General features: G+C 33.9%; 213 protein-coding genes, 1 tRNA gene and 1 pseudogene (2 of these 215 running past the window's edge). 101 read left to right on the top strand and 114 right to left on the bottom strand.

Annotated features, from left to right (window positions below):
• The 11 genes from ACFSR1_RS14400 to ACFSR1_RS14350 all read left to right on the top strand — a co-directional run.
• Positions 1-479, top strand: partial view of a ligase-associated DNA damage response exonuclease gene (locus ACFSR1_RS14400; protein WP_378293646.1) — the final stretch only. 553 nt of this gene lie to the left of the window's left edge; 479 of the gene's 1,032 nt are visible here — the last part of the coding sequence; its start codon lies beyond the left edge, outside the window; its stop codon occupies positions 477-479.
• The gene (locus ACFSR1_RS14395; protein WP_378293644.1) at positions 476-2,107 is read left to right on the top strand and encodes an ATP-dependent DNA ligase; all 1,632 of its coding nucleotides are present in this window, start codon (positions 476-478) and stop codon (positions 2,105-2,107) included. The genes ACFSR1_RS14400 and ACFSR1_RS14395 overlap by 4 nt, the downstream gene beginning before the upstream one ends.
• Positions 2,104-4,572, top strand: a complete 2,469-nt coding sequence (locus ACFSR1_RS14390; RefSeq protein WP_378293642.1) for a ligase-associated DNA damage response DEXH box helicase — start codon at positions 2,104-2,106, stop codon at positions 4,570-4,572. Before ACFSR1_RS14395 ends, ACFSR1_RS14390 begins: the two co-directional genes overlap by 4 nt.
• Positions 4,573-4,605: 33 nt before the next feature.
• Positions 4,606-4,839, top strand: a complete 234-nt coding sequence (locus ACFSR1_RS14385) for a hypothetical protein (RefSeq protein ID WP_378293640.1) — start codon at positions 4,606-4,608, stop codon at positions 4,837-4,839.
• A complete protein-coding gene (locus tag ACFSR1_RS14380) occupies positions 4,824-5,075 on the top strand; it encodes a type II toxin-antitoxin system RelE/ParE family toxin (RefSeq protein ID WP_378293638.1) in 252 nt (83 codons plus the stop codon). Before ACFSR1_RS14385 ends, ACFSR1_RS14380 begins: the two co-directional genes overlap by 16 nt.
• Positions 5,076-5,119: 44 nt before the next feature.
• Complete coding sequence (gene pdeM / locus ACFSR1_RS14375) at positions 5,120-5,758, top strand: ligase-associated DNA damage response endonuclease PdeM (RefSeq protein ID WP_378293636.1); 639 nt, start codon at positions 5,120-5,122, stop codon at positions 5,756-5,758.
• A 9-nt stretch (positions 5,759-5,767) separates the two neighbouring features.
• Complete coding sequence (locus ACFSR1_RS14370; protein ID WP_378293634.1) at positions 5,768-6,913, top strand: aminotransferase class V-fold PLP-dependent enzyme; 1,146 nt, start codon at positions 5,768-5,770, stop codon at positions 6,911-6,913.
• Between the two features lie 71 nt (positions 6,914-6,984).
• Complete coding sequence (locus tag ACFSR1_RS14365) at positions 6,985-7,761, top strand: tryptophan-rich sensory protein (protein ID WP_378293633.1); 777 nt, start codon at positions 6,985-6,987, stop codon at positions 7,759-7,761.
• Between the two features lie 89 nt (positions 7,762-7,850).
• A complete protein-coding gene (mfd, locus tag ACFSR1_RS14360) occupies positions 7,851-11,213 on the top strand; it encodes a transcription-repair coupling factor (RefSeq protein WP_378293632.1) in 3,363 nt (1,120 codons plus the stop codon).
• A 199-nt stretch (positions 11,214-11,412) separates the two neighbouring features.
• On the top strand, positions 11,413-12,255 hold the full coding sequence (locus ACFSR1_RS14355; RefSeq protein WP_378293631.1) for a helix-turn-helix domain-containing protein: 843 nt from the start codon (positions 11,413-11,415) through the stop codon (positions 12,253-12,255).
• 88 nt (positions 12,256-12,343) lie between these two features.
• Positions 12,344-13,537, top strand: coding sequence for a serine hydrolase domain-containing protein (locus tag ACFSR1_RS14350; RefSeq protein ID WP_378293630.1), 1,194 nt, complete (start codon positions 12,344-12,346; stop codon positions 13,535-13,537).
• Positions 13,538-13,907: 370 nt separating this feature from the next.
• Here the strand turns inward: ACFSR1_RS14350 and ACFSR1_RS14345 are convergent, their stop codons facing one another.
• The 5 genes from ACFSR1_RS14345 to ACFSR1_RS14325 all read right to left on the bottom strand — a co-directional run bounded on the left by ACFSR1_RS14345 (position 13,908) and on the right by ACFSR1_RS14325 (position 18,342).
• A complete protein-coding gene (locus ACFSR1_RS14345) occupies positions 13,908-14,828 on the bottom strand; it encodes a hypothetical protein (protein WP_378293629.1) in 921 nt (306 codons plus the stop codon).
• A gap of 81 nt (positions 14,829-14,909) precedes the next feature.
• A complete protein-coding gene (locus tag ACFSR1_RS14340) occupies positions 14,910-16,028 on the bottom strand; it encodes a helix-turn-helix domain-containing protein (RefSeq protein WP_378293628.1) in 1,119 nt (372 codons plus the stop codon).
• 128 nt (positions 16,029-16,156) lie between these two features.
• Complete coding sequence (locus ACFSR1_RS14335; protein ID WP_378293627.1) at positions 16,157-17,053, bottom strand: aldo/keto reductase; 897 nt, start codon at positions 17,051-17,053, stop codon at positions 16,157-16,159.
• A gap of 30 nt (positions 17,054-17,083) precedes the next feature.
• The gene (locus tag ACFSR1_RS14330) at positions 17,084-17,443 is read right to left on the bottom strand and encodes a YraN family protein (protein ID WP_378293626.1); all 360 of its coding nucleotides are present in this window, start codon (positions 17,441-17,443) and stop codon (positions 17,084-17,086) included.
• A 2-nt stretch (positions 17,444-17,445) separates the two neighbouring features.
• Positions 17,446-18,342: a S66 peptidase family protein gene (locus tag ACFSR1_RS14325; protein ID WP_378293625.1), complete on the bottom strand. Its 897-nt coding sequence runs from the start codon at positions 18,340-18,342 to the stop codon at positions 17,446-17,448.
• A 103-nt stretch (positions 18,343-18,445) separates the two neighbouring features.
• Here ACFSR1_RS14325 and ACFSR1_RS14320 point away from each other — a divergent pair, with 103 nt between their 5' ends.
• The 10 genes from ACFSR1_RS14320 (at position 18,446) to ACFSR1_RS14275 (ending at position 32,466) form a co-directional block, all read left to right on the top strand.
• Entirely contained in the window at positions 18,446-19,990 is a 1,545-nt protein-coding gene (locus tag ACFSR1_RS14320; protein ID WP_378293624.1) for a DUF1800 domain-containing protein, read from the top strand.
• A gap of 7 nt (positions 19,991-19,997) precedes the next feature.
• A complete protein-coding gene (locus tag ACFSR1_RS14315; RefSeq protein WP_378293623.1) occupies positions 19,998-21,632 on the top strand; it encodes a DUF1501 domain-containing protein in 1,635 nt (544 codons plus the stop codon).
• 384 nt (positions 21,633-22,016) lie between these two features.
• The gene (locus ACFSR1_RS14310; protein WP_378293622.1) at positions 22,017-23,477 is read left to right on the top strand and encodes a DUF1800 domain-containing protein; all 1,461 of its coding nucleotides are present in this window, start codon (positions 22,017-22,019) and stop codon (positions 23,475-23,477) included.
• Between the two features lie 7 nt (positions 23,478-23,484).
• Positions 23,485-25,098 carry a DUF1501 domain-containing protein gene (locus ACFSR1_RS14305; protein ID WP_378293620.1) on the top strand — a complete coding sequence of 538 codons (1,614 nt, stop codon included), beginning with the start codon at positions 23,485-23,487 and terminating at the stop codon, positions 25,096-25,098.
• A 208-nt stretch (positions 25,099-25,306) separates the two neighbouring features.
• Positions 25,307-27,373, top strand: a complete 2,067-nt coding sequence (metG, locus tag ACFSR1_RS14300) for a methionine--tRNA ligase (RefSeq protein ID WP_378293618.1) — start codon at positions 25,307-25,309, stop codon at positions 27,371-27,373.
• A 26-nt stretch (positions 27,374-27,399) separates the two neighbouring features.
• Complete coding sequence (locus ACFSR1_RS14295) at positions 27,400-28,812, top strand: hypothetical protein (RefSeq protein ID WP_378293617.1); 1,413 nt, start codon at positions 27,400-27,402, stop codon at positions 28,810-28,812.
• A gap of 125 nt (positions 28,813-28,937) precedes the next feature.
• On the top strand, positions 28,938-30,434 hold the full coding sequence (locus tag ACFSR1_RS14290) for a hypothetical protein (protein ID WP_378293615.1): 1,497 nt from the start codon (positions 28,938-28,940) through the stop codon (positions 30,432-30,434).
• 6 nt (positions 30,435-30,440) lie between these two features.
• Positions 30,441-31,343 carry a histone deacetylase family protein gene (locus tag ACFSR1_RS14285; protein WP_378293613.1) on the top strand — a complete coding sequence of 301 codons (903 nt, stop codon included), beginning with the start codon at positions 30,441-30,443 and terminating at the stop codon, positions 31,341-31,343.
• 57 nt (positions 31,344-31,400) lie between these two features.
• Complete coding sequence (locus ACFSR1_RS14280) at positions 31,401-31,751, top strand: hypothetical protein (protein WP_378293611.1); 351 nt, start codon at positions 31,401-31,403, stop codon at positions 31,749-31,751.
• Between the two features lies 1 nt (position 31,752).
• Positions 31,753-32,466, top strand: coding sequence for a hypothetical protein (locus ACFSR1_RS14275; RefSeq protein ID WP_378293609.1), 714 nt, complete (start codon positions 31,753-31,755; stop codon positions 32,464-32,466).
• Positions 32,467-32,468: 2 nt separating this feature from the next.
• Here ACFSR1_RS14275 and ACFSR1_RS14270 read toward each other — a convergent pair whose 3' ends face one another.
• The gene (locus ACFSR1_RS14270; protein WP_378293607.1) at positions 32,469-32,939 is read right to left on the bottom strand and encodes a CBS domain-containing protein; all 471 of its coding nucleotides are present in this window, start codon (positions 32,937-32,939) and stop codon (positions 32,469-32,471) included.
• Between the two features lie 313 nt (positions 32,940-33,252).
• On the opposite strand from ACFSR1_RS14270, the gene ACFSR1_RS14265 reads away from it, so the two are divergent.
• Together ACFSR1_RS14265 and ACFSR1_RS14260 are read left to right on the top strand one after the other, a co-directional pair.
• A complete protein-coding gene (locus ACFSR1_RS14265) occupies positions 33,253-35,655 on the top strand; it encodes a M28 family peptidase (RefSeq protein WP_378293605.1) in 2,403 nt (800 codons plus the stop codon).
• The gene (locus ACFSR1_RS14260) at positions 35,639-36,463 is read left to right on the top strand and encodes an NAD(P)H-binding protein (RefSeq protein ID WP_378293603.1); all 825 of its coding nucleotides are present in this window, start codon (positions 35,639-35,641) and stop codon (positions 36,461-36,463) included. The genes ACFSR1_RS14265 and ACFSR1_RS14260 overlap by 17 nt, the downstream gene beginning before the upstream one ends.
• On the opposite strand, the gene ACFSR1_RS14255 is transcribed toward ACFSR1_RS14260, so the two are convergent.
• The 5 genes from ACFSR1_RS14255 to ACFSR1_RS14235 all read right to left on the bottom strand — a co-directional run bounded on the left by ACFSR1_RS14255 (position 36,449) and on the right by ACFSR1_RS14235 (position 41,539).
• The gene (locus ACFSR1_RS14255; RefSeq protein ID WP_378293601.1) at positions 36,449-37,018 is read right to left on the bottom strand and encodes a hypothetical protein; all 570 of its coding nucleotides are present in this window, start codon (positions 37,016-37,018) and stop codon (positions 36,449-36,451) included. The two genes, ACFSR1_RS14260 and ACFSR1_RS14255, sit on opposite strands and share 15 nt — an antisense overlap.
• Before the next feature lie 69 nt (positions 37,019-37,087).
• A complete protein-coding gene (locus ACFSR1_RS14250; RefSeq protein ID WP_378293599.1) occupies positions 37,088-37,798 on the bottom strand; it encodes a hypothetical protein in 711 nt (236 codons plus the stop codon).
• Between the two features lie 233 nt (positions 37,799-38,031).
• The gene (locus ACFSR1_RS14245; RefSeq protein WP_378293597.1) at positions 38,032-38,778 is read right to left on the bottom strand and encodes a succinate dehydrogenase/fumarate reductase iron-sulfur subunit; all 747 of its coding nucleotides are present in this window, start codon (positions 38,776-38,778) and stop codon (positions 38,032-38,034) included.
• A gap of 84 nt (positions 38,779-38,862) precedes the next feature.
• On the bottom strand, positions 38,863-40,866 hold the full coding sequence (locus ACFSR1_RS14240; protein WP_378293595.1) for a fumarate reductase/succinate dehydrogenase flavoprotein subunit: 2,004 nt from the start codon (positions 40,864-40,866) through the stop codon (positions 38,863-38,865).
• Positions 40,867-40,879: 13 nt separating this feature from the next.
• On the bottom strand, positions 40,880-41,539 hold the full coding sequence (locus tag ACFSR1_RS14235; protein WP_378293593.1) for a succinate dehydrogenase cytochrome b subunit: 660 nt from the start codon (positions 41,537-41,539) through the stop codon (positions 40,880-40,882).
• A gap of 401 nt (positions 41,540-41,940) precedes the next feature.
• Between ACFSR1_RS14235 and ACFSR1_RS14230 the strand changes: the two genes are divergently transcribed.
• From ACFSR1_RS14230 to ACFSR1_RS14215, 4 genes are all read left to right on the top strand, one after another.
• Complete coding sequence (locus tag ACFSR1_RS14230) at positions 41,941-43,632, top strand: helix-turn-helix domain-containing protein (protein ID WP_378293591.1); 1,692 nt, start codon at positions 41,941-41,943, stop codon at positions 43,630-43,632.
• Positions 43,633-43,816: 184 nt separating this feature from the next.
• Entirely contained in the window at positions 43,817-43,975 is a 159-nt protein-coding gene (locus ACFSR1_RS14225; RefSeq protein WP_378293589.1) for a TIGR04149 family rSAM-modified RiPP, read from the top strand.
• A gap of 209 nt (positions 43,976-44,184) precedes the next feature.
• On the top strand, positions 44,185-44,382 hold the full coding sequence (locus ACFSR1_RS14220) for a hypothetical protein (protein WP_378293587.1): 198 nt from the start codon (positions 44,185-44,187) through the stop codon (positions 44,380-44,382).
• A 69-nt stretch (positions 44,383-44,451) separates the two neighbouring features.
• Positions 44,452-45,597, top strand: a complete 1,146-nt coding sequence (locus tag ACFSR1_RS14215; protein ID WP_378293585.1) for a methionine aminotransferase — start codon at positions 44,452-44,454, stop codon at positions 45,595-45,597.
• Between the two features lie 18 nt (positions 45,598-45,615).
• Here the strand turns inward: ACFSR1_RS14215 and dinB are convergent, their stop codons facing one another.
• Positions 45,616-46,713: a DNA polymerase IV gene (dinB, locus tag ACFSR1_RS14210; RefSeq protein WP_378293583.1), complete on the bottom strand. Its 1,098-nt coding sequence runs from the start codon at positions 46,711-46,713 to the stop codon at positions 45,616-45,618.
• 199 nt (positions 46,714-46,912) lie between these two features.
• Between dinB and ACFSR1_RS14205 the strand changes: the two genes are divergently transcribed.
• The 6 genes from ACFSR1_RS14205 (at position 46,913) to ACFSR1_RS14180 (ending at position 51,551) form a co-directional block, all read left to right on the top strand.
• The gene (locus ACFSR1_RS14205; protein ID WP_378293581.1) at positions 46,913-47,425 is read left to right on the top strand and encodes a hypothetical protein; all 513 of its coding nucleotides are present in this window, start codon (positions 46,913-46,915) and stop codon (positions 47,423-47,425) included.
• Positions 47,426-47,492: 67 nt separating this feature from the next.
• On the top strand, positions 47,493-48,161 hold the full coding sequence (locus ACFSR1_RS14200) for a nucleoside-diphosphate sugar epimerase (protein ID WP_378293579.1): 669 nt from the start codon (positions 47,493-47,495) through the stop codon (positions 48,159-48,161).
• A gap of 107 nt (positions 48,162-48,268) precedes the next feature.
• Positions 48,269-48,967, top strand: a complete 699-nt coding sequence (locus ACFSR1_RS14195) for a hypothetical protein (protein ID WP_378293578.1) — start codon at positions 48,269-48,271, stop codon at positions 48,965-48,967.
• 75 nt (positions 48,968-49,042) lie between these two features.
• Positions 49,043-50,146: an AraC family transcriptional regulator gene (locus tag ACFSR1_RS14190; RefSeq protein ID WP_378293576.1), complete on the top strand. Its 1,104-nt coding sequence runs from the start codon at positions 49,043-49,045 to the stop codon at positions 50,144-50,146.
• Positions 50,147-50,168: 22 nt separating this feature from the next.
• The gene (locus ACFSR1_RS14185) at positions 50,169-51,002 is read left to right on the top strand and encodes a DUF2911 domain-containing protein (RefSeq protein ID WP_378293574.1); all 834 of its coding nucleotides are present in this window, start codon (positions 50,169-50,171) and stop codon (positions 51,000-51,002) included.
• Between the two features lie 81 nt (positions 51,003-51,083).
• Positions 51,084-51,551 carry a CYTH domain-containing protein gene (locus ACFSR1_RS14180; protein WP_378293572.1) on the top strand — a complete coding sequence of 156 codons (468 nt, stop codon included), beginning with the start codon at positions 51,084-51,086 and terminating at the stop codon, positions 51,549-51,551.
• A gap of 10 nt (positions 51,552-51,561) precedes the next feature.
• Here ACFSR1_RS14180 and pbpC read toward each other — a convergent pair whose 3' ends face one another.
• Entirely contained in the window at positions 51,562-53,847 is a 2,286-nt protein-coding gene (pbpC, locus tag ACFSR1_RS14175; RefSeq protein WP_378294512.1) for a penicillin-binding protein 1C, read from the bottom strand.
• A gap of 450 nt (positions 53,848-54,297) precedes the next feature.
• Here pbpC and ACFSR1_RS14170 point away from each other — a divergent pair, with 450 nt between their 5' ends.
• The 3 genes from ACFSR1_RS14170 (at position 54,298) to ACFSR1_RS14160 (ending at position 58,965) form a co-directional block, all read left to right on the top strand.
• The gene (locus ACFSR1_RS14170) at positions 54,298-56,517 is read left to right on the top strand and encodes a tetratricopeptide repeat-containing hybrid sensor histidine kinase/response regulator (protein ID WP_378293570.1); all 2,220 of its coding nucleotides are present in this window, start codon (positions 54,298-54,300) and stop codon (positions 56,515-56,517) included.
• A gap of 263 nt (positions 56,518-56,780) precedes the next feature.
• On the top strand, positions 56,781-57,203 hold the full coding sequence (locus ACFSR1_RS14165; protein WP_378293569.1) for a hypothetical protein: 423 nt from the start codon (positions 56,781-56,783) through the stop codon (positions 57,201-57,203).
• A gap of 13 nt (positions 57,204-57,216) precedes the next feature.
• Complete coding sequence (locus ACFSR1_RS14160; RefSeq protein ID WP_378293568.1) at positions 57,217-58,965, top strand: alpha/beta hydrolase-fold protein; 1,749 nt, start codon at positions 57,217-57,219, stop codon at positions 58,963-58,965.
• A gap of 358 nt (positions 58,966-59,323) precedes the next feature.
• Here the strand turns inward: ACFSR1_RS14160 and ACFSR1_RS14155 are convergent, their stop codons facing one another.
• From ACFSR1_RS14155 to ACFSR1_RS14140, 4 genes are all read right to left on the bottom strand, one after another.
• The gene (locus ACFSR1_RS14155) at positions 59,324-59,716 is read right to left on the bottom strand and encodes a GNAT family N-acetyltransferase (protein ID WP_378293567.1); all 393 of its coding nucleotides are present in this window, start codon (positions 59,714-59,716) and stop codon (positions 59,324-59,326) included.
• Positions 59,717-59,837: 121 nt separating this feature from the next.
• Positions 59,838-65,366 carry an alpha-2-macroglobulin family protein gene (locus ACFSR1_RS14150; RefSeq protein WP_449224257.1) on the bottom strand — a complete coding sequence of 1,843 codons (5,529 nt, stop codon included), beginning with the start codon at positions 65,364-65,366 and terminating at the stop codon, positions 59,838-59,840.
• 186 nt (positions 65,367-65,552) lie between these two features.
• Positions 65,553-65,921: a hypothetical protein gene (locus ACFSR1_RS14145; RefSeq protein WP_378293565.1), complete on the bottom strand. Its 369-nt coding sequence runs from the start codon at positions 65,919-65,921 to the stop codon at positions 65,553-65,555.
• A 180-nt stretch (positions 65,922-66,101) separates the two neighbouring features.
• Complete coding sequence (locus ACFSR1_RS14140; RefSeq protein WP_378293564.1) at positions 66,102-67,082, bottom strand: TIR domain-containing protein; 981 nt, start codon at positions 67,080-67,082, stop codon at positions 66,102-66,104.
• Between the two features lie 246 nt (positions 67,083-67,328).
• Between ACFSR1_RS14140 and ACFSR1_RS14135 the strand changes: the two genes are divergently transcribed.
• From ACFSR1_RS14135 to ACFSR1_RS14125, 3 genes are all read left to right on the top strand, one after another.
• Positions 67,329-68,399 (top strand): PA0069 family radical SAM protein, encoded by a 1,071-nt coding sequence (locus ACFSR1_RS14135; RefSeq protein WP_378293563.1) that lies wholly within the window; start codon positions 67,329-67,331, stop codon positions 68,397-68,399.
• A 140-nt stretch (positions 68,400-68,539) separates the two neighbouring features.
• Entirely contained in the window at positions 68,540-70,213 is a 1,674-nt protein-coding gene (locus ACFSR1_RS14130; protein ID WP_378293561.1) for a tetratricopeptide repeat protein, read from the top strand.
• Positions 70,214-70,449: 236 nt separating this feature from the next.
• A complete protein-coding gene (locus ACFSR1_RS14125; RefSeq protein ID WP_378293559.1) occupies positions 70,450-70,830 on the top strand; it encodes a hypothetical protein in 381 nt (126 codons plus the stop codon).
• Between the two features lie 154 nt (positions 70,831-70,984).
• On the opposite strand, the gene ACFSR1_RS14120 is transcribed toward ACFSR1_RS14125, so the two are convergent.
• The 4 genes from ACFSR1_RS14120 to ACFSR1_RS14105 form a co-directional block, all read right to left on the bottom strand.
• Complete coding sequence (locus tag ACFSR1_RS14120; RefSeq protein WP_378293557.1) at positions 70,985-71,644, bottom strand: HD domain-containing protein; 660 nt, start codon at positions 71,642-71,644, stop codon at positions 70,985-70,987.
• Between the two features lie 7 nt (positions 71,645-71,651).
• A complete protein-coding gene (locus tag ACFSR1_RS14115; RefSeq protein ID WP_378293555.1) occupies positions 71,652-72,653 on the bottom strand; it encodes an acyl-ACP desaturase in 1,002 nt (333 codons plus the stop codon).
• 11 nt (positions 72,654-72,664) lie between these two features.
• A complete protein-coding gene (locus tag ACFSR1_RS14110) occupies positions 72,665-73,423 on the bottom strand; it encodes a lysophospholipid acyltransferase family protein (protein WP_378293553.1) in 759 nt (252 codons plus the stop codon).
• 189 nt (positions 73,424-73,612) lie between these two features.
• Positions 73,613-74,023 carry a BrxA/BrxB family bacilliredoxin gene (locus ACFSR1_RS14105; RefSeq protein ID WP_378293551.1) on the bottom strand — a complete coding sequence of 137 codons (411 nt, stop codon included), beginning with the start codon at positions 74,021-74,023 and terminating at the stop codon, positions 73,613-73,615.
• Between the two features lie 207 nt (positions 74,024-74,230).
• On the opposite strand from ACFSR1_RS14105, the gene ACFSR1_RS14100 reads away from it, so the two are divergent.
• On the top strand, positions 74,231-74,965 hold the full coding sequence (locus tag ACFSR1_RS14100; RefSeq protein ID WP_378293549.1) for a TerB family tellurite resistance protein: 735 nt from the start codon (positions 74,231-74,233) through the stop codon (positions 74,963-74,965).
• Between the two features lie 73 nt (positions 74,966-75,038).
• Positions 75,039-76,082, top strand: coding sequence for a transglutaminase domain-containing protein (locus ACFSR1_RS14095; RefSeq protein ID WP_378293547.1), 1,044 nt, complete (start codon positions 75,039-75,041; stop codon positions 76,080-76,082).
• A 5-nt stretch (positions 76,083-76,087) separates the two neighbouring features.
• On the opposite strand, the gene ACFSR1_RS14090 is transcribed toward ACFSR1_RS14095, so the two are convergent.
• The 3 genes from ACFSR1_RS14090 to crtD are packed head-to-tail and all read right to left on the bottom strand — an operon-like array spanning position 76,088 to position 79,348.
• Complete coding sequence (locus ACFSR1_RS14090) at positions 76,088-77,233, bottom strand: lycopene cyclase family protein (protein WP_378293545.1); 1,146 nt, start codon at positions 77,231-77,233, stop codon at positions 76,088-76,090.
• The gene (locus tag ACFSR1_RS14085) at positions 77,234-77,860 is read right to left on the bottom strand and encodes a carotenoid biosynthesis protein (RefSeq protein ID WP_378293543.1); all 627 of its coding nucleotides are present in this window, start codon (positions 77,858-77,860) and stop codon (positions 77,234-77,236) included.
• Between the two features lie 6 nt (positions 77,861-77,866).
• The gene (gene crtD, locus ACFSR1_RS14080) at positions 77,867-79,348 is read right to left on the bottom strand and encodes a 1-hydroxycarotenoid 3,4-desaturase CrtD (protein ID WP_378293541.1); all 1,482 of its coding nucleotides are present in this window, start codon (positions 79,346-79,348) and stop codon (positions 77,867-77,869) included.
• Positions 79,349-79,466: 118 nt separating this feature from the next.
• On the opposite strand from crtD, the gene ACFSR1_RS14075 reads away from it, so the two are divergent.
• From ACFSR1_RS14075 to ACFSR1_RS14065, 3 genes are read left to right on the top strand one after another with little or no spacing between them, the layout of a single operon-like run.
• Positions 79,467-79,985 (top strand): GNAT family N-acetyltransferase, encoded by a 519-nt coding sequence (locus ACFSR1_RS14075; RefSeq protein WP_378293539.1) that lies wholly within the window; start codon positions 79,467-79,469, stop codon positions 79,983-79,985.
• Positions 79,986-80,003: 18 nt separating this feature from the next.
• Positions 80,004-80,420, top strand: a complete 417-nt coding sequence (locus ACFSR1_RS14070) for a hypothetical protein (protein WP_378293537.1) — start codon at positions 80,004-80,006, stop codon at positions 80,418-80,420.
• Positions 80,421-80,466: 46 nt separating this feature from the next.
• On the top strand, positions 80,467-81,390 hold the full coding sequence (locus ACFSR1_RS14065; RefSeq protein WP_378293535.1) for a DMT family transporter: 924 nt from the start codon (positions 80,467-80,469) through the stop codon (positions 81,388-81,390).
• Between the two features lie 422 nt (positions 81,391-81,812).
• Here ACFSR1_RS14065 and feoB read toward each other — a convergent pair whose 3' ends face one another.
• The gene (gene feoB / locus ACFSR1_RS14060) at positions 81,813-83,909 is read right to left on the bottom strand and encodes a ferrous iron transport protein B (protein ID WP_378293533.1); all 2,097 of its coding nucleotides are present in this window, start codon (positions 83,907-83,909) and stop codon (positions 81,813-81,815) included.
• Between the two features lie 14 nt (positions 83,910-83,923).
• Complete coding sequence (locus ACFSR1_RS14055; protein WP_378180781.1) at positions 83,924-84,151, bottom strand: FeoA family protein; 228 nt, start codon at positions 84,149-84,151, stop codon at positions 83,924-83,926.
• A 329-nt stretch (positions 84,152-84,480) separates the two neighbouring features.
• Here ACFSR1_RS14055 and ACFSR1_RS14050 point away from each other — a divergent pair, with 329 nt between their 5' ends.
• Positions 84,481-85,968 (top strand): hypothetical protein, encoded by a 1,488-nt coding sequence (locus ACFSR1_RS14050; protein WP_378293531.1) that lies wholly within the window; start codon positions 84,481-84,483, stop codon positions 85,966-85,968.
• Positions 85,969-86,024: 56 nt separating this feature from the next.
• Here ACFSR1_RS14050 and ACFSR1_RS14045 read toward each other — a convergent pair whose 3' ends face one another.
• On the bottom strand, positions 86,025-86,705 hold the full coding sequence (locus ACFSR1_RS14045; RefSeq protein WP_378293529.1) for an SCO family protein: 681 nt from the start codon (positions 86,703-86,705) through the stop codon (positions 86,025-86,027).
• Positions 86,706-86,861: 156 nt separating this feature from the next.
• On the opposite strand from ACFSR1_RS14045, the gene rseP reads away from it, so the two are divergent.
• Entirely contained in the window at positions 86,862-88,178 is a 1,317-nt protein-coding gene (gene rseP / locus ACFSR1_RS14040; protein WP_378293527.1) for an RIP metalloprotease RseP, read from the top strand.
• A gap of 93 nt (positions 88,179-88,271) precedes the next feature.
• Positions 88,272-88,345 (top strand) — tRNA-Asn (locus tag ACFSR1_RS14035).
• 140 nt (positions 88,346-88,485) lie between these two features.
• Here ACFSR1_RS14035 and ACFSR1_RS14030 read toward each other — a convergent pair.
• Both ACFSR1_RS14030 and ACFSR1_RS14025 read right to left on the bottom strand, forming a co-directional pair.
• On the bottom strand, positions 88,486-89,637 hold the full coding sequence (locus ACFSR1_RS14030; protein ID WP_378293525.1) for a helix-turn-helix domain-containing protein: 1,152 nt from the start codon (positions 89,635-89,637) through the stop codon (positions 88,486-88,488).
• Between the two features lie 79 nt (positions 89,638-89,716).
• Entirely contained in the window at positions 89,717-91,162 is a 1,446-nt protein-coding gene (locus ACFSR1_RS14025; protein ID WP_378293524.1) for a serine hydrolase, read from the bottom strand.
• A gap of 450 nt (positions 91,163-91,612) precedes the next feature.
• On the opposite strand from ACFSR1_RS14025, the gene ACFSR1_RS14020 reads away from it, so the two are divergent.
• Positions 91,613-92,572, top strand: coding sequence for an ROK family protein (locus tag ACFSR1_RS14020; protein ID WP_378293522.1), 960 nt, complete (start codon positions 91,613-91,615; stop codon positions 92,570-92,572).
• 123 nt (positions 92,573-92,695) lie between these two features.
• Here ACFSR1_RS14020 and ACFSR1_RS14015 read toward each other — a convergent pair whose 3' ends face one another.
• From ACFSR1_RS14015 to ACFSR1_RS13945, 15 genes are all read right to left on the bottom strand, one after another.
• Positions 92,696-93,439, bottom strand: coding sequence for a hypothetical protein (locus ACFSR1_RS14015; protein WP_378293521.1), 744 nt, complete (start codon positions 93,437-93,439; stop codon positions 92,696-92,698).
• Between the two features lie 277 nt (positions 93,440-93,716).
• Complete coding sequence (locus tag ACFSR1_RS14010) at positions 93,717-93,887, bottom strand: class I lanthipeptide (protein ID WP_378293520.1); 171 nt, start codon at positions 93,885-93,887, stop codon at positions 93,717-93,719.
• 141 nt (positions 93,888-94,028) lie between these two features.
• Positions 94,029-95,639 (bottom strand): tetratricopeptide repeat protein, encoded by a 1,611-nt coding sequence (locus tag ACFSR1_RS14005; protein ID WP_378293519.1) that lies wholly within the window; start codon positions 95,637-95,639, stop codon positions 94,029-94,031.
• Positions 95,640-95,726: 87 nt separating this feature from the next.
• The gene (locus tag ACFSR1_RS14000; RefSeq protein ID WP_378293517.1) at positions 95,727-96,608 is read right to left on the bottom strand and encodes a thiopeptide-type bacteriocin biosynthesis protein; all 882 of its coding nucleotides are present in this window, start codon (positions 96,606-96,608) and stop codon (positions 95,727-95,729) included.
• A complete protein-coding gene (locus ACFSR1_RS13995) occupies positions 96,608-98,842 on the bottom strand; it encodes a lantibiotic dehydratase family protein (protein ID WP_378293515.1) in 2,235 nt (744 codons plus the stop codon). The genes ACFSR1_RS14000 and ACFSR1_RS13995 overlap by 1 nt, the downstream gene beginning before the upstream one ends.
• A 23-nt stretch (positions 98,843-98,865) precedes the next feature.
• Complete coding sequence (locus ACFSR1_RS13990; protein ID WP_378293514.1) at positions 98,866-100,080, bottom strand: lanthionine synthetase C family protein; 1,215 nt, start codon at positions 100,078-100,080, stop codon at positions 98,866-98,868.
• A 249-nt stretch (positions 100,081-100,329) separates the two neighbouring features.
• A complete protein-coding gene (locus tag ACFSR1_RS13985) occupies positions 100,330-100,491 on the bottom strand; it encodes a hypothetical protein (RefSeq protein ID WP_378293512.1) in 162 nt (53 codons plus the stop codon).
• Between the two features lie 206 nt (positions 100,492-100,697).
• A complete protein-coding gene (locus ACFSR1_RS13980) occupies positions 100,698-100,847 on the bottom strand; it encodes a hypothetical protein (RefSeq protein ID WP_378293510.1) in 150 nt (49 codons plus the stop codon).
• Positions 100,848-100,990: 143 nt separating this feature from the next.
• The gene (locus ACFSR1_RS13975; RefSeq protein WP_378293508.1) at positions 100,991-102,736 is read right to left on the bottom strand and encodes a tetratricopeptide repeat protein; all 1,746 of its coding nucleotides are present in this window, start codon (positions 102,734-102,736) and stop codon (positions 100,991-100,993) included.
• A 91-nt stretch (positions 102,737-102,827) separates the two neighbouring features.
• Complete coding sequence (locus ACFSR1_RS13970) at positions 102,828-103,211, bottom strand: thiol-disulfide oxidoreductase DCC family protein (RefSeq protein WP_378293506.1); 384 nt, start codon at positions 103,209-103,211, stop codon at positions 102,828-102,830.
• A 27-nt stretch (positions 103,212-103,238) separates the two neighbouring features.
• Positions 103,239-103,907 (bottom strand): ABC transporter ATP-binding protein, encoded by a 669-nt coding sequence (locus tag ACFSR1_RS13965; protein ID WP_378293504.1) that lies wholly within the window; start codon positions 103,905-103,907, stop codon positions 103,239-103,241.
• Positions 103,904-105,118, bottom strand: coding sequence for an ABC transporter permease (locus ACFSR1_RS13960; protein WP_378293502.1), 1,215 nt, complete (start codon positions 105,116-105,118; stop codon positions 103,904-103,906). The genes ACFSR1_RS13965 and ACFSR1_RS13960 overlap by 4 nt, the downstream gene beginning before the upstream one ends.
• 92 nt (positions 105,119-105,210) lie before the next feature.
• Positions 105,211-105,573, bottom strand: a complete 363-nt coding sequence (locus ACFSR1_RS13955) for a TfoX/Sxy family protein (protein ID WP_378293500.1) — start codon at positions 105,571-105,573, stop codon at positions 105,211-105,213.
• 4 nt (positions 105,574-105,577) lie between these two features.
• A complete protein-coding gene (locus tag ACFSR1_RS13950; RefSeq protein ID WP_378293498.1) occupies positions 105,578-106,243 on the bottom strand; it encodes a DUF2461 domain-containing protein in 666 nt (221 codons plus the stop codon).
• A 134-nt stretch (positions 106,244-106,377) separates the two neighbouring features.
• On the bottom strand, positions 106,378-106,740 hold the full coding sequence (locus ACFSR1_RS13945) for a VOC family protein (RefSeq protein ID WP_378293496.1): 363 nt from the start codon (positions 106,738-106,740) through the stop codon (positions 106,378-106,380).
• Positions 106,741-106,833: 93 nt separating this feature from the next.
• On the opposite strand from ACFSR1_RS13945, the gene ACFSR1_RS13940 reads away from it, so the two are divergent.
• Positions 106,834-108,225, top strand: coding sequence for a hypothetical protein (locus ACFSR1_RS13940; RefSeq protein WP_378293494.1), 1,392 nt, complete (start codon positions 106,834-106,836; stop codon positions 108,223-108,225).
• A 188-nt stretch (positions 108,226-108,413) separates the two neighbouring features.
• Here ACFSR1_RS13940 and ACFSR1_RS13935 read toward each other — a convergent pair whose 3' ends face one another.
• From ACFSR1_RS13935 to ACFSR1_RS13925, 3 genes are read right to left on the bottom strand one after another with little or no spacing between them, the layout of a single operon-like run.
• Complete coding sequence (locus ACFSR1_RS13935; RefSeq protein WP_378293492.1) at positions 108,414-109,307, bottom strand: hypothetical protein; 894 nt, start codon at positions 109,305-109,307, stop codon at positions 108,414-108,416.
• Positions 109,308-109,324: 17 nt separating this feature from the next.
• Positions 109,325-109,795: an SRPBCC family protein gene (locus tag ACFSR1_RS13930; protein ID WP_378293490.1), complete on the bottom strand. Its 471-nt coding sequence runs from the start codon at positions 109,793-109,795 to the stop codon at positions 109,325-109,327.
• Between the two features lie 50 nt (positions 109,796-109,845).
• On the bottom strand, positions 109,846-110,427 hold the full coding sequence (locus tag ACFSR1_RS13925; RefSeq protein WP_378293488.1) for a TetR/AcrR family transcriptional regulator: 582 nt from the start codon (positions 110,425-110,427) through the stop codon (positions 109,846-109,848).
• A gap of 396 nt (positions 110,428-110,823) precedes the next feature.
• Here ACFSR1_RS13925 and ACFSR1_RS13920 point away from each other — a divergent pair, with 396 nt between their 5' ends.
• Together ACFSR1_RS13920 and ACFSR1_RS13915 are read left to right on the top strand one after the other, a co-directional pair.
• Positions 110,824-111,408, top strand: a complete 585-nt coding sequence (locus ACFSR1_RS13920) for a hypothetical protein (protein WP_378293486.1) — start codon at positions 110,824-110,826, stop codon at positions 111,406-111,408.
• Positions 111,409-111,415: 7 nt separating this feature from the next.
• Entirely contained in the window at positions 111,416-111,934 is a 519-nt protein-coding gene (locus ACFSR1_RS13915) for a nuclear transport factor 2 family protein (protein WP_378293484.1), read from the top strand.
• Here the strand turns inward: ACFSR1_RS13915 and ACFSR1_RS13910 are convergent.
• From ACFSR1_RS13910 to ACFSR1_RS13885, 6 genes are all read right to left on the bottom strand, one after another.
• A complete protein-coding gene (locus ACFSR1_RS13910; RefSeq protein ID WP_378294511.1) occupies positions 111,931-112,566 on the bottom strand; it encodes an HAD family hydrolase in 636 nt (211 codons plus the stop codon). The genes ACFSR1_RS13915 and ACFSR1_RS13910 overlap by 4 nt on opposite strands.
• Positions 112,567-112,599: 33 nt before the next feature.
• Positions 112,600-115,008: a TonB-dependent receptor plug domain-containing protein gene (locus ACFSR1_RS13905; protein ID WP_378293482.1), complete on the bottom strand. Its 2,409-nt coding sequence runs from the start codon at positions 115,006-115,008 to the stop codon at positions 112,600-112,602.
• A gap of 3 nt (positions 115,009-115,011) precedes the next feature.
• On the bottom strand, positions 115,012-115,731 hold the full coding sequence (gene recO / locus ACFSR1_RS13900; protein WP_378293480.1) for a DNA repair protein RecO: 720 nt from the start codon (positions 115,729-115,731) through the stop codon (positions 115,012-115,014).
• Complete coding sequence (porZ, locus tag ACFSR1_RS13895) at positions 115,731-118,004, bottom strand: type IX secretion system anionic LPS delivery protein PorZ (RefSeq protein ID WP_378293478.1); 2,274 nt, start codon at positions 118,002-118,004, stop codon at positions 115,731-115,733. The genes recO and porZ overlap by 1 nt, the downstream gene beginning before the upstream one ends.
• 124 nt (positions 118,005-118,128) lie before the next feature.
• On the bottom strand, positions 118,129-119,472 hold the full coding sequence (gene gdhA / locus ACFSR1_RS13890) for an NADP-specific glutamate dehydrogenase (protein ID WP_378293476.1): 1,344 nt from the start codon (positions 119,470-119,472) through the stop codon (positions 118,129-118,131).
• A 100-nt stretch (positions 119,473-119,572) separates the two neighbouring features.
• Positions 119,573-120,712: a cystathionine gamma-synthase gene (locus ACFSR1_RS13885; protein ID WP_378293474.1), complete on the bottom strand. Its 1,140-nt coding sequence runs from the start codon at positions 120,710-120,712 to the stop codon at positions 119,573-119,575.
• Positions 120,713-120,874: 162 nt separating this feature from the next.
• Between ACFSR1_RS13885 and ACFSR1_RS13880 the strand changes: the two genes are divergently transcribed.
• Positions 120,875-121,657 carry a DUF3298 and DUF4163 domain-containing protein gene (locus ACFSR1_RS13880; protein WP_378293472.1) on the top strand — a complete coding sequence of 261 codons (783 nt, stop codon included), beginning with the start codon at positions 120,875-120,877 and terminating at the stop codon, positions 121,655-121,657.
• Here ACFSR1_RS13880 and ACFSR1_RS13875 read toward each other — a convergent pair.
• Positions 121,649-122,104: a DinB family protein gene (locus ACFSR1_RS13875; RefSeq protein ID WP_378293470.1), complete on the bottom strand. Its 456-nt coding sequence runs from the start codon at positions 122,102-122,104 to the stop codon at positions 121,649-121,651. The two genes, ACFSR1_RS13880 and ACFSR1_RS13875, sit on opposite strands and share 9 nt — an antisense overlap.
• Positions 122,105-122,204: 100 nt before the next feature.
• Here ACFSR1_RS13875 and ACFSR1_RS13870 point away from each other — a divergent pair, with 100 nt between their 5' ends.
• Together ACFSR1_RS13870 and ACFSR1_RS13865 are read left to right on the top strand one after the other, a co-directional pair.
• Positions 122,205-122,558 carry an arsenate reductase family protein gene (locus ACFSR1_RS13870; protein ID WP_378293468.1) on the top strand — a complete coding sequence of 118 codons (354 nt, stop codon included), beginning with the start codon at positions 122,205-122,207 and terminating at the stop codon, positions 122,556-122,558.
• On the top strand, positions 122,551-123,444 hold the full coding sequence (locus tag ACFSR1_RS13865) for a DMT family transporter (RefSeq protein WP_378293466.1): 894 nt from the start codon (positions 122,551-122,553) through the stop codon (positions 123,442-123,444). The genes ACFSR1_RS13870 and ACFSR1_RS13865 overlap by 8 nt, the downstream gene beginning before the upstream one ends.
• On the opposite strand, the gene ACFSR1_RS13860 is transcribed toward ACFSR1_RS13865, so the two are convergent.
• On the bottom strand, positions 123,436-123,912 hold the full coding sequence (locus ACFSR1_RS13860; RefSeq protein WP_378293464.1) for an acyl-CoA thioesterase: 477 nt from the start codon (positions 123,910-123,912) through the stop codon (positions 123,436-123,438). The two genes, ACFSR1_RS13865 and ACFSR1_RS13860, sit on opposite strands and share 9 nt — an antisense overlap.
• Before the next feature lie 172 nt (positions 123,913-124,084).
• On the opposite strand from ACFSR1_RS13860, the gene ACFSR1_RS13855 reads away from it, so the two are divergent.
• The 7 genes from ACFSR1_RS13855 (at position 124,085) to ACFSR1_RS13825 (ending at position 135,482) form a co-directional block, all read left to right on the top strand.
• Entirely contained in the window at positions 124,085-125,086 is a 1,002-nt protein-coding gene (locus ACFSR1_RS13855; RefSeq protein WP_378293463.1) for a bestrophin family protein, read from the top strand.
• On the top strand, positions 125,086-126,045 hold the full coding sequence (locus ACFSR1_RS13850; protein WP_378293462.1) for a YheT family hydrolase: 960 nt from the start codon (positions 125,086-125,088) through the stop codon (positions 126,043-126,045). Before ACFSR1_RS13855 ends, ACFSR1_RS13850 begins: the two co-directional genes overlap by 1 nt.
• Positions 126,046-126,258: 213 nt before the next feature.
• Complete coding sequence (locus ACFSR1_RS13845) at positions 126,259-130,176, top strand: fibronectin type III domain-containing protein (RefSeq protein WP_378293461.1); 3,918 nt, start codon at positions 126,259-126,261, stop codon at positions 130,174-130,176.
• Between the two features lie 338 nt (positions 130,177-130,514).
• Entirely contained in the window at positions 130,515-131,081 is a 567-nt protein-coding gene (gene pth / locus ACFSR1_RS13840; RefSeq protein ID WP_378293460.1) for an aminoacyl-tRNA hydrolase, read from the top strand.
• Positions 131,082-131,289: 208 nt separating this feature from the next.
• Positions 131,290-132,222 carry a bifunctional riboflavin kinase/FAD synthetase gene (locus ACFSR1_RS13835; RefSeq protein WP_378293458.1) on the top strand — a complete coding sequence of 311 codons (933 nt, stop codon included), beginning with the start codon at positions 131,290-131,292 and terminating at the stop codon, positions 132,220-132,222.
• Positions 132,219-133,535: an HTTM domain-containing protein gene (locus ACFSR1_RS13830; protein ID WP_378293456.1), complete on the top strand. Its 1,317-nt coding sequence runs from the start codon at positions 132,219-132,221 to the stop codon at positions 133,533-133,535. The genes ACFSR1_RS13835 and ACFSR1_RS13830 overlap by 4 nt, the downstream gene beginning before the upstream one ends.
• A 39-nt stretch (positions 133,536-133,574) precedes the next feature.
• Positions 133,575-135,482 (top strand): tetratricopeptide repeat-containing sensor histidine kinase, encoded by a 1,908-nt coding sequence (locus ACFSR1_RS13825; RefSeq protein WP_378293454.1) that lies wholly within the window; start codon positions 133,575-133,577, stop codon positions 135,480-135,482.
• A gap of 33 nt (positions 135,483-135,515) precedes the next feature.
• Here ACFSR1_RS13825 and ACFSR1_RS13820 read toward each other — a convergent pair whose 3' ends face one another.
• Together ACFSR1_RS13820 and ACFSR1_RS13815 are read right to left on the bottom strand one after the other, a co-directional pair.
• Positions 135,516-136,097: a M23 family metallopeptidase gene (locus tag ACFSR1_RS13820; protein WP_378293452.1), complete on the bottom strand. Its 582-nt coding sequence runs from the start codon at positions 136,095-136,097 to the stop codon at positions 135,516-135,518.
• Positions 136,098-136,229: 132 nt separating this feature from the next.
• Positions 136,230-136,457, bottom strand: a complete 228-nt coding sequence (locus ACFSR1_RS13815) for a hypothetical protein (RefSeq protein WP_378293450.1) — start codon at positions 136,455-136,457, stop codon at positions 136,230-136,232.
• A gap of 703 nt (positions 136,458-137,160) precedes the next feature.
• Between ACFSR1_RS13815 and ACFSR1_RS13810 the strand changes: the two genes are divergently transcribed.
• From ACFSR1_RS13810 to mgtE, 7 genes are all read left to right on the top strand, one after another.
• A complete protein-coding gene (locus ACFSR1_RS13810) occupies positions 137,161-137,952 on the top strand; it encodes a helix-turn-helix domain-containing protein (RefSeq protein WP_378293449.1) in 792 nt (263 codons plus the stop codon).
• Positions 137,953-138,257: 305 nt separating this feature from the next.
• Positions 138,258-139,529 (top strand): serine--tRNA ligase, encoded by a 1,272-nt coding sequence (serS, locus tag ACFSR1_RS13805; protein WP_378293447.1) that lies wholly within the window; start codon positions 138,258-138,260, stop codon positions 139,527-139,529.
• Positions 139,530-139,895: 366 nt separating this feature from the next.
• Positions 139,896-141,683 (top strand): tetratricopeptide repeat protein, encoded by a 1,788-nt coding sequence (locus ACFSR1_RS13800; protein WP_378293445.1) that lies wholly within the window; start codon positions 139,896-139,898, stop codon positions 141,681-141,683.
• 194 nt (positions 141,684-141,877) lie between these two features.
• Complete coding sequence (locus tag ACFSR1_RS13795) at positions 141,878-142,189, top strand: DUF4286 family protein (RefSeq protein ID WP_378293443.1); 312 nt, start codon at positions 141,878-141,880, stop codon at positions 142,187-142,189.
• Positions 142,190-142,220: 31 nt separating this feature from the next.
• Positions 142,221-142,649: a hypothetical protein gene (locus ACFSR1_RS13790; RefSeq protein WP_378293441.1), complete on the top strand. Its 429-nt coding sequence runs from the start codon at positions 142,221-142,223 to the stop codon at positions 142,647-142,649.
• 1 nt (position 142,650) lies between these two features.
• Positions 142,651-143,517, top strand: a complete 867-nt coding sequence (rsmA, locus tag ACFSR1_RS13785) for a 16S rRNA (adenine(1518)-N(6)/adenine(1519)-N(6))-dimethyltransferase RsmA (RefSeq protein ID WP_378293439.1) — start codon at positions 142,651-142,653, stop codon at positions 143,515-143,517.
• Between the two features lie 86 nt (positions 143,518-143,603).
• Positions 143,604-144,959: a magnesium transporter gene (gene mgtE / locus ACFSR1_RS13780; protein ID WP_378293437.1), complete on the top strand. Its 1,356-nt coding sequence runs from the start codon at positions 143,604-143,606 to the stop codon at positions 144,957-144,959.
• A gap of 94 nt (positions 144,960-145,053) precedes the next feature.
• Here the strand turns inward: mgtE and ACFSR1_RS13775 are convergent, their stop codons facing one another.
• Positions 145,054-145,233 carry a hypothetical protein gene (locus ACFSR1_RS13775; protein WP_378293435.1) on the bottom strand — a complete coding sequence of 60 codons (180 nt, stop codon included), beginning with the start codon at positions 145,231-145,233 and terminating at the stop codon, positions 145,054-145,056.
• 115 nt (positions 145,234-145,348) lie between these two features.
• On the opposite strand from ACFSR1_RS13775, the gene ACFSR1_RS13770 reads away from it, so the two are divergent.
• From ACFSR1_RS13770 to ACFSR1_RS13760, 3 genes are all read left to right on the top strand, one after another.
• A complete protein-coding gene (locus ACFSR1_RS13770; protein WP_378293433.1) occupies positions 145,349-145,750 on the top strand; it encodes an acyl-CoA thioesterase in 402 nt (133 codons plus the stop codon).
• A gap of 62 nt (positions 145,751-145,812) precedes the next feature.
• The gene (locus ACFSR1_RS13765; protein ID WP_378293431.1) at positions 145,813-146,178 is read left to right on the top strand and encodes a cupin domain-containing protein; all 366 of its coding nucleotides are present in this window, start codon (positions 145,813-145,815) and stop codon (positions 146,176-146,178) included.
• A 56-nt stretch (positions 146,179-146,234) separates the two neighbouring features.
• Positions 146,235-147,323 carry a Gfo/Idh/MocA family protein gene (locus ACFSR1_RS13760; protein ID WP_378293429.1) on the top strand — a complete coding sequence of 363 codons (1,089 nt, stop codon included), beginning with the start codon at positions 146,235-146,237 and terminating at the stop codon, positions 147,321-147,323.
• 47 nt (positions 147,324-147,370) lie between these two features.
• Here the strand turns inward: ACFSR1_RS13760 and ACFSR1_RS13755 are convergent, their stop codons facing one another.
• Positions 147,371-147,805: a hypothetical protein gene (locus ACFSR1_RS13755; RefSeq protein WP_378293427.1), complete on the bottom strand. Its 435-nt coding sequence runs from the start codon at positions 147,803-147,805 to the stop codon at positions 147,371-147,373.
• A 294-nt stretch (positions 147,806-148,099) separates the two neighbouring features.
• On the opposite strand from ACFSR1_RS13755, the gene ACFSR1_RS13750 reads away from it, so the two are divergent.
• From ACFSR1_RS13750 to ACFSR1_RS13710, 9 genes and pseudogenes are all read left to right on the top strand, one after another.
• Positions 148,100-148,882 (top strand): hypothetical protein, encoded by a 783-nt coding sequence (locus ACFSR1_RS13750; protein ID WP_378293425.1) that lies wholly within the window; start codon positions 148,100-148,102, stop codon positions 148,880-148,882.
• Positions 148,879-149,088: a hypothetical protein gene (locus ACFSR1_RS13745; protein ID WP_378293424.1), complete on the top strand. Its 210-nt coding sequence runs from the start codon at positions 148,879-148,881 to the stop codon at positions 149,086-149,088. The genes ACFSR1_RS13750 and ACFSR1_RS13745 overlap by 4 nt, the downstream gene beginning before the upstream one ends.
• A 141-nt stretch (positions 149,089-149,229) precedes the next feature.
• A pseudogene (locus tag ACFSR1_RS13740) lies at positions 149,230-149,496 on the top strand (glycoside hydrolase family 19 protein); the annotation flags it as partial.
• A gap of 77 nt (positions 149,497-149,573) precedes the next feature.
• Positions 149,574-150,536 (top strand): 2-hydroxyacid dehydrogenase, encoded by a 963-nt coding sequence (locus ACFSR1_RS13735; RefSeq protein WP_378293422.1) that lies wholly within the window; start codon positions 149,574-149,576, stop codon positions 150,534-150,536.
• Entirely contained in the window at positions 150,530-151,147 is a 618-nt protein-coding gene (locus ACFSR1_RS13730; RefSeq protein WP_378293420.1) for an HD domain-containing protein, read from the top strand. The genes ACFSR1_RS13735 and ACFSR1_RS13730 overlap by 7 nt, the downstream gene beginning before the upstream one ends.
• Positions 151,148-151,425: 278 nt before the next feature.
• Positions 151,426-151,842 carry a response regulator transcription factor gene (locus ACFSR1_RS13725; protein WP_378293418.1) on the top strand — a complete coding sequence of 139 codons (417 nt, stop codon included), beginning with the start codon at positions 151,426-151,428 and terminating at the stop codon, positions 151,840-151,842.
• 78 nt (positions 151,843-151,920) lie between these two features.
• Complete coding sequence (locus ACFSR1_RS13720; RefSeq protein WP_378293417.1) at positions 151,921-152,442, top strand: DUF4199 domain-containing protein; 522 nt, start codon at positions 151,921-151,923, stop codon at positions 152,440-152,442.
• An 11-nt stretch (positions 152,443-152,453) separates the two neighbouring features.
• Complete coding sequence (locus ACFSR1_RS13715) at positions 152,454-152,912, top strand: DUF1801 domain-containing protein (protein WP_378293415.1); 459 nt, start codon at positions 152,454-152,456, stop codon at positions 152,910-152,912.
• Between the two features lie 14 nt (positions 152,913-152,926).
• Positions 152,927-153,310, top strand: a complete 384-nt coding sequence (locus ACFSR1_RS13710) for a VOC family protein (protein ID WP_378293413.1) — start codon at positions 152,927-152,929, stop codon at positions 153,308-153,310.
• A gap of 663 nt (positions 153,311-153,973) precedes the next feature.
• Here ACFSR1_RS13710 and ACFSR1_RS13705 read toward each other — a convergent pair.
• The 7 genes from ACFSR1_RS13705 to trhO all read right to left on the bottom strand — a co-directional run bounded on the left by ACFSR1_RS13705 (position 153,974) and on the right by trhO (position 163,159).
• The gene (locus ACFSR1_RS13705) at positions 153,974-154,630 is read right to left on the bottom strand and encodes a 3-oxoacid CoA-transferase subunit B (RefSeq protein WP_378293411.1); all 657 of its coding nucleotides are present in this window, start codon (positions 154,628-154,630) and stop codon (positions 153,974-153,976) included.
• Positions 154,631-154,739: 109 nt separating this feature from the next.
• Positions 154,740-155,438, bottom strand: coding sequence for a CoA transferase subunit A (locus tag ACFSR1_RS13700; RefSeq protein ID WP_378293409.1), 699 nt, complete (start codon positions 155,436-155,438; stop codon positions 154,740-154,742).
• Between the two features lie 100 nt (positions 155,439-155,538).
• Complete coding sequence (locus tag ACFSR1_RS13695) at positions 155,539-157,863, bottom strand: transglycosylase domain-containing protein (protein WP_378293407.1); 2,325 nt, start codon at positions 157,861-157,863, stop codon at positions 155,539-155,541.
• A 21-nt stretch (positions 157,864-157,884) separates the two neighbouring features.
• The gene (locus ACFSR1_RS13690; RefSeq protein WP_378293405.1) at positions 157,885-160,215 is read right to left on the bottom strand and encodes a penicillin-binding protein 1A; all 2,331 of its coding nucleotides are present in this window, start codon (positions 160,213-160,215) and stop codon (positions 157,885-157,887) included.
• Between the two features lie 4 nt (positions 160,216-160,219).
• The gene (locus ACFSR1_RS13685) at positions 160,220-160,711 is read right to left on the bottom strand and encodes a gliding motility lipoprotein GldH (RefSeq protein ID WP_378293404.1); all 492 of its coding nucleotides are present in this window, start codon (positions 160,709-160,711) and stop codon (positions 160,220-160,222) included.
• Positions 160,698-161,981, bottom strand: coding sequence for a PSP1 domain-containing protein (locus ACFSR1_RS13680; protein ID WP_378293402.1), 1,284 nt, complete (start codon positions 161,979-161,981; stop codon positions 160,698-160,700). Before ACFSR1_RS13680 ends, ACFSR1_RS13685 begins: the two co-directional genes overlap by 14 nt.
• 146 nt (positions 161,982-162,127) lie before the next feature.
• Positions 162,128-163,159 (bottom strand): oxygen-dependent tRNA uridine(34) hydroxylase TrhO, encoded by a 1,032-nt coding sequence (gene trhO / locus ACFSR1_RS13675; protein WP_378293400.1) that lies wholly within the window; start codon positions 163,157-163,159, stop codon positions 162,128-162,130.
• A gap of 500 nt (positions 163,160-163,659) precedes the next feature.
• On the opposite strand from trhO, the gene recA reads away from it, so the two are divergent.
• The 4 genes from recA to ACFSR1_RS13655 all read left to right on the top strand — a co-directional run bounded on the left by recA (position 163,660) and on the right by ACFSR1_RS13655 (position 167,585).
• Entirely contained in the window at positions 163,660-164,673 is a 1,014-nt protein-coding gene (recA, locus tag ACFSR1_RS13670; protein ID WP_378293398.1) for a recombinase RecA, read from the top strand.
• 203 nt (positions 164,674-164,876) lie between these two features.
• A complete protein-coding gene (locus ACFSR1_RS13665) occupies positions 164,877-165,299 on the top strand; it encodes a hypothetical protein (protein ID WP_378293396.1) in 423 nt (140 codons plus the stop codon).
• A gap of 40 nt (positions 165,300-165,339) precedes the next feature.
• Complete coding sequence (locus tag ACFSR1_RS13660; RefSeq protein ID WP_378293394.1) at positions 165,340-165,885, top strand: RNA polymerase sigma factor; 546 nt, start codon at positions 165,340-165,342, stop codon at positions 165,883-165,885.
• Positions 165,886-165,887: 2 nt separating this feature from the next.
• Positions 165,888-167,585, top strand: a complete 1,698-nt coding sequence (locus ACFSR1_RS13655) for a hypothetical protein (RefSeq protein WP_378293392.1) — start codon at positions 165,888-165,890, stop codon at positions 167,583-167,585.
• 140 nt (positions 167,586-167,725) lie between these two features.
• Here ACFSR1_RS13655 and ACFSR1_RS13650 read toward each other — a convergent pair whose 3' ends face one another.
• On the bottom strand, positions 167,726-168,466 hold the full coding sequence (locus tag ACFSR1_RS13650; protein ID WP_378293390.1) for a lysophospholipid acyltransferase family protein: 741 nt from the start codon (positions 168,464-168,466) through the stop codon (positions 167,726-167,728).
• 74 nt (positions 168,467-168,540) lie between these two features.
• Between ACFSR1_RS13650 and trpS the strand changes: the two genes are divergently transcribed.
• Positions 168,541-169,509 carry a tryptophan--tRNA ligase gene (gene trpS, locus ACFSR1_RS13645; protein ID WP_378293388.1) on the top strand — a complete coding sequence of 323 codons (969 nt, stop codon included), beginning with the start codon at positions 168,541-168,543 and terminating at the stop codon, positions 169,507-169,509.
• 113 nt (positions 169,510-169,622) lie between these two features.
• Here trpS and ACFSR1_RS13640 read toward each other — a convergent pair whose 3' ends face one another.
• Positions 169,623-170,318: a hypothetical protein gene (locus ACFSR1_RS13640; protein ID WP_378293386.1), complete on the bottom strand. Its 696-nt coding sequence runs from the start codon at positions 170,316-170,318 to the stop codon at positions 169,623-169,625.
• Between the two features lie 425 nt (positions 170,319-170,743).
• Here ACFSR1_RS13640 and ACFSR1_RS13635 point away from each other — a divergent pair, with 425 nt between their 5' ends.
• From ACFSR1_RS13635 to ACFSR1_RS13625, 3 genes are all read left to right on the top strand, one after another.
• On the top strand, positions 170,744-171,526 hold the full coding sequence (locus ACFSR1_RS13635; RefSeq protein WP_378293385.1) for a hypothetical protein: 783 nt from the start codon (positions 170,744-170,746) through the stop codon (positions 171,524-171,526).
• Between the two features lie 247 nt (positions 171,527-171,773).
• Positions 171,774-172,136, top strand: a complete 363-nt coding sequence (locus ACFSR1_RS13630; RefSeq protein WP_378293382.1) for a BlaI/MecI/CopY family transcriptional regulator — start codon at positions 171,774-171,776, stop codon at positions 172,134-172,136.
• A 2-nt stretch (positions 172,137-172,138) separates the two neighbouring features.
• Entirely contained in the window at positions 172,139-173,587 is a 1,449-nt protein-coding gene (locus ACFSR1_RS13625) for a M56 family metallopeptidase (protein WP_378293380.1), read from the top strand.
• A gap of 83 nt (positions 173,588-173,670) precedes the next feature.
• On the opposite strand, the gene ACFSR1_RS13620 is transcribed toward ACFSR1_RS13625, so the two are convergent.
• From ACFSR1_RS13620 to ACFSR1_RS13590, 7 genes are all read right to left on the bottom strand, one after another.
• A complete protein-coding gene (locus ACFSR1_RS13620; protein WP_378293378.1) occupies positions 173,671-174,294 on the bottom strand; it encodes a hypothetical protein in 624 nt (207 codons plus the stop codon).
• A 242-nt stretch (positions 174,295-174,536) separates the two neighbouring features.
• The gene (locus ACFSR1_RS13615; protein ID WP_378293376.1) at positions 174,537-174,932 is read right to left on the bottom strand and encodes a hypothetical protein; all 396 of its coding nucleotides are present in this window, start codon (positions 174,930-174,932) and stop codon (positions 174,537-174,539) included.
• Complete coding sequence (pheS, locus tag ACFSR1_RS13610) at positions 174,933-175,952, bottom strand: phenylalanine--tRNA ligase subunit alpha (protein WP_378293374.1); 1,020 nt, start codon at positions 175,950-175,952, stop codon at positions 174,933-174,935.
• 98 nt (positions 175,953-176,050) lie between these two features.
• Positions 176,051-177,526 (bottom strand): kelch repeat-containing protein, encoded by a 1,476-nt coding sequence (locus ACFSR1_RS13605; RefSeq protein WP_378293372.1) that lies wholly within the window; start codon positions 177,524-177,526, stop codon positions 176,051-176,053.
• 68 nt (positions 177,527-177,594) lie between these two features.
• Complete coding sequence (locus ACFSR1_RS13600; RefSeq protein ID WP_378293370.1) at positions 177,595-178,293, bottom strand: ceramidase domain-containing protein; 699 nt, start codon at positions 178,291-178,293, stop codon at positions 177,595-177,597.
• Positions 178,294-178,841: 548 nt separating this feature from the next.
• Entirely contained in the window at positions 178,842-179,267 is a 426-nt protein-coding gene (locus tag ACFSR1_RS13595) for a lipocalin-like domain-containing protein (protein WP_378293368.1), read from the bottom strand.
• A 63-nt stretch (positions 179,268-179,330) separates the two neighbouring features.
• Positions 179,331-179,687, bottom strand: a complete 357-nt coding sequence (locus tag ACFSR1_RS13590) for a hypothetical protein (protein ID WP_378293366.1) — start codon at positions 179,685-179,687, stop codon at positions 179,331-179,333.
• A gap of 210 nt (positions 179,688-179,897) precedes the next feature.
• On the opposite strand from ACFSR1_RS13590, the gene ACFSR1_RS13585 reads away from it, so the two are divergent.
• Positions 179,898-180,410: a CvpA family protein gene (locus tag ACFSR1_RS13585; protein ID WP_378293364.1), complete on the top strand. Its 513-nt coding sequence runs from the start codon at positions 179,898-179,900 to the stop codon at positions 180,408-180,410.
• 26 nt (positions 180,411-180,436) lie between these two features.
• Here ACFSR1_RS13585 and ACFSR1_RS13580 read toward each other — a convergent pair whose 3' ends face one another.
• The 4 genes from ACFSR1_RS13580 to ACFSR1_RS13565 all read right to left on the bottom strand — a co-directional run bounded on the left by ACFSR1_RS13580 (position 180,437) and on the right by ACFSR1_RS13565 (position 185,114).
• Positions 180,437-182,308, bottom strand: coding sequence for a SulP family inorganic anion transporter (locus ACFSR1_RS13580; RefSeq protein WP_378293362.1), 1,872 nt, complete (start codon positions 182,306-182,308; stop codon positions 180,437-180,439).
• 102 nt (positions 182,309-182,410) lie between these two features.
• Entirely contained in the window at positions 182,411-183,043 is a 633-nt protein-coding gene (locus ACFSR1_RS13575) for a carbonic anhydrase family protein (RefSeq protein WP_378293360.1), read from the bottom strand.
• A 19-nt stretch (positions 183,044-183,062) separates the two neighbouring features.
• Positions 183,063-184,658 (bottom strand): SulP family inorganic anion transporter, encoded by a 1,596-nt coding sequence (locus tag ACFSR1_RS13570; protein WP_378294510.1) that lies wholly within the window; start codon positions 184,656-184,658, stop codon positions 183,063-183,065.
• Between the two features lie 123 nt (positions 184,659-184,781).
• Positions 184,782-185,114, bottom strand: a complete 333-nt coding sequence (locus tag ACFSR1_RS13565) for a hypothetical protein (protein WP_378293358.1) — start codon at positions 185,112-185,114, stop codon at positions 184,782-184,784.
• 184 nt (positions 185,115-185,298) lie between these two features.
• Between ACFSR1_RS13565 and ACFSR1_RS13560 the strand changes: the two genes are divergently transcribed.
• A complete protein-coding gene (locus tag ACFSR1_RS13560) occupies positions 185,299-186,504 on the top strand; it encodes a DUF418 domain-containing protein (protein ID WP_378293356.1) in 1,206 nt (401 codons plus the stop codon).
• A 3-nt stretch (positions 186,505-186,507) separates the two neighbouring features.
• Here ACFSR1_RS13560 and ACFSR1_RS13555 read toward each other — a convergent pair whose 3' ends face one another.
• The 9 genes from ACFSR1_RS13555 to ACFSR1_RS13515 all read right to left on the bottom strand — a co-directional run bounded on the left by ACFSR1_RS13555 (position 186,508) and on the right by ACFSR1_RS13515 (position 196,184).
• Positions 186,508-187,257: a tetratricopeptide repeat protein gene (locus ACFSR1_RS13555; RefSeq protein WP_378293355.1), complete on the bottom strand. Its 750-nt coding sequence runs from the start codon at positions 187,255-187,257 to the stop codon at positions 186,508-186,510.
• 13 nt (positions 187,258-187,270) lie between these two features.
• The gene (locus ACFSR1_RS13550) at positions 187,271-189,037 is read right to left on the bottom strand and encodes a BatD family protein (RefSeq protein ID WP_378293353.1); all 1,767 of its coding nucleotides are present in this window, start codon (positions 189,035-189,037) and stop codon (positions 187,271-187,273) included.
• A gap of 4 nt (positions 189,038-189,041) precedes the next feature.
• The gene (locus tag ACFSR1_RS13545) at positions 189,042-189,920 is read right to left on the bottom strand and encodes a tetratricopeptide repeat protein (RefSeq protein ID WP_378293351.1); all 879 of its coding nucleotides are present in this window, start codon (positions 189,918-189,920) and stop codon (positions 189,042-189,044) included.
• 23 nt (positions 189,921-189,943) lie between these two features.
• On the bottom strand, positions 189,944-190,978 hold the full coding sequence (locus tag ACFSR1_RS13540; RefSeq protein ID WP_378293349.1) for a VWA domain-containing protein: 1,035 nt from the start codon (positions 190,976-190,978) through the stop codon (positions 189,944-189,946).
• A gap of 20 nt (positions 190,979-190,998) precedes the next feature.
• Positions 190,999-191,505, bottom strand: a complete 507-nt coding sequence (locus ACFSR1_RS13535; protein WP_378293347.1) for a flavodoxin family protein — start codon at positions 191,503-191,505, stop codon at positions 190,999-191,001.
• A 59-nt stretch (positions 191,506-191,564) separates the two neighbouring features.
• Positions 191,565-192,569 carry a vWA domain-containing protein gene (locus tag ACFSR1_RS13530; RefSeq protein WP_378293345.1) on the bottom strand — a complete coding sequence of 335 codons (1,005 nt, stop codon included), beginning with the start codon at positions 192,567-192,569 and terminating at the stop codon, positions 191,565-191,567.
• A 2-nt stretch (positions 192,570-192,571) separates the two neighbouring features.
• Positions 192,572-194,218 carry a DUF4381 domain-containing protein gene (locus ACFSR1_RS13525; protein WP_378293343.1) on the bottom strand — a complete coding sequence of 549 codons (1,647 nt, stop codon included), beginning with the start codon at positions 194,216-194,218 and terminating at the stop codon, positions 192,572-192,574.
• 13 nt (positions 194,219-194,231) lie between these two features.
• Complete coding sequence (locus ACFSR1_RS13520) at positions 194,232-195,098, bottom strand: DUF58 domain-containing protein (protein ID WP_378293341.1); 867 nt, start codon at positions 195,096-195,098, stop codon at positions 194,232-194,234.
• 84 nt (positions 195,099-195,182) lie between these two features.
• On the bottom strand, positions 195,183-196,184 hold the full coding sequence (locus ACFSR1_RS13515; RefSeq protein WP_378180518.1) for an AAA family ATPase: 1,002 nt from the start codon (positions 196,182-196,184) through the stop codon (positions 195,183-195,185).
• Between the two features lie 275 nt (positions 196,185-196,459).
• On the opposite strand from ACFSR1_RS13515, the gene ACFSR1_RS13510 reads away from it, so the two are divergent.
• The 5 genes from ACFSR1_RS13510 (at position 196,460) to ACFSR1_RS13490 (ending at position 200,386) form a co-directional block, all read left to right on the top strand.
• Positions 196,460-197,212 carry an SDR family NAD(P)-dependent oxidoreductase gene (locus ACFSR1_RS13510; protein WP_378293339.1) on the top strand — a complete coding sequence of 251 codons (753 nt, stop codon included), beginning with the start codon at positions 196,460-196,462 and terminating at the stop codon, positions 197,210-197,212.
• A 44-nt stretch (positions 197,213-197,256) separates the two neighbouring features.
• The gene (locus ACFSR1_RS13505; protein WP_378293337.1) at positions 197,257-197,577 is read left to right on the top strand and encodes a four helix bundle protein; all 321 of its coding nucleotides are present in this window, start codon (positions 197,257-197,259) and stop codon (positions 197,575-197,577) included.
• 100 nt (positions 197,578-197,677) lie between these two features.
• Entirely contained in the window at positions 197,678-198,817 is a 1,140-nt protein-coding gene (locus tag ACFSR1_RS13500; protein ID WP_378293335.1) for an ATP-binding protein, read from the top strand.
• A gap of 36 nt (positions 198,818-198,853) precedes the next feature.
• Positions 198,854-199,591 carry a metallophosphoesterase gene (locus tag ACFSR1_RS13495; RefSeq protein WP_378293333.1) on the top strand — a complete coding sequence of 246 codons (738 nt, stop codon included), beginning with the start codon at positions 198,854-198,856 and terminating at the stop codon, positions 199,589-199,591.
• Between the two features lie 105 nt (positions 199,592-199,696).
• On the top strand, positions 199,697-200,386 hold the full coding sequence (locus tag ACFSR1_RS13490; protein WP_378293331.1) for a TapB family protein: 690 nt from the start codon (positions 199,697-199,699) through the stop codon (positions 200,384-200,386).
• A gap of 74 nt (positions 200,387-200,460) precedes the next feature.
• Here ACFSR1_RS13490 and ACFSR1_RS13485 read toward each other — a convergent pair whose 3' ends face one another.
• The 19 genes from ACFSR1_RS13485 to ACFSR1_RS13395 all read right to left on the bottom strand — a co-directional run bounded on the left by ACFSR1_RS13485 (position 200,461) and on the right by ACFSR1_RS13395 (position 216,612).
• On the bottom strand, positions 200,461-201,174 hold the full coding sequence (locus tag ACFSR1_RS13485; protein ID WP_378293329.1) for a 3'-5' exonuclease: 714 nt from the start codon (positions 201,172-201,174) through the stop codon (positions 200,461-200,463).
• Entirely contained in the window at positions 201,164-202,318 is a 1,155-nt protein-coding gene (locus ACFSR1_RS13480; protein WP_378293327.1) for a serine hydrolase domain-containing protein, read from the bottom strand. Before ACFSR1_RS13480 ends, ACFSR1_RS13485 begins: the two co-directional genes overlap by 11 nt.
• A gap of 60 nt (positions 202,319-202,378) precedes the next feature.
• Entirely contained in the window at positions 202,379-202,855 is a 477-nt protein-coding gene (locus ACFSR1_RS13475) for a methylated-DNA--[protein]-cysteine S-methyltransferase (RefSeq protein ID WP_378294509.1), read from the bottom strand.
• The gene (locus tag ACFSR1_RS13470; protein ID WP_378293325.1) at positions 202,855-203,973 is read right to left on the bottom strand and encodes a CNNM domain-containing protein; all 1,119 of its coding nucleotides are present in this window, start codon (positions 203,971-203,973) and stop codon (positions 202,855-202,857) included. Before ACFSR1_RS13470 ends, ACFSR1_RS13475 begins: the two co-directional genes overlap by 1 nt.
• 37 nt (positions 203,974-204,010) lie before the next feature.
• Entirely contained in the window at positions 204,011-204,568 is a 558-nt protein-coding gene (locus tag ACFSR1_RS13465) for a hypothetical protein (RefSeq protein WP_378293323.1), read from the bottom strand.
• 13 nt (positions 204,569-204,581) lie between these two features.
• Complete coding sequence (locus ACFSR1_RS13460) at positions 204,582-205,097, bottom strand: DinB family protein (RefSeq protein WP_378293321.1); 516 nt, start codon at positions 205,095-205,097, stop codon at positions 204,582-204,584.
• Complete coding sequence (locus tag ACFSR1_RS13455) at positions 205,097-205,495, bottom strand: c-type cytochrome (protein ID WP_378293319.1); 399 nt, start codon at positions 205,493-205,495, stop codon at positions 205,097-205,099. Before ACFSR1_RS13455 ends, ACFSR1_RS13460 begins: the two co-directional genes overlap by 1 nt.
• Positions 205,496-205,505: 10 nt before the next feature.
• Complete coding sequence (locus ACFSR1_RS13450; RefSeq protein ID WP_378293317.1) at positions 205,506-205,886, bottom strand: tellurite resistance TerB family protein; 381 nt, start codon at positions 205,884-205,886, stop codon at positions 205,506-205,508.
• A gap of 216 nt (positions 205,887-206,102) precedes the next feature.
• Positions 206,103-207,074, bottom strand: coding sequence for a porphobilinogen synthase (gene hemB, locus ACFSR1_RS13445; protein ID WP_378293315.1), 972 nt, complete (start codon positions 207,072-207,074; stop codon positions 206,103-206,105).
• 444 nt (positions 207,075-207,518) lie between these two features.
• Positions 207,519-207,881, bottom strand: coding sequence for a hypothetical protein (locus ACFSR1_RS13440; protein ID WP_378293313.1), 363 nt, complete (start codon positions 207,879-207,881; stop codon positions 207,519-207,521).
• Positions 207,882-208,132: 251 nt separating this feature from the next.
• On the bottom strand, positions 208,133-209,281 hold the full coding sequence (locus ACFSR1_RS13435) for a hypothetical protein (RefSeq protein WP_378293311.1): 1,149 nt from the start codon (positions 209,279-209,281) through the stop codon (positions 208,133-208,135).
• 60 nt (positions 209,282-209,341) lie between these two features.
• A complete protein-coding gene (locus ACFSR1_RS13430) occupies positions 209,342-209,848 on the bottom strand; it encodes a hypothetical protein (protein ID WP_378293309.1) in 507 nt (168 codons plus the stop codon).
• A gap of 89 nt (positions 209,849-209,937) precedes the next feature.
• Complete coding sequence (locus ACFSR1_RS13425) at positions 209,938-210,330, bottom strand: hypothetical protein (protein WP_378293307.1); 393 nt, start codon at positions 210,328-210,330, stop codon at positions 209,938-209,940.
• Positions 210,331-210,338: 8 nt separating this feature from the next.
• A complete protein-coding gene (locus ACFSR1_RS13420; RefSeq protein WP_378293305.1) occupies positions 210,339-210,644 on the bottom strand; it encodes a hypothetical protein in 306 nt (101 codons plus the stop codon).
• 5 nt (positions 210,645-210,649) lie between these two features.
• Positions 210,650-211,294 carry a hypothetical protein gene (locus ACFSR1_RS13415; RefSeq protein ID WP_378293303.1) on the bottom strand — a complete coding sequence of 215 codons (645 nt, stop codon included), beginning with the start codon at positions 211,292-211,294 and terminating at the stop codon, positions 210,650-210,652.
• A gap of 18 nt (positions 211,295-211,312) precedes the next feature.
• Entirely contained in the window at positions 211,313-213,301 is a 1,989-nt protein-coding gene (locus ACFSR1_RS13410) for a hypothetical protein (protein ID WP_378293301.1), read from the bottom strand.
• Between the two features lie 515 nt (positions 213,302-213,816).
• Entirely contained in the window at positions 213,817-214,383 is a 567-nt protein-coding gene (locus ACFSR1_RS13405; protein ID WP_378293299.1) for an RNA polymerase sigma factor, read from the bottom strand.
• A 310-nt stretch (positions 214,384-214,693) separates the two neighbouring features.
• Positions 214,694-215,485, bottom strand: coding sequence for a CPBP family intramembrane glutamic endopeptidase (locus tag ACFSR1_RS13400; RefSeq protein ID WP_378293297.1), 792 nt, complete (start codon positions 215,483-215,485; stop codon positions 214,694-214,696).
• 641 nt (positions 215,486-216,126) lie between these two features.
• The gene (locus tag ACFSR1_RS13395; protein WP_378293295.1) at positions 216,127-216,612 is read right to left on the bottom strand and encodes a hypothetical protein; all 486 of its coding nucleotides are present in this window, start codon (positions 216,610-216,612) and stop codon (positions 216,127-216,129) included.
• Positions 216,613-216,833: 221 nt separating this feature from the next.
• Here ACFSR1_RS13395 and ACFSR1_RS13390 point away from each other — a divergent pair, with 221 nt between their 5' ends.
• The 6 genes from ACFSR1_RS13390 to ACFSR1_RS13365 all read left to right on the top strand — a co-directional run bounded on the left by ACFSR1_RS13390 (position 216,834) and on the right by ACFSR1_RS13365 (position 225,372).
• Entirely contained in the window at positions 216,834-218,588 is a 1,755-nt protein-coding gene (locus ACFSR1_RS13390; protein WP_378293293.1) for a helix-turn-helix domain-containing protein, read from the top strand.
• A gap of 157 nt (positions 218,589-218,745) precedes the next feature.
• Entirely contained in the window at positions 218,746-220,401 is a 1,656-nt protein-coding gene (locus ACFSR1_RS13385) for a S8 family serine peptidase (protein WP_378293291.1), read from the top strand.
• Positions 220,402-220,458: 57 nt separating this feature from the next.
• Positions 220,459-220,737 (top strand): hypothetical protein, encoded by a 279-nt coding sequence (locus ACFSR1_RS13380; RefSeq protein WP_378293289.1) that lies wholly within the window; start codon positions 220,459-220,461, stop codon positions 220,735-220,737.
• Positions 220,738-221,558: 821 nt separating this feature from the next.
• Positions 221,559-223,067 (top strand): carboxypeptidase-like regulatory domain-containing protein, encoded by a 1,509-nt coding sequence (locus ACFSR1_RS13375; protein ID WP_378293287.1) that lies wholly within the window; start codon positions 221,559-221,561, stop codon positions 223,065-223,067.
• Positions 223,068-223,332: 265 nt separating this feature from the next.
• Entirely contained in the window at positions 223,333-224,835 is a 1,503-nt protein-coding gene (locus tag ACFSR1_RS13370) for a carboxypeptidase-like regulatory domain-containing protein (RefSeq protein ID WP_378293285.1), read from the top strand.
• A 21-nt stretch (positions 224,836-224,856) separates the two neighbouring features.
• Entirely contained in the window at positions 224,857-225,372 is a 516-nt protein-coding gene (locus ACFSR1_RS13365) for a GNAT family N-acetyltransferase (protein ID WP_378293283.1), read from the top strand.
• Between the two features lie 19 nt (positions 225,373-225,391).
• Here ACFSR1_RS13365 and ACFSR1_RS13360 read toward each other — a convergent pair whose 3' ends face one another.
• The 7 genes from ACFSR1_RS13360 to ACFSR1_RS13330 all read right to left on the bottom strand — a co-directional run.
• On the bottom strand, positions 225,392-225,790 hold the full coding sequence (locus tag ACFSR1_RS13360) for a hypothetical protein (protein ID WP_378293282.1): 399 nt from the start codon (positions 225,788-225,790) through the stop codon (positions 225,392-225,394).
• 285 nt (positions 225,791-226,075) lie between these two features.
• Positions 226,076-226,690, bottom strand: a complete 615-nt coding sequence (locus ACFSR1_RS13355; protein WP_378293280.1) for a hypothetical protein — start codon at positions 226,688-226,690, stop codon at positions 226,076-226,078.
• 162 nt (positions 226,691-226,852) lie between these two features.
• Entirely contained in the window at positions 226,853-227,755 is a 903-nt protein-coding gene (hemF, locus tag ACFSR1_RS13350; RefSeq protein ID WP_378293278.1) for an oxygen-dependent coproporphyrinogen oxidase, read from the bottom strand.
• Positions 227,756-227,757: 2 nt separating this feature from the next.
• Complete coding sequence (locus ACFSR1_RS13345) at positions 227,758-228,558, bottom strand: EI24 domain-containing protein (protein WP_378293276.1); 801 nt, start codon at positions 228,556-228,558, stop codon at positions 227,758-227,760.
• Between the two features lie 72 nt (positions 228,559-228,630).
• The gene (locus tag ACFSR1_RS13340; protein ID WP_378293274.1) at positions 228,631-229,128 is read right to left on the bottom strand and encodes a DUF6973 domain-containing protein; all 498 of its coding nucleotides are present in this window, start codon (positions 229,126-229,128) and stop codon (positions 228,631-228,633) included.
• A gap of 2 nt (positions 229,129-229,130) precedes the next feature.
• Positions 229,131-230,156: a uroporphyrinogen decarboxylase gene (hemE, locus tag ACFSR1_RS13335; RefSeq protein WP_378293272.1), complete on the bottom strand. Its 1,026-nt coding sequence runs from the start codon at positions 230,154-230,156 to the stop codon at positions 229,131-229,133.
• A protein-coding gene (locus tag ACFSR1_RS13330; protein ID WP_378293270.1) for a DUF559 domain-containing protein crosses the window boundary here: on the bottom strand, positions 230,153-230,686 show its end. 579 nt of this gene lie beyond the right edge of the window; 534 of the gene's 1,113 nt are visible here — the last part of the coding sequence; its start codon lies off the right edge, out of view — the gene reads right to left on this strand; its stop codon occupies positions 230,153-230,155. The genes hemE and ACFSR1_RS13330 overlap by 4 nt, the downstream gene beginning before the upstream one ends.

Below are 230,686 nucleotides of genomic sequence, written 5' to 3'. Positions count from 1 at the left end.
ATTTAAATCCTGAAATTGGTAAAATTTATACGCACGGTGCTATAGAGAACATGACCAATGTGATTAGACCTATGATAGATTTTCCAGAAACTACCTTAATCACAAAAGAAACTAAAAAAGAAGAACTTATCGGAAATATGGTTATAGCCCCACCAAGTGCTCATGGATCTACCTGGATTCGAAAAATGGTTCCTTATGTTACTGCATCAGCAAGTGGCTGGATGACTTTTAGAGGAGCGAGAAGAAGAAGAGCAATCGATAAAGGGTTTGTACTTTCAGATCATTGCGATTGGGATGGATTACTAACTGCGATCAAAGAAACCGGAGCTACAAAAATCATAAGTACGCACGGATATACAGAAATATTCTCTAAATATCTTCGGGAACTTGGATACGATGCTCGTACAGAAAAAACTCAGTACGAGGGTGAACTTGCTGAGATAGAAACCCAAAAAGAAGAAAGTGAGGTGAGTACTTGAAACTTTTTGCTGATTTAATCAAAACGCTGGATAGCACCAATAAAACCAATGTAAAAGTCGAGGCGCTAACTTCCTATTTTAAACAAGCACCAGAAAAAGAAAAAGTTTGGACGATAGCTATTCTCTCCCACCGCAGACCGCCAAGACCGGTGAACACCACACTGCTAAGAACCTGGGCTTCAGAATTAGCAAATATCCCGCTTTGGCTATTTGAAGAATCGTATCATATTGTTGGAGATCTTGCAGAAACTATCGCTTTAGTGATTCCTGCTTCAAAACAAAGTTCTGAAAAGACACTCACTCAATTTTTAGAAGAAATGATTTTCCTTAAAAAGAAGTCTGATGAAGAAAAACGAATGTATCTTCTAGAAAATTGGGAAGTACTCAACTACTATGAAAGATTCGTCTTCACAAAGTTAATTACTGGAGGATTTCGGATTGGAGTTAGTCAAAAATTAATGACCCGCGCCTTATCCAAAGCGACACAAATTGATGAAGATATCCTAGCTTATAAATTAATGGGCAATTGGGATCCAAATACGATTACGTTTCAAGATTTGATTTTAGAAGAGAAAGAGTCTGATTTTCTTTCAAAACCATATCCCTTTTATCTTGCATATGCCATCGAAAACAAGGCTTCAGACTTAGGCAACGTAAAAGATTGGTATGCAGAACACAAATGGGATGGAATCAGAGCACAGGTCATTATAAGAAATAATGAGATTTTTGTTTGGAGCAGAGGAGAAGAACTGGTGACGGATAAGTATCCAGAATTTCAAAAATTTTTAGACTTTATCCCTAATGGAACTGTCTTAGACGGAGAAATCCTGCCATATCCAAATGGACAAATCGGAACCTTTAATGATTTACAAACTAGAATAGGGAGAAAAACTGTTTCTAAAGCTTTACTCCAAAAAACCCCTGTAATCTTAAAAGCTTATGACATCTTGGAATGGCAAGGAAAAGATATCAGGAATCTTCCCTTTGCTGAACGAAGAGAAATTCTGGAAAGTTTATATAAATCTCTGTCAACTAGAGCGGAGTCTAGAGATATTGAAAAAGTACCTTTGCACCTTTCAGAAAAAATGGTCTTCAATTCCTGGGAAGAAGTAGCAGAAGAAAGGGAAAGATCCAGAGAACTCCATTCTGAAGGTTTAATGTTGAAAAGAAAAGATTCGCCTTATTTAGTCGGACGTAAAAAAGGAGATTGGTGGAAATGGAAAGTTGATCCATTAACCATTGATGCAGTCTTAACTTATGCTATGCGAGGACATGGTCGTAGATCTAACCTTTTTACAGACTATACCTTTGGTCTATGGAACGAAGATCAAACAGAATTGGTAACCTTTGCAAAAGCATATTCTGGTCTTACCGATTCCGAATTTAGAGAAGTCGATAAGTTTATAAAAGCACATACATTAGAACGTTTCGGACCTGTACGAAGTGTAACTCCAGAATTAGTTTTCGAAATTGCTTTTGAGGGGATAGCTTTATCTAAAAGACATAAAAGCGGGATCGCTACAAGATTTCCTAGAATTCTACGATGGAGACGAGATAAAAAAATAAAAGAAGCGAATACTCTGGAGGATTTGAAAGCACTAATTCCGAACACAGTGAAGGAATCATGACCCAAAAAGAACTTTTTAATATTGCCGAATCTTGGTTCCAACAACAGCACTGGAAATCCTTTCCTTTCCAAAAACAAAGTTGGAAAGCATTTCTACAGGGTAAACATGGATTACTGAATGCTCCAACCGGAAGCGGAAAAACCTACTCACTTTGGGTTCCTATTGTTTTGAACTACATCAAAAATAATCCTGATTACCAAACCAAACATAAAAAAGGCCTTAAAGCCATTTGGATCACCCCACTTCGCGCATTATCACAAGAAATTAAGCAAGCAACAGAACGGTTTGCAGATGATCTAAATACGCAACTTACCGTCGGAATCCGAACAGGGGACACTTCCCAAAAAGAACGAGCAGCTCAAAGACGTTCTATGCCAGACCTTCTGATTACGACACCTGAAAGTTTACAGCTACTATTAGCTTCAAAAGGTTATGACAAAACTTTTAAAGATTGCTCTGCCATTATTATTGACGAGTGGCACGAACTGCTGGGAACGAAACGTGGTGTACAAATAGAACTAGCCTTATCAAGACTAAAAACTGTTTCAAAAGACCTTCGGATTTGGGGGATTTCGGCAACCATCGGCAACCTCGAACAAGCACGAGAAGTATTATTAGGACATCAATCAGAAGCCTTACAAAATTCTGTGCTGATCAAAGCAAATATTAAAAAGAAAATCAAAGTAAAAAGCATCATTCCTGATGAAATGGAAACCTTTCCTTGGCGAGGACATCTGGGTATTCATTTATTGGATGAAGTTATACCAATAATAAAAAACAGTAAAACAACATTACTTTTTACGAATACGAGAAGTCAATGCGAAATCTGGTTTCAGAAAATACTACAAAAATATCCAGAATTTGCAGGCGAAATGGCCATGCATCATGGTAGTATCAATAAAGAAACACGGCTTTGGGTAGAGCAAGCTATTCGCAATGAATCACTAAAAGCAGTGGTATGCACTTCTAGCCTGGATCTTGGTGTAGATTTTGCTCCTGTAGAAACCATTATTCAGATCGGAGGGCCCAAAGGAGTAGCACGTTTTCTGCAACGAGCAGGTCGTAGTGGCCATCAACCCGGAAAAACCAGTGTTATCTATTTTTTGCCAACACACGCCATCGAATTGATTGAAGCTTCAGCGTTACAACAAGCCGTAAAACATAATACCGTAGAAGATCGTATTCCATATCTTGATAGTTTTGATGTTTTGGTTCAGTATCTCACTACACTAGCGGTTTCTGATGGATTTTATCCAAAAGATATTTATCCTGAAATTAAAAGCACATTCTGTTACCAAGCAATTTCTGAAGATGATTGGAGATGGATACTAAATTTTATTACTATTGGCAGTCAAAGTCTACAAAGTTATGATGAATATAAGAAAGTGGAAATCCTTGAAGATGGATTATTCAAAGTGGATAACAGAGGTATTGCGATGCGGCATCGTCTTCAGATTGGAACTATTGTTAGTGATGCTGTTTTGACCGTCAAATATCTCAAAGGAGGATATATTGGTAGTATCGAAGAGTGGTTTATTTCAAAATTAAAACCAGGAGATGTTTTTACTTTCGCAGGAAGAAATCTGGAACTCGTGCGGATAAAAGAAATGCAGGTTTTAGTGAGGAAATCTTCTAAAAAAACTTCAAAAGTTCCGAGTTGGATGGGTGGTAGGTTGACGCTCACATCACAAATGTCCGAATTACTGCGTAACGAAATGTATAAAGCCTCTTCTGACAAAATGGAAGACAAGTCTCCCGAATTAAAAGCGCTTTCGCATATATTTCAAAGGCAACTGCAAGAAAGTATTATTCCCGCGGCTAACGAATTTCTGATTGAAACCTTTAAAACACGTGAAGGGTTTCATGCTATTTTCTATCCTTTTGAGGGTAGATTTGTTCACGAAGCTCTTGGTAGTTTATTGGCATATAGAATAAGTCTTTTATCCCCAATTTCTTTTTCTATAGCATTTAATGACTATGGTTTTGAACTGCTATCCGATCAAGAAATTGATATGCAACAGGTAATAGATAACGATCTATTTACCAAAGATCATATGCATAGTGATCTTCAAAAAAGTCTGAATGCCACAGAAATGGCGAGACGCAAGTTTAGAGATATAGCCGTGATATCCGGAATGGTTTTTACAGGTTATCCTGATAAAATGCTAAAAAGTAAACATCTGCAATCAAGCTCACAGTTATTATTTAATGTTTTTCGAGATTTTGAACCAGAAAATCTACTTTATCAACAAGCCTTTATTGAAACGTTTGAACATCAATTAGAAGAAGGGCGATTACAAAAAGCATTAGAAAGAATAGAAAATCAAACAATCGTTTGGAAACCTTGTAAAAAAGCTACTCCTTTTTCATTTCCAATTATTACAGATCGATTAAGAGAGAAATTATCGAGCGAAAAACTAGAAGATCGTATTAAAAAGATGGTAGCTTTACTTACAAAAAAATAGAATCACTTTAGTATCTTTACAAAAAGGCAATAGATGAATATCTCTGAACTTCAAAACGATATTATTAAAAAAGTTCTTTCCATTGGAGACAAAGATTTTCTTGAGTCTTTTAAAGAAATGCTTTCTATTAAATCGGAAACTAACTTGTATGAATTGTCTGATTTTGAAAAAAAAATGGTTTCAGAAAGTCAATCAGATTATGAAAACGGTAATATCATAAATCATGAGTCAGTTTTTAATAAGAATAAAAAATGGCTAGAAGAATAATCTGGACTTCAAAAGCTGACCTCGTTTTTACTGAAATTTTGGAATTTTATTATAACAGGAATAAATCCAAAACATACAGTCGCAAACTTAATCAAGAAATTAATTCCATTATAAAATTACTCCCTAAATATCCTTTGTTGGGAATAAAAACTGATGTAAAAGATATTAGAGTAATAATTAAGGGTGATTATAAAATATTCTATCAAATTGAGTCATCAGAGATTATCATTCATTAGGTCTGGGATACAAGACAAAATCCTAAAAAATTTCCTTTATAAAATTGTCTAAAACCACTCAAATACAAAATCAATCCTTTATTCTTCACCCAACGGGTGTTATATTTTGGGAAGAAAAAAGCATGTTGTTAATTGCTGATGTTCATTTTGGTAAAGTTTCTCATTTTAGAAAACACGGTAGTGCAGTTCCAAATGAAGCCATCTATGAAAATTTTAAACAATTAGATACCATTATTCAGGTTTTTAATCCTGTAAAAATATGTTTCTTGGGAGATCTATTTCACAGTTATATCAATAATGAATGGCTGCTTTTTTCGGATTGGATTTCCAAAACAAATGCTGAGTTTATTCTTATCGTAGGCAATCATGATATTATTTCTCCGGATAAGTATGAAGATCTCGGAATTAAGGTAGGCTCTGAATTAATTTTAGACAACTTCTTACTTAGTCATCATCCTGAAGAACGAGAACATCTTTTTAATTTTTGCGGTCATATTCATCCGGGAGTACTCTTAAAAGGATTAGGAAAACAACGTCTGCGTCTGCCATGTTTTTATCAAACCGAAAATCAAATGATTCTTCCTGCTTTTGGAGAATTTACCGGTAATCATACCTTAGAACCCACAGAAAAAGTTAAAATATATGCCATCACAAAAAAGGAAGTTATTTTAGTGCATCAATAATTGAGCAGCATGCAAAACAAAAAACATTTATTTGATCTATCCGAAGGAATTACCTATTTAAATGGAGCCTATATGTCTCCCCAATTAAAATCAGTTACCAAAATAGGTTTACAATCCGTGCAAAGAAAAGCACGCCCTAATGAAGTTTTACCGGAGGATTTCTTTAATCAAAAAGAAATTCTAAAACAGCGTTTTGCAACACTCATTGATGCTCCAGATTATAAGAATGTAGCTATTATTCCTTCTGTATCATACGGAATTGCTAATGCTGCCAATAACGTTCCTATTAAAAAAGGTGATGAAATCATTTTGGTGGATGAGCAGTTCCCTAGTAATGTATATATCTGGCAAGAAGTTGCAAAGAAAAACAACGCAATCATCAAGATTGTATATCCTCCTAAAAGTTTTGAAAACCGGGGAAAAGTATGGAATGAAAATATTCTAAAAGCAATTTCAATAAACACTGCAGTCATTGCTTTACCACATGTTCATTGGGCGGATGGAACTTTATTTGATCTGAAGGCTATTCGAGAAAAAACCAAAGCGGTAGATGCGATGCTAGTCATTGATGGAACTCAGAGTGTTGGTGCATTGCCATTTTCTGTTCAAAACCTTGAACCTGACGCTTTGGTTTGTGGAGGATATAAATGGTTATTAGGTCCCTACTCTATTGGAATGGCATATTATAGTGATGCTTTTAATAATGGCACACCAATCGAACATAATTGGATGAATAGACATAATAGCGAAGACTTTTCTGGACTCACAAACTATGAAGATCGATATAAAGAAAAAGCAGCTCGATATTCTGTAGGAGAATCGAGTAATTTTGTGCTAACTCCTATGATGAATAAGGCCATAGAACAATTAATTGAATGGCAGCCAGAAAACATTCAGGAGTATGGTAAAAGTATTTCCAAAAATGCTATACAAAAGCTTAAAACATTGGGTTGTTTTATCGAAGATGATAACTACAGAGCACATCATCTTTTTGGGATTTATCTTCCTAAAAATATCAATTTAGAAGACTTAAAAGCTACCCTAAAAAAAGAACAAATCTTTGTCTCCTATCGAGGGAATGCCATAAGAATATCTTGTAATGTGTATAATACTGAAGAAGATTTTGAAAAATTAGTCAATTGTTTTTCGAAATAGTTAACGATTGTAGTATTTGAATCAATCAGAACTTGACTCTACTATTAACTTGTTGTTTTAATTAGAAACGTATGAAAAAAACATTATCTATCCTCAACCTTATATCTGTAATCTTCTTGATAGGAATTAATTACATTGCTGAAGCTGTTCGGTTTAATGATACTACGGTAGGTGAACTAAGCCGAAAATATGACAATTTATTTACTCCATCCGGTTATGCTTTTGCCATATGGATTCTAATATTTTTAGGTCTGATTTTGTATGGCATTTATCAAATCAGAAATACATTTTTTAAACCTGAAAAGGCAGATCACATATCTCAAACGGGATACTGGTTTTTAATCGCTAATTTATTAACCAGTTCTTGGGTTATTGTATTTACCTATGAGTATATTGGTCTATCTACAATTATTATGCTTGGTATTCTCTTCTGTTTAAGTAAAGTTGTTATTAATACCAAAATGGAATTGTGGGATGCACCGACAGACATTATTGCATTTACTTGGTGGCCCATTTGCCTGTATATTGGGTGGATTTCGGTAGCAACTATCGCAAATGTCACCATCTATCTAACAAAAATAAATTGGCAAGGATTTGGTCTGGATGATGTTACTTGGACTGTAATTATGGTGGTAGTAGCTGTACTGCTTAATTTATTTATGATTGTAAAGAGAAACATGAGAGAATTTGCGATGGTTGGAGCTTGGGCATTGTTTGCTATTTATGTAAGACATAATGGAGATTACGATTCTATTGCTTATACTGCATTATCAGGAGCTATTATATTAGTACTCGCTGCCGGTATTCACGGGTTTTTGAATAGAGCCTCTAACCCAGTAAAAAATTGATCGAACTATTTAGTTAAGTTCTTAATCACAAAAAATAGGTTTGTCATAACTAAAAGATTGATAGTATATTTGTCTAAAATTATTGCTACGTGAGTAAAACCTTAATCACGCAAACTTTTGCACAGTCTCCGCAATTGCAGAAACTGGGGAATGCCATTGCCCAATCCCAAAGTAAAACACATCTGCAAGGTCTTATCGGATCATCATTATCTTTTGCTATCGAACACACTTTTAAACAAGCAGACAAACCGTTCCTATGTGTTTTTAATGATAAAGAAGAAGCAGCTTATTATCTTAATGACCTTGAACAATTATTAGGTGATAAAAATGTATTGTTTTATCCCGGCAGCTATCGTAGGCCTTATCAGATTGAAGAAACCGACAATGCTAATGTGTTATTGCGTGCCGAAGTATTAAACAGAATCAACTCTCGTAAAAAGCCAGCACTAATTATTACGTATCCGGATGCTTTATTCGAAAAAGTAGTGACCAGAAAAGAACTGGAAAAAAATACGTTAAAGATTGCTATAAATGATACCCTATCTCTGGATTTTGTAAATGAAGTTCTGTTCGAATATCAGTTTCAAAGAGTAGATTTTGTAACCGAGCCTGGTGAGTTTTCGGTTCGTGGTGGTATTGTAGATGTATTTTCATTTAGTAATGATGAACCGTATCGTATAGAGTTTTTTGGGGACGAAGTAGACAGTATCAGGACTTTTGATGTAGAAACTCAATTATCAACTGATCAGATAAAAAAAATTACAATCATTCCTAATGTTGAAAACAAAGCAATGCAGGAAACTCGAGAAAGTTTCTTAAAGTACATTGCTTCTAAAACTGTGGTTTTTGCAAAAGATATTGATCTGCTATCTACAAGAATTGATAAAAACTTTGAAAAAGCTAAGGAAGCTTTCAAAACACTTTCTAAAGATATCAAGCATGGAACTCCAGAAGAACTTTTTGCTTCTTCAGAATTAATCAAAAAGCAATTATTGGATTTCACTCTGGTGGAAATTGGTAACCGACCACTCACCAAAGCTGATTATTCGATTAAATTTGATACAAAACCTCAACCATCCTTCAATAAACAATTTGATTTATTAATTCAAAACCTTAACGAAAATTATGAAGAAGGATACAAAAATTACATCTTCTGTGTAAGTGAACAACAGGCCAAACGTTTTCATGATATTTTTGATGACGCAGATTTAGATGTAAAGCAATATGAGACCATTGTATTCTCAGCATTCCAGGGATTTATTGACCGTGATCGTAAAATAGCCTGTTATACCGACCATCAAATTTTTGAAAGGTATCATAAATTTAGTTTGAAAAGTGGCTATGCCAAAAAACAAGCAATCACCCTAAAAGAATTGACCAATCTCGAAGTCGGAGATTATGTAACTCACATCGATCACGGTATTGGTAAATTTGGAGGGCTTCAAAAAATCGATGTAGAAGGTAAAAAGCAAGAAGCCATTAAATTGATTTACGGAGAAAGAGATGTTCTATACTTAAGTATTCACTCTCTTCATAAGATTTCGAAATTTAATGGTAAAGATGGTAAACCACCTCAGATTTATAAATTAGGTTCAAAAGCCTGGAAAACCTTAAAGCAGAAAACCAAAGCAAGAGTAAAACACATTGCTTTCAATTTGATTCAGTTGTATGCAAAGCGAAAATTACAAAAGGGATTTCAATACAATCCGGACAGTTATTTACAACATGAATTAGAAGCTTCTTTTATATATGAAGACACTCCAGATCAAAGTACCGCAACAGAAGCTGTTAAGGCTGACATGGAAAGCGAAAGACCGATGGATCGCTTGATTTGTGGTGATGTTGGATTTGGTAAAACCGAAGTTGCTATCAGAGCGGCATTTAAAGCAGTTGATAATGGAAAACAAGTTGCCATACTTGTTCCTACAACGATTCTTGCTTTTCAACATGCAAAAACATTTAGAGAACGTCTTAAGGATTTTCCGGTAGTGGTTGATTATGTAAATCGTTTTAGAACAGCCAAACAAAAAAGAGAAACCTTAGAAGATCTTGCCGCCGGTAAAGTTGATATTATTATAGGAACGCACCAATTGGTGAATAAAAATGTAAAATTTAAAGATCTTGGACTCCTGATTATTGATGAAGAACAAAAATTTGGTGTATCGGTAAAAGATAAGTTGAAGACGATCAAAGAAAATGTAGATACACTTACTTTAACTGCTACACCCATTCCAAGAACACTACAATTTAGTTTAATGGCAGCTCGGGATTTATCTACTATTACCACTCCTCCACCGAATCGATACCCAATTGAAACCCATGTGATTCGATTTACTGAAGAGACTATTAGAGATGCCGTAAGCTATGAGATACAACGAGGTGGACAAGTATATTTTATCCATAACCGTATAGAGAATATCAAAGAAGTTGCCGGAATGGTACAACGTCTGGTTCCTGATGCCAAAGTTGCGGTAGGTCATGGACAAATGGAGGGTAAAAAACTAGAAAGCCTTATGCTTTCTTTTATGAATGGAGAATTTGATGTATTGATTTCTACCACTATTGTAGAAAGCGGATTGGATGTCCCGAATGCTAATACCATTTTTATTAATAACGCCAATAACTTTGGACTATCCGATCTACACCAAATGCGTGGTCGTGTAGGTAGAAGTAACAAAAAAGCCTTTTGTTATTTCATTACACCTCCATATTCTGCTATGACCGAAGATGCCAGAAAACGTATAACCGCATTAGAAATGCATTCTGACTTAGGTAGCGGATTTAATATTGCCATGAAAGATCTGGAAATTAGAGGTGCAGGAGATTTATTAGGAGGAGAACAAAGTGGTTTTATCAATGAAATTGGTTTTGATACTTATCAAAAAATACTCAATGAAGCTATTGAAGAACTAAAAGAAAATGAGTTTGCAGATTTATATGAGGATGATCAAAAAGAAAAAGTATATCTCAAAGACACCCAAATCGATACCGATTTTGAATTGCTTTTCCCTGATAGTTACATTAACAATATTACAGAACGTTTAAATCTTTATACAGAGCTTAATGCTATTAAAGATGAAGAGGGGTTACAAGCATATGAAAAACGATTAATCGATCGTTTTGGAGAATTACCTGATCAAGCTGTTGATCTAATGAATTCTGTTCGAATCAAATGGATTGCCACATCTATCGGAATAGAAAAGGTCATTATGAAACAAAACAAATTGATTGGATATTTTATCAGTGATCAACAATCTAATTTTTATCAAAGCCCTGCTTTTACCAAAGTATTACAATTTGTACAGAAAAATCCTGGTAAATGTAAAATGAAAGAAAAAAACACCAGAAATGGATTGAGATTATTACTAACTTTCGAAAACATAGATACTATTCAAAAAGCATTAAAAGCACTACAACCTTTAGCACCTGCTAAAGAAATTATTGAAAATTGATAGTATTTACCCGAAATTTATAACTTATTCAAAAATACTAAAGCCCATTAAAACTATTGATATTACTGGTTTGTCGGGTAAATGTCGGGGTAAATACGATCCGAAAAATTTGAAAAATTAACATTGACACCTAATATTGCTGAAGAAAATGAAACAAAGTTCTAGTCATCAAGAAACAATCACTAAAAACTTAAAGATCATGGAGCAGCCAGCATTAGGAATAAAAATTTCAGAATTAAGAAAATCCAAAGGACTTACTCAGGAAGAATTGGTAGAGCAGTGTAATATCAGTGTAAGAACCATACAGAGAATTGAAGCGGGAGAAGTCATGCCAAGAAGCTATACGATAAAGACAATTCTATCGGCTTTGGATTATGATCTTGAAAAAATACAAACTGAAGATTCTAAAGTGACCAAAGAGTTTAAAAAACTTTTCCTGCTAGAAATAGACGATGAAAAGGAAGCAAGTTTTTTAACAAAACAACTTAACATTGCCTGGATTAGTGGCATTGTTTACTTCATCTTAGGTTTTGGAGAATTTGCGCTAGATTATTATAGGCATCAGGAAGGTGAAATGATCATTAATGAAATAGCGTATATTCTATTGAAAATCGTTTTATTGATTTCCATAGTTCTTTTTACTCGAGGTTTTGTGCTTACGGGAAAAATCTTCAAGAACTACCTCCTAAGAATAACTGCCTTTATGTTCATTTTTATCGCAGTTGTATTCTATGGATTCGATATCATTTCCTTATATATTGTTGAGATTAATTACCCAATTGTTATTGGGGCTGAAGCAATGACTTATGGCATTATCGGAATCTTATTCGGAATATCAATTTATAGGCTTCAGGGTTCATTAGGTACAATTGCAAAAGTCACTGCGATTTTTGAAATTATTACCTATGCGTTCATGACCACCATACTATTGTCTTTTGTTGGTTTGGTATTTCTTACACCAACCATTTTGTTAGAAATCATTCTACTTTTTAAAGTATGTGAGATGATTAAGGCTAAAGAAAAAACGCTGGCCGTCGAATAATCCAACTGGTATTTATTCATATTAAAATATCATTGAATTCGTCTTCAATGAAAGGAAACCCCTTGTCAAATTTCAAACCAACAGTATCATGAAAAAATGTATCATCATTACTTCTATAATCTTACCAATATTAATCATAGGTTTCTTTCTTTTTGAACCTATTATGACCTATAAATCAGGGTGGCATTCTTTTCCAAACATCCAAAATTTAGAACCAATCACACATCATAATGATGAGGCATCAAAAAAAGCCGATAGCATTTTAACCGAAATGTTTACTCATCTTAAAGCTCCAGGATTATCGGTCGCTGCTGGAAAAAAAGGAAAAGTAATTTGGTCTAATGCTATTGGATACCAAGATGTTAAAAAAGGTAAAGGAATAAGTCTAGACACAAAATTCAGGATAGGAAGTACATCCAAAGCAGTAACCTCATTAGGACTCGGTGTACTTCTACAAAATGGTAAATTAAATCCGAATTCTAAAGTCAAAGAATTTGTTCCATACGCAACCGAAACACTATCTGAAATCACACTAAAACAATTAGCATCACATACTTCAGGAATACGAAACTATGGAACTTGTTTATGCTTTCCTATCTGGGAACACCTAAATAATGATGAATATACAACCGTGCAAAAAAGTGTTGGAATCTTTAGTGATTCTCCATTATTATTCCCTTCCGGAACTAACTTTAGCTACAGTTCGTATAATTATACTTTGTTAAGTGCAATGCTAGAAGGTGCTTCAGGAAAAGACTTTCTCAATTTTATGAAAGATGAAATTTTTACTCCTTTAGGTCTTGATAATATACATGGGGAAACATCTTCGTTGTTGACAGAAAATATTTCTACGTTTTATGAAGTTGATGAAAACATGTACAAAGAGGTATTTAAGGTCAATAATAGCAATAAATGGGCCGGGGGCGGATTTGTTGCTACACCAACAGATCTTGTAAAACTTGGAAACGCATTTCTAAACTATCAAATTTTGGATAAAAAAATTACAGAATCACTTATACAACCAGTTAGCTTGGATAACGGAGAGGTGAATGATCAAAACTATGCCATGGGATGGCGTAACAGCTTTACGGAGAAAATTTTTGACCAAAACCACAAAGTACAGATCATTCATCACGCCGGAACTGCTGCAGGATCTACTTCTGTCTTTATTCTATTTCCAGAATATAATATATCCATATCCATACTGATGAATCGAAGTGGTTCTGTATCTGATTTATTTACTTATTCGTATGACCTAGCCAAAACATTTATTACTAAATAATAAGACCTATTATCTAATAACAAATTCACTCATAAAAAAGATCGAAAATCATAGGATTCCGATCTTTTTAATATTTGAATTAGCCTTATGTATTATAAGTCGAGAACTAAAATGGTCCCCCAACCGGTCTGCAAAAACATCCGGCGCAAATTAATGGATAATTGCATTCACTATCAGAATGGCAAAAATCATTCAATTCACCACCTCCACCATTTATAGTTTGTTGTTGCTTCTTGTTTAATTGTTGAACTCCATGCTGGATTAAAATTGATTTTAACATAATAATTTGGTTTTAAGATTAATTTGTATTGTGCGAGTAAGTTACAAAATAAAAAAGAGGAAAATTCCCCTTTTTATTAATAACTTTAAATTAATGTTCAATGTTGCTTTCTATAATCCTTAGATTACGGGTTCCTGCATCTGACACATATAAAACTTTGCCGTTTGGACTAGCTAAAATACCATTTGGGAAATTAAAAGTAGCTTCAGAAATATCTCCATCATTATTACCTAATATACTACCTGCAAATACCTCGACTTCGTTTTCTTTGTTAGGATTAATTTTATAAATCTTGTGCTCTCCAAGTTGAGTTGCAAACAAAAAACCTTTAGCATATGTCAAAAACCCTAAGAAATTAGCATTTGGCGCTACAGCAGGAAGTTCTGCAACAAAAGACAGACTTCCATCTTTATATTTATAAATTTTTCTATCGTTAAAATTTCCTATATAGGTATTCCCTCTTCTATCAAAAGCAATTCCAGCAGGCCCATTTATCGGTGTACCTTCATGTAATTTAGTTATCGTATTATCTTCTGATAATACATTAATCGTATTCGTGTTGTACTCTACAAATAACATATTACTAGTCCCTGGAATTCGTTTTATACCAGCAGGAGAAACTGCAGGAATGCTATCTAATTGTATACCTTCTTGCGAATACTTATAAATGGTATTTCCAAAATGATCGCAAACATATACTCCTCCATCTTTATTTATTCCTATTCCATTCGGAGATACTAAGCCATTTGCAAAAACTGTTACTTCTTTGGATGGACTCATTTTATAAACTGTGTTTCCATAAAAATCAGACCCATACAAATTTCCTTTTCGATCTAAAGCTAACCCGTCGGAAAATAAACCTTCGGTTACGGTCTCTACGTTCGTTGTAATATTAGGCACCTCTCCGGGTCTGCAAGAAACAAGGAATAAAGATAAAATAAGAGCCGGCACTAGAAGTAAAGAGTACGTTCCTTTCTTAATGATAAAAAAATAATTAACTGTTCGTTTCATTTGATTTAATTTTAAAGTTATACTCAAAATTGAATCAAAAACATCGAATAATCGACCGAATGTACACGGCGAAACGTTTTTTTAGGTAGTATTTAATTTTTTAATATAATTACTTGGTGTATCATTTTTAATCATTTTGAAAGCTTTGTTAAAAGTAGATTTAGAATTAAACCCTGAATCTAAAGAAAGTGCTAAAATAGTATGCTGAAAGTGTTCTCCTTTTTGAATCTTAGAAATAAATTCCTGAACCCTATACGTATTTACATAATCATAAAAACTACACTTATGAATATTATTAAGCAACCAGGACACATTATTCGTAGAGGTATTAAGCTCTTCAGAAAGATCTTTTAAGGTGAGTTCATTGTTAAGATATATTTTTTTCTGAACCATAAGGTCTTCTAGCCCTTTCTTCAATATCTCTAATTCTTTTCCATCCAATCGCTCTTTCTGAACTTTCTGTTTCTTTACAACCGGAATTCTAAAAATTTCCGGTTGTCTCAGACTAAAAAAACCAACAATATAAATGAATATCGGTACTGAAATCCAAATTAGATGATAACTGATAAAACGTAATTCTCTTAATCTTAAAAAATAGTTAGCATATCCTATAATCCATAGAATTAAGAATACCGAAACTCCTAATAACAAAAACCATAAGAAAGTTTGTACATTCTGTGCATATGATAGATTATTTTTCTCTTCTATCTTATAAACTCTAATTAATTGATATGATAAAAAAACATATAAGATATTAGATAGTAAACCACTAGTCTCCACAATAAAATAGATGACATTAAAATCACCATTATTGATCATTGTTTTTATGTCATCAGAGGAATAAAACAAGGTCCAACTAAAAAAACATAGGTGAAGAGCAGCTGGAATAAAATGATACTTTGAGATTTTATAATTAGGAGATTCATAAAAAGTCAATCTTCGTATATACGTATACAACATTGGACCAAATACAAAAATAAGTGTGTCTACAAAACCTGCAATTCTAAAAAATAAAACATCCTGAAATCTTGGATAAAATATTCTGCCAACAAGCATCAGGGAAGCTATCATCAACATAAAAGATAAAATTCTATTAGCTGGTCTGTTATTATTGTGCAACAGAGAAAGCGTTATAGCAAGAAAAACACCTTGACTAATTCCTAAAAATAATACGAGATCTGCTATTCCAAAAGAATTCATATATGTTGTTAAAAGTTATGCTCAAATCTAATTCTATTGAAAAAAACGAGCGACCGATTGGGTACATTCGTACTTTTTAACCAATAAGAAGGTAAAATGGAAAACAATATGTTTTTAGTAAACAACATTTATCGGTGGTTCTCATAAAAAGCAGGTTTATTGCTTTTTTTAAGCAATCCATACTCCTCATCACCTAATACTTTTAATTTAGAGGTTGCGATAGTCTCTAGCAAATGTTGTTCTGTCCTGATTCCAATTACCGTAGAAGTAATTGATGGATGTTTCAATACATATTGAATTGCTGTTTGACCAATTGATTTATCTTCTCTAGACACATTTTTTAATACCTCAATAGTTTTTTTCACTTCTGAAGTCGTATAATTTAAATAGTCAGTTACTGGTTTTCCTGATAACAATCCTTTGGCAACAGATCCTCTCGCGAGAACTCCAATAGTATGCTCTTGTAATAAATTTAAGCAAAACTCTTCCGGTCTACGATCCAAAAGACTATACTGCATCATAACGCTTACTATATTAGAACGTTTTACATATTCTCTAATCACATTAGGTCTTATAGAAGAAATACCATAATACCTAATCTTCCCTTCTTCTTTCAATTGTTCAAACGCCTCAATAGTTTCATCAATGGCATCATCAATTGTTCCACCGTGTAATTGATATAAATCAATATAATCTGTTTGTAGTCTTCTCAGGCTTTCTTCAACTGATTGTATGATATATTTCTTACTGGGGTTCCAATCCCAACCATTACCATCTTCCCTAAGTTGATTTCCCACCTTTGTCCCCACAATTACTTTATCCCTAAAGCCTTTTAGTGCATTGCCCAGCATTACCTCGTTTTGACCTTGTTGATATAAATCAGCAGTATCAAAATAATTAATTCCATTATCGATAGCCAGGTGAATTAATTGCTTCACATTATCAACTTCTTCTTTTAGCGACATACATCCAAAAGAAACCTCACTAATTTTTAATTCTGAATTACCAAGTTTACAATAGTTCATTTCTTTTATCTTATGATGATTAAAATAGTATCAAAAATGATAAAAAGCATCCTCGAGATGTTCAATTCTGGTTCCTAGTTTATTTTTTATAATAGCCACGATATCAAAACGGACTTCGACATCCAGATCGTGCTCCACTACATAGTGATCAATTGCTTTTACCAATAATTGAATCTGTTTAGGTTTCACAAAATCCTGAGGATCTCCAAATTCAGGAGTACTTCTGGTTTTTACTTCCACAACTATAATGATATCGCCTTTTTGGGCAATGATATCAATTTCAGCTTTTAGATATCTGTAATTTTTTTCTAAAACAATATATCCATGTTTCTCCAAAAACTCGACGGCTAATTTTTCTCCTTCTTTACCAAGCTTATGATGCTCTGCCATTTTTACGAATATTTTAAGGTTGTTACATCGTCGGAAACATTTAACAAAACTTCTGCTCCTAAAACCAATGCTCTGTTGTCTTCTATATGCCCCATAGGGAAATCAAATGCTACAGGAAAATCATACCCCTTTACCACATCCAAAATAATTTCTTCAGCATTTTTTCCAAACAAAACATTATTGTCATGCATTTTAGTCATTCCACCTACAATCAATCCTGATAATTCATCAAAATATCCGTTGCGTTTTAAATTCTGAAGCATTCTGTCTATATGATATAAATATTCATCCAAATCCTCGATGCATAGTATTTTACCTCTACAATCAACGGAGGACTTAGAGCCACAAAGGGCATATAAAATAGACAAATTACCTCCTATAAGTTTCCCTTTACAATTTCCTAGTTTATTCTTTTGGTTATAATTAATAGTGTAATTTTCTTTTGCACCAAATAAGGTGTTATAGAGAGATTGTCTTGACGCCTCGGTCCCTTTATGGATATCAATAGGCATCGCTGCATGCACTGTTGCAATACCTAAATTATGAATATGAGAATGTAATACTGTAATATCAGAATATCCAATAATCCACTTAGGATGCTTAATAAAATCAGAAAAATCCAGTTGATCTATGATGCGTACAGTACCATAACCTCCACGAGCACACCAAATTGCCTTAATTTCTGTATCATCTAGCATTTTCTGAAAATCTAATCTCCTTTCTTCATCTGTTCCCGCAAATTGATTGTTCTCCAATCCAATTGTGGTACCAACAACAGGATGCAAACCCCAATTTTTCAAAATGTTAGTTGCTTCATCAATTTCTTTCTGAGTAATTTTTCTTGCTGTAGCAACTATTGCTATTTTATCTCCTTTTTGTAAAGAATCAGGCTTCAACATTTCTTAAAATTTCAATTTAAGATACTAATTAACAAATGTTTTCGTTCTAAACTATTATATTACAGTGAAAATCGTCCCTTAACACTAATAAACCTATTTGCCTATGATCTCTGATACTTCTTGTAACTTAGCATCTTTGGATCCTTACGTGCCTACTACAGAGAACCCCTGGAACGTAAGTAAAATAAATCATTTATACCGGCGAGTCGCCTTTGGAGCCACTAAAACCCAGGTAATTGATGCTTTGAACCAAAACAACCCATCAGCTTTAGTAGACTCATTAATAGATGAAGCTATTGCATTAGCTCCTAACCCTGCGCCAGAATGGGGTTTCTGGAACCGTGATCAATTTGAAGCCGCCGAAATGGCGAATGAAGATAATGATACCAGATTTTACCGTAATGAAGGTAAAAGACAAATGATTTATGACTTCTTGCAAAATGGATTGCGGGATCGATTAACATTATTTTGGAGTAATCATTTTGTCACCGAAGATCAAGTATATAGAAGTCCCGCATACCAATATCAGTACTACAATCTCCTGCAACTTCATGCACTAGGAGATTTTAGACAATTTGTATATGACATTGGAATTTGCTCCGCCATGTTAGTGTATCTTAACGGTGATGAAAACACCAATGATAGACCTAACGAAAATTATGCACGTGAGCTTTATGAGTTATTTACACTCGGTGTGGATAACGGATACAACGAAAATGATATTCTTGAAACCGCTAAAGCCATAACAGGTTGGGTAGAAACCAATGATATTCCCTGGGGACCTATCACTTTTAATCCAGGACGTTTTAGCAATGACACCAAAGATATTTTTGGGCAATCAGCTAATTTTGGATACTATGGTTTGGGCAGTCCTGATGATGTAATTGCTCATTTATTTGTACAGCGAGAAACTCTTATCGCTAATTTTATCTGTGGTAAATTATACACCTATTTTGTAAGTCCTACATGTAATGAAGCCATTGTGGCTCAAATGGCACAGACGTTTATTACTAATAACTGGCAGATTGCTCCGGTATTGCGACAACTTTTTAAAAGTGAGCACTTCTTTGATCTTCAAGCAATAGGAGCTATTATTAAAAGTCCTATTGATTTATTTGTTAACTTTTTTAAGCAATTGAATTTTGAATCGCCTCCTACGCTTGATTCTTTGAACTTTTTATTGGGTACAACTTCAACTATGGGACAAGAAGTTTTAAATCCTGTTGATGTAGAAGGTTGGCAAGGAGATGAAGACTGGATCAGCCCTGATTACTTAATAGGAAGATGGGTAGAACTTCAAAACCTTCTGGATGCTTTTTACTCACAAAATCAAACACAATTTGGTACTTTTTTAAATGGTCTCCCAATAGGAACATTGGCAGATGGTTTTGTGAATAATAGTTTACAAGGAGAACAGGTAACTATCGTTGTAAAAGCGATTCTAGATTATTTCCTTCCGCGAGGGTTAGAGGATCAAACCTTATTTGATGAAGCCTTGGCTATTTTCAAAGAGTTCTATCCTGACAATTATTATGACCCGGATGCAGTAGCTCCTAATCTTTGGACATTAGATTTATCAGGAGTTCCTGATCAATTCTATGCATTGCTTAGCCATATTGATGAATTGCCCGAATTCCAACTTAAATAAAAAGCTTATGTGTAATACACACCACCATAAAAATATAAAAGAAACGAAAAACGCTACAAAAGAAGGTGTTTGTAATACCGATGATCACAAAAAATGGAACCGTAGATCTTTTTTACAAGCCTTAGGGCTGGTAGGAGGAGGATCCATGATGCTAGCGAACACCAATCTTACAGTTTCCAGGCCCTCTCCTCTATCATTAGCGTTAAGCCAGGCTGAGTCTGATAAAATACTAATCATTTGCAGATTAGGAGGAGGAAATGATGGCTATAATACAATCATACCTGTAAATCAATATGAAAGTTATGCAAGAGCCAGACCTTTAATCAAAATTCCTCCTAGTGAATTCATTAATCTGGAAGAAAATGAATATGCGATGCCAAAACCTATGAATAAATTAGAAAATTTATGGGGTGATGGGATGATGAAAGTGGCTCACGGCGTGGGTTATGAAGATCAAACTTTATCGCATTTTAGAGGAACTGATATCTGGGCCAATACCAATTTAGTAGAAGAAGAACAATCCGGATTTATGGGAAGGTATTTTCAGCAGTTATATCCTAGTTATATCACTAGTCCACCACCAAGCCCACCATCTATTCAGATTGGAAGTATTGGGAACTTGATTTTTAAAGGTCCTGACAATGATTTCTCTTTTGCCATTTCTGATCCTGGAAGATTAGAGGATTATATTGAAAACCAAGGATATAGTTTAGATCCTTCACCAGATTGCACATATGGGGATCGTCTTAATTTTATTAGAGAAAGTACCAATGTGACCTACACCTATGCTGAAGCAATTTATGACGCTTTTGAAAGATCTACAGATTTTGCAGGGTATTTAGAAAATGATAATTTTGCCAGGCAAATGCGCATTGTAGCCCGTTTAATCAAAGGAAACCTGGGCACCAAAGTATATATGGTTACCCTTGGTGGTTTTGATACTCATAATAATCAAATACAAAGACATCAGCAATTACTGAATTCTTTTTCTGAAGGTATCAGTAATTTTTATGCAGATTTACAAGCTTCCGGATGGGATGATAAAGTATTAACCATGACGATTTCAGAATTTGGGAGAAGACTAGTGGAAAATGGTTCTCTAGGAACTGACCACGGTACAGTTGCACCGATGATGTTTTTTGGAACAGGATTGAACGGTAATGGTTTTATAGGAGATCATCCTGAACTTCCACCAAACCCAACGGTTGGATTTAATGCAGAGCAAACCAACGACTTCAGACAAATCTATTCTACCATTATGAAAGAATGGTTATGTATTCCGGAAAATATCGTGAGCGAAGCACTACTTGGTGCAGAATTCGAATCATTGGATTTAGGCTTTACTTGTGGCGGGGTGAGTCCCAATATACCTGGAGATGGAGAAACACTATCACATATTGTGACTTATGATGGAGGACAAACCTTTATTAATATCAATAACCCTGAAACAACTCACGTAGATATTACTTTGTTTAATATTATTGGACAGAAAGTAGCAACATTAAGAAATGAAATGCTTCTGGAAGGTCAGCATATAATTGATGTCAAAGAATCTGCAGGGACCAGATTAAGTACTGGTCAATATGTGTACAGAATTGAAACCGGGACCGGTGAATTCAGTAAGTCTCTGTTGATTTCCTAACAACATAATAATATTTTAAATATAGAAAGCTCTGATTTTTTACAATCAGAGCTTTTTTCGTTTCAAAACAAATGCTACCACAGAACAACAAGCTGTTTTTAAGAAGATTATAACTTATTTTAACGTGTTTTAACAATCTTTTAAAGCGTTAAAAAACAAATACTCACTGATCCACACCGAATACTAAAAACATTATCACCTCTGATTACTAAATCCCTATGTTTATATACGTTATGTCGAATAGTTGAATGGCTTCAGAGGAAAAGACAACAAAACCAAAAAAATTCCTAATAAGAGCTAAACGTTTCTTAACAAGAAACTAACTATCAAATAATTACGTTCAAAAATCTAACTAACATAAATTCTTAACTAACACAAACTTCTATGATGACAACAAGTACTTCTTGTAATGTTGCTTCATTAAATGTCTATTCCCCAACGAATACAAATCCCTGGAATAGACAAAAGGTTAATCATTTGTATAGAAGACTTGGTTTTGGTGCAACTCCTGAGATGGTGGATATTGCTCTTAACCAAAACCCTTCTACTTTAATTGATAACTTAATTGATGAAGCCCTGAATCTAAACCCAACTCCCTCGCCAGAATGGGGTTATTGGATAAAAGATGACTTTGACGCTACACCAGAAAATCCTTCTGCATACAGAAGAGAATGGAAAAATCAAATGGTAGCAGATATGTTTCAAAACAACCTAAGGGATCGTTTGACTTTATTTTGGAGTAATCATTTTGTAACAGAAGACAATGTATACAGCAGCCCTGCTTACATGTTTCAATATTATAATTTATTACAACTCCACGCATTAGGTAATTTTAAAGACTTTACGAGCGATATCGGACTTTCTTCAGCGATGTTAATTTACCTTAATGGGAACGAAAACACCAAAAATAGACCCAACGAAAATTACGGAAGAGAACTTTATGAGCTTTTCACACTGGGTGTAGATAACGGATACACCCAAAATGATATCGTTGAAACAGCCAGAGCGCTAACCGGCTGGAATGAAAGACAGGTGCGTTGGGGTCCTATCACCTTTGATGAAAACAAATTTGACAATGAAGAAAAAATCATTTTTGGTCAAACTGGTAACTGGGATTATTATGACGTAATTAGAATTCTTTTTGAACAAAGACCGCAACAGATAGCCAAGTTTATATGTGGTAAATTCTATCGATACTTTGTTAGTCCGGTTGTTAATGAAGATATTGTAAATCAACTTGCGCAGACCTTTCTCGATAATAACTTTGAAATTGCACCGGTACTAAGGCAATTATTCAAAAGTGAGCATTTCTTTGACCAAAGAAGTCTTGGAGTCTGCATTAAAAGTCCAGTCGACATACAGATCAATTTCTTTAAAGATCTAAATTTCGAATTACCGGCAGATTTTGCATTTAACAACAAAATACGCGCTGGATGCCAAGAACTAGGACAAGATCTACTGAAACCAGTGGATGTTGCTGGCTGGCAGGGAGATAAGGATTGGATAGACTCCAGTACCTTAACCACTAGATGGGACAGGATAGGCTGGTATCTTTGGAGATCATGGAGACATAATGAAGAACAGTTTAAAACACTTGCGATTAATATTATGGGAGGTAATTCTAGCGATGTGGAACTTGTGTCCAGATCGATTTTAGATAATTTTCTTTCTAAAGAGTTACTAAGTGCCACAGAATATAGCCAAGGATTAGAAATTTTTAAAGATCAGGTTCCCGAAAATTATTTTGAAGACGGTACCTGGAGTCTTAATTGGGATACAACTCCCAGACAAGTCTACAGGCTTTTACGATTTCTCATAACAATTCCTGAATTCCAACTTAAATAGAAAAACCATGTGCGATACTCATTATAAAAACTTGACTCCAAAACCTGGTAGTTGTAATAATCAGGAACATAAAAAATGGAACAGACGTTCTTTTCTACAAGCTTTAGGTATTGTTGGTGGTGGTACCGTTGCGTTTGCCAACACCGCACTATCTGTATCAAAACCTTCACCCCTATCAGCAGCTCTTAACGAATCAGAGACAGATAGAGTACTTATAATTGTAAGGCTGAAAGGCGGAAACGATGGATTAAACACTGTGATCCCAATTAACCAATATGACACCTATGCGAATGCGCGTCCTAATATAAGGATACCGCAAAATCAGTTATTTAAGCTTAACGACGATTATGGCATGCCTAACTACGCTAATAAATTTGAACGATTGTGGGGCGACGGTCAGATGAAAATAGTACACGGCGTTGGGTATGAACAAAGTGCCTTATCTCATTTTACAGGTTCTGATATTTGGGCAACATCCGATGTAACTGATCAAGAAGATACAGGATGGATGGGAAGATATTTTGAAAACCTATATCCAGATTATTTACTAGACCCTCCAGAACGTCCAGCAGCGATCCAAATAGGAAGTAGTGGCAATCTGATATTTAATGGTGACCAAAACAATTTTGCTTTTTCTGTAGCTGATCCCAGAAAGCTTTATGAAATTGCTCAAAATGGATCTCTTTATGACCTTACCAATCTTCCTGATTGTACTCACGGAGAAAAAGTAGGATATCTAAAAGGTGTTGCCAATACCACTTTTACCTATGCTGGTGTTATCAATGATGCGTATGAAAGTACTTCTGACTTTGGAAATTATCCGGACAATAAGCTATCACAACAATTAAGCGTTGTATCAAGGCTTATAAAAGGGAATTTAGGAACCAAAGTATATTTTGTAACCTTAGGTGGTTTCGATACTCATAATGATCAATTAAACAGACAGGAAGAATTGATAACTCAGCTATCAGAAACGATGTCTCATTTTTATGATGATCTAAAAGATGCCGGATGGGACGATAAGGTTGTTTCTATGACAATTTCAGAATTTGGAAGAAGAGTCAAAGAAAATGGATCTCGCGGAACAGATCACGGTACTGCGGCACCAATGATGCTTTTTGGAACTGGATTGGATGGTAATGGTTTTATTGGAGAACATCCAGATCTTTCGAATTTAAACAGAAATGGAAACCTTTACAATACAAATGATTTTAGACAAGTATATGCCTCAATAATGAAAGAATGGTTGTGTATTGACGCCAATATCGTGGATCAGGTTCTTTTGGATGAACAATATAATTCACTCGATTTAGGTTTCGACTGTAATAGTCTCAGTACAGGTGAAGAAATACCGGATCCTAAAAACTTCAACCATGTAGTTACCTATTCTGAAAATCAATCTTTCATTCACCTCACAAATGCTCAGGCTGGTCATATAAGTGTAGATTTATTCAGTATGACAGGACAAAAAGTAGCGAATTTAAAAAATGAAATGCTTTTGGAAGGAGAATACGTTATTAACGTGAAAGAAGCTGCTAAGACAACACTATCCGAAGGGTTTTATGCATATAGAATAACAAAGGGCAAACAACGGTATAGTAAATCCGTAATGATCTTGTAACTAAGATTTATAATCCTATTATACACTAAGCAGTATTAGTTTTATTTCTAATACTGCTTTTTTAATCCGTATCGGGGTATTTTTTATTTCTAAAAAATCTTCAAAACACTTTTAACAACAGTGCAGTAAATAAGATCTTCATTAATTAGCTAAAGCCTGTATATTTTATCTTAGTTTATTACCTTTGTGCCTCATTTTTACAAGCATTATGAGCGCACCTAAAAGATATACAATTACATCAGCTTTACCATATACAAATGGACCTATTCATATCGGACATCTAGCCGGAGTTTACGTTCCTGCCGATATTTATTCCAGATATCTTAGAATGACCGGAAACGATGTGGCTTTTATTTGTGGTAGTGATGAACACGGTGCTGCCATACCTATGCGTGCAAAAAAAGAAGGAGTTTCTCCGCAGGTGATTATAGATAAATACCACACCATCATCAAAAAATCTTTTGAGGACTTCGGAATTACCTTCGATAACTATTCCAGAACCTCTGCTCCTATTCATCATGAAACCGCTTCAGAATTTTTCAAGAAATTATATGAAGATGGAAAATTTATTGAGGAAACCTCAGAACAATTATATGATGCAGAAGCAGATCAGTTTCTTGCAGATAGATTTGTAACTGGTACTTGTCCAAAGTGCGGAAACGAAGAAGCGTATGGTGATCAGTGTGAAAATTGTGGTAGTTCATTAAATGCTACAGATCTTATAAATCCAAAATCAACTATTTCAGGAGCAAAACCAACACTAAAACAAACCAAACACTGGTTTTTACCATTAGATCAATATGAAGATTTTCTGAGAGAATGGGTATTGGTTGGTCATAAGAAAGACTGGAAAACCAATGTCTATGGTCAGATCAAATCCTGGGTGGATGATGGTCTAAGACCCAGAGCAGTTACTCGTGATTTAGATTGGGGAATCCCTGTTCCTGTAGAAGGAGCCGAAGGAAAAGTATTGTATGTATGGTTTGACGCTCCAATTGGCTATATATCTTCTACCAAAGAATGGGCTGCAAGAGAAGGAAAAGATTGGGAACCTTATTGGAAAGATAAAGACACTAAGCTTGTACACTTTATTGGTAAAGATAATATCGTATTTCATTGTATTATTTTTCCTAGCATGCTAAAAGCTGAAGGAAGTTATATTTTACCTGAAAATGTTCCTGCTAACGAGTTCTTAAATCTGGAAGGAAACAAACTCTCTACGTCCAAAAACTGGGCAGTTTGGTTACACGAATATTTAGAAGATTTTCCGGGTAAACAAGATGTATTGCGATATGCCTTAACAGCAAATGCTCCTGAAACTAAGGATAATGATTTTACCTGGAAAGATTTTCAAGATAGAAATAATAATGAATTAGTAGGTAATTTTGGGAATTTCATCAATCGAATTGTCGTATTGACAAATAAATACTACGATGGTGTAGTTCCTACCCCAAATGAATTTTCTGAAATAGATCTGCAAACCTTGACCGAGCTAAGAGCATATCCAAGTGTGATTAGTAGTTCTATAGAAAGATATCGTTTTAGAGAAGGCTCACAAGAGTTATTAAATGTTTCCCGATTGGGAAATAAATATCTGGCGGATGAAGAACCTTGGAAACTTATTAAAACAGATCCGGAACGTGTAAAAACCATTATGTATGTTGGTTTACAAGTTGCGGCGGCTTTAGCCACCTTATCAGAACCTTTTTTACCATTTACTTCTGAGAAACTAAAGAATATTCTAGCTGTTAATTCTGATGACTTAAAAACAAATTGGAACGAAATTGCAACCAAAGAAATATTACTTCCCGCTGATCACAAAATAGAAAAAGGAGAGTTATTATTCTCTAAAATCGAAGATGCAGACATCCAAAAGCAGTTAGATAAACTAGAAGCTACTAAAAAAGTCAACGAAGCTGAAAATAAAACAATAGAGCCACAAAAGGACACAGCAACTTTTGAGGATTTTACTAAAATGGATCTAAGAGTTGGCACCATTGTGGAAGCGGAGAAAATGCCGAAAGCTAAAAAGTTATTGGTGCTTAAAGTAGATACAGGAATTAACACTAGAACGATCGTTTCAGGTATTGCAGAACACTTTAAACCAGAAGATCTTATTGGTAAAAAGGTGACGGTGTTGGTAAATCTTGCTCCACGCGCATTGCGAGGAGTAGAGAGCGAAGGAATGATCCTTATGACAGAAACTCCTAATGGAAAACTAGTATTTCTAAATCCGGATGAAGATGGAGTCAATCCTGGAGCAGTGATTAGTTAATCATTATTTTACAAAGCAAAAATGCAATGATAAAAAAAATTCTTTTTGTATTCTTTTTCAGTCTATTAATTCAAAAAGTAGCTGGCCAAAAAACAGTCTTTGAATTTGAACCTAATTTTGATAAGGAAATATATGCTACCTATCCTATAGTAAACAATGAAAATAATGAACTATTAATTCTGTTTGACACCAAGAACAAATACCATACTTTTCTTTTTAATTCTGATTTCGAAGAGATTTCTAAAATTAATTTTGACAGACTACCAAAGAGAATTAACATCTTCCTTGGATATACAATTCAAGCAGATAATTATTTTATTATTTTCAAAAATTCTTCAAGCACCAAATTTGCGGTTGTTTCTATTAATTTCAAAGATAAAACTTCTAGTCATGAGATTATTGATTTTAGTTTAAATTCAGAGAAATTATTGGATGTATTTAATTTTAAAAACAAACTACATCTTATCTCTACCAAATTTGATTCCAAAAGTTTTAATATTTACGTTTACGAAGATGGTAATTTTAAAAAAAATCCTATAAGTATAAATGGTGAGAACGAAGACAAACCTTATGCTGGCACTGCATATGACCTATTGGTAGATCAAAAGTTTACTAATACTGGGGATAATATGAAAATTATAGATAACAAGATTCCCAATTCAATAGCTGGAAGTAATTATAAAGCCAAGTTTTATATTAATGAAGAGTCTTTTACAATTACATTTGACAAAGAGAAGGACATTACTCGAGTAATTTCTATTGATCCAAATAGCTTTGAGGTTAGTAGAAGCATTTTTTATCATTCAAAAAATAGAACGCAAAAAATAAAAAACAGTAACTCATACATTTTTGGAGATAAATTATTTCAATCGGCCAGTTCCTATGATTTTCTTAAACTTACAATTACGGATATAAATACTAAGAAGGTTATAAAGGAATTTCTTGGTAATAATTTACAAGATATTTATTTTAAAAATGGTTCAATTAATCAATATAAAACAGATCTTTTAGGAGGTAAGAGAGAGCTTACCACTTCCAAAAAATTTCTTCGAAAAATATCTAAAGGAATGCAAGGAATATCAGTTTTCAATGTTAAAGGAAATTATAAAGTTTCTATTGGAAGTGTTAAACCTGTCACTTTTAGTGGAGGTGGTAGTGGTTGGAGTACAAGTTATAATGGTTCTGGAGTTCCTACGATGCAATATAATCCATCATTACAAGGTAGTTCAGATCAAAAAACTGTCTGGATCAATTGTATTTTTGATAAAGATTTTAATCACCAAGAAGGAGAAGTTAAAGATTTTATACCGAAGCGTATTTTGAATTTTGAAAAAAACACAACTATAAAAAGAAAATCAATCTTCAAATTCCAAAATAAAATGTATCGTGGTGTATTTATCCTTTCCCTAAACAGATACCGAATTAGTCATTTTTTGTAGGTAAAAATAATACCCAAAACAGTATATTATCCTTTATAAAAACATTAGTTAATAGTATGATCTTCGATGATTAATGGAATATTGCCTAAACCATTTACATGTAAAAGGAACTTATTTATAAAAAAATGAAACGATATTTAATACTTTTTAGCTTACTATCTATATGCTTTTTCACCAGTGCTCAAGAGAAAGTATTAGAGCTAGAAGATGGTTTTGTAAAATTCCAATCTAAAAAAGAGTCTTATGCATTACCAAATCAGCTTACCGGTGATCTTATGCTTTTACTAGAAGAGGGTAGGCAATTCCACGCGCATTTACTAGATAGTAATTATAATACAACATCTAAAATTTCTACCAAAACGATTCCTTCTAAATACAAATATATCTTAGGATATAATGTGGTAGGTAATACATATTCCATTTTCTTTAGTGATAGTTGGAGTACTAAATTTGGAGTTCAAACTTTTGATTTTGACACAAAAACCGCTAAAAACACGTTTTTAGACTTTAAGATTAAAGGCGAAAAATATGTAGAAAGCGTCGTTTACAATAATAAAATTTATTTAATCACTATTACAAAAAGGTCATCAGACCTAAATATCTATACCTTTGACAAACAATTTACACCTACCAAAAACACGGTTTCTTTAAAAGAATTAGAATATCCAAATCCTGGAAGCAGAAATCATACTATAACAGCCTATTATTTAATGCTTTCTGATGCTGGTGGAATGTCACGCTCGGTGATAGATATTGAAAAAATAGAAGGAAGTAATCCTAATGTTATTGAAACTACTTCAAAAGAAAACAAACTATATCAGTTTAGTAATCAATTGGTCTTCAGTTTTGATTATAATCACAAAAAAACTCAACTGTGTTTTATAGATTTAGAAACATTTGAAGCTGTAGTAAAATCCTATGATAAGCCATCTAAAACCGAAGAAGGATATCGTAAAAGTAATTCGTATATATTCGATAATAAGCTTTTTCAGATCGCAAGTTCTAACCAAAAAATGAAATTTACTGTTCTAGATTTGGAGACTGAAAAAATCATTAAAGAATATAAAGTAACGAAAGAAGATACCATTCGATTTAAAAACTCACCTATCATTCAGGAAGGTGGAGGCATACTTCCTGGTTTTTCTGAAAATCGAGTTAGAGAAATGGAAAAAACATCCAAATATCTTAGAAAAATCTCTTCCTCTGATTTAGGAATATCAGTATATAAAGTAGATAATGAATATAATATCGTGCTTGGAGGCACAAAAGAAATTACTACCAGCAATGGGTATGCCGGAATGAATGGTTTTAGTGGTGGATTTGGTATGGGAGGGACTGTTGGCGGTTCTACTGGTGTATGGATAGGTTTTAATCCGACGTTCTATAACTATGGTAGTTATACGACTACAAAGTCTACATATATCAACTGTCTGTTTGACAACAACTTTAATCATATACAAGGCGATATTCAAAAGAATGGTTATGATCGATTATTTGAATTTGAAGACAATTTAGATATCAAAACGAAAGCGGTTAATATCTTTTTACATAAGGACAGATTACATTACGGTTTCTTTGATCCCAAAAAAAGAACCTATGAATTATATAGCTTCAAAGAATAGTTCTCTATGCTTAAGATAGCACACCATCCTATATACAAACATCCATTGCCAGAAGGGCATCGTTTTCCGATGATCAAATATGAGTTGTTACCTAAACAACTGCTTCATGAAGGTACTTGTACAGAAGAGAACTTTTTTAAACCTCAAATACCCGATTCTAAGCCTATTTTGGCTGTCCATACGCAAGAATACTATGAAGAGCTTACAAAACTTACATTAGATCGAAAAGCGGTTCGTAAAATTGGTTTTCCATTATCACAAGAATTGGTAGATCGAGAAGTCATAATTGCGGATGGCACTATGAAGGCTTCAGAATATGCGCTGAAATATGGAGTCTCTATGAATATCGCAGGCGGAACACATCACGCCTATACTGATCGTGGTGAGGCTTTTTGCTTATTAAATGACCAAGCCATTGGAGCCAGGTATTTACAGCACAAAGGCTTGACTAAAAAAATATTAATCGTTGATCTGGATGTACATCAAGGCAACGGAACTGCAGAGATATTTGAGAATGACACTGATGTTTATACATTCTCAATGCACGGAGCTAGTAATTATCCTTTTAAAAAGGAACAATCTGACTTAGATATCCCTCTTGATAATGGAATAAGGGATGAAGATTACTTAAAAATCTTAAAAGAAACCCTTCCTCCGCTTATTGAAAACCAAAAACCGGATTTTATCTATTATCTCTGCGGTGTAGATATTTTGGCTTCAGACAAACTTGGTAAGCTGAGTTGTTCTATTAATGGCTGCAAAGAAAGAGATCGATTCGTATTACAAACCTGCAAGGATCTCTCGATCCCGGTAATGTGTTCTATGGGTGGTGGATATTCCCCAGATATAAAAATTATTATTGATGCACATGCTAATACTTTTAGACTGGCACAAGACATTTTCTTTTGACATGTAATCGTTTGTAAATGGATAAATAATGTATCTTAGAGATAAAATTAGCTCTCTATGCAAAAAGACTGTCCGGAATGTGGTGAAAAAATTATCGGAAGAGCCGATAAAAAGTTCTGCAGTGATTACTGCAGAAATTCTTTTAACAATAAAATCAATAAGGATAGTAAAAACCTGGTAAGAAATATCAATAATCGTCTCAGAAAAAACTACAGGATACTAGAAGAACTTAATCCAAATGAAAAAACAAAGACTACCAAATCAAAACTAATCGCTAAAGGATTTGATTTTCAACATTTCACCAGTATTTATACAACAAAAGTCGGTACGGTCTATTATTTTGTGTATGATCAAGGATATCTTCCTTTAGAGAATGAATACTATGCGTTGGTAAAAAGAAACAGTTAATATGTCTGATTTTATAATCCCTTTTCAAATAACTTCGAACGGGTATTTAGTGATCATCGTCTTTATTCTAATCATCGCCCTATTTGCTTTTATTGGATATTATTTTAGCCATAAAAACAGAATACTTAGAAAAATAAGCCAAATAGGATCAAAAAGAATTCAACTCGTCAAAGATCAGGAATACATTAAAATTATTGGAAAAGTAAGTACTATAGACAATCCACTCGTATCGCCTATAGGAAAAAGAAAATGTGTTTATTATCAGGTTCGTGTTCAAGAAAAACGCGGTGGCAAAAACAAATCCTGGCATACTATTATAAAAGAAGATAAAGGAATTGATTTTATAGTAGAATCCTCTGGAGAAAAAACTATAGTGCAAGCCAGCACATCTGCTAAGACTAAAATGGTGTATTTAGTTAAGGATATAAAACACTCATCAGGAACTTGGAACGATCCTTCCAAACACTTAGAAACATATCTTCAATCCCATGGTAAAGATAGCACCGGATTATTTGGTTTCAACAAAAGCATACGCTATCGAGAAGGGGTGATCGAAATAGGAGAAAAAATCACACTATTGGGCACAGGGAGCTGGAAAGAGTCTGATCATAATCTCGATCGATACTCTTCTAAAAGTTTATACATATCAGGTGATAGTGAAAACAAACTAATCATTACAGATGATCCTAAAGCACAAGAATCAAAGAAGAAATAGATCTACTTATCTCTCCAATTTTGGCTATTCATTTTTAGTGCTGCTTTCATAACATCTTTCTGGCTAATTTGCCCAACTAATTTACCATCCTCAAGAATTGGAAAACGTCTTCTTTTTGTTTCTAAAAACTTATTTGCAGCATCAAAAATACTAATGTTACCATCTATGGTTTCCACATTTTTAACCATAAACCTTTCTACATTGGCATCGTCAATAGGCATGTTATAGTAACGACTTTCATTTAATTGTTTAATGCAATCTCCTTCAGAAATAATTCCTAATAATTCATTTTGCTCGTTGACAACTGGACCACCAGAAATTTTATGTTTTATTAAACTCTCCATAACTTCCATAACAGACTGTTTTGGAGAAAAAGTGATCAAATTTCTGGTCATATAATCCGAAACTTTAATCGGTGTATTATCCTGCTTTTTTACCTTGGTTCTAGCGCCCTGAAAACTTATAATTCCCATAATAATAGTGATTTAGTGAATCTTAAATATAGTCATTTTGCGTTACTTATTCAACGACTTTTTAACATTTATAATGATAAAATCTTATTTTATTACCTTTATCGCAACCAATAAAATAGATAAATATTAGTTATTGTTAAAAAAAACTAATACTCACAACACTTATCTTAGTAGATATTAAATAAATGAGGCAAATAAGAATCAAATTGATAAAAGTGAGTTTACTACCATTTCTTTTTTCATATTTCCAGTTCTATCCTAAAATCTTACCATACATCTCTTCGCGAAAACTAACACAAACAATCAATAACTGATGAAAAAAGTTCTTTCAGTACTTACACTTGTATTTATTATTTTATCTGTTTGGTATACTTTTTATAGTAGTATGCCTCAACAAATTTCTGGTTTAGATACTCCAAAGCAAGAATTTTCTACTTTGAGAGCATTAGAACATGTTAAGAAAATCTCTGAGAAACCGCATTATATTGGTAGTCCAGCACACGATGAAGCCAAAAACTACATCATAGAAGAGCTCAAAAAACTAGGATTATCGCCAGAAATTCAGGAAGGTTTTTCTCTCGGTGATAAAGGTAGTATGAGCAAACCTCAAAATATTATCGCACAAATTAAAGGTACATCAGAAGAAAGTAAAGCATTACTCCTTCTCTCACATTATGATAGTAGTCAACACTCCTCTTACGGAGCAAGTGATGCAGGAAGTGGAGTTGCAACTATTTTAGAAGGTATTAGAGCGTTTTTAGCTCAAAATAAAACTCCTAAAAATGATATTATCATGTGTATTACAGATGGAGAAGAACTGGGTTTAAATGGAGCTGATTTATTCGTGTCAGAACACCCAAGAGCTAAGGATATTGGACTAGTATTAAATTTTGAAGCTAGAGGAAGCGGTGGGAACTCCTATATGTTGATGGAAACCAATAGTAAGAATGGAAAAATGATTGAAGAATTCATAAAAGCCGACCCACAATTTCCGGTTACTAATTCTTTAGCGTATAGTATTTATAAATTGTTACCCAATGATACTGATTTAACTGTTTTTAGAAAACACGGTGATATGCAAGGATATAACTTCGCTTTTATTGATGACCATTTTGATTATCATACAGCTAACGATACCTGGCAAAACCTAGATTTAAATACCTTGCAACATCAGGGAAGTTATTTAATGCCTCTGCTTAGCTACTTTTCTAATTCTGATATTACCAATTTAAAATCAGAAGAAGACTTCTTATATTTTAATACTCCAGTATTTAAAGTAATCAAATATCCTTTTAGCTGGATTTATCCTTTATTGGGATTGGCCATTTTTCTTTTTATCACATTGTTAGTCATCGGAAAATCCAAATCTCGTATTAATGCAGGTGAAGTAGGGAGTGGTTTTTTGGCATTTATTATTTCTGTAGGTCTAGCCGGAGTTCTTGGCTTTGGACTATGGAAGTTGGTTTTGATCATATATCCTCAATACAATGACATATTGCACGGTTTCCCGTATAATGGCTATTATTACATCGCAGCCGCCGTATTACTAGCCATTGCCGCTTTCTTTAAAGTATACAGTATTTTTGATAATACCGAGCAATTACCGAGCATTTTGGTAGCACCTTTATTTTTCTGGATTGTAATTTGCGGAGCAGCTGCAGTTTATTTAGAAGGCGCTAGCTATTTTATCATACCAGTACTCCTATGTCTTTTATGTCAATTTGTTTTGATCAATCAAAAAAGACCTTTTCCGCTGTTAATGCTCATTTTATGTTTACCCTCGATTTTTATGATCGCGCCGTTTATTGCAAGCTTTCCAGTTGCTTTGGGGCTAAAAATAGCCTTTGCATCCTCTGTACTTACGGTTTTGCTTTGCACATTATTGTTACCTGTCATTGGTTTTTATACTAAAAAAAGCATGTTAGGAACTATTACTTTTATACTAGCTTTGGTATGCTTAGGATTATCTCATTTTAAGTCTGATTTTACTGAAGAAAGACAAAAACCCAATAGTCTGGTATACATTTTACACGAGGATGAAAATAAAGCATACTGGACATCCTATGATCATACACTAGATTCTTGGACCAAAAAATATATTGATCGACTTAAGAATATTGCAGAAAATTGGAATCAAAATACTATTGAAAGTAAGTACAGTAATTCTTTTAATTATGTAAATAATGCTCCTTTAAAGAAAATTAAATCTTCAAAAATAGAAGTATCTTTCGACAGTATTAATGGAGATAAACGAATGTTGGATATATGCATTAGTCCACAACGAAATATCAACAGAATGGATTTATTTGTTCGCAAATCCTTCAAGTTTGAAAGTCTATTTGCTAATGGAGCCACTGCAAAAGGCATTACCGGAAAAGATCGTTTTGTACGAGGTTCATTTACGGAACGTAGCAGTAATCGGTTATTAACATATCATTTAAGGGATAATGAACCTTTAGAATTAAGAATGCAATTTCATAAAGATTCTGTTCCAGAAATTGTTTTGTATGAATCCTCCTATGATTTATTAGAAAATGAACTGTTTTCTGTACCAAAAAGATCTGAAACGATGATTCCAAAACCATTTGTACTTAATGATGCGATTACCATTAAGAAAACTTTGAGATTCGAGTATATAGAAAGACCTAAAGATTCCACATCTTTGCAAACAGATCAATCTCAAAATTTATCAGAAGGTAATGAGCAAACAGATTAGTATCCTGGGTACGGGATGGTTAGGACTACCATTGTCCACAACTCTACTTACGAAAAAATACGTTGTTAAAGGTTCCACAACTTCAGAAAGTAAATTAGATACTCTAAAAAACGAAGGTATTGACCCTTACCTAATAGAAATCACTGAAGCGGGTCCTAAAGGCCCTGTAGATTCTTTTTTAGACGGAAGCGAAATTCTAATTATCAATATCCCTCCTGGGTTAAGAAGAAATCCAGAAAGTAACTTTGTGAGCAAAATCAAGAGTCTTATTCCGTCAATCGAGCAATCTTCTGTCCAGAAAGTACTTTTTATTAGTTCTACTTCGGTTTTTGACGATCTTGAAGAGTTTCCTTTGATTACTTCAGAAAACGCTCCTAACGCTTCTTCAAATGCTGGAAAACAATTAATAGAAACAGAACAACTTTTACTAAATAATCAAAGATTTAGAACTACCATTCTTCGTTTTGCAGGTTTATTTGATGAAAGAAGACATCCCGCGACCATGCTTTCCAAAAGAAAGAATATTAAAAATCCACTAGCTCCTGTAAATCTGATTCATAGAGAGGATTGTATTGGTATTATTGAAAAAGTAATAGAAACTGATAGTTGGAACATAACTTTTAACGCATCCTATCCTCATCATCCTGAGAAAGCTGAATATTACTCTTCTATTTGTAGACAAATGGATTTACCTATTCCAGATTATGATTTTGAAACTACTTCTAAAGGAAAAATTATTAGTTCGGATAAGATTTCAGGGGCATTAAACTATACGTTTCACAGAAATCTGTATTTATTCGGAAGGTAATCCTAAATTCAGTCGTTTAATCAAGGAATCAATCAATTGTTCTTCTCGATACGGATTAGGAAGTGTAAATCGTTTACCAAATTTCATTCGATGTAATCTTTCCAGATAAAAAGAAAAACTACCAGGATTCAGATCACCACTTTTATACGCTTTGTATAAATAATCAAAATATTTATTCTTTGTTTCTATAGTACCAGAATGATGGATTACAATATAAGGAGCTCTAGTTGCACGTTCCCCGTGTTTAGCGATAGAAGGATAACCGTATTTTTCCAGATATAATTCGATTTTTTTAAGATTGCTTGCGTCGTCTTTCATTGCCTTAAGCATGGCCTCTTTTCCTTCTTTACTATCATATCCATATTTTACTTCTATTGCCGTAACATCTTTACGAGTCTGTTGATCTTTTTTATAAATCTCTTCCAGAAAAAATCTTTTTTGCTCATCCGTTTTTAATGAGGCTATTTCTTGAATAACTTCTTCCTTTATTTCGTATTTCTGATTACAGCTTGTTATCATTAATATAATAATCAAGCCCAATAAAATTTTATTCATATTTTCTAAAATAAAAAACTTCAAACCAAGAGTAATTTGAAGTTTTTCTGTTTAACAAAAAAGTAGTTTCTATAGCGTATCGTAATACGCCACTAATCTTACCAAATCCACTTCCTTTTTAAAGTCTAGCCCTTTGTCGTTTATATAGCTTTTTAACTCTGCTTGCTTATCAGGAAAGGATTTTACAATCTTTCTTTTATTCATTTTAAGAGGTGCCAGCTTTCCGTCAATTTCGATATAGTACTTTTCCGTATCCATAAATTTTGCCGGTTCATTTTTATGATATGATGTCTTTGCCACTTTTGGAAGTTTAAATGTCTTTGTAAGCTCTTTGTATACATTAATATCAGCATTACATCTTAGTTTTATTAAATACCCCTTCTTAGGTTCCCCATAAGCATCAGTGTATTCTTTATAATGATACTCTTTATTACCAATACGAACAAAAACCTGATCTGATTTTACTACAGCACTGATGTTTTCACTCTCTGGATGTTCTCTAATTTCTATTTGGTTATTGTATACATTATATCTAAAGGACATTCCCACGATTTTTTTATCAAAACTTAAATCTATCAATTCTCCTTTTTTAAATTCTTTTTGCTCATATGGAGACCCTATTGCTCCAGAAAGATCTACTCCTTCAAGTTCTGATGAACGAGTGTAATCTGGTTTAAACAACTCTTCAATTGGTGTTAATATACTTCTGTTTATACGACTTTGTGCCTCAACATTACAGTTTAATAATACGACAACAATAAATAAAATAGTACCTCTCATTTTACACGGTTTTGATATTTATAAATAAAAATAGATAATAAAAAGCTCTTTTAATAACCTTTTAACTTAGTTCGATTAAAACACAAACTTTCCTTTCTCTATATATTAATGTCATTCTTGTACAAAATGTTACCAAAAAGTATTCCTTTTTTACAAAAAAACTCCAAATCTTGTGATTTGGAGTTTTTAAATAAGTTTATAGTATGCTTCTAAATGAGCATCATAGAATCATTTTATCCCTTAAGACTTGCTTTAAGATATTCACGATTCAAGCGCGCAATATTCTCTAAAGAAATCCCTTTAGGACATTCAATTTCGCAAGCTCCGGTATTCGTACAATTACCAAAGCCTTCTGCGTCCATTTGATTTACCATTGCCATAACACGCTCTGTAGCTTCTACTTGTCCTTGTGGAAGCAATGAAAACTGTGAAACTTTTGCCGAAGTAAATAACATTGCTGATGCATTTTTACAAGCTGCTACACAAGCTCCACAACCAATACAGGTAGCGGCATCCATTGCCTCATCTGCATCCTCTTTACGAATAGGGATTGCATTAGCATCAATCGTATTACCCGAAGTATTTACAGAAATAAATCCTCCTGCCTGCTGGATGCGATCAAAAGAACTACGATCGATCATCAAATCCTTTATTACCGGAAATGCTTTTGCTCTAAACGGCTCAATATAAATTGTATCACCATCATTAAACTTTCGCATGTGTAATTGACAAGTAGTCACCAAACGGTCTGGACCGTGTGGTTCCCCATTGATCTGCAAAGAACAAGATCCACATATTCCTTCTCTACAGTCGTGATCAAATACAACCGGTTCTTCGCCCTTTTCAATTAAACCTTCGTTTAACACGTCTAACATTTCTAAAAAAGACATATCTCCCTCAACTCCGGATATTGGATAATCTACTATCTTTCCTTTGGATTGAGCGTCTTTTTGACGCCATATTTTTAATGTAAGATTCATATTATTTTAGCTTTTGGTTGTCAGTTGTTTGCTGTTAGTTTCAAAACATATATTATCTATAAACTAACAACTAGCAACCATCAACTATTTATAACTACGTGTTTTTAATTCAATATTTTCATATACCAATTCTTCTTTATGAAGAACGGCATCTTTAGGTTCGCCTTTATATTCCCAGGCAGACACAAACTTGAAGTTTTTATCATCTCTCAATGCTTCTCCTTCTTCAGTCTGATATTCTTCTCTAAAGTGTCCTCCACAAGATTCATTTCTCGTTAAAGCATCTTTAGCAAAAAGCTCTCCTAATTCTAAGAAATCAGCAACTCTGCCTGCTTTTTCCAATTCAGGATTCATACTGTCTGCTGTACCAAGAACTTTTACATTCTTCCAGAAATCTTCTCTCAAAGCTGCAATTTCTTCAATTGCTTCTTTTAATTCTTTCTCATTACGAGACATTCCACACTTATTCCACATGATCTTACCTAATTTCTTATGGTAATAATCAACAGAATTCGTTCCAGAAGTGTTCATTAACTTTTCAATACGATCCTTTACATCTTTTTCTGCCTGATCGAACTCTGGTGTGTCTGTTGGAATTTCTCCCGTACGAATATCTTTCGACAAATAATCTCCGATGGTATATGGTAAAACGAAATATCCATCAGCCAAACCTTGCATTAATGCTGATGCTCCTAATCTGTTAGCACCGTGATCAGAGAAATTAGCTTCTCCAGCGGCGTAACATCCGGGAACAGTAGTTTGTAGGTTATAATCTACCCAAAGACCACCCATGGTGTAATGCACTGCTGGGTAAATCATCATTGGAGTTTTGTATGGATTCTCATCAACGATTTTCTCATACATCTGGAACAAGTTACCATACTTGGCTTCAATGACTTCCTCTCCCAATTTGGTGATTTGCTCTTTTGAAGGGTTATGAATTCCTGTTGTTAGTGCTTTTTCTTTTCCATAACGCTCGATCGCCGCAGCAAAATCAAGATAAACAGCCTCTCCGGTTTTATTTACCCCAAATCCAGCATCACAACGTTCTTTCGCAGCTCTGGATGCCACATCACGTGGTACAAGGTTTCCAAATGCTGGATATCTGCGTTCCAGATAATAATCTCTATCTTCTTCTGCTAATTGTGTTGGCTTCAGTTTACCGGTGCGAATCGCTTCAGCATCTTCCTTTTTCTTAGGCACCCAAATACGACCATCATTTCTTAAAGATTCAGACATTAATGTTAATTTTGACTGATTTTCTCCAGAAACAGGAATACAAGTTGGGTGAATTTGAGTAAAGCAAGGATTTGCAAAGAAAGCTCCTCTTCTGTGAGCTCTCCAGGCTGCCATTACATTACTTCCCATTGCATTGGTGCTTAAGAAAAATACGTTTCCATATCCTCCCGTTGCCAATACCACCGCATGTGCTGAATGTCTTTCTATTTCTCCTGTTACAAGATTACGAGCTATGATTCCTCTAGCTTTTCCCTCGATCTTCACTAAATCTAACATTTCGTGACGGTTAAAAGCCTCGATTTTTCCACGATTGATCTGACGGTTCATCGCAGAATACGCTCCTAACAATAACTGCTGACCTGTTTGTCCTTTTGCATAAAAAGTTCTGGATACCAAAACTCCTCCAAAAGAACGATTGTCTAGTAGTCCACCGTACTCACGAGCAAATGGAACTCCTTGTGCTACACATTGGTCAATAATATTACCAGAAACCTCAGCTAACCGGTATACATTTGCTTCACGTGATCTATAATCACCTCCTTTTACTGTATCATAGAAAAGACGATAATCAGAATCCCCATCTCCTTGATAATTTTTAGAAGCATTGATCCCTCCTTGTGCTGCAATAGAGTGTGCACGACGCGGAGAATCCTGATAACAGAATGTTTTTACATTATATCCCAACTCAGCTAAAGTAGCAGCTGCACTTCCTCCTGCTAATCCTGTACCAACAACGATCACATCAATGTTACGCTTGTTGGCAGGATTTACCAGATCAATAGTATTTTTATGTTTTGTCCACTTATCTGCCAGTGGACCTTCAGGTATTTTAGAATCTAAAATTGACATAATAGTGGTGTTTTTAATGATTAAAATGATGAACGATTGCTATTACTACGAAACCTAGCGGAATAACTATTGCAAAAGCTTTTGCAAACTTAGTAGCACCTACAGCATATTTATTATTAAAACCTACTGATTGAAATGACGATGCAAAACCATGCCACAAGTGCAATGCTAAAAACACAAAGGAAAGCACATACAATCCTGTACGGATTGGACTTTCGAACTTGTGCACCAGTTCTTCATAATATCTCGTAGGAACCTCTGGGTTTACTTCTACATACTTGTAAACGATTTCAGGAACCCAGAAATCATAGAAATGTAATCCCAAAAAAGCTAATACTACTAATCCTGAATAAATCATGTTTCGAGATACCCAAGACGCATTCGCGCCTCCATTATACTTAGCATATTTTACAGCACGTGCCTTATTGTTTTGTATTTCTAATACAAATCCCATTACAAAGTGAAAAATCACCGCAAAAATCAGTACCGGCTGTAGCGCAAACTGAACTACCGGATTCGTTCCCATAAAATGAGAAATCTCATTAAATGTATCCGGACTAAAAACCGATGTAAAATTGATACTGAAATGCTGAAGTAAGAAGAATACTAAGAAAAGTCCCGAAAGTGCCATCGCTACTTTTCTAGCTATTGAAGATTTTATCAATCCACCCATTTTTTAAAATGTTTAAAATTTCGATAGCAAAAGTAAGGCTCATAGGTCTTTTTAACAACATTTATAGTAGCTTTATATCGTATTTATAATGAATTTAAAATATAACATTCCTTTTGTTTAAGCTTTACTTCGAAATCGTTTGAGTAACCCTTTTCAAGATTCAACAAAAAAAACATTCGTTTTTTTGTAAATATCTTACTTTTGCTTCGTAAAAAAGCGTAATTCATGTGTACAACAAACTTTTCGAAAATAGCTTTCTATTAAATAATTCTATTACCTGCGCTTCACAGAAATTATTCTTTTAGTAAGATTTTATAAAAGCTGTTATATTCAAAAAAGTTTAAAGAAGTAAAAACATTACTTTTGATCAATCTAGATTTTTTAAGAAAATGACTTTTTTTGTGAAACAATTTCTATCAATTGGCTTCTTGATGATAGCCATTTTCTTAAACAAAAGCGTATTGGCTAGTGAAATTCAATCAATTATTCCTGATAGCCTAACAACGAAATCACCCCAAGAAATAATATCATATCTAAAGTATTCTAAACAAAAGGATAGTGATGTCTACGAAATTGCTCTATCAGCCCTTTCTAAGGATGACTTAATTCTTGCTCAGCAATATTACACTGTGGCCTTATTCTTCTATGAAACCGAACAATACGAACGTGCTCTTTATTATTTGAACAAATCCATTACCCTTGTAAAAGAACTAAACGACTCCAAATTTTTATGCACTCTTTATTTAAAATCAGCGAATGCTTATTTAAAAGATTGGCAGAATCAAAAATCTCTTGACTATTACAATAAAGCACTTTTTATTGCTCAAAAAAAAGGAAGCATTAAACATGAACTCATTGCCAATTCAGGACTAGCCATCATTCTCAGAAGAATGGGACAGCTTGATAAGGCCTTAAAGGTTTGCAAAAACTCATTAGTGCTTACGGAAAAATCGAGCGATAACAATACAGCAAACCATGTGAGACTTCTCACGATCATTAGTGAAATTTATCTGGACCAAACAAAATACGATTCGGTTTTACATTATGCTGATATAGGTTTAGCAATCTCTAAACCACTCGATTATTCTATTGGATCTATTGATTTACTTACCAAAAAAGGGATCGTTGCTTTAAACAATAAGGAACAAACTAAAGCTCTGCAATATTTTTATGAAGCCAAAGAAATCATTGATCAAAAAGGGATAAAACAAAAGAAATCTATATTAAACCTCAATTACTTTCTTGCTAATTACTTTTATCAGGAAAAACAATACAACAAAGCAATTTCCTATTTAAACAACAGTGTATCCATACTAGAAGAAAAAGATGCTAGAAACATTAGGGTTTTGGAGACATATTTACTCCTAGCCAATTGTTATACTGAAATTGGCCAAACCAAAGAGTCCATGTTTTGGTTCCAAAAACTCATTACTTTACAAGATGAATTTCAGGATGCTAAAAATAAAACTATAACTAAACTGTATAATCAAGATATTAATAAACTAGAAAACCAAATAGAAGCGCTTAAAAATGAAGAAATGAAAGAAGAGCGGTATAAGGAATACATCTTCGTTATTTTATTATCCGTCTGTTTTGTGCTAGTTTTCTTTATTTTTAAATACTATCAAAAGCAAAAAAACAATACTGCTCGTTTTGATCAATTAATAGAAAAAATAAACTCTTTACAGTCAAAAGAAAAAAACATCTTACAGCCTGTTGTAATTAATGATGAAAAAGTTAAAGCTGTCCTGGATGGTTTAGACAAACTCGAAAATCAAGAATATTTCTTACATACTGACTGCGATCTTAGATCTATGTCCAAAAAGGTGAAAACGAACACTACATATTTATCTAAAATTATTAAAACACATAAAGCCAATAGTTTTAATGACTATATCAATGATTTAAGAATTGAATATGCCTTAAAAAGATTAAAAAATGACAAAAAATTTAGGTCATTTTCTGTTAAATCGATTGCCTTGGAAATTGGATATAAAACTGACAACTCTTTTACAAAACATTTTAAATCAAAGACCGGGTTGAATCCTTCGTATTATATTAGAAAAATAAATAGTCAGGATAATGATTCGTAAAATATTCTTAAAGTTAAGTAGAATTACGGTAAAAAACCCAGTACATAATTTATTGGTATAAACCTTACCTTAATTTCTTTAAAATACGGTTGCATATTTATGATTTGACAGGTATTAAAAGTACCTTGATTGCATCTTCATCCAGATCATAAAAAAACAAAAATTCAATTTAAATACAACAATCATGAAAACAAAGCAAAAAAACACGATCACCCTAAAAAAACTTACTATAGCAAAGATTAATCAAAATACAATGACAAAAATAAAAGGTGGAGATTGTGATGTTACAGAACCTGATACAGGAACACACTGGAGTCATTGTGATTGTCCAAATATGTTTTAGATACAACACAAAATAAACTACTACAGTTTATAGGTGTTTTTGCATCCGTATTTTTTGAAAAATACGGATGTTTCGTTTTTTTGAGCATTCATTTCGATATACCTTGAGTAGAAAATCGGTGTATGATACGCACTTGATTTTAACAAGGGTAAACCGAAAACCTTTCAATAGAGTAGGTATACAATATCAATAATTTAAAACACAAAATTATGTTATCTAAAATTCTAAAGTTAAAAGATGTTGAGCAGTTAAACAAAAAACAACAACAAGGTATTAATGGAGGTGGTTTACAATTTCCTATTGGATGTCAAACAAGAAGAGATTGTTTTATAGCTACCGGTGAAAGGGATTGGATATGTGCCATTGCATATCCCTATGCAACACATAAGATATGCAAACCCGTTTAAAATAGTATTTATTAAATAAACCCTGATATTTTCAGGGTTTTTTTATACCTTCTTTTTTTGATTAGAATTATGAAGAACATCCACACAAAATTGCCAAACGTCTCCACCACCATTTTTAGCGTTATGAGTAAACTGGCTACAGAGCACAAAGCCATCAATCTGTCTCAAGGTTTTCCAAATTTTGAAACCGATAAAAAATTAATTGATTTGGTTACTATAGCTATGCAAAAAGGATATAACCAATATGCTCCTATGCCTGGTTTACTATCGCTGAGAGAAACAATTGCCGAAAAAACGAATAATTTATACGGAAGCAATTATCATCCTGAAACTGATGTTACTGTAACTTCTGGAGCGACCCAAGCTATTTTTACAATTATTTCGGCATTTATTCAACCAGGAGATGAAGTGATTATTTTTAAGCCTGCTTATGATTCATATGAGCCATCCATAGAGCTCTTTAATGGAACAATCGTTCCAATACAGCTGTCAGCACCCAGTTTTACGGTAGATTGGAAGGAAGTAGCGAATAAAATTACTTCCAAAACCAAAATGATGATTATCAATACTCCTCATAACCCAACAGGAACTGTTTTATCAAAAAACGATATGCTTCAGTTAGAAGCTTTATTAAAAAGCACCAATATTATTTTGTTAAGCGATGAAGTCTATGAACATATTATTTTTGATGGTCGTGAACATCAAAGCATCGCCAAATATCCCGGATTAGCAGAAAGAGCTTTTATTACTGCTTCTTTTGGAAAAACGTTTCATACAACAGGCTGGAAAATGGGATACTGTATCGCTCCAAAAGATCTGATGACAGAATTCAGAAAAGTGCATCAGTTTAATGTGTTCTGCAGCAATCACCCTATGCAATATGCGTTGGCTGAGTATCTAAAGACTCGTGATCACTATATATCTTTGTCTGCTTTTTATCAAGAAAAAAGAGATGTATTCTTATCGTTAATCAAAGATTCCAGATTTTCATGCACTCCTGCTGCTGGAACTTATTTTCAATTATTGGATTATTCCACTATTACTGATGACGGTGATGTGGCTTTCGCCGAAAGGTTAACAAAAGAACACAAAATTGCGTCTATACCTGTTTCTGTCTTCAACCTTAATCAACAGGATGATAAAGTATTACGATTTTGTTTTGCCAAAACAGAAGATACTTTAAAAAGGGCAGCCGAAGTTTTATGTGGGATATAAGAATCGTTTTGATTTCCACTAAAAATCAAACCTCAACTGAATAATCTCCACTTCTTCCTTTTCTTTCTTCTTTGAATCTTTTTTCGCTGTATTTAAATTAGAAAGTGAAATCCCCAATAATCGAACTGAGTTTTTCATTTCGGATTGGTATAACAACTCCCTTGCAGTTTCCAGCAATATTGCTGAATCACTTACATAATAAGGTAGCGTTTTACTTCGAGTCTGAAGGGTAAAATCACTGTATTTGATCTTTAGTGTTACTGTTCTTCCAGCAACTTTGCTTCTCTTTAAACGTTTTTGTAATTCTTCAGCAATACTTTCCAAACGTTCTAACATATAAATCTCTGATGAGATATTTTCACTAAACGTTCTTTCTGCAGCCAGTGATTTTCGTTCTCGATTAGGTTTTACCTCACTTAAATGAATTCCTCTTACTATTCGATAATAATGTCCTCCTGATTTACCAAAATGCTCAGTTAAAAACGCTTCGGATTTCGATTTTAAATCCTTTCCTGTATAAATACCCATCTGATACATTTTAGCTTGTGTCACCTTTCCTACTCCGTAGAATTTTTTAACATCCAAATCTTCCAAGAATTCTATTACTTCTTCAGGATTTACAGTTTTTTGTCCATTTGGCTTGTTATAATCACTAGCGACTTTGGCCACAAACTTATTGATAGATATACCTGCGGAAGCAGTAAGTCCTACCTCCTCAAAAATTTGCTGTCTAATTTCCTGAGCAATCAATGAAGCACTCGGATTTCCTTTTTTGTTTTTGGTAACATCCAGATATGCTTCATCGAGTGATAGAGGCTCTACCAGATCGGTATATTCAAAGAATATTTTTCGAATTTGTTTTGAAATCTCCTGATAACGATCAAATCGTGGTCTGACAAATAGTAAATCGGGACATAGTTTTCTTGCCGTAAATCCCGGCATGGCAGAACGAACCCCAAATTTTCTGGCTTCGTAACTTGCAGCACTTACCACTCCGCGCTTTCCACCACCACCCACAGCCAATGGTTTCCCTCTAAGTTCAGGGTTATCCATTTGCTCTACAGAAGCATAAAATGCATCCATATCTACGTGTATGATTTTTCTGTTGCTCTCCATGTGATCTATCCAACAAAAATAAGAGATATTACGTATCCAAACTGATTCATATTTCTTTACATTTCAATTTAAGAAGTAAATATGTCAATGCTAATCTCCTCTAAAAAATGATATTATTATATTTGTATAGTATTTATCAGATAAAAATAATATCTTGCTTTGTTGATCCCAATCAATTTGAACTAAATTATATTAAAAAATGAAAAATTACGCCCTACTTTTAGTCTTTGCTTTGATTTGTTGTAAATCAGAAAGCAAACCTTCTAATGACCCTAATAAAATAAGCGAAACCAACTCTATAGAAACTGTTGACAACACAAATGAAGACAATGGTGCTATAGTTGCTATTCAAAAAACATACACGGCTTCTCAAAAAGATGCGAATGGTACTTTTAGCCAGACATTATCTGTTTCTTGGTTATCAGAGGATACTATACAATATACGCTTGTATTTGAGAATCAGTCCTGTAAAAAAAGTGCTATCGGTGGAAAAGCTACAGCGTTAAAACCTGGTAAAGAACCTTTTATGAATAGCTATAATGGAACTTCTTTTGAAGTTAAGAGATACCAGGAAAGCAAACAAGGTTATAAAATTCTATTACACATAGATTCTACAAATAAAGATAAGGCTGTTGTTGATTTCTCGTTTACTGAAGATGGTGAAAATGAAAACTGCAAACCAAGTATTGTTGTGATGGTTGAGCAGAAATAGTACTAAAACCGTTTCTATTCTTCAATAAAAGAAAATAAACTACGATTCTTCTTGTTACCTTTGTAATATGGCTAAAACAGCAATCATATTAGGAGCAACAGGATTAACCGGAGGCATTCTTTTGAAAACATTACTTGATGACGATAGATACGCTACCATCAAATTATTTTCCAGAAAAACTGTAGGAATATCGCATCCAAAAATCGAAGAACATTTGATCAATATGCTACAATTAAAAACTGTGGCTACTGATTTTATCGCCGATGATGTCTACTGTTGCATTGGAACAACAAATGCCAAAACTCCGGATAAAGGATTATACCGCACCATTGATTATGGAATTCCGGTTACAGCAGCCCAACTTTGTCAACAAAATGGTATTAAAACGTTTATCGTCATCTCTGCATTAGGTGCAAATCCAAAAAGCCGTGTTTTTTACAATCGTACCAAAGGTGAAATGGAAGAAGCAGTTTTAGAATTGCAAATTACCAAAACGCATATATTACAGCCTTCATTAATTGGAGGTAAAAGAAATGAAAAAAGAGCAGGAGAATATTTCTTTAAGCAATTAATGAGGGTCATAGATCCCTTGTTAATTGGTTCTTTAAAAAAATACCGATCTATTAATCCTGAAACTATTGTTACCGCTATGATATGGCTAGCAAATAATCAATTTAACCAGAAGAGAATCGTTTCTGATGAAATAGAGGCAATACATGCTAAAAAAATGACTTAATTGGTTCATATACCGTATCCGTATCTTTCTGAACCTCTATTATTACTGAATATCAAGAACAGCTTCTACATTTGTTTGAAAATTATAAATTATTAAAAAAACAAATAATGAAGTTATTAAAAATTCTCACTTTAGCCTTTTTGACTTGTCTATTGACAACAAATCTCGTTGCTCAATCTGATGTAAAATCCTTTAACTTTAAAAAAGGGGAAATTCTAGATATTCTTTTACTAACCAATAAACCAGATATCGAAAAAGACTTTGAAAAATATAAAAAGACTGCCTTCCCCATAGCTTTTAAAAGAACCTATCAACCACAACCTTCATTTAGGATCAAAGAAACAACTCAGGGAAACATTCAACCTACTACTTTCATTTTTGGTAAATGGAATGACTTAAAAAATCGCGAACAATTTATTTCAGAAATTGGAGATATAGTTCCGGATTTTCATGTACAGCGCAGAAATATGTGGTCTATATTTAATTTAACCTACTATGAAATGCCAAGAGACATTTCTTTCAAAATAGACAAGAGTAAATATATTGTAGCCACATCTTACTGGAAAGAAGATACCGAATCTTTCAAAAAATTCATAGAACTTTGGTCCCAAAAATCAAAAGCAAAAGGAGGAAAAAAAATTCTTCAATTAACCAATGGAAAATCACCCATAGGATATTATCACAATCCTGATTTGTTAGTTATCACTCAATGGAAAAACAAACAAGAATTTGATACTTTTTACGAAGAAAACCTTAAAATGGATCACAAAGGTGTGTTACACGTTAATCAATTTGTATTAAACTAGTACATTAAAGCCAGTTATGTTTTAGAATTTTTTAAACATAAACGGGATAAACAAAAAAACCAGATTATTATCAGTATGCAATCATTCTTAAATCAATTAGTTTATTTCGGCTATTTTCAAAGTTTGTTTTTACTGTTTATTTATGTTTTTTCTCCTAAAAAAAGAAAAAGTATCAATAGATACATTGCATTCTTAGTACTGGTTTTAGCTATAGGGTTAAGTGGTCGCATACTATATATCTCTGGGTTCTTCGGAGATAATTACCGATGGGTTATTTTTTCTGAATTTGCAACATTATTATTTGGTGCCACGATCTACCTATTTACCCGATCCAGTTTGTTAAATAAACCTTTTTCTTATAAAGAATTACTACATTATGTACCTGCTTTGGTATACAATATATTTGTAACTGTTGCTTTTATCCTGCCATCCGACGCAGTATTACAAGAAAGACTAGAAAGCGGAGAGCAATTTCGATTTACCTTATTTTTTATTGCCATTGGATTATTATTTAATATCTCATACTGGGTCTTAAGTTTTAGGGTCTTTTTAAAATTTAGAAAAGACATCCAGAACGAATTAAGTTATACCGTAAAATCTCAGTTTTTCATGAATTTCCTGATAGCAGTAGGAATCTGTATGCTTTGCTGGTTTAGTATGTTTATCTACTGGCTCTTGGGATACCAGTTCTTAGATAAATCTGCTTGGCAAATAATATGGATTAGCATAGCTCTTATTATTCTGTTTATTACATTTTATAATATAAAAGAACCTCAATTATTCAGAGTTAATGAGCTAGTAACTCCAAAAAAATACGCACAATCCAAATTATCGAACCAACAATTGGATAGTTTAAAATCTCGATTAGAGCATTTAATGGAGGAAAGAAAACCATATTTAAACAGAAAGCTTCTAAAATCAGAATTGGCAGAAATGCTAGGAGTAAGTAATCCCGAAATTGCTCGATTACTCAATGAACGAATAGGCATGAACTTTTTTGAGTATGTAAACTATTATAGAATCAAAGAATTTATCGTCTTGGCAAAAACAGATCAAGCCAAAAACATGACTTTCTTTGGCCTTGCCCAGGAAGCCGGTTTTAACTCTAAAACTACATTTAACAAAGCGTTCAAAGATTTAATGGGAACTACTCCAAAAGAGTACTTTTCTAATCTTTAATCATATCAAAATTTCGACAACTATGTTCAAAATATTTTTCATTAGTATTATTACTGTAGCAACAGTTAATGCACAACTTACCGTTCCTGCACTTAGTCCAACTTCAAAGACGACGCAAACCGTCGGATTGACTGAAATCGAAATCGAATATTCCAGACCCAGTAAAAGGGATAGAACTATTTTTGGAGAAAATGGTATCATCCCTTATAATGAACTATGGAGAACCGGTGCCAATGCAGCAACAAAAATCACTTTTACAGATGATGTTACAGTTTTTGAAACACCCATAAAAAAAGGTTCATATGCCATTCTTACCAAACCAGGAAAAAACACTTGGGGAGTATACTTTTACACCTATAAATCTGGCAATTGGAATACGTATATAGATCAAACACCTATTGCCAGTTTTACTACTAAGCATATCGAACTAAAGGAAGTTTTAGAGACCTTTTTGATCTATATGGATCAAATCACTTTGGACAGCTCTCAATTGGTATTTACTTGGGATAAAGCCAAAATAGTATTGCCATTAAAATTTAAAACACATGAAAAAACAATGGTTAATATCGAAAAAGCATTTTCCGGGCCAACTGAATTTGATTATTTCCAGGCAGCGTTATACCTGCACGAAGCACAAAAAGATTTGGATCAAGCTTTGACCTATATTCAAAAAGCTACAAAAGGTAAGAATCCACTATTTTTTCAAGTGTACAGAGAAGCCTTAATCCTCGCCGATTTAGATAGAAAAACAGAAGCTATAATAGTTGCCAAAAAATCTTTAGAATTATCCAAAAAAGCCAAAAACAAAGACTTTATCAGATTAAATGAGAAAAACATCAAAAAATGGTCTAGATAAAATCATTTTGTAGATTCAAGATATTAGTTTTGAAAAATACAATATCTTGAATCTATATTTAAAAAATATCAAGTATCATAAATGATAGAAATAGAACGTAAATTCTTAGTTACATCAGAGATGTATAAGCAAGAGGCTAAAAAAAGTACCCTTATTGTACAAGGATTTCTGAATACGGATCCTGAGAGAACGGTTAGAATTCGAATTAAAGGAAAACAAGGTTTTATCACGGTGAAAGGTATTGGAAATACATCCGGCACAACACGCTTTGAATGGGAAAAAGAAATTCCTGTGAATGAAGCTGAAGCATTAATAAAAATTTGCGAGCCAGGAGTCATCGAGAAAATCAGATATGAGGTTTCATCAGGGAATCATATCATAGAAGTGGATGAGTTTTTAGAAGATAACAAAGGATTAACTATCGCAGAAATCGAATTAAGCGATGAAAACGAAACTTTTATAAAACCTGATTGGCTGGGTGAAGAAGTAACAGGTAATCCAAGATATTATAATTCTCAAATAAGTAAAAATCCATTTACAGAATGGTAGTTTGCGTAACCTATTCCTTGATCTCTATTCTGCGTTTTAATTCATTGCCTTTTTCGTCGAGAACAGTTATTAAATGCACTCCCGGATTAGGTTTTACAGGCATTTCATGAAACTGTTTGGTAACCCCAACAAACAGATCATCGATATACCAGAACACTCTTGTTTCTGGTTGTGTGTGTGCTATTTTCAACACTACTTCATTCGTTATGCCATCAAAACCTTTGGGTAAATAAACGCTGTTATTACCTTTTGGAAAAATAAAGTCCATACTAGCTAATGATTCTTTTGTACAATCGGTTCGATAAGGAGGTAACGATCGATAATCTGCGTTTTTAGTTTTAAAATAATATGCCTGCAAAGGAGGTAATACAAACCAAGGTTCATGAATCATCGTGCCTACAGATTCGCAAGAAGAATTGACACGATATCGACCAGTAGCATCCAAATGAATCAATTGATGATAGGGACAAGGTTTCGTTTTGATTCCCAAAATAGGAATAAATGCTTCGTGACTAAGACATTGTTCTCCCGCCAAAAAACCACTTTTGGAGCAAATATTTGCCTTTACTAAATCATCATATGGAGTTGGAAACCATTTAGAATTAGGCAACAAATTAACCACATCAAACAAAACAGGTGCTGCAGAATTTAATCCGGTCAACTCTGGCCTTCCTTCACCATCAGCATTGCCAATCCAAACACCCACAACATAATCCTTACTAGCTCCAATCGCCCAGGCATCTCTGTTACCAAAACTGGTTCCGGTTTTCCAGGCAATTTCTCTGGAAGAATCATAAAACTCCCAAGCTTCATCTCCTTGTGGGCGATTCACTTTTTTCATCGCCTCAAAAGTTAACCAAATACTACCTGCACCAAAAACTGGTTTTTGTTTTGCCTTTTCACCAAAATCCACTTTTTGACCAGCTATAAGTATAGGTTCTGTAAATTCATTTGTAAAATATTCACTGGAGGACTCTTCGTAGTGGTTAAGCGTTCCTGCTAGTCCTGCATAGGTTTTACATAAATCCCAAAGATTTCCTTCGGCACCACCCACAATCAGTGATAATCCATAGTGATCTGCACTATAGCGAAGGTTTTTTATGCTAAAAGCGTGTAATTCGTCTCGAAATCGCTGTAATCCATATTGCTGCAATAGCCTAACAGCTGGAATATTTAATGATCTTGCCAATGCTCTATTAGCAGGAACAGCTCCACTAAAAGTTTCATCATAGTTCTTAGGGGTATATCCCGCAATAACTGTAGGTACATCAGAAACCAGCTGGCTTGGTAACAGTTCACCTTTATCCATCATAGCAGCATATAATAAGGGTTTTAATGTGCTACCGGTACTTCTTCCTGCCTGTATGATGTCTACATCCTTTTGGTGTGCATTGTCCGTTGGTGCATTGCCCACATAACTCAAAACTTCTCTGGTATTGATATCTAGTACTAAAACGGCCATATTATGCACTTCATTTTGCCGTAATGACTGATAGTGCTGCTTTACTTGCTGATTAACCTGTCGTTGTAATGAAGCATTTATCGTTGTTTGTATGCGTTTTCCTTTATGTTCTTTTGTTAATTGATCTAACAAATGAGGTGCCGTCTGAGGAAGTCTATATGGTTTTTGTGGTAAGGATTCACTAATGGATAATTCATATGTTAAGGAATCTATTGTATGCTGTTCTAACAATGTCTTAAGCAATCGATTCCTTTTTTTCAACAGTTTTATCTGGTTCTTACCGGGATAAATTAATGAAGGAGCATTGGGTAAAACCGCCAGCGTTGCGCTTTCTGACCAGGATAGTTGATCTGTAGACAATCCAAAATATCGCCAAGCCGCCATATCAACACCAACTACATTTCCCCCAAAAGGAGCATGAGAAGCATATAATCTTAAGATTTCTTCTTTAGAAGCACCTAATTCTAAACGTGTAGATAAAATTAGTTCGATAAATTTTTCGAAATAGGTACGTTTTTGACCTTTTCGCGCTAATCGTATGACTTGTTGTGTAATGGTACTACCACCCCTAACTACTTTGCCAGCTTTTATGTTTTGGATTATAGCCTCTGTCATTGCAACAGGATTGAAGCCTACATGCCTATAAAATTGCTGATCCTCGAAAGCAAGAATACAGGATTTAAATTTCTCAGGAACACTATCTGTTTCGGGAAATCTCCATTGTCCGTCTTCAGCAATTTTAGCGCCCAATAATTCACCGCTTTTGGTTTCTATAACAGTCGCAGTAGGATCACTAAATAATGGCTTTGGCAATGAGAAATAATACCAAATCATCAATACAAGTATAATGATGAATCTTTTGGGGTGTTTTCTGATGTATTTTTTGATTCTATTAAACACAACAACTTATGATTTGTATATACTAAAAGTCAGATTAAACAATGGTACTGAATTTTATGTAAATGTCCAGATATATTCTATAAAACTCTAATTGAATTTTAAAATTCTTGTATCCGAATCTTATCATCCACAACATTATCGAACACTATCAATGGAGAAATATTCCCTCATTTCGGGAAACAAGCCATCTATAATTGCAGCTTTTTCCTATTCATTATACGCGATAACCGCCATAATTTTAGTAAATTATAACACTCTTAAGAACAATTTGGCTAGAAAAATGCGCTCAAATCTATTTCAAAATACTGTGGCTTAGAATATAAAATGGAACATTAGATTATTTAATTTAGCATATCCATTTTTGATTAAAAAAATTGTTTTGCATTGAAAAAAATTACCCCTTACATATTTGTCTTTATTCTTTCGATGATCTCTTTTTCCCAAGAAAAACCTTCTTTTGAGAGAATTGATAGTTTGGAAGTTCTATTAAGAACTTCTGAAGAATTACGTCGTGATAATGATATGTATCAAGCCCTAGAATATGCCTTCAAGGCTGTCAACTCTGCACGTGAGCTTCAAAATAATCATTATTTATCACACGGATATTTATTAATGGGAACAGTTCAATACGAACTTATTGATTATGAAAATGCTACAAAAAATCTTTTGAAATCTTTAGAGCATACCGAAAAGACAAAAGATAAAATTCTTCTACCCTACGTTTTACATAGCTTGGCTAATATCTATTACGATGGTAACAACGATCTCGAAAGCGCATTAAAATACTACAAAAGAGCTGTAGTACTAGGAAAAAACAACCCCCATATTCAGCAATATCAAGTACCATTACATAATATGATCTGGACTTACATGGATCTGGGTAGGTTTGATGAAGCAGCAATATATCTAAAAGAAGCAGATAGTATTGATAGTACCATTGCTGATAGCGTGCAGATAGATAGAAGCTCTCTCTATCTTTTAAGAGCCAGAAATTATGCTCACAAAAAAGATATTGAAAAGGCAGAAGAAAACTTCGACAAATCATTTGAGTATCTCAAAGATGAAACATACTGGCCCAAAGGAAAAAGTTATTTTTATCAATACAGATCGCAGATGTATGAAGATATCGGTGATTACCCTAAAGCTATTGCTGATCTAAAAGCTCTAAACAAAAATGATCGTAAGGTTTTTGAAAATGCCCGATCCAAAAGCGATGAGACCACAAAAATAAGGTTTAAGGTAGATCAATATGAAGAAGAATTAGAAGTTGCCAAAAGAGAAAAGGCACTACTGATGGATATTGATAAGAACAATAAAACCATTATTTTTATTTCTTCTGCAGCGTTGTTATTATTGGCAGGAATAGTTTTCTTTTATTACAGAGGGTATAAGTCTAAGAAAAAAATAAGTCAAATCCTCGAAGTAAAAAATGCCGAACTCTATGAAGCAAAATCTCAAGCAGAGCAATTGAGTAAAATTAAATCACAATTTATCTCTACCATAAGTCATGAGCTAAGAACTCCTTTATATGGTGTCGTAGGAATCTCCTCCATCCTGCTGGAGAATGAATCCAAGACAGAAAAAGATAAAAAACTATTGAATTCATTAAAATTTTCTGCAGATTATCTTTTGGATCTAGTTAATAAGGTACTGAAAGTTAGCAAAATAGATTCTGAGAAAAAAGAGCTTGTCAAAACACCTACAGATTTGTTTTCACTATCGCAAAATATCCTGCAGTCATTTGAATATCAAGCACAAAAAAAGGGCAACGAATTGATTCTGGAGCATACCCATAGCATTCCTAAACTAGTCAATATTGATGCATTGAGGATCTCTGAAGTTTTGATCAATTTAATCGGGAACGCCAATAAGTTTACGGACAAAGGAACTGTTTCGCTTCGAATCAAACAGCTGTCTGCGGATACTAAAACTATCAAAATTCGCTTTGAAGTAGAGGATACAGGTGTAGGAGTTCCTGAAGATCAAAAAGAATACATATTTGAGGAATTTTCACAAGTAGGCAGTGTTTACGACAATAAACAAGGTACAGGCTTGGGGCTATCTATTGTAAAAAACCTAGTCCAGGTAATGGGCAGTCAGATTCATTTCGAAAGTAAAAAAGATATTGGATCCATATTTTATTTTGATTTGGATGTAGAAGTTGCAGAAAGTTTAAATGATAAAGAAAACCAATTGGAAAACCTGGAAAAAGGAGACACTGTCTCTGCTAAAATTCTGGTGGCCGAAGACAATAAGATTAATCAATTGGTAACTAAAAACTTATTGAAAAATATTGGCTGCGAATGCAGCATGGTCGAAAATGGCATAGAAGCGGTCAGAATATTAAAAAAAGAATCTTTTGATTTAGTACTGATGGATATTAATATGCCGGTGCTAGATGGTATGCAGGCCACCATAGAAATCAGGAAGTTTGATATAACTACACCTATCATTGCGCTAACTGCTTCAGAACTCAGCGAAGTTGCGGATGATTGCAAAAAAGCAGGAATGAACGACCTCATCAACAAACCGCTCAATAAAAAAGACCTTAGATATGCAATACAAAGAAATTTAATAGTTAATAGTCCTGAAACCAATACCTAACCGATCCAAGTTTACTATATCAAAACCTGTTCTTAACCCCGAAAATAAAGTACAAAACAACTTATCCATATCGATCTTATTTTGTGATGTAGGGAATTTTACGTTACTTTCTAAGCGGATACTAAAAATTAGCCGAAATTAAACGGTTACTACATATCTGTAATCGTTTATAATTGAATATATACAAGAAATATGAGCACTAGTACGTATTTAACCTTGTTAGCGTTCATTTTACAATTCTAAACTATTGAAAATTAAATTTAATGGCAATAAGTAAAAAAGGGAAAAGAAAAATAACTGTAAACTCTGAAAATTACTTATGGTGGATTTTTACCGAATTTGACCAAACCGAATTTGATGGTGTACAAATAAAAATAGTAGCTGAAAATCAATCTGGATATCTCAAATACGGACTTGAACAAATAGATAAGAAAAGATATATTTCGATTGGATTAAATCAGAACAAATACAAAGTTCATATCCTTTGTCCTAAATTCGAGAATGATGATGGAATAATTACACCTTCAGGAATAGAGACCTTAATAAAGTGGTCTTTAAGCGTATCGGAAATTAAATCAAAAGAAAACCAGATTACTCACGGATATAGCATGCAAATAGGTCTGATTGACAAAAATGAATATCTAAAAACTTATGAAAAAATATTGAACGGATTTATAAGTTTATAAAAACAACAACAAAATGAAAAAACCTGACAACAAATCCATAATTGTACTCTTGCTTGTTATTTTGCTCATTACCCCATTTTTTTTCTCTTGTTCTAATTCTGAGACCTCAGAAGATATCCAGTTTTCCTTTCCAACGGAACATTACGATGAAGCATTAGATGGAAGATTAATTGTCTTGATTTCAAAACAAATCGAAAAAGAACCTCGATTTCAGCTTAGGGACGATTCCAAAACTTGTCAAGCATTTGGAATGGATATTAACGATTGGAAACCTGAAGAATCCCAACATTTTGACAAGGAAGCATTTGGATATCCGATTCGTAGCTTTAAAGAGTTACCATCAGGTGAGTTCTTTGTACAAGTTTTATTTCACAAATACGAAACCTTTCAACGGGCAGATGGGCATATAGTAAAATTACCCATGGATAGAGGCGAAGGACAACAATGGAATAAAGCACCGGGCAATCTATATTCTACTCCTCAAAAAATTACGATCAAAAATGGGCAATTTCCTTCTATCGCCATAAAATTAGATCAGAAAATACCTCCAATCCCCGAACCCGAGGATACAAAGTATGTAAAGCATATAAAAATTAAAAGCAAGTTGTTGAGTGATTTTTGGGGAAGAGATATGTATTTGGGAGCCCATATATTGTTGCCTGAAGGATGGGAAACGCACCCCAATGTAAAATATCCTCTGGCCATTATGCACGGGCATTTTCCTAATGATTTTGGCGGATTTCGTGCGACTCCACCGGATCCAGACCTGAAACCTGAATATAGTGAGCGTTTTAATGTTGAAGGATACAACTTGATGGTCCAGCAGGAAGCGTATGATTTTTATAAAACCTGGACAGGTCCTGATTTCCCAAGAGTTATTGCTATTAAAATCCAACACCCAACACCATACTATGATGATTCATATGCTGTCAATAGTGCCGCACAAGGACCTTATGGAGATGCGATTACTTATGAACTAATTCCGCACATCGAGCAACAATTTAGGGGAATAGGAGAGGGTTGGTCACGATTTGTTTACGGAGGAAGTACAGGTGGATGGGAGTCTCTTGCTGTTCAAGTAAAATATCCCAAAGAGTACGGAATGTGTTTTGCTGCTTGTCCAGACCCAATTGACTTTAGAGCGTATTGTTTGGTGAATATATATGAGGACAAAAATGCGTACTACAAGGAAGGTCCGTTCAAAAAAACACTGGTTCCCGGCCATCGAGATTATTTAGGAAATGTAGATGCTAGTTTAAGAGATATGAATTATCGAGAATTAATACTGGGTACAAAAGGTCGGTCAGGACAACAATGGGATATTTGGGAAGCAACCTATTCGCCAGTAAATGAAGAGGGGTATCCTAAAAGAATCTGGGATCGCCTAACCGGAGAAATAGATAAAGAAGTAGCTTCATACTGGAAAGAAAACTACGACCTCTCATATATTTTGAAACGAGACTGGGCAAAAAATGGTAAGGATTGGGAAAATAAAATTCACTTGTATTGTGGTGATATGGACAATTATTATCTCAACAATGCAGTGTATCTTGCTGAAGAAATCCTATCAGAAACTAATGCTCCCTATTATAATGGTGAAGTAGATTATGGTGACAGAGCAGAACATTGTTGGAACGGCGATCACGATAACGGAAATCATATTAGTAGGTTACGATATCACCGCATGTTTATCAAAAAATATGTAGATAAAGTTCATAAGGTTGCTCCTAAAGATGCCGACTTGAAAAGTTGGAGGTATTAATTTTTTTTGATGGAAAATGTCAGTTAGAAGATAGCATTTTGCTCTCCTATAGCACAAGTATTAAAGGTGAGGTTCTAAAAACGAATCTTAGATCCGGTTCTTATCAAACAACCGATTTATATTAATGTTTATCTACTGGAAATGAATCATAGAAATGATGCAATAATCCTTTTCTACAGTAATAATAACGGGTATCAATCTGTCTGTTCTATACATTTTAGTAAGTCTAACTAAATATCCGTTTTATAGAAGAAACAATTTTTTGAGCTTTGCTAAAGGTTTTTTTAAACAATTCTAATGCTCTCTCAGCTTTATATATAGTATTGTTTTTTCTAATATCATTTCACAAACTATATAATCATAGACTCATGGTTAATACCTCTGATTTAGCAAAGCCAAATTGATTATAAAAAGCTGCCAGATCGGGTTTAGTATTTAAAAATATCTGCTCGACTCCTAATAATTGATCCAGTAGCTCTTTAACAATACGTTTTCCTAAACCTTGTTTTCGATATACTGTATCAACTACAATATCATCCAGCAATGCACGATAAACTCCATCAGATAGCGCTCTACCAAATCCTATAAGCTGTTCGGTGTTCGTATCTCTCATTACTATGAATACCGTTGTATTTTGCAACAAAAGTCTTATATCATTTAGTGATCTCTCTTTTGCCCAACTCGTTTGTAAAAAAAGGTTTCTTAATTCTTCTGCTATCGGAAGTTCATTTCTAGTTATTATGTATTCCATGATAACAAATTCGCTTTTTATATCGATTACTCAATTGATTCGAGCAGCTACCAAATTCATATTTAGTCAGACTCGTATGAAAAAATAACAAAACTCATCACTACTACCTTAATCCTCGTACCTATTTTATCACCTCAACCCATTTGCCTGCAGAACGTACAAGATAATCGTTATCATACATCGCTTCGCATTGAATACCGGGCAGATAATACTTCCCTAAATAAGAAGCATTGAGTAATAATGTTACCGTTTTACTTTCTTTTGGTTTTAAATCAAAATAGAAATTAACACGATCATCTCGTATATCCGTGTAGGTAACTTTATTCGCACTGAAAGATCCAAAATCCGTAAAGCGCGTATTGACAACTTCCCATCCGGATGGAAAGATTTCTGTTAAAGCAATATCCTTTACCTTGCTTCCGGTGGTATTAGTTATAGTTACCTCTGCCACAAAATCCGTTCCTTGTTGTAATTGGGTTACATCAATTATTTTTCCTTCTCTACTTTTATAATCTATAATCGCTTTGAAATTACTTTGTATCACTTTTTCCTCACCAACTGGCAGAATTCCACTAGTAGCTAATTGCACAAAAATGGTGTTATCCTTATTATTTTTGAGCATTAATTTATTGTTTTTAGCAATAGATAACTCACCTGAAGATGCGAAGGTTTTAGTAGTACTTGCACTATTGGATTTTCCATTAAGTGCGTAATTTACCTCTACTCCTTTTCCACCAACATACGCAGCGTATTTAGCCATTGCCATCAAAGCGTAAGAGGTAGTTTGCGTACTCATCCATTTCTTAGAGGATAATTCTTTAGCTAATTCCTCTGCGATCTTTTGTGCTTTTACCTTTTCATCCAATAGCACTAACGTTTCTAGCGCCATCGCTCGATTACGATTTGTTGATCCATAGGTGTAATAATAATTTCTCCTTGGCTGGAAATCAATATTGGCACTAGTAAGTAATTTGTTTGCTGCACTCTTCTGACCGACTAATCCATAAGCAGCGGCCAATCTTAATTTAGCATCATTAGAAAGATCTGATGTCTCTCTTAATCGATTCATAGAAGAAAGATCAGGACTTCCTGCCAAAGCTAGCGTGTATAGTCGATACGCTTGTGCTAAATCACTACCGCCACTTCTCCATCGTTTTGACTGTTGTTGCTGATAGTTAATCCAACTGCTTTTAAAACCGATTGGTAAAACATATCCTTTTTTATTTGCTTCTAACAAGAAATGACCCGCATAACTTGTTCCCCAGTCATCTGCACTTCTATATCCCGGCCAATAAGACATTCCACCATTTGGTTGAATAAACCTTTTGAGCCTATAAATAGCTGCTTCCATATGACGTTGGATTTTCTTCTGCTTATCAGAAGATAATGTAAACACATCACTTAAGTATAATTGAGGAAAGGCAGCCGATGTGGTTTGCTCTACACATCCGTGAGGATATCTAATCAGGTATTTCAATCTCCCTTCAAAATTCATCGGTGGTAACGAAGACAGTTCGATGATAGCACTATTGCTGCCATCGACTCCAAATGATGCAAAATCAATTTCCTGTTGACTATTAGGTTCCAGAACAATAGAGGTGATCTCTGTAGTCATTGGATTTGGGTTAATAACATCTATTGGAACACTGTAAGAAGCTTTTTCACCATTTCCGCTGGCCACAACTTCAATATCCGTAATTGTAGCTCCTTCTATCACTTCAATATCAAAATACACCATTTTTTCATCAGGCTGCGAGAACGTAAGGTTTTGACTAGTTTCTCCTACTACAGTGAATCCTTTATTAGGTTTTAATGTCACTTGTACGTTCTTTACTTTATTTTCCATGGCAAAAACCGTCACCGGAATGGTTACTTTTTCACCAGGGGTAATTTTTCTAGGAATCGAAGTCAATACCATCAATGGTTTTCTAACCGGTGTAGTCTTTTCTACACTTCCGTAAGCGGCTTCCGTGGCATCAGAAGCTACAATCATAGTTCTAACGGAACCAATATATTTAGGAATTTTGATTTGATGAGATTTGGTTTCTCCTTTTTTAAGTTCAAAAGGTCCTTTGTACACTACCATCGGCTTAAATCGATTCGCTTTTTTGGCTTTACCTCCACCAGCTTCAGCATCACCTCCAATACTAAAAATTTGATTAATACTTCCACCATAAGCTCCGATCACATCATCATATACATCCCAAGTTTTTACTCCCAGCGCTTCTCTGGCATAAAATGTGTTCCAGGGATTTGGTGTTTTATATCTAGTAAGATCCAGTAGGCCTTCATCTACTATAGCTATGGAATAGGTCATTGCCTTGCCATTGGTTTCACTAATTTTTATATCAATCATTTCTTCCGGTCGCAAGACATCCGGCATCTTTACGATAGGTGTAATTCTTGTTGCAGGATTTTCTACCGAAATCGGAATTACACCATACAACCGTATCGGCAAGTCATTTGCTGTAGAACTATGTGGTTGTAATAGTGTAATATGAATATACACATTAGGCGTATATATGTCTTCTATTGGTAATTCGAATTTGGTTTCTCCTTTTTTTGAAGTTACCCATAACGATGATAACACTTCTGTACCATTTTCTACAGTCACCAAGGCTCTTCCTCCTTCACTAGACGGGAATGTTATGGTTGCTGTTTCTCCTACATCATAGGTATTTTTATCAGCAGAAAACAATAACATCGTAGCAGCAGAAGGGTCATTTTTATTAGCTCTTCCTGCCCAACCAGGCCAATCTACATAAATTGCTTTTCCGGTGGCGTGTCCACCATTTGGATCCACAACTCGTACCAGGAATCTTCCCCATTCGGGATGTTTTATCTCGAAATTAAAATTGGCTTTACCGCTACTATTGGTTGTAACTTTTGTTTTAAATATTTCATTGCGATAAGATCCTCGATTATAAGAAGAAAGATTATCTTCAGAAGTATCCCACCACCATCTCCAGTTTACTTTGTATACATAAACTTCTAAATCTTTGACTGATTTTGGTTTTCCTTCTTTGTCTACAGAAACAACTTCAAAGTTATGTTGCGTATCGGTAAGTAACATTCCGCGTGCCTTGTCACCTTTTGGAACGTTTAATCCAATATAGGTTTCATAAGGTGAAAAATCCTTTGAAATTACATCTGTACTAAAATCTCCACCGTTTTCATATACTTTGGTTATGAAGGATGCTCTTAACATTCCGGCAGCTTTATTCTCCAGCTTTGGTTTCATAGAAAAGTTTACTTTCCCTTCTGAAGAAAGTTTACCACTGAATACTTCTTGTTCCTCTGTTCCAAATCTTCTTGATGGATCATCAAAAATATATCCCGGAAATGTTTTAAAACTTGTTCTTTTCGAACTAAAGCGAACATTGATGTCGGTTTGAAGATTCTTTGCCACTGCTCCGTGCAGCCATAAAACTTCTAAATCTCCCGTAATGCTTTTGTTAGCTCCCAATACTTCATCTGCAAAATTTGTTTTAACCTTTAGACGATTAGGTTTAATGGTTTCGATTTTTAAGGACTTTGTAAAACTGGCTCCTCCCACATTTACTTTTGCCTGCCAATTTCCTGTGGGTGCTTCATCTGATGTTTCTGTAATAAACTTATAGAAATTTCCTGTTCCTTCTGTTTTCGTTTCCTGATGAACTACTTTTCCGTAAGGATCCTTTAATTCAAATTTTACTGGATGTCCTTTTGGTAATTTATTTGCATTGTCATTTAACATAAACGAAAGAAACAACGTGTCTCCAGGACGCCATACTCCTCGTTCTCCATAAATATACCCTTTAATTCCTTTTTGTAGACGCACTCCCGAAACATCAAACTTACTTACTGACAATGCATTTCCGTCATTTAGTTTTACATAGGTTTGTTGCTTTCCAGAACTGGCTATGGCAAAAAATGCAGGTTTATCTGCGTCAAATCCAGACATTCCTTCTGCATCTGTAGTTGCTACTCCAATTTCTTGTTGTTGATAGTTATAAAAAGTAACTTTTGCATTAGGCACCGGATTTGTGGTCACAATATCATTCACTGTAACCGAATATGAATTGTTCAGCCCTTTTTTGATAACTACTCCCAGGTTAGACGCCAACACATTAGCTGCTACCTTCTTATTTCTGTAAAATGAATTGTCGCAAGGGTTATCTCTTTCATTCCAATCATAATCATAATAATAATCATCGTAATAATATTGTGAGCTATCCCAAAAACTAGATTCTTCCTCATCATCATAATTATCCACAAGTTGCTCTATCGGAGTATCATCCGTAGCAGCTCCATCACATTTATAAATAGAATATGCTTTTTTATAGCTAAGTTCTACTCTATAAATTGCTCCTGGATCGGGTGAAATCAATTCTTTTAAATCAATAGCAAATGCATTCCATTTACTTAAATTTAAGGAGGCATTTTCCTGAAGATTGATCAATTTTTTGGCTATCGGTCTGGCAACGCTTCTTAGATTACTCGAACCATTGAGATTGTTATTTTGTAAGAATTGTAGAATGTTATTCTCAAAAACTTTTACTACCTGAACTTCAACAGCTCTTAGATTGATGGCTTCAAAATTAAATTTCAAATTTTCTGAAGTTGGCAAGATAACACCGCTTTGCAACAACTTTATTTCAGGTTTTGGTTGTTGAAATGAAATATTCTCAGAATAAGTATTCTTTAGTTTATAATTATCTACACTCTTAATTCCCTCAAAAACAGTTACTTCTAAAGTTCCCTTCAGTTCTTGTTTTGGGTACACCTTTAAGTCTTGACCTTTTACCGTATATTTTAGGTCTTTTGCTCCGGCAATAACCACTAAACCATCAAAATTCTGATTTTTCTTTAGCGGATCCGAAAAATTAATCTCTACATATTGATCCTCAAAATTAGATACAGAAACACTAATTACCGAAAAATTATTCTTTCCGGGTATCTGCAAAACGTCTTCTCCTTCAGTATCTATATCAAATGATTTCCCAGACCATTTTATAGCTACTTCCGAATCATCTTCAAAACGTTGGATACTGTCAATTCTAAAACTAAACTGACGGCTTTTGTCCAATGCTTCTCCAAAAGTAACTGGAACATTTTTACCTTTTTGGGTTGCCTTAATTAACTGCTTTGCAGTATCAAAACTCAATTGGTCGCTGGCGGTAATCGTACCATTAACATATTGCCAATCTTTATTATACGACTGAAGATTATCTGTAATGACAGAAAACTGCTGTTTTAATGTCTTCACACTGAAAACAAATTCTTCATCCAGATCTTTGTTTAAGTCTTTTACCAGATTCTCTAAATTAAGTGTAAAAGTATATTCTGTATCCTCTTTAAAACCTGATTCAGGTTGAAAAGAAATGGTTTGATTGTTTACTACAAACACTTTACCTTTAACTTTTGGAGATATAGAAAGTACATCAGCCGAAAGTTCCTGGTTATCATCCCATCCTTCTACCGGTGTTTGGAGCACTACATACACATTATCTAAAACCGAAATCACACCTGTAGAAACATCCGAAATATAATCTTGATATTTATTAAGTTCTGAAGCATTTGCTTCTGCCATAGCTTTGGCATCTTTCTTTTTACATGAAAATATGATTGCTGAACACAAGAATAAACACAGGATACGTGATAATCGCATATTAAATGATTTTAGTTGACCATATAAATGTAAGACATTTTTAAACGCGGTTATGCCCTGGAAATAGTGAATTTTAAATTTTAATGGATAAATATTATTAATTACACTTGGATTTAGTGCAACACTGTTTCTGAACGAGACAGTTTTTTATTTGATATAAATCGGACTTGTCAGATTTAGTTATAGCTAATTTATGATGTTATTTATTACCCCCAAATCAAATAATCGTCTTCCTAAACTAGTGAATTCTTCTTTGGAACTATAGGAAATGATACCTGTAATGGGATTCATTTTGTTGGTCATAGAAGTTACAACTTCATACCGCCAATACATTAAATGTGATAACGGTTTATTATCTAGATTAATTTGTCTATTTTTCACATCAACCTCATCAATACCTATCAATGTATTAGATATCGTATTTTCCTGAAACAAAAGGAATTTACTATTAATACTTGATTCTACATCAGGATTATTGTCCAAAATCTCTATAGATTGTGCACTTAAAATATGTGGTAATCCAATTACAAAAAATACAGCGAATATCACTTTCATAGAAATATAACGTGATTCATACACTTAGCATTATTAAAAATATGTTAAAATTACGGTTTTAACGCATTATAGTTCTTCTTAACAATTCATTAACGAATAAGATGAAGTGCATCTCATCTGATACTTATCTTATGGATTTCATCACGCTGATCTAATTCAAAAAAAACAGTTTTAGATAAGCTATCTGATATCTTTATAAAAATCAATCAAGGCAATTCTACCCTGAAAGAATCTAAACGTAACGTGTGCACGATTTCCTTCATTGTCCTCTAAAGAAATAGCAGTATCCAATGCAAAATCATAGGGTTGATGTTTCCCGCCATCTACAGCGATATTATCAGCATACAAGCTCAATCCTTTATCAGGCTTTAGTACTGGTTCAATTTTTCCTGAAATTCCAGGAATATGACCTGATTTATTTATAATTACCGAACCTGAATTGTTGGATTTTTCAATAGTTACCTCAATATCTTCTTTAGGATTGATATGATGAAAAACAACAGCTGGATATGAAGTGTGTGCTATTAGAACTGTGTACATCTTTCTTGTTCTAATCACAAAATGCACCAATCCATGCTCATCCGTAAACCCTTCTAAATATGTAGAATTGTTTGCTATTAAAACCACCTTTGCGTGTTTAACCAATTGCTTCTTTTCATCTATCAGTTTGATCGTAAACACAAAAGGCTTTGGGTTGATCATAGTAGAGAGTTTCGACCATCGGTTTCTGATAAATGTCTGATCCTTCTTCAACTTATTTTCAATCAGAATGGCTAATTCTTCAGGAGTCTTATTTTCCAGATTGATATAACCGATTGTTTTAAGGATTCCTGGAATCTCTGTATTATCAAATCTAGCAGGCAATATATATTCTCTACTTTCCTGAAATGCTCTCGCTTGCATCGAAACTCTCTCATGATTTGTCCATAATTTTTTATTGTAAAAGCTGGATACAAACAACACTGTGTATCTTGCTTTATTTTGATAAATTTCTGATAGATATTCATATAAGTTTTTTCCCCATAAATTAGCTTCCTCAAATAAATCATAAAAAACTTTAATTCCCTTAAGTTTTAAGCTATTCGCCACCTTCTCCACATATGCCCTATTCTCTCCTGCAAAAGATAAAGCAACATCATATTCATAACTTCTATTCTTCATCACTGACTATTTTTTTAACCTAAATCTGACTAATTGAGTTCTTCTAGACTTCATAATTTCCTACAAAATCATCTTTCACATTTACATTTCGCCTTTTTTTCTAAATGATAAATCTTGCTTTTTCGGTAGCATTAAGAAATCCAGATGAATCCATTACAAAATTACTTTCTTTATTTGGAATTATTCCATTTTTTATTGGAAATATTCCAACAAAAGTTTTACTTTTAAACCGTAAAATCTCAGCTTTTGGAACCGAAAAAATTTATAAAAGGAAGAGGTGCGCAAGAAAAAGTGCATAATCGTTTCTCTGCCAATCAGTATGAACTACGAGATGATTTTCTTAATTATCTACAAAAAGAAGGAGAATCTATTGAATATAAAACCACGTTTATTGAGACTTTTCCTAAAACCATAGTAAACAAGGTGTCAAGTCCGGATGTAGGTATGATGTATTCGCTCAATCCCTATCAAGGTTGTGAACACGGCTGCGTATATTGTTACGCACGAAACTCTCACGAATATTGGGGGTACGGAGCAGGATTAGATTTTGAGAGTAAAATTTTAGTAAAGAAAAATGCTCCTGAATTATTAGAAAAAAAGTTAAAAAGTAAACATTGGAAAGCATATCCCATTGCTCTTTCAGGAAATACAGATTGTTATCAACCTATAGAGAAAAAGCTTAAAATTACCCGAAGGCTACTCCAAACATTTCTAAAATACAAGCACCCTGTTGGTATCATTACCAAAAATGCGCTCATACAAAGAGATATCGACATTCTTTCAGAATTAGCAGAAGACAACTTGGTCTCGGTGTTTTTGTCTATAACTTCGCTCAATGAGGAAACCAGGAGAATATTAGAACCAAGAACAGCCAGTATTAAAAAAAGATTAGAAACACTAGAAAAACTAAATTCATTTGGGATTCCTACAAGTGTAATGATGGCTCCGATTATTCCGTCTATTAATAGTCACGAAATACTCTCGCTTTCTAAAGAAGTTTCGAAAAGAGGGGCAAAAAGCCTGGGATATACCATTGTGAGATTAAATGGAGCTATTGGACAAATATTTATTTCCTGGTTAGAAAATACACTTCCTGATCGTAAGGATAAAATCCTGCACCAGATTATGGAATGTCGCGACGGAAACCTAAATGATAGTGTGTTTGGCAGAAGAATGAAAGGATCAGGAAACATTGCGGATCAGATTCACCAAATGTTTGCTATCGCCAAACAAAAATACTTCCGGAATGAAGAAAAAATCTCTTTAAACTGCGATTTGCACGAATCTTATAAAGATGGTCAATTAAGGCTGTTTTGATGCTTTTTTGGTTATTTTTGGAGCTGCACTTAAGGTTATAGCCATTCTTTATGAGATTGCATCGTCTATTTATCTTTTTTACACTATTATTTTCCAACAGTCTTATCGCTCAGATTGACAATATACTAGTTACTAAAAACGTGGAAGATATACGTCTTCAAATAGAGGCATTGGATGACAGCAAAGTAGAGGAAATTATTTCTTTAAGTAACATCCTGTATAAAATCGCTTTTGAGAATGAGGATCCGAAAGGTATGATCGATGCATTAACATATCTCAGCATCGCTAATCTCAATTCAGGTAATAATAATCTTGCTATTGAATATCTTCAGAATGCTTCGGACATAGCATTCAAAGGAAAGCTAAAGGATGAAAACATCTTAATCACTAATCTTATAGGAAATCACTATTTCGATATTGAAGAATACGACAAATCAAGCGCCGCTTATTCTAAAGCCCTTTCGATGGCAGAAGCTATTAATAAACCATCATATGTGTCAGTAATTAAAACCAATCTAGCCTTTATAAAACTAAGAACCGGTGATTATAGAACAGCGTTAAAAGAACTAAAAGCTAGTGAAGATGAATTACTAACGAATCCATATGGCCGGACTCCAAAAAGAGTGAATACAGGAATAATGCTTTTTAATGCTAGAATCTCTGAAGCTTATATTAAACTTAATCTACTTGATTCTGCATTGTATGCCAATGATAAAGGTTTATCGTATACAAAAAAGATAAAAGTAGATAATGTCCACATTGATTTATTGATGCATCGAGGTATTATTTTTAAAAATAAGAAGGATTATGCCAATGCACTTCTATTTTTGAATCAAGCGAAAGATTTATGTTATGAAGCAAACGATATTATTTTTCTGGGAAAAATTTTAAACCTAATTGGAGAATGTAAATTAGAACTGGAAAAATACACAGAGGCTATAGATATTCTTTCTGAATCTCAGGAAATCCTTACAAAAAAATACAGCAATTCTGATGAAATCAGCAAGTGTTATAAGTTACTCGGTCAAGCATATAAAAAGAATGGCGATCTGGAAAAATCCAATCTATACTATGAAAAACATATACTAAGCCTTAGTAAGCTAAATAATAAAAAATCATTAGCCTCCAGAAAAGTTCAGGATATCACACTGAGTGATTTCAAAAATGAAATTAATACACTCGAAAACCAGAAACAACAACAAAAAAATAGACTCACATATTCTCAAATTGGCCTATTGATTGTTGGCATCGGATTAATTATGGTCGTATTGTTCTTCCAGAAAGCCAAAAAGAAAAATAAAACCAAATTCGAAGCCTTACTTGCTAAAATAGAAATACAGGAAAATGAGAATGCCGCTTCAATCCAAGTTAATGACAAAGTAATTAATAGTTCTATTATTGATACTAAAGATGTCGTATTAGAATCACAATCCAAAGAATTAGAAATAAGTGACGAATTGTATGAACAAATCCTTATTGGTTTAGAAAAGATAGAATCACAAGAGTACTATTTGAAAACTGAATGCAACCTTTATAATGTAGCCAAAAAAATCAACACCAATACTTCTTACTTATCCAAAGTAATTAATGCTCATTTTGGGAAAAACTTTAATACGTACATCAATGACTTAAGAATAAACTATGCGATTGTTAGGTTAAAAAATGAATCAAAATTCAGATCATATTCCATAAAATCAATTGCCGAAGAGGTTGGATATAAAAGTGCAGATTCTTTTACTAAGTACTTTAAAATTCATACAGGATTACTTCCGTCATTTTATATTAAACAGTTAAAATCAAAAAGTCCTTCCTAAATTATTACAAAAAAAACGCTACAAAAACACCCGAAATTAATAAATATAGGGTGATTTCTATTTTTAGCTCACAAATTTTATTTTTAAATATAACATACTGAAAATGAAATTTTTACAAACACAAAAGCAACCCGTTTTTCTTTAAAATAGGTTTGCTTCTCTTGTTTTTACTGTTTTTTTAAAGGTACTTTGACTAGATAATTATTGAAACAGTTATTACGTAAAAAACATTACTAATGAAAAAGCAATTTATTTTATTTTCTATAGGAATTGTTGCCGGGCTTTTGACCTATGCTATCATAGTTGGTCATAAAGTAGAAGATAAATCAAATGCTATTCTAAAGGTTCTACAATCAAATTGTGATTGTGATGAAATAAGACAGTTTTTATATGTAAAAGGTTTAGCAGTATCAGAAAAAGGAATCTCTACAGAAACTGCGGAGTACGAATTAAAAAACTGTAAGTATTCTGATCTGTATACTGAGGCCAATAGAATCAATCAATTATTACTAAAAAAAGTAGATGGATATCAAGAGATTGATCGCTTTACTCTAGAGTTTGTAAATCGAAATTCGTCAAAATTAGTAACCATTAATAACGGAACCATAAATCACTAATCATGATCACACTTACAAAATTATTAATAGACTTTATTCTTAGCTATTTTCTTATTGTAGTAGAATTTACAATCAGCATTTTTGCATAATCAAAAAACGAACCTTTATCAATCAAAAAATGGGAGTTGGAATACAAGAACAGGTAGACATCTCATCAATGTCTACCTTCCCATTCCTTATAAAATTGTTCTAGAAAGCTTTCCATAAAAAGATGTCTATCCTCTGCCATCCTTTTACCTGTTGCGGTATTCATTCGGTCTTTAAGAAGTAACAATTTTTCATAGAAATGATTAATTGTTGGAGCAGCAGAGTTTTTATACTCTTCTTTAGTCATTTGTAAATTAGGTACTATTTCCGGATCATACAAAGCCCTGTTCTTATAACCTCCGTAGTTAAAGCATCTGGCAATTCCTATTGCTCCAATAGCATCCAGACGATCAGCGTCTTGTATAACATCCAGTTCTGTAGAAGAAAACTTCTGTTCGGTATTTCCTCCTTTAAAAGAAATGTTTTCGATAATTAGCACTACGTGATCTATGATCTTCTTTTCTACCGTTAGACTTTCCAAAAAATCTCTAGCAATTTTAGGACCGATCGTTTCATCTCCATTATGAAACTTAGAATCAGCAATATCGTGAAGTAATGCTCCAAGAGAAACTACCAAAACATCTACTTCTTCATCTTTAGCAATGGTCTGTGAGGTTTTAAACACTCTATGAATGTGAAACCAATCGTGTCCTCCTTCAGCTCCTTTAAGTGTGTTTTTTACGAAGTCTACAGTTTTATGTATAATCTGATCTTCTGTAGTATGCATTCGTGGTTTATTTAATCAAAGCAGGTTGTACCCATTTAAACTCAAAAACTTCTTCGGGAACTACCAGTCTTTCACTAATACGTTGCATTCTAGCCGGTAATTTCATTACAAAATCCCGTGCTTTTTCAGCTTCATCATTAAGATCTACTAATTGGTCTATTTCCCATTTGTCAATTAGTCGCTGCATAATATCTATATAATCTTGAGCTGTATAGACTCCTAAGCGTTGAGCAGCATTAGAAAACTCCTCAAAGGCTGTACCGATTGCGTTTCCGGATTCTCTTAAAAAAACCGCCGGCATCACAATTTTATGTTTCATCATATCACTAAATGCAACCATCATCTGGCTTGGATCCACTTCGAAAATGTTTTTGACAAAATCACTATAGGCATTGAAATGACGCATTTCGTCACCAGCGATAATTTTGCACATTTTAGCTAGCGATTTATTTGAATAACCTTTTGCCAACTTAGCAACCCTACTATGAGAAATATTAGTAGCTAGTTCCTGAAAACTTGTGTATATGAAGTTTTTATATGGATCTCTATCTGTTCCAATATCAAAACCATCATTAATCAAATGTTGCGTCGTACGCTCCACCTCTATCATATTTACTCTTCCTGACAGATACAAATATTTATTTAAAACATCTCCATGTCGGTTCTCTTCGCTAGTCCAATAACGCACCCATCTAGACCAACCGTTTCCTCCTTCTCCTTCATGCTGATTAATTCCTTCTACGTCCATTAACCACGATTCATACGTAGGAAGCGCTTCTTCAGTAATAGTATCTCCTACCAAAACTACCCAAAAATCGTATGGAAGTTCTTTAGCTAACTCTCTTAACTCTTTTACCTCATCAAAGAACGTATCTTCATTTTGTGAATCTGGCAAAAAGTCGGTTGGTTGCCATACCTTGTCTATTGGAATTAAAAATTTATCTATGAAAGATTCTATCTTCTTTTCCAATAACTGCATTACCTCTAATCTAATATTGTCTATCGCCATGACTATTTTATTTACGTTTTTATGGTAGAGATCACTCTCTTTTCTGTGATATCGAGTATTTCTTCTGTGGTTAAACTTTCTCCATCAACAGGCTCTTTTACTTCCAATGTAAGGTGCAACCCAATTCCCATTGGGAAATTACCAAATCTCACAAGTTTCCAACTATTATTAATAGTAACAGGTACTACTAAGGCTTCCGGGGCATTTTTAAATAATATTTTTAGTCCTGTAGGAGCAAATTGTTTTGGTTCACCATTTCTGCTTCTGGTTCCTTCTGGAAAAATTACGGCCGAAAACTTATTTTTTGCAATAAACTTTCCAAATCTAGAAATTTCGGGTATCGATTGTTTTGAATTCTTTCGGTCTATTAACGCATGTCCACCGTGCCTCAAATTAAAAGAAATACTAGGTATTCCTGAACCCAGCTCAATTTTTGAAATAAATTTAGGTTTGTGCCGACGCAAATACCAAGATATCAAAGGAATATCAAACATACTTTGATGATTAGAAACAATAATCAAAGAACGATCTTTAGGCAACTTATGTTCATTCTTAAAACTAAAAGTCACTCCCAAAAAATGTAAACAACGTAACAAACAAAGGTTCATTAAATTGATCATTCCTCTATGACCTTTTGCTCCTCCTAATTTGACTCCTAGCCACTGCAGTGGATGAAAAATTAACAGTGTTAATCCAAAAAACAAATAGAAAACTATTGAAAGCGGATACGAAACGATCCTTTTTAAAGCCCCCATACCTTCTCTTAGCAATTAATAATTTTGACTTGTGTTACTGTAGTGCAAGGTCTGATATTATTTTTAGTTAGCCAATTGTTTAGCACATAAAATTACAATCTATAAAACATTAATAGACCATTCTTAACTCATTTATCCTCTAAAACAAAAACCGTCTGCAATTGCAGACGGTTTTAATATTTTTTACCCGAAATCAGGAAACTCTTAACAATGCTGGTTATAAGCGTCTTTAAGGTTTTCTGCGATCATATCTGCCGGTCTTCCCTCTATATGGTGACGCTCTAACATATGAACTAATTCTCCGTTTTTAAACAACGCCATCGATGGTGAAGAAGGAGGAAATGGGATCATATATCCTCTTGCTTTATCGGTAGCTTCTCTGTCTACACCTGCAAACACAGTTACTAAATTGTCAGGTTTTTTATCATTCGTCAAAGAAGCTTTTGCGCCCGGTCTTGCGTTAGCTGCAGCACATCCACAAACTGAATTTACAACCACCAACGTGGTTCCTTCTTTTGCTATAGCCGCTTCTACATCTGCTGCTGTCTGTAATTCATCAAAGCCTATACTAGTTAGGTCCTCGCGCATTGGTTTTACTAAATCTGCTGGATACATATTTCTTAACTATTTTTTATTTAAAATTTCAATGTAAAGATACAAATAATGTACCACATCGGTGTTACTGCCAACTAGTCGTAAAAGGTTTCAAAAACCTTACTTAATTATTTTTAGTAACAAAACTATCTAGAGTCTTACTAATCTAATATAAACGAAATCGTGTAAATAATTCAATTATCTTTACACCCTCAAAATTGACGATGAATGATTAAATGGATTGCCGCATTAGTTGGAGGTATATTTTTTAGATTCCCCGGAGCCATATTGGGTTTTATACTCGGCAGTCTACTGGATGCCACAAGAACTAAAGGTAGTGGTGGATTTACCCAAGTATTTACTCAGGAAAAACAGGTAAGTCCTGGGGATTTTGAACTGAATTTGCTTTCGCTTTCATCGATTGTTATAAAAGCCGATGGTCGTGTAAATCAAACTGAGTTGGACTATGTTCGCCAATATTTTGTAAGTGCTTATGGAAAAGAACGTGCCAATGCTACTTTTAGAACATTTAATGAGATTATAAAAAATCGAGAGATTTCTGCTCAGCGCATATGCATGTTTCTTACCCAACGTACTCGATATGCAGCAAGGTTGCAAATTCTTCATTTTTTGTTTGGAATCGCCAATGCAGACGGAAGCGTTAGTGAAGCTGAGGCAAGAGAAATTCAAAAAATGGCTGGTTTTATGCGCGTCAATTTTAGTGATTTTGAAAGTATCAAGGCTATGTTTTTTAAAACAGGTGGTCACGCATACAAAATATTAGAGATTGAAAAAACCGCTACTGATGCCGAAGTAAAAAAGGCCTATAGAACAATGGTCAAAAAATATCATCCCGATAAAGTACAGCATATGGATCCGGTGCACATTAAAGGCGCCGAAGAAAAATTCAAAGAAGTACAGAAAGCTTATGAGCAAATCCAAAAAGAACGCGGCTTGATATAATTTATAGATCTCTTTCAGAATACAAGTATTAGTTGTAACTTATTTGGTTCAATAATTGATGCTAAAACAACCTATGCATAAGCTAGTATTTTTTGTTTTTATAAGCCTACTATTGATTTGTAGCTCTTATAGTCAGGATTTTGACAGCATTGACGCTATTGTAGATCGATATCCCAAAAAATTTAAAACTTCTAAAAAGCTCGCGGATCAAATTGCCAAAGATTTTGATTCTGAGTTAGATAAAGCCAAAGCATTATTTTCATGGATCACAAAAAATATATCTTATGATTATAAAGAATCCGGAAAATATTATACCGATTACGCCAACTCTTATAAATCAGTACAGCATAATCCTTTTCCTAGTTTTAGATCCGCAAATTATATGGATTACGATAAATCAAAATCCGGGTCGAAGAAACATTTAAAAACCGAAAAAAAATATAGAGAGAAAATTTCTAAACGAGTGATCTCTAACGGCACCGCTGTTTGCGAGGGATACACACAACTATTTAAAGAAGTGTGTGATCACCTAGGCATCACCTGCTTTTATGTTTTAGGGAAAGCTAAAAATCAAATTAGTCACATAGGAAAAGACTATCGTATTGACCATGCCTGGAACATTATTGAAATTGACTTTAAAAAATATCTAATAGATGTTACCTGGGGAAGCACAGGATATTATGATATCAAAACCAAACAGTTTGTTGAACAGCCTAATTATTTCTATTTTGGAACGGATCCAGAGGATTTTATAAAAGAGCACTATCCGGATTTTTATGAGAACAGTTTGTTAAAAGAACAAATTAGTAAAGAAACATTCTCTAATGCTCCTTTGTTCTTTAATCACGAAAAATCTCAGGATTTTTCTTTAATACGTCCCTTAGAAGGAATTCTAATAAAAGAAGACGATACTATAAAGGAGTTTGTTGTCGAGTATGATCAACCTATTTTTTCGATTATATATTTAATTAATAATAGACAATTCAGTTATCGTGGAGAATTAGAATATCAAGAGGGAAAAGTTGGGTTTAAGATTGATTTATCTGCAGTTCCTAATGCCAAAGAACTCACGATAGTAATTAATGAAATCCCAATGGTTGGTTTTAAAATAGAATAGCTTTATTATTTTTTGAATAATCTGTCCCAAACCATCTTCACAAATTTACCTGAAGGCATTGTAGACATAATCTTGAGATCTTCCAGGAATGAAGTTTCTTCATCTAAGAATTTTAATATTTGGGTGGTTTTATTTCTCTTAAATAATCTTGAGAACAAAGCAGCTCCATTTTGATTTTCTTTCGATAAAAGATCCAGAAACAACAAATCATAATACCAAAATTTAGTTCGCTTATCAAACCTTGATAGATCATCATTTTTTTTAAGAAACTTGATAAGCTCCCCGACTTTCTTTTCGGTATTCCTAAATGTAAACCCGGTACTTGCTTTTGTCCATCCACCAGCTGTTCCTATATGCAGTATGTTTTTAGAATTTTGTTTTCTAAACTCGTAACAAGTCATAGGGATACATCCTTTTTCTTTTTCTATAACTTGGTACTCTTTAATTCCCTTGGAACTTAAATAAATTTCAATTTCTTTTTCATATTCTTCCTCTTCTAGGAGGTCTTTAGAAAACAAAGTGTACTCAAACAAGGCTTCAGTTTTAGAAAATGGCAATACATACATAAAACGAGTATTCCCTTTCTGATCTAAATCAAAATCCATAAAAGTAGCCGTTTCTTCATCAAAAGCAGGAGTTTTGGTCTTTATAAACCATCCTATAAAATGCTGATTTAAAAGCGGATATTTTTTCTGGTTCTTAAACTCTCGAGACAACAATACACTATTAAATACTTTATTACCTAAATACTTTCTTTGATCCGTTTCTACCTCCACAATATTTCCTTCATCCACAAATCCTATCAAAGTTTCCTGAACTATTGTGATATTAGGTTTCTGATGCAAAAACTCAAAAATAAAATTATAAAAATCCCCACTGCGTATGAGTTTATATTGATACGGCAGAATGTTTCCCGTATCCGAAAAATGTTTACTTCCAAAGAAAATATGATTCCATTTTTTAGAGACAATGGTATCCCAACTTCCTTTCTCTTCTTCCCAAAAACACCAGGTTCTATCATTCTGATTCTTTACTTCTTTATCAATTAACAGGACTTGTTTTTCATCAAAATAAGAATCTATCATCATGAGATACGCCAGCATCAAACCTGATGCTCCTGTGCCTATAATGATATAATCATATTTCTGCATCTAAAAGAATAAAAAAGTCGTAAAAAAGATAAAAATAGCTATGAAAATATGAATAGACACAGCGTATTGCAAGGTTTTATGGATTTTTTGAAACAAAATGAGGGCAATGAACGCAGTGGCCAGCCATCCGATATAATTCTGTAAAGGAGCCGTACCATCCTTAAATTCCCAAAAATCAAATCTAGGAGCACAAACTTCAATAATGACATCCAGCGCCACCATCAACACAGCTCCAATGAATGAGGATACTATAATATTATGATGTATTTTCTTTGAAATAGCTGCTGTACAATACACCAATAAAGTCCAATTTACTCCGATAATCCAAGGTACTCCCCAAATTTTAATCCCTAAATTTTCACCATATTGATAATCTCCAAAAATCAATCCGTGGTTTACACCCAAGTATTCTGTAATCATTCCGATACTAAAAGGAATAAGCAATGCCAAAATTAGAGTTAAATTAATTTTGGAATTCCAAAGGATCAGTGCCAAATACAATAACAAATTAAGTGGTGTCAATGACAGGAACCAATCCTGATAGCCAATTAAAATTCCGATAATTCCAGATATATTGAATAACCAGATGAGTATGATCGATATAAGTAACTTTCTTTCTGGACGCATTCTTTTTTAGGGTTTAAAATCTTTCTGTATTAATTCTGAAACTATTTTACCGGAAAGCAAACATAACGGAATTCCACCACCTGGATGTACGCTGCCTCCGCAGAAATAAAGATTCTTAATACTTTTTGAAAAATTTGGATGTCGCAAAAAAGCTGCGTATTTATTATTGCTACTGGAACCATACAACGATCCTTGGTAGGATTGGGTGTTACTTTCGATACTTCTTGGATCCAGAATCTCTTCAGTTTCGATCAATTCTTCAATATCCATTTTTAATAATTTTGACAGTTTATTGAGAATATTTTTCCTGGATTTGTCTATTATTTTGTCCCAATCTTGTCCTTCATTACCCGGAACGTTGATCATCACAAACCAGTTCTCGCAACCACGAGGAGCATCATTTGATTCATTTTTTACGGTAATATTGATATATACCGTTGGATCATCAAAAACCTGTTTCTTTTCAAAAATATATTCAAATTCTTCTTTGTAGTTTTTCGAGAAAAAGATATTATGTAAATCTAGTTCCGGAAACTCTTTTTTAATTCCCCAATAAAAAATCAATGCAGAACTTGATCTTGGTTGTTTTAGGGTTTTTTCGGGCGATTTTTGATTAGATAACAACTTTCGGTATGTAGGCACCACATCCATATTTGATATTACTAAATCTGCTCCTTTCTTTACGCCATCCACAATAACTGCTGTTGCCTTTTTATTGTTTGTGACTATTTCATCCACTTTGGATTTAAAATGAAAGGTAACACCTAAATCCGTTGCTAATTTGTATAAACTTTTAGTGATGCTATGCATCCCTCCCTTTGGAAAAAAAGTTCCATAGTATTGTTCTAAATGTGGAATCATTGACATGATACCAGGAGTAAGGTATGGAGAAGAACCATTATAAGTAGCAAAACGATCAAAAAACTGAACTAGCCTAGGATCCTTAAACTGCTTTGCATTCAAGCCGTGTAAATTTTTATTAATTCCCAGACTGTTGATTCTTGTAATAGCTCTTATGGTATCTAGAGATAAATAGGTTGATAATTTATGTAGTGATTTATTGAGAAACAAGGAGGATGTTAGATCATATTTGAGTTTACTGTTTTCGAAGTATTGCAAAATCTGAGCATTCTCTACATCAAATGTCTTTTCGGCTTCTTTTGCAAATTTTTCAGTATTTGCCAATGCCTTAAATTTAGTCCCATCTTCATAGAAATAGTTACAAACCACCTCTTTTTTTTCATACTCAAAGTAATCTTTAACATTCTTATCTGAAATAGTGAATAATTCCTCCACAAACTGCGGCATTGTAAATAACGAAGGCCCACAATCAAAACGATAACCTTTGGTACGAATTTCGGTTAATTTACCTCCCGGATAGGAATTTGATTCGTACACCTCAACCTCAAAATTTTGGTTACGTAAACGAATTGCCACAGCCAATCCCGCAATACCGGATCCTATAATTACAACTTTCTTATTTGACATATTCTGAGCATAAAGATATTCGGAAAAATTAGAAAGTGATCATATTTTCGATAATTTGGTATGGTTTTTTATATACCTTTAACATAAACTTAATCGTATACTTGATATTTATAAAAATTTGAAGCATCAAGAAATTAAAATAAGAGAATTAAAATTATCAGACACTTCAAGACTGGCCGAACTTGCTAATAACAGTAACATTTGGAATAATTTGAGGGATTATTTTCCGTATCCATATAAAGAAAGTGATGCAGAGCTCTTTATCAATCATGTACAAACACAAAATCCACAACAAAGTTTTGGAATTGAGTATAATAATGACATTTGTGGTGTAATCAGCTTGATCATACAAAGTGACGTTTATCGCAGATCCGCTGAAATAGGCTATTGGATTGGTGAACCTTATTGGGGAAAAGGAATTGCTACAAAAGCTGTAGAATTAATAACCAGATATGGGTTTGAAAAACTAAATTTAATTCGAATCTATGCAGGTATATTCGAAAACAACATCGCATCCATGAAAATACTGGAAAAAAATGGATATATAAATGAAGGTATTTCTCTAAAAGCTGTTGTAAAAAACAGTGTCCTACTAAATGAACATAGGTATTTTATAGTAAACAAAAACTATCAATAAAATAAATAACAAAAAACTATGAAAAGATTAATTTACATACTTCTATTGCTTAGCCCACTATATATAAAGGCTCAAGATAAATCAGAAAAAGTAAAGCCTCCTCAAATAATTACCAAACTTAAACCCGGTAAGACAATCAATTTTAAAGATTCAAGTGTTAAATTCTTGAAAGTACTTGAAGACTCTCGTTGTCCAACTGATGTAAACTGTGTTTGGGCAGGACAGGCAAAAGTCCTAATTGGCATCTATGAAAATAATACACTTTTAGAAGAAAAAGAAATCATTATAGGAGCAAAAGGGATTAGACCAACTAGTCCAAAAGAAATTTTAAAATCCGGTGATAAGTTTGTTTATGGATATAACCTCAGCCCATATCCTTCAGGTTCTAAAAAAACAGATCCCACAGATTACTATCTAGAGTTGCTCGTTAAATAAATGTTACAACCGCTATCGGTCTTTCTTTATTTAGTTTATTTGCTAGATGATTTCTAACCAAGCCAGAGCACATATTGCATTATTAAGTGTGAATATGATCTATGGTGCAAATTATCTTATTGCCAAAGGATTAATGCCTGATAAAATCGGCCCTTCTGCTTTGGTTTTCCTTAGAATCAGTGGAGCCGGACTCTTATTTTTTATACTTAGATTCTTTGTTAAAGAACAAGTACAAAAAAAAGACATTCCTCGATTGCTTCTTTGCGGACTTCTAGGAGTCGCCACAAATCAGTTCTTTTCTATGAACGGTTTAAGTTTAACTTCTCCTGTAGATGCTGCTATTATTGTTACAGCAATGCCCATCTTTACGGTAATTATTAGTTATTTTCTATTAAAAGAGCCCTTAACACTAACCAGAATTCTGGGTATATGTATTGGCGGCAGTGGTGCCGTTTTATTAATTTATTTAGGGAACTCTGGTTTAGGAACAGGATCATTAAAAGGAAATATATTTATCGGAATTAATGCTTTAGCCTTTGCATTCTATTTGGTTATTGTAAAACCAATGATGGTAAAATATAAACCTATCACTGTTATTGTTTGGACTTTCTTCTTTGGATTTATCTTTATGTTCCCTTTTTGTATCGGACAATTACTGGAGACCAATTTTGACACTTATCAAACTTCTAATTGGATATCTCTGTTATATGTGGTTATGGGCCCAACATTTTTGGCATATTTATTAAATATGTTTGCATTACAATATGTAAAACCTACCGTTTCCAGCAGTTATATCTACGTACAACCTGCAGTAGCCATGTTATTAGTAGCTGGTATGGCATATTTTGTGATAAATAGTCAATATAAAGGAGATATTACCGTTGTAAAACTACTATGCTGTATTTTAATTTTTGTGGGGGTGTATTTGATTAGCAGCAATCGTTCCTTACGAAGAATACCAAGAAAATAGATTACATCTTCAAAAGATGTTTTGTAAATAAACTAAGAGGCAACACAACTCCGATTCCTAAAACTGAATAGAGAATTCCAAGATTCAGAAAAAAATATGAAGCTACAAAAACAAGAAGAAGAAACAGTACAAATAACAACCCGCCTTTAAGGTCCGAAACAAATTGCTTTCTGTTTACTTTATAATCAAACCAATACGCTGTTAGGATAATAACAGTAGTCATAGTTCACTGTTAATGGCAACCACAATCATTTTTACCACAAGAGCCAGGTAATTTTTTATTTGCAGAAGAAACCTGAGGCTTCCAAAAGAATTTTTTAATCAAAAATCCTATTGCTAAGGCAAATACTATAAGTACTAATATGTTTTGGATAAGAATATTCATATTTAATCAGTCGATGAAAGATACAAAAACTTATTTTTTATTTTAAAATTTGATATGCTACGAGCGCCACACTATATGCTAAAATACTCATAAACACAAGCTGTACCATTGGCCATTTCCAGCTATTGGTTTCTCGCTTAACAATAGCCAATGTACTCATACATTGCATCGCAAAGGCATAAAATAATAATAAAGATATACCACTAGCCAAATTAAATAGAGGCGCACCAGTTACCGGATTTACCTCAGCGGCCATTCTGTTTTTTATGGTTTCCTCTTCATCACTACCAACACTATAAATTGTTGCCAGTGTTCCCACAAAAACTTCTCTTGCCGCAAAAGAGCTTATAATTCCGATTCCTATTTTCCAATCATATCCCAGAGGAGCCACAACTGGTTCTATAGCCTTACCTGCATAGCCGATAAATGAATACTCTAATTTGTAAGAAGCTATCTTCTGATCTAATTCTTCTTGAGAAAGATCAGCATATTGAGAGGTCACTATTTCTTTAGCGTTGCTAAAATTTTCATTTGGTCCAAAACTCGCCAAAACCCATAAAACTATAGAAATCGCTAAAATTATTTTACCTGCACCAAAAACAAATGCTTTTGTCTTTTCTACCACATTAATAACCACATTTTTAAATAAAGGTATTTTATAACCCGGCATTTCAATAACAAAGTAGTTTTTGCTTTTGATTTTAAGCATCTTATTAAGCAGCCACGCAGATCCTACAGCTGCTCCAAAACCTATGAAATATAGCAACATGAGTGTAAGACTTTGGTAACTAAATATCCACCCAACTTTTTCATCCGGTATTACTAATGCAATGATAATTAAATACACCGGTAACCTTGCAGAACAGGTTGTAAAAGGCACAACTAAAATAGTAATAAGACGTTCTTTCCAATTTTCTATATTTCGGGTAGCCATCACTGCTGGAATTGCACAGGCAGTTCCTGAGACTAACGGAACAACACTTTTTCCGCTTAAGCCAAATCGACGCATTACCCGATCCATTAAGAACACTACACGACTCATATAGCCACTTTCTTCTAGTATGGAAATAAAAAGAAATAAAAATGCTATCTGGGGTATAAATATGACGATGCCTCCTAGTCCCGGTATGATACCATCCGTAATCAAATCTACAAAAGGTCCGGATGGTAAAATTGATTTGGTGGTTTCACTTAGCCAGGCAAATCCTTCATCAATTAGATCCATTGGATAAGATGACCAGTCATAAATCGCCTGAAAAATTAATAGTAATATGGCAAAGAAAATAAAATATCCCCAGAACTTATGAGTCAAAACTCTGTCCAATCTCGCTCGCATTCCTGTTGCCGCTCGTTCATCCACAACCAATCCTTTTTTAAGTACGGTATTAATGAACTGATATCTTTTGATCGTTTCTTTTTGTTGAAATCGCTTCAATTCACTTTCGGATTTAATCTCAAAATCGGGTGTTATTGAAGGTTTCTTTTTGTCAACTTTTCTGAAGTTGACATCTTGGGTAATTACTAGCCAAAGTTTATAAATCGATTGATTAGGAAATGCTTTCTTCAGCCTTTCAAAATATTCTGGAGCAAAAGTCAAGGCATCAACACACGATTTGGTTGGTAAAGAAGTATGAGAAAGAATTAGTTTTTTAAGTTCATCAATACCTTGATTTTTTCTGGCACTTACCAAGGCTATTTTGGTGTTTAATTCTTTCTCGAGTAAAGGAATATCTAATGAAATCCCCTTTCTCTTCATACGATCCGCCATATTAATAACTAAAATCGTAGGGATCTCTAAATCCTTTATTTGAGTAAAAAGGAGTAAATTTCTTTTAAGATTTTCTACATCACTCACTACAATCGCTACATCCGGAAAGTCTTTATCTTTTTTATTAAGTAAGATTTCTATGACTACATTTTCATCTAATGACGATGCATTAAGACTATACGTTCCCGGTAAATCCAGTATATGTGCTTTTACACCACGAGGTAGTTTACAAATGCCTTCTTTCTTCTCTACAGTAATACCCGGATAGTTACCGACTTGTTGGTTTAATCCTGTTAGCAAATTAAAAACAGATGTTTTACCTGTATTTGGGTTTCCGATAAGTGAAACTTTAATCTGCTTGGCCATAAAAAATAATTCGGTTAAATGATTTCAATCTCAATCTGTGAAGCAATTTCTTTACGTATGGCAAGATGACTACCATTAATTGTTAGGTACATAGGGCATTGGAATGGTGCAGTCTGCAACAACTGAACTTCATTACCCGGCAGACATCCCATTTCTAATAACTTAAGTGGAATGATATCTGAGGTTATTTCCTTAATCAACCCTCGCTGACCGCGTTTGAGATTTGCAATAGTTGTCTTCAAGTGCTTATTTAGATTAATTTTAAACAAGGCAAAAGTAGTGGAAAAATATGTATTGGGAAAGCTATCTTTTAGAAAAACCTTTTACAAATAGTTAAAAAAATCACCAGAACTACTTCCTTTTTAATCGTGCTTCTTTAAAACAACCGTTTTTAACCCTACACCTAATAGGGCAAATAACCCAAAATGCGTCCGGAATCTTTGAATTTCAAAATTTTCGGATATCCAGACGCCACCCTCCTTGTAATTTCATCCTGTCTAAATTTAGCAAAGGCGGAAACTGAAAAGCCTTGAAACAGAGTAGGTATCGTAACTCATAAAACCTTACAATAATGAGAAAATTAAATATCAATATATGGATGTATTCATTTATATTACTTCTGATCTCCTGTGAGAAAACAGATATACATGAATCGAAAATCAATAATTCAGAACAGCTTACTAAAACTTCAGATACCGAAGCTAAGATTACCTTGTCTAACGGAAATACTATTCGTTTTCATAAAATTGATGATGGAGAGCTTCAAGGCGCTTTTATTCTGGAAGAAAGTGATTGTAATGAATGTTCTGTACTGAACAATATTACCAAAATCGCCGGAAAAGAATTATCTGAGCAAGAAGCCTTCTGGGCACTTTCAGAACCAGGAACTGAGATTCCAACTTTTCTGCAACTAAAAAAAGATGTGATCGCTGCTAAAAATATTGAACTACAAGACCAAGGATGGGCAAGAGGTGTTGCAGTAGAGTTCCCTATTGGAAATGAAGGAATTCCCCGTAGAGTAATTGCTTGCAAGAATAGTGATTTTACCAGCTCTATTGCATATGGGTTTTTAGGAACTCCGGAATTTGTGGAACTGGATAAAACTCCAAACAATTATAACGGATTTGTAAACGATTGTGCCAGCGTGCCCGCATCTTACTGCAGTAAAGGTCCCAGATATAAGCTACATGCCGTGATGAATAAAATCAATAAGTGGAAAGGTAAAATCTGTGCAAAATCTGTGCAAAACAGTTCTAATGACCATTATTCATCAAATATTTCGGGTGGGTATTGCCAAAGCCCTCCTTGTAGTTCCTATGTGGGTCCTGAACTGTATTTTGAATACTATGCCAACGGAAAATGGAAGTCCATGAAAAATCCTAATGGGGCATATCCTGAAGGTTTTGAGGTTCCGGCCAACGCAACTAAAGTATATACATATTCTTGGAAAACCACAAAAGATACCTCATTTCGTCTACGTGTAAAAAATGCTATGGGTCAGGATCAATTTGATTTTATGATGGATCGAGAAGATGTGGTTATCGAAGATGATGACGATGATAATGGTGGTGGAGGAAATGATGGAGGTAACGGAAATGATGGTTCTGTGATTCCAAACTATATAAGCTTAAGTAGCGGGGATAAGATGATTGTTGATTTTACTTCTTTGGCAGACGATCAACCGAATCCAGAAATTACCATTCCTACTTTTGCGTTAGAAACTTATTTTAATAACGAAGGTGGTATTGTGATACCCGATACTTTTTGCGAAATTAAAATTGTAGAAGCTAGTAGTTTCGAATGGATGAATAGCAGCAACCAGGTTGTAGCAGATAATATGTTTAATCAGGTTCCTGATTTATACAATTATGAAGAATATGATGAATTTTATGCTCTGGGTGGAATTCAATTTACCGGACCTTTGGACAATTGTGATGATAATCCTGTGAATTGGGATTTTCAATTTCCATTATCCAATAACAGTCCAACCATATTTACTGAATCTCTTAAACTGGTAATTCAATTAAATTCTAATTCAGAAGTGACTTTTTTAGAATAAATATTTAAGTTTTTTACTAAAACCTAAACATTGTTCTCTGCAGTGTTTAGGTTTTTTTAATTCAGAATTGAAGACTCTTGTTTTAAAACCTTAATATCCTCCAGCAAACGTTCCATTTCTTCTTCTTTGGTACCATCATAAAAACCACGTATCCGTTTCTTTTTATCAACTAGCACAAAGTTTTCGGTATGGATCATATCATAGGGACCTCCATCCCCATCAGATTTTGCAACCAAATATGATTTTCTTGCTAAATCATATATATGTTTTTTGTCACCGGTTACTAGATTCCATTTTGCATCATCCACTCCTTTTTCTAAAGCATACTTTTTTAGCTGTGGTACACTATCCGTTTCAGGAATAACGGTATGAGATAACAACAAAACCTCAGGGTCATTTTTTAATGCTGACTGTATAGTTTTCATATTACCCGTCATTATCGGACAAATCGTCTGACAAGTGGTAAAGAAAAAATCAGCGACGTAAATTTTATCTTTGTAATCCGCTTGGGTTACCTCTTCTCCATTCTGATTCTTTAGATTGAAATCAGCTATTTTATGGTATTTTCGAATATGTTGTACAGTGCTATCTACCAGCTCCAAACTAACCATATCCGGTTCGTATACATTCAGCACACGTTTTGGCTTTAAAATAGAATATATGATAGAAATTATAATTGCTGATAAAATAAACAGCACTATGGCAAAGAATTTGTACTTAGCAAAAAATCGAAGCATACTTACATTTTAGAGTTGCAAAATTACAAGGATTATCTTTTATAGAATTACGGTTTTCGCTAAAAAAATATTAAAACCCGAATCTGTATACCTGATTTCTTTCATAAACTACTCTAAAAGGTTACTTTTGCGTGATTTAATTTTGAATAAGGCCATATGAGTCCCATTATTGTAAAAGCATTACAGCTGTTATTAAGTTTGTCTATACTGATCGTTTTACACGAGTTAGGACACTTTATTCCTGCTAAGTTATTTAAAACCCGAGTAGAGAAATTCTATTTATTTTTCGATGTAAAATATTCATTATTTAAGAAAAAAATTGGCGAAACGGTTTATGGTATCGGATGGTTACCACTTGGTGGATATGTCAAAATTTCCGGAATGATTGATGAGAGCATGGACAAAGAACAAATGGCCGGACCACCTCAACCATGGGAATTTAGATCTAAACCAGCCTGGCAACGTTTGATTATTATGCTTGGTGGTGTGACTGTAAACATCATTCTTGGGTTTTTAATCTACATGATTATCATTTTTACCTGGGGAATTACCTATGTTTCTATAGAAGATATTCCTGATGGATATGAAGTAGCAGAAATTTTTGAAAAATATGGATTTCAGGATGGTGATAGAATATTAAAGGTAAATGGAGAAGATTTTAAAGACGCATCGGATATCAATATGTATCTTTTCTTAAGAGATGTACAGAATATTACTGTTTTGTCTGCCGATGGAAACACCAAAACCATAGATATCCCAGAAGATATTGGTACTACCATGTTCGAAGAAGGTGTTATGGAACCTTTTGGTATCAGAATAAAACCTGTTTTAGATACAGTTGTGGCTGATAGGCCTGCTTATGCTGCCGGACTTAGGAATGGTGATGAAATTCTATCTGTGAATGGAAAAAAGATCGACTGGTGGCACGAGTTTAAGAAGGAGGTAAATTCTGAAAAAGAAAAAGACGTTGCTATTACCTATCTAAGAAACGGGACTGAGAACACCATTACCGTAAAAACTGATGAAGAAGGTACTGTAGGTGTGTTACCTGTTTTTTATAAAATCAACAGAGATGAGTATTCTTTTGGCGAAAGTATTAGTAAAGGATTTGATTATAGCTATTGGAAGCTCCACGATTATGTAGCACAGTTTAAATATGTGTTTACCAAAAAAGGAGCTACACAAATTGGTGGTTTTGCGGCTATCGGTAATTTGTTTCCACCTGTGTGGGATTGGGCGGCTTTTTGGAGCACTACTGCCTTTATCTCTATTATTTTAGCTTTTATGAACATATTACCGATTCCTGCTTTGGATGGTGGGCATGTAATGTTTTTGTTATATGAAATCATCGCTGGTAGAAAACCTAATGATAAGTTTATGGAATACGCACAACTGGTTGGTTTTGTGATCCTAATCGCTTTACTTCTTTTCGCAAATGGTAACGATATTTACCGTGCAATTTTCGGAAAGTGATAAAAAATTAAAAAAATCTTTTTGAGTATCAAAAATTAGTATATATTTGCACTCGCAAAAGAGAAAAACACTCTATATTTGCAAAAGCAATAGTCCTCCTTAGCTCAGTTGGTTAGAGCATTTGACTGTTAATCAAAGGGTCCTTGGTTCGAGCCCAAGAGGGGGAGCAAAAGTTCAGCAGCAATGCTGGACTTTTTTGTTTTATATCCTTCTATCAAAGCATACTTGAAAAAAAATTTCAAACAGGATATTTTGTAAAAAACAGTAGAACTAAAAAAGATTGTTGTGCTATAAGAACATTCTTTTTTCATGATTTGGCTCGATAATCTTTAGGCGTTTTACTGGTGTGTTTTCTAAAAGCTCTATGAAAAGATGATTTAGAATTAAAGCCAACTTCATAAAGAATCTCCAAAATATGACTAGACTTCCTGTTAGGATCTTTAAGAATTTTGATGGCCATCTCTACCCTATACTCATTAATGAAATCAAAAAAATGCTTCCCTATATACCGATTGATTAAAACTGACAGCTCTTGGGTTTCCATTCCAACATCATTAGCAAGTTCTTTTAAACTCAATGAAGAATTGAGAAAAGGTCGATTAGTTTCAATATGTTGTTTCAATTTTGCTATTTTTTCTTGAATTCGTTTTTTATCATTTACTATACTCGGATTTATCTTCTTAGAGTTATCTGTATACAGATCCTTTACCAATTTATGTTTAGTATCAACCGCACGGAAAATTTCTGGCGAATACAAACTTTTAAGTATTAACCACGATACAAACATTAATAAATAAATAGTGTGAAAAATTCTAATATTTAGTATTTCCTCATTACTCCCAAAATAAATAATAGCTGTTCTAAAGAATGAAAAAACAAATAATACGATCAACAAAAAAGTTAGTTGATTTAGCCATTTATAATTAAAATATCTTTTGTCTGAATAATTCTCCGCTAGTATCGATTTATACTTTTTTAGCTCTACATACATAAGTATTAAGTAGAAACTAATAGTAACTATATTTAACACAGCATATAATTTTGCTTCTAAATGAGAATGATATGACTGATAAAAAATGATTCGCTCTGGTTCACTCACGATAAAAAATCTTGGAATGAAAATAATAGTTACCAAAAAAAAAGGTGTCAGATGTAATAGATGTTTTCTACTTAACTTAAAATCAAGATATGTAGATGAAATTAAATGTAAATAAAGTAAAGGTCCGGAAAAGAGTATTAACTGATCTCTTACCTGCTCAAAAATCAAAGGTGTTCTGAAGTAATCTGAATAAAGAAAAACACTAATATGAATTGCTAATACCAACAAAAACAACCCCATTGATCTATTACTAACTTTATTGTGTTTTTTACTTTTAACAGTAAACAAAAAAAAAGCTAAAACCGATGCAATGAAAACTACAATTATTGTGGCTTTTTCCAAAATAAAATCTTGACTCATAAAAAAACAGTAATATAAATACTAAAATAAGCATGTTCAAACAACTACTGTTTAAAAAGTATTACAAATACAAACTTGATTAATTGTTCTTTAGCTCTTTTATTTTGACTTCCATTTGTTGATTATAACCCCACTCATTATCAACATTCAGCATAATTGCTTCTTGGTAAGAAGCTATAGCTTGTAAAGTATCACCTTGTTTTTCGTATGTTTCTGCCAAACCTGCTTTAGGAACCCACCATTTTGTAAATGTTTCGTGAAGAATATTATAAACATCAAACGCTTCTACATCATTATTGTAATTTAGTGTATTTCCTATCCCGTTTATGTTCCACTTCAAATTGTCAAACTCACTTTCTAGATTTTCTGACACCAGTCTTTTAAATGCTAATTCTGCTTTTTTATACTTTTTGTTCACCACTAGATTCATAATATCTTCTTCTAAAGTCAAATCTTTAGCTTTTAATTCTGGAATTATCATCCTGGAAATATCATTTATCATGATATCATACGCTGGATGTAAATAACCATTTGAAAGTAAAATAATAGTCGTATTACTGTTTAAAAATTTTCTAAATCCTACACAATTCCCTCCAGAAAAACCAATGGATTTTATGTCATTTACCGGATATACTCCCCATCCGTGCAAAAACTTATCCCTTTTATTTTTAAAATTAAAAGGTGCCCATAATCTCTTTTTTGATTCATTACTAAGCAATTCATTATTGTCTAGTTTTGTATTCCATTTAACAAACTCATTGAGAGTAATATTTAATCCATTTCCAGAAAAGCCTCTTGTCCCACTGTTGTTCTTATCTTTATTAAACTCCTTTGTTTCATAATTATAGAAATACCTTGTTGCTCTTTTAGGAATATCATCTGTAGCATTAGACGAAAACAATACATTATCGTAAGCATCATTAAATTGATTTTTCAATACAAATTCTGAGAAAGACAATCCCGAAACTTTTTCAATGATCTGAGAAAGAAGCCAATAATTAGTTTGATTGTATTGGAATTGACTTCCTTTTTCGAAATCCATATCATCGTTGGATAGTTTCTCCATTAATTGATCATCAGTTAAATCCCATTTATATTTAATCATATCAGGCAGACCTGATGAATGACTTAATAAATTATTGATCCTAATATCACCCCATTTCATCGGTAAATTATCAAGGTATTTTGAAATTTCATCTTTCAAGCCAATTTTCCCATTTTCAACAAGCTGAAAAACGGCTATAGATGTCATTAGCTTCGTAGCAGAAAACATTCTAAACAATGTATGTTCATCAACATTTTTATTTTGCTCCAATGAAGATTTTCCTAAATAATTTTGATAGATCACACTATCATTCTGCATAACGGCAATAGCGACACCCGGTATATTATGCAACTTCATTACATTAGTAATATAAGTATCGATATTGTTTTCTAAATCATAAGTTTTGTCTACACTTTTCCTATCGGCACAGGAGATATTGATAATTACTAATATTAAAACGTACAATAGGTCTTTTTTCATTTTTTTACTTTTGATTGATGATGATATACTAATAAAAAAGAATTTGTATCCTTCATTTATCGTACAAAACTAGTTCTAAGAAATTAATTAAAAGTCCCACTTAAAAAAAGCGAACTTATTATTTTCCAAAAATTCGATTATCAATTTGTTTAGATTTGATTGTATTATTACCGTTTTGAGCAAGAAGTTTGAAGATCAAAACCAATCGTTATGTTTATACAAATACTTTGATTCCTTTAAAAAGGAAGAATTAAACATTCTTGAGACCTCTAAACCAAGCTCTATGAGCTTTGGATATAACATTAAAGGATTTTGCTGAAACACAAATAATGATCGGCATACCCTATGAATCTATCAATCCGACCAGAAAAAGTATGAATTATTCATATTTATCTTTGAATATTAAATGAACTGCCATATTTTAAAGGGAAAATTAAAATTTAAGTAACGATGAACGTAGTTGCAGGAATTGATATTGGTGGTACAAAGACCAAGATAGGTTTGGTAAATCAACAAGGAGAAAGTTTGGTTCAAACCTTTTTTAGAACCAAAGATTATCCAGATCTAGATCTGTTTTTGGAGAAGATAAATAGTACGATTTCAGAACTTAAAAATCAAACGTCTAGGGATACGAATTTACTTGGTGTCGGCATTGGCGCTCCAAATGCCTCCAGCAAAAGAGGAACCATAGAAAATGCCTCAAATCTTGTCTGGAAAGGTTCTGTACCTCTACTTGAAAAACTGAAAGAGAAAATCAATCTACCTGCAAAACTGATGAACGATGCTAGTGCCGCTGCACTTGGCGAGATGCTTTTTGGCGATGCCAAGGGAATGAAAGATTTTATTGTGGTCACCTTAGGTACCGGTTTTGGAGGCGGAATTGTTGCAAACGGGCAGCTAATTGATGGTTATGATGGTTTTGCCGGAGAATTAGGACATATTGATCTCACTCTAGGCGATGGTCGTTTAACAGGTCTTGGTGTGCGAGGCGGATTAGAAGCTTATGTTTCTGCCACGGGATTAAAACGTACGATTTTATATATGCTATGTAAATACAATGAAGAAAGTAGATTTAGAAGTATCGCATACAATGATTTACATGGCGAAGAAATAACCAAGGCCGCAGAAGAAGGTGATCCCATTGCAATCAAAGCTTTCGAATATACAGGAAAAATTCTAGGTTTTGCCCTTGCTAATTTTACCGCTTTTACCCAGCCGGAAGCTTTTTTCTTACTCGGAGGCTTGGCAGGAAGTGACAAATGGATATTCGAACCTACAAAAAAGTATATGGACACCTATCTTTTGGATATTTATAAAGGAAAAGTAAAACTATTACCTTCTGGATTACAAGATAAAAACGCCGCCATTTCGGGAGCAGCAGCTTTGATTTGGTCAGAATTTAAAAATTAGTTGGCATGTATCCTCCATAACAATAAAATCTTGAGACGATCTAAATAGTAGTATCTAATCACCAATTACCTCATTGAAAAAACTCTATAAACCTTCGGAAACAAGAAAAATTAAAAACATAGATTAGTTAAACTCTAAAATTTCATAAACATACTCCGCTCTTAAAAACTGTACATTCCGTAAACTATCCACCCGGTAACTTTTGCGTTCCGCATTTAGAAATAGCCCTGTTTTATTTTCATATTTGATGTTTTTTATGAAACTATAGGTTGGTGCGTGATATACCATATTACCGATCAGTTTATTAGTTTTTTCATCAAAATAATACCACCAAGTATTTGCAGGAGACCCATCTTTATTAACATAATTGGCTCTGATTACGTTTACCGATGCTCCGTCTATAACCTCTTTACCGCTATAAGAAAGTGTTACATCCTCCTTTAACAGCTTATAAGGTTGCCAAAAAACATAATTAGCCGCAATAATAGAGTTGTAATAGTTTTGTTCTAGTTGTGGATTCGTTTGAAGCTCATTATCAAAAAAAACAGAAACCTCATCGTTCTTTAGTACAGCTCTTTTTTGAATAGAATCTTCTATCCATTTTATTTCTGCAGAAAATGTTGGGTACAATCTATTTTTATGCGTCTGAATCATTTTGTTTTCGATATTCCCAACACTATCGTACAAAACGGTTGTTTTACGATAGGTAATTTCTTTGATGCTTTCCCACTTTTGGATACCGCCGTGTGATTGTAAAGAAGATTTTATAATATTTATTGGATCTGTACTGTTATTACACCCTAGAAACAGTAGACAAAATCCTAAGCGCAGCATATTTTTCAGGTCATTCATAATTATATTTATCATAGAGTATTAAAAATAACGATAACTTTTGAAAAGAATGGATTCGTCACATTTTCACCCCTTCTAAGTTTAAAATATTTTTAAGCATAATTTTAAATCTTAGAAATCTGCTATATTTTAAGAGTTTCGGTTTTTCCTCTATCTTCTTATAAGTGTTAATACCTGTATTTATAAAACGAAGTATACAGTTCTCTAGAATCTAAAAATAAATCACCTCCTGTAGAACAAATTAGGGGGCACAAAAAAGCCCTGCATTGCAGGGCGATGTCCTTAACTTAAATTAGTATATATAATTGCAAGGGTTTGCTTGGTGTTGTTGGTTCATCAAGGTAGCTTGACCTTCTCCGGGTGGAATGCTGGTTCCTCCTTTTATTTTATTTAGTGCTGAAGTGTCAATCTTAGCAACGGTAAGTTTTTTAAAATTTAATTTCTGTAATTTGTCTTCTTTCATTTTAAGCTTTAATTAAATTAATTTATTGTGATTTATAAACAATATTATTTGACAATAATTGTATTTCTGGTAAGAAATATAATTGTTTTTAAACCAGTATCAAACGAACTACTTCCCTAAATCTCACAATTTAGGGAAGTGTTATGCTGTGTTTTTTTCAATTTTTTCCTGTTTTTCTATGTTCTTAATATAGTAGGATGGATTTAAACCGGTTTTAGCTTTAAAGTGTTTCGCAAAAGAGTAATCACTTTTGTATCCTATTTCGTTTGCAATAGATGTGATAGAAAACGACCTAAACTTTTTATCCTGTTTTAGACGTTTTACTGCATACTCAATTCTAAGGTCGTTAATATAATCTGTAAAGCTTTTCTCTTTGTAGGTGCGCACGATCTTAGATAAATAGGTATGATTTGTCTTTAACTTTTTTGCGATATCTCTTTGGTTACAATCCAATCGCAAGAAATACTCTTCGCTTTCTAATTTAGCTAACCTTTTAAGAATTTCATTTATTTTTTTCTCATCAATCCCTAAGTCTTTAGGTATTACTTTTTGACTATCTGCTTTTGTCACTTTTTTGGACTCTAATTGATTCACCTTTATCATCAAATCGTCAAAAACCTTCTTATTATTTATTTGTTTTCTCCTGTAGTTAAAAACAATGACCATTAAAATCACCAGTAAAAGAACCAATACCATTATAACAACCTGTTTCTTTAGTTCACTAGTTTCATTTTTCTCCGTTATTATGTTTATTTTCTGTTCGAGTTTTTCGGCTTCCTTTTTATAAATAGTATTAACAATTTCATCTCTATTTTCCTGAAAGTCTTTATGAATTCTTAAATACTCATTGTTATAATACAATGCTTTTTCAAAGTCCTTTTTTTCTCCGTAACAATTAGCTAACAATAGATATGACTGCACTACCAACGGTTTTATAAGATCTTCTTCTTTTAAAGATTTGGTTGTTTTTTCTAACTGATTGATGGCTTTATCATAATTACCTTGCTCATAATAACAACTTGCCAAAAAATAATTGATATTTATAAAAGGGAAGAAACTGTTGGTAATTTCATTTTGTTCTAAGATATTCTTTGCATCAAGCAAATACTTAAATGAATCTTCATACTTTTTTTGGTAATAGAAGATCATTCCCTTTTTTATATAGAAATCAATCAAACCTTCTTTATAGTCAATGGATTTACTGATATCTATTCCTTTTTCTGCAAAGGATAATACTTCCTGATAATATTCTAAAGCTAAGTATATATCACATATAGTGGTAAGAATATTTACGTGTGTTTTGGTATTGCTATAGGAAGTCTTGTCTATTGTTCGAAGAATTTCTGAAGCAATGGCATAGGCTTTGTCCAGCTGGTTCATCCCTTTTAAAACCAAAATCAGCCCAGATTTAGCTCTAACTTGCTGGTCTAAATCTCCCGTTTTTTCTGTAATAGCTAATGCACTATAATAGGCTTCTACAGCTTCTTCGTTTTTACCACTTAGTAAAAACGAATGCCCCTTTCTTATATCTATGATACCAATTAACGAATCATTCTCTAAGGCTACCGAAATTGTCCTTGCTTTATCGAAAAAATCCAGGCTTTTGATATATTCGCCAGAATTATATAACGTCTTCCCTTTTTCTATATATTCCAAAGCATCTTTCAAGGCATATTGAGTGAAAGAAAACGTAACTATTCCAACTAGTAAAAACAGAAATAATATCCAAATCCTTTGTAAGTAAGAAACCATTCTAATTTGATATCAGCTTTGTTTTCAAAAGTAAGGATTTAGTTCTAATAACAAATTGAGAAGAATAGAATCTACGAAATAAGAGTATTATTTTTTCTTGAATTTTCTAATTCCCCATTCTACCTTATAAGTTCTATACAGCAAATCATAGATGACCATTTCGTGTAAACGGTTTTTTGACCTAAACAACCTATTCATAAGCATATGGATATAACTACTCATCATATCATCCAATTCAGCCTTCCTAACAACAGGTATGATGCTTTTAATCAAAGCTTTACTGTTTTTACTCTTTTCTGCCAAGACATCAATTATAGGAGCATAATCCGCATCCATTTCTCTTTTGAAATTCAAAAAATTCTTAATCTTATCATGTTCATTTCTGAACTTTTTATCCATTTGTTTCTTCAGGTGTTTGTTCATTCCAAACTCCGCCCCAAACCCTAACTTTAATCGTTCCATCAAAGCCAATTTCTGATCCTCATCATAGCCAAAATCCTTAAGTTTTTGATCAATCGCCCTTGCTCCAAACAACCATCTTAGTTCTTCTCCTTCATCCCCATCGATCATGTCTAAAAAATCTACGATCATTTTACTGTCCAAAAAGAATAGTTCCTCTGCCTGATCCATGGTTTGTATTCCATAGCGCTCTATCTCTCTTTGGTAGGTATCCAGTTGTATTTTCCAGATCAAATCTTCTTCAGAAAATTCTTTGAGAGATGTATATAAAGAGTTAATAATTCCGGCTACGTTTTCTGGATTTTGGTAATGAAATCGTACCCTAATATGGTGTTTTGGGTCGTTATATCTTATAAAAAACCACTTATCAATGATTTTATTTTCCAATAAATGGGTTGTAGTCGGCTTTATAATATCTGTTAAAATCAAATCCGATGTTTTAGGACCGGTATATATTTTATAATACAACCATTCGCTACCCACTATAAAAGATCTTTGTACGTCAACCATCAATTCTGTAAGTTTTTCAGTTTCTTTTCGTTATAAAACGATACCACAATTTGATTCGTAAATGTATTTACTCCTTCTTTCGCAATACTTTCTTCAGTATGCAAAAATTCCTTTAATTTAAATCTACTTCTCTTCTTTACCGTATTCAATAACATTTTCATTGAAGTGTTATTTTTAGTGTTGATCAATAATTCATTGTCCCCATCAACCAAAAGAACGAACTGAGGTAAATTTTTATGCTCAGTAATTTTTTTCAGTTCATTTGTGAAAATATTTTCATCATTCATATTCTTTAATAGAGGTTCTATTTCTGATGAAGAAATATTCCAAACAGCACTAGAAAATATAATATCCCTATATTCTACTCTTGGTAAAAAATCATATTCCTCGGCAAACGGTCCCCAGTCAAAAGCTATGCCTCCTCTAAGGTTTTGAGTTTGCATATTGGCTAAAAATTGATAAATGGGTAATGCATTACTAGAAAAATTATGTGCATTGGTTAAATGCGGAACTACTTCTTTGTCGAATTTTTTAGATCGTAACTTTACTTTCCCATTAGTGCTGGCAGAGATCATTAAGTCATCTAACAACAATTGATTTTCTTCATTCAGGATAGATTTTGCCAGATAAGGAATTTCATATTTCCTAAAAGCAGGTCTCATCAAAATATTACCCACTCTTGATTCTGGAAGATGCACAATTTCCGCAAGAATTTTATCCGAATTTATTTTTGTCTCTACATCAATTATTTCCTTAGTGTATGTGTTCAATGCTTCATCCCCGTGACAAAAACGCCCTAAAAGATTTGCTGCACTTGATCCACCACAACTGGACATTACTATTTTTTCGGTATTATCAATCTGCACTAATTCTATCATAGAAGAAATAGTATCCGGTAAATCTTCCCAATTCTCCTCTAATTCCCTAAAATCGTTGTCCTCAAGAATCAGGATTTTCTGCTGATGTTTGATACATTCTACTAATTTTTTGTGTAAAAGAGAATGTATAGAAGACCATTTTACGTCTCTTACTCCTACTTTTCCTTGTTGAAATGGTAGAACAAGATCGTCTACTATCTGACTTACATCTCCTGAATCTTTATCCTGTAAAAAACCTATTCCTAGTTCTACATCCAGTGCTTTTGATAATGGAACTTCTCGGCTTTCGTACCGCTCATAAAAAGCTGTCCTAAATCGGGAAATCAATGTATCTTTTGGTGGTAGAGTCAATTTGTTAAGTACTGTAAGTCCTTTTTTTATCTTCTTTAAGGTATCATAACCGATAGTATTGGCCTCTAAAGATAAATTCATATCGGTCTGAAACATATACTTTAATTCAAAACCTGTTCCTAATTTTTTTAATGATTCACTCAGCTCAATATATGCATTAGCTGAGTTCCCCATATTCTTGTCAATAGTATGAAGTACTAGCTTTACATTTTCCAGTTCTGAAATCACCTGCTCAGTTCCGGATAATTTTTTCAGAACCGGTATGATTTGATCTAAAAATTCAGGTCCGGAAACAGAGGGTTCCAATTCACTAATCAACAATTGACTTTCTACTAACTGATCGATAAACCCACTTGCCTCTTCATTGGTAATTTCATCATCTACCAGCAGCGTAGCTAAGTCATTTAGATAAGCTCCCATTCTTGCTTTCGTTAAAACCTTTTGTAAATATTCTGAGTTCTCTACTGCAACAATATGATGTACTCTTCTACTTTCTACGTAGGTGTATTCTACATAACGAAGTTGTTTTCCGGCTTTATATATACTGGTATTAGGATAAAACAATAGTTGATTCCTCACATTTTTATCCTTAACAATATCCTGAGATAAGGCCACCAGATAGTTCATGTCTAACCGAGTATGGCGATCATTTTTTGATTTATCCGAAAGTTGGATAGTTGTAGTATCAGAAAATTGTCCAACGGCTGTTCCTGCAAAAAGACCAAATGGCGTACATCGTGAAGACATTCGACTGATGTATTTCAATACCGAATACATCATTCTATCCGAAGCCGTTTTTTCTTTAATATCTCCTTTTAACCATTTTTCAAACTCTTGATGTAAGGAAGGCGATGCTAAAAAGATAGCTTCTTTGATGATTTCGTTAGTACATATTTGCTTAAGTTGATCTTCTTCTATAACTACATTGTGGGTTAAATCTTTGTAAAACGAAAACGGAAATAGTGGAGTACGTAAAACGTATTTTGGAAAATTTTTATAACTCATGATTTTTTTGCTGTTGTATAGGATTAGCTAATCATTAAACATTCTGCCCATTTATTTTCTGATGGCATCAGATAGGAAATCATTGACAATCCTATTCCGGCAATACCTTCTAATAAATTAGTTTCATTTTTCCATTGTTCCAAATCACCTCTCCATTGCTTGTAACCAATATAACTATCTTTATGTATATCCATTTTTAGTGCTTCGTTGATCCAAAAATCTGCTGTTTCTTTAAATATTGTTTCCTTGGTTTCTTTATGCATATAATCAAAAATAGAAATGATCCCAAACATTCCATGGCATAAACCTGTGTCGTTTATTCTAGCTTCTTCTGCATTTCTTCTTTTAGCAGCATGTTTTAATGTATGTATTGCTAAATCGCAATATTCCTGATTTTTCAAGGCTTTACCAACCTTCCAAAGAGAAATTCCTATTCCTAAATCTCCGTAACACCAAGCTAATCTACTATTTGTATATTCCTCCATTTCTGGATATACCCAACTTGGAAAAAGAGAACTTTGAGTTTCATCCGGATATTTACAATTGACCACAAATGTTGTTGCGTTGATTAATAAATCTCTTACTACTTCTTGGAAATCCTGATATGGATACAATCTACTTAAAAAATTAATGACACTTGCCATTCCGTGTGACAAACTTAAATTAGCGCCATGAAGATTATCTTTTTTGTGTAGTTCATACATCCAAAAAACACCTCTTTCATCTTCATGCGCACTATTTTTTAGTGCATTGATAAGCTTCAAAATATACTCCTTATACCGCTGTTTTAATGATTCTGATCCTGTGTTTTGATATCGTTTTAAAAAATAATAACCATACCCAAGTGCTCCGTGTAGAAAATCAAAATATTCGTTTTTGATATCGGTATTCATGGACTCGAAAAGAAAGGTATCAAGGTCGGATAAAAGTTGATCGTTATCAATATCAATAAACTCTTCTTCATTTAACAATTCTAATACCCAACCAGCTCCTGCAATACCAGTACAAAAGGTCGGAAAAGAATACCCATCATTCATTCGCTGTATGGTTTCTGATATAGTATCTACTCCAATATCTGCAATCTTTTCATCCTCTACAAACCGTGCATAATAGAACTGAAATAGCGAAATACCCGAAATCCCGGATAAAACACCTATATGCTCTTTGTGATTTTGATTTTCTTTTAAAATATTTTGTATTTCCTTTAATTTCTCCCTAAAAATTTCAGTGGTATTCATTGAAGATCAATTAGCATTGTTTTATTGGCCGTCTAATGTAGTATCTTAAAGGTGAAATGAAAAATTATACACCCTTATATTAGACAAAACGAGGAAAAAGGCGCTGAAAAGGAGTATTTTTTTTTATTTTTTGATACTATTATAATAAGAAGATAAACTTCAGATCAGCTTAGCGTTAAAAACCAAAAAAAAGCTGTCCAAATCCGGACAGCTTCTATAGTTTATTAAATATACTATTAAGGGAAACTATTAATAGCAATATGCGTGTCCTCCATTCGGTAAATCAATACAAGTAAGGCAAATTTCTGGATCAGACAGTAATCTTGTATCCACTCCTCCTTTTATCTTGTTGAGATTTAAATCACTAATAGTTTGTTTTTTAAGCTCCAGTTTTTTCAATGATTTTTTCATGATAATAACAGTATTTAAGTTACCTACTCTATTAAAGGTTTTCGGTTTCCCCTTATCAAAATCGCTTGTTAACAATATTCAGATTTTGACACTAATGTAGGAAGGAGAATGAGTGAAGAAAAACAAAGTCTCCGCAGATTAGACAAAATAAGGCATAAAAAAAGCCCTATATTAAAATACAGGGCTTTTTGGTAATCTTCTAAATTTTACGGCACATAGCTATCGTTACAATACCAATCAGATTCGTGTTCTGTGGGCAAACAATCTCCACCTTGTACTTGTCTCATTACATTATCGCTAATTATAGCTATAGTAAGTTTTTTTAGGCTGATCGTTTTCTTTGTTTGTTTTTTCATTTGTGTGATAATTTAAGTGAATTTGTATTCTTTCTACAATAAAAATAGTATCGTACTGTATCATTGAAATATACCTTTTATAAGGGTCAAATCATAATTCACAAACCGCATTTTGAACAAAATGCGGAGTTGATTGAACGTTTTTAAATATCTTGTGACTGTCGATTCAGTTTTTCAATATTTTTAATGTAATATGAAGGATTTATCCCTGTTTTTGCTTTAAAATGTTTTGTAAATGAATTATCGCTTTTGTATCCTATTTCAGAAGCAATTGATTTTATTGAGAACGATCTAAATTTTCTATCATTCTTTAACTTTTGAAGCACATACTCGATTCTTAAGTCATTTATATAGTCGTTAAAACTTTTTCCTTTATAAGTATTAATAATCTTAGAAAGATAGGTAGCATTTGTCTTTACCTTTTTTGCAATAGATCTTAGATTACAATCAAGGCTTAAGAAATATTCTTGTTGCTCAATTTTATCTAATCCTTTTAAAACCTCGTTGATTTTTTCATCATCAATAGTTATTTCCTTGGTAGCATCTTTTATCTCAATTTCTTCGATGTCTTTTTTCGACTCTAAGTCAGATATTTTTTTTATTAAATCATCAAAAATCGTTTTGTTTGCTTTTTGTTTTCTGAAATAAGTAACTACTAGGATAATCATCCCAAAAAAAACAATTAGAAAAGCACCAAATATATAATTCCTATATTTTTGATCCTCTTGTTGTTTATTCTCTAACCGTTTAATTTTGCTATCTAATTTTCGGGTACTCTGATCGTATATTTTATTTACTGTTTCGTCTTTTTCTTGCTGAAACTGATCCTGTAATTCCTGATGTTTAGTAAACCAAAATACAGAAGCGTCAATATCCCCGATTTCTTTATAACTTTTGGCAAGTAATATATGGGTCTCTATCACTCTGTTTTTTCTTAAATCATTATTTTCTAATGCATGGATTGTTTGCAACAAATACTCAATTGCCTTGTCGTAATTCTTATTTTCAAAAAAATAACTTGCCAAAAAATAATTAACATTAATTGATTGATTAGACCTTTCATTGAATTTTAATCTAGTCAAAATGTCTTCAGCTTTGTATAAAAACTCTAGTGCCTGATCATAGTTTTTCCTTTGATAAAAAACAATACCTTTTTTGATATACAAGTCCGCAATCCCAATCTCATAGTCTAAAGATTCACTTATTTTTATTCCTTTGTCAGCGTATTTTAAAACCGAATCAAATTTTTGCAAATCCAGATATACCTCACTAATGATGGTTAGAATATTGACGTGATTTTTACCATTTTTAAAAGATGTTTTATCAACATATCTGAGTAACTCATTACAGTCCTTAAGTGCTTTGTCAAGCTGATTCATTCTTCGAAGTACGATAGCTATGTTTGATTTAGCTACAATTTCATTTCTTAAATCTCCTTTTTTTTGCGCCATCTCTAACACCTTGTGATACGCGTCTAAGGCTTTTTGATTTTTCCAATCCTGCAGATAAGAATTTCCTTGTCTTAAATACGCTTTGCATAAAATCTCGTCTTGTTCAGTTTTTTTAGCAATTTCGATTGCTTTATTTAAATATGAGATACTTCGTTCAGATGCTTCTTTTTTATAGAAATAATACCCTATTTCAGAGTATATCTTGGCAAGATTTATATCGGGGTTTTGAGAATTTTCTAATGCAGTTTCGAAGGTAAAACTATGATCTGATGATGAGCTTTTTATCAGACTGATTAATTCATCAACGGTTTTATTCTGTATACTATCCGGTACACTTATTTGAGGTTCCTGTCCATAACTTTTGATTACCAAAAAAACAGATATCAATACGTAAGAAAGTAAATACTTTGATATACCGCTGTAAACAGAAAAAAACATGTTGGATCAATATTGTGTGATGATCCAAATGTAATGATTCTTTTTAAACCACTTTTTTAATGTACTACTTTACTAGGAGAAGAAAGTTCTCCTAAAAATTAATGGTACAGCTCTGCGATTGTCCAAACCATTTTACTCTGTTACGTGAAGCGAGTTTGTAGATTCCATCGCGAATCATTCTGGGAACAAACGCTAATAATGCAGCTACTCGTTTCCATTTTGGAATTTTAGATACGATTCTTAAGAAACCATCAGAGTGTGTATGTGAGCCATTTTCGTCGATCAGAATCACTGTATCTAATTGCTGCGTAGGAAATCCATACTTTTCAAGTAATTGTTGTCCTTGAGGAGATTGAAAAGGTATAAAATGAAAAAGATTTTTTGGAGTAAATTTCATCAACCAACCAACAACACCATTACATAGATTACATTCACCATCAAAAATAATAATACTTTTATTTAAAGAAGTTTCCATTTTATTGATTTTTAAGTTTTTACAACTCTATAGTCGTACAGAACCGTCAATCATTTCAATATTTCGATGAGAATTATCATAAATTTTAGAATCATGGGTTGCAATAATAACCGTTTTGTTTCTTTGTTCTGTTATTTCTTTAAGCAAGTGGAATATTAATTCAGAGTTTTTTTGATCCAGATTTCCGGTTGGTTCATCCGCCACAATCAAAGAAGGGTTATTAATTAGAGCTCTAGCAATAGCTACTCGCTGTTGTTGACCGCCTGAAAGTTGATACGAAGGCCGTTTAGCAAAAGCTTTCATACCAACTTCATCCAATAAATCCAGGGCATTTTCTTTAATCTCCTCTTTGCCTTTTTGAGATAATTTCATTGCAGGTAACATCACATTTTGCAACACATTAAATTCTGGTAGTAGATAATGGAACTGATATACAAATCCGATGTGTTTATTTCTAAAATCTGTAAGCTCAGCGGATGTTAAATTTTTTATATCCTGATTACATATCTTCAAGCTCCCGTCAAAATCGGTATCCAAAGTTGATAGAATATACAACAAAGTCGATTTCCCGCTTCCGGATTCTCCAAATACCGAAACCAGTTCTCCTTCAGAAATTGAAAAAGAAATATCTCTTAATATCTGATGCTTTTCCGGTTCCAGAAAATATTTATCTATTTGTTGTGCTTCTAAAATCATATTCCTCTGATAATGGTTACCGGATCCACTTTACTTGCCTTTTTAGAAGGAAAATATCCCGCAAAAATGGTGGTCAACACTCCAAATAAGAATCCCAAAACATAATATGACATTTTAAAATTAATTGGATAAGTATCTACAATAATAAAATCTGATGTGTCCAAAGGTGTAGTTGAAATAAAATAACTAATTAAGTATCCGAACAATCCTCCAAAAATCGCTCCTAATACTCCAATAATCAGTGATTGTATAAGAAAAATAAAGACAATATCATTACTAGAATATCCAATCGTTTTAAGTACTGCGATATCCTTTCTCTTTTGGATTACGGTAACATTTAGAATATTATAAATCCCAAATCCCGCTACTAACAGCAATGCAAAAGAAACTGACCAGGTAAGAATATCACGTACCTTATTTCCTATCGCAATGGTCTTATTACTATCTTTCCAATCTTCTGTTATGATGCCATCAATACTTTTAACGAGATCACTTTTAAGACTGACATCATCTCTATCTTTTAGTTTGATATGAATATTAGTAATACTATTTTTTTGGTCTAATAAATTCTGTAAAGTGTTACCTGAAATATAAGTTCTAACATTATCAATCGTGGTAATCCCAAAACTAAATATCCCAGAAACTCTTAGCTCTTGATTCTTTCCGTTGGGAAGTATCATTTTGAGCTGATCTCCAACTGAAACGTCTAATCGTCTGGCCAGACTTATTCCCAGAAGAATATTATTATCATTTTGTAAACTCTCAAAACCTTCGCCTGCTATCAATCTCCTGTTAAGATCTACCATTTTACTTTCCTGAGAAGAAAACACTCCATTCATACTACCGGGAAATTGTTTAGTATCACTAATCAAAATTACAGGGGAAATGATTTGATGAGCAAAAGATTGGACGTTTTTATCTTCTGTCAAAATAGTATCAATTTTGTATATGTTTTCTATATAGTTTGTGTCTATATTAACAGCTTTGGTTGAGTGTTTATTTGCTTTTGCACTAACGATTATATCGGGGCTTCCATTAAAAACTGCGTCATCCAGAAAATCGTTGACACCTGTCATAAAATTGATCATGACAATAAAGGTTGTCACACCTAGTAGCACTCCAATCATTGCCAAAAAGCTTTGCTTTTTTCTGGCGGATAGGTATTGTAATGCAATGAATATGTTTGTTTTATTAAAAACTTGCTTTAACATACCTCATAGGTCGTGAAAGGAAGAGAGAGATTACAACCTTAAGATAATAGCATGAAAATACAGCTATCAAAAAATCTTTAATCTCAGAAAATTCATTTTCTTTTCTTACTGCTTTTTGCCATAGGATTAAAATCCAAACATAATTGTATCCAATACTCCAGATCTTTATCCAGATCAAACCCTTCTGGCGTTACAAAAACATATCCTTTCATAGGTCTGCCTGTAAAATCCATAGGATGACAACCCTCTCTTTTTATGGCGTCTGTATATGCTTCTTCTCCAATACGAGCCATCAAAAGATCAGTTTCTTTCTTTTTGTCATAATGGATGCCGCAACACATTTTATCATCTACCATAAAACAAAGACCTCCCATCATTTTCTTAGCATAAAAATTAGTCTTTTTCTCATTGAGAATCTGATGAATTCTATCCGAAATATATTCACTATATGCCATAAAGTTATTGCATTGCTTTCGTCAAATAATCATTAACCGGTTGCATTGTTTTCCAATACACCATCAATTTTGGAATCAAATCCTCACTGGTTATAAGATCAGTCGCTTCTTCTGCTACAAAATAAAATTGTTTATTGGCTATCAAAGGTTCTCTTTCATAAGCTTCTTTCCATTCTTTTGGAATTCGCTTTAAAGCCCTGCCTTTGATTTCTCCAAATTTTTGAACAAAATCTTTATCTTCTATTAATTTTCTAAATCCTGAGGGATCTAAGTGTATTTTAGTTCTTAGATTATGTAATTGCTCTTTCGAAACACCAAAACATCCTCCCATAACACCCACCATCCGTGGAGAAAATCGTAAAAACATTCCCGGAACACTCTTGTCTTTACGACCACCTCTAGATATAAATGCAGTATAGTGTAAATTATATGGTGATTTATCTTTAGAAAAACGAATATCCTTATGAATACGAAGTATACAATCCTTAGGATCAATCTCCAACTTAGGATCATATTTTTGTATTTCCTGAATCATTTTACCGATAAAAATCTCAAAAGGTTTCTTAACACTCTCTTCATATCTCTTTTTATGATCATGAAACCATTCTTTATGATTATTCTTTGATAGTTCTTCAAAAAAGTCGACAAAATCCTCGGTGAAATATTGCATAAGCCCAATTATTAATATTTAAATATAATCAAACTGTTAGTTAGAGTGAAATCAAAACTTGTGCGTTATTGTTTATATTAGAATTCCAATATTATTTCTTCTCGACTTCACTCTAGATAACGACTCAAAAAGTGTTAGGACATAGAATGAAACGCTACTCGATTTCCTTCTGTATCCAAAAATATAGCCATAAAACCATTTTCTCCAATAGAAGTTTTTGGCATTAAAACTTTTCCTCCTGCTTTCTCTACACGCCCTAATGGAATGGATAAATCTTCTCCTCCATTAAGATATGCAAAAGTTCCCTCTTGAGATGGTTTATTACCGTTTCCGTGAGTTACACAACCTCCTACTCCACCATCGTTATACGGGAAAAAGGCCATTTTAAACTCCATTTCCATAGGTTGCAGTTGTGTATCTAAAAGTTCGTTGTAAAACTTGACTGCTCTTTCAAAATTAGTACTTGGTATTTCAAACCAGTTAATTGCATTTGACATAGTGATATGATTTATTGATTAAGAATATCTCAAAGGTAGGTGATCGCAATCATTCAAAAAAGTGTTATTTTTGAAAAAACATAGGTTTCTAAAATGAAAAAAAATGAAGAATTATTCTTTCTGATTAAGTCATTGACCAAGAGCGAAAAACGCTATTTCAAAGTAAATGCAAAAGGAAACGAAACATCAGAATATATCACGCTATTTGATGCAATTGATGCTCAAAAAAAATACAATGAAACCGAAATAAAAGAACTTTTTAAAAACAAAGCGTTCACTAATCAATTAACTACTATAAAAAATTACTTAAAGCAACGGATTTTACAGTCTTTAAGAAATTATCACTCTAGGATTTCTATCCAGGCAGAGTTAACAAATATTCTGCGTAATGTGGAAGTTTTATTTCATAAAGGCTTATATGTAATTTGCGAAAGTGAGCTAAAGCGGGCGGAAAAAAAAGCAATACATTTTCAACAGGATTTGCTGCTATTTCAGCTTCAGGATTGGAAAAGAAAAGTTCATCAGGCGTTGTACCCTCAGGATTTTGATACGTTGAAAAACATTATTACAAAACAGAAGGATTCACTAAACTCAACTGTAGAATACATCAATCTTTTATTAGCCAACACAGATCCGATAAATTTTTCATTATCACACAAAAAAACACATCGATTGCAGAATAAAACTCTTAAAACACTTCACTTATATCGTAAACAGCTAGCAGCAAAAAATAATGAAAAAGCAAAACAAACCATAGAAAATCTGTTGAAACAATGGGAACAACAGCCGAAATTACTTGATGAATATTTTACCACCTATTTCTCTGTGTACAACAATTATCTTGGGTTTCTGGTTTTTAACAGTTTATATAAAGAAGCTTTCATCAGAATTTTATTATTAAAACAAAAAGCAAAAAGGATTGATAATTCATCTGCTGCTATGATTAAAGAAACTTTACGTCTTTATAACATTGAACTAGAGATTCATCGCAATCTCCGGGACCTTCATAATACCCAAGAGGTTATCGGAAACATTCAAGAATTTATAGAGGAGAACAAAACAATGATTCCAAGTAATTATAGACTTTCTTTCCGTTTTCAGTTTGCCAATATTTACTTCCAGAAAAAAGATTATAAAAAAGCATTGCAATGGATTAATGACATCCTGAATCATCAAACAAAAAAAGACCGAAAAGACTTAATCACCTATACCTACTGGCTTAATCTTTTGACTCATTATGAGCTCGAAAATGGATTCACATTAAGATACTTGATCAATGCAATTAAGAAACATATCAAAAAACAAAAAAACATAGATTTCTATGAAAAAATATTATTAAAGTTTTTAGCCAAAACAGTTGGCCATTCTGAAAAAGAAAAGAAAAAAGCAGTTCAGCAACTTTCAGAAGAATTAAAGGAACATCCAGTTCCTAAACACATTTTAGGATATATAGATTTTACTGGATGGATCGATAGAAAATATTAATTCTACTGAACTTTTACAGTTGCATTTTTAACCGGAGACTAGTCACTATATTTCGAATTTTTTAAATACGGAAAAACACTTTTGAAAAGTATTATATTCCTTTATTTACAGGCAAAATTAGCATCTTTAAATACCAAAACCCATAGTGTAAAACTACGGGTTTATCTTGATGATATCAGCGATATATATTAATCAGATTCATAAGGTTTAGAATTACCATACATTGGTAATCCACCTATTGGATATAATATGTCTTTATTAAAACCATCGAACTTATAATCGGATAGTGTAAAATAATAGACATAACTATCTTCTTTCTTAGGCGAAAGCAATTGTATACTTATTTTATTAGGTAAATACGTTCCAATATTTGTTTTCTTTAGATCAAATCTAACAGTACCGTGTTGTAGTCCTTTTGGCATTTTGATAAAAAAATCATTAATCGTAACTTCTGTAAGATCAATGAAACCGGTTTCTTTATTTATGTAAATTAACCAACGATCATATTGATTATTGGGCTCTTCCGATCCCCAGGTGGCATAAACCAAATCGTACTGCTGATTTTCAAATTCTCTTTCTCCTGCATATCTTATAATAGTTGCATCCAGCATTCTAAAAGGGGCTTCCAATATGTAATGATAGGTAGCTAAACCCCAAATATATCTATCATGTTTATGCTGTTTTAGCTCATCATTTTCATTTTTGATTTTATATCCTTGCCACGATTGTAAACCTTGTATTACTCCTTTCTTTCTACCTTCAAGATATTCTAACTGCCCATCAAAGGTATTGGTAGCAAAACGAAACTGGAGATCGTTTTTATTATTACCAGGAAAGGCATTCATAGGCATTATAAGCCAACCTTTTTTCCAATTAAATTGTGCTGTAACTTCATACACATCAGTTTTAGAGAATTTATCATACCCCATCTTTTTCATAGAGGTTTCCAAAAGCTCTCTTCCTTTAATATCAGTTTGATTCGGATTACTTAGTAGATAATCACTACGTAAATCCACAGAGCCACAAGATTGTATTATTAAAAGGAGAGTAGGTAAAACGAGTAGTTTGATAAACGATTTCATAGTACTATGGGTTAAAATTAGACTGTTGTTTTCTTTTCTAAATTTTTAAGCGCTTTTTTCATTACGGATGGTAACATAATATTTTTGGCCATCCACTTTTTAATCATATTCCCATTAGGGTGATAATATTGAGTCCATATAACTTCTGTCCCTTCCATTTTCTCAACAAGTTTAAAATACCCCAAATGGTTCTTAACAATATGCATATCAGCAATCATATAGGCATATCCGTATGGTGGATCCCAGTGCACTATTTTCTCTTCCAGTAGATCAGAACCAAATTGGCAATTACGCTCAGACCCTTCGCCCCATTCACCCACCGAGTTCGCTTTGATGAGATCCACCTCCTTGATCATAGGCATCCAGACCGTCATTCCTTTATGATCAGACACTATCTCCCATACTTTATCGATAGACGCGTTTATAAATCGTTGTTTCTGTATCTGTTTCGGAGCATTCGTAAATTGTATTGCATTAAGTGTTTTCATTTTACTTATTTTAATTAGACCGTTCTACTTATTTTAATTTTAAAAAAATATTAAGCTTTAATAAATTCAAATGTCATTGTTAACCAAGTATCCATATCCTTTCTCGACCTTTCCACTTTCATTTTAAAAAAGGTTCCGTAAAAACCTGAATGTAAATAATTTGCAATTTCCTTAGCGGTAAACCTATCAGTAATTTCTCCTACTTCTTGTCCTTTTCTTACCACATCAGCAATCAGGTCCAGCCACTGATCAAACTGCTCTTTTGTTTCTTCAGCTAAAACATCATATAATCTTCCAATCTCATTTCCCATGTTATTAATTAAACATCCGCTACAGAAATTGTCATCTTCATTATAACCAATTAATATTTTATAAAAAGATTTCAGGGTATTTATTGGGCTTTCCTTTGATTCTTTAAATATATCGTCTAGCCATTTTCTATTTCTTTCTCCATAATATTGGATTACTTCTCTGGCAAAATCTTCTTTAGATTCAAAAAAATTATAAAAAGATCCTTTTGGAATACCGGCTTCTTTTAATATTTGATTGATTCCTACGTGATGATATCCATTTTTTCGAATCAACTGATAACCTACTTCTAAAATATCTTCTTTATTATGCTTATATCCCATTTCGGAGGTAAATATAGAAAAAAAATCCAAAATAGACCAATCGGTTTAATTGTTTCTTAATTATCTCATGCTTCAAAAAAGTACCCTGCCTCCTTACTTACCACAAGTTTGTAGGTTTTTTATTTCTTCTGTTATAGAATTTAACGATTCACTATTATCTTTAAGTAAAACGTTAATTGTTTATCAAAGCATATACTAATTAAAATCATTTTTTGTTGTAGCAATAGTATCATTAGGGTAAAGAAAAGTCCCTTATTTTCGACACCATCCGATACTAAACGTAAAATACAATTTAATAGAGTGATTAATTGTTAAAGCCTTTGGTGAACATACCAAAGGCTTTTAGTTTTTAGTTGCAACGAGATTCCCTATTTTTGGTCTATTATTGAAAATCTTATGATGAGATCTCTATTATCCATATTATTTATAATCTCTATCATCTTTATTGGATGTAAAAAAGAGAATACTTCTGTTGTAAGTGAGGAAAATAAAATTGTGAAACTTGACAGTTTATCACAAGAAAAAGCTGATATAGAATTACTAAAACTTTCTTCCAAGGCTTCTAAGGAGCTAGAAAGCTTTGAAGACTTTCAGAATCTTAAAAATTTAATATCCTCTCTTCGCGAATCAAATCCTTTTCATATTAAAAAATATGCGGATAGTGTTGATTTGTTGGTGCAAAGTTTCAAAGAGAACTTATCCGAAGATTTAAAAGTGAACAACATAAAGTCTAGAATTGCTGTTATGGCTACAGAATCAGGGCTATTAATGCAACTTACACAAAAGAAAAATCAAGATCCTCAGCAACTCATGGACGCCAATATAAGATTGCTAACTTCTTACAATAGTTTAGTTATTCAACTAAATGAATTATCATTAGCCATACCGGAAGATATCGAAAAAGAATTGCTTAAAGAACGGGATATCCTGAGAGATTCTATTTTGAACCCGGAAGAAAAAAACATAGAAATTGAAGAGTAAATTACTTATGAAAAATATTATTGTTTTATTATGCTTTATGGTCACGATTATCTGCAATTCTCAGACCGATAGCACATCAATTACAGATGCTAAACAGAACATCAACCGGGTTTTAGAGCAATGGCATAAAGCAGCTGCGGATGCATCTTTTGATTCTTATTTTGGGCTTATGACAGAAGACGCTATTTTTATTGGTACGGATGCTACTGAAAACTGGGATTTAAAATCTTTTAAGGCATTTTCTAAACCTTATTTTGACAAAGGAAAAGCCTGGAGTTTTAGCACATTGGAAAGAAATATTTTTGTCAAACCCGAAACTAACTTTGCTTGGTTCGATGAATTGTTAGACACACAAATGGGGATCTGTAGAGGAAGTGGAGTGTTAGCAAAAACCACTAAGGGTTGGAAAGTAAAACACTATGTCTTGTCTATTGCTATCCCCAATGAGAATGTAAAAGAAATTACTGCTCTAAAAAAAGCCTTTGACACTAATTTAATGAAGGAATTAAGAAGTAAACCAAACTAAAACAAGGTTTTTCTAAACTCTTCAAGATCTTCGTAACATCTCATAGCGCCATTATCTAATAACTTTTTTCGATTCTTACCTCCAATCCCAACAAAATCTAAGGATAAGCTCTGGGCTGTTTTAAGATCCCAAAGTCCATCTCCTACAGAAACAATATTGGTAAATTCTGATCTATTATAAAAAGCTTTTGCTCTTTCTATAGCTTCCAAGACGAACCCTTCTCTTGGCTCATGCGTTTTGGAGGTTGCTAATAATGACTCATCATACCAAATATCACATTGTTTCAATTTCAAAATTGCTGGCTTTGGTAATGCTCCGGTAGCAAAACAAAACGGAATCGATTTCTCCTTAAAAAGTTGAATTAAAGATTTAGCTCCATTAATCTCTTTTACAGGATCAAATAAGAGCATCTGTTCAACCAAAGTACTCTCGAAATCTTCTATTAGATCATCCGAAAACTGTTTATCAAAATTACGCTCAAAGTTATAGCGTAATGCATAACTATCTGTATGATGTTTATAGTTATTATAGTCTGTATCAATATCCTTAATTCCTAAGCTTCTCATTGCTTTGGTCACAGATATTAAATACATAGGAACACTATCTGTTAGAGTTCCATCAATATCAAATATGTATAATGTATCTTCCAGAAGTATCGTTTTTGTTTATAAGGAATACTTTAATGACAAGATGAAGTTTCTTCCGGCTCCAGAAATACCAGAAGAATAAGGCCTGTAACGCTGATCTGTAATATTTTCAACGGTTAAGGTAGCCTCTAAACTTTTAGTAAAGTTATATCTTGATCTTATATTAAGTATATACCAAGAAGGAGAATATGGATTCCCATTTTCATCAAGAGCATATAAGAAGTCATTATTTTGTTGTGATGGTGCTAATTCTTCAAAATCAAACTGACCGTTGTAAATGGCAGAGAAATCAATCATCCACTTAGTATTGGTATACGTAAGGTTTACACTACCAAACTGTGGAGCCACATGTCTTGATGGTGAAACAGATCCATCATCAAGTTCTTCCTCTCCACCCGTAAAAGTATATTTTGAAGAAAAATTAAAATTCTTCGCAAAATCATAACTCATTCCGGCCTCAAATCCATAAATCTGAGCATTCGCTGCATTTTGAATAGCTTGTACATTGCTTAATTCACCACCAAAAAGAATCTCTGTTTCACCATTCAATGCAAAATCTCTGCGCACCAATGCGTTATCCAGTTGAGTATAATAAGTCGCTAAATCAATCTTAAAACCTTTACCCATGTTTGCCGTTACACCGATTTCGCCATTGTATGCATATTCTGGTTCTAAATCAGGATTAGGCACTACTACAGAACCTGGCTCTGAGTCAAATATTTTGCCAACATCATCGATATTTGGTGCTCTAAAAGCTGTTGAAAAATTTAGTTTCCATTGCAGAATATCATTTGGCAACCAACTGATTCCGGCAGTTCCGGTAAAGGCTTCTGTGTCCAAGTTTGCTTCCGTAAATGGAAAGTCAAAAAATGCATCATCAAACTCTGAATAAAGAATGATTCTATTGTACCGTATACCTCCCTGAAATCTTAATTTTTCACTTAATTTACTTTTCAAACTCGCATATGCTGCTATAGATTGCCAGGTGGATCCATCTGGATATCTAGATGGGGCAGCCACCATTTCGTTAGTAGAAATATTTAATTCAGACCCATCAGAAGACACTTGATTTAAGATATACTCTAAACCATAATATACTGTTGTTTTATCATCAAATTTTTTTTCGAAATCAAGATTAGCAGAATACGCATCCACATCTTCTTTTGTTTTTGATAATATATCATCACCAAAATCACGATCATTTCTACTTTCCTGAAAATTTTGATACGCAGCTGTAAATTTTACTTTATCATATAAGCGGTTTTTCCACTTGTTTGTTAGTTGAATATTTCCCATTAACCACTTTTGAGGGCCATAATACCACTCTGCATATCTTAAATTACCATCTGTACGACGAATCAAACGATCATATCTGGGATAATCTGATGTTTTTGTATAAATAAACCCGGCATTAATATCCCATCTTTCGTTAGGGATAAAATGTATCTTCTGCAAAAAATTAACTTGATTATATCCTGTGAAAACCTGGGTTTCCGGATCATCATTCTCAAGTACTGTATCGACACCATCAACAATCTCCACATATTCATTCCGCAAATAATCATCCGGGCCATGACTTCCCATTTTAAGATCATCAAAATCGGTATAGCTTACACTTGTTAAAAATGCCCATTTCTCCAGCCCAATATTAAAATCGATATGACCTGTTTTTTCGTTACTTGCACTTGCATATCTTGCTATTGCATTTCCGCTTAATTTATTTTTACCGCTAATAGCAAATTTAGGTTGAGCAGTATAAAAATTCATTACTCCTCCTATTGCATCACTCCCATACACCACTGACCCTGGGCCCAATATTACTTCAGTTCTATCAATAGTAAAGGGATCTATAGATATTACATTTTGCACATTTCCTCCTCTAAAAATAGCATTATTCATTCGGACTCCGTCTACCGTCAGTAACAATCTGTTGGTAGAAAAACCTCTAATAATCGGGCTTCCTCCTCCTAGCTGACTCTTCTGTATAAATACCTGACCACTACTCTGTAAAAGATCCGCAGAAGTTTGCGGTGTAGAAAAAGCAATCTCATCTGAAGTGATACTAACAATTTTCTGGGTAACATCTTTTTTGTCTTGCTCCCATTTAGAAACAGAAATAACGACTTCTGACAATTGATTTTCATCAATTTCCAGATATACTATATTTCGGGATGCAACAATCTGAGATTTGGTAAAAGTAGCTGTAATGTGAGAAATGTGTTCAAAATATAATGTTTCAGACTCAGAAAACCCAGAAATATCAGCTACTCCGTCAAAATCGGTAAGTACTGTGAGTGATTTTGTTTCGTTATAGATTGTAACACTTGGAATAGTTTGACTATTTGATCTACTGAGTACTGTTATACTCTGTGCAGTAGTATCAGTGATAAAAAATAAAGTGAATACAACAACTATAAATAAGCGCATTACCTAACTAAAAATTTCGTTCAAAATCGAAAATGACTTCGGCTTTTTAAAACCGTGCAAATGTAGCTCAAAATATACTAATAACATGGTAAGTATGTCATTTCTTAATGTTCTGGACATTTTAATATTCATACTCTCTTCAAATGTCGTGCCCAAAAATTCCTTGAATACTAAAACGCTAGATCCTTCAATGCAATAAATATTGGAAGTATCGTCCTGAAAACACCCCTCCTGCATGTTGAAAATAGATAAAGATATATCAGAAACATCTGGATAAAAACCCAAATACTGTGTAAGTTTTATTAAAAATGCAATATGAAAATTACTGATATTATTATGCGTGTCCAACCATAAAAAGGTAGTTTCTAAATAATGAAAAAGTTCTTCATTTGTTTCTTCTTCCTGAATTGTATTCTTCAATACTTCTGATAGAAAAAAAACCAATGAACTTTTTACAAAGTCAGTATGTAGAGATTGATAAGGAATCAGGACTTTAGCTTCTTTTATTCTTTCTAAAGTACCTTTGTTTTTATGGTTAGCTTCAATTTCCAGTAAAGTCAACGGTTGAAATAAAGATGATCTGATTTTTCCTCTTTTAGACTTTAATATACCTTTTAACAAATAAGAGCGTAACCCACTTGTTTTTGTTAATAATGAAACTATAAGATCACTTTCTCCGTAACGCAAAGAATGAATCACTATAGCCGAAGTATGAACAATCATTACCTAACAATCAATAGCTTAGAAACCGTCGTTTCGGCCTGATCTTCACCGGTTATAAGAATCAGATAAACTCCAGAGGCTACTTTGTGTCTTCCGAAAGCAGTTGTATCCCACTGGATACTTCCGCCTTCACTAATCTCTTCATATACTAAATTACCTTCGATATCAGTAATTTTAACATTAGCTCTGCTGGTCAATCCTTTTATGGTGACTCTACCACTAAACCCAGGTCTAACTGGATTAGGGAATGCCACTACACTATCTAGGTTACTTTCTGGTCCGGTTGCTGTTCCTTTAAATTCAAGTATTCCTTTCCCGGTAGCAAAATAAACAGAACCTGTAGAGTCGTCAACAGAAATATCCCTAACATTGTTTGTGGGTAATGGAGAATTATCTGCAGTGAAGTGAGCCAATGTCTCTTGCCCGTCAGGAGAGAAATGAAATACTCCCGATGATTCAGTCGCAACCCATTTATTATTAGATCCATCCACCTCTATATCGTTAATTGCTTGCTCAAACAAAAGTTCTTGAGGAACTCCTTCGTCATCAAGAATAATAATCTGACTGGTTCTAGGGTTATTCTGCTGAAATACTCCTGGGGTGTTAAACAACACTCTGATCCCTCTTAAAGTACCTATCCAAAGTTGATTATTCCTATCCACTTCTAAAGCCGTAATATAGTCTCCAGGAAGATTAGCCTGCGCAGCTCCAACTAGTTTAACTAAATTTCCTGTATTAGAATTATATCCTATTACTCCAGAGTTGAAACTTCCTAAAAACAAATTTCCATCTCTGTCAATCACAGTATCTGAAAATCCCAAATTACTTAGAGGATCTGATATCAAACTACTTAAATCTACATCAAAAGTTTGTGTTGACCCTGGAGTAAATCTCTTTAGACCATTATCAACCCTAGAATTACTGATCCATAAATTTCCTTCATTATCAAACACAGAACCGTTAAGAAAGACCGCAATATTACCGTCAACAAACGTTTCAAATCCACTATTAGAATTGTCATATAAATTCGTTGCTTGATTATCATTGATTTCTAATAAGCCATCTTTAAAGCTACTTATAAAAACCTGATTTTCATCATTAGGATTTACGGTAATATGGGTTAAAGAGGTTGCTCCTAACACTTCATCCTTAGAAATATTTAACCATCCATCCGCAGACAGTTTGCTTATTCCTCGCTCTCTAAGAGGAAATGGGTTGAAAGTTGAATTATACTCACCAAAAACCACCCACAGATTATTATTAAATGCCTCTATTCTAAAGGCAAAATTATTCAAAGGCCCCCCTGGTGATACCGGTGTTTTAACATTTGAGTTCCCCAAATCAACTTCTAGTAAACCTCTACTCGCTGTACCTAAATATACACGATTGCTTAATGTTGATGCCGCATTAAGCAGAAAAGGATCTTCTACACTAGTTGTAATTGAAGTTACCTCTTGAAAGCTTGGGTTAAAAATGGAAACCCTATCTGAAGTAACCACCGTTAAACCGTCTGAGCTTGCAGATGCATCTAGTATATTAGAAGAGGCTGTAACAACAGTAGTTAATAACGCACCATCCAATCTTCTGACTAAGTTATTATTTTCCCATACCAAAATTTGATCATTGAAGAAAGTAATTCCATTATAACCGCCTGGAACAACCGTTGTCCATTGGTTGAAATCAACCAAATTGGGATTATTAACATCTGCACTCAATATCCCATTACCAGTTGTGGTTGCATATATAGAATTATTGGATACCACAGTACCTGTGATGTTTATTTGTGATCCTGCTGGTCCAACAAAAAATGTATCCCCAAATTCAATTCTTTCTAAATTAAATTCCACGATTCCAAATCCTGTAGAAATATACAATTTATCCTCATTCTCAAAAAAGTTATTAATTCTCTTTTGAGTTGGTGGTATGGTCGGCTTATCTACAATATCGATAAACGTTCTTACCTCATCATCTATTACTAATTCTAACAATCCATTTTCATAGCCAATTGCTGTTATCTCGTATATCGAACTGTGATAAATAGTGCTTATAGTCTCTCCTGATAATCCATTTACGGTAGAAACGGGTTCTGAGGTTCTTGTATCTATGTCGTAAATAAAAACTGCATTTTCAGAGGCAGCATAAACTTTATTTTCGATTGCATAGGTATCACTAATTTGAAAATAGGAATAATGCCCAGTCCATTGATTACTAAAATCCTGTGAAAAAAGACATAATGGGAAAAAAAGAAGTAATAATAGTCTGAAGTATCGCATAATTTTTTGAGTGATATTAACTCCGCTTTGATAACACGCTAAAATACTAATTATTGCCTTTAAATAATGAAAAAAGCCGTTCTATTATAGTAAGAACGGCTTTCAATATTATTCCTTATTATTTTTAAATAACTCCTTGTGCTAACATAGCATCAGCCACTTTTACAAAGCCAGCAATGTTTGCGCCTTTCACATAGTCGATATAACCATCATCATCTGTTCCATATTCAACACATTTTTCGTGAATATCGTTCATTATCTGTTTTAGCTTGTCATCCACCTCTTTTCTTGTCCATTTAAAACGCAATGAGTTTTGAGTCATTTCTAATCCTGAAGTAGCAACTCCTCCTGCGTTAGAAGCTTTACCAGGAGCAAAAAATATTTTTGCTTTATGAAAAACTGCTACCGCATCAGCATCGCAAGGCATATTGGCTCCTTCACTAACACATTTGCAGCCGTTATCTATTAACATCTTAGCATCGTCGCCATTTAATTCATTTTGAGTAGCACAAGGCAATGCAATATCACATTTCTCGCCCCAAGGTGTTTTTCCTTTATGAAACTTAGCAGAACTATATTCATCCGCGTACTCACTTATACGACCTCTCTTTTCGTTTTTAAGTTTCATTACAAACTTAAGTTTCTCTTGGTCGATTCCATCTTCGTCATAAATATATCCGGATGAATCCGACAGCGTAACCACCTTAGCCCCTAATTGGATAGCTTTTTCTGTGGCATATTGTGCCACATTACCTGATCCAGAAACTAAGACAGTTTTTCCTTTAAAAGAATCATTTTTAGTCTTTAGCATATTTTCTGCGAAATATACTGTACCATAACCCGTCGCTTCTGGACGAATCTCAGATCCACCCCAACTTAATCCTTTTCCCGTTAAAACTCCGGTAAATTCGTTACGCATTTTACGATACATTCCAAATAAGAATCCTATCTCACGAGCGCCAACTCCGATATCACCAGCGGGTACATCCGTATTAGGGCCTATATGTCTAAAAAGCTCACTCATAAAACTGTGACAGAAACGCATGATTTCATCATCGGACTTACCTTTTGGATCAAAATCAGATCCACCTTTACCACCTCCCATAGGAAGCGTAGTCAAACTGTTTTTAAACACCTGCTCAAAAGCAAGGAATTTTAGAATACTCAAATTTACTGAAGGATGAAAACGTAATCCTCCTTTATAAGGACCGATTGCAGAATTCATCTGAATTCTATATCCTCTATTTACGTGTATTTCTCCTTTATCATCCACCCAGGGCACACGAAACATTATGGCTCTTTCTGGTTCTACCATTCTCAATAGAATGTTTTTTCCATTATATATTTCTTGTGTAGCTATATACGGGATTACAGTTTCCGCAACTTCCTGTACCGCCTGTAAGAACTCTGGCTCATGGGCATTACGAGCTCTTACTTCTTCCATAAATGCATCTATTTTTGCTTGCATATGTTAATAGGATTAAAAGATTCTTATTCAAAGGTTAATTTAACGTGTCAAATATATGATATTATCAAAAATATATATTCATTTTTTTGAATATAATAATCTATCCGATAGCTTGTTCTAAATCTGCTATCAAATCATCCTCATCCTCAATCCCTACGCTTAATCTAATTAAAGAATCAACCACTCCTGTTTTCTCGCGTTCTTCCTTTGGGATAGAAGCATGTGTCATACTTGCCGGATGCCCTGCCAAACTTTCTACACCTCCTAATGATTCTGCTAATGTGAAAATTTTTAAATTTTCCACAATTCTTATTGCCTCATCAAAATTACTACCTTTTGTTACAAACGATATCATACCGCCAAATCCATCCATTTGTGCTTTGGCAACATCATGATTAGGATGATCTTCGAATCCTGGCCAATACACTTTTTCAATCTTTGGGTGGTTTTTTAGGTATTTAGCAATTGCTTCTCCATTTTCACAATGACGCTGCATACGAACATGTAATGTTTTAATACCTCTTAACGCTAAGAAACTATCCTGAGGTCCACAAACGGCTCCGCTTGCATTCTGAATAAAATATAATCGTTCTGCAATCTCATCATCTTTAACAATCAAGGCTCCCATGACCAAGTCACTATGTCCTCCTATATATTTTGTAGCACTATGCATTACTATATCGGCACCAAGATCCAAAGGTCTTTGTAAATAAGGAGTTGCAAAGGTATTATCAACAGCCAACAAAAGGCTATGTTTTTTTGACACCTCAGCTATTGCCTTGATATCAATGATATTCATCATTGGATTTGTCGGAGTTTCTACCCAAATCAATTTGGTATTCTTATTTACATATGCTTCAACTTTATTAGCGTTTTCCATTCCTATAAAATGAAACTTGATTCCGAAATCCTCAAATATTTTGGTGAATAGTCGATATGTTCCTCCATATAGATCATTTGTAGAAATCACCTCATCACCTGGTTTCAGTAATTTAATAACAGCATCAATGGCAGCCAATCCAGACCCAAAAGCTAATCCGTGCTTTCCATTTTCTATACTAGCAAAAGCATTTTCCAATGCTTTTCTTGTTGGATTGTGTGTTCTACTATATTCAAATCCTTTATGTCCTCCCGGTGTTGTCTGAGCATACGTAGAAGTCTGATATATTGGAGGCATTACCGCTCCATAAGCAGGATCGTGTTCCTGCCCTCCGTGTATTGTCTTTGTATTAAATTTCACTATTTTAAACTTTCATAATAATTCTTAATTTTTTAACGTTCTTCTAACCAAGTTTAATTTTTTCTATTTGCAAAAATGAACTTATACATTATTATGTTAAAAAACTGAACAAATGTATGATTTAATTCGTTCTAATCATATTTCAATGAATACCTTTAGTAGATGATTAACACAAAACCTAACAACGGACTAAAGTTTCTTTTTTGCCTAATCATACTGGTGTGTTTTTATGGCTGTCAAAAGAATGAACCTCTGACCTTTAAGAAGCGTACTATAGCCATCGATGACTTTTATGACTGCCTCGCTGTAGATTGCGCAATTACTGAAATCTTTCTGGTAGAATGTTTAGGTGAAAGCGAAATTTCAAACAGTGTTAATAAGGAAATTGAAAAAGCTGCTTGCGCAGCATTACATTTAGATGAGGACTCCTCCTTGAACACTATAGAGGAGGCTCTTAAAAGTTTTAATACATCATATCAAGAAATGAAAAAGGAATTCCCTGAAGAAACTATTCCTTATGAAGCCAGCATAAATAGTGACATCAGTTTTAGAAATACAAATCTATTATCAATATTAGTGGATTCGTATATTTTTACCGGAGGAGCTCACGGAAGCGGAAATTCAAATTTCGTAAACATAGACTTGGAATCCGGTAAAATCGTAGATAACAAAAAGCTATTAAAAGATTACAGAGATTTTTCAAATTTCGTAGAAAAAATATTTAGAAAAACTCATTCAATCCCTGAAAATCAATCTATCAATAGTTCCGGATTCTTTTTTGAAAATGATATTTTTAGCCTTCCTATTAATATTGGCCTAACAGATACCCATATCATTCTTTTATACAATCAGTATGAAATTAGTTCATATGCGGAAGGACCGATTGAATTGAAACTTGATAAGCAGGAAGTTAAAGACTATTTTGCAGTAAATATACTACAGTGACTTTTTAAGTGCTAAGACATAACCAAGATGGATTCCTTCGTGAAAGTTATTGAAGTTAACCGCATCTTTTACAGATCTTATTACAAATCCTGTACTTGTTGGATATTCTTGATACTCTTTAAAAACATTAGCTTCTATATCTTTTTCGGTTTGATCCACTGTAGTAAAAAGAAGCTCTTTCACCTTTTCTACGTCTTCTGCGCTTGCAAATCCTTCAGCTTTTGTACCCTTGCGATATGTATTGACCATTTCATCATCAACCATTAAGGATAATCCACTTAACTTATACACAAGCAACTGTTGGGTTACAATCACATGAGCAATATTCCAAATAAGATTATTATTAAATCCTTCAGGAACTTTATTAAGATCCTCTAATGAATAATTATCCATTATTTTAAGCATTAGCCTTCTATTAGTTCGGGTAATTTCTAACTGATCTTTCATATGTATATAGTGAATGTTCTTAATTTTTAGCCAAAAATATGAGTTTTCATTGTGAAATGAATTTCCTTTGTGTTGATTTTTGACATTTAAATAACCATCAGTGAAAAAAATATACCATCTATCCACTTGTGATACTTGTAAGCGAATTTTAAATGAACTGAATCCTTCTTCGGATTTTGTTTTGCAAGACATTAAATCAGAAGCAATTGCACCTGAGCAATTAGAAGAAATGAAATCTATGGCAGGTTCCTATGAATCTCTTTTCAGCAAAAGAGCTAGACTTTATAAAGAACGAGATCTAAAAAACAAATCTCTTACCGAAGAGGATTATAAGAATTTAATCCTTGAGCATTACACATTCTTAAAGCGTCCGGTAATCTTGTACAATAACCAAATATTTATTGGGAATAGTAAAAAAGTAGTAGAGGCTGCAAACACAGCAATTAATGGATAAAAGAACGGTAGCATTATTAGCAGCTTTTGGCGCCAGTTTGATATATGCAATCAATCATACCTTGGCAAAAGGCGTAATGCCTACTTATATCAAACCTTTTGGTTTTATCCTTCTTAGAGTTATTGGTGCCGCAGCACTTTTCTGGCTTGCTTCTATCTGGGCACCAAAACAAAAAATTGATCGCAGTGATTGGTTAAGAATATTTGGGTGTGCCGTATTTGGAATGGTGATTAATATGCTTATGTTTTTTAAAGGACTTCAATTATCAACTCCAATAAATAGCTCGGTAATGATTACCATCTCTCCTATTTTGGTATTCATTTTATCTGCAATTTTTTTGAGTGAGAAGATCACTTTTTTAAGAACTATTGGTATTTTACTAGGTTTTTCCGGTGCATTAGGGCTTATTCTTTTTGGAGCAGAAGTCAGACAAGATGCCCCTAACATCCCTTTAGGAAATATTCTTTTTATTATTAATGCTGCTTCTTATGCTATTTATCTGGTATTAGTAAAACCATTAACCGCAAAATATCATTCTTTTACCTTGATGAAATGGTTTTTTCTGATTGGTGTTATCATCAATTTCCCTATTACAATTTCAGAATTTATTGAAGTACAATGGACTACACTTCCTTACGACGTCGTATGGAAAATGGTTTTCGTAGTTGTCGGAACTACTTTCTTTACCTATTTATTAAATGTATTTGCATTAAGAACTCTAAAAGCTTCAACCATTGGAGCGTTCATTTATCTCCAACCACTATTAGCTATAAGCTTTGCGATGGCTATGGGTGCAGATTCATTGAGTTTGGTTAAAATAGTATCTGCACTATTGGTGTTCTTAGGTGTATATCTTGTTACTAAAACGCCAAAAAAATTAACTTAAATCCTGAGGAACCTTTGCAAACTTCCTTGTGTCTTCTTTAGTAAGTACTTTAAAGTTCTCAGGTCGCTCTACTTTATCCATAAACTGAAGCATTTCTTCAGGAAGAGGTATTAATTTTCGAGTTTTTAAATCTAACCATGCTCCCATCATCTCACAACGCGCAAAATTTCTCCCTTTATGATCATAAAAATTATGCACGAATTCGAAAAACTTTCCATCTTCACTCATTCCAGCTAATTCCAAAGAAACTTTGACCGGTTTGCCATAAAAAACTTCTTTAAAATAATAGATATGTTCATAAAATGTAATGGGGCCAATGTTAAACTTAGCCAGAAGTCTTTGATCAAAACCCATATCGAATAAAAATGACATACGTGTATGAGCTGCATACTCTATATATGTTTTGTTTCCTAAATGGCGGTTGGCATCAATATCATTCCATCTAATTTCAAATTCTTTTAAGTACATATCCATTAATTTTAAACCGTAAAAATAAAAAACACTTACGATGCAAGCATAATAAATCTCTTATAAAAACTTAATCTTTAGTTTGATTTATTAAATCAATACAAAAGAAAATAAGACCTCTCAGGTTTTGAAAACCTGCGGGGTCTTCTTATTTTAGAACAAAAATTAGCCGATGTATATTAAAAGAAACATTAGTTGGGGGATTATTCTTCGCTATGCCTGGAAAAATTTAATCTTCTTTACCTTTTACACCGCCATTATTTTTTCACTATATCACTTCTTAAACTTAAAATTTATAGACATTCCTTTTCAGCCGCTATCTGTAATTGGTATTGCGGTTGCATTCTACATCGGCTTTAAAAACAGTCAGAGTTATGATCGTTTCTGGGAAGGGCGAAAAATATGGGGTGGTATTGTAAATTATAGCAGAACTTGGGCGAACCAAGTTTTAAGCCTTGTCGATGATAACCACGAAACCAAAAAGATATTAATTCACCGACATATTGCCTGGATTAATGCACTACGAATTCAATTGAGACAACCTACTTCTTTTTCTATTAAAGAAAACTCATCTGTAGAACGCCTATTTCATAAACACGGAGAACGCAATCCAGCTTGTGATGCTACTAAGACCTTCGTTTCGGATCAAGAGTATAATGACTTACTCCAACGAAAAAACGCAGCTACTCATTTGGTGAAAAATCAGGGATTACATATTAAAGAGTTATTGAAAGCAGGAAAAATTACAGAATTCGACAAACAACTTCTACACTCAGTTTTAGAAGAGCTATACAATCTTCAGGGAAAATGTGAACGTATAAAAAACACTCCTTTTCCACGTCAATATGCATATTTCAGTACAGTTTTTACATGGATATTTGTATTGTTACTGCCGTTTGGATTATTGAGCGTTTTTGAAAACGAACTTAGTGATATGTCTCAGCACTTACGCCCTTGGTTTATCTTTTTAATGATTCCACTTTCTGTATTGATCTCTTGGATATTCACCACTATGGAAAAAGTTGGGAGCAATAGCGAAGATCCTTTTGAAGGAAGAATTAATGATGTTCCGATGACGGCATTATGTAGAACTATTGAAATTGATTTAAGAGATATGTTAGACGAAAAAGATCTTCCTGAAAAAGTAAAACCAAAAGATAATATCTTGTACTAATGCCAGTAGTAGAATCCAAATATATTCCGCCTTATATTTTTAGAAATGGTCATTTTTCTACAATCTATCCTAATTTACTGAGAAAAGTAACAGGAATTCATCAAACAAGAGAAAGGGTAGAATTACAAGATGGAGATTTTATTGATATAGATTGGAGCTATGGATCTGATACTAAATCTGTGAAAAAAGTTGCTGTCTTAATTCACGGATTGGAAGGCAATGCCCAACGCCAATATATCACGGGTCTTGCCAGACACTTAAATAACAACCATTGGGATGTAGCTGCAGTAAATCTGCGAAATTGCAGCGGAGAAGTTAATCGGTTATATAGATCTTATAATGCCGGAGTTAGTGATGATTTGAGCTCGATTATCGAACACATCATCGAAAAAGACTATGATAATATATCTATATGTGGATTCAGTCTTGGTGGGAATATTACATTAAAATATTTGGGAGAAAGAACAACTCCAGCACAAATTAAATCCGCTGTAGCGGTATCCGTTCCGTGTGATCTGTATGACTCTTTAACAGAAATCAATAAACCTAAAAACTTCATTTACCAACAACGTTTCATTAAAAGTTTAAAAGAAAAATTATACGAAAGGCAGACTGTTTTTCCTAATGAGATCAGTAAATCTGATATAAACGCCTGCAAATCTTTAATTGACATCGATAATCTTTACACAAGTAAAGCACATGGTTATGCGGATGCAATCGATTACTACAAAAAATGTAGTAGCAAACAATTTTTAAACGGTATTCAAATTCCAACCCTTATTATCAATGCTAAGAATGATACTTTTCTCGGAAATGCTTGTTATCCAATTAAGGAAGCCCGAGAGAACTCTAAATTATTTTTAGAAACTCCCGATTTTGGAGGTCACGTAGGATTTTATTTATTTGGAGGGACTTACTATAACGAACTCAAAACCGTAGCCTTTTTACAGAAATGGTAACATGCTGCAACGTTTTAACCGTATTTTGTAATATATTTCCTACAACTATTGGTATGTAAAACAATTGTTAAGCCAATGTTAAGGTTTTGTGTAGCAATTTTCCGTCTCTTTATCGAAAATCTTTTTTTTATTAGGAATATTTTAAGAGTTTTGGTCGTTTCCTTAAAGAATCATCAAGGAAACTAAATTATTGCTAACTCAAACTCAATAAAAATGAAAAAAAGTTACAAAAACCTTACTGGGGTATTTGGCTTTATGCCAAAAAGGTTTGGAAAACTACACTCACTAGTTTTTTCTACTATATTCCTTCTTTCTGCTGGAGTATTCGCTCAGGATGCAAATCAGAAGAAAAATATTATGGCAAAAAGTAATATTTCTAAACTTAGCCAACTACAAGTTCAGAATGCTGAGAAAGCTGCGCTTCAGAAAAAAGAAGCAATCGCAGCTGCTAGAAGAAATGGATGGCCAATTAAAACCCGTCTTAAAGACGGTACTTATTCTGAATTACAAAGACTTGCTGCTGATGGAAGTCCTGTTTATTATACAACCTTTAATGTAGATGCTGCAAGATCTACAAGAACAAATCACTTGAACAACGGAGGATCTCTTGGACTTAATCTAGACGGTCAAAACATGACCGCTCACGTATGGGATGGTGGTCACGCAAGAGCATCTCACCAGGAATATGACGGTCCTGGAGGGAATAATCGAGTAACTATTCAAGATGTTACAGCAGAAGGTGGTGTTCAACTTAATTTTCACGCAGGTCACGTAACCGGAACGATTATGGCTTCTGGTGTGCAAGCTAGTGCAAAAGGAATGGCTTCTCAAGCAAAAGTAAATGGATATATGTGGAATGATGATGTAGCCGAGGCAACCGCTGCTGCTGCAAATGGTATGTTAGTATCGAATCACTCCTATGGTTTTAGAAGCGATTTAGTTCCTGATCAATATTTTGGAGCGTATATTGATACTTCTAGAGATTGGGATGAAGTAATGTTTAATGCACCTTATTATCTTATGGTAGTTGCAGCAGGAAACGACGGAAATCAAAACAGCTACAATGCACAACCACTTGATGGTAACTCTTCTTATGATAAATTAACAGGACATTCTACTTCTAAAAACAATATGGTTGTTGCTAATGCCCAAGATGCTAATGTAAATAACGATGGTTCTCTAGTGAGCGTTTCTATTAATAGCTCAAGTAGTGAAGGACCTACCGATGATTATAGAATTAAGCCGGATATTACAGGTAACGGTACTGGTGTATATTCCACGTATGCAAGTAGTGATACTGCATACAATAGTATCACTGGAACATCTATGGCATCTCCAAATGTTACAGGGTCTTTATTGTTATTACAGCAACATTACAACAACTTAAACGGAAATTTCATGAGAGCTGCTACCTTAAAAGGAATTGCGCTTCATACTGCTAATGATGCAGGACCTTCTGGGCCTGATGCTGTTTATGGATGGGGATTAATGAATGCAAAAGCTGCTGCAGAAGCAATTTCTGCTAATGGAAACGAGTCAAAAATAGAAGAACTTACATTAAGTAGTGGTCAAACGTACTCAATCACTGTAGATTCTGATGGAGTGAATCCTTTATTAGCATCTATTTCCTGGACAGATCGTGCTGGTAATGCAGTAACAGCTACAAATTCCAACGCAGCTGTTTTAGTAAATGATTTAGATATTAGAGTTACACAAAACTCTACAACATATAATCCTTACAGATTAACAGGTGTAACTACAAATGGAACTGGTGACAACACCGTAGATCCATATGAAAGAATTGACGTAGCAAATGCTTCTGGTTCTTATACTATTACGGTTACTAACAAAGGATCTCTAGTTGGAGGAAGTCAAAACTTTTCTCTTATTGTTACCGGATTAACAGGAACACCAGTTGTTTGTAACGCTACAGTACCTGCAGGGGTTGGATCTTCTAATGTAGGTTCTGATACTGCTACCATCAACTGGACTGCAATTCCAGGAGCATCTTTTGATGTAAGATATCGTCAAACAGGTACTTCAACCTGGACTACACAAACAGCAAGCGGAACTTCATCTGTAATTTCAGGATTAGCTGCTACTACATCATATGAAGCACAAGTAAGAAGTAACTGTTCTGATGGATCAACTTCTTCTTATAGCGCATCTACAACCTTTACTACTACTGAAATTCAGTTAAACTATTGTGCATCTAATGGAAATAGTACGGCTGATGAATATATTGGTAATGTTCAGTTAGGAACTATTAACAATGCATCTGGTGCAGGAAGTGGAGGTTATACAGATTTCACCTCTATTTCTACATCTATTGCAAAAGGTGACTCTTATACAATCACTGTTACACCAACCTGGACAGGAACTGTTTATAGCGAAGGCTATAGTGTATGGATTGACTATAATCAAAATGGTGACTTTACCGATGCAGGAGAGCAAGTATGGACTCAGGCAGCTACCCAAACTACACCGGTTAGTGGAACTTTTACAGTTCCTGCAAGTGCAACAAACGGGGATACAAGAATGCGTGTTTCTATGAAATATAATGGAGTACCTACTTCTTGCGAATCCTTCCAATATGGAGAAGTAGAGGATTACACCGTAACAATTGGAGCTTCAACAGGTGATACGCAAGCACCAACAGCACCAACTGGATTGGCTGCATCTAATGTTGCAGAAACTACGTTGACCCTAACCTGGAATGCTGCTACAGATAATGTAGGCGTAACTGCTTATGATGTATATCAAGGAAGTACACTTTTAGGAGAAGCTACGGGAACTACTGCAAATGTAACAGGATTAACCGCTAGTACTGCATATCAATTTAGCGTAAAAGCGAAAGATGCTGCCGGAAACGAATCAGCGTTTAGTAATACTGTTGATGTAACTACTGCAACTCCTCCTGACACACAGGCGCCAACAGCTCCAACAGGATTAGCTGCTTCAAATGTTGCAGAAACAACATTGACTTTATCATGGAATGCTGCTACTGATAATGTAGGTGTAACAGGATATGATGTTTACCAAGGAAGTACTAATCTAGGAGAAGTTACAGGTACCTCTACAAATGTAACTGGATTGACTGCAGATACAGCATATCAATTTAGTGTAAAAGCAAAAGATGCTGCCGGAAACGAATCAGCTTTTAGTAACACCGTAAATGTAACTACTACTGGTGGATCTACTGGAGGTGGTTGTACATCAGGAATTTCTTCTTTCCCTTATAATGAAGGATTCGAAAATACGCTTGGCGCATGGACACAGTCTACTGCTGATGATATTAACTGGTCTGTTGATGCTAGTGGAACACCTTCTAGTGGTACAGGGCCATCTTCTGCAACTCAAGGGTCTTATTACATTTTTGTAGAAGCTTCTGGTAACGGAGCTGGATATCCTAACAAGCAAGCTATTCTAAACTCGCCTTGTTTTGACCTATCTGGTCTATCTGAAGCTAGTTTATCTTTTAGCTACCATATGTATGGTGCAACAGATATGGGTAGCATAGCTGTAGATGCTAGTACAGATAATGGTGCAACCTGGACAAATCTTTGGAGTGAGTCTGGAAATAAAGGAAATTCCTGGTTAACTGCTAGTATTGATCTTGCTGCATATGTAGGAGGAAGTGTTCAACTTAGACTTAATAGAATTACAGGATCTACTTGGCAAGCTGATATTGCCATCGATAATTTATCATTAACCAACACTTCTGGTGGCGGTGGATCAACAGATATTTGTGAAGGAGTATCAGCATGGTCAAGTTCTCAGTCGTACCAACCAGGTGATAGAGTAACGTATCAAGGAAACTTATATGAAAGAACTACTACCGGATGGATAAATCTTGGGGCTTGCGGAACTACAACATCATTTGCTACAACATCTGATGACCCTCTAGGACCTCCAACCGAATTATTATCTGTGTATCCTAATCCTTTAAAAGGAGCAATTCTTAATGTACGTGCAGGAAACTCAAGTGCTCAACAATATTCAATTTACAATATGTTAGGTCAAACAGTTCTAAAAGGAACTTTCTCTAACACTATCAATGTTCAAGCATTAGAAGCCGGAGTATATATGTTAAGAGTAAATGAAGAAACAGCTCGTTTTATTAAAGAATAAAATTATAGATAGATAACCTTAATTTTAGTAAAGCCCTGAAGCAATATGTTTCAGGGCTTTTTGTATACTTGTATTTTTATAAACCTAAGAAGAATCAAAAAAAATACCTCTAAAAAATAGCCAATAAAAACATCATATTTGAGTCTTACACAGAAAACACCTAATTTTATACCTCATAAAAATCTTGTGAAATCTGTTTCGCAAAACTTGAGTAATTTGATATCAACCGTCATGATATTTTAGGACAATTAAAATTATTTGAAATATTGAAAAGCCTTTACTATAGACTATTTCCAAAAAAAAATCAAAAAACTAAAGAAGAAACTCATTCAGCTCTCATGAAAAAATTTCTTGTAGTAGGTCTCGGTAATATTGGACCTAAATATCATAACACCCGTCATAACATTGGCTTTAGAATTCTCGATACTCTGGCAAAAGAAGAAAGCTTAACTTTCGAAACGGAAAAATTGGGTGATCTAACAACCTATAAACATAAGGGTCGTACTATTCTTTTACTAAAACCAAACACTTATATGAACCTTAGCGGAAAAGCAGTTAGGTATTGGTTAACAAAAGAAAAAGTTCCTATAGAAAACCTACTCATCATTACAGATGATATTAATCTGCCTTTTGGCACTATTAGAGTAAAGGCAAAAGGTAGTGCCGGCGGTCATAATGGGCTCAAGGATATTGAAGCCCAACTAAACACATCAAAATACTGCAGATTCCGATTTGGAGTTGGGGCAGAATTTAGCAAAGGAAGACAGGTTGACTATGTTTTGGGAGAATGGGGTCCAGAAGAAGAAGCTGCTATGCCAGAACGATTAGACAAAGCTATAGCTTTAATAAAATCCTTTACAACTGCGGGACTAGCCAATACTATGAATACCTTTAACGGAAAATAAGTAGTACATCTCACAACATTTCCTTAATTTTATAACTTACAATTACTGCTTAATAACCACTATAGCAGATCTTATGTAAACCTGGATTACAAAGTATGATTTTACTAAAATTAATCTTTTTGAAACGAAAAACCACATCCGAATTGACAATAATTTCTGCGCCTTATAGCCTATCTCATCAAATACAGAAAACCAATAATAACTTAGGATGAAACGCTATACAGACGCTAAGACATATGACAACCATACACCATCTGTAGTTACTATAGGAACTTTTGATGGAGTACACATTGGGCACAAAAAGATAATTGAACGATTGGTGGAAGCCGCTAAACGAAATAATCTTGAATCAGTTATTCTTACCTTTTTCCCTCATCCAAGAATGGTTTTGCAAAAAGACACAAATATTAAACTGATTAACACCATAGAAGAACGTATTCAGATTTTAGAAAAAACAGGATTAGACAGCTTAGTGATCCACCCTTTTACCAAAGAATTTTCTCGCCTCTCTGCCAAAGAATATGTCGAAGAGATGTTAATAGAAAAACTAAATGTACGCCACGTCATTATTGGATATGATCATCGCTTCGGAAGGAATCGAAATTCTAACATCACGGATCTTGCTTCTTTTGGAATTCAAAATGATTTTACGGTAGAAGAAATTTCTAAACAGGATATTGATGATGTAGCCGTAAGTTCTACAAAAATTCGTGAAGCGTTGCTGGATGGAGATATTATCAGAGCCAATAAATATTTAGGTTATAACTTTATGCTTACTGGTAAGATTATCAAAGGAAAGGAACTAGGCCGCAAACTAGAGTACCCTACCGCAAACCTATACATAGAAGAAGATTACAAACTCATCCCGAAAAAGGGAGTATATATCGTAAAATCTCAGATCAACAATAAAACGTATTTTGGGATGATGAATATTGGTAACAACCCTACAGTAAATGGAAAACATCAAACTATTGAAACTCATTTCTTTGATGCTTCATTTAATTTATACGAAAAAAAGATTCAAATAGAAATGCTAAAACGTATTAGAGATGAGAAAAAATTTGATTCTATTGAAGCATTAAAAGCTGCCATGCAAGATGATGAAGACTTTTCTAGAGATTTTATAAATTCTATGGTATGATAAATCGTTGGCTATTTACACAAATAGATAACAGTGCGCTCATAATATTTAGAGTTTTTTTTGGATTTCTGATTGCCGCAGAATCCTTTGGGGCTATTCTTACCGGTTGGGTAAGGCGAACTTTGGTAGAACCTCAATTTACATTTAACTTTATAGGTTTAGATTTTTTACAACCACTTCCCGGAAATGGTATGTATTTCTATTTCGCACTGATGGGTATACTCGGTGTTTTTGTAATGATCGGTTTTAAATACCGATGGAGCATGATAGGATATACTATTCTTTGGGCTGGTGTCTATTATATGCAAAAGTCGTCCTATAACAATCATTATTACCTGTTATTGTTACTGTGTATTTTGATGAGCACACTTCCTGCAAGTAATTATTTCTCAATTGATGTAAAGCGAAATCCGGCTTTAAAAAAAATATCCATGCCGAGATGGTGCGTCTTGTTTATTATCATACAACTCTGGATTGTATATACCTATGCATCCGTTGCAAAGTTATATCCGGACTGGTTAGATTATACAGTTGCTAAAAACTTGATGCTTTCTCGGGCTAACTACCCAATTGTAGGAGATATTCTACAGCAACATTGGACCCATGTTTCTATTACTTATTTTGGAATTTTATTTGATCTTTTGATTATTCCTTTATTACTGTGGAGAAAAACCCGCCTTCCTGCATTTATCATTAGTATCTTTTTCCACTTATTTAATTCGATTGTATTTCAAATCGGAATATTTCCGTATTTATCGTTAGCCTTTAGTGTGTTTTTCTTTTCCAAAGAACGCATTCATCGCATATTCATGCGTAAAAAAGAGTTTTACAGTGCAAATGAGGTGATTATCCCTTCATACAAAGGATTTTTAATTCCGGCATTAGCAATATGGTTTGTTATTCAACTTGCTTTACCTGTACGACATTGGTTTATACCAGGTGATGTATTATGGACAGAAGAAGGACATAAATTAAGTTGGAGAATGATGCTACGAGGTAGATCAGGATTTACCAATTTTTATATTGAATTTAAGGATAACAATTGCCGACGGGTAAAAATTGACAAGAATCAATACCTGACTGTAAAACAGCGTCGACTGGTAAACACCAAACCGGATGCTATCTGGCAGTTTGCACAATTTCTTAGAAAAGAACATCTAAAAGAAGGAAGAGATATAGCGGTTTATGCCAGCAGTAAAGTTTCTGTGAATGGCAAAAAACTAAGAATGTTAATTGATCCCGATGTAGATTTAACAAGTGTAGACTGGAATTACTTTACTACAAATCCTTGGGTAATTAAATATGATAAGTAATAAACATATCCGACTTACAAGAATGAATAGGACTGTATTATGATACGTATAATTTCTGCTACCTATTGTTATCTATTTATTATACTTATTTCATTTTCTGTGAAATCTCAGGAAAAGAAAGACTGGTATTCTTCTTTTGGTGAAATCCCTAATACAGTAGACAGACACTTTTATAAAGACCTAAAGACAACAACTAATCTTCTTAAGCGAATAAAAATCATAGATACTATTGCAACGATTCATATCCAGTCAGGGAACACAGATTCTATAGTATACTATGGAAACCTATTGCAAAATGAGATTCGGGGTAGAGAAAATGAACTTTCAGATTATGATCTCTATCTTTCAAAATCTTATAATATTCTGGGAAAAGGAAAGTTAGAGAAAGGACTTTTTGATGACGCTATGAAACATCATCTTGATGGGATTGCAGTTTCACCCGTTGTCAAAATGAGTAAAATGCACTACACTCATCAAATAGGGCTTGGTATTGTTTACCTTAACCAGAAGGAATATGATACTGCTCTAACTATCTTTCAAACTTGTTTAAAAAACAGCACAGATACTGAAGTTTTAATTTTAGCCAAAAAACATCTGGCAGATACTTATTTTTTAAAAAAAGACTTTTCAAAAGCAAAATCCAATTATCTGCAGGTACTGGACGACCTACGTCTTTATGAAAATAACAAAATCAGATTAGAAACTCAGCTGAAACTGGGTAGGATAGATATCTTCGAAAATAACCTTAACCATGCGTTAGCATATTTTCGATCTGTAAAAGAGATTGCGTTGCAAAGCAAATTTTATGACCTTTATATCAACGCTGTCATCCAAATGGGCATTGTATACTATAATCAAGGACATTTACAAGATGCCGAAATCATCCTATCCTCTGCCTATGTAAATACTGTACAGTGGAACAAGCTTGAGTTACAGAGAGATGTTATTATGGTACTTAGGAATATAAAAGTAGCTGAAAAAGATTATGAAAATGCTTATAATCTAATGACTCAATACCTCGGTGTTTCTAATGAAATTCTAACTAATCAGAACAAAGAGATTGTAAAAGATATGGAGGTAAAATACCAAACTCTACAAAAAGAAAAAGAAATACTAGCGCTTAAAGAAGAGCAACTATTAAAAGAAAGTGAAATTGAAAGACAGCGCACCATCAAAAAAGCATTTCTTATTGGCTTTCTTGTAGTATTACTTCCCGTAATAGCGCTGTTATTTGTATACTTCCAGAAATTAAAAACGCAAATAGAGCTTAACAAATCTCAGAAAGAGGTAAATTCTCAAAAGGTACATGGATTGATGAAAGATCAGGAACTTAATCTGGTCAAGGCAACCATGGACGGACAAAATAAAGAACGCATGCGCCTTGCCAGAGAATTACACGATAGTATTGGTGGAAATCTGGCAAGTATAAAACTACAACTTTCTGGCAATAGCCATAACGGAACTCAACAATCAAATATTATTCAACAAGTAGATGAAACCTACCATCAGGTACGCGATTTATCTCATAACCTTGCTTCCAAAAAGTTTCAGAACAACGGGATTTCTACCTTGATAAAAGAATACGTAAATAACATTGAAGAAGGAAGTCATCAAAAAATTTCTTTCAATCCTCATCCAGAAGAAAAGATTAACGAAATCGAAAATCCTTTAAAAGAAGAGCTTTTTAAAATCATTCAGGAATTATTAACCAATACTTTAAAACACGCCAAAGCAGATCAAATTGACATTTACCTCAATCAATATCAAACTATTTTACAACTACTTTTTGAAGATAATGGTATTGGATTTGAAGCAGATAAGGTAGCTGATGGGATCGGTTTTAAGAATATCAGAAATCGATTACACTCCTTATCAGGAAATATGGTTATTGATTCTACAATTAACAGAGGTACCGTTATTAACATTGAAATTCCCGTATCTATCTAAGACATAAAACGGTTGAGAATTAGAACTCTATTTTTATTCTCTTAACCATGTATCAGGATCTAAATAGAACATTTTTCGATTTCCTTGTATAGCCTCTGTATCTCGCAACCACCAGTATGGAAAAGGTGTTGTGATCGAATAATGTAGATGCGGTGGTTTATCTACTGCATTACCTGTATTACCAACCGTTCCTAATTTGGTTCCTTGTTTTATCGGCAGCAACGGAAAAGCTTCTACTTCATCCAGATGTGCATAATAATGAAATCTCCATTTGGGACCTAAAACCGTAACAGTCTTCCCTCCTTTTCCTCCTTCATAGGTATACATCACAATACCGTATGTAGATGAAATCACATCCGTGCCTTTTTCTTCAAAAATATCAATCCCCTTATGCGTAATAGAACTTCCCCAAGGATGCGCCCAAAACGAATCATCATCCCAGTTTTTAGTTGTAGCACCTTTTACAGGGATCACCATTTCCTGTGGTAGCAAAAAACCTAAGCCAATAACTACTAAAGGTATCAATGTAAATCTTCGGGTTCTATTGTTGCGATATAAGGAACCTATTAAGATTAAAAATGAAGCTAAAAAACGTCTTGTTGTATTTGTAATCACAGGTTAAATATACGACATCCACAATGTTTGTTTACAACATCAAGCTAAAGAAAAAGGGTTCTGAAAAAGAACCCTTGCCATTAGATATTAATTCTAATATACGTAATATACTCACCTAATTCAACCTTGGAATTAAGTCGCTACACAAACTTCACCTTGACATATTCCAGAAACTGGCACCCCACGCTCATAATTCACTGTCATACAAGCTGAACCCTGAACACAAGGACAACCAGGTCTAATCTGCCCCTCGTATAAGTCACAATTAGGATCATAATGTGTTATGGCTATTCCTCCTACGACATGTTTTTGTTCTGATTTACTAAGCAATTTTCCCAAACTTAACAACGATTTTTTCATAAGTACTAATTTTAAAATAATGAAGCCTTGAACATTTTATGACACTCAAGGTTTGTGTCAGTGATTTATCCCGTCATTTTTAAAGATCAAATTCAGAATGTTTTCAATGCAGGGACTGTAGAGATCATTAAATTCTACTTCGCTAATTAAGAAGAAAGTTTCTTTAATTTCGTGCCAAAAGAAGATACGGCACCTTTTTATGCGTTAAATTAAATTTACCTCGTAAAAGTTTATCGGGCTTACATCTAAAAAATAAATGTTTCTTAAATTAAGCAATAAGAACTCTGCAACCTACGACTGTTATCTTCGTCTTATTAAACAAACCAAGCTTTACACATACCAATCATCAACTATATCTTTTATGGATTTCACTCTTCACTTAGGTATACTCGCAAACATTCTATTACTTTATATTTTATGGAAAAATGGACTAAAAGAATTTCATTTTAAAATACTCTTTATCATTTTTTCCTGGATTCTATTAACCCAAATTTCGTTTTTCGGCTTTATCAATAAGAGTCGTATGATCTTTTTTTCGGCTTTTCTATTTCAAGATACAATCCCTATTAGTATTGGCCCAATTCTTTTTCTATATGTAAAATCCATTTTCTTTTCGAGTAAAAATGTTATTAAGAAAAACTACAAACACATTCTTATACCAGTATTATATCTCCTTTTTGCAAGTATCCCTAAATTAATTTGTTTGATTAAGAGTCCTGACACTTTTGGTCATTTACGGGTAGGCTTAGAGAACTTATGGGCTCTAAGTAATATCAATTCCTTATTATACTGCATCGTTACCTTAAAACTACTCAACAGGGCAAAAAAAATAGTAAAGCTTTATTATGCGAACATAGACTCTGCAGATTTAAATTGGTTACAGAATTTCTTGTATGGCACTATCATTATCATCGGCATAGATATATCCATTACCCTATTTGAAGTTTTATATGGTGATATCAATTCTGCAGTTGGGATCATTGCGATTTTTGTTGTTTTTTTGATTGTATATCTGGCATATAAAGGAATTTCTCAAACCAGAGTGTTACTACCGGAGTTTTTATTAAAAGAAGGAAAGACTCAGAAAAAGGGTGAACAAGAAGTCAATCCCACTACAAATCCTAAAAAACAGATTTATGATCCAAAAGAGATGCATTTATTGCAGAAAAATCTTGAAGATCTAATTTATAACACCAAGTTGTACCTAAATCCTGAGTTATCCCTAAAGTCTATTGCTAAAGAACTACTTATATCAGAAAAAAAACTTTCGTATTTATTAAATCAACATATGAAAGTGAGTTTCTACGATTATATCAATTATTTCAGGGTTGAGGAAGTAAAGCAAAAAATATTAGACCCATCCTATGCCCAGTATACTTTATTAGGGATTGCCCTAGAATGTGGATTTAATTCAAAAACTAGCTTTAACAGAACGTTTCAAAGATTTGAAGGAGTTACACCGTCAAATTTCAAAAAAAATCAAGCTATTGCATAAATTCATATTGCTTAGTACTAAATCATAGTTTATTCAAAATTCTATTCCTACGCATCAATCTTATGTAAGAAATATGCTTTTAAATAGAAGTAAAAATCGGATCTAAATCCAGTTAAGTTATTTTATTATTTTAAAGCTTTCAAAACCCACACTTTTCTTTAAATTTGCTGCTTTAACGCGAAAGGGATAGCAGCGGCATCCTTTTTTAATCCGTGCTCTGAGCGAAGTCGAAGAGTAGGGATTAAAAAAGATATAGCGGATAGCCCGACCATTTTGTAAAAATGGGATCGCTCAAAAATAGAATCATGTTAGTAGTACAGGACATCATAGCAAATAAAGAGGAGTATATCAAAGCGTTGACAAAAAGAAGTTTTGACGCTGCTCCTATTCTCGAAAAAGTAATTCATCTGGATGAAGAAAGACGTGCTACTCAGGCAAAACTGGATAACACGCTTGCCGACTCCAATAAATTATCAAAAGAAATCGGGATGCTATTTAAAAATGGCGAAGCCCAAAAAGCTGCTATTTTAAAAGAAAAAACAAGTCAACTAAAAGAGAGTTCTAAAAGTTTATCTGCCAGATTAACAGAAATACAAGAAGAGCTTAAAGAATTGTTGTATACTATTCCTAACGTTCCGCATGCTTCTGTTCCTGACGGACAAAGTGATGAAGATAATGAAGAAGTATTTAGAGAAGGAGATATTCCTGTTCTAGAAGATGGTGCTTTACCACATTGGGAATTAGCAAAAAAATACGATATCATCGATTTTGAGCTTGGTGTAAAAATTTCTGGTGCAGGATTCCCTGTTTATAAAGGAAAAGGTGCCAAACTACAACGTGCATTAATTAGTTATTTTCTGGATAAAAATACCGAAGCAGGCTATACCGAGTATCAGGTTCCACATTTAGTGAATGAGGCTTCCGGTTATGGAACAGGGCAGTTACCTGATAAAGAAGGACAAATGTATCACATTACTGCAGATGACCTGTATTTGATTCCTACTGCAGAAGTGCCGGTAACGAATATGTTTAGAGATGATTTAGTAAATGAAAGTGATCTACCCATTTGTTGTACAGGATATACTCCTTGTTTTAGAAGAGAAGCCGGTTCTTATGGAGCACATGTGCGTGGATTAAATCGTTTACACCAATTTGATAAAGTAGAAATCGTACGTATCGAAAAACCTGAAAATTCATACGAAGCCCTAGACGGAATGGTGGATCATGTAAAAGAGATTCTTAAAGAATTAAAGTTACCATACCGTATCTTACGTCTTTGTGGAGGTGATATTGGGTTTACTTCTGCACTCACTTACGATTTTGAAGTGTTTTCTACAGCTCAGGATCGCTGGTTAGAGATCAGCTCTGTTTCTAATTTTGAATCTTATCAGGCTAATCGCCTTAAATTACGATACAAAGATACTAACGGTAAAAATCAACTGGCTCATACGCTTAATGGAAGTTCGCTTGCATTACCAAGAGTGCTTGCGGGTATTTTAGAAAACTATCAAACTCCAAACGGTATCAAAATTCCGGATGTTTTGGTTCCTTACTGTGGATTCGAGTACATTGACTAATCTGACTACTTCTAATCGAAGTAAATATCCTCGGGGTAAACCCACAAGGCATTCAAAGGAAAATAATCTTTAAAATTTCGAAGCAAGCTTCAAGGTATTAGACCTAAGATCCCGCTAAAAAAGCGGGATTAACCTGCCGGCCGTCCACCAGGCAGGCAGGTTCGTCTATTTATTTTGAATACGCTGCTTCGCAACTTTTCATCCGCCACGGCGGATCACTAATAAAAACAAAGAAGCACTTGTCATTCTGGCGTAGGCCAGAATCCAAAATAACATTATAATGTTTAAAGAAGATTGCCTTGTTTAACATTCTTCATAACAGAATATCAAAGTGCATTTTGCTATATTTACAAAAAAACTTGCAGAATGCGCTTTATCTTTCTTTATATAGCTTTTCTTTTTGCTATACCAATGTTTGGTCAATCTGAGCAGTTGGCTAAAAATTATATGCAACAAGGTCAATATGAAAAAGCACTTTCTGTATATCAAAAGTTATATACCAAAAACTCTAATCGTATCAACTATCTTTTAGGACTTGTAGAATCGTATCAGCAACTGGAACAATTTGACAAGGCCGAGGAAATTTTACAGAAACGAATAGAAAAGAGTCCTAATAATTCACAGCTACTCGTAGAACTCGGACATCATTTTGAAGTTCAGGGAGATGCTACTAAGGCAAAGACATATTATGATAAAGCAGTTAGAAATTTTAATCATAATAACGTAAATGCTGCTTATACACTAGCCCAGACATTTGAAAAGTATAACCTGCTTGATCAGGCAGCTATAATTTATGAAAAAGGAATGGCGTCGAATCCCGGTGCTAATTTTAATGTTCAACTTGCTAAAATATACGGCGAACAAGGTAAGCTAGAGAAAATGTTTGATAGTTATCTGTCATTACTACAACTACAACCTAACTACAAGAATATTGTTCAAAGAAACTTCAATCAATATATCACAGATGATCCATTAAATGAAGCCAATGTAATTTTCAGAAAATTATTGATTAAAAAACTTCAGCAAAATCCCGACATTATTTTTAACGAGATGTTAAGCTGGCTTTTTGTACAGCAAAAGGATTTCAAAAAAGCTTTTATACAAGAAAAAGCAATTTACAAACGTAAAGATCAGGGTCTACAAGGTATTCTGGATCTTGCACGTATTGCTATTGGAGCTAAAGACATAAAATCTGCAACCTATATTTTGGATTATCTCTTAGAAACCCCAGCCGGAAACGATATCAAACTCAAAGCACATAAAATCATTTTAAAAGCCAAAACAGATCTTGCTGATAAAAAGGAGTATAAGAATATAAATGAACAATATGAAGCTATATTCGAAACCTACGGAAAATCAAGAGAAACCATTGGCCTCCAAATTGACTATGCACATTTCTTAGCTTTTAATCAAGATAGAAAAAAAGAAGCTATCAGTTTTCTTAAGCAGTTATTAAGTAGAGAAAAACTCTCTAGATTTCAATCCTCTCGTGCTAAAATGAAAATTGCAGACATTCTTGTGTTGGATCAAAAGTTCAACCAGGCGCTTATATATTATACTCAAGTACAAAATGCCTTAAAAAATAATTTCTTAGCTCAGGACGCAAGGTTTAAAGTGGCAAAAACCAGTTATTATAAAGGAGATTTTGCCTGGGCACAGACACAATTAGATGTTCTAAAATCATCCACTTCACAATTAATTGCTAATGACGCAATGGAGCTAAGTCTTATCATAAGTGATAATTCTTTGGAAGATTCTACGCAAACTGCACTAAAGATTTTTGCTAAAGGTGATTTACTGGCTTTCCAAAATAAAAATCTAGAAGCTATTGCTAAATATGAAGAAATTTTAGTTAATCACAAAGGCGAAAAAATTGAGGATGAAACATTTTTAAGACAAGCCAAATTATTCGAAAAAGAAAAAGAATTTGAAAAAGCAAAAGTCAACTATCTCAAAATTATAGAATTTTATCCTGATGACATTCTTGTAGATGATGCTTATTACTGGCTTGCAGAATTATATGTAAATGTTCTGGGAGAACCTGAAAAAGCTAAAGAGTTATACGAAAAATTGATCTTTAATCACGCAGATAGTATTTATTTTGTGGATGCCAGAAAAAAATATCGAACGCTGCGAGGTGACGCTATTAATTAGTTGAGAGTTGAGCAATCTATGCTTCTATTAATATATTGTAATTAAGAGAAAATATCTTCTCAAAAACATACCATAAAAACAGCGCTCATATTTCCTAAAAAATAAGTCGTTTACTCCTATCAGTTTAATTAGGATGATAACCATTATAATTTCGTTTCTTTGCATTATTCAAAACTATCAACAATACACTATAAATGTACATTTACAACGTTACCATCAACATAGAAGAAACCAAACATAATGAATGGTTAGATTGGATGAAAAACAAACACATTCCTGATATGTTAGCTACAGGAAAATTTAGTAGAGCCCTAATGAGCAAAGTACTGGTTGAAGAAGAAATGGGCGGTATCACTTATTCTGTGCAATATACTACGGATAGTAAAAGTACATTAGAACGTTATTATACAGAAGACGCAGAACGTCTTCGTTCAGAAACAAACAAGTTTGCAGGTCATTTTGTAGCGTTTAGAACTGAGCTGGAAATCATTAGTGAACAGCAATAAAATCAGCACGAATAAAAACACTTATAAATAGATGAAAAAATACCGCCCCACACTACTTTATATTATTAAGATTTTTGGTCTTGTAGTTGGTGCTGCATTTTGTGTTTTTATAATTAGTTTATTTACAAATATTATTTCTTTTTTTGTAGAAAGTTCTTTTTTTGAAAAAGTAATATTTATACTCTTAATCGCAGTGTTGGTTCTCGCAGCATTTCAAATAATAAGGTCTAACAACCCAACGATTATCCTCGATAACAATCACATGATGATAGGTCGACAAAAACTGAATTATGATCAAATAAAAAAGTTCTATCCTGCCAAAGGTGGTTCTGAACCTTACTTAGTAACTAAAGCCGGGCATAAAATTGACCTTGAAATTTCGTGGTTTGGAAAAAATGATCGTGCTGAAATAGAAAATATTATTTTAGAGAAGGTTCAATCACTTACAAAAAAACTATAGGATGTCCTCCAAATTCAAAAAAAACAAAAACGAATTATCACACCATAAAGGTTGGCAGGAAAAAACTGCCGTCCGAGCGAAAAAACATCTGGGTCAACATTTTCTTAAAGATGAAAACATTGCAAAAAAAATTGGAGATACACTTACACTCAACAACTATAGAAATGTAATCGAAATTGGTCCCGGAATGGGTGTGCTTACTAAATACATTCTACAAAAAGATGTGGATTTAATAGCTATGGATCTGGATACTGAATCTATTGAGTATCTAAATACCAGTTTTCCATTGGAACATCCGGAAATTAGAGAGGGCAAAGGAGTCTTTAAAGTAATCGAAGCCGACTTTCTTAAATATGATCTCGATTCACTATTTAATAACGAACCGTTTGCTATTACAGGAAATTTCCCATACAATATTTCATCACAGATTGTTTTTAAAACCTTAGAAAATCGGCAAAGAATACCAGAATTCACCGGAATGTTCCAGAAAGAGGTTGCCCAACGCATTTGTGAAAAACCAGGAAGCAAGACGTATGGTATTTTATCCGTGTTGACTCAGGCATTTTATGATGCAGAGTATTTATTTACAGTTCCTCCATCTGTTTTTAATCCTCCTCCCAAAGTAGATAGTGGTGTCTTGCGATTAATCCGAAAACCAATAGAAGTACTTCCCTGCGATGAGAAGTTCTTTTACAAAGTTGTTAAAACAGCATTTGGACAACGAAGAAAAACTCTAAGAAACAGCCTAAAAACTTTCCAGTTAAGTGATGAAATCAAAGAGCTGGATATTCTGACTAAGAGACCTGAGCAATTAAGTGTCGATCAGTTTATAGAACTCACATTACTTATCCAAAAATCGGTAAACTAATTTCATTTAACACCAATCTCAACTGCAATTGAATTCTTTGGTTATCTTTGTGAGCATTTGTAAAGAAATCCAAAAATAAGTATTCTATGTCATTCGAGATTTCCAATGAGCTTATCGACCAAGTGAAGCACCTCATTCAGGATGAAGGTGATACTCATTTGGAAGAAATGCTTGGTGAAATCCATTTTGCTGATATTGCCGAGATTATCGGAGAATTAAATCTATATCAAGCAACCTACCTTATTAAATTATTAGATAGCGAAAAGACCTCTGAGGCTCTTATGGAGTTAGAAGAGGATTTTAGAGAACGTATTTTAGAGAACTTATCTGTAAAAGAAATTGCAGAGGAGTTAGAAGAAATGGATACCGATGACGCTGCTGATATTATTGCAGAGCTTCCTGAAGATCGTGCAGAAGAAGTAATTGCAGAGATAGAAGACGAGAAACATGCCGAAGATATAAAGGAACTACTGTTGTATGAAGAAGATACCGCAGGAGGACTCATGGCAAAAGAACTCGTAAAGGTAAAAGAAACCTGGACAGTCGCAGGATGTGTTCGCGAAATGCGACGCCAGGCAGAAAAAGTTACCAGAGTACACTCCATTTATGTAGTTGATAAAGATGGAAGACTAAAAGGAAGATTATCCCTCAAGGATTTACTTACCGCTTCCGCCAAAGCATATATTAGTGATGTATACATCCCAAAAGTAGACTATGTAAATGTAGAAACTGAAGGTGAAGAAGTCGCCAGAATTATGCAAAAATATGACTTAGAAGCTATCCCTGTTGTAGATAATGAAACCGTTCTGGTTGGTCGCATCACGATTGATGACATGGTAGATTTCATAAAGGATGAAGCCGAAAAAGATTATCAGATGGCAGCGGGTATATCACAGGATGTAGAGGCTGATGATAATGTCTGGGAACTTACCAGAGCTCGATTGCCATGGTTAATCTTAGGGTTATTTGGAGGATTGGGGAGTGTCTTTATTATGCAGGATTTTGAGGATGTTATGACCAACCCAAGGATACGGGATTTATTTTTCTACACTCCACTTATTGCGGCGATGGCTGGTAATGTAGGAGTACAATCATCGGCAATTATTGTACAAGGTTTAGCCAATGATAACGTAAAAGGAAGTCTTCTAAAACGACTATTAAAGGAAATTGGACTTAGCTTAATCAATGGAGCTGCACTTGCCCTTTTGGTAATCCTATTTGGGCTCATTATGAATTATGAGATTTCTTTTAGTTTAACCATTGCAGCGGCATTGATGAGTGTTATTATTGTAGCTGCACTAATTGGCACCTTTGTACCAATAATTCTTGATAAAAGAGGTATCGATCCGGCGATTGCAACAGGCCCGTTTATTACTACCAGCAATGATATTTTTGGGATTTTCCTGTTCTTTTATATCGCCAAATTGATTCTTGATTTTTGATAAAAAAGCTAGCAAGAATATTTCATCTGTACACTTCTAATACTTTCAATTAGTATTGATATGGTTAAAATTTTTAGAAGTATTACCAACTTTTTTAGCACGCATATATCTGTGGACAAATAATAAATTTACCGCAATACGATGGGCTTGAGACACCACCACTACAAGAACATCCACACAAAGATAAATCTATACCCGCTTGTCCTTTAATCATACGTTGACTTTCTTGTGAGAGTATCGCAACTCTGTCGATTTTCAAAAGATTTGTTTTCATGGAATACATATTTTAAGTTAGTTTTTTAAATTTATAGCATCTCGTTATGGTTTAAAATGTTTTTACAAAATCATTTCGAGTATATTATCATAAATGAATTTAGCATAACTTCACAATGAACTCTGAAATATTCGAATCCTATATAACAGTCCCAAAGTCGGCAATTGATGATATGAATCATGTGAATAATGTTACCTATCTACAATGGGTACAGGATATTGCTAAAAAACATTGGGAAGCTAAAACTGATCAGGAAATAAGGGATACTTATGTTTGGGTAGTATTAAATCATTATATAGAATATCATCATCCTGCTTTGGAAAATGATGAACTAACCATTCAAACCTGGATTGATCATCATCACGGAGCAAAAAGTGAACGACATACAAAAATCATAAAGACTTCTACCCAAAAAGTTATCGTTACAGCCAAAACAATGTGGTGTTTGCTACATAAAGAAACGTTAAGACCTACTAGAATCAATCAAGAAATAAGTAACTTGTTTTCATCTATATAAAATTAGTGAATACGTAAAAAGCAAATTTGTTTATGCTTATTTCATAAATTAAGTTGAAAAACATGATAGCAATTAATATAAAGGATAAACTTTCAAAATTCGATAAACAATGGCATCCACATCGCATTGCAATGGTAGATGACAATCAAGTGTATCTGTCAAAAATATGCGGTGATTTTGTATGGCATAAACATGACCATGAGGATGAATTGTTTCAGGTAATAAAAGGAACTCTTTACATGAAATTCAGAGATAAAACCGTAAAGGTTGAAGCTGGCGAAATTATTGTCGTTCCAAAAGGTGTTGAACATTGTCCTTCTACGAAGAATAATGAGGAGGTACACCTTCTTTTATTTGAAAAAACAAGTACTAAACATACAGGAGAAATAGAAAACGAGAAAACAGTTACCAAGTACGTAGAAATATAGATTTCATTACCTTTTTCAATAGCTTTTTTAATGAGAAACGTAGTAAAATAGATATTATGAATTTAGACAGAAGATCATTTATTCGTAACATAGGGCTTGTAGCAGGGTATAGCCTTATTCCATCAATTAATTTATTTTCTAATACTTCTAATAAAAAACTGGGAGTTTGTCTGGTAGCATTAGGAAACTACAGTACCAACATACTAGCTCCAGCATTACAATTAACCAAATATTGCCGATTAACCGGTATCGTTACCGGCACTCCTTCTAAGATCCCGATTTGGCAAAAAAAATATAATATCCCTGATAACAATGTTTACAATTATGAGACTATGGATCGTATTGCAAATAATCCTGATATAGATATCGTTTACATTGTTTTACCTACAGGTTTACACGCTAAATATGCGATCAAAGCAGCCAATACCGGAAAACACGTTTGGTGTGAAAAACCAATGGCCAAAACTGAAAAAGAGTGTCTTTCTATTATAAATGCTTGTCAAAAAAACAAGGTAAAACTGTCCATTGGATACAGAATGCAACACGAACCCAATACACAGCAGGTCATACAATGGGCTACAACCAAACCATATGGAAATATCAATACAGTATATGCCGAAATTGGTTATAACGTAACAAATCCAGAAAAAAGCTGGAGACTGAACGCTAAATTAGGCGGTGGTACCATGTATGATTTAGGTGTGTATTCTCTAAATGCCGCGAGATATGCAACCAATGAGGAACCTATCTCTGTTACCGCAGAGCAAATGACTACCCGACCTCATATCTTTACTGAGACTGATGAGACCACACATTTTACATTAGAATTTCCTTCGGGAGCCATCGCCCATGGAAAAACCAGCGTTGGCAAGGATATGCATAGACTACGCATTGATGCAGATAAAGGGTGGTATCAGTTACAACCTTTCTCTATGTATTCTGGTGTACAAGGAAATACCAGTGATGGAAAATTACTTAATGTCTACATAGAAAATCAACAAGCCAAACAAATGGATGATGATGCGTTATCTATACTTAATAACACGAATCCCCTTGTTCCTGGTGAAGAAGGTATGAAAGATATCAGAATTGTCGAAGCTATCTACAAATCCGCCAAAGAAAATCGCAAAATCAGTTTGATCTGACTTTATATAATCAGGTTAAAACAAAGCACTGTATATTTTCAAATAACTTATAGTTCGTCCTTGCAGGATCGTATATCTTCATAAAAAATACGATAATCCGTAGTAGTTACTACATCTCCTTTTATACTAAGAGTAACTGTTCCATTTTTAGTGATTTCACTATAAGGAACTTGTTTTTTAGCATATCCTTTGTAAACAAATTCAAAATAACTCTCAGCTTTCATTTTACTAGGATTGATCAAGAAATCGTATAATCCATCCTTATCGGTATAAGCCTTCATACAAGTATTTTCGTCCACTACCAGCTTTACGGCTACATATTCCATTTTCTTTTTTCTCTTTCCAAGAACTTTACCTGTTAGTAATTCATCCTCGGTAATTGCCTGAATATCTTCACTTTCATTTAAAGGCTCTCCTTTTTGTTGAGACTTGCAAGAAGCAAGAAGGGTAATAACAAATAATGATAGTAAAATTGATCTCATAGTATCTAAATTTTGGGTGTTTGATGATGAAATGATATTGTTTTCCTATTTCTTGATCAATTTACAAAATAAAACTACTTGTTTCACATAACCAGTGGAGTGTTTTTTTATAATTCTACGACTCCTTATCCAATTGTAAGATAAAATTTAAAGCAAATAGCTATCATATTCACACTGATTAAAATAATAATCGTTCCATTTTCTACCTAAAAACAGGTATAAATACTATGGTTTTTACTGGTATTAATTTTATAGTTTTAATGCACTAAACAATTCGTTTCAAAATCCAAAATTATGGCTACTGCAACCGATACAAGTAAAACCACGGTCAAGACAACTAAAACAATTTCCCCTAAACCAGAAATTGTTCCGGGTATTTCTAAAGAGATTATTGATGAACTGAGCAAAGAGATAAACAATATGTTATCGTTTGCCGTATATAATGGCATTATTATTAATACTGAAGTAAATAGCCTCATTCAGAAAAGTTCTGTAGATGATCTCATCAATGCACATAATTTGTTATGTAAGAATATCGCTCCGGCGACTCCTAAATCTATTCATTATACAAAACAATTGAATCAACAAGGAAAGGGTAAAACCTTATTTGGCAAACTTCCTCTTGTTAGGAACTTAATCATATTAGCGCTCTTTTTTCTGGCAACATTTATTATATCCAGTTTATCTCCCGAAGTAAATGATGCTTCTCTGGATAAAGGAGTTTTAAATAATAATGGAATGTCGCTGCTACTAAACCTTAGTTTCTTAGCCTCTGTCTCAGGCTTAGGTGTGCTCTTCTATTTATTAAAAAGCGTTAGTACCTCAGCAAAAAACAGTACCCTAGTTCCAGAAGACACCATATACTATATCGCGATGATTATACTGGGTGTTATTGCAGGTTTAATTTCTTCAGAGATCATCTCATTTTACAGAACAGATCCAAACGATATCAATCTATTTAACAAAAGTGTATTAGCTCTTATTGGTGGATTTTCATCAGATGCTATCTTCAGCATTTTACAAGGTATTATTGATAGAATCAAAGCCATTTTCATTCCTTCAAGCTCAGCATCATGATTACAGAACAAAATTTTAAACAACTAATTCCGGATGTAAATTGGAATTATGCCAGTAAATATGTGTCTTTATTTGACACCATTTTACCCAAATACAATATCAATACTCCTTTAAGAAAAGCACATTTTCTGGCACAGGTCGCTCATGAAAGTGGTGGATTTAAGTTCGTAACAGAAAATCTTAACTATTCTGCAAAAGCACTATAGGGAGTTTTCAGAAAATACTTCCCTACTTTAGAAGATGCCACTACATATGCCAGAAAGCCCGAAAAAATAGCGAATAAGGTATATGCTAACAGAATGGGCAATGGAACAGAATCCAGTGGAGATGGATAGAAATACAAAGGAAGAGGCCTGATACAGTTAACCGGAAAATCAAACTATCAAGCTCTTTCTGACACTATCAAACAGGATTTTATATCAAATCCTGATAAGGTCTCTAACCCAGAATGGGCATTAACTTCTGCCTGCTGGTATTGGCAAAAAAGAAACGTCAATAAGTATGCGGATGCAGATGATATTCATATGGTCACTAAACTAATTAATGGTGGATACAACGGATTGCAAAACCGACAACATTTCTTAGAAGAGTTTAAAAAGCTTTATAAAATATAATTCTGAGTTTATAATCTTGTGACAGAAAATAATTCATCTTTTATTGAGTATTTTTGAAGTATTAATAGGATACTCCAATGAAAATACTTCACATAGATTCTAATCATCCACTATTATTGCAACAACTTAACGATTTAGGATTTGAAAACGAAGAAGATTACACTTCTACTAAATCTGAAGTTGAAGTAAAAATAAAAGAATATGATGGTGTTATCATCCGAAGTCGTTTTAAGATTGACAAAGATTTTCTAGATCAAGCAATAAACCTAAAGTTCATCGGTCGTGTTGGTGCAGGATTGGAAAGTATAGATGTCGAATATGCCGAAAAAAAAGGAATCAAGCTTTTCTCTGCTCCAGAAGGGAATCGCAATGCTGTGGGAGAACACGCACTGGGCATGATATTGTCTTTATTTAACAAACTAAACACAGCAGACCAACAAGTAAGAAATGGTCGATGGAATCGTGAACAAAACAGAGGTATAGAACTTGATCTAAAAACTGTTGGCATCATCGGTTATGGTAATATGGGAAAAGCTTTTGCTCGCAAATTAAGAGGTTTTGATGTAGAAGTGATCTGTTATGATATAAAACCAGATATAAAGAATAGCGACGCTACACAGGTAACAATAGATGAACTTTTCGAGAAAACAGATGTCCTGAGTTTACACACGCCTTGGACACCGCTAACCGATAAAATGATTAATGCTAAGTTTATTAATAAATTCAAAAAACCTTTCTGGTTTATCAATACAGCAAGAGGAAATAGTGTGGTTACTAAAGATTTGGTAACAGCGCTAAAATCCGGAAAAATTTTAGGTGCCGGATTAGACGTTTTAGAGTACGAAAAATCATCTTTTGAAAATCTATTTACTACTGAAAAAAATATCACATCGGGTTCTGTGGAGATGCCGGAACCCTTAAAAGAATTACTGCAAATGGATAATGTGATCTTAAGCCCTCATATTGCTGGTTGGACAGTAGAGTCTAAAGAAAAATTAGCACAAACTATTGTAGATAAAATTAAAGCTGAATTTTGCTAAAAGAAGTTTTTATATCACTTGTTTCTAAGTATTCTCAAGACAAAGAATATATCGATTCTTTATGGAATGAAGTCGTTAAAAACCACGGCAAGAAAAATCGACACTATCATAACCTATCCCATCTGGAAAACTTATACAGCAATTTACTTGCTGTAAAAAAAGAAATTTTGGACTGGGATATCGTATTGTTTGCACTGTTTTATCACGATTATATCTACAACGCATTAAAACAAGACAATGAAGAGCGAAGTGCTCAAAAAGCCATTAAGATTTTTAGTTCATTATCTATCGATCCCGATAGAATTGAACTTTGTAAAAAAATGATTTTGGCTACAAAGGGACATCAGGTTTCTAAAAGCAACGACATTAATTATTTTACAGACGCAGATCTTTCTATTCTAGGAAGTAGTTGGACGGTGTATGAGACCTATTACAAAAATGTAAAAAAAGAATACAAATACTATCCAGATTTCATGTACAACAAAGGCCGGGTAAACGTATTGAAACACTTCATTAATATGCCAAGGATTTTTAAAACAGATTATTTCTACAGTAAGTTTGAAAAGCAGGCCAAAAATAACCTTCAACAAGAGATAGGTTTACTTTCTTAATAAATTACTTGATAATTCTAAAGTCTGAGTTCGATTCATCTGATTCACGTCAATTTGAGTGAAATTCTGTTAAGAATCTTGTATCGAAAATCTGCCTACCTGTCGGATGGCAGTCGGGCAAACAGTTCAACATCAAAAACCTATTCTTGACACCCTCCAGAGGCGGACAGGCACTTTTCCTTCGTCAAAGCACTCTAATTGACGTTTGTGAAATACAACTAATATTAATCAAACTCAGGTTATATGATATTACACTTCAGTTTTATTACATTTATATCGTGAAGAAAACCATACTCATCTTCGGAGCTATCGTTGTAGCATTACTTGTGCTTTTTCAGTTAAGTAAGTATAGCCTTATTTCTGGTAACACTTCTATAGAATTTATCATTGCAGGAATAGCGATCGTCTTTTTTGTAATTGGTGTCATCATTAATAAAAAAGTACTGCATCAAAACAAGAGTATTTCTAAAGAAATTGACCACGACAAAATAGAAGCCTTAGGCTTAAGTAAACGCGAATATGAAGTGTTATGTGAAATTGCTTCAGGGTTATCCAACAAAGAGATTGCAGAAAGGCTTTTTGTATCAGAAAGTACTATAAAAACTCATGTTTCTAATATATTGGTTAAACTAGATGCGAAACGCCGAACACAAGCTATACAAATTGCAAAAGAACTTAGAATTATACCATTTTAGAAGATTTTCATACTTTAGTATGAGTCCTTTTTTGACCTTCAACCCTACTTTTGACCTAAACCATTAAATAAATCACAAATGAAAAATACAGTTGTACGTTTCGGGATATACGGAGCAATTACCATATGCGTATTATTTTTATTGAGCTTGACTCTTGGTAAAAACCTTTCCTATTCCATACAAGAAGTTATTGGGTATACAAGTATGGTAGTCTCTTTACTTTTTGTCTTCTTTGGTATAAAACATTATAGAGATAAAGAAAATAACGGAGTCGTATCTTTTGGAAAAGCACTAGCCATTGGCGTATTAATTTCTTTATTTGCTGCCTTGGCATTTGGACTCCTAGATATTATTTACATAAAATATATCAATCCTGATTTTACTGCAGAATATTACGGGCATATGGTAGAACAGATGCGCAGTTCTCTTTCTGAAGCAGAATTTAAGGTAAAGTTAGAAGAATTAGAAGCCCAAAAAGAAATGTTCTCCAGTCCACTGATGAACTTTTTATTAATGTCCGCAACCGTACTCATCATAGGATTCATAATTTCGCTAATTTCTGGGCTTATTCTACAAAGAAAGCCATCAACCAATAATTAAAAACCAACAGTATGCAATACAAAGCAACTACACCAGATGAATATATAGAGGCCATACCAGAAGAGCGTAAGGAACCTATGAGAAATCTTCGAAAGGTACTTTTGGATAACTTACCTAAAGGTTTTTCTGAAGAAATCAATTATGGAATGATCGGTTACGTAGTTCCACACGAACTATATCCCGACGGATATCATTGTGATCCTAAATTACCGCTACCATTTATGAACATAGCTTCGCAAAAGAATTTTATTGCTGTGTATCATGCAGGAATTTATGCCGATAAAGACTTGATGGAATGGTTTGTAGGTGAATACCATAAATATGTAAAAACAAAGTTGGATATGGGTAAAAGCTGTGTCCGTTTTAAAAAAATCGATCAAATCCCGCTAAAATTAATCGGTGAATTAGCAACAAAGCTTTCTGTAGAAGCCTGGATCGAGATGTATGAAACCAATATCAAAAAGAAATAATAAAAATTTTATAGATGAAAAGAGTAACTGGACTAGGAGGATTTTTTTTCAAAACAAAAGATCCAAAAACAACAAAAGCATGGTATGGCAAACACTTAGGGCTACCAGTAGATGACTACGGATGTACTTTCTGGTGGAAAGATAAAGAAGGAAATGATTGTTCTACGCAATGGAGCCCGTTTAAAGAAGATACTAACTATTTTTCACCAAGTAAGAAAGAATTTATGATGAACTTTAGAGTTGAAAATCTAGTAGAACTCTTAAAAGATTTAAAAGAAGAGGGAGTCACAGTCGTTGGTGAAATAGAAGAATATGATTACGGAAAATTTGGGTGGATCATAGACCCCGAAGGTAATAAGATTGAATTATGGGAACCCATAGATAAAGCATTTTTATAGTTAGTTGATCAAATACAAAAACAAAAAATAAGTGATTTTGAAAATATTTACAAGAAAACTTCCGCATTTTAAATCCAAAAGGAAAAGATGGCAATAGTGTTTATCTGGTACAAAAAAACCTGTTAAGCTCAATAGACCAACAGGTTTATTCATCGCGACTTGGGGAGGTTGCGATTCATTAACAACAAAAAATCACATAACAAAAATTAACTTTTTTGTTAAAACAAAAATACTTTTTTTGCTAAATACATACAGTTAGAAATCAATTCGATTGTAGGTTTAACTGATTTCTGTAGACGATTTATACGCTTTTTCATAATAGGGCAATGTGTGAGGGTTAAAATTTAATTATTTATTTTAAAAGAGCACATTTAAGTGTACTTCTTCATAGGGACTGCTAATATGCAAAATATTTCTCAAATCAACGTTTAAATACCATAAAAATCGATAAAATACTCAAAATTTTAACATTTGTAAAGGTTTTGCCTTTATTTATGGGTTAAAGTAAAGGTTTAGGTGAGTGAAAACAACAAAGGAAAAGTAGTTTTTTTCCTACAAATATTGATATTTGATCTACTATATAAGATAACGTATCCTTTTCTGATTTATTATTCGTTGTCGTATATTAAATAATCGTTTACCTGTAAATAGAATTTGATCAAATCAATCTAAAACCATTTCTGGTACATTTCCTTCAATGATAAGCTTTCCTTCTGTCGCATTTTTTATGTCTTCTACACTTACTCCAGGAGCTCTTTCTAACAACCTAAATCCATCTTCAATAATTTCAAGAACAGCCATATTGGTTACCACCTTCTTCACACAGTTTACGCCCGTTAGTGGCAAAGAACATCTTTTTAAGAGTTTTGATGCCCCTGCCCTATTAGTATGCATCATCGCTACAATGATATTTTCTGCACTGGCAACAAGGTCCATAGCACCTCCCATTCCTTTCACCATTTTACCAGGAATTTTCCAGTTTGCGATATCTCCGTTCTCTGCAACTTCCATAGCCCCAAGAATGGTTAAGTCTACATGTTGACCGCGAATCATATTAAAACTGATAGCAGAATCAAAGAAAGAAGCTCCGGGCATTGTCGTAATAGTTTGTTTTCCAGCGTTAATGATATCTGCATCCTCTTCTCCTTCGTATGGAAATGGCCCCATACCCAAAACACCATTCTCACTTTGAAATTCTACTTCTATTCCTTTAGGGATATAATTTGCTACCAATGTCGGGATGCCGATCCCCAGATTTACAAAATATCCATCTTCAAGCTCTTTGGCTATACGTCTTGCTATTCCATTTTTGTCAAGCATAATTATCTTCTTCTAATTTTGCACAAATTCATCTCAAGCTAGTTGTGAAATGCATTTATAATATCGTTTGCTTTTTAAACTGCTTCTGCAGTTATGTATCAGTTTTGAACTATCTCTTCCGAACGGTTCGCTGTTCAATTCTTTTTTCATATTTCTCCCCTTGAAAAATTCTTTGTACAAAAATCCCAGGAATATGAATGTGATCAGGATCTAAGCTTCCGGCAGGAACCAATTCTTCCACTTCTGCTACAGTAATTTTAGCAGCTCCGCACATACAGGGATTAAAATTTCTTGCAGTACCTTTAAAAATCAAGTTTCCAGCCTCATCACCTTTCCAGGCTTTTACAAATGCAAAATCTGCTTTAAAGGCTTTTTCCAGTATATACATTTTACCATTAAATTCTCTCGTTTCTTTTCCTTCTGCAACCTCAGTACCATAACCCGCTGGTGTATAAAAAGCGGGGAAGCCTCCTTGCGCAGCTCTGCATCGTTCTGCCAATGTACCCTGAGGAATAAGCTCTACATCTAACTCTCCGCTTAGCATCTGCCGTTCGAATTCATCATTCTCGCCAACGTAAGAAGAAACCATTTTTTTAATTTGTTTTTGTTGAAGTAAAAGTCCTAAACCAAAATCGTCAACGCCTGCATTGTTAGAAATACAAGTCAATCCTTTGATGTTTTTCTTTACGAGTTCTGCAATTGCATTTTCTGGTATTCCGCATAGTCCGAAACCTCCAAGCATAAAAGTCATATCATCTTTTACTCCTTCTGTAGCTTCCTCAACTCCAGCCACCGTTTTACGAATCATAGTGTTCAATTTTTAGCAGTTTAAAAGTACTAAAAAAATAGTACTAAAACGTTTGAACACTCATAGTTTTAGAAATTTTTAATGATATTTAATAGAAGTGTCAAAAACCCAATTCATCATCTGCATCACTGTCTTTTTCCTGGGTCTCACAATTTAACTCAATCGTAAGGTTTTCTGGTTTCTTAAATTCAGATTTTGAAACATTTAAGCTTGGATCGCTATAACATTTCTTCATATATAATGCCCAAATCGGAAGTGCCATAGTAGCACCTGCTCCATTGGTTATGGATTCAAACCTTATTGACCTATTATCGCCTCCCACCCAAACTCCGGTGCATAAATTAGGCACTATCCCCATAAACCAACCATCACTCTGGTTTTGTGTAGTTCCGGTTTTTCCGGCTATTGGATTTGTAAATTCATAAGGATGACCGGTGACCACATTTTTATAGACATATTGATCAGAAGCTTTAGTTCTCAGTCTTTTACCAGATCCTGTCTGTGTAACACCTTCCATCAAATTAAGTGTTATATATGCAGATTCTTTATTAATTACATCTCTTCTTTCAGGAAAATTATCATACAGTAGTGTTCCATTCTTGTCCTTAATATGAGAAATAATAAATGGCTTACTATATACTCCTTCATTAGCAAAGGTACTGTATGCTCCTACCATTTCGGATAGCTTAAGATTTTCGGTTCCCAAGCATATAGACGCCACGGTATCTATATCGGATTGAATGCCTAGTTTCTTGGCTAAATTAATGATAGGCTCTGGCCCTATTCTATCCATTAGCCGTGCTGAAACAGTATTTACAGATGCCGCTAGTGCGTCCTTAAGGGTTACAGACCCTACATAATTTCCATCTGTATTCGTTGGTGTCCAATCTTTGCCGGATACTCCGTGCTTTCCAACAGGTATAGTGACTTTTTCTCTTGGTATTTTATAACAGGGTGAATATTTTAATTGATCAATAGCAGTGGCATATACAAATGGTTTAAATGTTGATCCCACTTGGCGAGTTCCCTGATTTACGTGATCATATTTAAAATATTTATAGTCAATACCTCCAACCCACGCTTTCACTTCTCCAGTTTGAGGCACCATAGACATCAGTCCGGTATGCAAAAAACTCTTATAGTATAAAATAGAATCTCTAGGCGTCATTAACGTATCAATCACTCCGTTCCAAGAAAACACTTTCATCTTTGTTTTCTTATCAAAAGAGGCTAGAATTTCTTTTTCGTTTTTGCCCTGATCAAGCATTTTTTTTCTTCTAGGTGAAGTTCTGATGGCTCGATTTATAATTTCATCCAACTGCTCACTAGAAATCCCTCTAAATGGTGAAGTCTTATTATTAGTTTCTTGTTTATTAAATTCTTTTTGAAGATTCTTCATATGTTCAGAAACGGCCTCTTCTGCATATTTTTGCATACGAGAATCCACAGTAACGAAAATTTTAAGTCCATCTCTGTAGATATCGTGAAATTCTAATTCACCTTCTTCATTTTTTCCTTTAGGATTAGCCTTAATCCAATCTTCAGCCCATTTTTTTACTTGTCTCCTAAAATAAGTCGCATTACCTTCAGAATATCCTTCTGCTTTATAGTTTAATATCAAAGGCATTTTTTGCAGACTATCTTTTTCCCGAATCGTTAAATACCCATACTTTGCCATTTGACTCAACACTGTATTTCTTCGCCTCGTGGCACTTTCTAGTCTTGTCTTTGGATTATATATAGTTGCACTTTTGAGCATTCCTATGAGAACAGCTGCTTCTTCTATGGTTAAGTCTATAGGCTTTTTATCAAAGTAAATTCTTGATGCAGATCCTATACCAATAGCTTGTCTTGCAAAGTCATACTTATTTAAATACATAACTATAATCTCATTCTTGGTATACTGTCTTTCCAAGCGAGCCGCAATTACCCATTCCCTAATTTTCTGGGTGTATTTATCTATATTCTTGGATCTCAGACCAATGAAAAGTAATCTTGCTAATTGTTGAGTGATCGTACTCGCTCCTCCCCTTCTGCCAAGAGAAGTAAAAGCTCTAAGCGTACCTCTTGCATCAACTCCAGAGTGTTCATAAAAGCGTACATCTTCTGTAGCGATTAATGCATTAACAAGATGCGGTGGCAAATCATCATATACTATTGGAGTTCTATTCTCATTTGGCCTAAAAATAGTACCCAGTTGTACTCCATCTGATGATATAATCTGAGCGGCTAAATCATTTCTCGGATTTTCTAAATCCTCGAATGTTGGCATCTTACCCAAAGCACCCCAACCAGCCAAAAGAAATAAAAGAACTACAAATAGTATAGCCGAAACGAAAAAAACCCAGAAATATCTAACATATTTCTGTGGACTACTATAGACAGGTTCTTTATTGCTATTCTCTTTGAAAACTGATTGTTCCATTTTAGTTTAATGGACTATTTACTAAAGACCAAATTCGTCTTCGATAGGGTCTTCTACTTTAATGTTTTTCTTAAACTCTTTACAATCCACTTCTATCGTTAGATTCTCAGGTTTTTTGAAAGCATCTTTAGAAACTTTAAGCGTTTTATCTGCATAACACTTCCTCATATACAACGCCCATATTGGCAGCGCCATTGTAGCTCCTTGCCCATATTTAACAGAACTAAAATGAGTGGCACGATCATCACCACCTACCCAAACACCTGTACACAGATTAGGGACTATGCCCATAAACCAACCATCACTTTGATTTTGTGTTGTACCTGTTTTGCCAGCTATTGGATTAGTAAATTCATACGGATATCCTGTAACCACATTTTTATAGTCATATCTATTAGAAGGTCCGGTTCTAAGACGCAAACCAGATCCTGATTGGGTAACTCCTTCTAACAAGTTAAGCGTTACATAAGCAGCTTCTTTACTTATTACATCTCGCGTTTCAGGTTCAAACTGGTATAGTGTAGTTCCGTTTTTATCTTCAATGCTAGTAATCATAACGGGTTTGTTATAAATACCTTCATTAGCAAATGTGCTATAGGCGCCTACCATTTCTGACAACTTGAGATCTACCGATCCTAATGCTATCGAAGCAACCTCGATAACTTCAGATTCTACTCCTGATTTTTTTGCTAGCCTTACTATAGGTTCAGGTCCGATGCGGTCCATTAAGCGAGCAGAAATTGTATTCACGGACTTTGCTAGCGCTTCTTTTAGGCTCAAATATCCAGTATATTTTGCATCACTATTCTTTGGAGTCCAGTCTTCCATAACACCATGAGAACCGGCAGGAATTGTAATCTGCGACATTGGTAATGTATCACAAGGAGATAATTTAAGTTGATCAATCGCTGTTGCATACACAAAGGGTTTAAACGTGGAACCTACCTGTCTCGCTCCTTGATAGACGTGATCATACTGGAAATGTTTAATATCAACACCACCAACCCACGCCTTAACCTGACCCGTCTGTGGTTCCATGGACATCATACCTGATCTTAGAAATCCTTTATAGTATAAAATGGAATCTCTCGGGGTCATAATGGTATCTATATACCCTTTCCAGGAAAATATCTTCATCTCTGTCTTAACATCAAAAGATTTTAAAATCTCTTCTTCACTTTTGTTCTGAGATAACATTTCCTTTCTTCTGGCCGAACTCCTGATAGCCCTTTTAACAATCCCTTCAACTTCTTGCTTCGTTAAATCTCTAAATGGTGCCGTTTTGTTCTTCTGCTCCTGTTTGTCAAACTCTTTTTGTAGGTTGGACATGTGTTCCTGGACAGCTTCTTCAGCATATTTCTGCATTCTGGAATCAATGGTCACATTAATCCTTAATCCGTCTCTATAAATATTATAAAACAGTGTATTTCCATCCTCATCTTCTCCTTTTGGATTCTTTTTCACCCAGTCACCCATCCAACTTCTTACATACTCTCTGAAATATGTAGCAATCCCATCAGAATGTCCTTCTGGTGCATAATCTAGTTTTAATGGTAGTTGTTGTAAACTATCTTTCTGTTGAGTAGTTATAAATTCATACTTCGCCATCTGAGATAACACCACATCTCGTCTGTTTTTTACCAATTCTGGTCTTCTCAAAGGGTTAAAAAGCGAAGAGTTCTTTAACATACCTACTAACACAGCTGCCTCTTCTTTTTTAAGGTCTTTAGGAGTTTTGTTAAAATAAATACGTGAAGCAGAACTAATACCAATTGCCTGATTAAGGAAATCATACTTGTTTAAGTACATAGCCATGATCTCATCTTTGGTATATTGTCTCTCTAAACGAGCAGCAATTACCCATTCTTTTATTTTTTGGGTATAACGTTGCCAACCTCTGGATCTTTTTCCTGTAAAAAGAAGTTTCGCTAACTGTTGTGTGATCGTACTTGCTCCTCCTTTTTTACCTAAAAAAGCAAAAGCCCTGATGGTTCCTCTGGCATCGATTCCAGAATGCTTATAATAGCGGACATCTTCTGTTGCTACCAATGCATTTACTATGTCTGGAGATAAATCTTCAAAATTAACAGGAGTTCTGTTCTCTTTGAAAAAAGTTCCTATTTGCTTTCCATCCGAGGAAATAATCTGAGTTGCCAAATCATTTTGAGGATTTTCTAATTCATCAAAACCAGGCATTTCTCCAAAAGTTCCCCAGCTTGCTAGTAAAAATAGTAAGATCACCAAAAGTACTCCTGACGCAAAAGTGATCCAAAACCATTTTATGTATTTGATTACGTTTATCTGTGGGGTTCCTGATGTTTTTCTGGTTGATTTGGGTGTTGCTTTAGCCATATCATTAAGGGTTTTCTGCAAATTCTATTCTAAAACCTATATCGGTAATTCCTTCTAAAGAGTTGATTCCGAATGTCTCGCCGTTCTTTCTCATCGCATGCTGAAGTATTACTTTATACATTCCTTTTTCAGAAAAAACTACATTCTCTTTATACCAAAGTTTACTTTCCTTTAGATCGGTAAAACCGATACCTAACCATTCTCCGTTTGGTTTTGCCATTTCATATTCTAAGGTATCTGTAATTGTCTTACCATTTGGGAATTCCATCTTGCTTATCAAAAACAAATTACTAAACTTATAGTCGTTTGTATTTCTTACGTTGATAAAGAGATTGTATCGTTGTAAAGAATCTAGTTCTGGTAAGACGAAACTAATTTTTTCATCTTTTTCCCAGGAATCTGATACTGTTTTATATTCATCAAAAACTCTGGCATCATCACAAGAAGCAACACCAATTATCAGAAAAAGTAATGTAAAAAACCTAAGACTTATCATTATTATTCTTGCGCTGCTGCGGTTTACGCTTTCTATTACGTTGGTTTTGTTTTCTATTAGCGTTTTTGCTCTCTTGATTACCTTCTTTTGATTTTTGTGCAGTAGGATTCTGCTTCTCTACTGCTACTTTCTTCTTATTTCTATTTCGATTTTTGTTCCTTCTCCTTTTACTTCTTTTAGGTTGATCAAATCGAGTTAAGCTATCCTGTCCTACAACGTTTTCAAAATCTACTTTAGTATCCTCGATAAGCTCTGAAGCAAATTCTTCAAGACTTGGCACCTTTTCTTTCTTTTTATTTGCTTCAATGATCTCATTTGCATGATCGGCAGAAATCTTATGCCAATTCATCCACTCTCCTTCATATGCATACCATAAATATCCCTTGAAAATATCAATTTTCTGGCATACTGCTGTCCCTTTTTCGGTTTCAAGTTTAATTTCAGTTTTCGGAAACTCTTTTAAAGCGTCGATATAAGCATCTAACTCATAATTCAGACAACATTTAAGTTTTCCGCATTGACCAGCCAATTTCTGAGGGTTTAATGACAATTGTTGATACCTCGCAGCACTTGTATTTACTGATCTAAAATCAGTAAGCCAGGTAGAACAACACAATTCACGTCCACAAGAACCTATACCGCCTAAACGAGCAGCTTCCTGACGAAAACCGATTTGACGCATTTCTATTCTTGTGCTAAATTCTTGAGCAAATTCTTTAATCAATTGCCTAAAATCTACACGCTCTTCTGCTGTATAATAGAACGTACATTTAGAACCGTCTCCCTGAAACTCAATATCAGAGATTTTCATTTGTAGCTTTAATCGAATCGCAATTTCTCTTGATCGAACTTGTATTGCTTGCTCGCGATCTCTGGCTTTTTGCCAAATATCGATATCTTTTTGTGATGCTTTTCGGTATATTTTTTTAACATCTTCGCTGTCTACATCTACCTTTTTCTTTTTCATTTGAATACGCACCAATTCTCCTGTAAGCGTTACAATACCTACATCGTGTCCCGGAGAAGCTTCTGTAGCTACTATATCTCCAATACTTAAAGATAGATTTTCTGTATTCTTGAAAAAACTTTTACGTCCGTTTTTAAAACGAACTTCTACACAATGAAAAGGTGCTACACCACTAGGAAGTGACATATTTGATAACCAATCAAAAACAGTTAATTTATTGCAACCATCTGTACCGCACGTACCATTATTCTTACATCCTTTTGGTTGTCCGTCTTTCCCGGAGGAACAACTACTACACCCCATATTCTCTTGCTATATTGAAATTTGTCTGCGATAAAAACACAGCAAATATGATTCTTACTTGGATCAAATGCTTTCGCATTCGATATCTTAATCGATAAAGATACTATGATTTCTTTTAAAACCATAGTATCTAAATCATTTTAGCATTACTGCTTATATTTTAGCACCTCAGAACGACCTTTCTTAAAAATTTTATTACTATTTCCTTTACCTTTTCTTAATGCTTTCTGTTCTTCATAAGGGAGACTATTAATTTCTTTACATTCTGTAGAGCAACAATTATCCATAGCAGTGGCACAAGCTTCACATTGAATAAACAATAAATGACACGCTTCATTTTCGCAATTTACATGTGTATCACAGGGGTTTCCACACTGGTGGCAATTAGAAATAACGTCATCAGAGATTCTTTCTGATCTTCGATGATCAAAGACAAAGTTTTTTCCTAAATACTTATTCTCTAATCCCTTTTCTTCAACTTGTCTGGCATATTCTATGATACCGCCTTCCAATTGAAATACATTTTTAAAACCTTTGTGTTTATAGTAAGCGCTTGCTTTTTCGCAGCGAATACCACCAGTACAATACATCACCAGTTTTTTATCTTCTTTATGATCTTTTAAATCCTCTTCAATAATATCCAAAGAATCTCTAAACGTATCCACATCCGGTGTTACCGCCCCTTTAAAATGACCAATCTCACTCTCATAGTGATTACGCATATCTACTAATACTGTATCAGGATCTTCAATCAATTGATTAAACTTCTCTGCATCAACGTGAACTCCTTTATTGGTTACATCAAAAGTTTCATCATTTAAACCATCAGCTACAATTTTTTTCCTGATTTTAACTTTCAGTTTCAGAAATGATTTAATGTCTTGCTCTCTTGCAATATTCAAGCGCACATTCTCCAGAAAAGAAATACTATCTAAATGTTTTTTGAACGCTTCAAAGTTTGGTGCCGGAACAGATAATTGACCATTAATGCCTTCATTAGCGACATAAATTCTTCCTAGAACGTCTAGTTCGTCCCAATGTATAAAAAGATGATTTCTGAAAATTTCGGTATTACCGATATGTGCATATTTGTAGAAAGAGAGCGTAAGGCGGTCTGTACCTGCTTCATCAATAAGAGCTGCTCTTTCTTTAGCACTTAATTTATTGTACAGTTGCATGCTATACTAATGTTTTAAGTTAAAAGAAATAATTTAATTGATGCAAAAGTACAAATCATAGTGTAATATCCAAACGCAGTGGTTTTTTGAATAAAAAAAATGCCTTGAAAACCACTTCAAGGCATTTTTTGGGCTAATTCGTTATTTAATTAATTTACTTAATCTAAACGACTAATATTTAAATAACGAAGCTAGCCACCATCAACTATACAATTACTAATTGCAGTAATTGTATATCCATCAAGGTTGTGTCTTACGACTCTTTTAAGAAACTTCATCTACATCCTCCTTCCTCACAGTTTGTTCAAGTTTTTGCTTTTATTGTAGATGCAAGACCATAAAAAAGGTTGCGTTATAATTTTAAAAAATATATATATTACCGTTTTCGACAGTCACTAGTCATTGTTAATAAATTAGTTGGATAAGTATAATTTTTGAAACGGGTATGCAAAAAACTTGTAGTATTTTAGCGAAAATCAATTACAAAAGAAAGTGAGCGCATGAGTACTGAAAAAGAAAAAGATGCAAAATTAAAAGCGTTAAAACTAACTTTAGACAAGCTGGATAAATCCTACGGAAAAGGAACCGTGATGAGGATGGGTGATTCTGCAGTTCAGGAAGTAGAAGTAATTTCTACCGGATCGCTTGGATTAGATTTGGCGCTTGGTGTAGGAGGGTATCCAAGAGGTAGAGTAATCGAGATTTTTGGTCCGGAATCTTCGGGTAAAACAACACTTACAATTCACGCGATTGCTCAAGCACAAAAAGCTGGTGGAATTGCTGCTTTTATAGATGCAGAGCACGCCTTTGATCGTTTTTATGCAGAAAAATTAGGTGTGGATATAGATAATCTTATTATTTCTCAACCTGATAACGGGGAACAAGCATTAGAAATTGCAGATAACTTAATCCGATCAGGAGCAATTGATATTATTGTTATTGACTCTGTAGCTGCCTTAACTCCAAAAAGTGAGATTGAAGGAGAAATGGGAGATTCTAAAATGGGACTACACGCCCGATTGATGTCTCAGGCATTGAGAAAATTAACCAGTTCTATTAGTAAAACAAATTGTACTGTAATCTTTATCAACCAGCTTCGTGAAAAAATAGGAGTTATGTTTGGTAATCCGGAAACTACCACTGGTGGTAATGCACTTAAGTTTTACGCTTCTGTTCGTTTAGATATCAGAAGATCTACCCAGATTAAAGATAGTAATAGCGAAGTACAAGGAAATAAAACACGTGTAAAAGTTGTTAAAAATAAAGTGGCACCTCCATTTAGAACAGCAGAGTTTGACATTATGTACGGAATGGGTATATCCAAAACCGGTGAGATTATAGACATTGGCGTGGATTATGAAATCATTAAAAAGAGCGGTTCTTGGTTTAGTTATCAGGACACAAAATTAGGTCAGGGACGAGATGCCGTAAAAGCACTACTTAATGACAACCCTGAACTTATGGAAGAGCTAGAAGAGAAAATAAAAGAAGCGATAAAGATCGTTAACGAATAACATATTCTTCTAATACAAATACTAAAATCCCGACTCTTCGGGATTTTTTTATATCTTATATTCTAATATTTAGTATGAATTTATATTGAAAATCTTTAGACCACTCTGAGAATCTTAAAAATTATTTGATATGAACGCAACCAACTGATCATAGTCGCATCTATAGTATACAATTTGGTATGTAGAACCCCAAAGTTATTAATATGAAAAGGATAAAAATAATTGCACTGATTATTTTGACAAGTTGTTTAACAAGTTGTTTAAATGATGATGATATTGGTATTAATTTTTCTTATGAATTAGTGCCTATTGAAGAAGTAGATATTCCGGATCAATTTACAAGAGGAGAAACTTATGAAATCACTGTCTTCTATTTTAGACCTTCTGATTGCCACTCTTTTAGCGGATTTGATTACGACAGACTCTCTAACGAACGTACAGTTTCTGTAGTCAACGTAGTAGTCAATGATCGTGAATGCGAAGATCTTGCACAAACTGATTTAATCGATGCTTCGTTCAACTTTTTAGTTGGATCAGAAGAATCGTATGTCTTCAGGTTTTGGCAAGGAAGAAATGATCAGGGTGAAAATCAATTTTTGATCAGAGAAGTTCCTGTTGTAGATTAATACTTCAGTTTTATTGTATTAACCAAAACAAAAACTGTTCGTGAGTTTAGACCAACTCATAAAAAATTGTAAAAAACAAGATGCTAAGGCACAGGAACAACTGTATAAACTATATGGTAGTAAGTTATTTTCTATCTGTCTAAAGTATTCTAACAATTATGCAAGTGCTGAAGACACCTTGCAAGATGCCTTTATTACCATTTTTGATAAAATAGAACAGTACAAAAGCAAAGGTTCTTTTGAAGGATGGATTAAACGAATCACTATCAATACAGCTCTACAAAAGTATCGCAAACAAAAAGTTTTTGAAATTATTGGCGAAGAACAAATTGAAGAGGTAGAAGTAGAAGTAGATGAGGATAACGTCTCTCTTGATTATCTTTTGGAAATTATTCAGCAGTTACCGGATCGATATCGATTGGTTTTTAATCTTTATGTATTAGATGGTTATTCTCATAAAGAAATCGCTGGAATGTTAGATATTTCTACAGGTACTTCTAAATCGAATTTGGCAAGAGCCCGGAAAATTTTAAAAGAAAAAATAGAAACCAATCAAGAACTCCACGTTCAGTCAATTGAAGGATGAATATGAGTGATAAAAAAAATATAGATAGATTGTTTCAGGAGAAATTCAAAAATTTTGAAGTCACTCCCGACGATGCTGTCTGGAAAAAAATCCAAGCGCAAAAAAATAAAGATCGCAAACGTGTAATCCTTTTGCCTTTTTGGTATCGCATTGCAGGGGTTGCTGCATTAATTGCAGTAATTCTATCGGTAGGATCAGTTCTATTAACAGATACTACTAAAACGGATGCTATCGTAGTTACCGAAGATCAAGAAAAGACAGATGTTGTACCTAAAGACAACCAGAAGGACAAAATTCTAAAAGATCAACTCGTTGACACGCCAAGAAATCAAGAATCCGACCATAGTGATGGGGCTTCCAAAAGTTCAAATACTAGCAATGAAGCTATCACGAATAATTCGCTACAAACTAATGACAAGGAAGATAACTCTTTCGATATATCTACCGATAGAAATTCAGTTTCAAATAAAAATGTAAATAATAATACTTTACTCACTCAAAACACAATTGGTAAAAAAGAAATTCAAGAAGCTTCTATAGCAGAAGAAAACACGGATGTTGTTATTTCCAATAATAAGAAAAAAGACAAAATACTCTTTGACCAACTGACAAATGTGACAAGTACTGGCATAACTGATTCAAAAAATCCAGATACTGCTATAATAGATAAGCAAGAAACTACAGATAATATTATTTCTGGTGTGCACACTACCACTAGAATAACAGAAAACAATACTTCTACTAACAAAGAATCAGAAGATATCATAGAAGAAACAAGCCCATATCAACAAGATCCAGGTAAAAAACAAAACGATACTAAAGAGGCTATAGCAGAGAATGCAAAAGATACCGGCAATGTAAGTGAAGAAGAGGTTTCTAACCAAACTACGGATCAAAGTCAGGATGATGGGAAAAAGTCAATTTTTGATGCGATAAAGGAAAAAGAGGAAAAAGAAACCCTTGTCGCAGAAACAAATAAAGGAAAAAGGTGGAACATATCTCCAAACGTTGCACCCGTATACTATGATTCATTTGGAGGATCTTCTATAGACCCACAATTCTCTGACAATAACAAGCAAGGCGAAGTCAATCTTAGTTATGGTATTCAAGTTGCGTATGCGATTAATAAACGATTAATTGTGAGATCGGGAGTTAACAAGGTAGATGTGGGATATAACACTGAAGATGTGGCATTTGGAATTTCGTCTGTAACCAGAGGAGATAATAGTTTTACAAACGTTCAAAGTATTATCGTATCAGATTACCAAGGCGCATCAACAAACTTTACTCCGGCACCTGTAGATATTAATGATGAGATTTTAGTAAAATCTCAAAATCCAGGATTGCTTAATCATAGCATCGGATATATAGAAGTCCCACTAGAACTTAAATACTCACTAACGGATTCTAAAATAGGAATTCATATGATTGGTGGAGTCAGTACGTTATTTCTTGAAGATGAAGAAGTGTCCATCATCGCCGGTAGTTTTAAAAACCAAAATGTGGCGAGAGAAGAAACCGTTAACGATGTAAGTTTTAGTGGAAATATTGGTATAGGTTTTGATTATAAGCTTTCAGATCAATTTCAGATCAATATGGAGCCTATCTTTAAATATCAATTCAATGGATTTAAAGAAAGTGCACAAGATTTTAGACCTTATTACTTCGGAGTATATACCGGGATAAGTTTTAAGTTTTAATACAACGAAAAAGAAAAGTAACTATATGTGTTTTAGGTTATTTTAGTTGGTTAGGTTGAATTATTGCTCTAGGGAAGCAATGATGACAAAGCTGTTTCTGGGGAGGAACAGCTTTTGTTTTTTCTTAAACCACTTTCAAATTAAAATTTACCCGATTGAAGCTTATCCAATATAACTTTATGAGTAGATGCTTTTAGTTCTTTTTTATTTTCCTGAGTAAACCCTTTAGTTGGAATTTCTTTATGAATAAAAGCCCTCATCTTTCCAGGGCTACCGCTAAAAAATGTGTATGAAAATCGTTTCTTATTATCAAGAAACGTTAATGGAAGTATCGGAATTTGATGATCGATTGCCAATCTAAAAGCTCCATCCTTAAACTCATCTAATATGATAGATTCATCTTCTGGCACACCACCTTCAGGAAAAATACAGATACTTGTTCCGTCGTGCAACCTTGCTTGTGCTCTGTCAAAAACTTCTTTCCTGCTTTTTTGGTTATTTCTATCCACAAGAATACAAGTTCGTTTATAGAAAAAACCAAATATCGGAATCTTTGACAACTCTTTTTTACCGACAAAAACAAAAGGGTTTTTGACACAATAAAGCATCAGCATAATATCTGCCATAGAAGTATGATTGGCTACAAACATATAGCTCTTATGCGTATCTACTTGAGCCTCTTTTTTTACTCTTGGGATAAAACCAGTACCATACAAAACAATTTTGGCCCAAAATCTTGCTACCTTAAAAAACTGTGAATACCATTGCTCTCTAGAAGTAAGAATTAATAAAATAGGAAACATAATTATAATAGGGATTCCCATCATTATATAAAACCAAATTCTCCAAACAAGAACCAATATGTATTTAAGGATAAACATAGGCGCAAAAATACACAATTGCTTTGAGCTATGTGAACAAAAAAATTACCTTTGCGACAAACTACAAAATTACTATGGCAAGAATTCTAACAGGGGTTCAAAGTACAGGAACACCTCATTTGGGAAACTTATTAGGAGCAATCATCCCTGCGATTCATATGGCTAATGAACCAGAGAACGATTCTTTTTTATTTATTGCAGATATGCATTCTTTAACACAAATTAAAGATGCTAAAACATTAAGAGAGAACACCTACTCTACTGCCGCCACTTGGCTTGCTTTTGGTTTAGACATAGAAAAAACGGTTTTTTACAGACAGAGCGATGTACCGCAAGTAACAGAATTGGCTTGGTATCTTAATTGTTTTTTCCCTTATAAGAGACTAACACTGGCACATTCATTTAAGGACAAAGCAGATCGGTTAGAAGATGTCAATGCTGGATTATTTACCTATCCTATGTTAATGGCTGCAGATATCTTGCTGTATGATGCAGAAATTGTTCCTGTAGGAAAAGACCAGGAACAACATTTAGAATTTACCAGAGATGTCGCAGAAAGAATACACAATAAAGTGGGAGAAGTATTTGTGTTGCCAAAAGCGCAATTTCGTTCAGAAACTATGCACGTACCGGGAACTGATGGTTCTAAAATGAGTAAATCTAAAGGGAATACTATTAATTTATTTTTACCGGATAAAAAGTTACGCAAAACGATTATGGGTATCCAGACAGATAGTACTCCGTTAGAAGAGCCTAAAAATCCAGATACTTGTAATGTATTTGCCTTGTATCAGTTGGTCGCAACCGAAAATGAAATATCTGAGATGCGAGCAAATTATCAAGGAGGAAACTACGGTTATGGTCACGCAAAACAAGCTCTATATGAGCTCTTAATAAATAAATTCTCTGAAGAACGCAAACGCTACAATTACTATATGGAGAATCTGGACGAAGTAGATAAAGCACTAGCCATAGGTGCTAAGAAAGCATCTGAGGTTGCGTCTAAAGTCCTTTCAAGAGTACGTGAAAAAATTGGGTACTAGCCTAATACGAAATCTGCTAGTTACCATTTTTCAATGAAATTTTATAAAGAAAAGTACAGGCTCTCGTTAAAAAGTCTGTACTTTTTTTAAAAAATGTTTTATTTATCTAATTTCTAGAATCCGGTTTCTATTAGCAACAATACATTATGCGTTTTGTTTTCTTTATTAAAAATAACAGGGTACTTTCCTGGTCCAATAACATTTCCTTTCAATCCCAATTTTTTAGCTACATCTCGATCCAGAACAATCTTATTTTTTAGATAAAACACGCTGGGCTGTGGACTAGGATCTCCATGAGTTACTTCATAACTCGGTTGTGGTTGCGGTTGTGCATAAAACTGCACTCCTAGTATGTTTTCATTCAAGGCAAATGGTACACCCTCTACTTTTTCATCCAATCGCAGTTCATAAGTGTCCTTGATAGATTTGAATTCTCGCGGGTCGATTCTTTCATAAATTACCCAGGGGTTTGTAAATTCTAATCCGCAGGGAACAAGCTGACAAGGATCCCATAGTACAGGAGGAAGGTTGATTTCCATAAAAGGATTCGGTACACAGTCTACCATGACACAAATATCGCCAGGAGAAAACTCACAAGTTTCTCGCCCTGTAATAGAATCAATATCGTTCTTAAAATTAACCTGAAGTGTAAATTTACAGAACTCACCAGATACTTTTCCTTGTGCTGTGATAGTATCCTCTTCTAAAATAGCTTCGGGAGTTACAACTTCTTCTGTAATAGCTTCTTTTTGGCAAGCTACTAATGAAATCAGCATCGCCCCAATAATTACTAATGATTGTTTTTTCATGATTACATAGTTTTAAGTTAAAAAAAACAAAAAAGAACTACCGGACCATTTTCAACTGTAGACAGTTGTGGTCAAGTGAAGTTCTTTTGATCATTAGTGTCAACCTATATAAAGAGGTAAACATTTTTTCTAAAATAAACTACCTCGATGCAAGTATACGAGGTATTCAATGGAAAATAGTTTTTAAAGTTCCGAAGCAAGTCTACCTGGCATCCGTTAGACAGGCTTCGAGGTACTAGACCTGAGATCCCGCTGAAAAAGCGGGATTAGTTCAACTATCTATTTTGAATGCATTGCTATGCAACTTTTCAAAACAGAGTTTCACTAATAAAACTATGATAGTAGTTCAAGAGTGGGAATGTATTTGTTCATCTAAGCCTTTTTTAATACATTGTTAAGTCCAAATATCAATCAAATTACCTGTTATGAAAATTAAGATAACTCTTTTATTCACTCTCCTTTGTTTTCAAGGATTTTCTCAAAACATCTATTCTACTTTACTACATGATAAAGGCGCGGATATCTTAGCCAATACAAAAGTGACGCAGATAACAACTACAATAACGTCTTTTACAGAATATGGTGTCGAAACTAAAAAAGATGTTACGGAACTAAATGAACACCATAAAATTGCGTCTAAGCTACGTTATAATGATAAAGATTCTTTGGAGAGCAAACTTATCAGAAGTTTTGATAAAAGCGGTACCAAAAGTACAGCTGCTAAAAGAGAAACTTGGAATAAGCTCTTAGGTTATAGTTCAGAAACTTCAAAATACCAATATGATGAAAATGGTCATTTGATAAAGGTAATAGAAAGTAATAATTATGACATTATTATGAGGGAAGTCTATATTAAAAATAATGAAAAAGGACATCCTATATCTATAGAATTAAGAACACCTGAATCTAAACCAATTGGGATTTTGGAAACTGCAGAATATGATTATTCAAATAATACTGTTATCACCAAACTATTAGATCCCTTAGGAAACGTGCTTACCCAAGCCAAGCTAATTATAGATGGTTCTTCTATTAAAAAAGAAAACTCATATAGTCAAAACATAGATCTAATAGAACCTCATTTGTATGAGTACGAATATACATATGACGAACAAAAGAATTGGGTAGAGAAAACTATATATAAAGTTGAGAATGGAAAGCGCAATAAACATCAAATTCTTACCAGAAAAATTAAATATGCCTCATAATTTTTTCATTTAACATAATAAAAAACACCCATATTTTATAAATAAGTATGAAGCCGCACATAAAATGCGGCTTCTTTTATTTATCCCCTTCTGCAGACCTTTTTACTCCTTGTTTTATGCCCAAAGTGGTCGTTCAAAAGTTGTATTATTCAAAATTAAAACTAAAAAAATAGTTCAAACTAAAAAAATAGTTTATATTAGCAATCTCAAACTAAGGTCTTAGTTTGAATTTTAAAGAAATAAATCTATGAAACAATTGACCAAAGCAGAAGAAGATATTATGAAAATTCTCTGGAACCTGGAGGAAGGAAGTGTAGTTTCCATCCTTGAACAGTTACCAGAACCTAAACCTGCCTACAATACAGTTTCTACGATTGTAAGAATATTAGAAGATAAAGGCTTTGTCAACTACAGGAAAGAAGGAAGAATTCATATTTATATTCCACTTGTTAAGAAAACAGAGTATAGTAATCAAAGTATCAACAAATTGATTGATGGTTATTTTCAAGGATCTTTTAAGAGTATGGTTTCTTTTTTTATGAAGAAAAATGACATCAGTATTGCTGAGATGGAAGCGGCTATGAGAGAAATTAACAAAGAAGAAGAATAATTATGATACATTATATACTACAAATCATAGGGTTTCAACTGCTTTTTTTAATAACCTATGATCTATTTTTAAAAAAGGAAACATTTTTTAACTGGAATAGAGCTTATCTTCTCATAACTCCTATTTTAAGTTTTTTGCTTCCTCTGATTCGATTAGATATTATACGACATAACATACCATCTCAATATAACATACAACTACCTGAAGTACTTATTACAAATTCTCCTATGCAGGTACATCTTTTACCCGAAGTTGTAATAGGGTCCGAAAGTAGCATGTCTCATTATATTTCTTTGATTCCTATTTTTGGGTACTTATGGTACTTAGGAATCGCAGCATCCTTGTTTTTATTTGCTTATAAAATTTTCAAAATCTTTAAATTAAAAAAATCAGGAACGAAGATAAATGCAAAAAACATTACGTTGATTTCGCTACCAAATACCACTACTGCATTTTCGTTTTTTAACACCATTTATATTGGTAGCAATCTTTCGGAAGTAAAAAAAACCAATGTTCTGCTTCACGAAAAAATCCATGTAAGAGAATACCATTCTCTAGATCTTGTTTTCTTTGAGATATTACGTATACTTTTCTGGTTTAATCCTTTAGTTTATATCTATCAAAACAGAATGGCAATGTTGCAGGAATATATTGCAGATGCAAAAGCGATCGCAGAGACGAGCAAAAAAGAATATTATCAGGACCTATTATCTCAGGTTTTTCAAACAGAGAAAATTTCATTTATTAATACATTTTTTAATCATTCATTAATCAAAAATCGACTTGTTATGTTACAAAAATCAAAATCAAAAAAAATCTTTCAATTAAAGTATTTATTGTTAGTACCTGTAGTCTCTATGATGTTAGTATACACATCCTGTACTGAAGATGCCAATGCGCAACTAGGTAACGATTCAAGCACTATATCAAAATCCCAAAGTACCATCTTAAATAACATTGCTGAACTAAAGGAATCCATTGCCGCAAAAGGAGAAATGACAGAAGAAGAAAGAAAAGCACTAAAAGGTTTGTTATTACTAACCACAGAAAATGGTTTTTCTGAACCATTCTTTCAGGATGTAGTAGCTGATGCTGAAATTCCGTTTGGAGTTATAGAAAAAGTTCCTGTGTATGAAGGATGCGAAGGCATGACACAAGAAGCAACAAAAAAGTGTTTTTCTCAGAAAATAGCTCAACATATAGGACAAGAATTTAATACTAAAATTGGAGAGGATATTGGTTTTGATGGAAGACAAAAGATTCTTGCTAAATTTAAAATTAATAATAGCGGTGATGTTGTAAATATTCAAGTACGAGGTCCACATCCTGAACTAGAAAAAGAAGCTCTACGCGTACTTAATACACTCCCTAAAATGAAGCCTGGTATACAGGATGGTGTGCCTGTAAATGTTATGTACTCATTACCTATAGTATTTGACATAAAGAAATAAGGACAAGTAAAGTAGTGTTTTACAAAAAAAGCTGGTTACGATATCGTAACCAGCTTTTTAATTGCCAACGTCTTTAATCAATACTAACGTTCAAAACCTTTCTCTACAGAAAGTATAGCGTTAAACGTTCCGTTTTCTTTATTGGTTATCACTGGGTATTTACCCGCTTTTACGATGTTTCCGTGAAGTCCAAGCTCTTTGGAAGTCTCTGCATCTAGAATAAGATCTTCTTCCAGTTGAAATGTATTATCTCTTAAGAAACCTTCATCCTGATAAAACTGCAATCCAGCAATACCTTCATTGAGCGCAAAAGGAAATACATTCTCTCTGGGATCTATTTCCAGCTCTAGTTTATCTCTAAAAGAAACAAATTCTCTAGGATCAAGCTTTTCATAAATGATCCATGGATCAAATATTTCTATCCAGCAAGGAACAAAAATACAAGGATCATAAATCAATTCCGGTATACAGATTTTATATATATCGCATATTCCGGGGAATTGTTTATAACATCTCCCACCAAACTTTAGTCCTGGTCTAACAAAATAATAACATCTCCCCCAATGAGCTTTTCCGTTAGCTTCCTCTAAATTACTGTTATCAAATTCCAGGGACTCTTCTATAACAGTATTATCTACTGTCTCTTCATCACATGCGCAGAAAACACCAAGTGTCAATACTGCAGCAAAAAAAAATACTTTTTTCATATTATTTAGGTTTTAAGATTAAAAAATCCCCATCACAATTGGTTGTTGGCTTTCCAATCGTTTAGGGGATGTATGGTGTAACAACTTTTGTTTTTAATGGTTTCAAAAAGCCGTTTTTTGTACTAAAATTTTAAAAATCGGGAAAATATGACGCTAAAGTACTGTCAATTTAGACCTGAATCACGGGGTTAATCCCTGTTTTTGAACAAGTTATTTAACTAATAATTCTATAAAAATGAAGATTATGAAACCAATACCCCACGCTGTTCCATTACCGGAAGATCACGAAAAGCATTTTCATTAATGGTATTTTTTCTGAAAAGATATTTCTTGTCATATAACTTTCCCTCTGAGAAGAAGGTAACAAAGAATTCATTATTCATAACAAATAATTCCTCCTGAATCATTTCGATTTTAGCAGATGATTTGGCAGCAACTGTTCCAATACCATGTCTCAACAAAGAGGTCTTTTTTTCTGTGGTGTAACCTTTGGTAACTACCATAACCATCTCTATGGGTTTCTCCTGGTCATTAATGATATAAGAATTCCAATCGTGTCCACCGAACTCCTCATTCCATTCTTTAACAACGGCTATGTAGACATTTTTTACAATGGGTATTTCTATATCCTTTTTCAATTATAATGCAGACTTAAATTGCTCCAGAAAACGCACATCGTTTTCACTTAACATACGAATATCAGAAATTCCGTATAGTAATAGGGCTATACGATCTATCCCCATACCAAAAGCAAAACCGCTATATTCTTCAGGATCAATATTACAGTTTTTTAATACATTAGGATCCACCATTCCGCATCCCATAATCTCTAACCAGCCTGTACCTTTGGTCATTTTATAATCGGTTTCGGTTTCTAATCCCCAATACACATCAACCTCAGCACTTGGCTCTGTGAATGGGAAATATGACGGACGTAATCTGATCTTAGATTTACCAAACATTTCTGTTGTAAAATATTGCAATGTCTGCTTTAGATCAGCGAAAGAAACGTCCTTATCAATGTACAATCCTTCTACCTGATGAAAGAAACAATGCGATCTTGCAGAGATGGCTTCGTTACGATATACTCTACCCGGAGAAATAGTTCTTATCGGTGGTTTGTTTTCTTCCATGTATCGCACTTGTACAGAAGATGTATGTGTTCTTAATAAAATATCAGGATCAGTCTGAATAAAAAATGTATCCTGCATATCACGCGCAGGATGATATTCTGGTAGATTTAATGCTGTAAAGTTGTGCCAATCGTCTTCGATTTCCGGTCCTTCACTTACATTGAAACCAATTCGAGAGAATATATCTATAATTTGATTCTTCACTAAAGAGATCGGATGACGAGATCCCAAAGCAATCGGTTCTGCCGGGCGCGTTAAGTCACCATAAGCTCCTTTTTCCTCATCCTTAGATTCTAGTTCATCTTTTAAAGCTCTTACCTTTTCTTCAGCGGCAACTTTTAATGCATTTATGGCCTGACCAAATTCTTTCTTTTGATCATTCGCAATATTCCTGAATTCAGCAAAAAAGTCATTAACTAGTCCTTTCTTACCCGAAAACTTTATTCTAAATGCTTCAACTTCTTCTTTGGTCTTAGCAGAGAAATCCTCAACTTCTGAGATATATTCTTTAATCTTATCGATCATGATCTTTTTCTTAATAGAGGGCAAATTTAAACAAATAATGCCATAAAAAAACGCCTTCTTTTCAGAAAGCGCTTTTTATGAGTTCGTGAAGCATTGAACTAATCTAATTCTGCTTCGTAAATCTTAAAAGTTCCTCCAAACATACTTTCTGCATCGAAAATCACATATAATTTATTATTTAAAACAGTCAACTGCCTAAATTGACCGTCAGCGTATAATGGAGAATCGAAATCGAAAGCAACCTCATTAAAACTGCTATCTAAAGTATTAAAAACACCTATAAAGGGTTCCTTTCTTTGTAACCCTCCATTAGTGTCGTAAATAAAAATATTACCCCCTACAAAAATCAGGTTCTTATACTTTGCTGTGAATGTGTCATCTACGGCTTTTGTCATTGATTTTGTTTCCCAAGTAGTAGTATCAAAATCATAAATTAAAATATCATTCGTAGCAACAGTACTTTGAAACTCTTCTGTACCACCAAAAATGTATAGCTTGTCATCAACAATCTCTACATCTGCACGAGACTTAGCAATAGGAAGTTCGCCAAAAACTGTAAAATCCTCTGTAATCGTGTTGAAGGTATATAGTTTATTTGAAGGTTCTCCATCATCCAATGGATTCAATCTACTCCCAATTACATACACATCATCTTGTAAAGAAGCAGTACCATGTCTCGTTAATGTTTTATCATGTCTAACAAGTTTAGGGTCACTTGATAGGTCAATGTCATACACGTTATTAGCATCACTTGAGGCCACAATTAGTTTACCATTAATTATTTCCGGTTCTTTCGTTGAGAAGTTGTTTCCTGCACAGAATGATGTTGATTCAAAAGTATTTGTTGAAACATTATATTTTCCTATCTCTTCTAATATATAATCGCATCCATTTGGATTGGCTATATCAGACATTCCTCTTTTAACAATAAACAAAGAGTTTAACTCATTTGATCCTTCAACTCCCAATATGCTTGAGCTCGAGCCCGCATCAAACTGTAATGTTGCAATTTCAATGAAGTTGATAGAAGTTGGAATGATTGGTAATTCCATTTCTAAAAGTGGTACCAAAGTAATATCCAATTCGGCAGTTGCCGATACTTTAATTTTCCCTGTTATTGTATTTTCATCAACTATAGAAAAATCAAACAGACCATCAAATCCTTTAAAAGTGCTTTCTTCTGTAATTTTGAAGCCTATTAATTCTTGTTTTTCATAAAAATCCATATAGACTTCATCAATGGAAGTGGCTTCCCAGTTGACACCTTCTCGTTGTTTCCAGATAACCGAACCATTTTCACCTGCTAGATTAGGATTATCTACAGATTCTGTAGAAAACACGAAAACATCATCATCCATATTAAATACATCCGAAATATCTAATCCTTGAGCATTTGATGAATTGGTCAGAATTGCTTTTTCAATACGCCAAGATTTTTGTGAGTTATTTGTAAGTATTTCAATAGTTTCATCAATATTAATTGTTTCATCAGTTGGGTTAACATCATCATCTGATCCACAAGAAATCATAAAAACAATTAGAAATAGATTGAGGTAAAAAAGAAACTTATTCATTTTCATTTATTTTTAATATACGGGCGCAAAAATAATTAATCCAACCATAAAGCTCCTAATAATTACGTTTAATACTTAATAGAGTTATATAGTAAGTTATCTTTATACACAAATTGCATTAAAAAGAAGACCGAAATTCCTCCGAATAGATGCCATAACCAATGTGTTCCCATATATAGAAAATCCGTTTTCCAAAACATGTCAGCACTTCTAAAGCTTATCGCAATTGTAAAAAACAAAAAGGCCAGAACAATCATTTCTTTATGCCTTCCATTAGTTTTAATGAGATATAAAATAATCGGAAGTAACACTGTAATTGCTGTAATCACATAGCCTAAAGAAATTCGCACAGTAGCTGGAATTGGCAGCATTCTTATGGCAATGGAAATACTAAGAATTATGATAAATGCCAATATGCTTTTCCACCAAACACGGAACAGTTTAAAAATGAAGTAAAAAACTGCCGACATGCATAAGATCATAATTGGTACCCAATCCATAAATAACCATATCTGATGACTTCTGGTACCATGAAACAAAGTTCCCCCAATAAAACCAATCGCTAGAACCGGTAAACTAAAAGTAAGAAATAAATGCTGACTTGGATTTTTATAAACCTTTATTACAAAGTAAATGATCACAAATAGAAAAACAAGATTACTGATCGTATTAAACGGTTCTACTGGTAACCTTCCCATAATTGTCTCCTGATAAATCGGCCCACTATCATTTGGAATATTAAGATCATTGATAATATTTGCAAGCATTTCTTTTTGTATTAAAGTTAAAAAAATGACTTGATTTAAAAGAACTTATTGGCAAATCATTTAAAACAATAACTTCTTAATATTCAGATCAGTATCCTATTTTAAGATTCATTAAGAAAAAGAATTATGAAGTACGTTAAAGCTCGTTAAAAAACTTGACAAAACTATATAAATTAGCTATATTTAGTTGAAAGTAGAGAGTAAGCTTAAAAATACAAAGTTTACCTAACAGAACTCCCCAAAGTAACATTTCGTAACCAATAAATGCAAACAAATGGTCTATGACTAAAAGTTAGTCACTATGCAATGTTTAATTTAAAAAATGTCGATATGAAAAAGTTATTTTTTGGAATCCTAATTATAGACATGAAAGGGTTAAAAGAATTGATAAGTAATCTTCCTTCGGCTTCGTGGTATGCTATGAGAAGATAACTACATTGTCAGTAAATTTCTTTTAAAAAATTGAATAATTAATAATATTCATAAAAAAAGATGCTCGGACTGAGCATCTTTTTTTATGAATTATTTATTGTTAACTGATAACCAAATTAAATTCTGGTATATACGTCTCTATACTCAGTTGTTTGACCATCGAAGGTATCTGAATATTCTACAGAAAAAGTATTTCCAGAAAAGCTAATTTCCTCTGTATTTGTTTGTCCATCAAATGTAATAGAGTAAACATTACCTCCGGTATTCTCCCAGGCACCCATATTAATATCGTCTGTGACTTCTACACAAGTTCCACTACCATTATCTTCAAAATATGTGTCTTCGAAGGTTCCATCAGCCTTAAAGGTTATAACATCTTCTAGATCGCAAGGATCTGATGTTATTTGTACTCCGTTTTCAAACTCTTGAGATAATTTCCAAGACCCTATTAACAGATCCTGATTTACACCATCGTCATCATCTCCACAAGAGGATACTACAATAGAAAGTGAAATTGCGAATAAAAAAATAAGTTTTTTCATAAAAAGTGTTTTGTTATATTTCTTATTCAAAGACGTCCCACTTGCCAAAAGGTTGCGTCGAACCTAAAAAATATATTCACTAGTTAAAAAATAACTAACAATTGCTTCTTTCATTAAGACGGATTGTTCTCCTGCTTTAAGACTAGGTAGTTGCTCTTTTACAATATAATGCGGCCATCCTTGCTCATCAAAATAATCGAATTCATAGTACCCATAAGGTTCTAATAATCTACAGATGGCAATATGCATAAGATCCAGCTTTTCATCTTTCTTAAACCTACGATGTACCTGACCTAATTCCTGCACTCCAATCAAGTAAATGATTGCGTCCAGATCCAATTCATCTCCATCTGCAAACTGAGCTGATAATTTTTGGACCAGAATATCCCATCGCTCTTTTAATTTTTCATCTCTAGACATTACTTTTTTTTGCAAAAATACAATTTGAGACGATTAAATACGCTGTTTAAAGAAGCTTTGATCATCCTTTTAAAATAAAAAGTTGGTAAGTACAAATATCCAAGGTGCTGCTTTACCTAATTAATATGATCTATTGCAATGTTATCTGTGTACCTTTGGTGCTCAAAATTTTGATTTAAAACAGTATATTAGTCTAAACAAATCTATTGAATGAATTATATAGACATCATTTTGGGTATCTTATTGCTTTGGGGATTAATCAAGGGATTTAGCAAAGGTTTATTCGTTTCGCTAGCTTCTTTAGTGGCCTTGATTGCTGGAATTTATATCGCTGTGCATTTTTCTCACCTTGTAGGAGGGTATTTAGAGCAATATGTTAATTGGGGAGATGGTGCTATGAAACTTACTGCTTTTGCAATTACATTCATCATTGTGGTAATTCTGATTTCTTTAGCAGGAAAGCTGTTAACTAAAATTGCAGACTTCGCCTCATTGGGTGTGCTCAACAAACTACTAGGAGCTGCTTTTGGAGTATTGAAGTTTGCGTTTATAGCCAGTGTGGTAATTATTTTTATAGATGCAGGAAATAGAAGTTTAGGAATTATAAAACAAGAGACTCTAGATTCTTCTATACTCTATTCTCCCGTAAAAAAGTTAGCACCGATGGTATTACCAAATATTTTGAAAAGCGAACCTAGCGAAGAGGCTAATCATAATGTGTAATACATTTAATGGAAACATAAGCATTCTTAAGAATCTAAAAACTCTTTTTTTCCATTCTTTTTGACGTATGCCAAACAACTGGCAAAATCTTTAAAAATACTCGATTCCGGAATAAAATCAGGAATGATATCAATCCGTTCCATCATATATCTTGGTTGTTTCAATAAGCCAACAAAAAGCACACTGATATTCTTCTTTTTTAAATCTAAAAGCATTTCCTCCATAGCGTATAATCCTGTTTGATCCATATACTGCATACGTCCTAATCTCATAATGACAAGAGATGCAGTTTCAGGTATTTGAGAAGCTAATTGTTGAAAATCACTGGTAGAACCAAAAAACAAAGGCCCTTTTAAATGCTTGATAAAAACTTTTTCTTGTAATTTTGATGGGAAATCTTTTTCATCAGTCCACGCTTTTTCCTTTAATGGTTTTACATCAGATCTTTCTGCAGTTAGGTCTCCAATCTTTTTCATAAACATCAACGAAGCGATCACTAATCCGATACCCACAGCATATATTAAATCCCAAAACGTTGATAGTACAAGAACAACCAGCATTATCAACACCTCTGAGCTCAACTTCAAAGGGCCTAATTTTATGTCTTTCGGCAAACTAGGAATTGCCTTAAGACCTTTATAATCCATAACACCAATACCTACGGTAATTAGTATTCCTGCTAAAACAGCTGCAGGAATTTTTGATGCAACCGGACCTAGTGCCAGCATAACTATCAATAGTAAAATACCCGCAATCATTCCGGACAACTTGGTTTTTCCGCCCGCATTTATATTTACAACCGTTCTGATAGTTGCTCCAGCTCCTGGTATCCCACCAAAAATAGCTGCGATACTGTTTCCGATTCCCTGACCTAATAGCTCTTTATTAGGTTTATGTTTGGTTTTTGTCATATTATCTGCCACTACACTGGTCAATAAAGAATCTATGGCTCCAAGAAGCGACAGAGCTAATGCTGTAAAAATATATGGTGCTATATTACTGAAATTAAATCCTGTAATAATTTCCAACTTAGGAATTGGAATTCCATCCGGAATTTCTTCAATTGGTCTGTAATCCAGTCCAAATCCAACTGATATCCCAGACATTACTATCAATGCCACCAAAGTACTAGGAACTGCTTTGGTAATTCTTTTAAAACCATATATGATAATAATAGTTCCCAGCGCTAAAAATAATTCTAGCCAATTGATATTTTTTAAAGCTCCAGGCAATACTTTTAATGCTCCTATAGTACCAGACGCTTCGTTGGCAGCTAAGGTCTCAGATTCTCTTAAAATATCATCCTGTGATATATTATTTGCTCTGGCTATGGTCTCTTTGAAATCTTCTAGTACCAAGATTCCTTCTCCTGCTTCTTCTTTTAAAATGTTTTCCAGTATCACCTCTTCAGCCTGAGCTTTAAATCGCGCTACATATTCTACATCTTCTTTGGGATAATATCCTACTGAGGGTAGTATTTGAGTTAATAATATAATAAGACCAATAGCAGTCATAAAACCAGAAACTACAGGATACGGTATGTACCTGATGTATTTTCCCAGGCCCATTAATCCTAAGCCAATTTGCATTAACCCTGCTAATAAAAATACGGTTAGTATCGCCGGAAGTGCTTTTTCTACACTTCCATCATTTGCAGCTACGATTCCTGCAATAACTACCATACTCACGGCCGTCATAGGCGCAGTAGGTCCTGAAATTTGCGTATTTGTTCCACCAAATAACGCTGCAAAAAAACTGATAAAAATAGCTCCGTACAATCCCGCTGCCGGTCCTAATCCTGAAGACACACCAAATGCTAATGCCAGTGGCAATGCAACTACACCTGCTGTAATTCCTCCGAAAGCATCTCCTTTTAAATTACTAAAAAATCCTTTCATTGGCTATTTTTTTATTAATCAGGTGGTTGCTATGTATAAAGTAACATAAAAAAAGCTGACACTATAAAGTGTCAGCTTTTTTTAATATAACTTTAAGATGTGCTATTTATCAAAAAATTGAACGCTTCCATCATTAATATCATACATACCACCTATAAGGATAATTTCCTGATTGGCTTCCATCTCTTTTAACACACTACTTTGTTCGCGAATATTGTCGATGGTCATTTGTACATTCTTCACTGCTACTGCATTTACAAAATCAATATTCTTAGAGTTTCTTAAAGAACTGTCTGATGGCTCGCTTACTGCGGCCACAGCAGGTTTTATTTTACTTAACAAAGCTGTAAGGTTTCCTAGTTTTGCATCATCACAGGCTCCTTTTACAGCACCACAAGCAGTATGACCTAAAACCAATACTAATTTAGTTCCTGCAAGCTTACAGGCAAACTCCATACTACCAAGAATATCCTCATTTACAAAGTTTCCTGCGACTCTTGCGCTAAAAACATCCCCTATTCCTTGATCAAAAATCAATTCTGAAGAAACTCTTGAGTCTATACAACTTAGGATAGTCGCAAATGGAAACTGGCCACTTTTAGTATCATTAACCTGATCCAAAAGATCTCTATCAGCCATATTTTTTTTCTGAAATCTTTCGTTACCATCCTTAAGCATCTGTAATGCAATTTTTGGGGTAATAGCTCCTTGTGCCTCTTTTGTAAGTGCTTTCATAATACGTTTATCTTTTAGTTTATGCTGTTTTTTTTGGTCTTAACTTAAAAAATTGAATATAGTTATCCGGATTCTCCACAACGCCCCGTTCAGAAATTAGATGAATATCAATATTTCTGTTCTTTGCTTTTTCTGAAAAATCTTGCAATATTTCGATAATATCATTGTCCAAATATCTCGTATTTCTTACATCTAAAGTAAGATCAGTATCTTCTGGTAATCGATCCAATTCTTTTAGGATAGCACCTTTATTAAAAAATGTAACCTCTTCTGCCAAAGTCATTTTAATCTTGTGCTTTCCATTACTCTTGTCTTCAATGTGTAAAAAGTGAGAGTTCTGGTAACTTTTAAGTAATATAATTACTATTCCTACCGCTAAGCCTAATCCTATTCCCACTAATAAATCCGTAAATACTATCCCTAAAATCGTTACTATGAATGGTACAAACTGTTTCCATCCAGCAGCCCACATCGCTTTAAATGTTGATGGCTTTGCTAATTTATATCCTACAATGAAAAGAATCGCTGCTAAAACAGAAAGTGGAATCATATTCAATAACGTTGGAATCAAAATAACGGAAGTTAATAGAAAAAACCCGTGAACGATAGCTGACATTTTACTTTTTCCACCTGATTGTATATTTGCAGAACTTCGCACAATAACTTGAGTTATTGGCAATCCACCAATTAATCCTGAAATCATATTTCCGGTTCCTTGAGCCAATAATTCTCGATTGGTTGGTGTTACTCTTTTTTCCGGATCCAATTTATCAGTTGCTTCTACACATAATAAAGTTTCTAAAGAAGCTACCAGTGCAATTGTAAATGCAGTAACCCATATATCACCATTAGTGATAGCGGCAAAGTTTGGAAAAGCAAACTGTCCCAAAAAACTATCAAAATTATCTGGTACCGGTACTGAAACTAGGTGTTCAGCTGTAATACCGACAGAGCCGTTTTTAGTAAATACATAAAAAAGTATTCCCACTACTACAGCTACTAAAGGACCTTGAACTAATTGAAAAAACTTTCCTTTTGTAGATAAAACATTACTCCATAAAATCAAAATTCCTAATCCCAGGAGTGCTACGATTGCAGCTCCAATGTTAAAACTTCCACTTAAAAGGGCATTAAGTGTTTTCAATAATTCTGTAAAAGTATTTTCTCCATCTATTTGGAGAAACGCAAAATCTCCTTCTGGATTTGCATCAACACCGAAAAAGTATGGTATCTGTTTTAGTATAATGATAATTCCTATTCCGGTAAGCATTCCCTTAATCACAGATGACGGAAAATAATATCCAATAATTCCAAGCTTAAGTACTCCAAAAATCAATTGAATTGCTCCTCCTAAAACAACAGCAACCAGGAAATTTTCATAACTTCCCAAAGAAGAAATCGCTGCAAGAACAATAGCAGCTAATCCCGCAGCCGGTCCACTAACTCCAATCTGGGAACCACTCAAAGCACCTACGACAATTCCCCCAACAATTCCTGCTATAAGACCAGAGAAAAGAGGAGCTCCACTCGCTAACGCAATTCCTAAACATAGTGGTAAAGCCACAAAAAACACCACTATACTTGCAGGAAGGTCTTTTTTTATATTTTTAAACATGCTCATAATTATATTGATTAAGTTACTGCCCAAATCAGGCAATTAGTTTTTATAATGATTAAAAAATCAAAACGTTCCTTTCCTTCATTTAAAAATGAGAATTAGAATTCTACGTATAAAAAATTAAGAATATTCCGGAGGTGGTGTAGTATATTCCAGATAAACAGACGAGTTTCCGTATTTTAATTCCGGATAATCTTTTAAAATTAAAATAGCAACTTTTGTGCTCTTGTCATCCGTATATTGTGAGATTTTCTCTTTTTCCTTTAAATCTTCTTTTTCAGAACTGTCTTTTTCTTTAGACTCAGATTTTTCTTCTGTATCATCTATGATATGAGCTATCGAATTGACATCACCTTTATAAAAATTAAATAATTCAATAGCATAATTTCCTAAGTGAAAAAGAAAACCCGAGATAATCAAAAATCTTGCTATTTTTATTTTTATAGTTGGCATAAATTTTTTTTATGGATTGTAAAAATAAAAGTAATACTTTCAAAATTTGTTAAATCAATCGTAAAATTATTCCCACAAACCTCGTCAGAGCCCTTTTTTTCTTTGTCTATTGTCTCAAAACATTAAGAGAATTTAACTTTTCAGTCTTTGTTTAAACAGTTTCAATAAAGTAATTTTAAACATCTTGGAGAATCCTACTTCTAATAGAATCCGAATTATTGATGCTTTGCGAGGTTTTGCCTTGGCTGGTGTATGTCTTGTTCATATGAATGAACAGTATATTGCATCTGCCCCATCCGAAAGCCTTATGGAGGTTACAAACAGTGTTTTTGACCAAATACTAGGGGGAATTATTGGTTTCTTCATTATCGGTAAGTTTTTTGCTTTGTTTTCAATTCTTTTCGGCCTGAGCTTTTTCATACAAATGAATAGTGCCGATAAAAGAAATGAAGACTTTGGTTTACGATTTCTGTGGAGAGCGTTTTTACTTTTTATTATAGGTTATGTTCATCAATTGTTTTATAAAGGTGATATCCTAACCATTTACGCACTACTAGCTCCTTTTCTTATTCCATTTTATCGTTTATCCAATAAGTGGGTGCTTTTGGTTTCTGGATTATTTTTGATTAGTATTCCCAGGTTCATTTCTTATGCGTTCCTGGGCAATGAAAGTGCTTTTGGGCTTTCGCCGGTAATGGATGGAAATAGTGTCACAAATTTAAATTATATAACAACCTTAAAAGAAGGTAGTATTACAGAGGTATTCTCGGTAAATGGAAGCCAGGGAATGCTTCAAAAGATGGACTTTCAAATTGGATTATTTGCCCGATTCTATCTTACATTTGGGTATTTTCTTATTGGCTTATGGCTTGGGAAAATTGGGTTATTTCATAATGTAAAGGAAAAAATACCTTTGGTAAAAAAATGGCTGAAGAGAGGACTCATAGGCTTTGTAATTGCTCTGGTATTAACAGCAGGAATATTTGCACTATCGCCACAACCGGTAGACTTTAATAGTTGGTTACACGTATTAGGGATCAATGCTTATGATTGGTCAAATATTGCGTTAACCGCAATCATTCTTTCGGGCTTTATTCTTCTGTATCAAAAAAAACGAGGGTATCGATTCTTTTCTTTTTTCGAATCATATGGTAGAATGGCATTAACTAATTATGTTTTACAATCTATTGTTGGTACATTTCTTCTTTTTGGATGGGGATTAGGTCTATTGGGAAAGTTACAGACAAGGTATCTTATAATTATAGCTTTCGCACTTATTGCATTACAAGCTATCACAAGTAAGTTATGGTTACAAAGATTCAAATATGGCCCATTCGAGTGGCTATGGAGAAGTGCTACCAAAGGTAAAATCCAAACCTTTAAAAAATAAGGACTATAGTTCTTTTAGATCCGTAGCCGGAATCCATCCTATTTTTCCATCGGCTAATCTGATTTTTTTCCAATCATTTACAGTTTCAGTTACCTTTACCTTGGTTCCTTCATGAAGTTCAAAAACTTCTTCGCTACGTAAATTAGGTTCACTTTTAACGGTAGTTTCTTGAGCGAATATAATAGCGTACTGATTATTTTCTATGTAATTATATTGCTTAAAAGCAAAGAAAACTGCAAATAAACCAATGATCAAGGATATCCAAGAACCCAAAAAAAACAGTCGCTTCTTAGATGATATTCTAGCGGAATAATACAACATAAATAACACTACAAAAAGTGCTACAAAAAGTATAGAAATCCACGCCCACATATCAAAACTAAACATATTAGTAAAACTGTTAACCGTTCTGGAAATTACTCCTTCGGGGATTACATCTATTACATCAATAGTGGCATTATTAGCGAATGCCAGATTGTTCTTTATATCTTCATCGCTAGGTGCTAACTCTAGTGCCTTCTCATAGTAATAAATACTGGAACCAATATTACTCAGTTTATAATTAGCATTTCCCAAATTATAATACAACTCTGCTGATTCCTGACCTTTGTCTAAAATAGATTTATATACATCAATAGCCTGCTGATACTCTTCCTGATTGTATAGCGAATTGGCTTTATCAAACACTTGATCGTTTTGAGCTATGCTCACGATACTCATAAGAAAAACAACTATTCTGACTAAATTCTTCACTACTCTCAATATTTTATAATTGTTTATCAATAGCTGCAATTACTCTAGAGGCCTTATCATAATCTTGTTGCATAGCAGTAGTTGATGATGGAGTATATCTCGCAAATTCACAGCTTTCTAATAGTGCAATAAATTCTATAGAGGTTGTATCCTGCACTTCTCGTTCTTTTAACAAACGCTGGATACGATCTTTACTCATCTCACTGGTTTGGATATGCAGTTTGGCCTTTAGATAGTTATGTAACGCTCGTTCCATTGCAATATAAAATTCCTTTTGATTCCCTAAATTCTTCTTCGCTTCGGATAGATATTTTCGAGCCAGTTTATCCGCTTTACGAACTCTATTTCCACTTACATCACTTAATCGTTCTTCTCTCTTCTTACCAAAGAACAAAAATAACGGAATTGCTAATAAGGGAGCCGTTAGCGCAATCCAATACCCTGTCGACTTAAAAAAGTATGTTTTTTCTATAGGCTGCAGGTTTGCATCAAGTTTTAAAAATCTAAATTGACTTCCGGTTTGTGTTACTGTTCTTTTAGTAGTTCCGGGTGATTCAATATTAGTAACAATACTGCCACTATCAGGTCCGTTCTTTACATTAATTACAATCTCATCTGATGTAATCGTTTTATACGTTTCGGTTTTAAGATCAAAATATGAAAAAGAAATTGGCGGGATCGGATATGTCCCTTTAAACTGAGGTACCAGAGTATATGAATCCGAAATATTTCCTGCCATACCGGTAAGATTGGTTCTTACTCTTTCATTATGTTCTGGTTCGTATTGCTCTAGACCACTAGGAACGCTTAATTTTGGCAAATCAAACAGCTTAAGATTTCCATTACCGGAAACCAGCACTTTTGTTTCTAATGATTCTGTAGCATCTAATGATGTTCTGTTTGGGGTTACTTTAAAATCAAAAGATCCTACTGCTCCGGTAAAATTATCTGGTTTACCCTGCTCCGGCAAAGGTTTAACGTTAATCGTTCTTGTGCCTGCGGCTACTGTTTTGTTGACAGTAGAATAGAGCCTACCTCCAAAAATATCTCGACGGTTTGTAGGAACATCTACAGCAATCGAAAGCGTTAAAGGTTCAATTTCTAACTTACCTGTTTTCTGTGGATATAAAACTGTCTTACCACAAACAACATAATTATAAGGTTCTCCCTTATATTCTCCGCGTTCTACTTTTAATTGCCCAATTTTGATAGACTGACTCCAAAAATCACTGTATTTTGGATTGTCAATTTCCCTCAGATTACTGATTTGTATTCTAGGACTGACATATAACTTGTAAACAACTGTTATTGCTTCATTAAGGTAAGGATTCGTTTTAGACACCTCTGCAACCAAATGAAGATTTTCACTTGCCACGTAGTCTGCATTATTTCCGTCTTTAGGTTTATCTACTGCTGCTGTAACCTCTACTTTTACCGGTAGCGTTTTATATGTCTGTCCGTCTATTTCAATGGTTGCTTGCCCTATCGTAAAACTCCCTCTTTTAGTAGGAGAAAGAAAATAGCTAAATGTTTTGGCATATGATCGTTTACCATTGATCCAAGAATTACTAATAGATTGATTAGGTCCTCCAACGACTGTAAATCCATTGAAACTGGGTTGCGTAAAGTTGTCGCCGTCTTGATTCATCTCAAAATCGACGCGTAACCGCTCGTTTACACCCAGCTTTTTCTTGCTTACCTTAGCTTCAAACTTAACCTGGCCAATACTCAGCTGGGTTATCGCTAAAAATAGTGTAAGAAAAATTAATTTTATTTTCATTTGTCTACCAATCTTTTTCGGTTTTTGTTTTTGCCCCTTGGGCTTTTTTGGCGTTTATCTTATCCTGCACTTTTTTCTCTTCATTATTCATAGCCTCTAACAAACTTTTTACTTGCTGAGGAGATAACTGTCCCTGAACCTGCTGTGGTTGTTTTTTTTGTTCTTCTGGTTTACCGTCACCTTCTTTCTTATCTTCATTTTTATCTTTTCCTTCATCTTTTGGATCTCCTTCTTCATCTTTATTATCTTTTCCTTTTTCATCCTTTTCCTCTTCACCTTCATCTCCTTTTTTCTCTTTATCGTCTTCTCCTTCTTTCTTATCTTCTTTATTCTCGCCTTCTTTACTATCCTTATTCTCCTTATCTTTATTTTCGTCTTTGTTCTCGTCCTTATTGTCCTTGTCGCCTCCTTTATCCTCGTTTTTTTGTTTTTCTAATAACTGCTTTGCTAATGCGAGATTATATCTGGTTTCATCATCTGCAGGATTATTGCGTAAGGCATTTTTGTAGGCTTCTACAGCTTCTTTATATTTCTTTTGTTCCATATAGGTATTTCCCTGATTATGGAATGCTTTGTGCTTTTCTGTTTTTGATGTAGCGGTTTTAGCAGCTTCGGTATAACGTTGATTAGCCTCATTATATTTTTCAGTATTGTAGTAAGCATTTGCTAAATTATACTTAGCTGTAGCATCTACCGGATTCTTAGAAATGGCTTTTCTATACTCCCCTTCAGCCTTTGGAAAATTACCATCCTTTACCAATACCTCGTTCCCAGTTGCTACATATTGGTTGGCTTCTGCAATAATTTCTGCTCTATCTTCATCTTCTTGAGAAAACATAATTCCCAATTGGAAGCAAAACAATATGATTAGTAAATTTTTCATAACGTCTTTATTTTTCAAAAAACCTATTGTTCGTTAAATAAGTTTAATTTTTTAACCCAAGATGTTTTCCTTTCTAACAAGAAAATATCTAGAAACAGCAACAGCAAACCAGCACCCAAGAACCATTGAAATTGATCCTTGAAATCTGCAAATTGCTTTGCTTCAAATTCCTTTTTGTCCATGCCTTGCAACAATTCGGTAACATTGTCTACCACAGCACTTGTACTAGTACCATCAATGTATGTGCCATTTGCCTGATTAGCAATTTCCTGTAAAATTGTCGTATTTAACTTGGTAATGACGGTTTCACCCTGACTATTTTTCTTATAATTTTGTATAATTCCATTACGTTTTATTGGAATAGGCCCTCCTTTTGTAGTTCCAACACCGATCGTAAATATTCTTATACCTTCTTCTGCAGCAGCTTCTGCCATCGACTCTACATTGCCTTCATGATCCTCTCCATCACTAATAATAAATAATACTCTATTCGTTTGCTCCTCATCATCATAATATGTTTTTGCCAATTCTATAGCTTCATTGATAGCTGTACCTTGTGAGGAAAGCATGTCTGTATTCATCGACTGTAAAAACATCTTTGCTGAGCCATAATCTGTTGTAATCGGTAATTGCGGAAATGCACTCGCTGCATAAGCAATAATACCAACGCGATCACTGGCTAAATTATTAATAATCTGAGTTACTAATTGTTTAGACTTCTCGAGTCTGTTAGGCGCAATATCTTCTGCCAGCATACTTTTTGACACATCAATCGCAAATACTACATCAACACCTTCTCTTTTTACAGTCTCTAGTTTAGTGCCAACTTTAGGGTTTACAAGTGCGATAACAAAACAGGCCAAAGCTAAGCTTATCAAAATAACCTTTAGTATAGATTTAAAAACAGATTGGTTGGGACTCAACTTCTTCAACAAATCTTTATCAGCAAATTTTTTCTGTGTTGTTTTTTTCCAGATTAAGACACCCAAAAACAATAGTATTAATATTGGTACTACCAATAACAACCAGAAATATATTTTTTCTTCTAGTAAGTACATTTTTATTACTTTATACTTTCTTACTTCTTTATTTTTAATGCAAACGCATTTATTCTTTCTTTTGCTTCTAAAGACAACTCATTATCAACTACAGGTGTGTGAATATCACCCAGATAATCCATTCCTAAATACGCTGCACTCCTTGAAAAAGGAAGATGAAACTCTTCTACTCTATCATCATCATTACTACAACTCATCATTGCCATTTCTTTTCCTCTAAGCATCCGACCAAAATCCTTCTCTTTGTATAAATAATCTGAAATTCTGTCTAAAAACACCTTCATAATTCCGCTCATTGTATACCAATATACAGGTGTTGCCAACACTATTGTTTGATAATTATGAACTATGTTTTTAAAAATTACCTCAAAATCATCTTCGTTTTTGAACTCATAATCGAAATAATGAATCTCTCTTTGGTTAAGATCCACAAGATCGAACCCTGTAATCTCCTTTAAATATGAAACTACCGTATTTGTATCTCCATTGCTTCTAGAGCTTCCTTGAATTATGATTCCCTTTTTCAAATAGTATATTTTTTTTTAGACCAGATTAGGTTTTGAAAACCATAGGGTCTTATTAGTTATTAAACAAAGCTTCTAAACACGGTAACCCTTAATAAGAACTCTACTAGCAGCAATAAACCTGCGAACAAAACCAATGGCCTGAATTTTTCTTCATAATTGTAGAATTTAAATTCTTCTACATCTGTTTTTTCCAGTTTATCGATTTCTTCGTATATCTGTTCTAATTTTTTATTGTTAGTCGCTCTAAAGTATTTTCCTTTAGTAACTTTGGCTATCTCCTTTAATAATTCCTCATCGATTTCGACTCTAACATTTCCGTATTGAAATGTTCCATTAGGTCTTATTGCAACTGGAGATAATGCCATTCCGTTAGTTCCAATACCAATCGTATAGGTTTTAATACCATATTCTACAGCAAGTTCTGATGCGATTTTAGGGTCTATAAAACCTGCGTTATTAGAACCATCGGTAAGTAAGATGATCACTTTACTTTTTGCTTTACTGTCCTTTAATCTATTAACAGAAGTCGCAAGTCCCATTCCAATGGCGGTTCCGTTTTCTAACAAATTATCATACACCGTTTCTTTTAACGCGCTAAGCACAATTGCTTTATCACTGGTTATTGGTGTCTTTGTAAAACTCTCTCCTGCATACATCACTAATCCAATTCTATCATTAGGTCTCCCTTGGATAAACTCTGCCGCTACTTCTTTTAAGGCTTCTAAACGATTAGGTCTTAAATCTCTGGCTAGCATACTTGCAGATACATCTATTGCCATAACGATATCGATTCCTCGTGTTGTTTTAGTTTTGGTAGACACATCTACCGTTCTGGGTCGCGCCATAGCAGTAACGATTAGTGCTAATGCTATTAATCTCAATAAAAATACTATTGGTTTTAACCTAGCCAACCAGCTGCCAGATACTTGGAATCCCTTAATACTAGAAATCTTAAGTTCTGCCTGTTGTTTATTTCGTTTCCATATATACCAGGCGATCGCTAATGGTAATATTAAAAACAACCAAAAAAACTGTGGATTCTCAAATGTGAAATTTTCAAACATAGCTATTTGGCATTTTTAAGTTCAACCGAGTTAATAATGCGCTGTGCAACATCCTTAGCGTACCGGTCTTCTTGATTATACACTACCATAATCTGCTGAAACCCTCCATTTTCTGCAAAATTCAGCATCAAATAATCACTTTTTTGGTCTTTTTTACTCACCGGATTTGTTACTTCAAGACTTCCAAATACCTTTACTCCTTTTGCTCCTCCTAAAGTTTCATATTCTTCATCCTTCACTGTAATATTTTTGGCACCTTGTGATTCAAAATTACCTACAACACCTTCTACTATTTTACTGAGGTCAACTTCGGTTTGTTGGTTATACTGTATCGTAGAAACGGTGATATAAAAGTTAGCTATCAAGCTTCCGTAAACAAAGGTTTCATTCCCTTTGAGTATTTGTTTTTGCTCTTCGGTTAGCTGAAAGTTGTTCCTTATCAACACTTTTGGTGTAGAAACAGTTACCGGTGGAGAACCATACGCACTACTAATCCATTCTGTTTCTGCTAATTCTTTTGTTGGGTGTCCTAATAGTGAATCCTTAACAACATCATACCCTTTTACAATAATAAACACCGTTAATGTTATCACTATGATCCCAACACCCGCTAGGCTTCCGAAAATAATTTTTCTTCGCAATTTCTTTTCTGCGACTGCTTTTCTATATTCTTCGTCTGCCAGTAATTCTTCTTCTGTTGGTTCGGGGATCGCATTTTTGGTTTCGTTAATAACACGCTCGATTACATTTCGGTCCGCTTTTGCCGTACCAATATCAGGTTTGGACTTTGCGAACTTAGCCATATCTGCGGTTTTTAATACAGCTTTAAGTTCTTCAATCGTGTTTTTATCCAAATTTAACGCTCCTGTTTTTATTTCTTCATCCAGACGTGCAATAAGTTCATCAGTTGTACTCTCCATAGCGTGATCATAGACTTCTTCGTCAATATACTTACGTGCCGTATCACTTAATTGCGAATAATATTCTTTGTGAGAATCCTGTTCTAATAGATGAGAAGCATCGATTCTTTGCAGCGCTAAAATTGCTCTTTCATAAGGTGGTAACTCTTCTTCTTTTGCTTCTTTTCTTTTTTTCCTCCTAAAAAGTAAGAAAACAATTAATCCAATTAATGCTAAAGGGATCAAAATCCACCAGATATACTTTTTCCAGTTAAACAATCTTGCATCTACATCTACCAAAGGTTTGATTTCATACATCTTCTGCTTTGTAGTGTCCACCAGTATATCACGAACTTCAACTTTTAAAGAATCGGTAAAAAATACCTGATCACCAATCATCACTTTTTGTCTGGGAATCGTATAATATCCTGAATCGAATTGTGTAAGCGCATATTCCTTTATTAAATTAAATCGATTACCATTCTTAGTGGTATCGGTCTTATAAGACTCAATCACTTCGAGAGGTAAAAAAGTCTGTCCTTCTGGAAAAACAACAATTTGCGTAGAATCTGCTTCTACAAGCATTTTATATCTGATTTCTTCTCCAATCCGAATAGAGGTTGAGTCGATATTTGCAGAAACCTGACCAAAAACGCCCGATCCCCAAAGAGGTAGTAGGAAATAAACACAAAATCTTAAGATTCGATTTATTTGTAATCTATATATATCTAGTAATTCGTAGTTCTTCATTCTTAATTCTCCCCTATCCTCTTCGTTTAAAATAACCTAACAATTTTTTAACGTAACTCTCATCCACACGACTACTAAGAGATCCTGCTCCGCTTCTGGTAAAGCTATCCCTAAAGTAATCCACTCTTTCTTGATAGTATTTGGTGTAATTCATTCTCATTTTTTTGGAACCTGTATTTACCAATAATAGTTCCCCCGTTTCTTCATCTTCCATCTGCACCATTCCTAAATTAGGAATTTCTTCTTCTCGCTGATCATAGACCCTAATGCCGGTAACATCGTGCTTTCCTCCAACAATTTTCAACGTTTGTTGATAATCATCAGTTATAAAGTCAGAGAGCATAAATACTATCGCTTTTTTCTTCATCACATTAGACAAAAATTTAAGAGCCTCTGTAATATCCGTTTTTTTACTCTTAGGTTCGTGTTCTAACAGTTCTCTGATAATCCTAAGGACGTGAGATCTTCCTTTTTTTGGAGGAATAAATAATTCAATCTCATCGGTAAACAAGATCAATCCAATTTTATCGTTATTCTGAGTTGCCGAAAAAGCCAACGTTGCGGCAATCTCTGTGATGATTTCTTTTTTAAACTGCTGTTTAGTTCCAAACAACTGTGATCCTGAAACGTCTACCATCAACATCATAGTCAATTCGCGTTCCTCTTCAAAAACTTTGATATAAGGTTCGTTATAACGAGCAGTTACGTTCCAATCTATATTACGAACATCATCTCCAAACTGATATTGGCGCACCTCGCTAAATGTCATACCACGTCCTTTGAAAGTAGAGTGGTATTCTCCACCAAATATATGGTCACTCAAGCGCCTGGTCTTGATCTCAATTTTTCGAACTTTTTTTAGTAACTCTTTGGTATCCATTATACTGATTTACGATTGACGATTTAATAAATGACGATTAAGAATTACAGAAATCCAAAATCGTAATTCGAAAATCCAAAATCTCTATGGTACTTCAATCTCGTTTACAATCTTATTTATGATATCTTCTGAAGTTACATTTTCAGCCTCAGCTTCATAGGTAATCCCGATACGATGACGCAATACATCGTGTACTACAGCACGAACATCTTCTGGAATCACATATCCTCTCCTTTTTATAAATGCAAAACATTTAGCCGCGGTAGCCATGTTAATACTTCCCCTTGGAGAAGCACCAAAACTGATTAACGGTTTTAACTCTTCCAGTCCATATTTTTCAGGGAAACGAGTCGCAAAAATAATATCAAGAATATATTTTTCAATCTTTTCGTCCATATACACTTCTCTTACGGCTTTCTGAGCAGTAAGAATCTGTTCTACAGAAACTACTGGATTTACTTTTTCAAAAGAACCTTTTAGATTTGCACGAACGATTAGTTGCTCTTCTTCTAACTTAGGATAATCTATCACTGTTTTTAGCATAAAACGGTCTACCTGTGCTTCCGGTAAAGGATATGTCCCTTCTTGCTCTACAGGATTCTGAGTTGCCATTACTAAAAATGGTTTGTCTAAAACAAAGGTTTCATCACCAATCGTAACCTGCTTTTCTTGCATTGCTTCTAACAATGCACTCTGCACCTTTGCAGGAGCACGGTTGATCTCATCTGCAAGCACGAAATTGGCGAAAATAGGCCCTTTTTTGATCGAGAAATCATTCTCTTTCATATTAAAGATCAAAGTCCCTACAACATCTGCAGGTAATAAATCCGGCGTAAACTGAATACGACTAAAACTTCCGTGTACAGCTTTTGCTAGGGTGTTTATCGCCAATGTTTTTGCCAATCCAGGAACACCTTCTAACAAAATATGTCCCTGTCCAAGCAATCCAATTAGCAATCGTTCTACCATATGTTTCTGGCCTACGATTACTTTGTTCATCTCTAACGTAAGTAAATCTACAAATGCAGATTCTTTCTGTATTTTCTCATTGATTGAAGCAATATCAATAGAACTATTTTCTTCCATCTATTCTTTTTTTTAAAGCCGTGAATTTAGCATTCATATCTCAGCATTGCAAATTGTTAAAATATTTTTCTTTTTGTTGTTAATTATAGGTTAAATGTATCCTCTAAAAATACGCTTACGCCCAAATTTTACAGTATATTTAGATCTTTTTACTGATAAAAACGGACGTAACAATTTTCATCGGCTTTCGCGATGATGTTAATAAAAGACGAAAGCCTTTTTATTATGTTGCAAAAATGTTAGTCTAAAAGAAAAAAATCTATAATTTCAAGATAATGAAAACAGCTTTAATTACAGGAGCAACTAGTGGAATTGGAAAATCGACTGCTTATGAATTTGCTAAACATGGTATAAACCTCATACTTTGTGGTAGAAGACAAGATCGTCTAAGCAAATTACAAAATGAACTCAATAAAACTGTCAAAGTTCATACACTATGTTTTGATGTTAGGGATAAAGAAAGTGTTTTTAAAAATATAGATAGCCTTCCGCAAGAATTTAGTGCTATTGACATATTGGTTAATAATGCCGGTAATGCACACGGTCTTGATCCTATTCAGACAGGAAGTCTAGAGGATTGGGATGCTATGTTAGATATTAATGTAAAAGGATTATTATATGTTTCCAAAGCAATAATCCCTAAAATGATTTCTCAAAAATCAGGTCATATTATCAATATTGGTTCTATTGCCGGAAAAGAAGTATACCCTAACGGAAATGTGTATTGTGCCAGTAAACATGCAGTTGATGCTATCAATAAAGGAATGCAGATAGATCTTAATCAATATGGAATACGCGTTGGCGCAATCCATCCTGGATTAGTAGAAACAGAGTTTAGCAATGTGAGATTCAAAGGAGACGATGAAAGAGCTGATACTGTTTACGATGGTTTTGATCCATTACGACCAGAGGACATTGCTGATATTATCACTTTTGTAGTCACTAGACCCTATCACGTAAATATTGCAGACCTTGTGGTTTTCCCAACAGCACAAGCGAACAGTACTATTGTAAATAAAAATATTTAGTATTGTTTATTTTTATTATTTATTTTTATTGCTAATTAAAGTATATGGCTCATTACAAATCGTTTGAACAGCTAGAAATCTATCAACTAGCTAGAATTCTTTGTGATGAAATTTGGGGATTAATAGTTTCTACACCTCTTGGGAAAGATTATAAACTACGTGAACAGATAAACGGATCATCAGGATCTATTATGGACAATATTGCTGAAGGTTTTGGTCGTGGGGGAAACAGAGAGTTTATTAATTTTTTGAGTTACGCAAAAGGCTCTTGCTCAGAAACTGAGGCTCAACTTCAAAGAGCTTATGATAGAAAACACATAACAGAACAAGAGTGCCAATTATTATCAAAAAAACGCAGGAATTAATTGATCAAATAGCAAAATTTATTAATTATTTAAAAAAATCTAATAGAAAAGGGCCGAAGTTTGATTAATAGACAATAAAAATAAAAAATAACTAATAAAAGTGATTAATAAACGGCTTTTAATAAAAAATCTTTTAGCACATAATGACGAGAACAGTTTTTATGACAAAAAGCGTAAGCTTAATATTGGCGAAAAAGAAGGGAAAGCTAAGTTCCTGAAGCATATCTGCGCACTTTCTAATTCTAACCCCAAAAACAATTCTTATATCGTTATCGGAGTTGAAGATGAAGATAATCAAATTATAGGTGTTGATTTTTTTGATGACAGCAAAATTCAAAATTTGGTAAATGCCTATCTTTCTAACCCTCCAATAGTAGCCTACGAAAACATCCCTTTTCCTCATTTACCTAGTGATAAAGTAGTAGGATTGGTTTCCATACGGTCTCAGGAAGGAAAATTATGTTCTCTTCGTAAGAATATATGGAAATATTATGGTGGCACTGTATTTTTTAGAGATGGTAGTATCAGCATGCCCAAAGTGTTTGATATTGAAATCAAAGATGTGAATTCTGAAATTGTAGAATCTATAGAAAGTCATGCGCAAAACAATATTGAATTGACTTTAGATGGTGTTTTTGATTTTATGAATTCCAGAAAAGACTATAATCCTAATTATAAAGTTTTTAAAGAGTATTTTGTGGTCTGTTGGTCAGCAAAAGAGAAAGAAGTAAAAGATAAAACATATTACTCCAGAGTAGATATCGCGTTGATCAATGAACAAGTAAAACTATTCTATTCTCAATTTGATGAAGTTAGTATTTCTATTACTGATGAAGAATTTAAAATTATAGAGTATGTGCAACTAGGTTTACAGGATACTTATGATTATTACCCTTTAGAAGAAGTCACTATTAAGTTTAAGAACAATGTAAGTTACGATATTGAGAGTAAGCTGCTGTTTGAACCTCCCCAATTTGACCGAAAAACTTTATATCATTTATATAATAGTAATAATGCATTGATAGAAAAACTAAAGAAAAAAATGCCGCTTACAAAAAACGATCAAAAAGATCTGTTAAATCTACCTATAACGTATCTTTTATGTTATTTCAATGATTTTAGCGAAGCAAAAGATAAGTTAGAAGAAGCTAAACCCTACTTGCAAAGTTATCCTGATGATAAAGTATATTCACTGTACAAAGAAAGCATACGTATTCTAAGAAAAATAAGATACAGCTAAATGATCAACCAAACATTATTAACAGACAGCTATTAAATGAGTATGAAGAGAACTCTTGTTATTGGAGATATGCATGGAGCCTTAAAAGCTCTGAAACAATTAATTAAGAAAGCACAAATAACTACAAAGGATACGATCATTTTTTTGGGTGATTATGTCGATGGCTGGAGTGATAGCGCTGCACTGGTGTCTTTTCTGATGGAATTAAAAGAAACTCATCATTGCATCTTTATCCGTGGTAATCATGATGAACTCTGTTATACTTGGTTAACCGAAAAAAAACACAATCCAGAATGGATAATACACGGAGGACAGGCAACCATTGATTCTTATAATAAATTATCAAAAGAAGAAATTAAAGATCATCTTGCCTTTTATGAGAATCTTACCAATTACTACATCGATGATCATAACCGTTTATTCTTACACGCCGGTTTTACCAATCTCCATGGACCTCATCGAGAGTATTTCAGTAAACTATTTTACTGGGACCGAACCTTATGGGAAACTGCGCTGTCTATAGACCCTAAACTCAAGAAAACAGATCTTACTTACCCCAAACGATTGTTACTTTTTGACGAAATCTATATTGGTCATACACCAGTTACCAGAATTCATAAAACAATCCCGGTGAATGCCGCTTGTATTTGGAATATTGATACCGGAGCCGCCTTTAAGGGACCGCTTACAGCTATGAATATAGATACCAAAGAATTTTGGCAAAGTGATCCGGTTTACCAGTTATATCCCGACGAAAATGGAAGAAATCAATAGTTAAAAATCGCTCTAAAAGGCGATTTTTTTTATGGGATATGTTTACCTGATCCGAAAATTAAGCACCAATGATAAATCATAAAAATGACTAAATCATCTCCAGGTATGAAAAAGCTCTCCCTAATCATCACAACTTTTGTTATCAGTTCCATAACTGCCCAAAACAATTGTAGTCCATATTATCCTTCAAAAGAAGGAACTACGGTCACTATGCATCACTTTAATCATAAAAACAAACTAACCTCTAAAACAAGTTATGAGGTTTTGGATGTCAACTCTTCAGGATCCGAATCTAAGATTACCATGAGTATGTTTCTCAGCGATGCCAAAAAACAAAAAACCATTACAGAAGCAACGTTTACAATTACTTGTAATGGAGGCACTACATCCTTGGATCCAGAATCCATAATATCGCCAAAACTGTTTAGTCAATACAAGGACATGGAATATAGTATTGAAGGGAAAGGTATTGATATTCCTAACTCACTCTCTGTCGGACAAGAATTACCAGATGGCCAAGTATCTATGTCTGTTGATGCTGGTGTAATGAGTATAGATATGACTGTAGATCTTATAAACCGCAAGGTAGTTTCCAAAGAAACCATAACTACTCCAGCGGGTTCGTTTGACTGCTACCTCATTACCTACACCAATGAAACCAGTATGAGCATGGGGATGAAGCAAACCTTTTATGTAAAACAATGGATTACAAAAGGTATTGGTCTAGTGCAACAAGAAACTACAAAAACGAATGGAAAATTAATGAGTAAATCTATTTTAGCTAGATTGCAATAAAAGCCTTTGTAAACTTTTTATTAAAGAGAATTCATTTTAAATGATTCTCTTTAATAAATCTAGCTATTTTGTTTTTACACGGACACTACTTCATCCTCATCCAAGAGTTCTTCTTGTCGTAGTCTTAACAAAATTTGAGCGACAGCAACGGTATCTTTTTCGCAGTAAATTACAATACGATCTATGTCTTTTTCTTCATAATATACTTGTCGTACCTGACTCCCATCGATGTCATCTTTTGGAGAAGGGATTCCTAATATATTGGTAAGCAATTTTAATGATGTATAGTGTTTATAGTCTCCGAATTTCCATAAATCTAAGGTGTCTAAATGTGGGACGTCCCAAGGTTTTTTACCGAAAAGATTAAGTTTAAATGGCAGACTGATATTGTGGATAATCATTCTCCTGGCTATATAAGGAAAATCAAATTCTTTACCGTTATGAGCGCATAATAAATGATGTGGTTGGTTAAAATGAGTTTCTAACAGGTTTTTAAAATCTATCAACAGTTGTTTCTCTTCCCCAAAAAAAGAAGTAGTTCTAAAAGATCTTGTTTCTCCTTTAAACGCAAAATATCCCACAGATATACACACAATTTTTCCAAATTCTGCCCAGATACCAGCTCGATCATAAAACTCTTCCGGAGAAAATTCTTCTTTACGCTGATATTTGGTTTTATCAGCCCATAGATATTTCATTTCATCCGTGAGATTATCAAAATTCTCCTGCTCTGGGACTGTTTCTATATCCAAAAACAGGATATGTTCTAAGTTAATTTTATGAAGCATTCTCTAACATTTTATAAGCTTCTTCGATATACACAAAGAAATCTTCACTAAACGAACCTTGTGGTCCTCCTCTATGATGTCCTAAACGTACAATAATCACATCATCCTCTGGAATACTAATTACGTATTGCCCTAAAATACCTCTCATTACAAAAATCTTTTTATCCAAATGATCGGATAACCAAAACCCATATCCGTACATATCATCATTCTCAAAACGTTTTTGGGTAGCAATTTTTGTAAACGCTTCTGGTAATATTTGCTTTCCGGCAAACTTTCCGGCATTTTTAAACAGCACTCCAAAACGAGCAAAATCTCTTGCGTTACTGGCAATACAGCAATACGATTTTTCCATCCCATTTTCCTCGCTATCTACCTGCCATAAAGCATCTTGCTCCATACCCATTGGTTTCCAGAAACTCTCACTTAGATATTGTGACAACGTTTTACCGGTTGCTTTCTCAACTACCATTCCTAATAATTGAGTATTTCCGCTTAGGTATGTAAACTCTTTTCCAGGTTCATCCACAAAATCTAATCCTTTCATTACTTCTCGAAGATCAGGATCATAATAGGCTCTTGCTGTTATTGAAAAAGGACTGGTGTAATGTTCTGTCCAGTTTAATCCCGATGCCATAGATGAGAGATCTCCAACAGTTACTTTGGCGGCTAATCCGGTAGAAAATGTGGGTAAAAAATCTCCTATCGGTTGATCCAAGCTTTTAATATATCCATCCATAATAGCTTTCCCTAATAAAGCTGTAGTGATACTTTTTGCCATAGAAAAAGAATTCGTTTTAGATTCAATTCCATAACCTTCAGCATAGTTTTCATACCAAATGCTATCATTCTTGATAATCATAAATGCCACGGTTCCCATGGCTTCATTAATGGCATTCAGTCTTTCAGTAGCGGTTGTTGTATTATAATCAGCATGTAAATTCCAGGGAATCGGATTATCGCCCTTTTCTATTGTATGATTATCAAAATATGTATAATCATCTATATACGCAGTGGTGTGCCCCGTCATATATACGACACGCACTCCTTTTAGGATATAATCATAATCAAAAATGTACAACAGAATAACACAAAGTAAGATGATACCAACGAGGCCTTTCAGAATTTTTTTGATAATTTTCATATGCTAATTTAGAATTTTAACGCTCTAAGGTATGAAAATAAATTTTCGCGGATTTACTTCCTAAAACAAAGATTGTTGTTTAGAAGGGCTTTCGTGTTCTAGCAACCACTTTTTACGCCATAAACCACCTGCATACCCGGTAAGAGAGCCATCGCTACCGATAACACGATGACAAGGAACTACTATCCACAATGGATTTTTTCCGTTAGCCGATGCCGCCGCACGTATACATTTTGGATCTCCTAATCGCTTAGCAATATCGAGGTAGGTTACCGTCTTACCAAAAGGGATTTTAGAAAGTTCTGTCCATACTTTTTTCTGAAAATCAGTTCCTGATGGATTCAACTTAATAGTGAACTCATTTCTTTTTCCTTCAAAATAGTCTTGTAATTGAATTACCGCTTCTTTTAGCGTATCCGGAATCTCTTTTGAAGGTGCTTTTTGAGAATCTTCTGTGATGGAAATTTTTGTAATACCATTTTCATCTCCTGTGATGGAAGTAATTCCCAGAGGAGTTTCTATGAAAATAGTTGCTATCATTCTTCAGGTTTATCATTGAGAATACCTAGGCGTCTTGCTCTGGCTTCCCAATTTTTTCGGGCTAAGATTTGCATATCGGTTTCGGTATCGCTTTCATCTACAATCTCTAATCCTAATAAGGTTTCTATCACATCTTCCATGGTAACCAATCCGCTTACAGATCCATATTCGTCTACCACCAACGCAATATGGTTTTTGGTTTGAATTAATTCATTAAATAAATCCGGAATAGGAAGGTTTCTGGTGGTAAAAATAATAGGTCTTTTTATCTCACCAAGGAGTTTATGACCATTTTGATTGGCCATCTCTTTGTATATCTCATCTTTCAATACCTGACCGGTAATGTTATCCGCTTTATCCTTGTATACAGGTATTCTTGAAAAACGAAGGTTTTGGTTTTCATTAAAAAATTCCTCTACCGTTGTATCTTCGGATGCTAATTTTAAAACGGTTCTTGGCGTCATTACATCTTTGGTAAATATCTCTTTAAACGTAAGCAAGTTTCGGATTACTTTGGATTCTGATTCTTCAAAAACACCTTCTTCTTCTGCAATGTCTGCCATAGCTGTAAAATCTTCTCTACTTAATACAGATCCGTGATGTCCTTTTCCTCCAATGAGTTTAGTAGTTAATTGTAGTAACCATAATATTCCTGTCCATTTTAGTGGCCAGATCAAAACATTTAACGCTTTTGACGTAAAATTTGCCAACTGTTTCCAATAGGTTGCTCCAATAGTTTTAGGTATGATTTCTGAAGCCACCAATATAAAAATAGTCATAATAGAAGATACCACCCCAACCATCAAATCTTCTGTCATTTCCATACCGAAGATTTTACGGGTTTCTGTTCCATACATTTCGGAATAAGCAACTTTTGCCTGCACACCTACTAATATGGCTCCAACCGTGTGTGCAATTGTGTTTAGGGTTAGAATTGCAATTAAAGGACGATCCACATCCTTCTTTAGCTTTTCTAAAGCAGTGGCATATGTTTTTCCTTCTTTTTTCTTTACATTAATAAACGTAGGAGTGATACTAAGGAGTACCGCTTCGAGAATTGAACATAAAAACGAAAAGAAAATAGATACAACTCCGTATACAATTAGTAGTGCCATGGTAGATTATTGAAATGCTAAAATAAAAATTCTTTTTCTACACCATACCATAATTAGTAAAATAGATGTAAATATCAATCCCCAAAATTACACCATAAAATAACAGTAATGGACTAATATTTAATATCATTTTAAAGAATTTTGAATCATTATATTTTAAAAAGCCTTGAATCAAAATCTTAAACCCCAGTGCTAAACCAATATAAAAGAAAACTCTTGAATTGAAATAAAGCTGCGGAAATAATAGGTATTTAACAAAGAATAGAACGACTAAACTTATAGTAATCGGAACTGTAGCGTGTGAAAGAATAGCAAATACATCAGAATAAGTTGCTGTGCCTCTTAGCCAACCATTAATCTTGTGTAAAATCAAACTAAATATAGTAGCAATAAAAAGAACAAAACAAATTACAAATAACATATGCAGCAATGGACGAACTATTTCATCATCTAAACTGAAGTTCTTGAAATAGATGATTTGTCCATAAAATAATAGAAGGAATATACTTTTAATATTTAGTTCTAATGATGTCTGATTATCTAAATATTCTAATGTGCTTCTAGTTTGGAATAATATCCTAAAAACTGACTTCATAAAACCAATTATATCACCAACCTACATACTTAGGTGGTTTGATCTCACTAAGGTTTAGGTATACAATTAACTGTCCTCGATGATGTGTTACATGATCCTGAAGCAGGTTTAAAATCTGAAGTTTTGACTTTGGCCCTGCAAAAAAATCTACTTCAGCTGTTAATGATTCTTCTGTTGTATTCTTTACTCTCTCATATACCTCATCAAAAGATTTTTCGAGTAATTTGATCACCTCAGCTTTAGAACCAGGAGCATTTTTAGCAAGTTTTTTACGGTCAAAAACTTCATCAGAGAAGTACGTAGTACTCAGCCAAAGCATATTTCCGCAGATATGCAACAATTGATTTTTAAAATCCATCTCTCGTTCTGTGGGAGTATATACATATTTATCCTCCGGCATAGAGGTTGCCATCTCCAGCAGATACTCCTTAGAGTTTTTCCATTTTTCGAGAAATGCGGATTTAGGAGTCAATTGCTGGGCCATGATGGGATATGAAATAAAGACAAAAAAGAAAAATAATCGTTTCATCACTTAACAGTCACTTCATTCATATACAGTGCTATTGCCTTCAATTCTTCATCTGTAAATTTCTCTAAACGAGCAAAGTTTGTTTTCATCACTGCGTAATTCTCAGGATCAACAATAGGATCTTTTTTCTGTCTTAGAAAACCAACAATATCACCATTTTGTTCTTTATATATTTTCATAATTTCTGCTACGCTTGGACCCACTGATTTTTTATCCATCCGATGGCAGGAATAGCAGTTTCCTTTTCCCTTAAAGAGTTCTTTTCCTAGTTCATATTCTGGAGAAGTGGTTTTTTTCTTTGAACCAATTACAATTTTTTCTTTTTCTGGCTTTTTTTCAGAATTACAGCTAGCAATTAGAAACGCAGCGCTTAAGAGTATTAAAAAAAGATTTTTCATTTGTGTGAACTTATGAGTTAAATAAATTATCAATGTCTTTTTTAAATCTTTCTAATAGGTCTTTAGAAAAACTATTAATTACCTTTTCTTCTTTAGCACCAATACCATCGGTTGCTTCGGCTATTTTTGTCAAAGCATAGATCATAAAATCATATTCTTCATCCGGTCCGTTATCAGAAAAGACTTCAATAACTCTTTTATATAGGATTTCGATATCATTCTCATTCTCATTTTCATAATCAAAAGACCATTTTATTTCTTGTCCTTTAGGGTGTGCTTTCAGGATTTCTTCGAGCGTATTTACTTCTTCTTTTTGTATGACACCATCACTCATAGCGATCACATATAATAATTCTCCAAAAGTCTGATACAATCGATCCCTACTTACCATAAAAAGTGTTTTTTATAAACAATCTCTCATTAAGGAAACTCCCAGAGACTTGTTTCAAAATTAAAAAATAAATATCAGCTTCATACCTACTGAAATTACTCAAAAGGTAGTTGTTGATTCCCAAAATTAATTACACATTTGTTTTCAACCCCTCATTCTTGGTTTCTCCCAAGAGGAGAAATGATTATAGGTATGTGTAATTAATTTTTTAACGCATTATAAAAGTTTCACTACATCCTTTGCAAAATAACTTGCTATGATATGTGCTCCTGCTCGTTTAAAAGCTATCAACTGTTCCATCATAATTGCATCGTGATCGAGCCAGCCTTTTTCTGCCGCTGCTTTGAGCATGGCATACTCACCACTTACCTGATATACTGCCACAGGTACGTCTACCGCATCACGTACGTCACGTACAATATCCAAATATGCTAATCCCGGTTTTACCATTACAATATCTGCGCCTTCTTCTATATCTATCAAGGTTTCTTTGACCGCCTCATCACGGTTGGCAAAATCCATCTGATACGTCTTTTTATCTCCAAAACCAGGTGCAGAATCCAGTGCATCCCTAAAAGGTCCATAAAATGCAGATGCATACTTGGCACTATAACTCATAATGCCTGTGTTTTTAAAATTTTCTTCTTCTAACAGTTCTCTGATGGCTAAAATTCTACCATCCATCATATCACTTGGCGCTACAAAATCTGCTCCTGCCTGCGCATGGGATAACGACATTTTTGCCAACACCTCGCAAGTAGGGTCATTAACAATATAGCCGTCTTCTACAATACCATCGTGACCGTAAGAAGAATATGGATCCAAGGCTACATCGGTCATTACCAACATTTTTGGAGCTACTTCTTTTACTGTTTTAATAGCACGTTGCATCAATCCATCTGGGTTCAGGGCTTCGGTTCCTTTATTATCTTTCAGGTTATCCGGTACTTTCACAAAAAGCAATACTGCTTTAAGCCCCATCGCCCATAATTCTTTTACTTCATTTTTTAGTAAATCAAGGCTATACCTGTAATATCCAGGCATAGAAGCTATCTCCTGCTTCACATTTTTTCCTTCTACCACAAAAAGCGGTACTAAAAAATCATTAGGGGTTATGGTATGTTCTCTAACTAAAGATCGTATCGACTCTGTGGTTCGTAGTCTTCTATTTCTGCGTAATTGATGCATTAAAGTGCTGATGATTTATAAGAATCGTAAATATACCAACTTATAACGTAATTTCTATAGGATCAATTTCACAAAATGGAGTCGTTCTTATGAATATGAGCTTGTATCCTTGTTTGTTTTATTTGATTGTTCCAAAATCCAATAGTTTTTGGCTTCGAGCTTCGAGAACCTCAGCTCTCGGATTCGCAGTCATTGGATACACAGTCATTGGATATTCTCCTACTTACAGACCTAGCTCTAATATACTTTTGAACTGATAGTCTCATATCCTTACTTTGGGCTTCGGATTTCGAGGACGGTTGCTGAGCCTGCCAAAGTACAACCATCAATCCTAATCAACATCCAGCAACAGCATCTTTGAGGTATTATCTTTTTTAGAAATCTTATAGAGTGATAAAAATCTGGCTACTTCTAATTCGTGTGGGGTATTATGCACATTTTCCATCAGGTTTTTTTGGTTAGTTTCAGTAATTCTAATGGCGCATATTTTGTTTTAAAACAATAGGTAGCGAAAGGGTTCCAACTGCTAAAACCTCGTTTTACTTCTTTATAGACATGAATCCAATCGTTTGATCCTGCAAATTCACAAAAATTACCGTTGGGCAATAATGTAAACTGAAACGGATCCACATCGGCATCATCTTCTATATCGGATGCAATAAGTTTTTCTAAATGACCAATCTCCAGAGGGCTTTTCGCATAAAAAAGCAATACTTCTATTTTGTGCAACAGATCAAAGACTTCGATCTTTTGCATCCCCTCAAAATTACGCATCACCTTATGTAATAGTTGTTGTTCTTTTTTCATTTTTTTCTAGATGATTAGATTGGTTAGATTATGAGCCTCGAGACGTGTTCATCTCTAGAGGAACCTCAGTTTTCAAATACTCAAAACTCACAAACACACATTCTTATCAATTAACTTCGAACTTCGAGAGCCTCAGTCCTCGTAAATTCAGTATACATATACCCATTCATAAATAGCTACCTGCCTTACTTACTACCAACAAGCTTGTTTCAAAATAACTTCTCAATACTTTATACTTTGTAATTGATACTTTATCTCTTCTTCACACTAATAGCAGCACTAGTAAACGTTTTGGGATACAATAGATATCCTTTATCGGTAAAGTGAATCACAAAATTAATCACTGTAGGGATTGGTTTCTTTACCATTTTACGAGAGATCCCTTTTGTTTTTCTTTTTTTCATAATAGCATCCAATATTCTTGGAGTCCAGGTACCTGAATTAACAATCAATTCACGGAGATGTGCTGAATCATCTAACATAACTGCAGAGCTATTTTCGACACTAACATCTTTAATTTTGCCTTTTTCTGAAACCGTAAAACTACATAAGACATATCCTCTTTTGTTGTCAGTTGTATAGTTGTTTCCTAAATAATTATAGAAATTGTTTTGTCCATCAGACTTATATACCACATTTTTATAGCTAACCATATGTTTTGTGCAAGAATAGCAACTTTTAATCTTAAGGGTTTCCGCTACTTCAATATTACCGTCTACTGTGATGTTGGGATTGGTAAGATAGGAGCTTTGAGCCCTTTTAACCACCGGATTGCCTTCTCCTCTTATAAAGGCACCATTTCTATAAGTTTCTTTAAAAATAACCCGACCTCGTATTTTATCAGAAAGCGTCCAGATACCATCTGGTAATCCGTCTTTTACTTTTCCTTCTATGGTTGCATGTCTTCTAACTCTTGAATTTTTAAATGCACCATTCCCTTCTTTCACTTTTAAACTTCCATTTTTTGAATAGTGTTCTAAAATACGAACCTGATCATCTTTATACAGGTAGGTGGTAGATGGTTTTCCGTTTTCGTACCAGTGTTTCCATTCTCCGGTTTTCTTTCCTTCGATATAAACGCCTTCCATCATTTTATTTCCATTATCGTAATACACAATCGAATTCCCTTCCAACTTTCCTTCTTTTACCGAAGCTTTTACAGCAAGAGCATCATTATGTATGTAATAATCTTCAAAAGGCCCTTCAATATCAAGGTTCTCTGGATTTACTTTGGCTAATCTGTAGAAATAGGCACAGTCCTGGGTTACTGGTTTTTCTTCTTTGTCTAGATGAATTCGTACACTGTCTTTTGCTACAAACCGAAAGCAAGGCTCGAATCCTTGCTGAGCAAAACTCATTTGCGCGCAAAGTATTATAATTAGGAATATGTGTTTTTTCATTTGTTTGTTTGATGGTTGTTATGGTGGGTTTGTAGTTAGTAATGGTTTTTATTTTAACTATCATCGATTGTCAATAATTTGCAATCCTGTTCCTTCTGGTAAGCCTTTTCGTCCATTTAAATGCCAAAGGGTCATTCGATATGCAATACTATCCATTCGTTTCGCTTGATATTCGCGTTCGATTAGAGCCTTAATCTCTTGGTGATATTCTTTGGGTGCGTGATGAAATAGTACCCAAACCCGAATCGGTCGACCTGTTCTATTAGGATCAAGATATCCATATCTATGTGTGAGATCTATCATTCGTTTAGTATTCTTATAATCGACCGCTAACTGTAGTTGCCATATAGAGTCCTTTTGTTTTTGAAAATTTTTACTGTCCCTATCCAATCCACCCATCATACCTCTATAATATTGATCGCTATAAACCCTTTCTTCCAACTCTTTCCAAAGTGTTTTGTTATTGACCTCTTGGAAGGCCTTTTCAATCTCTTCATTTGTGGGTTGTACTTGTCCACAAGAAAAATTAAGAAATAACAGGATTAGTGCTAATTGTCTAGTCAACATATAGTATAATTTTGAAAATTAATGCGGTTAAAATCTAATTTGATAAACCAAGCCCAATGTGTTATGGGCTTGGTTATATAACTTGGTTTTTAAATTTGTATATTTTTGGGATGAGTTATTCCCGGAATATTTCCGTTTTCATAATCCAGTAAAAATTCCAACCAGTCCTCCATCAATTTTACGATATGGGAGGTATCGATTTCTAGAGGTTCGAATTCATCAAAACCATTAGTGATCATTGTTTTGTCTTTTTTTACTTCCAAAATACACCAATCATCACCACCAAAAGCATAGGATTCAATCTCTCCTTCAATGATTTTTCCGATTTTTTCTAATTCCCCTTTTACGCCGTCTGATGAATACATATGACCTCTTCCAATATGGGCTAACATGTTATAAGTCTCAGGTTGAATAGAAATTAATGGTTCTTGAGATCCATTGGGTTCAACTCTTATGTAAAAATTAACTTTTAGGGACTTCATCTAAAAATTCAATATTCTATAATTATTGAATCCTCAGACCCCATCGAATTAATAAGCATTAGATACAACCATTTATAGGCTTCTTCATCGGTATTAGCATCCAATGGCAAGTTTGCATCATTATGTATAAGGTTCAATGCTTCTCCTGAATCTAATTCTTTATTAACAATTGATCTTACAATTGGTTCCCAGTATACATTTGAATTTTCATCTTTCTGTAGACTCCTCCTTAAACTTTTTACTCCTTCAACATAGAAACGATCTCGAAAATGCTCTGCTAAAATATTCTTTAGCTTTAACTTTGTTTTACTCATATTATCTAATTAAATAATGGGTAAGAACTGTCCAAAATATATCCTCCCGGACTATTGCTGTCTGCTCTAAATGCTAATCTAACTATATTTGAATTAACAAGTGATGATATTGGGTTATTTCTAGTGCCGATATTTGTATAACCTTCACCTATTCTACTACCAAAATTGTAATCTAACTGTAAGTAATCATTAGATGATTGAAAATGCGACTCAATTGTTGTTTTATGATGATTAAATGCACGATTGACAGCATCTATATGAATTTGATTCGTGTCAAATTTTAATGCAGATCTTGATTGGGGCATTGTCGGATGGGTATTCATAACTCTTTGTTCCATTTCCAATAAGCTTAAATGTGCACCATGTCGTTCCATAGAATGTCCTCCTAGAAGCTCTTCGACTTCTAATAAAATTTCATTTGATCTGCCATTGGAAAGATATTTTAATGCATCAGGGTTGTTTTTTATTACATCATCTGCTCCCAGATCATCTAATTTCTTCCAACTATCAATTAAATCCGGATTGTTTTTAATTGCATTTTTAAGTTGGGTGTTGGTATTGATTTCGTTTACCAGACGATTTAGAGGACATTGACTAAATGTTACCTGAGTAATGAGTAACAGTCCTATATATATGATTAATTTTTTCATTGTTTTTATTTAAATGGGTTAGTTACAATCTATTCTTTGGAAGGCTTTTATAATATCGGGATCATTAAGCAGTGTGGGGTCTAATCCTAAACTTTCGAGTTTGCCACTGGTTTTTAGAAAGGATTGCACCAAATCATCCCCTTGTGCTAATATCCTACCGGAAGCATCTTTAAGTACTGCCGCAGCATTTTCGTATACAATTTCAAACCCTCGAGCAATCACCTGGCCAACTTCTGTGAGAAAATCACCAACCGCTCTAACGATTTTAAATGCTTTGTAAACAGCTTTGCCAAATTTAGCAATTACTTTTACAACAGTAGCACCAAAAAGATCTACCGTTAATCCTGCAATGGCAGCTGCAACTTGCCAGTAATCGTCATTAGCAATACCTCTTACTACTTCAATGATGTCAGAGCCCGGTATGGCAGCTAGCCCCACTTCTAGTAATAAGGGAGCTGCTATTTCTCCAATTGCTTTCCATTCTTCGTCAGATTGGGGCCAGTACTCACCTACTATAGATTTTAAAGGGGCAGCTAATGCTACAGTGGCAGAACGTTCCCCTATTTTGTTTAAAATTTCAATTCTTGTTTCTTCATTTGCCAATGGATATCCCAGTGCCAAATCTTTAACCCGTAGCGCTTGTCCGGATATGATCAACCAATCTGATAATCCTAATACATCATCAGGGTCCAAATTAGATGGTAGCCAAGCTTGAGCATACTCAGAAAAATCACCTCCTTTTAGAGATAAATTAACTCCCGTAAGATTCACAAAGAACTGATTGGCGGTTACCGTATTTAGTGTGGATATAGCTGCATCTTGATTAAACACTTTAATCGCCTTGGTCATTTCTACCATCACCTCAGGAGTATACTCATTTTGAAAAAAAGCTTTGGTGAATTCTTTATTAAGCTCTCCCCTTGCAAAAGCTATACCTAATTGCTTAGATAATTCCTTAGCAATTGCCAAATTAGTATCATTACCATCATAAGAATACAGAAAATGCCCTATATCATCAATCAAGTTCTGATTAGCATCAAATGATAAAACAAAACGTTCTGGAATTCCTATTTCTAGAAACTGAGTCAATTCGATATCATTTACTCCATAATACCCACTATTATCAGGACATTCCCCTTCTGGGTCTATTGGGCAATCTTCTTCACTCTTAGCAGAAGATTTACTATCTGTACAGGTTGTAATAATCCCAACGATAGGACAAGGTCTATATGGAGGCCAATTTTCGTGGCAATCCGTTATAATATGAATACTGCAACTACCGCCACCGCCAGAAGAACCTCCAGAATTTGCACCACCTTCGCTACCATCTCCATCTCTCGGTATATAATCATCTCCTTGCCCCGAACCATCTGGTGGGTTATCATCTGATCCGACACCGCCTCCAGATCCACCAACACCTCCCAAAGTATTTCCTCCAGGACTTACATTAGCTACAGCACACGGACAAGGCACACTTTGTTTATTGATATCTGTATTTATAAAAGCATCTACCGTGTACTTCTTAATAGTTCCTACATATTCATCTAGCCCCTTCTTATTAAAAAAGTAGTCTTTTTCAAAATCCTTATCCATCGTATATTCCAGAACAAAAGAGATTGGCTCTCCTCCATCCATAGATGGCTGTACAATTAGATTATAAAAACTATGTTTTTTGGGGTTCTTTGGATATATCTTAAATGTATAATTAATGTTGCCATCAAGATTTATGACTTCAGTTATCTCCTCTAAGGGTATGAGTCCAAAAGGACTATCAACCATGGTAGTCCCTTCAGATGATTTTTGTGGAAGATTTCCCATTTTGGTAGCTACAAAATCTTGTAAAACAGGAACATCTTTTGCTGCTACTGTACTTATAGCAACTTCTTTTCTGGTTAATTCATTATTCTCTGTCAAATTTTCTAGTTCTTCCTTTTGACAACTACTAATGCCAATCAAAAGAAAGAGGAGAAAAACTCCACTCTGAATTTTTGTTTTATAATTTTTCATTGTTAACTTTTATTTACTTTTTTAATTGTTAATTTCTTCGTTACCTACTCTATTCTTAAAGGCTTTTCGGTTTCCACCTTGTACGCTGCGCAACGGGTTTTTGTTTAAATCTTTCGATTATTGTTTTTTTTATTTCTGTTTTCTATAGTATTGTGTCTTTGTTGAGTAATATGTTACCTTCTAGATTAAAGAAATTTTAGATTATTGGATTACTGGATTGGGTTTCGAGAGCCTCAACCCGCATAAGCTAAGAGAACGGATGCCGAGCCTGCCAAAGTACAGCTCTAAGAGATTCACAAATTCACGGACAAACCCACTCACAAACTCACCACTTACTTAATACTTCATACTTTTACATTTTATATTTAGTATTTGATATTCAATATTCATACGGTCTCCATCTCGATACACGCTCGTACCTTACGCACTCGATGTGACGACTTGAGGCTTTGATAAATAAAGTCCTCACTATCTCACCTCGTACTTAATACTTCATACTTTGTACTCATTACTAATTAGCAAACTAACTCTGCATATAATGGATCGCTTTGTACCATGTTTAGTAACCTTTCTTTAATGATACATTTCTTTTTTCGGGTATATCCTTCGGTATAACCGGTACTGGTGGCAATATCCCGCATGCTTTTCCCTTCAAAAAACATTGCCAGTATCTGTTTACTTGTATCACCAAGTCTGGTAAAATGTTTATGGTACACCTCCTGCTGCTGTTTATGGATCATCTTATCCGTTACCGTTGCCGAAGGGTCTGTTATTTTATGCAGTACGAAATCGTCATATGCCAACATTTGTTTTTTACGAAATTGTGCTCTCCACATATTTTTGCAGATACCTATAAAATAGGAATGCAATGATTGCTGAAATTCCAGATCACCTGCCCGTAGTTTGTGATACAGTACTACCAACGCTTCCTGAAACACATCTTCTACATCTTCTGTTGTGCCCTGATATTGAAGAATTAACTTTCTTACCGGCGGCAGGTTTTTTTTATAAAATGCTTTTAGAACCGCACTATCCCCAGCGATGATTCCGTCTATGATTTGTTGATTTTTTGTTGAGTTCATGGGTTGTTTTCCTTACTTTATTTAGATTATTCGATTACTGGATTGGGTTTCGAGAGCATCAACCCGCATAAGCTACGAGAACGGATGCCGAGCCTGACGAAGTAAAGTCCTCGGATTCGTGATCCTCAAAGACTCACCGCTACCATACTTACTGACTACTTTCTTCTTTAAAAATTGACATAGAAGTACCCTTTCGGTATCCTGAGACACCGTCTATAAAGGCTGCAAATCTCTTATTGCAGTAAAAAGTTTTATGGGTTAATTAGATCTTTTTAGACCTTTAGATAATTAGACATGTTCGATTATTGAATCATTTGGATGTTTCTTTAGATATATTCTTCCTTATCAGCAGAAAGCCTATTACGCTAATGCTAGCAGCAAATACAATGGTCAACACAAGAGAACTTAGATAATCATTAACTGTATTATGAACTATCTCATCAGTATTGGTATATAAGTAAAATCTATACATCCCAAAGTAGTTAATGAGCCCATGTAATGTGATGACAACAAATATGTTTTTATATTTAATCAATAGACTCTGAAACAAAACTCCAATTCCAAATGCTATGATTATCTGACTTATAACCGAAAAAAGATCATAATCGGATTTTAATAAGTTGACCATATGAACACCTCCAAACAACAGGGATGTCCATATAATACTGTGTAAATATCTAATGTTAATCTCCTGTTTAGAGAAAAGAGTGTACAAAGAATTAAATACAAAAACTCTGAAAAGAACTTCTTCAAAACCTCCTGTACTAAGGGCCGAAAACAGATACCATAGCTGTAAACTCAAGCTTACTTCCTGTCCATCAAAAAGCAAGGCTCTGTTAACATTATAAAAAGACAATAGAATAATTATACTGCTTCCCAACAAAACGGGCCAAAAATTCTTCTTATACACAAAGACTGTATCCAACTTGCATTTCTTTATCGCAACGATGACCATACCGATAAGTAATATTTTCCACAAACTCAGTATTATAAATTGCGGCTCTAAACCAAGTTCAGACCGTAAGGTTACATTAGTAACTATTGTATTGATCACTAATACGGACAATAAAACTGTAAAAAGGGTCTTAAAGGATGTGGTCATTTTTTTGTACTGATTTCTAAATTCACTCGATCATCGAGATGTAAATGCTTTGAAGCTTTTTCAAAGGTAATTTACTTATTAATACTGTGGCTACTATTTTATAAAATGACTTGTTCATATGATTATTATTAAAAATTGTTTTAACTACCTACTCTATTCTTAAAAGGCTTTTCGGTTTCCACCTTGTCCGCTGCGCAACGGGTTATTTGTTTTGATCTTTCGATTGTTGGATTATTGGATCTTGCGATCTTTAGATTTTTTATTTCTTATTGGTCGTAGTGCTCCAAACTCCTTCATCTCGATATGCACTCGATGCAACGCATCTAGACTCCTAAACCCTTTTCATAGTATTTCTATCTGTTACATTACTATTTATAAGCATCATTTTAATACTCATCACCCCTATACTAAGCACTTCTAGGAATCAATTTGATCCTTATAAACGTTATTTGATGGCTTATAAGGCTCGATGTACAGGTTATCAGCCCTATTTCCAGGGGTTATAACTAGTATTTTAATCCTTCGAAATAGTTTATTGATCCTTCGAAGTGCTGTTGGGTGGGGTAACCACTATTTGTATGATACTTGTGATTGGTATACTATGAGACATATTGACTAACTCATCTCTTGTAATTAGTGTACTAAGCGGTCGTATCCTCATTATCAGGCGTCGTAGTCGCTTTGCTAAACAGTACTTTCATATCCTCATAGACTGTTTTGGCTCCAGGTTCGTTTTCTCCGGCCAGATATCGACTCATACGATAAAAACTAAGTGCATTGGTATAGTTGTCATGATCCAGTAGTGTTTTGGTATCTACCAGTTGTTGGGTGAGATTTTCCAACATTTGTACACGACCCTCTACTTGTTGGCGGGCGATATAATCGCTATCAAATTCTTGCTTATCCAAAAAACTAGGGATCCAGTTAGGATGTTGCTCCATATAGTTTTTGGCTTTGTCTACGATCAGTTTATTTTGATTGGCAATACGCCCATATTGTCGGCGTTGATCCGGGGTTAGGTTTACGGTCTTACCATTTAGGATTTGTCTGATCCCTAACAGATGCCCATCTAGTTGTGTTAATTCTTCTTCTGTAAAGCTTACGCTTATTAAATTCTCTAATGCCATTACGGAATTCTATAAAATTAGTATTGATTTTTACTGTAGTTTTGTAACTGATCAGATTTTAAGAACTACATTTTGTTCGAAGCAAATATATGGGGGAGAATTGCGTTAGTGCAAGGGGAGGTAGTCTAGATTCATGAATAACAAGGTGATGTCTCATGAATTCAGATCAATATAAAATACAATAATTAACTAATTTAAGGCATACCAAAAAATAGTCTCTTTTGAATTATATTAATAACCCTATTTATAACAACTCAGTTAGTAATTTATTAATACGCGTAATTGTATACATCTTATTCTGGCTGTTATATCTTATACCTAATAAAGTTTTTGCTCAGGTAGAAAGCTATATTATTCCTGATTCGTTACAACTCAAAGACTTCAAATACTTAGAAAGTAATATTGCTAAAAATATAGAAGCTCCATCTAAAGCGGAAATTTATGTATACACTGTCATATCAAAAGCAAAAAAAGAAAAGGACACTCTACAGATTCTGAAAGGGTATTCTTTTTTATCTTATTTTAATTCTAACAAAAAAGAATATCTAACTTATTCTGATAGTATAATTAAGATTGCAACAACGTTTAATAACTCTCGGTATTTAAGTTTAGGATATTCAAACAAAGCAGAGTATTATCTTGAAAAAAGAAATTTTCAAAAATCGTTGAATAATTATCTTAACGCAAAAAAATATACTGAAAAAGAATCCAGAATGGATCTCCTTGTTGAACATAATATTGGAATATTGAAGAGTAGATTAGGACAAAATGAGGAGGCTTTAGAAATTTTTAAAAAATCTTGGAGAAAAGCAATAAAGGAAAACTATAAAGAAACTGATCCAGCTAATTATCTTACCAATTTATTTTCATTATCAGACACATATAATCGAGTAAAAAAGTATGACTCTGCCTCTTATTATAATAATATTGGTTTAAAAGAATCTATCATTGCCAAAAACCAAAACAAATATTATCATTTTGTTTTAAACGAAGCAGTAAACGATTTTGACATCGGAAGATATAACAAAGCCAAAGATAGCATAGAACGGGTATTATCTAACATAGATTATTTAAATAAACCCAACCAAATCGTTACTTATTTTTATATGGGCAAAATATCCCTAAAGCTAAGTGATAAGGAACAAGCTATTCATAACTTTAAACAGGTTGATTCTTTGTTCAATGAAATTCACGACATTATTCCAGAAGCAAGAGAAACATATGAACATCTTATACGATACTTTAAGCAAAATAAGGATAAAGAAAGTCAATTATATTATATAGAACAATTACTTAGTGTAGATAGTATTCTGAATACAAACTATAAATACCTAAGCAAAAAGATTAATCAGGAATACGATACTCCTAAATTGATTGCGGAAAAAGAGACAGTAATTGATGACTTAAAAAATAAAAACAAGACCTTCTCTAAAGGGATAATACTTATTTCTATCTTACTTATAATGAGTCTCTTTGGTCTTTTCTATTATTATATTCGACAGAAGAAGTTGCAAAAACGTTTCCAAAAGGTAATAGCTTCACTAGATGAACAAAAAAAAGATTCTAAGGCAGCTACTAAAGATCATCAGAAGTCACTAGGAATTTCGCAAAAAGTGATCAATAAAATTTTAGAAATGCTTGAGAATTTTGAAACTAACGAAGACTACTTGAATAAACAAGTTACAATTAATGGATTATCAAAAAAATTCAATACCAATCCAAATTACTTGTCTAAAGTAATTAACACCTATAGAGAAAAAAGTTTTAGCAACTATATCAATGAGCTTAGAATTAATTATGTAGTTGATAAACTAAAAGTAGATACGAAGTTTAGAAAATATACAATGAAAGCAATTGCAAATGAAATAGGATTTAATACGACTGAAGCATTTTCCAGATCGTTCCATAAACAAATAGGGTTATATCCCTCATATTTTATAAAACAATTAGATAAAAATAATTTAAATAACAATTAATGAAACCTTCCCGCATTGCCATACTTTTGGCTAATATATAACAGGTATCTTTTATATTTATTAAAAAATCAAATTAAAAGGTAACATTATCCTTCCTTAATACACTTATTAATAGATTCAATATAAAAAAACAAAGAAATTAAAAGAAATATATACCATGAATAAACTCACAACTCTTCTATTACTAGTAGCACTCTTTTATCAATATCAGTTATCGGCACAAACCGATGAAATTAGCGGCAAAAGTATTACTAAACCGTTGTCAGAAGAACAACTGAAAACATGGTACCACAAGGATTTTAATGAGGATACTATACCAGGGGTGAGCCTAGAAAAAGCATATAGAGAACTACTAAGCAACAAAAAGGGACAAGAAATTATAGTTGCAGTTCTGGATACAAAACTAGATATCCATCACGAAGATTTAAAAGATCAAATCTGGATAAATACAGACGAAATACCAGACAACGGAATTGATGATGATAAAAATGGCTATATCGATGATGTGAACGGATGGGATTTTTTAAGTAATACCAAAGGGGATTTTATAGCTTTTGAACACTTGGAGAGTACAAGAATCGTGAGAAAATATGACTCTCTTTTTAAGGGTAAGGGAATAAATGAGATTCCCAAAAAACAACAAAAAGCATATAAATTATATACCATAGCATATCAAAAGTGGCAAAAAGATATCTTAAATAATAAAAAGAGTGTCAAAAATTTATCAGGATGGAAAAAAGGAGTTGTTAGAGGTAAAGAAATTCTGGATAGTATTGCCCCACAAAAAGAATTTAATATAAATGAATTGGATAGTTTGATAAACCAATATAAACAGGATTCTATTACTCAAAGTATTTTGATAAGATATAAGAATGCCTTTACATATGAGCTCACTCCAGAAAATCTGGAGAGTTATATTAAAGACTCAAAACAAGAACAGGAAACTACACTTAATCCTGATTTCGATGAAAGAGCGGTCATGGGTGATGACGCTAGTGATATCAATGATAATAAATATGGAAGTCCGATTGTATATGGAGATGTTCCTTTTCAGCACGCTACCGTAGTTGCAGGAACGTTAGCGGCAAACCGATCCAATGGTTTGGGAGTAAAAGGTTTTTCGGATTACATCAAAATAATGCCAGTCGTTATGGTTGCCAGTGGTGATGAACACGACAAAGATGTTGCCTTAGCAATACGTTATGCAGTGGATAATGGTGCCAAAGTGATCAATATGAGCTGGGGTAAAACCCTTTCCCAGAATGAAGAATGGGTTAATCGTGCCATTAAATATGCGGCTGACAAAGATGTACTCTTAATCACAGCCGGAGGTAATAACAATTCGGATAATGATCTGCATAAATACTATCTCAACGATTATGACACTAATGAAAAAGAATTTGCGAACAATTTTATAGTAGTTGGAGCCAGTACCTGGAACCTTCAACAGTTACGGGCAAGTTTTTCTAATTATGGTAAAAAGCACGTGGATATTTTTGCGCCCGGAGTTAAAATGTACACTACAGAATATGGAATCGATAAATATACCAATAGTCGTGGGACTTCATTAGCTTCTCCGGTAGTATCTGGAATAGCTGGCTTGCTTCGCGCTTATTATCCCACACTTTCTGCCAAACAAGTAAAACAAATCCTGATGGACTCCGGTACTTCTTATGATGCAGAGGTAGAAATCAAACAAGAAGACGGAACCAAAAAACTAGTTCCTTTTTCTGATCTTTCTAAATCCGGTAAAGTGGTGAATGCATATAATGCTTTATTGATGGCAGAACAACTATCTAAACAGAAGGATTAAAACAAGTAGCTTAATGAATTATTAAAAAACACTTCTCTTCAACCAACATAATAGTATATGGAAATAATTAAAAAAAATATCCAGCTCCTACCCTTTGTACTTTTTTTGATTTGCGTGCTTTTTGTAAATAGAACTTCTTTATTTGACCAACAAACCAAATTATATATTGCCATAGGTTGTGCCGTGGGGTCTGTCTTATTTTTGATCCTATATTGGTCTAAAAAAGAAAATAGAGAGTCCTATAAGAATAACACCATCAGAGGTAAAATAGCTGTCATAGTGGCGGCTATATTGGTTACGGTGGGAATTTATGTTTATCAAATGATGCAGCACTAAGTAAAACCATCTCCATCTCGATACACGCTATTGCCGCACGTGCTTCTGCTTCTGGCTTCGAGAACGGTTGCTGAGCCTGCCAAAGTACAGCCCTCGGATTCGCAGTCATTGGATACTAACCTCTCATCTACTACTTCATACTTTTACATTTTATATTTAGTATTTGATATTCAGTATTCACACGGTCTCCATCTCGATACACGCTCGTACCTCATGCACTATCATTGACGTAGTTTGTAATGCATTGTTTTTCAGATTAATACCTAGATCTTTGATTTAACTTTTTTTCATTTTCTTTGCTCGCCCAAAGAAAACGAAACAAAAGAAAAGGCGCTTTTTTCAAGGCATTTTTGTCTTCGACAAAACCAGATTTGTTTTGCTAAAATCTTTCCAAGGCTTCAAGATTTTTTAACGCAAAATAAATCTTATGCTAGTGAAAAAAGATTTTTAAAGCGCTGCTTTAGAACGTCAGTATACACACTCAATAAAATTTTTATTGGATGTCTCGATGTGACGACTTCTGACTACAACAATCGATTCAGACTTCGGACTTCAGACTTCGGACTTCGGACTTCGGGAACGGTTGCTGAGCCGGCCGAAGTACAGCCCTCACAACCTCACCTCTGCCCAACTTTTCCACACCCTTGTTGTAACAATTCTTTTCCCCAGCCGTCTTCTTCATATATAAATTTAATAAGGCAGGCAACTATTATAGCTCTATGAACGTCTATATAAAAGAATACTAAAACCTAAACAAGACGAATTAGAGTCATTCATCAACCTGTCCATATTAGACAGATCAAAAAACAAAATCATCACACATGAATTTCAAAAAAATTACTCTTACCACCTTCACTTTTTTATCAGGCCTTTCGCTATCTGCACAAACCATTACTTCTACCGTTGTAGATAAAAAAACCAACGAACCCATCCCTTATGCTACGATTCAGTATGCAAAAAACGGAGGAGTGATCACTAATGAAGAAGGAAAATTTAGTTTTACCCTGCATAAAAACATAACTCCAACAGATTCTATCTATATCTCTTCTATGGGATACTCCACCGTTGGGATTTCCCTAAATTCGGCATTGGATAGTATTATTTATATCGATCCAAAGACAGTAGAACTAAGTAGTGTATTTATATCTAATAAAAACCTTACGATCGATGAGATCATGGATCGTGTAAAAGAAAATGTAGATCAAAACTATAGCAATACATTATCTCATAAAAAACTATTTATCAGAGAATCAGACTTCAGCGACATCAGCAAGATCAACGTAAAACTAAAGAAATCTACGATCGAAGAATTTGACAAGGAATTTATCGATAGTGTAATCTCTATTATCCCAAGAAAATCATCATACTATACAGAAACATTATGTGATCTCTACGGGAATTTTGACAAGCAAAAACTGGACATTATCAAAGGAGCAGAATTGTATGATAAAAGCAACGATGGTTCTATGAATTCTTTATCAGAGCGATTAGAAAACATCCTGAAAAAGAATGTAAAACAGAACTCTTATCTTAAAATCAAATCGGGTTGGATTCCCGGGTTTAAGATACAGGTGGATTCTATTATACAAAATAATCCTGAAGCAGCAGAAGTGAAAAAGGAAATGGAAGATCAGGATAAAAACAAAGAAAACTACTTTTATACGTACAGAAAGTCTGCTATACAAGATTTGCTGTCCAGTATGTTCTTTCAGGAAGATTCTAAACTCAATTTTATTGACAAATCCGGCAGATATGATTTTGAGCTGGTAGATTATACCATTATGGATGATAGCAGCGTATACATCATCGATTTTAAACCAAAAAGAAGAGCTGATTTTAAAGGGACACTATATGTTAATACTCAGGATTTTGCCGTTATGAGAGTGGATTATGAAAATGTAAAAAACCTACAGAATTTTGGGCTGCTAGGTATTAGTTTTCACGATACGATGTATAAAGGCAAAACGATTTTTTCTAAAGGTGCTGATGGTAAATACAGTGTGCGATATATAGAGAAAACCAGAGGAAATGTCTTTGGGATTGATCGTCCGCTAAAAATCATCGAGAAGAATAAGTTTGTAAAAGGAAGACGAAAGCAAAATGAACTCTCTTTAGGGTTGGATATCGGAGCCGGTGAAATCAGTAAGTACGAAGTAGTAGTTTTTGATTCTCAACCCATCACAGAAAGTGAATATGAGAATAGTAAAGAAAATAAATCCATCGAACCTATATACTTGTCCAAATACGACCCAGAATTTTGGAAAGGATATAACATCATAGAACCTAATACAGCGATCAGACAGTTTACTGCTGTTGAAGGAGAGTCTTAGGTATAAAATTAGAGGGTTACCTCTCTAATCCGCATACATAAGTCCCTTCACCTTAATCCTCTCCCCGAGGATAGGAAACTCAAATGTTTTTATTCATCTAATCAAAAGAATTCACACTATACACTTTTATAAATCGGTGGTTAGCTCGTCTTATTTTTAAGAATATATTACCATAATTGTATACTTTTTCGTTGTAACTATGTAATACATATATCGGAAACCACACTTTTATCCGTAATTTTACGAATCTACTGATACTATGAAAATGAATAAGATTATATTACTAACCCTTAGTGTATGGGTGATTTCCTTCTCTGTAAGTGCCCAAAAAATTAGTTCCAGGGTTGTGGACAAAAAGACCAATCAACCTATACCTTATGCCACCATACAGATTGGAGAAAATCAAGGGGTAGTAACTAATGAAGAAGGTAGTTTTAGTATTACACTAGACGAAATACAAACCCAAATAGATTCCATATACATTTCCTCCATGGGTTATGAGAAAGTTGGGGTTTCAGTACAAAATATTACCGATAGTATTATCTACATCCAACCCAAAGCCATAGAACTGAAAAGTGTTTTTATCTCTAATAAAAATCTAGATATCGACGACATTATCGACAATGTCGATGATAAGATGGAGGACAACTATCGATCTAGTCTGGCCAAAAGCAGGTTATTTTTTAGGGAAACCAACACCAATTTTATTAAGAAAATGGATATCGAGTTTAAGAAATCTACCATCGAAGAGATCGATGAGAAATTGGTAGATAGCATATCCAGAGTTATCCCCAAGAACTCGGTTTTTTATGCAGAAGCTTTATGTGACTTTTACGGAGATACAGACAAGCAAAAACTAAACGTAATTAAAGGTGCCCGATTGTATGATAAAAACAACAACGGATCTATAGAAGGGGTATTTAAAAAGATGGAAAAAATCTTTAAGGATAACGTAAAGCCCAATTCTTATCTAAAAATAAGATCAGGGCTCTTCAGCCAAAAAGTACAGGTGGATTCTATCCTTAAAGCTAATCAGGATGCAAAAGATATTGCCGATGGAATTGAAAACCCAAAGGAAAATTTCTTCTTCAAATCCAGAAAAATGAATCTAAAGAATCTTTTTAATGAAACATTTTATCAGTCAGACACCAAGTTAAATGTGATTAAAAATTCCGGAAGATATGATTTTGAGCGTGTAGACTATACGATACTGGATGATGTAGGTGTATATGTGATCAAATTTACCCCAAAAAGAAGAGGTGATTTTAAAGGTACTTTATATGTAAATACAGAGGATTTTGCAGTAATACGGGTAGACTATAAGAATGTAAAACGTCTGCGTAGCTTTAATCTGCTGGGCGTAAGCTTCGAAGAAAATGGATATAGTGGTACTACCATTTTTCAGAAAGGTGCAGATGGTAAATATGGTGTGAAGTTTATCGAAAAAGTTACCGAAAACAAATTTGGAGTGGATCGACCTTTGAGCATCATTGAGAAAAATAAATTCGTAAAAGGAAGAAACAAACAAAACCAATTATCCCTTAATCTGGACATTATCAGCTATGCAAAAAACAAGTACGAAGTCATTGTTTTTGATGCTAAGAATATCACCGAAGCCGAATATAATAGTAGTAAAGAAAATAAAAATGTACAATCTACCTACTTGTCAAAGTATAATCCGGATTTCTGGAAAGGCTATAATATTATAGAACCTAATACTGCCATCAAACAGTTTAAGGCTATTGAGGAAGATATAGAAGAAGAGTAGACTATTTTCTTTAGAAACCAAATGAATTCTACGATTACGTTTAGAAAAGCCAAAAAAGAAGATGCCTTAAGACTCTCTATTCTTTATAAGCAGGTATATATGAAAACATATGCCACACAAGGAATTACTCACGAATTTGCCAATTTTGTAACTAACAAATTTTCTGTAGAAGCTATTGAAAAAACCATAGAAGAGCAGGACACAGTTATAGTCGCCTACCACAAAGATAATCCTGTAGGAGTCGCAGAAATTGTATACAATAGCCCATGCCCCATACCAAGTGTTACGGCCCCGGAACTTGGTAAATTGTATGTGTTGGACTGGTTTTTTGGAAAAGGAATCGGCTATGGATTGCTTAATGAAGTGGAGAAAGAATTAACAGATAAAGGATATAAAGAACTTTGGCTTTGGGTATATATTAAAAATAAAAGAGCTATTTCTTTTTATAAGAAACAACAATTTGAGTGTATTGGCAATGCTTTTTTTCAAATGGAGGTGAATAGCTATGAAAACCATGTCATGCTAAAAACGTTATAAACACACCTATAACAGATGATCATTCTATCAGTTTCAGGGTTTTTAGTAAAACTTCGAAATAAAAATCTTCCTGCTCCGGGACAATAGTCGTTTTATAAGCCGTATTCTTAATGACATAATAAGAAGAGGATGTTATATCATGATCCTTTTGATCTAGATAAACGATCTTATGTATAAAGTTATTAATAAGCAACACTTCATCATATGTGATTACGCGTCTTATTGTAGGTTGATCACTTTTATACACCAAATAATCTTCTCTAAAACTAATCGATTTTGTCGTTTCTCCCAGCTGATGAAACTCGAAAGTAAAATCCTGAGAAGCAAATATTTTATTGATGTTCTCTGTGGTAGGTTCTACAGTGCGGGCACAACCCGCTACACTAATACAAACTAAAAAAATTAAAATTCTCTTCATTGCTTTACTGTATAAATATAATAACCTAAGTTAGATTAATCTGAAATGAGTCAGTTTGAGTGAAATTCTGTTAAGAATTTTGTATCGAAAACCTGCCTACCTGTCGGATGGCAGGCGGGCAAGCTATCCGCCTCGGGCGGATACTCGAATTAACGCTTTTTAAATTTCATACATTCATAATCGAACTCAAGATATAATAATACAAAAAAGGTACTGATTAAAGAACCAATACCTTTTACAATTTTATAAGAAAACCCAATTAACCTAATTGGTATTATTATGATATTATTTAGCAGCTAATCTCTTAATAGAATTTTCGAAATCTACATTTTCAAGATTACTGATAAGCAGTCCAATACCTCCTGTTCTGGAAGCAACGATATATTCTGCCTGATACTTCTTCTCCAGTTTATACCCTTTTAGGTATTTTAACTTCACGATTTTAGAAGTTGGAGTAAAGAAAAATCTTCCGTGTATTCTTTTATAACGAACTTCCTGACTAAGTGCTTCGTCTTTAAGCTGTCTGCTCAATGCTTCCACTACTGTTGCTGCTCTGTGTTCATCTAATTGGAAATAATCGGTAGCGTAAATGAATACATAGTTTTCTACGTTTCTTTCATCAACGAATAACTGAAAATCGACATTTTTGTCTTCAATTTTTTTCAATTCTTCTAACGCAATCTTTTTAAATTTTGGGCTATCGGTTAGTGAATCTAACCTTACTTTAAATTCTTCAGGACTAGTCTTTTCATATCCTTTCGTAAGCATAATAGTGTTTTTACGAAATTCAATTGTATTCTTTGAAAAACCTGAGAATTTAGATTTCTGTTTTCCTGGTGTGGTGAAGTATTGACATCCACTCAAAAGGATTACAGTTAACAATAGTAGAATTTTTTTCATAGGGTTCTGGGTGTTAATTGGTTAAAAATTTATTCAATAAGCCCCATAAGTGTGCGCAAGTTAATAAAAAAAAACATACGATCAACACTTTATCCTAATTTTTATGCACTTTAACGATTGTTAATTCTAAAATTACCGTTTTTAATGTCTTTTTTAGTAGGATTACACCCACTCAATCGGATCCTTTAATATTTTTAGTAACCGTGCTTCTTCAGTGCCCGGTTCCGGATGATGATCATATCGCCACTGTACTTGTGGTGGTAAGCTCATCAAAATACTCTCTATTCTTCCGTTTGTTTTTAGTCCGAATAAGGTTCCTTTATCATGTACCAGATTAAATTCTACATATCGTCCCCGACGAATTTCCTGCCAATCCTTTTGCTCGTCTGTATAACTAAGGTTTTTTCTTCTTTCTACAATAGGTACATAGGCCTGTAAGAAACTATCTCCCACTTCGGTTACAAAATCATACCAGTGCTGCATGGTCATCGTCTCAGATTTCTTACAATAATCAAAAAACAGACCTCCTACTCCACGACCTTCCCCTCGATGCGCATTATAGAAATATTCATCACACTTTTTCTTATATAAAGGATAAAAACCCTCGTTGTGTTTATCACAAGCTGTTTTACACACCTGATGAAAGTGTTCAGCATCTTCATCGAACAAATAATACGGAGTAAGATCTTGTCCTCCACCAAACCAGCTATCTACAATAGCACCATCACTGTCATACATCTCAAAATATCTCCAATTTGCGTGAACCGTTGGAACCATTGGGTTTTTTGGGTGTAATACCAAAGACAATCCGCAAGCAAAAAAATCTACATCACCAACCTTAAAATAGCTCTGCATTGCTTTGGGTAGTTTGCCATGAACTCCTGAGATATTCACACCACCTTTTGCAAAAACAGCTCCATTTTCTATCACTCGTGTGCGACCTCCACCTCCTTCTGGGCGTTTCCAGATATCTTCTTTGAATTTTGCCTGACCATCAATCGCTTCCAGACCAGATGCAATTGTATCTTGTAAATCCTGTATATATTGGTAAAACTTTTCTTTCATGTTTATGTGTTTTCCTTTAAGGTTTCCAAAACCTCATCAGAGCCTTTTACTGCGATTAATCCTTCTTTATCCAATATCTTAACGCTCTCTGTGGATGCGGCTACTACAGAAATTGGTAGTACTATTATAAATCCAATAATAGGAATTAACAGCATCAACATAAATACAATACCATTACCAATTGCTGTTCCACGATGTTTCCGAACAAATTGAATGCTTTCTTTATACTTAAAATGTCGTTCCATCGTATAATCCATATTACCGAAACCTATGTAATATGCTTGTATTGCAAAAATCAATATGGTTGCAAAAATTCCTATTACAGGGATTAAACTAAGAATTAGCAAAGGAATAATGAATAGTAATTCTCGAAACAAGTTTCTGACATTGATACGGATACCGCGCATCAATTGTTCTCTAAAAGACGTGTTTCGATGTTGATGCCCACGATGGTGGTCTCCTAAAAGATGCGCCTCTACCTTCTCTGAAACCGGGCTCATAAATGGGGCTGACAATGCCATAACGATATGTTTATACAACACTAATCCTATTGCAAGTATCAATAGAATACCAAAACCTTTACTAATAACAGCAAATGTTTCTGATCCCCAATCCCAAACCCAAGCCTTGGCAATAAAGCTCCCTAAAGGATCTGATAAAAACCAGGCAGATGTCATAAACAGGATTCCTGTAAGAAAACTAATAAGAATCGGGATCGAAAAGTACTTCCACAATCCTAATTTAGAGATTAAAGCAAAACCTCCAAAATACGCTTTGATACCATTAATGATGTTCTTGATCATACTCTTATGAATTGGTTAACTCCTTATAAGTAGTGTTTTTAGGAAATTCGTTTCAAAATTAATGTCAATGTACTAATAAATTTCATCAGAAAGATACACCAAATCGTTATAAAAGCTGTCTATTTCTTCTAATTCACTTATCAATTTAGCAGTCTTCGTTTTTTCTTTAAGAAAGGAAATAGTTTCTTCTTCTGAAGTGTTTTTTAATTTTGAAAAATATGCTCTTCCCAACCTATTATTGTGTAAATCCATAGCTTCTTCAATGGCTTTATTAGGCGCTAATTTTTCGTGTAAATCAGTAATTTTTTGAGCCCAAACAATGGATTTATCTTCACTTTTAGACTGTGAAAAAGTCTTTTGACAAATCAATACGTTCCATAGTGCATGTCTAAATGCATTTGCTTTACCATGGTGATGATGTGAATTTCCATACAAAGCATCACAGATGATCATTGTTTTTTTTGTAGCTTTTAGTGTTGGGATAATAAATAACGGTTTTTGGATAGCTATTCCTGCTATTTTAAATAGCTGCCAGAAATTAAACCTTCTTATCAGGTCACGGATTTTCATCGTTACACCTTATATTCCTTTACAGCATCCACAAAAGCTCTTGCATTTTCTACAGGAATGTTAGGTAAAATTCCGTGTCCCAAATTAGCGATATATCGATCTTTACCGAATTCATCAATCATTTGTTTTACCATCTTTTTGATATCCGATGGAGGCGACAGCAGTCTAGACGGATCAAAGTTACCCTGTAATGTGATATTTCCTCCGGTAAGATATCTGGCGTTTCTGGCAGAACAGGTCCAATCTACTCCTAAAGCTGCAGCTCCTGAATTTGCCATTTCATTCAGTGCAAACCAACATCCTTTACCAAACACAATCACTTCTGTTTCGTCTTTTAGTGCGTCTACAATCTGTTGGATGTATTTCCAGGAGAATTCTTGATAATCTACTGGAGAAAGCATTCCGCCCCAGCTATCAAATACCTGTACTGCATTGACTCCGGTAGCTACTTTTTTCTTTAGGTAAGCAATGGTAGTATCAGTAATCTTCTGTAATAGTTGATGTGCAGCTTCAGGTTGCGTAAAACAAAAACCTTTAGCTTTATCAAAATTCTTAGAACCTTGTCCTTGCACAGCATAACATAATATGGTCCACGGTGATCCGGCAAAACCAATTAGTGGAACTCTGTTATCCAGTTTTTCCTTGGTCATCTTAATAGCATCCATCACATATCCTAATTCTTCATCGATATCCGGAACAACAACCTGATCCACATCTGCCTGAGAGCGAACAGGATTTGGCAACCAAGGCCCTACTCCATCCTTCATCTCTACTTCTATATTCATAGCTTGTGGAATTACCAAAATATCACTGAATAATATGGCTGCATCAGGACCAATAATATCGATGGGTTGTACCGTAATTTCTGAAGCCAATTCTGGTGTTCTACATCGGGTAAAGAAGTCATACTTTTTCTTTAACGCCATAAATTCCGGCAAGTATCTTCCTGCCTGACGCATCATCCATACTGGCGGACGATCAACCGTTTCCCCTTTTAGTGCTCTTAGAAATAAATCGTTTTGTATCATATTCGTTTGTCAAAGTATTTTACCGCCTGAACAATTACATTCTCTACGGTTGGTTTATTAGCAACAATGATGTTGTTTGTATATTTTTTAGCTTCAGAAGCTGTAGTATTTCCAATACAAAAAGCTACACTTTCTCCTATTATATTATCAGATGTATAGCTATATATTCCAGACGGACTGAAAAAGAATATTCCGTCAAAGGTGCGATCAAATTTCTTAGGCTTCTGATGTGTTTTATACACTATCACCTCTTCGAATTGAATGTTATTTTCTTTTAAAATCGATGGCAATTCATCTCTACGTAAATTTCCACAAAAAAAGAAAAATTGTTCATTTTTATAGTTTTTTGAGATAATTTCACCTAAATCCGAAGCATTTTGAGCAGTTTCTACCACTTTTAGTCCATTTTCTTCCAAAAGCTTTTTGGTGTTTTCACCTACACAACAAGCCCTCACCCCAGCCCTCTCCCACAGGAGAGGGAGCGATTTTGAATTTTCATTAAAAACAGCTCGTACGGCATTCTTACTGGT

The organism is Aquimarina rubra (genome assembly GCF_042684305.1).
Lineage (GTDB): Bacteria > Bacteroidota > Bacteroidia > Flavobacteriales > Flavobacteriaceae > Aquimarina > Aquimarina rubra.
Note: the sequence above shows the minus strand (reverse complement) of the source record. Positions and strands in the feature narration are given on the sequence as shown.

Coding starts and splice junctions, on each gene's coding strand:
- ACFSR1_RS13720 (WP_378293417.1), top strand. CDS start 151,921: ATGAAAAATACAGTTGTACGTTTCGGGATATACGGAGCAATTACCATA.
- ACFSR1_RS13400 (WP_378293297.1), bottom strand. CDS start 215,485: ATGACCACATCCTTTAAGACCCTTTTTACAGTTTTATTGTCCGTATTA.
- ACFSR1_RS13450 (WP_378293317.1), bottom strand. CDS start 205,886: ATGGTAAGTAGGGATCGATTGTATCAGACTTTTGGAGAATTATTATAT.
- ACFSR1_RS13575 (WP_378293360.1), bottom strand. CDS start 183,043: ATGAAAGCACTTACAAAAGAGGCACAAGGAGCTATTACCCCAAAAATT.
- ACFSR1_RS13920 (WP_378293486.1), top strand. CDS start 110,824: ATGATGAGATCTCTATTATCCATATTATTTATAATCTCTATCATCTTT.
- ACFSR1_RS13520 (WP_378293341.1), bottom strand. CDS start 195,098: ATGGATACCAAAGAGTTACTAAAAAAAGTTCGAAAAATTGAGATCAAG.
- ACFSR1_RS14325 (WP_378293625.1), bottom strand. CDS start 18,342: ATGTTGAAGCCTGATTCTTTACAAAAAGGAGATAAAATAGCAATAGTT.
- ACFSR1_RS14155 (WP_378293567.1), bottom strand. CDS start 59,716: ATGGAATACATAATAACTAGAAATGAACTTCCGATAGCAGAAGAATTA.
- ACFSR1_RS13695 (WP_378293407.1), bottom strand. CDS start 157,863: ATGGAACAATCAGTTTTCAAAGAGAATAGCAATAAAGAACCTGTCTAT.
- pth (WP_378293460.1), top strand. CDS start 130,515: ATGAAAAAATTTCTTGTAGTAGGTCTCGGTAATATTGGACCTAAATAT.
- ACFSR1_RS14195 (WP_378293578.1), top strand. CDS start 48,269: ATGAAGTTATTAAAAATTCTCACTTTAGCCTTTTTGACTTGTCTATTG.
- ACFSR1_RS13905 (WP_378293482.1), bottom strand. CDS start 115,008: ATGCGCTTATTTATAGTTGTTGTATTCACTTTATTTTTTATCACTGAT.
- ACFSR1_RS14350 (WP_378293630.1), top strand. CDS start 12,344: ATGAAAAAATGTATCATCATTACTTCTATAATCTTACCAATATTAATC.
- ACFSR1_RS13570 (WP_378294510.1), bottom strand. CDS start 184,658: ATGTTTAAAAATATAAAAAAAGACCTTCCTGCAAGTATAGTGGTGTTT.
- ACFSR1_RS13360 (WP_378293282.1), bottom strand. CDS start 225,790: ATGAAGAGAATTTTAATTTTTTTAGTTTGTATTAGTGTAGCGGGTTGT.
- ACFSR1_RS13850 (WP_378293462.1), top strand. CDS start 125,086: ATGCCAGTAGTAGAATCCAAATATATTCCGCCTTATATTTTTAGAAAT.
- ACFSR1_RS13800 (WP_378293445.1), top strand. CDS start 139,896: ATGCGCTTTATCTTTCTTTATATAGCTTTTCTTTTTGCTATACCAATG.
- ACFSR1_RS13705 (WP_378293411.1), bottom strand. CDS start 154,630: ATGCTTGACAAAAATGGAATAGCAAGACGTATAGCCAAAGAGCTTGAA.
- ACFSR1_RS14120 (WP_378293557.1), bottom strand. CDS start 71,644: ATGCATACTACAGAAGATCAGATTATACATAAAACTGTAGACTTCGTA.
- ACFSR1_RS13435 (WP_378293311.1), bottom strand. CDS start 209,281: ATGAAAAAACACATATTCCTAATTATAATACTTTGCGCGCAAATGAGT.
- ACFSR1_RS13945 (WP_378293496.1), bottom strand. CDS start 106,740: ATGTCAAATGCAATTAACTGGTTTGAAATACCAAGTACTAATTTTGAA.
- ACFSR1_RS14065 (WP_378293535.1), top strand. CDS start 80,467: ATGATTTCTAACCAAGCCAGAGCACATATTGCATTATTAAGTGTGAAT.
- ACFSR1_RS14045 (WP_378293529.1), bottom strand. CDS start 86,705: ATGCTTCGATTTTTTGCTAAGTACAAATTCTTTGCCATAGTGCTGTTT.
- ACFSR1_RS13410 (WP_378293301.1), bottom strand. CDS start 213,301: ATGAAAAATTATAAAACAAAAATTCAGAGTGGAGTTTTTCTCCTCTTT.
- ACFSR1_RS13915 (WP_378293484.1), top strand. CDS start 111,416: ATGAAAAATATTATTGTTTTATTATGCTTTATGGTCACGATTATCTGC.
- ACFSR1_RS13340 (WP_378293274.1), bottom strand. CDS start 229,128: ATGAAAATCCGTGACCTGATAAGAAGGTTTAATTTCTGGCAGCTATTT.
- ACFSR1_RS13680 (WP_378293402.1), bottom strand. CDS start 161,981: ATGGGGTGTAGTAGTTGTTCCTCCGGGAAAGACGGACAACCAAAAGGA.
- ACFSR1_RS13375 (WP_378293287.1), top strand. CDS start 221,559: ATGAATTTCAAAAAAATTACTCTTACCACCTTCACTTTTTTATCAGGC.
- ACFSR1_RS14220 (WP_378293587.1), top strand. CDS start 44,185: ATGTTATCTAAAATTCTAAAGTTAAAAGATGTTGAGCAGTTAAACAAA.
- ACFSR1_RS13365 (WP_378293283.1), top strand. CDS start 224,857: ATGAATTCTACGATTACGTTTAGAAAAGCCAAAAAAGAAGATGCCTTA.
- ACFSR1_RS13525 (WP_378293343.1), bottom strand. CDS start 194,218: ATGAAGAACTACGAATTACTAGATATATATAGATTACAAATAAATCGA.
- trpS (WP_378293388.1), top strand. CDS start 168,541: ATGGCAAGAATTCTAACAGGGGTTCAAAGTACAGGAACACCTCATTTG.
- ACFSR1_RS13565 (WP_378293358.1), bottom strand. CDS start 185,114: ATGCCAACTATAAAAATAAAAATAGCAAGATTTTTGATTATCTCGGGT.
- ACFSR1_RS13765 (WP_378293431.1), top strand. CDS start 145,813: ATGATAGCAATTAATATAAAGGATAAACTTTCAAAATTCGATAAACAA.
- ACFSR1_RS13595 (WP_378293368.1), bottom strand. CDS start 179,267: ATGAAAAAACTTATTTTTTTATTCGCAATTTCACTTTCTATTGTAGTA.
- ACFSR1_RS13940 (WP_378293494.1), top strand. CDS start 106,834: ATGAAAAAAAATGAAGAATTATTCTTTCTGATTAAGTCATTGACCAAG.
- ACFSR1_RS13760 (WP_378293429.1), top strand. CDS start 146,235: ATGAATTTAGACAGAAGATCATTTATTCGTAACATAGGGCTTGTAGCA.
- ACFSR1_RS13380 (WP_378293289.1), top strand. CDS start 220,459: ATGGAAATAATTAAAAAAAATATCCAGCTCCTACCCTTTGTACTTTTT.
- ACFSR1_RS13790 (WP_378293441.1), top strand. CDS start 142,221: ATGAAAAAATACCGCCCCACACTACTTTATATTATTAAGATTTTTGGT.
- ACFSR1_RS13985 (WP_378293512.1), bottom strand. CDS start 100,491: ATGAAAAAATCATTGAAAAAACTGGAGCTTAAAAAACAAACTATTAGT.
- ACFSR1_RS13605 (WP_378293372.1), bottom strand. CDS start 177,526: ATGAATAAGTTTCTTTTTTACCTCAATCTATTTCTAATTGTTTTTATG.
- feoB (WP_378293533.1), bottom strand. CDS start 83,909: ATGGCCAAGCAGATTAAAGTTTCACTTATCGGAAACCCAAATACAGGT.
- ACFSR1_RS13635 (WP_378293385.1), top strand. CDS start 170,744: ATGAAAATTAAGATAACTCTTTTATTCACTCTCCTTTGTTTTCAAGGA.
- ACFSR1_RS13580 (WP_378293362.1), bottom strand. CDS start 182,308: ATGAAAGGATTTTTTAGTAATTTAAAAGGAGATGCTTTCGGAGGAATT.
- ACFSR1_RS14370 (WP_378293634.1), top strand. CDS start 5,768: ATGCAAAACAAAAAACATTTATTTGATCTATCCGAAGGAATTACCTAT.
- ACFSR1_RS13600 (WP_378293370.1), bottom strand. CDS start 178,293: ATGCTTGCAAATATTATCAATGATCTTAATATTCCAAATGATAGTGGG.
- ACFSR1_RS14015 (WP_378293521.1), bottom strand. CDS start 93,439: ATGATAAATATAATTATGAATGACCTGAAAAATATGCTGCGCTTAGGA.
- ACFSR1_RS13515 (WP_378180518.1), bottom strand. CDS start 196,184: ATGGAAGAAAATAGTTCTATTGATATTGCTTCAATCAATGAGAAAATA.
- ACFSR1_RS13700 (WP_378293409.1), bottom strand. CDS start 155,438: ATGATTCGTAAAACGGTGGCTGGAGTTGAGGAAGCTACAGAAGGAGTA.
- ACFSR1_RS14320 (WP_378293624.1), top strand. CDS start 18,446: ATGATCTCTGATACTTCTTGTAACTTAGCATCTTTGGATCCTTACGTG.
- ACFSR1_RS13835 (WP_378293458.1), top strand. CDS start 131,290: ATGAAACGCTATACAGACGCTAAGACATATGACAACCATACACCATCT.
- ACFSR1_RS14050 (WP_378293531.1), top strand. CDS start 84,481: ATGAGAAAATTAAATATCAATATATGGATGTATTCATTTATATTACTT.
- mgtE (WP_378293437.1), top strand. CDS start 143,604: ATGTCATTCGAGATTTCCAATGAGCTTATCGACCAAGTGAAGCACCTC.
- ACFSR1_RS14215 (WP_378293585.1), top strand. CDS start 44,452: ATGAAGAACATCCACACAAAATTGCCAAACGTCTCCACCACCATTTTT.
- ACFSR1_RS13745 (WP_378293424.1), top strand. CDS start 148,879: ATGATTACAGAACAAAATTTTAAACAACTAATTCCGGATGTAAATTGG.
- ACFSR1_RS13825 (WP_378293454.1), top strand. CDS start 133,575: ATGATACGTATAATTTCTGCTACCTATTGTTATCTATTTATTATACTT.
- ACFSR1_RS13770 (WP_378293433.1), top strand. CDS start 145,349: ATGAACTCTGAAATATTCGAATCCTATATAACAGTCCCAAAGTCGGCA.
- ACFSR1_RS13815 (WP_378293450.1), bottom strand. CDS start 136,457: ATGAAAAAATCGTTGTTAAGTTTGGGAAAATTGCTTAGTAAATCAGAA.
- ACFSR1_RS14225 (WP_378293589.1), top strand. CDS start 43,817: ATGAAAACAAAGCAAAAAAACACGATCACCCTAAAAAAACTTACTATA.
- pbpC (WP_378294512.1), bottom strand. CDS start 53,847: ATGATTTGGTATTATTTCTCATTGCCAAAGCCATTATTTAGTGATCCT.
- ACFSR1_RS13485 (WP_378293329.1), bottom strand. CDS start 201,174: ATGCTTCATAAAATTAACTTAGAACATATCCTGTTTTTGGATATAGAA.
- ACFSR1_RS13830 (WP_378293456.1), top strand. CDS start 132,219: ATGATAAATCGTTGGCTATTTACACAAATAGATAACAGTGCGCTCATA.
- ACFSR1_RS14000 (WP_378293517.1), bottom strand. CDS start 96,608: ATGGTTGACGTACAAAGATCTTTTATAGTGGGTAGCGAATGGTTGTAT.
- ACFSR1_RS13685 (WP_378293404.1), bottom strand. CDS start 160,711: ATGATAAGTCTTAGGTTTTTTACATTACTTTTTCTGATAATTGGTGTT.
- ACFSR1_RS13750 (WP_378293425.1), top strand. CDS start 148,100: ATGGCTACTGCAACCGATACAAGTAAAACCACGGTCAAGACAACTAAA.
- ACFSR1_RS13465 (WP_378293323.1), bottom strand. CDS start 204,568: ATGAAGTCAGTTTTTAGGATATTATTCCAAACTAGAAGCACATTAGAA.
- ACFSR1_RS14235 (WP_378293593.1), bottom strand. CDS start 41,539: ATGGGTGGATTGATAAAATCTTCAATAGCTAGAAAAGTAGCGATGGCA.
- ACFSR1_RS14115 (WP_378293555.1), bottom strand. CDS start 72,653: ATGGCGATAGACAATATTAGATTAGAGGTAATGCAGTTATTGGAAAAG.
- ACFSR1_RS13655 (WP_378293392.1), top strand. CDS start 165,888: ATGAGTGATAAAAAAAATATAGATAGATTGTTTCAGGAGAAATTCAAA.
- ACFSR1_RS14240 (WP_378293595.1), bottom strand. CDS start 40,866: ATGTCAATTTTAGATTCTAAAATACCTGAAGGTCCACTGGCAGATAAG.
- ACFSR1_RS14070 (WP_378293537.1), top strand. CDS start 80,004: ATGAAAAGATTAATTTACATACTTCTATTGCTTAGCCCACTATATATA.
- ACFSR1_RS13965 (WP_378293504.1), bottom strand. CDS start 103,907: ATGATTTTAGAAGCACAACAAATAGATAAATATTTTCTGGAACCGGAA.
- recO (WP_378293480.1), bottom strand. CDS start 115,731: ATGATTGTTCATACTTCGGCTATAGTGATTCATTCTTTGCGTTACGGA.
- ACFSR1_RS14245 (WP_378293597.1), bottom strand. CDS start 38,778: ATGAATCTTACATTAAAAATATGGCGTCAAAAAGACGCTCAATCCAAA.
- ACFSR1_RS13715 (WP_378293415.1), top strand. CDS start 152,454: ATGCAATACAAAGCAACTACACCAGATGAATATATAGAGGCCATACCA.
- ACFSR1_RS13775 (WP_378293435.1), bottom strand. CDS start 145,233: ATGAAAACAAATCTTTTGAAAATCGACAGAGTTGCGATACTCTCACAA.
- ACFSR1_RS13345 (WP_378293276.1), bottom strand. CDS start 228,558: ATGATCAAGAACATCATTAATGGTATCAAAGCGTATTTTGGAGGTTTT.
- ACFSR1_RS14315 (WP_378293623.1), top strand. CDS start 19,998: ATGTGTAATACACACCACCATAAAAATATAAAAGAAACGAAAAACGCT.
- ACFSR1_RS13355 (WP_378293280.1), bottom strand. CDS start 226,690: ATGAAAAAAATTCTACTATTGTTAACTGTAATCCTTTTGAGTGGATGT.
- ACFSR1_RS14310 (WP_378293622.1), top strand. CDS start 22,017: ATGATGACAACAAGTACTTCTTGTAATGTTGCTTCATTAAATGTCTAT.
- ACFSR1_RS14345 (WP_378293629.1), bottom strand. CDS start 14,828: ATGAAACGAACAGTTAATTATTTTTTTATCATTAAGAAAGGAACGTAC.
- pheS (WP_378293374.1), bottom strand. CDS start 175,952: ATGATCGATAAGATTAAAGAATATATCTCAGAAGTTGAGGATTTCTCT.
- ACFSR1_RS13625 (WP_378293380.1), top strand. CDS start 172,139: ATGATACATTATATACTACAAATCATAGGGTTTCAACTGCTTTTTTTA.
- ACFSR1_RS14020 (WP_378293522.1), top strand. CDS start 91,613: ATGAACGTAGTTGCAGGAATTGATATTGGTGGTACAAAGACCAAGATA.
- dinB (WP_378293583.1), bottom strand. CDS start 46,713: ATGGAGAGCAACAGAAAAATCATACACGTAGATATGGATGCATTTTAT.
- ACFSR1_RS14165 (WP_378293569.1), top strand. CDS start 56,781: ATGGCAATAAGTAAAAAAGGGAAAAGAAAAATAACTGTAAACTCTGAA.
- ACFSR1_RS13530 (WP_378293345.1), bottom strand. CDS start 192,569: ATGTTTGAAAATTTCACATTTGAGAATCCACAGTTTTTTTGGTTGTTT.
- ACFSR1_RS13650 (WP_378293390.1), bottom strand. CDS start 168,466: ATGTTTATCCTTAAATACATATTGGTTCTTGTTTGGAGAATTTGGTTT.
- ACFSR1_RS13970 (WP_378293506.1), bottom strand. CDS start 103,211: ATGGAAACTTCTTTAAATAAAAGTATTATTATTTTTGATGGTGAATGT.
- ACFSR1_RS14005 (WP_378293519.1), bottom strand. CDS start 95,639: ATGGTTTCTTACTTACAAAGGATTTGGATATTATTTCTGTTTTTACTA.
- ACFSR1_RS14305 (WP_378293620.1), top strand. CDS start 23,485: ATGTGCGATACTCATTATAAAAACTTGACTCCAAAACCTGGTAGTTGT.
- ACFSR1_RS13460 (WP_378293321.1), bottom strand. CDS start 205,097: ATGAAACGATTATTTTTCTTTTTTGTCTTTATTTCATATCCCATCATG.
- ACFSR1_RS13640 (WP_378293386.1), bottom strand. CDS start 170,318: ATGAAAAAACAATCATTAGTAATTATTGGGGCGATGCTGATTTCATTA.
- ACFSR1_RS13505 (WP_378293337.1), top strand. CDS start 197,257: ATGGCTCATTACAAATCGTTTGAACAGCTAGAAATCTATCAACTAGCT.
- ACFSR1_RS13405 (WP_378293299.1), bottom strand. CDS start 214,383: ATGAACTCAACAAAAAATCAACAAATCATAGACGGAATCATCGCTGGG.
- ACFSR1_RS13990 (WP_378293514.1), bottom strand. CDS start 100,080: ATGAATACCACTGAAATTTTTAGGGAGAAATTAAAGGAAATACAAAAT.
- hemB (WP_378293315.1), bottom strand. CDS start 207,074: ATGCATCAATTACGCAGAAATAGAAGACTACGAACCACAGAGTCGATA.
- ACFSR1_RS13930 (WP_378293490.1), bottom strand. CDS start 109,795: ATGAAAACACTTAATGCAATACAATTTACGAATGCTCCGAAACAGATA.
- ACFSR1_RS14250 (WP_378293599.1), bottom strand. CDS start 37,798: ATGAGAGGTACTATTTTATTTATTGTTGTCGTATTATTAAACTGTAAT.
- ACFSR1_RS14180 (WP_378293572.1), top strand. CDS start 51,084: ATGATAGAAATAGAACGTAAATTCTTAGTTACATCAGAGATGTATAAG.
- ACFSR1_RS13620 (WP_378293378.1), bottom strand. CDS start 174,294: ATGAAAAAAGTATTTTTTTTTGCTGCAGTATTGACACTTGGTGTTTTC.
- ACFSR1_RS14380 (WP_378293638.1), top strand. CDS start 4,824: ATGGCTAGAAGAATAATCTGGACTTCAAAAGCTGACCTCGTTTTTACT.
- ACFSR1_RS13960 (WP_378293502.1), bottom strand. CDS start 105,118: ATGTTAAAGCAAGTTTTTAATAAAACAAACATATTCATTGCATTACAA.
- ACFSR1_RS14200 (WP_378293579.1), top strand. CDS start 47,493: ATGGCTAAAACAGCAATCATATTAGGAGCAACAGGATTAACCGGAGGC.
- ACFSR1_RS13590 (WP_378293366.1), bottom strand. CDS start 179,687: ATGTCTAGAGATGAAAAATTAAAAGAGCGATGGGATATTCTGGTCCAA.
- metG (WP_378293618.1), top strand. CDS start 25,307: ATGAGCGCACCTAAAAGATATACAATTACATCAGCTTTACCATATACA.
- ACFSR1_RS14385 (WP_378293640.1), top strand. CDS start 4,606: ATGAATATCTCTGAACTTCAAAACGATATTATTAAAAAAGTTCTTTCC.
- ACFSR1_RS14140 (WP_378293564.1), bottom strand. CDS start 67,082: ATGAAGAATAGAAGTTATGAATATGATGTTGCTTTATCTTTTGCAGGA.
- ACFSR1_RS13845 (WP_378293461.1), top strand. CDS start 126,259: ATGAAAAAAAGTTACAAAAACCTTACTGGGGTATTTGGCTTTATGCCA.
- ACFSR1_RS13690 (WP_378293405.1), bottom strand. CDS start 160,215: ATGGCTAAAGCAACACCCAAATCAACCAGAAAAACATCAGGAACCCCA.
- ACFSR1_RS13510 (WP_378293339.1), top strand. CDS start 196,460: ATGAAAACAGCTTTAATTACAGGAGCAACTAGTGGAATTGGAAAATCG.
- trhO (WP_378293400.1), bottom strand. CDS start 163,159: ATGCAACTGTACAATAAATTAAGTGCTAAAGAAAGAGCAGCTCTTATT.
- ACFSR1_RS14285 (WP_378293613.1), top strand. CDS start 30,441: ATGCTTAAGATAGCACACCATCCTATATACAAACATCCATTGCCAGAA.
- ACFSR1_RS13665 (WP_378293396.1), top strand. CDS start 164,877: ATGAAAAGGATAAAAATAATTGCACTGATTATTTTGACAAGTTGTTTA.
- ACFSR1_RS14355 (WP_378293631.1), top strand. CDS start 11,413: ATGGAGCAGCCAGCATTAGGAATAAAAATTTCAGAATTAAGAAAATCC.
- ACFSR1_RS14190 (WP_378293576.1), top strand. CDS start 49,043: ATGCAATCATTCTTAAATCAATTAGTTTATTTCGGCTATTTTCAAAGT.
- ACFSR1_RS13395 (WP_378293295.1), bottom strand. CDS start 216,612: ATGGCATTAGAGAATTTAATAAGCGTAAGCTTTACAGAAGAAGAATTA.
- ACFSR1_RS14390 (WP_378293642.1), top strand. CDS start 2,104: ATGACCCAAAAAGAACTTTTTAATATTGCCGAATCTTGGTTCCAACAA.
- hemF (WP_378293278.1), bottom strand. CDS start 227,755: ATGAAAGAAAAGTTTTACCAATATATACAGGATTTACAAGATACAATT.
- ACFSR1_RS14270 (WP_378293607.1), bottom strand. CDS start 32,939: ATGGGAATTATAAGTTTTCAGGGCGCTAGAACCAAGGTAAAAAAGCAG.
- ACFSR1_RS14025 (WP_378293524.1), bottom strand. CDS start 91,162: ATGAAAAAAGACCTATTGTACGTTTTAATATTAGTAATTATCAATATC.
- ACFSR1_RS13855 (WP_378293463.1), top strand. CDS start 124,085: ATGTATATTAAAAGAAACATTAGTTGGGGGATTATTCTTCGCTATGCC.
- ACFSR1_RS14335 (WP_378293627.1), bottom strand. CDS start 17,053: ATGAACTATTGTAAACTTGGTAATTCAGAATTAAAAATTAGTGAGGTT.
- ACFSR1_RS13880 (WP_378293472.1), top strand. CDS start 120,875: ATGATTAACACAAAACCTAACAACGGACTAAAGTTTCTTTTTTGCCTA.
- ACFSR1_RS13440 (WP_378293313.1), bottom strand. CDS start 207,881: ATGAAAAAAGAACAACAACTATTACATAAGGTGATGCGTAATTTTGAG.
- ACFSR1_RS13735 (WP_378293422.1), top strand. CDS start 149,574: ATGAAAATACTTCACATAGATTCTAATCATCCACTATTATTGCAACAA.
- ACFSR1_RS13975 (WP_378293508.1), bottom strand. CDS start 102,736: ATGTTTTTTTCTGTTTACAGCGGTATATCAAAGTATTTACTTTCTTAC.
- ACFSR1_RS13420 (WP_378293305.1), bottom strand. CDS start 210,644: ATGAGTAAAACAAAGTTAAAGCTAAAGAATATTTTAGCAGAGCATTTT.
- rsmA (WP_378293439.1), top strand. CDS start 142,651: ATGTCCTCCAAATTCAAAAAAAACAAAAACGAATTATCACACCATAAA.
- ACFSR1_RS14160 (WP_378293568.1), top strand. CDS start 57,217: ATGAAAAAACCTGACAACAAATCCATAATTGTACTCTTGCTTGTTATT.
- ACFSR1_RS13935 (WP_378293492.1), bottom strand. CDS start 109,307: ATGAAATCGTTTATCAAACTACTCGTTTTACCTACTCTCCTTTTAATA.
- ACFSR1_RS14145 (WP_378293565.1), bottom strand. CDS start 65,921: ATGAAAGTGATATTCGCTGTATTTTTTGTAATTGGATTACCACATATT.
- ACFSR1_RS14010 (WP_378293520.1), bottom strand. CDS start 93,887: ATGAAAGAAGACAAATTACAGAAATTAAATTTTAAAAAACTTACCGTT.
- ACFSR1_RS14085 (WP_378293543.1), bottom strand. CDS start 77,860: ATGCGTCCAGAAAGAAAGTTACTTATATCGATCATACTCATCTGGTTA.
- serS (WP_378293447.1), top strand. CDS start 138,258: ATGTTAGTAGTACAGGACATCATAGCAAATAAAGAGGAGTATATCAAA.
- ACFSR1_RS13425 (WP_378293307.1), bottom strand. CDS start 210,330: ATGAAGTCCCTAAAAGTTAATTTTTACATAAGAGTTGAACCCAATGGA.
- ACFSR1_RS13495 (WP_378293333.1), top strand. CDS start 198,854: ATGAGTATGAAGAGAACTCTTGTTATTGGAGATATGCATGGAGCCTTA.
- ACFSR1_RS13710 (WP_378293413.1), top strand. CDS start 152,927: ATGAAAAGAGTAACTGGACTAGGAGGATTTTTTTTCAAAACAAAAGAT.
- ACFSR1_RS13865 (WP_378293466.1), top strand. CDS start 122,551: ATGGATAAAAGAACGGTAGCATTATTAGCAGCTTTTGGCGCCAGTTTG.
- porZ (WP_378293478.1), bottom strand. CDS start 118,004: ATGCGATACTTCAGACTATTATTACTTCTTTTTTTCCCATTATGTCTT.
- ACFSR1_RS13995 (WP_378293515.1), bottom strand. CDS start 98,842: ATGAGTTATAAAAATTTTCCAAAATACGTTTTACGTACTCCACTATTT.
- ACFSR1_RS14330 (WP_378293626.1), bottom strand. CDS start 17,443: ATGGCAGAGCATCATAAGCTTGGTAAAGAAGGAGAAAAATTAGCCGTC.
- ACFSR1_RS13455 (WP_378293319.1), bottom strand. CDS start 205,495: ATGAAAAATCTTTTTTTAATACTCTTAAGCGCTGCGTTTCTAATTGCT.
- ACFSR1_RS13755 (WP_378293427.1), bottom strand. CDS start 147,805: ATGAGATCAATTTTACTATCATTATTTGTTATTACCCTTCTTGCTTCT.
- crtD (WP_378293541.1), bottom strand. CDS start 79,348: ATGTCAAATAAGAAAGTTGTAATTATAGGATCCGGTATTGCGGGATTG.
- ACFSR1_RS14295 (WP_378293617.1), top strand. CDS start 27,400: ATGATAAAAAAAATTCTTTTTGTATTCTTTTTCAGTCTATTAATTCAA.
- hemE (WP_378293272.1), bottom strand. CDS start 230,156: ATGATACAAAACGATTTATTTCTAAGAGCACTAAAAGGGGAAACGGTT.
- ACFSR1_RS14290 (WP_378293615.1), top strand. CDS start 28,938: ATGAAACGATATTTAATACTTTTTAGCTTACTATCTATATGCTTTTTC.
- ACFSR1_RS13860 (WP_378293464.1), bottom strand. CDS start 123,912: ATGTACTTAAAAGAATTTGAAATTAGATGGAATGATATTGATGCCAAC.
- ACFSR1_RS14340 (WP_378293628.1), bottom strand. CDS start 16,028: ATGAATTCTTTTGGAATAGCAGATCTCGTATTATTTTTAGGAATTAGT.
- ACFSR1_RS13370 (WP_378293285.1), top strand. CDS start 223,333: ATGAATAAGATTATATTACTAACCCTTAGTGTATGGGTGATTTCCTTC.
- ACFSR1_RS13925 (WP_378293488.1), bottom strand. CDS start 110,427: ATGGGATATAAGCATAATAAAGAAGATATTTTAGAAGTAGGTTATCAG.
- ACFSR1_RS13980 (WP_378293510.1), bottom strand. CDS start 100,847: ATGAAAAAACAAACAAAGAAAACGATCAGCCTAAAAAAACTTACTATA.
- ACFSR1_RS13955 (WP_378293500.1), bottom strand. CDS start 105,573: ATGGCATATAGTGAATATATTTCGGATAGAATTCATCAGATTCTCAAT.
- recA (WP_378293398.1), top strand. CDS start 163,660: ATGAGTACTGAAAAAGAAAAAGATGCAAAATTAAAAGCGTTAAAACTA.
- ACFSR1_RS13470 (WP_378293325.1), bottom strand. CDS start 203,973: ATGGCACTACTAATTGTATACGGAGTTGTATCTATTTTCTTTTCGTTT.
- ACFSR1_RS14150 (WP_449224257.1), bottom strand. CDS start 65,366: ATGCGATTATCACGTATCCTGTGTTTATTCTTGTGTTCAGCAATCATA.
- ACFSR1_RS13585 (WP_378293364.1), top strand. CDS start 179,898: ATGAATTATATAGACATCATTTTGGGTATCTTATTGCTTTGGGGATTA.
- ACFSR1_RS13480 (WP_378293327.1), bottom strand. CDS start 202,318: ATGAAAATTATCAAAAAAATTCTGAAAGGCCTCGTTGGTATCATCTTA.
- ACFSR1_RS14100 (WP_378293549.1), top strand. CDS start 74,231: ATGATTAAATGGATTGCCGCATTAGTTGGAGGTATATTTTTTAGATTC.
- ACFSR1_RS14030 (WP_378293525.1), bottom strand. CDS start 89,637: ATGAGTCAAGATTTTATTTTGGAAAAAGCCACAATAATTGTAGTTTTC.
- ACFSR1_RS13545 (WP_378293351.1), bottom strand. CDS start 189,920: ATGAAAAATTTACTAATCATATTGTTTTGCTTCCAATTGGGAATTATG.
- ACFSR1_RS14265 (WP_378293605.1), top strand. CDS start 33,253: ATGAAAAAAGTTCTTTCAGTACTTACACTTGTATTTATTATTTTATCT.
- ACFSR1_RS13630 (WP_378293382.1), top strand. CDS start 171,774: ATGAAACAATTGACCAAAGCAGAAGAAGATATTATGAAAATTCTCTGG.
- ACFSR1_RS13875 (WP_378293470.1), bottom strand. CDS start 122,104: ATGAAAGATCAGTTAGAAATTACCCGAACTAATAGAAGGCTAATGCTT.
- ACFSR1_RS14260 (WP_378293603.1), top strand. CDS start 35,639: ATGAGCAAACAGATTAGTATCCTGGGTACGGGATGGTTAGGACTACCA.
- ACFSR1_RS14255 (WP_378293601.1), bottom strand. CDS start 37,018: ATGAATAAAATTTTATTGGGCTTGATTATTATATTAATGATAACAAGC.
- ACFSR1_RS14280 (WP_378293611.1), top strand. CDS start 31,401: ATGCAAAAAGACTGTCCGGAATGTGGTGAAAAAATTATCGGAAGAGCC.
- ACFSR1_RS14275 (WP_378293609.1), top strand. CDS start 31,753: ATGTCTGATTTTATAATCCCTTTTCAAATAACTTCGAACGGGTATTTA.
- ACFSR1_RS14125 (WP_378293559.1), top strand. CDS start 70,450: ATGAAAAAGCAATTTATTTTATTTTCTATAGGAATTGTTGCCGGGCTT.
- ACFSR1_RS13415 (WP_378293303.1), bottom strand. CDS start 211,294: ATGAAAAAATTAATCATATATATAGGACTGTTACTCATTACTCAGGTA.
- ACFSR1_RS13540 (WP_378293349.1), bottom strand. CDS start 190,978: ATGTACTTACTAGAAGAAAAAATATATTTCTGGTTGTTATTGGTAGTA.
- ACFSR1_RS13385 (WP_378293291.1), top strand. CDS start 218,746: ATGAATAAACTCACAACTCTTCTATTACTAGTAGCACTCTTTTATCAA.
- ACFSR1_RS14365 (WP_378293633.1), top strand. CDS start 6,985: ATGAAAAAAACATTATCTATCCTCAACCTTATATCTGTAATCTTCTTG.
- ACFSR1_RS14090 (WP_378293545.1), bottom strand. CDS start 77,233: ATGCAGAAATATGATTATATCATTATAGGCACAGGAGCATCAGGTTTG.
- ACFSR1_RS13550 (WP_378293353.1), bottom strand. CDS start 189,037: ATGAAAATAAAATTAATTTTTCTTACACTATTTTTAGCGATAACCCAG.
- ACFSR1_RS13795 (WP_378293443.1), top strand. CDS start 141,878: ATGTACATTTACAACGTTACCATCAACATAGAAGAAACCAAACATAAT.
- ACFSR1_RS13430 (WP_378293309.1), bottom strand. CDS start 209,848: ATGTTGACTAGACAATTAGCACTAATCCTGTTATTTCTTAATTTTTCT.
- ACFSR1_RS14185 (WP_378293574.1), top strand. CDS start 50,169: ATGTTCAAAATATTTTTCATTAGTATTATTACTGTAGCAACAGTTAAT.
- ACFSR1_RS14095 (WP_378293547.1), top strand. CDS start 75,039: ATGCATAAGCTAGTATTTTTTGTTTTTATAAGCCTACTATTGATTTGT.
- rseP (WP_378293527.1), top strand. CDS start 86,862: ATGAGTCCCATTATTGTAAAAGCATTACAGCTGTTATTAAGTTTGTCT.
- ACFSR1_RS14105 (WP_378293551.1), bottom strand. CDS start 74,023: ATGTATCCAGCAGATTTAGTAAAACCAATGCGCGAGGACCTAACTAGT.
- ACFSR1_RS13950 (WP_378293498.1), bottom strand. CDS start 106,243: ATGCAATATTTCACCGAGGATTTTGTCGACTTTTTTGAAGAACTATCA.
- ACFSR1_RS13490 (WP_378293331.1), top strand. CDS start 199,697: ATGAAAAAGCTCTCCCTAATCATCACAACTTTTGTTATCAGTTCCATA.
- gdhA (WP_378293476.1), bottom strand. CDS start 119,472: ATGCAAGCAAAAATAGATGCATTTATGGAAGAAGTAAGAGCTCGTAAT.
- ACFSR1_RS14205 (WP_378293581.1), top strand. CDS start 46,913: ATGAAAAATTACGCCCTACTTTTAGTCTTTGCTTTGATTTGTTGTAAA.